Source organism: Bradyrhizobium sp. CCGB01 (assembly GCF_024199795.1).
Taxonomy (GTDB): Bacteria; Pseudomonadota; Alphaproteobacteria; order Rhizobiales; family Xanthobacteraceae; genus Bradyrhizobium.
The window spans coordinates 7,855,159-8,085,844 of sequence record NZ_JANADK010000001.1 but is presented as its reverse complement, the minus strand read 5'-3'; the positions used below and the strand labels follow the sequence as shown (position 1 = coordinate 8,085,844).

The window sequence follows — 230,686 nt, the reverse complement described above, 5'->3', positions numbered from 1 at the left end:
CGTCCTTGGAGCAAACCATGACGGAATTGCTGGCGAGCGGGGATGTGGTTTCCGCTGTGATTGTGAGCGGCGGCGCTACTATGAATGTAGTCGCAGATGACTTCGATGGCGCCAGAAGGGTGATCGATCGCGTTTGCGCTAGGGCGGATGTACCGCTCCCGCAACTGCACGCTGACCTGGTTATCTCATGGCCTTGGTTGATGTTCGATTCGGAGAGTACAATCCCGCGCTATTTGTCGCCGGCGACTGTACAGAGGATAATGGAGTTACATCGACGTGTCGCTGCTGTCAGGGTTGCGGATTCCTTCGGCGTCGATTTCCACAAGACTGGATTGTGCCCCTATTCGTCGAGCGTTTTCATGGCTCATGACGCCGCTTCGCTTCGCTCGATGGACTCGGCGATCCGGGATCAGACAAAGGAATGTGACTTCGGAGATGCGTCAAACTTCGACCGGACCTTGGAAAATTCGCGAACGTGCCAAGGGATCATCACCGCCTATCACGTGCTGCGTCGGTTGGGAAAGGGGGGATTCCGAGAATATATTGGCCGCGCGTTGCGAGCGCGCGAGGTGTTCGTGGAAGAGCTCGCGCCCCTCGAGGATCTTGAACTAGTAAATACGGATACCTTGGGCTTCGAAGTGATAGTACGTCCGGATTTCTACAGAAAAACGCCGGAATTTAGAGACATCGATGCTACGCCAGAATCAAGCGAGGCGCTCCTTTACAAGGATCGCTGCGAGCAGTTCTGGTCATTTCTGAACCAGAACGAGTTCAATGTTGAAAACGACACCCCAGTCGTCGGCTACGTGCCGCGCTTTGTCGATCATCGCTATAGGAGCGGTGCTCCAGCCTTTTTGCTCTACCCGGTTTCCGTGCACTTGGATCGGATGTGCATCCGAGATGTGCTCCGGTCCCTCCGAAACGCGAAGACCCACTTTGAGCGGCGCCTGATCAACGGAACCGAATTCGCGAGGCCCCGAATGCGTCTCGATCCTCCGAAGTGAGAGGGTGAGATTCTGATGGAAGCATATGGCATTCACAACCTACGGCCAGCCAATCTGGAACGCGACCAAGAGATTTTGTCGAAGTGGCCAAGTACGCAAACGCGAAGCTCGCATGGTCAGGGACAGGAATTCTCAGCTCGATCGTCGCGTGACTCTCACCCGGTTTTGGTTGTTCCGAAATTGGATAACTCCGGTTTGCCGCAAATGTCGACCCCCTTGCTTGATCTTCCCCTTTCGATATCCCAGTCGTGCTACCGAGACGTTGCGATGCCCGCCGGCAGCAACTCTTCATGCAACGTGATAATTGAGTTCGTCGGCCCAAAATCGTACCCGCAGGACAAGGTGCTCTGGGCTCTAGCGGTGCTCTGTAAGCGCCACGACGCGTTGCGGACATACTTTAACGCAGATCCGCCAACGCAACAGGTGACGTTGGACGCGTCAGGGATGGAGCCAGATCGCCTCGAGGCGGCCACCCAGCTGTCCAGTTATCCGGACTTCCTAACCGTCATAGAGTTCAGTCGGGCGAAACGGCTGGAATTTGCGGAAACTGTTATAGATCCATTGGTCTGGCCCCTGTTTCGGATCGCTTCGTTCGGCGAGCCTGCGGAAGGGCATGCCTTCGTCCTTTGCGCGCATCACTTGATTGCCGACGCCCACGCCCTGGAAATCTTCGTGTCGCAGTTTCTGGGAATTCTGAACGGATCGATGGGCGTGGGGCGGGACAGCATCGTGGAAGCGACGTATTGGGAGTACGCAAGATGGCAGAGGAGAGAGCGAGAAGCCGTCGCCGCGCGAGCGGCGCGGGACGTGTGGCTCGATCGATTCGGCACCATTCAGCGGTACACCTCGCTAGGCGCAGTCTCTGCTATCGGAAGAAGCCATGGCGTCCTCAAGACACTGGAACCAACAACCGCTGGGGGCGTGCGGCGCCTCGCGCGTGCTTCGGGGGCTAGTGTCCTGGCGGTGATTCTCGCAGGCTATGGTATCGCGCTGCGGCGGCATTTCGATGTGGAGCCGGTGCTCGCTGTACCGGTACTCGCGCGCCCCCTGGAAAAGCATCACACTATCATAGGATGCTGTGCCTTGCTGGCAGTCGTCTACCCGGCAACAGAAGGCCGCGCGAAGGCACTTGTCGCGTCAGCGAACGAGTGTCTGGCTCAGCTGCGCAGCTGCTCTACCTTCAGCATATTAGACCTCGAGGCGCGACTCGGCATTGGTAGGCCTTCAGGCCGCTATCCGGTAACCACCCTCATTCTCAATCAGAAATTCGTGCTGCCGAGCGAAGGGGCGCTGCCGCGTGAAAGCCCAAGAGATCTTGGAAGAGAGATTGGCTTCGATCTACAGCTGCGCGTCAAAAGAATGGGCGACAACATAATGCTCGACTACATCTATCGATCGGACGTCCTCGCCGACGATACGGTCGTACGTTTCCACTCTAGCGTGGACCGCGAGCTTCGCCGATTGGTATGGGGCTAGAGCAAGCTGAAGTGGCGACGTAATCGCGGGATAGAACAGAGGGTGCAGTCAGTCCGATTGCGCCTAATGCGAGACGCCTCTCAATCGCCGCGATGCGTTCGAGCGTGTGGTCGATCTCTATGCGATACTCCTTGGTGTTCTCGACTTTTGCTCTCAAGTCATCAAGACTTCGAGATATCGGCTATTTCTCTTCGAAGCTCTTGGAACTTGCGAGTTGTTTGAGCACGAAACTCCTCGATCCGATCTTCGTCGCCATGTGCGCGACGATAAAATCGAGACTTTCCTGAACACCATTTGGCTTCGCATTTCATACTATACTTCTATCTTATCCTGCTTCATGACCTGCGCAACTGGAGTGCCGCACGCCGCATTGTGCGGACAGTCAGGAGCTGCAGTGCGCGAGCCAACTTCCCGACTGAAGTAACGCCGCAACACTTCGCGAATTAACTTAGAGCGAGTCCGGCGCTCTCGCACTCTCACCCGCTCGAGTTTAGCGAGCATCTCGAGTGGCAGAGAAACCGAAAATATTGACGTGGTGCGCGACATAATCGAAATCTAGCGTCCACACCTTTTTGATGCCCGATAGGTGCTTGTGCCAAATCGGCAAAATACGACTCAGCTGCGAGCTATTCTCGTTTTCCGTACTAGAGCATTCTCCGACCGGAATGGATCGGTAGGGATTCCCAAAACGGCACGAGTCAGATTCAAGCGACATGCTGACGAAGGAGGTCAGCATGATGACCAGGGCGGTTTCAGTTGATCTTCGCCAGCGGGTGGTAGCCGCGATTGACGGTGGCTTGTCCTGTCGACAGGCCGCAGAGCGTTTTGGTGTCAGCGGCCAGCGCGATCCGCTGGCGCAGTCGCCTCAAGGGGTTGGCGACATCGTTCCTAAACGCCAGGGCGGTGGCCGCAAATCGCAGCGCATCGAAGCACATGCACAATTGATTTTGGATGCGGTGACAGCGAAGCCGGATATCACGCTCGCCGATTTGCGAGAATTGTTGAAGCGTCGTGGAATATCGGCCGGCATCGCGTCGCTCTGGCGTTTCCTCCAGCGCAGAAAGATCACACTCAAAAAAAGACAGCGCACGCCGCCGAGCAAAGGCGCCGCGATATAAATGCCGCGCGTGAGGAGTGGTTCGAAGGGCAGATCGACCTTGACCCTGAGCGCCTCGTCTTCATCGATGAAGCCAGCGCCAACACCAAAATGGGGCGGCTTTACGGGCGCTCACCACGCGGTGAGCGATGTCGTGCGGCTGTCCCACACGGACATTGGAAGACGACGACATTCACCGCTGGATTGCGCTCCGACGGTCTAATCGCGCCGCTTGTTCTGGACGGTCCAATGGATGGCGACGCTTTCCTGGCCTACGTCGAACAATTGCTCGCCCCATCGTTGCGGCTGGGCGATACCGTTAGAGGAAGCCTCAGGGCGCACGCCGCGCAAAGTATCGCGCTACAGCCTCGGATAGTTTCACAAACAGCCGAGGCACTGCTCTCACCAAATCTCCGAGTGATTTGTAATAGGCATCGATCAGTTTGAGATCTAATTCCTTGTCGAGGATATGACTATTCACTCGTGCTGCCCTCGCAAGCCCATTGCGACAGCAACGTATTTCTCGAATGATTTCGGAACGTAGTGCTCGCGATGCGTCGTCCGTCCCCTGCACATCGTTCCACTTCGAATACAGGTCATGAAAATCCTGAAGGTGCTGCCAGATTGCCTTGCGAAAGACCCCTCCGTCCGGCAACCAGCTCGCGTGATCGGTGAACTGATTGAGTGTTGCCCTTACACGCTGACATTCTGCTTCTGAAATCCCGGTCTCGGCGACAGGAGCAAAATCATCGAGGAACCGCGGCAAAGCATCTGACCGAAATCGATCCATTGCCAATGCTGGAGTGTTTCTGCGTAATGGTTCGTGGGTACGCATGATACGCATCCTTGGGTGGCAAGGATAATACAGGCTTTGAAAAAGAAAAGAGCCGCGAAGCGGCTCTATGAGGTGGCTCTGTGGCGGGCTAAGCCTTTCTCCCTGATGGACGTATCCAGGACCGGATGACCCGGAGTGTTTTCCCGAGGCGTGAGCCCCAGCGTATCCCGGACCACAGATTGCGGTGCAAGATCACCTCTTTAGAGTATTTAGTGCGCTGCACAAAAAGTCAACGCCGCAGGCTCTGATAACTCGCCGATCCCAGACGTGGCAGAAAGTCGTAACAAACGACGAACACGAAGTCGTTTCACACGCTCAGAGCTTCTTCGTCGGTGGCTAGCTGACATATCTTTGCTTGCGCAGAATCCTGTTCCAATCGCGCAATGGCAAGAGGCTGTCGCTTGATGAAGCGCACACAAAGTACCGACGCAACGGATTATGCCTGAGGAGGAGCTCTCTCTCAATCTGAGCAACGAAGCCCGGATTAGGCAGCCAGCTTATTACGGATCCCAGATGCTTTTCAATCACCGCGATGCCTTCGAGCGCGTGGTCGATCTCTATGCGATAGGCGTTGTCCACGGACGGAAGCATGAGCTCGCGGCGTGACGTTCAATCGGGAGGCTTGACATCATCGGGTTCATTACGGAAGGCCGTGTACCCATCATAAACTCAGCGCAAAATGTCGCGATGGGCCAGGAACGGTCGTCTCAACTCACCCGCATGAATGACCTGGCCTCACTCGCGGGAGCGTTCTGGCGGTTGAGGATTGTTGGCCGGATGCTGTCGAACTTAGATGTTTGATCGATGATCCCGCTACGGGCGACCGGACTGCAAGTCCGCTTCTAGCGCGTCAGCAAGCTCCCTTTCATAGACCTCTTGATCATCCACGTAGAGAGTTAAAGGATTACAAGTATCTTTCCTTCTTCGTCGGATCTTCGATCGCTGCTTTCGTCCACCGATAGAGCGGATAACTTTCGACGCCGTTTTCCTTCGCCGCGGCGACATACTCCGCAAAGGCGTCGAACTGACATTTCGGTGCCGCGCCATGCCCCGAGAGTATATCGAATAGAGGCCTCCGTGCCGGATCGTGAAAATTTCGACGTATTGATTCCGCTACCGTTGTATCGCAGACATCAAACCTAACTTGATACTGCCACTGAGAGGTCACGAGGCCCTACGGGTTCGTCATACGCTGGTTCATTCTACGCCAGTTCGCTCTGGTTACAAAACGAGACATCGCCGCTCAAAGCGCAGTAGCCCGCTTGGACCAGGAGGAGACATTCGGCTAGGTTCTTTTCATTTCGGAATTCATGGCAACGCAGACTGGCCGATCGGCGCCTGGCGGCTAGAGGTGGCACAGCCCCGAGGATCCGCGGCGAGGGCGAGGAGGGCATCAAAGCGGCTGCGTTGTCCGAGTGCGATATCTGCAAGAAAGTCGCCGGTCGGCTTACCTTCGTTTGTAGCAAAGTTGATGCTCTCTTGTACAAAGCGAATATCGACGCCAATGTCAGCGAGATCTTGGATTGTGCTCCAATCTTTGAGATTGCGGGAGCTTTCGATCTTGTGAAAGATGGCTCCGGAGGCTTTCTGTTTTTTCAGCGCCCCAACCATCCGGGTGAATTCGCCGCGGCCAATCGTTGCACCCGTTTCTTGCTCTTCAAATTCTTCGTCAATCGAAAGGTTATTGCGCTGCGCGAATGCAGTGATCGCAGCTCGTTGTTCCTGCAGATATGAGCGGTGTACGCCTTGTTTGACTGTTGAGACGCGTACGTATGCGAAGTGCGATTTCATGCCATTGACGAATATTCCGAGTGTAACTCAAGGATTGGAAGTTGACGAATCGCGTCGTATGTCCTCAGCGAAGACTTCGCTCTACTATTTCCCAACCGATGTCCATGCATCCGGTATGGCACGGTGAATAAACTGCGGAATTGTTAGTCTATGTTGCGCTCATAGCGAGAGCCTACCTCCGCGGTCGATTGAAGTTAGGCGCACATCGTCGTCTGGCGTGGTCTGACCAAATTGCAAGATATCGCCCTCGGTTTCCTGGGGGATGGTCGCGCGTGCGGGCGAGATAGCCGCCGAGCATCGCGATTTGCAAAAGGTAAGTTTCGAGCGTTCGGCGAAGGATGCGCGGTCTGCAACGTGCCGCATCGATGCGGTGGAGTGTTTCTATCTCGGCAGGGGTAAGGACAGTCTCAGGTCTCGCATCCGGTTGAGCGCGCGCGGACATGGTGATCCAAAAGATGCGCCAGCTGACGACAGTGATGAGGGCGAGCAGCTTCACCAGCCGCTCGGCAGTCTGCAATCTCGGGTCCTCGGCGCCAATCCGGAACGGTCGATTATGACGGCCATACATCCCGACGTGGCGACCTCCCTTACGAGGGCTTCTCTACGTAGCGGCAGCGGTCATTCTGACGCGCAGCTTAACTCACAGCTCGCTGCGCACCTGGGGTCTGCAGCTTCGAGAGAGGATCGGCTTCAAAAGAGCTGCCATGGCTGTGGCCCGCAAACTGGCGGTAATAATGCATACGATGCTTAAGACCGGCGAGCTGTTTAACCCGGAAGCCGAAGCCGCCGCATAAGTCCCGATCGCGTTCGGACCCCCGAACGCCTAAGGCGTCCCTGCCGGGACGTGAGCCGAGCCATTCGGCTGATGATGTTGCTTTGGTGACTCAGCAAAGTGCGTCGTCCACATTGAAGGCTCGTCCCGCGAAGCGGCATCATGCGGCGGCTGATGCCGATCGCGAAGACAACCATGCACCCGGCAGTGTCTCCTCAGCGATTATATGCTTGACGCCCCGGCAGCGATTAGACAACAGCATCCGAAGCGGACTGGCTTGACCGGTGCGACAGCCGTCGGACCGCCTGATTTGAGCCAGATCAAGGCAGAACTTCAGGTCAGCATTATTCTTTGTCACGTAATGATGAGACCGCAGAATAGCTGCGGACCGGTGCTATGCTTGCGCTGGATTACGCGATTGCAGGGAGATCACCCATGATCAAGCCGCGCAATCGAGTTGTTCAAGTTAGCCGTTTCGGTGATCCCGAGAGGCTGGAGGTGATCGATGCTCCCCTGCCGGCTGCTGGTCGGGGAGAGGTGCGGATCCGTGTACTTGCGTCAAGCCTCAATTACACCGAGGTATTGATCAGACGCCATCTATACCCGCAAACGATGGGCCTCCGCCCGCCGTTCGTGATGGGCTACGACGTTGTCGGGGAAATCGATCAGCTCGATGAAGGCGTGCACGATCTTCAGATTGGCGACCACGTGGCCGACATGACGGTGGTTGGATCAAACGCCGACTATCGTACGCTTCGGGCGAACGACGTGGTCCGCGTGCCGACCGGCGTAGACGCGGCGGAAGCGGCTACTCTGATCTTGAGCTGGACGACGGCGTACCAGCTTCTGCAACGCGCGGCCCGGGTGCAGCGAGGCCAGCGCCTGCTGGTGCACGGTGCCGCTGGCGCCGTCGGCCAGGGGCTGATCATGCTTGGACGGCTGGCCGGTCTCGAGCTGTGGGGTACCGTGCGCGGCGAGCACATAGCGCTCGTCCGAGAGCTAGGGGCAACGCCGATCGACTACGAACATGAGGACTTCACGCGCGTCGTGCCGGGCGGATTCGACGTCATCGTCGATGGAGTTGGCGAAGACGGCTATCGCCGCTCATACGCGGCGCTCAAGCCGGGCGGCCTGCTCTGCGCCATCGGCTTCTCTGCGAGCGTGCAGGCACAGCGTCGCATGTTCCACATCCTGATGGAGATCGCGCGCCTGTACCTGTGGAGACTGTTGCCCAGCGGCAAGCGCGCTCGCTTTTACTCGGTCAATGCGATGCGAGCGCGACACCCTACCTGGTTCAAGGACGACCTGGAACGGCTGTTCAGGCTCTTGGCGACTGGCGCTATCCGGCCGCGCGTCGCCGAGCGGATCGCCTTCGACGAGGTCGCCGAAGCTCACCGCCGGCTCGAGGCGGGCAGTCTCGAGGGCAAGCTCGTGCTGTGCCCGGATCTTTCACGCGACACGATCGACGCGCCGCCGGACATGGCGCGCGGCTTGGAGGACCAATCTGAACAAAGTGGCTCGTCAGCTAAACGAACAACCACGTGAGACCTTGCAATTTAAAACCCCAGCAGAGAGATTTAACGACTGTGTTGCGTCGACCGGTTGAGCCGGCCGCGTCAAATAGGGCGCAACAAGCGCCCACTCGTCATCGGAAACGTCAGAAGGATAGGCTCGCGGGGAATCGACATCCCGCAAACCTCAACGTCTACGGTTAATCAGTCCTAATAGCCTCTAGCCGTCTGCTGAAAAACCGGCAAAACCGCCTGTGATTTGGTCTCGATATTGGATTTTGCGAGGAGTTGTTTTGCCGAGCAGTGATTGTCGCGCCGATCGGCGGCCTCAAGCCGTGATCAGCTTGGGTATCCGGATGAGATTATAGGCAATCAGATTAAGCAGGAAGTCGCCGAGCACGCGAGCGCAGCCGCGATGTTTGGTCTTGCGCATGGTGCCGTGCTGCTTGCCCCATCCGAAGATACATTCGGCTATCGCCCGGCACGTTTGCGACATCCCGTAGCCGGGATGCCGGGTCGTGCGGCCATCGATCGCGCTTTGGCGTCCACTCGGATTGCCGAGATTGTACTGGGCGACATGGGCGTAACGTTCATCGCGCGCAGCTTGGCGACGTGATCGGCGGTGTCGTAGGCCTTGTCCTCGCCGACCGTAATACGGCAGCCGGCTTCCTTGGCCTTGGCTTTGAGCATGTCCTCCGAGGCGCGGCGTTCCGACATCCCCGTGGCATGCGTGACGCTGCCCGCCACTCCCAAGCCGTTCCGGTTCTCCATGGTAACGTGCCCCATGTAGCACAGCCTTGCTTCCTTGCCCTGTCCCTTCCGATACAGCCGGCTATCCGGATCAGTCACGCTGGCATGGGTCTCGTTCTTGCGCTTCTCGCCGTGGAAGTTGGCGCCATTATGGTCGCCACCCGAGCCATCCTTCGGCTGGAAGCTCTTGTGCCAAGCCCACGCCTCGATCAGCGTGCCATCCACCGAGAAGTGCTCACTCGACAGCAGCGGCTTCACATCCGGATGGTTCAGAAGCTTTGTCATGAACTTGGAAAACACCTCACCGTTCTCCAGCCGGGCGCGATTCTTCGTGAACGTCGTCGGCCTGTAGGACGCGCCCGTTGTGGCTAACATGTTTGCAATTTCGGCAACTTCGCACCCCTGCGCGGGCTTCATCTCGTAGAGAGGAGTTGCTCGGCTATGGCACGACAACAGCAACGCTCTCAATATCCTTGTCTCGTGAAATGGCAGGGCAGCTTGAGCATGTCCGAAGGCTAGGGCATCGCACTTGCTCCGAGCTTGTTCGGGAAGCGTTGCGGCGATACTTCGACACTTATTAAACTTCACTGACACGTGCTATAATGCATCGTGAAGTATGAAAATTGCTGCTGAACGATTTTTCTTCATATCGTCTTGTATACTCGTTGCACAAGGCGTTGCGCAAGTCATTTTCAGCTTTGTCGCAGATCCTCTGCCTCTAACGCTCGTGCAAAAAGTCGTTCCTGTGGCCCACTATGGCGCTGCAATCGGTCTATTTGGGCTCTGGTTGCTCGGCTTCATTGTTTTTATATTTGGCTCTGTTCGCAAATTGAGAGTGGGAACTTGAGAACTTCCTCGATGCAAGATGGTCATGTGGTGGCATGTCTTGAGCCCGAATTCGGGCCTAACTCGTAGGAGTCTTTTCGATGCTACGAAGTTCGTTACTGCTCTGCATCACGTTGGCAGGCGCTGCTGTTGCCTCCCCCGAAGTGGTGCATGCGCAGGCGTGCGGTTATTCATGTGTTCAGGTCGTCAACCGCTTTGGACAGCTTCTCTACCAATGTGCCCCGAGAGGGTGTGGTCTAGGTCAGCCGTCGGAATGTACGGATACCTAAATCGTCGGCCCGTCAGATATCCACCCAACGCGGCATGGCGGCCGTACTCGGTTTATCGTCCACAACCTGCGCGGCCCAGAGGTTGGTATCCAAGTCGCCGTTATTGATAGGTGCCACTTGGTGCTACGCAGCGCGTACGACGATCATCTTCAGTCTGAGCGCATCGCTCGTAGTCTTTGACAAGTCTTCGGAAGCGTGTGGCCCACGCGAAGGAGCGTTCGACGACCCATCGCCTTGGGAGCAGCACGAAGCCTCGTTTGGCCTCCGACAGCTTTATGACCTCGAGGGCAATGCCGTGTTCTGCAGCCGCCGTTGTGGGCTTGTCGCCTATGTAGCGCTGGTCAACGAAGGCGACTTCGACGCTCTGACCCGTCTCTGCCTGAAAGCGTCTTGGCGATCCGGCCAATCTCGGCGCGATCGTCGGTGTTGGCGGGCGTGACATGCAGCGCGAGAAGATGGCCGAGCGTATCGACGGCCAAATGCAGCTTCGAACCTTTCTTGCACTTGGCTCCGTCGTAGGCGCCGCGGGCGCCACTCTCGGGCGTCGAGCGCAGAGTTCGACTGTCAATGATGGCGGCGGTCGGCCGCGCGGGTCGTTCCAGCCGCAAGGCGCAGGATAACGCGCGATCCTCGGCCAGGGCTTCAAAGCAACCCGCGCGCAACCACCGCTGCGCCTGTTGATAAACGATTTCCCACGGCGGCAAATCGTTCGGCATCCAGCGCCACGGCGCGCCGGTCTTCACGATATAGCGCAGGCCGTTGAACACCTGGCAAAGCGCGTGCGTCCGCTGCGAGGCGTCCTCGGGAAAAGTGTCAGATAGGGGGCAACAAGCGCCCACTCGTCATCGGAAACGTCAGAAGGATAAGGCTCGCGGACGAGACTCGGCGTCGAACGAATTCGTCAAAATTGGATCGAGGAAGCTTGAATCGTACGCGATGTCAGATTGTACAAGCAAGCGTTTGAAGCGTTTACAATCCTACACAGTGTTACGTTGTATTATCTGAGGGGGCATTCGAACTCTATGCTCCGCCGGCGGACTTCTGGACCTCTACCGTAGAGCTTGCTAACCGGTGGAAGTTTCGCGGCGAGATTGTCCTCCGCCGCATCCTGTTCAGGCCCTGGTAAACCGCAAGATCGCGCGGCGGCAACACCGGCGTGGACGATTTTCCTTGATCCGGTGCCGCAGCCGAATACGACGCCTCAAGCGTACAAGGCGATCTTCAAGGCTGAGCGCAGCGGCGAGCTGTTCCTGTACGTGAACGATGCCGCGATCGGACTGCCGTGGGTATACGATGCATTCTACTCGAACAATGGAGGCCAGGCGAAGGTTACAGTTAGGTTGATGTAACTTCTCCAAGATGTCGTAATGGGCCCTGCTCCGACTGGCGACGGCCATGGTCAGGCGGCACATTCTTCCGACCTAGAAGACGACAAGCTTCCAGGGCAGTTGACAGCGATTAGACGACAAGAAGCTGTTCCCGCTCTATCGGGAAGAGAGGCTCCTGGTCCGTCGTGGTGGCCGCAAGCGGGGGCTCGGACCAGGGCGCCGATGGTGGTGCCGATAGTGCCGAATGACCGCTGGTCGCTCGACTTCGTCTCGGATCAGCTCACCGATGGCGGCCGCTTCCGCATCCTGACCGTGGTTGACGAGTACACGTGCCCGGGCGGCTCGGGAGCTTGACCCGCTGATCATCGAGCGCGGCAAGCCCAAAATGGTGGTTAGCGACAACGGCACCGAAATGACCCGCAACGCCATCCTGAAATAGGTCGATCAGGGCCGCGTCGCCTGGCATTACATCGCACCCGGCACGCCGACGCAGAATGCCTTTGTCGAATGCTTCAACCACGAAATCTGGCTCTCTCCTGCGCGTCCGTTTGCAGCCATCTAGAACGATATGAGGAAGAGGGCCCCGCATCGGACTCGCGGCGCGGACGTTCAGTCTTGAGTACCCTCATATCCGGCAGGACCGAAGTCGCGAGCCGTCCATTCCTCTCCGGGCTCTAGGTCGGTTAGATCAACTACAACGCCCGTGCCTTCAACAGTCCACCCTCCCATCTTGATTGCGCCCTCTTTCGTGGCCATGCGGCGAGAGATAATCACTTCATCCGTAGCTACGTTGTAGAGCTCGACTTTGTAAACGGTAGTTCTCGTCATCTCTATTTCCATTTGCTCGTGATCTGCGTCGTAGACGGATCCGCGCAAATGGATCAGCACAAAGTTGCCGTGCCTTGGCAGTCGAGCGAGCTTGTCGAGGATGTGCTGCGGAGCTCCCTGTTTGATCTCTACGCCGTATCCGTAAACCAGTCCGTCGTCGTTGGCGATCTCGTGTATCACATACTCGATTTCATTTAGCTCATCGGGTGTGAGGTCAAGTGCCGCGGCAATCGCCTCGGCTTCCTCGCGGCCGTATTCATCTTCAAGCTGCCTGCTGCTCATGCTGCCAATGCCCTTTTCCTAAAGATCGACTTCGTCTACATCGGATCCTAAGCATATGCTCCAAAGCCTTTGATTAAAGTGAGCGTAGCTAGTGTCTAACTACCTCGAGTGGCGTCTGCGCGCGATCTAGCGACAGAGGCTCTCTCGGCTGCTCGGAATAACCACTTATTACCAGCTCGAAAGTTGATTTCCTCCGCGCGCTTTAAACTCGAGTACGAAGTCACAGCACAATCAGCCCAACGTTCAACCGCATGAACACGTCATCAATCGCATGCGCAAGCGCATAGTCGTTCAAAGGGCTCACATCGTCTTCGCCCGCAAAGTGCAAACCTACCGCTCTGCTTGTAGAGCGTTCCACCCACAACGAGCCGGAGTCGCCTTCCAAGCTCAGAGCAGCCGCCGGCGCCGCCTTATCGGGTACCAATCGGAATCCCTGCATCCATTCTGGCCCGTCTCCGAAACCGGTGTAGTCGATCCTATAGGTACCGGCTACGCCATCAATCAGCGCCTGCGAGACGCCGGATACTGCACCGCTCTTGATCGCCGACATTCCTAAAGCGGGCGCGACCGTGGCCGTTGGCACGACCGCGGTTCCGAACAATTGCTCGCTCAGATCCATGTGGTCGGCGAGCCGTCCGAGGGCAGCATCGAACTGCTCCGACAGGCGAAGCCACCGTTCCAAGTTCGCCACCTCATTAGGGGGGCTGCTGCCTAGATCCATCGGCCCTGGCTGGCTAATCGGATCCCCGGCCGATGCTTCGGGCCCGCCGCAAAGCACGTGCCAATTGCTCAAGAGATAGCGTTCTTGAGTCGTGAGGTCGCGAACTATGGCTCCTAGTGTACCTGTGCTCCGCTGCTTGAGATTGCCCACACTGAGACCCGGCTGGACGAGACGCTGGGGCGCGCGCGGAGTTCCGGCGTGAGGGCTGTAGCCGATCTCCAGGACATCGAGGTCGATGCCATCGATCTTGTTCGGCAGTCTCTGGTCGATGGGCAGACGAGACAGACGCTGCTTCCGGTTCATATGAAATCGAACCGACAGCCGGTCGGTACGCATACCATCCTTGAAGGCGAACCCGTAGTCGACCCCGCAGACGCCATCCAGCGATCGAGCCATCCGCTTGGCCTTGCTCAATGCCGTCGCAGCACGGGAAGATGGCGAGCGCACCATTGGCGGACGATCACTGCGAGTTGAATGGCACCGACCAAAGAAAGTCCGTTCGCAATCGTCCGGCGGCGTACGCGGGATCGTTCTGAAGATCGGGCTTGCCGCGGAAGATTGGAAGGAACACTCGTCCCCCTTGGCCCTGCCAGTCAGGCCGCCAAGCGGACCGGTTGTGGCAGTTCATACAGTTGCTCACCGTGCCATTGCCCGATCCACCATCCGGATCCGGAAAACCCGCCTCAAGCCACGGATTGAAGGCGATATGCGGCTTTCCGTCCGGCTCGCGCGGCAGGTCCAAGTCGTAGGTCGCGCTCATGAGGAAATTGCGCCAGACCCCGACAACCTTGGCAGGGCGGTCGGCAGCGAAAGGGCCATCGTCGGGCCGGTCGTGCCACCAGAGAGTCGCCCAAACCCAGTCGTCGATCTCTTTGGTAGTCAGATGGGAAGCCACCAGAACCACGTAGTCGCCTTCCTGCAACGGTCGGCCGAGCGCAAGCTCCGCCGCTCGGGCCAACCGGTCGTTCGCCATCGCGTTCTGGGCCGTCTGTGCGTCGAGCTTGACCGCATGGAACGCGTCAATGCCGACTAAATGCGAATTGGGAAACTGCTTGCCAAGAAAGAATACCGTCCGGGTCGCGTTGGGAGGAACGTTGGTCTGGTTCGGGTCGACCGCAACGACGCGCGCCCAAGTCGTGAACGGGTTACCAGCGGGACGGGGCGGATTGCTCTCAGGATCCCAGACGGGCAATGCAGTGACCTGATCCCGGGCAATCGGCCACCACACCGTCTTCAGCGAGATCGCTTCAGACGGAAAGACTGGAATTATGCGATTGCCGGGAACGACCGAATCCGGCGCACCGTTTGCTCGTAGCGCGTCGAGCTCCACGGTGAGATAGAGCCGATTTGTGCGTACGTGCTTGTAGCCCGCGTAGTTGTAGAGCACCTCCGACAGTAGAGCAGTCCCCGCAGCTTGCGGCACGAGTTCACCGGGTATGGCCGACAACTGGGCGGGCTGCTTGAAGCGCCGCACGATGCGCCGTGGTCCCACCGCCTGCGGCTCCGGCCCGACCTTAAAGACCTCATCTTCCGAGAACCATGTTTCGAAGATCGGGTACTTCCCATCCGGCGTCGTCTGGGTCATGCCCGCAAATACGTTCCAGACGTGGAGGCGCTGCGCAGGAACGTTTGCCGATGTCCGATATTGCTCAAGTGTCTGCTTGTTTGCGGGATAATCGAAACCTGGCGGTATATCGAAGTAACCGACCGGCGGCTGTTGAGCTACCGCCGCCAATGATCCGCATAACATTGAACAGGTGACGAAACAAACAATCGATCGCAGCTTCTGCATGAAAGCTCCTCGAGAAAATCGGCGCACCGGGCCCAGCTCAGGGCTGATAGCCGCCGTCGATCCAACTCTGGAACAGTGCAATCTTCTCCGCCGACCAGGGGCCGTCCCCACCCCTCGCAGGAGGTGGCGGCATCACCGGCCCGCCCTGCGCCTTCAGTCTGCGAAAAATCCGATCAGCATTGTCTTGACGTCGCCGTACTTGGAAAGATCGCAGAACCACATCATGTGATTGATGTCCGTCTGCGTAAACAGTGGTCTGATGTCGGTGGCAAATCCTATCAGCGGATTGCCATTTTCGGCGCCAGACATTTCTATGCTCCGGCCAGCTTCTCTAAACTGGCTTATCGTTTGCCACAATCGACTAGCATTTTACACTACGTGTTCTAGTAGGCGGTGTCGTGTTCACATTGGCTCGGACGGAGGGATTCGTGATGCCAGAGGCCACGAGCGCCTGGTCGAGTGTGGCCGTGACGTCGGCGGAAGCCATCGCTGGACAACGCTGCCAGCCCACGATGTAGCGTGAGAAGTCGTCAAGCACGGTCATCGACATATAGTACCAGCTCCATCCCGCGAACTTGAATGGAGTAAGAAGCGCATATCCCCATCAGCCTTCGCGCGGACTCGGTGGTCGATTTATTGCTGATGGTGATCGGGTTTGCGTCGGACAAGCCTTCCCTTTTGATCGGCGAACAGCACGTTGGAACTGTCTTTGAGCTGGCGAACAGCCCATGGGCCGCTTCTAGTGAAATGTATTTGGGAAGGTGAGCATCTTAGACCTTTGGCATTCAATTAGTTAGCCGACCAATGCAGGTAGGTGCCTGCGGGATCTCCCGGCTATATAAATTGGAGGCTTCCTGGTGGATGCACCCATCGGATAGCGCGGTGATCAGCTTTGCTATTTGAGGCGGTAAAGCTGGCCACTGAAGTTAGCGGCGCGTGATAGGGACAGCGCTTGCGTGCTCGCGACGCCTCAAGCGCCGAGTCACGTTGTTGCTGATTCCAATGGCAGCGCGGGCGCGGTAGGGACAGCGTCGGCTTTTCGCATGTTTCCCGGCGTCGAGTCGCGTCCGCGCTGCCCAAGGGTAGATCGCGCCGGTTGAAGCTAGGCGCATAAATGGTCATGTGCGGGATATCGCGTGTCGATCAGATCAGGTCGGATCAGCAACGAGCTCATTGAACCTCTGAGGGTCTGTGTGATCTCCCCACATCCCTAAGTCCCCAGAGCCTGAACATCCCCGCAAATGGCTGAGCATCGCCTCATTCGTAGGGACATAGACAAGCTCGGTCACGCACGGCAGCGAACTCGACTAACTAGACCAAGCCGTGCAACGTTTCCGCTCGGGGCGTCGCGGGCGCCCGCCAGGGAAGCCTACCAGTTTCGGTAATAATTCCGAGTAGGGATCAGTGGTATTCGTTGCAGATACGGATATCCGGGGCGGGAGGATTCCAAGCCTAAAAGAGTGCCGGGCGCCTCAGGGCCGTCGAATATTCACTGTGTTTGCGGCAGGGCAATCAACAAGGCCCACCACGTATGCTCAGCGCCGAGCAAATAGCTGAAGCCAAGAAGCGAGTTCGCTATCAGGGACAAGAGAAGCTTCACCAACATGACGACTGCATCAGGATCGCATACGAGTAGCTCGATGCGCAGACGACGACGAAGAGATTCTTGACGCGCACCCACCCAATCAAACATATCATCGAAGGTGGGGCGGGAGATACGTTCATCATCAGACGTGGAAGTTGCGGCGGAAATACATCCTCGTATCAAGGGAAAGTATCCTCATTTTAATATCAGTTCTCGCCTTACACCCCCTCTGATCGACGCCTGGCAGATATTTCGGAGGCCAGAACACAAGGTTACCAACTTACGTCGGCGCACATCACGCAAACGTATTTTCGAATCGAAGAACCCTAGGGCTGAGACTCGATCAGAGCCAGAAGGCGACGGCGGTTGCGAGCGCCACGGCGGACAGGAAATTGGCGGCGAGCTTGTCGTAGCGGGTATGGACGCGCCGGAAGTCCTTGAGGCGGCAGAAGGCGTTCTCGATCAAGTGGCGGCCCCGGTAGCGCTGCTTGTCATATCGGATGGTGCGCCGGCGGTTGCGGCGGCCGGGTATGACGGGCGTGGCGCCTGCTTGGCGGGCGAGGCGGCGTAACCGGTCGGCGTCATAGCCTTTGTCACCCAGCAGGTATCGCATCGGCCCGGCCCGTTCGAGAAGCGCGGCAGCGGCCTTCATGTCGCTGACATTGCCGGGTGTCAGCATCAGGGCATAGGGACGGCCAATGACGTCAGTGAGCGCGTGGACCTTGGTCGTCCAGCCGCCGCGCGAGCGACCGATCGCCTGGGCCGCACGCCCCCCTTTGCTCCGAACGCCGCGCGTTGCGCCTTGATGTAGGTGCTGTCGATGGCGGTGCTCTTCGTGACCGCCCCTGCCTCCACCAGCGCGTCGAGCAGCTTGAGCCAGAAGCCTCGGCGCGACCAGCGGTTGAGCCGATTGTAAATCGTTGTCGAAGGTCCGTAGTCGGCCGGGAAATCGCACCAGCGGCAACCGACCTTGAGCACGTGCAGGATGCCGGAGATCACGCGTCGGCCATCGACGCGCCGCGCGCCGGGCTGGTTCTTCGGCAGATGCGGCTCGATCGCCGCCCACGCCGCATCCGACAACCAGAACAACGCCATACGTCGCCTCCCGAGATCCACACCCTCTGTGAATCAGGAAAACCGAACGTGCTCAACCCGCTGATTGGGTTTTGACCCTAGATGGGATCATCATGCCATCATAATGGCAGACCCAATCTGGTCAGGGCAAGCGAATGACAGCTTTGAAGGCAGAGAGGTTTGTCGTCGGCGCCCGCTTTAGAGGGGCTGGGGAATATTCCGGCGCCTGTAGCTAGATTGCAAAATACGGCCGGACGAGGCGACGCAGAACGCGACACGCACGCACAATCAACAGCGTACTTTCGGCGGACGATCAGATATCGAAATCGCCGGAGTTTACGAAGAGGCATTCAGCGCGAAAGCACCTGGTCGCGCAAAATTCAACGAGATGCTCCGAGATTGAGAGGCACGGCTCGTGGGTCGTCGCATGGGCGCCCGACCGCCTTGCGAGATTCGATTGATGGCGGACGCTATCCTTGGCCGCACGAGGAGCGATTGCGGCATTTAGGGAGGCTCACGTTTTCCAGGAAGAACGGAATCCGTTTCGTCCTTGAGGTAAGTCAGCATGGTGTTACAGGCGTCCTCGGCCTCAGCGAAGCTTTGGAGGGGCGAGCCTAGAACCCTGATCGCGCCACGGCTCGGGTCGACGCCACGACGCGACGTAGCCCAACCTTCCAAAAAAGCCTGGACCAGTGGGGCTCTGGAAGCTGATCACGAACGAATAGTTGTCGCTGCTTGCGCTCCATATGTCCATGTCTTCAACTGCACGATGTAATTCCAGGGGCATCAGAGGCTGTTCGCCGGGCCAGGCGAGAACGAAACTGCTGTGGGCGGACGCCGGGCCGGGTCAATACAACGCAGCTCTGGGCAATTCGTGTTTCGTCGCCAAGCCATGGCATCGCTCTCCTACACCCACGGCAATACGCGGCGTCAGCGCGCTGGACAATCTCGGGATCCCACACGCGCCACGTTTTATCGCTGGTGTGATCGCTACCGTGAGCGGCATTGAAGCGCTGGCCGATCATCGGTCCCGGCCCGACCGGGTCTGGAATCGCATCCCCGACGATGTGCGGGGCCAGATCATTGCTTTAGTGTTGAAGGCGCATGACCTCATCACCTGCCCGGCTTATATGGTGATCAAGGCAGCGAACGAGTTCAAGGACAGACCACCGCCATCAACCAGCTCCGGCAGACCGACTCTACCTACCTCAAGATCACCGGCTGGGCTGGTACTACCTGTCGACCGTCGATGACTTCTCGCGCTACATCGTGGCCTGGAGGCTTGGTCCCACGATGTGCGCCTCCGACGTCACGGCCACGCTCGACCAAGTACTCGCGGCCTCCGGCCTTGACCATATCACCGTCGCGCACCGGCACCACCTGCCTGGCGATCTCGATCGGCAGGTACGTGCCTTCGTCGAGCACTACAATCATGTCCGCTATCATGAGAGCATCGACAACCTCACACCTACCGATGTCTACTTCGAGTAGGGCCGAAGCGATCCTTGCAGAACGCAAGCGCATCAAGCTTGTCACTATCGCAAACCGGCGCTTGCACAATTGCGAGCAGCTTAAACTCTAACCCCTGATGAGCGAGAGCCTCCCTTTTCGAAAAGCCTGATCAGTCTCAAATTATCTGACGACGGACAGTGTAGCGCTTTTTCAACCAGCAGCTTGATTAGTTTTCTGTTGGCACGCTTATTGCTGCGAATACGGTGAGGCTCAAATGGCCTGAACTCGCTTCACGACTAAGGCGCGATTGGCCTCACTTTAGCGCGAAAGGAGCGAAAGATGTCGAGCTTTCTAATCAAGTACGCGAGCGACCCAAACTTCGTGCTCGGAGTGGAGGAGAAGCATGAAAATGCCAGAGTTGTACTCCGCAAGGTGACCTCCAGCCTCAAACATATCCTTTGGGACATCAACTTTGACAATGGCGCCATCAGGTTGAATTCGGGAGGACAACTTGCAGTGGCGCCCAAGGACGGCAAAATTGCACAGGAAATTCCACTCTTGCTCAAATTCTACAACGCTTCAGACGCCACCCAACATTGGGAATTTTCCGGCAACACAGGCCTCATTCTCGCTGCGCTAAACGAGCGGTTCTGTATCGACAACCATGGGGGTGTGAAGAAAGAGGGCAACACGATTCAGCTGTTTCCGAAACACGGCGGAGACAATCAGCAGTGGCAACTTGTGGCCCTCTCTGACCTTAAGGTAGCCCTGGAATCAGCGGCAAGCACGTAAAGTTGCCTCAACCGAAGAGGTGGCTGTCGCGTGCCGCTGCGCTCGCTGCGCACATCGGAGTTCGGTACAAGTGACGCGCCTTCTGCCGAGGCAAAGTACCCAAAGCGGCGTCGCCGAGGCATCGACGGGCTCAAGGCGACGCCCACCTGGCCAGACTGTTTGCGTCTTCTCTGGTCGCAACGCTGGCAAGCATATTGCGATGACGGAGTTCTGGCCCCATCATGCGAAGAAAATCTTCTCACGGACGAGATGCCGCGCCAACCGGCGTCGATCGCCCGCGGCCGTCGACCGAATCGTGAGCCGCGCACATCGACACAAAAGCCCGGCGCGTATGCTTGAAGCTCGCTCCTATGGGCGCCAAGCGGTCGATCGCGCGTCTTCAGGAATACGTCGCGTCGTCGAATTCTTCCCTGCTACTTCATTTAGGGTAACCTCCGCCACGCGGAGAGACCGGAGCGATCATCTCATGACCAAACCCTTGTTGAATTTTATCGGCAGCCCCGCACATGGCGAAGATGGAACTGGAACGTCCGCGCGCTGCGACAATAAACGTGCCTACGCCGAGTTTCGGGACATTCGCCTACACGCGCCGATGTTGCCGCGAGCGACAACGACGGCAATCTCATCGTCATCCTGGAGCCTACCGACGCGCCAAATCGATCGCCCCTTTCTTGTCAGTGGATCGTCGTCCGATACGATGCCCAACCAGACTTGGACTCCAACGAAAGAGAGGAGACTGGCTAGCAGCTAGGCGACACGTCGCTCTCGATATTCGCGCCGACGATTGAAGTCGCCGCCGTTCTAGCGCCCCCGGATAAGGGAAGCAGTAAGGTGCCAGTTGGTGTCCGCCGTCATAGCGACAGGCTCAAAGCGCTCGACGGCCGCGCCCTTTTCTTTGGCGAGGGCGAGAAAGCCATCTTGAACAACGTAGTAACCTTCTGCCATTTCGCCTGGATCAGTCGCGCACGCGCCTCTCACGCTCGCCTGCAGCCGTTGCGCCTAGCGCTTTTTCCTTCCGGCTGCCCCGCGCCGCTTCTGCCGATGAGGTGGCTCGTCCTCCTGTGATGAAGATCGACTTAGAGCACCCGAGCAGCCCTCGGATGCGCAATGTAGGGCGAGCATCCTCAACTCGTCATCGGCAGAAGCGGACAATTCGGTCTTATGCTTGCGACGTCATGAGTGGGCGGCGGTCTCGTGCAAGACGGGCTATGTTGTTGGGTTCATACGCGTCCGACTTAAGACGTTTTGGCGGTAAGCCGACACAGAGGGACGGCGATTTCACATCGCGCCACGAAGAGACTAGTTTTGCTCGACGCGCGGCTCGCAAAGCGTGGCACGCCGATTACCAGTGTGGGCCACGGCGTCTCGGGGCCCAGCGATGTAGGCCTCCCGCGACCCACGTTCCTTCCAATCCACAAGGGGGGAGTCACGATGCCGATGGCGCCTGGGCGGGCGAGCACAAGCATGGCCACGCCGAGTCGGTTGGTCGCAACGACCCCGCAAGCTCAACCCTAATCGCAACAAAGCGATGAGTGCGCGTGCCATGTGGCGGCGACGCAGCGTTCGTATCGGAGACCCTCCATGACAAGTTCTTCTGTGATTGCATCAGGACTGTGCTGACTCGGGACACGGAAGCAATGGAGAGGCCGGCTCCCCTTCGTCGGTATGCAAAGGTCGGGCGAGGAGTTGATAGAGCGCGAGGAGTCGGCGGGTCATTTCAGCTGCCTCGGGCCGGGTGATCTCTTCTCCGTACGCTTCTTTGCAAATCGCTCTGAACTCTTCGAGGCGCTCGGTTGAGACTTCATGACCTGTTGGAAGCATGCCCCGATCATACGGATGCTGTTTACGAGTCGCAGACCCGGGATTATGCCTGAGGAGGAACTGTATCTTAACCTAACAACGAAGCCGGGATTAGGCAGCCAGCTTGTTGCGGATCCCGAGATGCTTTTCGATCGCCGCGATGCGTTCGAGCGCGTGGCCGAAGTGAACTTTGTAGATTCTCCAATGAGCACCGCTTGTGAGCACTACCCACTCGATTCCCTTGTTGGCGGCGTAATCGATGGCTTGCTTGACATGGGCATCGGGCTCGCCGCGCGAAAAGGAGCATTCGTTGGGGGGGGCTCGTCGCAGCTTTGAAAATGTGGTTCGAGAAGCAGCTATCGATGATCTCCAGCGGCTCAACGCTCGCCGAGGACATCCGCTATGCGCTGAATCACTGGCAGGGGCTCACCCGCTTCCTTGAAGACGGGCGCCTCGAGCTCGACCGACACCAACCCGGTCGAGAACGCCACCGGCCGGCCTGCCTAATCAGAAAAATGCGCTCTTCGCGGGCCACGAAATCGGGGCAGAAAACTGGGCCTTGCTGGCGTCGATCATCGCTACCGCAAGCTCAACTGCGTCAACCCGGCTGCCTACATCGCCGAAACACTCGAGGCGATCATCGACGGCTATCCCCATAGCAGGATCGAAGACCTCATGCCGTGGCGATTCCGCAAAACGTCAAGCCAGCCTCAATGGGGTCCCGGCTGAGCGCTTACCATTAACCAGCGAAGCTGCGACTTTATCATCGTCGACCGTCGAACTATCGACGGCGCAAGCGCCCGTCATTTTGATAGGACCTTCCGGTCCGCCTCGAACGCTTCCTGATCTTTCGGGCCTGCAAGGTCGAACCAAGGGCCGGTGGCATAAGTAGCGATAAGCTTGGCAAAGAATGATTGCGGCTCCCAATCGTGCCCTTCGTGCTTCTCGAAAATGATGACTCCGTCACGGCTGAAATAACTAGGCCCAGGAACATTGCAATCGACCGAAAGCTGAACACGCCACAAGTCGCCCTCCGAAGTCTGTTGTTCGTCTACCTTTGGCGAGCAGTGCACTTGAACCGGTTCGCCGATCGTGCAGCGGCCTCGCCGCAGAAGAGTCCCCAGCTTACCCTGCGCTGTGGTTACGAAGTTGAAGTTTGCCGGATTATGCAGAAAGCGACGGTTCACGCCGTTTTCATCGTTTGTTACTTCGTCGGCGATCAGCGAGACTGCGAACGCCTGCCAGCCTAGTTCCATCGGTTTTGCATAGGGCGTCACAATTTTCATTGTGCCATCGGGCGCCATCTCCCAGGTGACTGTATATTCTTCGTTTGTCTTATCGGCCCGGTGCCTGGCCCACGAAAAGATAACTGGCTCTCCCGAGTCGGTCTTTTGACCAACCTCCCATCCCCGAGGGATGAAGTGTGCCACCTTTGAGACCTTAGTGAACCCGTCTCACCATCCTGCGCTCGCCATGTTGATTTGACTTTGTCGACAAGGGCGTTGCCTTCCGTACGAACACCATCGCTCTTGCCAGCCAGCCCACCCAGCAAAATCAACCATACACCAAGGCAGATACAGAGACCGAGACAGAACCAAAGCATGCGTCTATGTCTATCGATCATTTCTCTTACCCCACGCTGCGGCCATTGTTACGCCATCAGATTGTATCCTGAGGGAGGACCGCAAGGTACTTACCAGGATTGATTGGCATCCAAACCAGCGCCGCTCGCGCCGGACGGCTGGCAACCTCAACCTGAAATAGGTCGATCAGGGCCGCGTCGCTGGCATTACATCGCACCCAGCAAGCCGATGCAGAATGCCTTCATCGAAAGCTTCAACCACGAATTCCGGCTCTCTCCCGCGGTCCGTTTGCAACCGTCTAGTACGACATGGGGAAGGATCACCCCGCATCGGACTCCCGGCGCGGACGTTCAGTCTTGAGTACCCTCATATCCGGCAGGATCGAAGTCGCGAGCCGTCCATTCCTCTCCGGGCTCTAGGTCGGGTAGATCAACTACAACGCCCGTGCCTTCAACCGTCCATCCTCCCATCTTGATTGCGCCCTCGTTGGTGGCCATGCGGCGAGAGATAACCACTTCATCCGTAGCAACGTTGTAGAGCTTGACTTTGTGAACGGTAGTTCTCGCCATCTCTATTTCCATTTGCTCGTGACCTTCGTCGTCGACGGATCCGCGCAAATGGATCAGCAAAAAGCTGCCGTGCCTGGGCAGCCGCGCGAGCTTGTCAGGATGTGCTGAGGAGCTCCTTGTTTGATCTCTACGCCGTATCCGTAAACCAGTCCGTCGTCGTTGGCGATCTCGTGTATCACATACTCGATTTCATTTAGCTCATCGGGCGTCAGGTCAAGTGCCGCGGCAATCGCCTCGGCTTCCTCGCGGTCGTACTGCTCTTGCATGCGGCGATCAATGAACTGAAACGCCTGTGGGGGCCTGACCAGACGCGGGCGCGGTTACACAGCCGACCTCAATGCACGAGCCGAGAGTAGAGTGTACTTGGTGCTAATGCCCGCCGCTCAGAGTTGGCATTGATCTTCCCTCAACAGAGGGGCGTTGGAGCACACTTAACCGCCTGCTCCGCATCTGCCGGCATGGGCAGTATCTGTGCCAGCACGAGCTGCCTCGCATGCATTGTTGTAGCTCTTGCCATCACAGCCACATACAGGCATTACGTATTGCGGGCACAGCTGCGGCCGAGTGCGACAGACACCGAATTGATCGCCGATGCCACACCGGTTGCTGCTAGGAAAATTACACCACTCGTTCGCCTTACAGGGTATGTTAGCGAAGCCACCACAAACGGGTACGTCAACTGTTTTGCCTTCTATAGGAAGTTCGACAGCGAGGGCGTTTGAAATCCCGAGAAAGATGATTGACGTTGCGGTGCTGATGGCGCGCATATTGTCCTCCAACGTCTTTTGAGGCCTACAGCTAACAGTTCATGCCTAATCACGATCCGCCGCCACTCCCAAAATTGGTAGTTGAATAGTATCCTCTTCGCGCACTCCTGCGATTTGCAGTATCCCTCGACGAGAAGCGGGAGAAAGTGTCATCGATCGTGAGTACCCGGAGCTAGCCGCCGGTCGCCAGCTGATCATGAACAAAGTCCATCGCCCAGGTCTCATTCGATCGCGTCGCTGGCCGCGATCATCGCGCAGCTTGGCCTTGACCGGCACTTGGGTTGCTGCTGCTGAGCTCCGCGGCTAGACGGAAATCCGAGCGGTCAGCCATTGGCGGAACGGATCTAACAATTCGACCTGCGTCGTCGCGATCTACTATGTTGCGAGTGGTTCGGGGAGGCGGCAGCTGGATTTGTAGCTGAAATGGAATTTTGAGTGAATGGGCATGTCGGTCTACGTTCAGACGATGCCAAGGGTCGGCACGCAACCTTGTTAAGCGAGGAGTTCGAGAGGGAGAAATGCGCCGGTGGGCGGGATATCGCCCCTTGGAAAAAGGTGCGATCGGGACATCATGTGGATATCTGACTCGCCAAAAACGGTTTCGGATTCTAGAATCGCGAGTCTAAGCCACTTATGCGGTACTTCATCTATTGTAGAAAAGTCGTCTGAAGCAGAAGACCGACAGGTCGCGTCGATCGAGTCCCAGCTATCGACGATACAGCGTACTTTCGGCGGACGATCAGATATCGAAATCGCCGGAGTTTATGAAGAGGCATTCAGGCGCGAAAGCGCCTGATCGCGCAAAATTCAACGAGATGCTCTCAGAGAGATTGAGAGAGGCACCGTTCATGGGGTCGTCGCGTGGGCGCCCGACCGCCTTGCGCGAAATTCGATTGATGGCGGACGGCTATCCTTGGCGGCACGTGGAGCGCCGTCAGGAAGTATTATTGGAGGGCGATCATCCAGGTTCGAAAACTTCTATCATTGCAGAGAGTGTGGCCCGGGAGAAATGACATGCGGCCGGCACAACGTGTGACGGTTGTTCACTTGGCGGCGGCCCTCATATCTCCCTACAGAAGCCAACGCGAAGGAGTTTCCGATGCATTCCAGTGAGTGCCCGAGTGAAATCTGTGCTCAGCCGAATAGACAGACTTTTACTCGAGTGCTGCGTTCGGAAAACGTCTGCTGCGTTTGCCTCGCCCGGCATAAACTCTTGCCAGGGCGGAATCGCGGTCTTTGCTGTGTTTGAACAATCTTGAACTCCTGCTTCGGCACTTCAATCGATCAACCTGACCTCGGCAGCTCTGTACTTTGAGCGCCGTTTGTTGAAGCGAAGATCGAACGTCACGCGCGTGCCCGGCACCAGATCGGTACCTGTGCAGTTGCGTAGTTCCGACATGTGCACGAACAAATCCTCGCCGGTGCGATCATCAGGCCTTATGAAGCCCCAGCCCTTCTCAACACTGTACGAAAGTACCGTTCCAGTCTGCATCTTTGCTCTAGCTTGTCGAGATTGGAAGATCGCACATTGACGTTTACGCGACGATATCGAGTCGCGAGCTATGCCTGCGCGGCTGTTTTCGAGCTGCGGGTACCCTTTCCTAGGGAGACACTGATTCGGTCCTTACCCCCTTCCGTTCGTGCCCGCGTAGGACATGGCGGCGGCGAGCGTGACCGAATCCAGTCGCCGGTCGAAGATCCTGTTTCATATCGCCTCACGGCACCAGCGGGACGGACCAGACGCTAGCGGCGACGCGGCGCCGAGTCCGCCCCTAACATCACCGCATCTGGAGTAGTAGGTGATGCTGCCCCGATCCGAGCAAGGGCCGTGCCGAATCGAGACTCAGAGGTTCTGCAGGCGCTTCGTAGCGGGGCTGTACGATCAAGTTGTCGACATTGGTCTGAAAGCTGACGATCAACGCCAACATTGTCTGACGCTTCCTGGTCCTGGCTGACGACGGACCAATGTCGAGATCACGGTCGCTTCGGATCTCCTATCCTCGTTGTCCGGATGGATTGCGACAACAGGACTAGCCCAACGCCCAGAATTGACCCAACTAACGCGCCGAATGTGATGTGCCTGAATGTGAAGCCTCGGTGGAAGCGCTGATAATTGTTGAGCCGACTTCGGTCCGGAGGAACTTTTCCGGCGTGCAACCGCGACAACGAATGAAGCCGCGAGACGATGCAGTCCCGCGGCTTCGCCACCGGAATCTAACGAAAAACCGTTTAAGTATGAATCCCTCCACCGGTGTTCCTCCAGTAGAACACCGTGTTCAAAAAAAATGACAATCCGGGCGGCTACGAAAGCAGGATGCGCACGTAATGCACAGGGTTCCGTTCATCGAACGAGGGAACGAGGATACAAGATGCAGATACTCCTTGAGGTAGTCGAAGACAGACTCGATCTTGGAACGAACGTTCAGGAGTTCGATCTGCCACGGAGCGGCAATCTTCTTTGTCTGTTTGGGATGCGGCGGCGCGATAACAATCGTGCTGTATCGATCCCAGATTCGTTTGCGCATCACGGAAGCACCGTACAAAGTGTCACCAACCGCAAGAGGAGATGTTCCATCTGTGCGTCGTATCCGTTCGCACCGGTGAGTGCGAGAACGTAGAGTCGGCCATCGAGAGAGACACTCGCATGGAGCTTGAACCCATAGTGCCAGCCTTGCCAGTTCTTGCCGAAATCAACCATATCTGGAGCCACCGAATAGTCATCGACACGATGCTGTTTGCATACGGGAAGCATGGTCGCATCCATGATGCGGACGGCTTCATCGAATGAGAGGAGTGAAGAGAGGGCACTGAACATGGCCGGGAGTGCCTGATGCGCCTCTGATGGTAGAGCGCGCAGTGACGGTAGATGTCCTTCAGTGTTTCCTGCCTGAGCATTGCTGTGTGCCACAGCAGAATGGTGACGACCTCCGATTCGGAAAGAGCCGGAGGTCTGCCTGTCCGCGGTTGCTTAGCGGGCACGAGGTCGTCTACCCAACAGTACAAATCGACGATATGATTCACATACGAAAAGAGCATGGTTCTCAATGGCTAGGTTGGTACCCGTCCATTGTCCCATGCTCTTTTTGCGTTTCTGGGGCTTTGTTGTGCGGTCATGGAATTTCGTTACTCACGGTATCATGCCTTGCTCAGATGGGCTCCGTCCTGCTGCCGCCGAAGAAGACCTCCGCGATTGGCGCGCTTAGCGCAAATCCGCCTTTCACCGGTCCTTTCCGCGGCCTGAAAACAAAAAAGAGTTGGGCTACACCTGTTTTGGAGCGCGGTTGAACGTGCGTTCTTCTCCCTTTGCTTTCGAATCGAGTTTCGCGCCGAAACTCCATTCCGAATTTGGATACCGAACACCTGGCGGTCATTCCGAAGATCGACGCGTGCGAAGCACGCAATTTGTCCTCCATTCATACTGGAAATGAATCGTATCTTCGGCCCCTCACGCACGAGACTCGCGGCTTTGCCGAAACTCGCTCGCGCCGCTATCCCGATCAGAGTCCAACAAGCGCGAGGTCGGCTGGCGTGCATGGCAAGTGTACTGAGCTAGGCAAGTCGATTCGCATCGTATCAACGCAAAAATCTGCGGGCTCAAACTTGAACTTTGTGCCTGGCGTTCTCAAATCGCTTTAGTTTGCAGCGCAAACAGTTAAGAGTCCCGTTCATAGCTCCAGCACCGACGGGACCAGAATCCAACCAGGTGACCGGGAGATATGATCACGACGCCGGTAGTTATTGCACAGATATCAGAAGTCGGTTTGACCGCATCCCTCCTCGTCGTCCTATTTTGAGGACTTTAAGAATGTCGAAGCGGAAGTACTTCACTCCGTGCCGAAGGATATGACGGCTGAGCCGTAGTTCACAATGGCAAGACCGTCTCAAAACACCATATTCAGCGCGCTTCGAAAGAAGCGGCTATCCGTGCCGGTTCAAAAGCCGGAATTAGCGCGTTCGCCGACGTTGCGTGACGACGTAGTAGCTTAATGATGGGTTAGTGAGGGCGCCGACCGCCTTGTGAGACGGCCGGCCTCTCGTGCAGTCCGAATCAGGCGGCGAGTGGATCGCTCAGGAGAACGCCGCCCAGGGATGCCCAGCCGGACCACGGTCCGGAGTGCGGCTTCTCCTGCCAGATGTGCCAGAGCGCGTTGTCGGTGCCGCGCGCAAACACTTCTAGCCGGCCGTCGGAATTATCGAAGGCCACCGGATCACTGGTGATGGAGCCGCCCAGAGATGCCCAGCGTGACCACGGTGCGGCATGCGGCTTCTCCTGCCAGATATGCCACAACACGTTGTCGATGCCACGGGCGAACACTTCCAGCCGGCCGTCGGTATTGTCGACCACGGCCGGATCACTGGTGATGGCGCCGCCCAGAGATGCCCAGCGTGACCACGGACCGGCATGTGGCTTCTCCTGCCAGATATGCCACAGTGCATTGTCGGTCCGACGGGCGAAAACTTCGAGACGGCCATCGCGGTTGGCGACCACGGCGGGATCGCTGGTGATGGCGCCGCCCAGGGATGCCCAGCTTGACCACGGTCCGGCATGCGGCTCCTCTTGCCAGATGTGCCACAGCGCATTGTCAGAGCCCCGGGCGAACACTTCGAGACGGCCATCGGAATTGACGAACACCTCGGGGTCGCTGGTGATGGCGCCGCCCAGGGATGCCCAGCTTGACCACGGACCGGCATGTGGCTTCACCTGCCAGATATGCCACAGCGCATTGTCGGTGCCGCGCGCAAACACTTCCAGCCGGCCGTCGCTGTTGGCGATCGCAGCGGGATCGCTGGTGATGGCGCCGCCGAGCGAGGCCCAACCCGACCACGGTCCGGCATGTGGCCTGTCCTGCCAGACGTGCCAGAGTGAGTTATCGGTTCCGCGTGCAAAGACCTCCAGCCGACCTTCGGAACTAGCGACACTGGACGGCGAGCTGGTGAGAACGCCGCCAAGCGAGGCCCAACTCGACCATGGCCCCGAGTGCGGTTTTTCCTGCCAGACGTGCCAGAGCGCCCTGTTGGTTCCGAGACCGAACACCTCCAATCGTCCATCGGAATTCTCTGTCACTGATACCGAGTGGGTAAGCGCCGCTGCTGCATTTGTCATAACAATCTCCAATTGTATTGATGCACTGAGGGAACATCTCGCCAAAAGCAATCTAAAGTAGCATCATCCTTTCACACTGCGATGGCGCCGACAATGATCTCGCGTGAAAGTGATCCGCGCGCCCAAGTTCCTTGCATTCTCATTCGCTTTTGTTGCAGTGAGCGAAACAACACTTTGGTGGCAGTCCACACGTCCTTCGATCATGCCAACCTCTGATAGCGGTCTAGAAAAGTCGGGTTCGGAAATAATGGCGCCAACTAATGATCCGGCGGGCAAATCAACTCGATTGATCGGAAACGACGTCAGACTTTTAGCCAAAATATGTGTCTCCCGTTGCGTATCCCCGTCCTCATTCAGAGAGACGCTTCGCGATCGGCACGAACGTTGAGAGCGGACGCGGTGGACGCCGGGATGTTCAGCTCGCATGCCCCGCGGACGAAGACATCTTGGCGGACGGCCAAGTCGTGTGGGCCTTATTTTGATCACCGGCGAGCACCAATGGCGCTCTATGAGCGCGAAATAGCCCTTCAATTACAGGCTCTTTCGGAATTATGCTTCCAGAGCAAGGCTGCTGGGCGCGCCGCTGAACCGCCGCTACTGGGGCAGGGCCCCAGCGCGGCACCCGCATCGCAAAGCCTGAGAGCACCGAATGCCCAACATCACCGAAAAGAACTGCCGCGCCGAAGTGAAGCAGCGCACCAAAGTTTACGACGCCGCCTGCGCTGGCCTCTACGTCAGCCTGAGCCCGTCAGCGCCGCCGACCTTCTCGCTGAAGTACACTTGCCCGATCACCAAAAAGCGCAGCACGCATCGCCTGGGCGTCTATCAGAAAGCCCGAGCATGACGTAGCGTTCTGGCGCAAGGAAGCGTGGAAGGTGAAGGTCAGGATCGCCGACGCGAGAATATCGCACGGACCGCGCGGCAGGTCCGCAGGCTGGCGGCCATGCAGGCAGGCATCACGGCCGGCGAGATCATCGACAAGCGCATCGCGTGGATCAGCGAGGAAGTCGAGACGCGCCGCCACTCCGAGCACGGCGTCGTGCTCAAGAAAGCGCCGCGCATGAAGAGCTGGGAAGAACAGACCCGCCACCTGAACCGCTTCGTCCGCCCGCGCCTCGGCAGGATGATCGCAGGTGATGTCACCAAGCATGACATCGCGCAGCTGCAGGCCGATATCCTCGCGGGCAAGCTGATCGCCTACGGCAAGCCGCTGAGGGCTTAGGTCAGCAGCGCCCGCCATATGCGCAAGGCGGTTTCGGGCCTCTTCAACTGGGCGGCTGAAGCAGGCCGGGACTGTGTCAGCACCTCGCCCGGCGTGAACCTGCCGCTGCTGCCCATGGAGGAGTCGCGCAAGCGCAAGCTGAGCCGTGAGGAGATCGCGATCCTCTGGCATGGCCTTGACCGACCCGACATCACCGTTGATCGGCGCATCTGCCTTTGATCAAGTTCGCGCTGGTGAGCTGCCTGCGCTCGGTCGAACTGCTGCACATCCACCGCGACGAGCTGGAGGGCCACGATCTCAACAGCCGATATCCGCAGGTCGATATCCCCGAGGAACGCGTCAAGGCAAACCGCATGATCCATCAGCCGCTTTCCGATCTCGCGGTCGAGATCGCGAAGGAGGCGATGGGCAACTATTCTTGGATGTTCGCTGGCCGCTGGGGCACCGAGCCACTGAACAAAAAAGCCATGGCCTGCGCGCTGCGCGGCAATAAGGCCAGCAATGGCCGCGTGCGCTCGGTAGGCCTCTGCGAGCAGCTCGGCATCAGGCCCTTCACCCCGCACGATCTGCGCAGATCAGCTGCCAGCCTGATGGGCTCCATCGGCATCAGCCGCGCCACGATCTCGCTCTGTCTCGACCACACCATTAAGAGCGACGATCAGGGCGCGGTGCCATCGGTAACCGGCAAGCACTACGATCAGGACCCCCGCATCGAGGAGAAGCGCGCGGCCCTGCAGAAGCTGGCCGATGAGATCAAGCGCATGGTCGCTGAGCCGGTGGAAGCGCCTGACGCGCTGATGCCGCTGGCTGCATGATCAACGCGGGGTATCAAAAACCCTGGGTATCGACAGAGAGCCCGCCCCAGATCGAGGCGGGTTTTTTGTCGGGTCCGCTGGGACTCAGCAGATGGCGCTGCGCTGGTCTCGCGGGAAAGGTTCAGATGATCTCCGCGCCCGGCGGATCGATACAGCCTCCACGGTCGAACGCAAAGCTCGAAATTGTATGCCCCTCTTCAGGCAGTTCGATTATGAGGTCGGCGCGCTCGTGCGGCTTTGACCTTTGATGGTACAGAACGATACCACGCGCGGCTCATCCTCCGGGCTCCATCCTCTATCGCGAAGCCGTGGTGCCACAGGGGTTATCCTAGTTGTAAACGACGAAGCCGCGTCCCCAACTTGAGCTTGGCGCTACTTCGTCAAGGCAGACCGCGTCCAAGGCGACCGGCTTCCCAGAAGCCAAGGCGGCCCTTATTGCCGCCTCCAGCTCCGCTTGCTTCAAGCAGCCGGGGTATGGCGTAGGGGTCTCCGGCGTGAAGGCAAATTTGTCGCCTTCGACATGCTCGGCGTCGATGCGCGATGCAACTAGTTTGGCTAGGCCGGACTTCCCAACGCCGTCGAAGCCCTTGAAGCGCAGGAGCTTCGGATCGTTTTCCTCGTGCCAAAAACCCATGACCACGTCGCGGCTTGTCCGAATGTCCGAACCGTCGCGATTTTCACGTTCATCAATCCTTTGTTCCAAGCAATTTCACTGGCGGTTGCACAACACACGGGTATATCTCGAAGGGCGAATCGGGAGCAGCCATGAGCGTAAGCGTTCACAATCCGGATCAGTACATGGCTGCCTTGCGCACGATTATCGCGCAAGGTCGAAAAAGAATAGGACTTCTCATTGGTGCTGGCGCACCTGCCGGAATGCGTAAGGCGGACGGCACCTATCCGCTAATTCCGGCTGTTGTGGGTCTCACCGATCAGGTCCTCAATGCGATCAAGCCTGAATACGGCAAACAGATCGACGCGCTAAAGTCTGAACTCCCCAACATGACATCGAAACGATTCTCTCTCGCGTGCGCACGCTTGCCAAAGTGATCGGCAAGAGCAGGGTGCATGATCTTGATGATGATCGCTTTGAAAAACTCGGTGAACGCATTTGCACGGAGATTGGCAAGGTCGTGGATGCACGTCTGCCGAGCGGGTCTGCCTATGCGAATCTTGTGAGTTGGGTCACTGGCACCTCGCGTGATCACCCCGTTGAGATATTCACGACAAATTATGACCTTTTGCTTGAAGAGGCATTCGAGGCCGTTCGGGCCCCTTACTTCGACGGCTTCGTCGGGGGGCGTGAGCCATTTTTCGATCCTGTTTCAATCGCCAATGGCGACTTGCCTGCCCGCTGGACCCGCCTTTGGAAACTGCACGGCTCGCTTGGCTGGTGTAAGGGCGAGTTTGAGGAGGTCATTCGATCGGGGAAAAGCAGCGCTACCCACCTGATTTTTCCCAAGCATCTAAAATATGATCAGACTCAGAAGGCACCTTATGCTGCTCTTTTCGACCGACTGAAAATCATTCTCAGCAGCCACGATACTCTACTGATCTCGATTGGGTTCTCCTTTGCTGACGCTCACGTCGCGGCGAGGATCGACGAGGGACTTGCCTCAAATCCGTTGGCGAGCGTGTTCGCCTTTCAATTTAAGTCGCTTGCTGATGAAAAGGGCGCGAGTGCTGTGCCTTGCTGGCAGTCGTCTACCCGGCAACAGAAGGCCGCGCGAAGGCACTTGTCGCGTCAGCGAACGAGTGTCTGGCTCAGCTGCGCCGCTGCTCTACCTTCAGCATATTAGACCTCGAGGCGCGACTCGGCATTGGTAGGCCTTCAGGCCGCTATCCGGTAACCACCCTCATTCTCAATCAGAAATTCGTGCTGCCGAGCGAAGGGGCGCTGCCGCGTGAAAGCCCAAGAGATCTTGGAAGAGAGATTGGCTTCGATCTACAGCTGCGCGTCAAAAGAATGGGCGACAACATAATGCTCGACTACATCTATCGATCGGACGTCCTCGCCGACGATACGGTCGTACGTTTCCACTCTAGCGTGGACCGCGAGCTTCGCCGATTGGTATGGGGCTAGAGCAAGCTGAAGTGGCGACGTAATCGCGGGATAGAACAGAGGGTGCAGTCAGTCCGATTGCGCCTAATGCGAGACGCCTCTCAATCGCCGCGATGCGTTCGAGCGTGTGGTCGATCTCTATGCGATACTCCTTGGTGTTCTCGACTTTTGCTCTCAAGTCATCAAGACTTCGAGATATCGGCTATTTCTCTTCGAAGCTCTTGGAACTTGCGAGTTGTTTGAGCACGAAACTCCTCGATCCGATCTTCGTCGCCATGTGCGCGACGATAAAATCGAGACTTTCCTGAACACCATTTGGCTTCGCATTCATACTATACTTCTATCTTATCCTGCTTCATGACCTGCGCAACTGGAGTGCCGCACGCCGCTTGTGCGGACAGTCAGGAGCTGTAGTGCGCGAGCCGACTTCCCGACCGAAGTACCTCGCAACGCTTCTCGAATCAACTCAGAGCGAATCCGGCGCTCTCGCACTCTCACCCGCTATCAGCGAGCATCTTGGGGCAGAGAAGCTGAAAGGTACGCATCCGGCGACGGCCTCTGGCCAGGTCGCTTTGAGCAGACAGCCGATAGCATTCAGGCGGCGTAAGCGATGTTCTGAGGGCGCCAGTTCCAAGGCAGGAGTTCGTGGATGCGCTTGGCGGGATGATCCGGCAAGCAGGCGAGCACGTCGGCGAGCCAGGCCTGTGGATCGATGCCGTTGAGTTTGGCGGTGGCGATGAGGGTGTAGATTGCCGCCGCACGCCGGCCGCCCCCATCGGAGCCGGCGAAGGTCCAATTTCTTCGGCCCACAGCGACAGCCCGTAGCTCGCGTTCAGCGGCGTTGTTCGACATGCAAAGCCGTCCGTCCTCAAGGAAGCGGCTAAATGCTTCCCAGCAGCTGAGGCAGTAATTGATCGCCTTGGTCGTGTCGTTGTTCCTGGAGAGGTTGGCGCGCTGCTCGTGCAACCACGCCTCCAGCTCGACGATCAGGGGGCGGCTATTCTCCTTGGCGCACACGCAAACGCTCCTGCGCAGCAAGTCCGTTGATCTCGCGCTGGATGGCGAACAGGACATCGATGCGCTTGACCGCCTCGGCCGCGATCGGCGCCGTACTGAGCCGCGCTAAATCGAAGAACTTACGCCGGCCGTGTGCCCAGCATGCCGCCTCGATAATCGGGCCCCCTTTGCGATTGACTTCGTAGAGCCTGCCAAAGCCGGCATAGGCATCGGCCTGCATCAGTCCGGCATAGCCCGCCAGATGCTGCTCCGGATGCGCACCGCCACGATCAGGCGAGTAGAAGAACACAGCTGCCGGCGGATCTGGGCCGGCGACGGGCGATCGTCGCGCACATAGGTCCAGAGCCGGCCGGTCCGGGTCTTGCCCTTGGCCAGGACCGGCACCGTGGTGTCGTCGGCATGGATGCGCTCGGCCGCGAAGACGTGGCTTCGGATTGCATCGACCAGCGGCACAGGGTTGCCGCGGAAGCGCCCACCCAGTCCGCCAGCGTCGAGACATCGAGGTCGACGCCTTCGCGCTGGTAGACGTCGCTCTGACGATTGAGCGGCAGGTGCAGACCATATTTAGCGAACAGGATATGGGCCAGCAGCTTGGGCCCCGCAGGTCCCCGCGCAATCGGATGCGAGGGGGCCGGCGGCTGGGTGATCGCTTCGCAGGCCCGGCAGACGAGCTTCTCGCGCACGTGCTGGATCACCTTCCACTGGCGCGGAACGAGCTCCAGCGTCTCGGTCACGTCCTCGCCAATCTTGCGCAATCGGCTGTCGCCGCAATGGGCAGATCGCAGGTGTCGGATAGACGATGCGCTACCGTGGCAGATGCTCCGGCAGTGGCCGGCGGGCTGGCTTGCGGCGCTCGAACGATGGCACCGCAATCTTCTCGGCTGCCATCTGCGCTGTGGTCGCAGCTTGCGCCGCGTTATCCTCCAGGTCGGCGAGCTGTAGCTCGAGCTGGTCCAGCAATGCGCCCCGCTCAGAGGACTGTCCGAACTGCTCGTGCCGGAGCTTCTTGATCGTGAGCTTGAGCTTCTCGATCAGCAAGGTCCCCGCCTGGGCTTCGGCTTCCGCGGCCAACCGGGCCGCTCGCTCGGCGCGCAGCATCGCCTGCAGCGTGGTCACATCGTCGGGAAGAGAATCATCGGCGCCCATCGCCGACCAGAGAATCACAAGACGCGGTCTCTGTCCGAACCGCTGATCGTGCCACCGATTAAAATCCCAGCGATCAGCCAGCCGCCTGCGGTCGCCAGGTATGTTGCGGCATCCGCCAGTCGATGCCCTCCAGCAGGTAGCCAAGCTGGGCGGGGGTGATTGTCACCACGCCATCAGCCGACGACGGCCACAGGAAGCGGCCGCGCTCCAGCCGCTTGGCATAAAGCGACATGCCCAGTCCATCGTGCCAAAGGATATTGATCAGCTTGCCCGCTTTTGCCACGGAACACGTAGAGATCGCCGCCGTGCGGGTCTCGCTTGAAGGCTTCCTGCACCAGCAAGCCCAGCGAGTTCATGCCGCGACGCATATCGGTGTGGCCGGTCGCAATCCACACCCGCACGCCCGACGCAACGGGAATCACCGCAGGCGTCCATCTGCCAGCGCCGCCACGGCGGCCTTCAGCGTCGCCGCGTCGACCGCGCCCGTGATCCGCATCCGAGCCCCGGCAGCAAACTCGATCTCGATCGACCCGCCGCTGCTGGCCGGCGTGGCTGGACAAGGCGTCGGCCCTGATTCCGCGACCACCATCGCCGGTACGAAGCCCGGTTGATCGGCGGCATCCTTCGGCTCCGGCCGAAACGACCGTCGCCACGCAGCAGCAATGAACGCGACACGCCATACCGCCGCGCTGTTGCCGCGACTTGGCGCGGCGCCTGTAAGCTCTCCAGAACGATCTTGAGCTTCTCATCCTCGGACCAGCGCCGCCGCCGGCCCGTGTCCACCACCTCAAGCCGTTCGACTTGGGCACTGCGCCTATCACTGTCCATAAGGACAGTTCTCAACAAAACGCCTCATTCGGCAAGGCGGCCTTCACCGGAGGGATACGACTCAGGCGCGCCCTTCCGCAGCGCAATTTTGCGCTTCGTTAGAGGCGAACATGGCAGATGCCCAATTATCTCACTCCGAACTGCACCGCATCGCTGAACTGAAGTGGCGCAACGTTCCTCCAGTATCCCGGACGATCTGGCCATCGAATTTATGGCGAGGCTGAAGGCCGGCAGCACGATCCGAAAGCTGACTTCGGGAATGAAGCAGTTTGGGCCGGCCATTGTAAGTTACGAGCGCTTCAAAAAGCACTGCACGTTTCACCCTGATTGGGCGGCTGAGGCGTTAGCTGTCTCAAGTGAAAACGCTCGCCTTGGAAAAGGCCCCCCGGCTGCGCAGCTCACGCATTGCAAGAGAGGGCATCCTTTGGCTGATGCGCGAATGCGTGTCACTAAGCAGGGATGGAAAATCAGGGAGTGCAGAGTCTGCCGAGATGCCGCGAGAAACAGGTGCGAAACCTAAGCTCTCATGGCGGCCTCACAAGACGCTGCGAACGACTGGAAAGCTACTCTCAATCGCAATCACTCCGGCGTTTCAGGAGGCGCTCGCTGCGATGCCGGCGGGCACTCGTGCGGACGGCGTGCTGACGGTTCCTGGTCAATGATTACGGGCGTCCGTTCGCCTCAGCCGCGGCGTTCGGCAATAAGTTTGCGGACTGGTGCCGCGCCGCTGAGTTGAAGCCGGTGCTGTGCGACGACGGAAGGGTGCGTAACTATCGCGCGCATGGGCTGCGTAAGGCGGAGCTGCGGGCTCTCGCTCATGCTGGCGCGACGAATGTGGAGCAGATGGCCGCATCCGGTCACAGCTCGCTCGATCAGGTTCAGGAATATCTCGATGAGGTCGATCAGGAGCGTGCTGCTGAAGCGGCTATGACGAAGCTTGCGAACAGCGCAGGAACACCAAGTGGTTAACGCGTCTGGTGGCGCTGGCTAACACAGAGGCAACTAACTGAAAATGAAACGGAAAATTTCGGTAGTGGCGTTCCCGACAGGATTGTTAGAATATCTGTAAATCAATCGGTTGCGGCTCAGGTTAGGCAATTTCAGTGCGATTGAATCGCTTAGAGATTTTTGGCGATTGCCGAACCTCTTGGCTCGTCGGGGCGGCTAGATCGACCACAACACAACCGCACAACCGGATAAATCGCTTTTAGGTTGTTGGGCGGAACAAAGGAAGTCTGCTTCTCCCAGCGGGATTAGTCATGCGTTCAGGGGCGGTCGCTAAGCCGCTAAAACCGGGCTTCTACGCGCCTCCTATCCCTGTGGCGTTCTAAGCCCCCTGATTTTTGCCCGCCCCCCCGCCTAGCACGATCGGCCCCTTTTAGCCGAGTGCGCCCCATTTTTCTTGAAAATCCGTATGTGTTTCCATGGGCCGCCCTGAGCATTCGGGGCCAGAACCATATTTGGTCAATAACTACCAACTCACCGGAGGGCTTCGATGGTTATGCGGGACGGGAGTTACGTCGACGATCTTTACTATGCCGGCGGGGACTCGGTGACCGTCAAGGTTTTGGCCGGTCGTGACGACGCCGAGTGGCGAACTGCGCGTCTTTCCGAGATGCCGTGCGAGTGGCTGTCAGACGTAAGGGCAGCCGTTGATGGGGCGCTTGCTAGGGCCTCTTAGCTCCAATTCATAGGACGAGCAGTGAAGATACTGAAATATGCGCCCATGTTCGGGCGGGAGGCGCTTTGCCTCTATCGACGTTGAGATTGCGCCCGGAGTCCGGGCAATGGATGTTTCCGTCATTCGCAAGACAGACGGCTCGCTGCGCGTCTTTGGTCACTCGCTGACCTTCGACCGCACTGTTGCCGATGGCCTGGCGCGCGCCGCGGTCGCGGTCGGAGAGTGTCAGTAAGCGACGCTAAGCAGCGCACCGCCAGGCCGGGCGGGCTGTTGGACCAGTGGAATCTACTGGCCGAATTCATCACGGACGAGCGCTGCCGCAAGCCTCACATTCACTGTTCTGGTTGGAGGTTGTCACGCTTTCCTCGGCGGCATTACTGGCGATCAGTATCGTTGTGGCCCTATGGAGCAATTATCGTTTTAACAGCGGCGCCAAAAAGACACGTGAAGACTGGCGAACGAGAATATATGGCTTTATCGATCTTCACGAGTGGCAAAAGCTGGTTGATAAGCCGCTTGCTCAGGCGCTTACCACATACCGGTGTGTGGCTGGTGTCGTGGCCACAATGTACGTGGCGATCATCTCATATTTGGTGCATCTGTCTGGCGTTGACCTTTGTGCAGCAATTGCGAAGCTAAAATGGTTGATTTAGTCGTGATCGACATTGGCCGGCTAGTAGGCCTAGCCATGTCGATGCACTGCGAATTGGATATCGGTTTGTCCGCGGCGCTTGAGCAGACCGGCATTCGCGCTTGGCGCAGATGTTACTGAAAATCACGGACACTCACCGAGTGAAAGAAGATTGTCAGGTTGAATGTCGTCCGCGGCCGTCTTGATATACTTGTGCCCATTGTGTTCGGCCACGATTAACCCATTAGTGAGTCCGCCTTCTTCGACATAGAACTCCCATTCGCCGCTTTCGATGTCTTTGATCGTTTGATTGACAGATTGTTTCCATCGACTTCCGTTTGAATATTCACCGCCGACATTTTCAATCCTCTCGTGGGGATTCATCCTGTCGGTCTTATTGATGCAAAGAATGCGTGCGCGTTTGGTCATTCACGTCTCCTGAATCTGGCAAAAGGCTGAGGACCAGCCTGCGGGGAAACAGCCCGCGCCGATCATGACGCGGGCCAAATTCGCAGCGCGTTGCGAATATCAAGCGGCCTGCGTCGATTCGCCGTTCAGCTGCTTGAGATCCCAATACACGCCTTCTTGTACCGCAGTCAGCCAACCCTCGTGGGACGCCTCGGTGGTTTGATCGACGAGCAGTTGAACCTTTCTGCCGAATTCTTCCCAGCTCGCGGCACGCGTAAGCGTGATGTCATAAAGCACCTCTTCGGCAGTCTTCCGGAGGTTGTCGACCACACCGCTGGACAGTGCTGTGCCGACTAGGTCGGTGATTTTTTTGTGGGCCTGGAGAAGCTGGGAAAGAGGGATTGCGACAGTGTTCGCGGCAACGGATTCATCATACCACGACGGTTGGATTAGGCCGCCTACCAATCTAGGTAGGTGGCCCGAAGTCCTTCTCCGCGATACAGCTTTGGCCGCGCCCCGGACTTACCGTCACCGGGGGGACGCTCGGTGGTCAGCTTTGCTGTCAGGGCGGTAAGGCTGGCCACCGAAGTTAGCGGCGCGTGATAGGGACAGCGCTTCTTCGGTATGGCGGCGCCGAGTCACATTGCTGCTAACCTCACTGCCAGCGCGAGCGCGGTAGGGACAGCGTCGGGCTACGCAATACACCGACGCCGAGTCGCGCTCGCGCTGCTTCCGTGGTGAAGATGGCTCATTGTGCCCTATGTTTTCGCCCCACCGGTGACGGCACAGACTAGGTTACGAGGTGGGGACCGGTGGGCAAATAGAATGCGGAGAAATTTCGCGCGTCAGTTGAGACGTAGTGGCTACTTGTTCATCGACTCTTGCATATAGCGTGCAGCTCGAATGCGCGCTCGCTCCAGCATGGCTTCCTTGGCATAGGGCGCGGCAAGCTCAGCCCCTTGGTGTAATGCCGGTGCCGCGTGTGAGGCTGTGGTGGAATCAACCGGTGCCCGCACCACAGCCCGCAAGGGCTTAGGCTAGCCGGCTGCAGTGCTCACATCGAGGACGACCGCCAGTCGCCTGAGCAAGATACTGCTTTTCGATATTGTTGCCCTCAGTGCATTTGTTGTTGTCGTGATGACGTTTTTTGTGTTCGGCTTTTCTGAGTGGAATGGAGGTACTTTAGCCATAATCAAAAAATCCCGTAAAAATAGTGTAGCCAATCGCTACGCCGGAAGGTCGTTGCCAGATTCTCGCAACCTTTTTGACTGATCAAATAGAATAACAACCTAAAAGGCTTGCGTATATCTCGCGGCAAGCGCCAGCGCTGCCGTGATGGAATGGGATAAAGTTTCCATGAAAGGGGGAAGCCGCTCGCAGGGTTTAACTCTTATTCACTTCCGCGACCGGGACTGGTGCGCCAACCGACCTGGAACACGTTTTTGCAGTTAAGGCAGGCATAGATGCTGCGCTGCTTATCTGGAGTTCTGCCTTGATCTTGAACAACACCACGTTTGCCGTCGTCAAAACACTTTACGCAAAGCCAATGTTCTGGACTGGCAATATCACTGTTTGGCTTGGGAACATAAGCAAACGCTCCAACTCCCAAGTTTTTGAGCTCATATCTGCTCTTATCAGCGTCCCATTTTTTAAGGCGAACAACTTCCTCTTCAAGAGACTTTACGCGCTCCAACAGCGTCGTCTGTCGCTCGTTGGCAGCAAGTGCGCTCTCCTGGGCGGCCAAAATCTGGCGCTGCAATTCGATGGCTTTGCTTTGAAGAACGGTAGCGTCGCGAATATCTATTATTGCCTTGCTCAATTCGCTGGCAGACTTCAGCGCAGCTAAACCACCTGCAATCTCGGCAATCATTTCACGCCCCCATTGATTCACGCCACAACCGTTACGCGCTGAGGATGGACAAGGCAACTAGCCCTTAGATTTGCCCAGCCCCAACTCAACCAGCCTGCGAATCGCCTCCGGCCGCCCTGGCAAGTCGTCCTGTTTGCGACGCCAGTCGTCTATTTCCGAAACAGAGTCCACAGAAATACGGACGTTAACCGCCATGGTATCCACAGGCGGTCGACCGCGTTTCGGTTTTTTGGCGCTATCAATTGTTGATTTCATTGTTTTATGAAGCCATAAATTAGCGAGTCGAGCAAGCCTGTTCTGCGTTCCTGATACCGAAAGCCGTCACCAACGTATCTGCGACGGCCGGGCAGGACGCAAATCGCTTTGCCCGCGCCTCTGTACACGCCGGAATTCTGGACCGCGTACCGCGCGGCAATGAGCACCGACGACCCGGCGCCAGCGGTGCGGCCTGTATGCACCTCCACCGGAGTAGCGAGATGAGCGACGACTGGTGGCCATTCCAGGAATTGGTCCGATTGGCGCGACGCTGCTGTCAATCAAGGTCGTGGATGCAGGTGGGTTCAAGTCCGCAAGAAACTTCGCTGCGTGGCTTGGCCTGACACCAAAGAACCATTCAACGGCCGGAAAAAACCGGCTTGGCGTGATTACGCGCGCCGGTGACGGCATGTTGCGAACCGTTTTGGTCGCTGGCGCGACGGCTGTGATCGCAGATGTGCGGCGACGCGAGAGCCGCTCCTGGCCCTGGCTAAAAGACATGATCGCGCGCAAGCCGCCGCAGCTGGTCGCGATAGCGTTGGCAAATAAGCTAGCGCGGATCGCCTGGAAACTGATGGTCAGTGGCGAGCATTATCGACCTGCTGGCAGCGTCATACCGATGCCGACCCAGGCCTAAACGAAATGCAGAGCTTGGCGCTAGACCTTTAGGTTTGACGCTGAGGGCGGAACTTGCAGGATAGGAAGAGGTGGTACGTTCGGCGCGAGCCGGTCATGTGAGATGCTCCGCTCGGTTCACCGGCAGAAAAATGCCGCTCTCGTGTTTGGATCTCACTGTCCGCGAAGCCCATCTTGGCCGGTGGTCGCAAGACCCGAAAACAGACCGGACATATGAGCGCAAGCGATCCGAGCATGCTACCAGAGCCAATCCTTGCAAGTCGGGGGCCGTCCACATATGAACCGAGCCGCTTTTGCGTCTCGGCCATCCGGCTTCGATCCATCGCGCAAACACTGCGGAGCTCCTCGCCGGGGGCACTCGGGAAAGGGGCTCGCCTTCGGCGATCGCTATCACTGCCCCGTTCCCGGGTGCCGCTGTTAACCGGTCTTCTCTAACCGGGGTTGGGACGTCAAGTACCAAAGCTGATCTTACCGCATTGTGGCTGTACCTTCCGAACCTACCGTGGCGTCAAAGCTATCCGGCGATCGCGCTTCTCTTCGAGGTCGGGATTCCCGCCTCATGATGATGTTCGTGAAGAAGTGGCGGGACCATCTCGGGAGCGCAGTCACGGAGCGATCGGCTCGCGCTGCAGACCGGTTATCACCCTCGCCATTCCTCGTCCTGCCGGACTCCTTGACAGCCTTTCGGCCGTGTTCTGCTGATCAGTTCATTCGGGTGTCAGGCTGCCGCGGCGCCCTCCGATCTCTCCCACCGGAAGTCGCTGCCGTCGCACCACATACGGTGCAGGATGACGGATATTTTGCGAGCCACCGCGACCAGCGCATTTTTCATGGAACTGCGCTTGGCGATGCGGATGCCCCATGCCTTTAACGAGCACCATCGTCTGGTGTTGACCATCAATGAGTGCGCGGCTTCAAAGAGGTGTTCTCGAGCAAAGGCATCGCCACATCGGGTGATGCGCCCGTTGTAATCGACCTCTCCAGATGCGTATTTGCCTGGGGTCAGTCCAAGATGGACGCCAACATGCCGTGATTTACGACAGCGGCCTGGGTCATCGATGGTCGTCTTGAATGCCAATGCTGTCAGCGGGCCAACGCCAGGAACTGTCATGAAGCGGCGGCAAATAGCATCGCTCCGAACCAGGCGCCCAATCAGGCGGGTCAACACGTGTGCTTGTTCGCCGAGCATGCGCCGGGCTTCGAGCAATGGAACGACGAGGGCCTGTAAGTCTCCGTCAGTCACGATCAGCCCGCGGACACGTTCGTCAAAGCGGCTTTGGCCGATAAGGCCCACTTTGAATCCGAAGGTTCGAAGTGCCGCCCGAATATGATTGTTGAGGTCGCGTTGCTTGTCGAGTAGGCACCGGCGACTGCCCATCAACGCTCGTAGCTTTTGGCTATCTTCAGATTTGATGTGGACGGCCTTAAACCACCCTGTTCGCATCATTTGCGCAAGCGCACGAGCATCGTTGCGGTCCGTCTTCACAGTCTGAGCTTGCATCACGCTCTTTGCGTGCCGGGTCTCAACACAAATAACTGGTAATCCGCCTTTCGAAAGTCCCTTGTGCAGCCAGGAAGAACATTGACCCGCCTCCAGCCCAACGCGCCGCAGAGCGAGGCGGGGTATTTTTCAGCCAGGAAATTAGCGCCTCGGGTTCAGTATCCGTCACTCCTTCCCGGACGATATTTCCATCTCGATCAACGATGCAGATCGCGGTGCGCTTCAAAGACACGTCGAGTCCAGCGAAGTAATTCATCAGGATCTCCAGTTCATCTTTTTGGGCGAATCGATCGACGTATTATGCGCCCGAGAGGCCGGTGCCCGGTTACTTCATCTCGTCGCTGCACTCGGACCCGCGTGCCCCTTCGGGTCGCTATGCTCACGCTCTCCGGGTGCCATTTTCCGCTGAGGCGATGCGCCATTGGCGCACGCCAGGGCCTGCGGCCCTGGCCATCTCAACTCCAAAAGCCATGAAGAAGCGGAGGGAAGCGGGCTGCATCGTGGATTTCGCACTCTCTCGCGGAGGGGCCGAGAGGAAGAGTTTCGCGCGGCTTTGCCGTGCCGGGTTACAGGCTGCGAGAGAGGCTCGCGGCGCCCGTCGCGGAGATCCGCGATGTCCAGACAGTGTTCTCGGGTGCGCACCGGTGAGGACCGGGCAAATCTTTATGACGAAATCACCAACAAGATCATCGCCGAGCTAGAAGCCGGCCGAGTGCCGTGGGTGCAGCCATGGGGCGCCGCGGCGGCGAAGGCGCCCTTGGCGTTGCCGAAAAGCGCTGCGACTGGCCGCCAATACAGTGGCATCAACATTCTAATTCTCTGGGGAGCCGCCACTGAGCGCGCATTCACAGGTCAAAGCTGGCTTACCTTCCGCCAAGCACTGTCGCTCGGCGGTCACGTCCGCAAGGGCGAGCGCGGAACTACGGTTGTTTTTGCCGACCGCTTTGTGCCGGTCGACGAAAAGCGGCGCGCGAGCGAGAACGGTGAGGAAGCACAGGCCGTTGCATTTCTCAAGCGCTTCACGGTCTTCAACACCGATCAGTGCAATGGCCTGCCTTCTGAGATCGCAACGACGGCGCCGCCTCCGCCGCCAGGCCTGATCGAGCCCCAGGTCGAAAAGCTCATCAAGGCGACTGGCATCGACTTCCGGATCGGCGGCAATCGCGCATTCTATGTGCCAGCAGAAGACTATGTGCAGGTGCCGCCACCGCAAGCCTATTTCGAGCCGATCAATTGGCATCGAACGGCCCTGCATGAGCTGGCGCATGCCAGCGGCCATCCGTCACGTCTCAACCGCGACTTGTCGGGCAGCTACGGGACCAGGAAGTACGCGTTTGAGGAGCTGGTTGCGGAGATCTCATCTGCGTTCGGTTGCGCTTCGCTCGGCATCGTGCCCACGGTGCGACATGCCGACTACATCGGCTCTTGGCTCGAGGTGCTGCGCGAGGACAATCGCGCGATCGTGCGTGCCGCTTCGCAGGCCAGCAAGGTTGCGGACTATCTCCTTGGATTCTTGCCGGAACGGATTGTCGACATGACGGTGGAGAGAGCGGATCAGGAAGCGGCCTGAGGTCTGCTCGGTCACGGCAGGCTCGAGAGTGAGAGGGGGGCATTTTCGCGACGGGTTGGAGGCCGAGAGAGAGGCTCCGGCCGCCCGGCGTGGAGAATCGACATGACGAAGGCTGTCCAAAAGATCACCCTGTCACCCTCGCGACATTCCGTTCAACAAGCTGGTGCTCAGCCAGTCGAACGTTCGGCGCGTGAAGGCGAATTTTGATCGAGCAACTCGCGGAAAGCATCGCCCAGAGGACGCTCCTGCAAAGTCTCAATGTGCGGGGGGTTGTAGACGCGGAAGGTAATGAGACCGGCATGTTCGAGGTGCCGGGCGGCAGGCGCTATCGCGCGTTGGAGCTTTCTCGTGAAGCAGAAGCGCATGGCCAAGACCCAGGTCGTTCCTTGTGTCGTGCGCGATGGCGGCATCGCGGAAGACGACTCGCTTGCAGAGAACGACTAGCGGGTAGGCCTTCATCCGCTCGATCAGTTCCGAGCCTTCCAGACCTTGAGTGGCGCCGGCATGTCCGAGGAAGACATCGCCGCTCGGCACTTCGTAGCGCCGGCCGTCGTGAAGCAACGCCTCCGGCTGGCGTCCGTGTCGCCAAAGCTGCATGACATCTATGCCGAAGACGGCACGACACTCGAACAGCTCATGGCCTTTTCTGTCTCCGCAGATCAGACGCGGCAGGAACAGGTCTGGGAGAATGTCAGCCGCTCGGGCTACGATGAACCCTATAAAATTTGGTGGATGCTGACCGAAAATACCGCGCGGGCATCCGATCGCCGCGTGCAGTTCATTGGGCTCAAAGCTTACGAGCAGGCGGGCGACAGCGTTTTGCGCGACCTGTCCGAGCACGATGATGGCGGTTGGGTTCAGGACGTGGCTCTGCTCGACCGTCTTGTTACCGAGAAGCTGAAAGCCGAGGCGGAAGCAATTGGTGCGGAGGGATGGAAATGGATCTCAGTCGCCGTTGACTCCCCCTACGGCCACACAACAGGCCTGCGCGAGCTGGAAGGCCAACCTGTCGATCTCACCTCCGAGGAGCAGGCCACCATCGACGCTCTCAACGCCGAGCAGGCGAAGCTCGAAACCGAATATCAGGATGCGGATGAACTGCCCGAAGAGGTCGACCAGCGTCTCGGCCCGATCGAGGCGGCGCTGCTGGCACTCGAAGACCGGCCTGAGACTCACGATCCGGCAGAGATTGCTCGGGCCGACGTCTTCGTCATTATCGATTCCGAAAGACGGGCTTCCGTCGATCGAGGCTATGTCCGGCCTGAGGATCAGGCGCCTGCGACCGGTCTCGATGTCGAGCCGGGCACCGACACGTCGTCGACTTAAGGGCAGGAAGCTGGTGGTTCCGCAACGCGTAGAGCGATCTCGGTCGCAGGCGTATCGACCGAAGCCGAGGAGGATGATGAAGACCCGGCAAGGCCATTGCCAGATCGGCTCATCATCGAACTAACGGCGCACCGTACGCTGGCATTGCGGGATGCGCTGGCCGAAAATCCTGCGATCGCGTTCCAGGCGGTGCTGCACAACTTCGTGCTGACGGCCTTTTACCGGTTTGCTTCGTCCGGAGCTGCCTTGAGATAGGGCTGCGCACGCCAGCCTTTCCCGCTCAAGCTCCGGGGCTGAGGGAAAGCGCCTCGGCTAAGGCTGTCGAGGTGCGGCATGAGGCGTGGAAGGCTCGGTTGCCGAAGAGCGAGAACGATCTCTGGGATGCGCTGACGGCTCTCGATGGTGGTGCACAGACATCGCTGTTTGCGCATTGTGCATCATTTGCGGTCAACGCCGTCTATGAGCCGGCCAATCGTTACAATCAGGGCCGCGTCTCAGCCCCCGCGTCCGCACGCGTCTCGACCAGGCCAACGTGCTAGCGCGCGGTGCCGGACTCGACATGGTGCAGGCTGGTTGGAGACTGACCGTCGACAACTATCTCGGCCGAGTCACTAAGCCTCGCATTCTGGAGGCGGTGCGGGAAGCCATGGGCGAGTCGTCGGCGCAACTGATCGACCATCTGAAGAAGGCCGACATGGCCAAGGAGGCCGAGCGTCTCCTGGATGGCTCGGGCTGGTTGCCGGAGCCGCTGCGTCTTGTCGATGCCAGCCCGTCTTCGGTGGAGCCGGAAGGCGAAGCGGGCCGCTGCCACAATTCCTCGCTGGCGAGGAGGAGCCGGAGAACGGCAGCGACGAGCATCCGCAACAGCTCGACGCGGCTGAGTGACAGCATAAGGGCTGGCTCCGGCTGTCCTGCAGTTGCTTGGGGGACCGGTGCCCAGCACCGGTCCCATTTTTATTGGGAAGGGTTGAGAGCATGAGTGGGGCCGGGAAGGGTTTGAATCGCCATGGTGGTGAGAGCGCCGGGCGGTTCGACCCGTTCCTGCTCTCCGAAAGAAATCCCCATGACCGAATCTCTCGCCGGCGGCGCTGTCGCTGCGCCGCTCTCGATGCGTGCCGCTGCAGCTATCACCGCCGCTGCAGTCAGGGCTGCGCGACAGCTCTTGACCGATCTCGAACGCGGCCGGAGCATCAATGCCGCGGTCCTGCGTGGCGCCATGGAGGCTGCCTTCGGCGCCTCGGACGCGGCCGGTGCCTGGAATTGGAAGACCGCCTATGACACCTGCGAGGCGGCCACCGTTCTATTCCTTCGCAAGTTCGGTCCGGCCATCCGGACCAAGGCTGGCTCAACGGCCGCGATGCTGCCGATGCTCGCGAGAGTCGCCAGTCTCCTGCCGACCCACACGCGGCGTTCCGAGGACAGCCAGCTGCTTCAACAATTCTCGACGCCAATCTCGCTGGGCTGGCCGCATGTACCGCAGCCACGATTACACCCGCCGACTGCGTTCTGAAGCCGTCCGCGGGGACAGGCTTGCTCGCCATCTTCGCCGAGCTCGCCGGCAGCGACCTGATACTGAACGAGTTGCGGCGTTGCTCGATCATCTGTTTGCCAACGTTAAGGTGACGCGGTTCGACGCCGTCCAGATCGATGATCACCTCGATACGTGTGTCGTCCCGAGCATCGTCCTAATGAACCCGCCGTTCTCCGCATTGGCGAACGTCGATCGACGGATGGCGGACGCGGCGCTCCGGCACATCGGCTCAGCCTTGGCACGTCTTTGCGACGGTGGGCGTCTGGTCGCCATCACCGGCGCAAGTTTTGCGCCGGACAATCCGGCATGGCGAGATGCCTTCGTTCACCTCCAGGAAGTGTTTTCTGCCGCCATCGATGGAGCCGTCTGCGCGAAACACGGAACACGCATCGACACACGGCTGCTTGTCATCGACAAGCAGCACGCGGCAGACCCGAACGTTTTTCCGGCTCCGCTCGGCTTGGCCGGCGATGTCGCTACCTTGCTCGGTGGGGTGACCCAGCATGTGCCTCCGAGGCTGGCTGTTGCCGCCCCAATCGTGATCAAAGTCGCCAGGCGCCCTCCGATGTCACGATTCCTCGGCGCCTCTGCACCATGTCCGCACTCTACTTCCGGCGGCGCCGCGCAAGAAGGCGTCGAACTTTCGTACGAGACGGTCGAGTGGTCGCCGCCGGAAGGCGCCAAGCTTACGGATGCGCTTTATGAGGAATGCGGATTGCGGTCGATCCGTATTCCGGGGGCGCGCGCGCATCCGACCAAGCTTGTGCAGTCGGCTGCAATGGCATCTGTCGCGCCGCCAAGGCCATCCTATCGGCCGCATCTGCCAGCCAGTCTCGTGGCGGATGGCATCCTGCCGGAGGCCCAGCTTGAGAGCGTCATCTATGCCGGCGAGGCGCATTCCGAATTCCTCGCGGGCTCCTGGACGATCGATGCAACTTCTGAAGTTGTCGCGGCCGCGCGCGACGACGCAGAGAATGCCGTCCGCTTTCGCCGGAACTGGTTTTTGGGTGACGGCACCGGCGCGGGCAAGGGACGCCAAGTCGCCGGCATCCTGCTCGACAACTGGCTCAAGGGTCGACGCCGCGCACTCTGGATCAGCAAGTCCGACAAGTTGATCGAGGATGCACAGCGCGACTGGTCCGCGCTCGGCATGGAGCGGTTGCTCGTCACGCCGCTGTCACGTTTTCGCCAGGGCACGCAGATCGGACTTTCGGAAGGCGTCCTATTCACCACCTACGCTACGCTGCGCACCGACGAGCGCGGCGAAAAGCTTTCGCGCGTTCGGCAGATCGTTGAATGGTTGGGCTCCGAATTCGACGGAGTGATCGTCTTCGATGAGAGCCACGCGATGCAGAACGCGGCAGGCCAGAAGGGCGAGCGCGGCGACCAGGCAGCCTCTCAGCAGGGGCGTGCCGGCCTGAGGCTCCAGCACGCCGTGTCGAATGCCCGCGTCGTCTATGTGTCGGCAACCGGTGCCACCACCGTGCACAATCTGGCCTACGCTCAGTGGTTGGGTTTGTGGGGCGGCGACGATTTCCCATTTGCCACACGTGCCGAGTTCGTCGAAGCGATCGAGGAGGGCGGCGTTGCGGCCATGGAAGTTCTGGCGCGCGACCTTAAGGCGCTCGGTCTCTACGCGGCCCGCTCGCTCTCTTACGAGGGCGTCGAGTACGAACTCATCGAGCACCAGCTCACGCCGGAGCAGGTACGCATCTATGACGCCTATGCCGGCGCGTTCAGCGTCATCCATAACAATCTCGATGCCGCAATGCGGGCCGCGAAAATCACCGGCGAGACCGGCACGTCGAACGGCCAGGCCAAATCCGCCGCGCGATCGGCCTTCGAGAGCGCCAAGCAGCGCTTCTTTGGCCACCTTCTGACCTCGATGAAGACGCCGTCGCTGATCCGCTCGATCGAACGCGATCTTGACGCCGGCCACGCCGCCGTCATCCAGATCGTCTCGACCGGCGAGGCGCTGATGGAGCGCCGGCTCGCCGAGATTCCGACTGAGGAGTGGGACGACGTCCAGGTCGATATCACCCCACCCGAATGTGTGCTCGACTATCTCGCCCATTCCTTTCCGGTCCAGCTTTACGAGCCCTTCACCGGCCAGGAGGGCAACCTCTGCTCCCGGCCTGTCTATCGTGACGGTCAGCCCGTTGAGAGCCGGGAGGCTGTCGCTCGCCGGGACCGTCTCATCGAAAAGCTCGTCTCGCTGCCGCCGGTCCCGGGTGCGCTGGATCAGGTGATCCAGCGCTTCGGCACCGACATGGTCGCGGAAGTCACCGGCCGCTCACGCCGCATCGTTCGTAATGGCGAGCGGCTGGTCGTCGAAAACCGGGTCGGTTCGGCCAACCTTTCCGAGACCTCGGCGTTCATGGACGACGTCAAGCGGATCCTCGTGTTCTCCGATGCGGGCGGCACGGGCAGGAGCTACCATGCCGAGCTGTCGGCCTGCAATCGCCGCTTGCGGGTCCACTATTTGCTCGAGCCCGGCTGGAAGGCCGACGCCGCGATCCAGGGCCTCGGCCGCACGAACCGGACCAACCAGGCGCAGCCGCCGCTGTTTCGGCCGATCGCGACCGACGTGAAGGCCGAAAAGCGCTTCTTGAGCACCATTGCCCGCCGGCTCGACATGTTGGGAGCCATTACGCGCGGCCAGCGCCAGACCGGAGGGCAGGGCCTGTTCCGGCCCGAAGACAATCTAGAGAGCCAGTATGGCCGCGATGCGTTGCGCCAACTCTACACGCTGCTGGCGCGCGGCAAGGTCGAGAGCTGTTTGCTCGAAAGGTTCGAGGATGCGACCGGCTTGAAGCTAACGGATGCCAATGGGCTCAGGGATGACCTGCCGCCGATCACGACGTTCCTGAACAGGTTGCTGGCGCTCACGATCGAGCTTCAGAATATCCTGTTCACCGCCTTCGAGCAGCTATTGAGCGCTCGGATCGAGGGTGCGGTTGCATCCGGCACCTACGACGTCGGGCTGGAAACGCCCCGCGCGGAGAGTTTTGTGGTCACAGACCGGCGGACGATCTATGTCCATCCCGGCACTGGTGCCGAAACCCGACTTCTCACGATCGCCCAGCGCCAGCGCAATCATCCCGTGAGCCTTGATGATGCTCTTGCTCGTCGTTCCGACGATCGTGCCGTCCTCTTGATCAATGAGCGATCGGGCCGTGCCGCCGTCCAGCTTCCGGCTCCGAGCTTCATGCTTGATGACGGCGAGATCGAGCGGCGCGTGCGCCTGATCCGCCCCATGGAGCAGCACAGCGTCTTCCTCAAAATGATGGCGGAAAGCCATTGGGTCGAGGCCGACCGTGATGGCTTCGCCGCAGCCTGGCTGGCGGAGCTTGCCGAGGTCCCCGAGTTCACGGAACGCACGATTAACGTCGTCGCCGGCTTGTTGCTGCCCATCTTGAAGCGGCTGCCGAACGAGTCGACGCGGGTCTATCGGCTCCAGACCGATGCGGGCGAGCGCATCATCGGCCGCAAGGTCTCGGCGACCTGGGTTGCGAACGTCCTTGCGGCTGACGCGCCAGCGCTGATTCCGGACGCCGCCTTTGCAGCGCTGATGGAGGGGCGGACCGTCCTCGAGCTTGCGGAGGGGCTCCAGCTTCGTCGTGTCCGGGTGATGGGTACACTCCGCGTCGAACTGTCCGGATTCAGGGACACGGTGCGCGATCGGCTGCGCGCCTACGGCCTCTTCGGAGAGAACATCTCCTGGAAGCTGCGCATGTTCGTGCCGACCGACGCGAGCGGTGTCGAGATCCTGGCGAAGGTGCTCGAGCAGTATCCGGTCGCGCGCGTCAGTGAGCGGGAGGCCGCCTGATGCCGCGCGATGCCTCCGACCTAGTACATCGTCTCGCGCGCGATGCCGAAGCGGTGTGCCGACACTATCTTTCCAATGGCAGACGGGCGGGGAGGTACTGGGTGGTCGGCGACGTCCACAACACGCCCGGCCGCTCGATGTTCGTGCGGCTCCAGGAATCGCCAAAGGGGCCTGCCGGCAAATGGACGGACGCGGCGACCGGCGAGCATGGCGATCTCCTCGATGTCATCCGCGAAAGCCTGGGATTGCACGACTTCCGCGAGGTGACCGCGGAGGCAAGACGCTTCTTGAAATTGCCTCGCGCTGAACCGAAGTTCGTCTCAAAGCCCGTCGCTCCGGCAGCACCGGCCGGATCGCAAGAGGCCGCCCGTCGGCTCTTTGCAGTATCCAGCCCGATCGAGGGGACCGTGGTCGAAACCTATCTGCAGGGGCGCGGAATAGCCCGCGTGCACCATGGTGGCAGCCTGCGGTTTCATCCACGCTGCTACTATCGGCCGGACGAGCACCTGCCGACCGAGATCTGGCCGGCGATGATCGCTCGCGTCACGGATCTCGATGGCAGGATTACCGGCGTGCACCGCACCTGGCTCGATCCGCACGGCTTTGACCGCATTAGACTCGGCAAGGCGCCGATCGACACGCCACGACGGGCCATGGGCAACCTACTTGGCAACGCGGTTCGGTTCGGAATGTCGGACGACGTGCTTGCTGCCGGGGAGGGTATCGAGACCATGCTGTCGCTGCGCTGCGTGCTGCCGACGATGCCGATGGCCGCTGCACTGTCGGCCAATCACCTCTCAGCGATGGTGCTACCGCCGGGCTTGCGTCGGCTCTATATCGCCCGCGACGCCGATACCGCCGGAGATATGGCGCAGACCATTCTGACCCAGCGCGCAGCAGACGCCGGCATTGAAGCGATCGCCTTGTCGCCACGGCTGGGCGATTTTAACGAAGATCTGCACGTCTTCGGTCTTGATGGTCTCCAAGCGGCCTTGCGGATTCAGCTTGCGCCGGAGGACGTCGTCAGATTTTTGCATTCGTCGACGGTGCCGGCGGAATAAGGTCACGAAGGTTCGATCGACCGTGACAGCTCGGTCATGGGCGAGGCCAATACCGGAAGAGGCCGCGACCTCGGCCTTCTAGAGCGATCGGACGGCAAGCGGCCTGGGCCGGCAATGGCTGCGTCCGGCTATTTTCCGCCGCGCGCCGGCGATGCGAAGACACATCATCCGTGTATGGCCAGCGCGCTTTGCATCGCGAAGCAAAATAGCCGGCCTCCGCCATCCTCCGCTGCCGCTTCGGCCCTTCGGGTTCTGGCCTGTTCCGCCCGCCGTCTGAGTGATCGCCACGAAGGCCGCGAAGGGCGCGGCCAAACCCGGCAAAGGACCTCCTTCCATGACCGACCATGACGACGTCGAACCGCCGCACGCCTCGTCTCCAACGGACCACGTCCTCACCGAACTACAGCTCTTCGGTTACCGTCCCTTCGACGACCAGCTTGATCCGAGACCGCTTCCCGAAGGCAAGAAGATCTCCGGTGCCGTGGCCGATATCTTCGATGCCCTGGTTGCGGCCCTGAACGACACGCGGCTCGAGCCGGACCTTGACGATCTGCTCTGGTCGACCGTCAACTTGTTCCATCGTGCCGTCGACCGCATCGAACGCCAGCTCGACGACAACGAGCAGGCGCAGCACAAGAGCCAGCGCGAGCAGAACGGCTCCGAAGTACGATCGGTCGAACTCGAGCGCCTCACGGCTGAAGGCATCACGCTCATCGAGCGCCGCAATTGCTTAGAACTCTTCCGCGACCAGGCGATCGAACGCTTTGAAGTCCACACCGGCTCGTTCTGGCGTCCTCGATCCGGATCATTGGTCAACCACCGCACGCTCACCGCGGCAATGATCGACTCCCGCGACTTCATCGCAGCGAAACGCCGCGCCGAAACCGAGGTCCTGGTGCCGCCAGGATCCAAGATCGCACTCACCGGCGGGCTCGACTTCAACGACCATCACCTGATCTGGGATCGCCTCGACAAGGTTCATGCCAAGCATCCCGACATGGTCCTGCTCCATGGCGGCTCGCCGAAAGGCGCCGAACTCATCGCCTCCAAATGGGCGATCAATCGCAAGGTATCGCAGATCGCCTTCAAGCCCGACTGGACCAAGCACGCCAAGGCGGCCCCCTTCAAGCGTAACGACGCCATGCTCGAGCTCCTGCCGATCGGCGTCATGCACTTCCCGGGCACGGGAATTCAGGACAACCTCGCCGACAAGGCCAGGCGGCTCGGCATCCCCGTCTGGAAGTTCGGTGGCGCATGAGCGCCGTCTTGCTAGCGTCTAAGACGACCGAGTTGCACGCAGCAACTCCGCCTCGTTTTGACATTACGTCCGAGGCCGCGCCGCAGTGGTGGTGGAAGGCGCGACTAGTACATCCATGCATTGGTGCCACCGCCATGGTCGCCCTTGGGCTTGTTCTCAACACGCTCGGCATCGGGTTGTTCTGCTGGCTGATCTTTGCGCTGACGGTCTATGCGTTGCCTTTTTTCGCCGCACTCAGTATCGGGATGTTGGCGTTTCATGGTGGAGCCGGCGTCATCGGCGCGCTGCTTATCGGATTGGCCTCCGGCGCACTGACGCTTGCTGTCGCTCAGGTCGCCGTCGCGGTCTGTCGGTCCCGGACGTTGCGCATCGTGATCGCAACCGCATCCACTGTCCCTGCAGCTATCGCTGGCTATCATGTGGCGTTTGTCCTGTCGCAGATCGGGTGCCTTCGCTGGCTTGGCGCGAGGTCTTCGCTTCCTAAGTGCGGTTTGCATCGGCGGCACGGCATGGACGCGCTTGACCGTTTTCGCGGAGACTCGCCCGTTGCTGTCGGTCGGGTGGCGGAGAACATGCCTCGACCGGTGCTCACAGCAGCCACGCTCGAGCGATGACGCTTCGTCGCCATCATCGGTCGAGCAAGGTCGCAAAGGGCGCCACGTTGAACGAGGGATCATCGAGCTTGGGGGAGAGGTAACGCCGCTTTTCCTCGTAGCCTTTTGACCAAGTCCCCAATCTCCGCCTGGTCCACATTGCTGCAGTGGAGCGGCGCGCCCGCGCCCGATCATTCCTTCCGGGACAACACCGCCCTTTGCGGCAGATTATTTCTCTTCATACGCCCAACCGTTCCGACCTCTTGTGGAGCTCAACCGAGATTCGCCAAGTCTTCTCCTTAAGATTGCGGTTCAGCACGCGGACGCACGTGGCCTCTTTGATGGCTTGATCTGGCCGAAGACCGGCTGCGCCTCGATCGCCTGAGCCGCAACGCCGTTGATGCGACTTTCTTCCCCTGGGCTTCGCCCATTCCTCGCGAGGCAAGAAAGTCGCAACAACGGCGTCCTTCGCTGCGCTCCGGCCCGCGAGCGGGTGCGTCGCCGATCGTCCTCGGCCTCTAGATCGCCATCGAGGCCGCGGTGGTCGCGGGCTCGAAACACAACAGGAGAAGTGAGATGGCTAACATCGGTTCTTTCAAGAAGATCGGCAACGATTTCCAGGGCGAGATCGTCACTCTGAGCCTGCAAGCCAAGGGCGTCCGTATCGTCGCCGAGACCAACCGATCCAACGACAACGCTCCCAGCCACCGCATCTACGTGGGCCGCGCCGAGATCGGCGCAGCCTGGTCAAAGCGCTCCGAAGAGGGCCGCGATTACCTCTCGCTCAAGCTCGACGACCCCTCGTTCAACGCGCCGATCTACGCGAACCTGTTCGATGACGAAGGCGGCGAGGGCTACACGCTGCTCTGGTCGCGGCCCCGCAAGAACGGCGAGTAGACGCTCCGCCAAGCCCCGTCCGGTCCGCCGGGCGGGGCTTCCTATCCATGGCATGCTATCAAGCGGTGACGGACTGGTAGTCCGGTTAACCCCCAACCGCGGCACAAGGACGGGCACCCTACGAGGTCGTAGATGGGCCAGAAGCCGACCAGCGTTCTGAATCAGCGACGAGCCAACTGGAGCGGCTTCGCTGTTTGCAATGTTCCTATGGAAGGCGATGGCAGATTGAAACACTGGGGCCGGTGGCCGTTCGCATTTCGACAGAAATCGCGAGCACTCATTGTCAATCAAGAAGCACCCAGAGCCGCGCGATCCTGCCGCCGGTGAACTCTGCAGCGTCAGCCCCGGTGACCGCTACCGGACCGCCGTCCGGTCCAGCATGCCAACGCAACAAGCCAAAACCATGATGACCGAGCGCGACGCCGTCGGGCTTAAAGGAAAAAGTCGGTCCAAACTGGTCGAGCAGCTTGCCCGCAACAGCGCTGATCGCCTCCCTGCCGAGAACATGACCGGATCATCGACGTAGAGTTCTGTTAGCGCGCGCGCTCGATGATCCGGATTTCTTTCGTTAAAGACGCGCTGGAGGTTGGATCGTAGCAGGAGATCATAATTGATATCTGACATGGCATTCCTAGTTCTTTGAGATGCTGTGACGTTCAATTTAGGCCGATAAGCCGCCATCGATGGCGAGCGTCGCGCCGGTGATGAAGCCTGCTTCGGGCTCGACCAGGAACGCAGCGGCCGCGGCTACCTCTTCGGGCGTGCCATAGCGTTTGAGAGCGAGGCGGGCCTTGAGCATGTCACCCAGGCTTCGGTCGGCGCCATGCCGGTGTCGATCGGACCGGGCTTAATTACATTGGCACGGATGCCGCGAGGGCCGAGGTCGCGCCGCCCAGCTGCGCGTGTAGGCTGCGACGGCCGCTTTGGTCGCGACATAGTCGGCGACGCCGGCGAACACGGTATGATGCATGGCGCCTGCCGTGCTGATCGACGCGATGCTGCCGCCGTCGCTCATCAGCGGTACGGCCGTCCGAACGACGTTCGCGACCGAGCGGAGGTTAATGTCGAACTGCCGATCTAGTGCTAAGATGCCCCGCCTTGGGTCGCTGATCGAGCCCGTAACGAACACGCCGGCAGAGTTGACGATGATGTCGAGGCCGCTGAGCGCCGCATGGGCTTCACTTACCATCGCCACGACCTCTTCCATCTCGGTATGATCGGCTCGTAGCGCTACGGCGCGGACGCGCTCCGATTCGGCAAGTCGGCGGACGGCTTCGGCCTCCGCATGTGACGAGGCGTAGCTGAACGCCACGTCGGCTCCCTCCTTGGCGCGGGGCTGCACGATAGCTGCTCCGATGCCGCGGGAGCCGCCGGTCACCAACGCCTTCTTGTTTGCTAACGAACGCATCACGATGTGCTCCTGGGTCGCGGTGCCAGCATCAGACGAGGCGCGAGCCGCCGTCGATGTTCAGAGTGGCTCCGTTCATGAAGCCGTTGGCCATCAGGAAAACGACCGCCGCGCCCGCTTCGTCCGGGGTACCCAACCGATGGAGCGGCAGCGTCTGCCGCAGCTGGGCGACTATGAATCGCGTCCGTCGCCCAATGCTTTTCCGAGCAGCGTCGTGTCGATCGGACCGGGCGAGAGGGTATTTACCCGACGCGGAGCAAGTTCCAGCGCCAGGCCACGCGCCAGCGACTCCATCGCCGACGAGGCTGCGGCGAGCACAGCCGTACCGTAGCCGTTGGGGCGATCGCCGAGTGCGCCTGAGATAAAGGTAATCGACGTGTTGGGGGCGAGACGTTCGCCCAAGGCCCGCAGGACGTGGACGGCAGCCCACACGCGCTCGTCGAACGCCCGATGCAGCCGAACGAGATCGGCTTCCAGCACCTTGCCAACAGCGAAGCTGCCGGCCAACAGCACCAGATGATCAACGTGTGCCACGTTCCTAAGGGCCGCATCGATCGTATCGGGGCGGGTCACGTCCGCACTCAGCCAACCGGCCAAACCGTGTTTGGCAGCGACCTGGGCGGCGCGCACTGGGTCCGATCCGAGCACGGTCACCTCGGCGCCGGCCGCTTTGGCCTGGATCGCGGCCGAGAGGCCGATGCCGGACGTACCGGCCACAATCAGGACCTTTTGGCCCTCGATTTGGCTTGGATGGGAATTGATTTGTCATCTGTCGAACTCCTTTAGGCACACGCGTGAATGCTCAGAGTTTCGATTTACGGGCACGGGACTGGATTGATAATTGTTCCCGATTTCGCTTTACTGATGCCATGGCGGCACAAATCGGTTTGGAGCGGCTGACGGGGCTGATCGCATTCGCGCGGGCCGCCTCGCTGGGCAGCTATACGGCGGCGGCGCGGGCGCTCGGTGTGTCGCCGTCGGCGGTGAGCAAGAGTGTTCAGCGGCTCGAGCAGCAGTTCGGCCTTTCGCTGTTCACCCGGACGACCCGGTCGCTCACGCTGACCCCGGAGGGGCGCGACCTCCATGAACGCGCAATGCGTCTGTTGCGTGAGGCGGAGGAGATCGAGCAGGCGGCGTTGGCGACACGCGCCGAGCCAAAGGGCACAATTAGGATCGCTGCACCCTTGCCGATTGGTGTCCACGTACTGGGACCTGCCCTACCGGGTCTGTGCGAGCAGTATCCGCAATTGCGGATCGACCTCAGGCTCGCAGATCGGTTCGTCGACGTCGCCGAAGAAGGTATAGACGTGGCTATCCGCGTTGGTGATCTTGCAGATACCCGTCTTCTCTCGAAAAAACTGGGACCGCATCGACTTTGCGCCTACGCTGCTCCATCCTATCTGGAGAAGCTCGGGACACCCCAACATCCGGACGAGCTCTCTGGTCATAGATGCGTCAACTTTCGCTTTCAGAGCTCGGGTCAATCGCTCCGATGGCCCTTTCTTATCAGTAGGGACATCGTGGAGTTCGTTCCTGATGCTGCTATCACGGTGGACACCAGCGATGGCGTGTCGGCGGTACTGATCGCAGGCGGTGGCATCGGCATCTCGGCGACCTACATAGCCGCTCCGCATGTCGCGCGAGGTGAACTGGTGCCCATACTCGAAGACTACGCGCTAGACCGTTCGTCGGTTACAGCCGTCTGGCCCGAAAGCCGGCGTCACAGCCCGAATGTGAAGGCAGTTCTCCATTTCCTTACTGAGCTTTGGCGATGATATCGGCGTCCCAAATCAGAGCATCGCACCCGTACTTCCAGCCGCTAACTGCTCGCACACAAAAGGACTTGGGGCTTCCGAGAGCCTATTAGCCATTGGCCTCCGAGCTTGTCGCTGACAGCAAATCAACCCGGCGAAGCCGCTGAGGGTCAAAACCGGTAAAGCTTACCCGAGGTAGATGTTTTTCCGCATGACCGTCAGCAGCCGACGTCGCTTTATGCGTACACGCCCCAGAAGAAAGTGAGACCCTCGGCATCTAGCCGCTTCCAAATGGAAGAACGGCAAACAATTACTTCTTCTTGCGATTCGGTCGGATCGGCTTGCGACCCTTAGGCAACGTCTTGGGCGTCGTCGCTCCTTTGGGAGGCTGAACAAAGAATTCCGATAATTGAACACCAAGCGTTTCCGCCAGGCGGTCGAGCAGGTCAATCGTCGGGTTCTCCGATTGCCGTTCAAGGCCGCCCATGTATGATCGATCGATCCCGGCATCGTATGCCAATTGCTCTTGCGGAATGCCGCGATCGACGCGGATCCGGCGAACATTCCAGGCCACAAGCGCACGAGCTTTCATGCGCAAAGGCAGCCATTTGGTCGCCCATCAAACCACTGGCTATAACCGATCTATTTCGATAGTTTAGCCCATAAGAGAGGCTAAGGCTTCGATGAACCGATGTATCATAAATGAATAGACCGCCAGTTGACCCCGAGGTTGCAGATGCGGCGCCGAATGAATCGGCGATGACGGCCTATGACGAACAGCATGTCGTCACGTACATTCGCCTTCTGCAGGCGGAGGGCGAGGGCGCGGACTGGCGCGAAGTGGCTCGAGTGGTCTTGCACATGGACCCAGAGCAAGAGCCGGACCGTGCGCGGAGCGCATATCAGAGTCATTTAGCGCGCGCCAAATGGGTGACTGAGCAGGGGCGTCTCTTGCGTGGCGCGAGCTGAAAATAGAAGAAAATCACCGACTGGCGACTTGCAGGCAGACGATTTTCTCCCGTTATCCGGTGGTCATTTTCGTGCACCACGTGGTGCCAAACTAGGGGCTTCCTACAACCGCTTCGTTCATACCTATTGCGCCGCAATCCTTGTTAGCTGCATGCAATGGGGCGGAAGAAATGCCTGAATTCGACTGGCGGTCGCCGGATTCCTACAAGAGCCTACAAGACGCCGAAATCACCGACATCGCCTGGGAATGTCTTCGCCGCAACGCGGACTATCGACGCGACTTTGAGGCGACGATCGCCAACAGTCCTGATGGCCAAGTGACACCAGAATTCAGGAGGAGGTGGGGCATCTGCTTTCGCCCATGACCCGCAGAGGTCCTTCGACGAGCAGACGATCGTTTGGGCACCTGAGGTTCTAGCGACGGTCGTTCCAGTGACGGTTGCCTCGGCTGCCGATCGCAGTTCGGCGTCTTTGCCATTGCTCGACCTTACAGCCGGTCAGGTGCGCCGTGCCGCCGATGGCTGGCACGCTGTGCTGCGTATCAGCGCCGTGGATCACCGTGTCTGGTCCAAAGAACCGCCGGTGCTCGGCGTGTCATACGCAGCCAAATTGCCGTTTGACGGCGATTTGGAAGCTCGCGCGTATGCAGCCCGACGGTTGTGGCGCGCAATGAATGGACGCGCGCCAGGTCCTGCATTTCACAAACTATCTAAACAGCGGCGCGAACGACTGAGCGCCGCGATCCGTGCGCTCGATGCTCGCAGCGCCGGCGGTAACTATCGCACGATCGCCGAAGCGCTGTTTGGAAAAAAGCGCATCCCTGAACGCGCCTGGAAGACGCACGATTTGCGCAATCGAACGGTCCGCCTGGTGAAAGGCGGCTTCGCGTTGGCTCGCGGAGGTTACCGCAAACTTCTGCGGCCCGGCCGCAGGGACGAATAACCTCTCGACCGAGGGGTATCGAAAATCATACCCTCAAAATTCGGCATCCCCCTCCGAGATCGCGCTTCTCCATGATGACCGCACACACGCCGACGCCGCCATGCGCGGTGCGCTGTCACCTTGGAGTTCTCAAATGTCCGATTCGACGGCCGGTTTACCTCCACGCTTCCTGCGGACACCGGAGGCTGCGCGTTACCTTGGCCTCTCCGGTCGCACGCTCGAGAAGCACCGCACGTATGGCACCGGGCCGACGTATCGGAAGATCGGCGGACGTGTCGTCTACGCCCTGGATGACCTGAAAGCATGGGCTGATCTCGGCGCCAAGACGTCGACGTCCGACCCCGGGAAAGGGACCGTGCTGCCGGCCAAGAAGCATCCGGTGCTGCGCCCGTATGCCGGCCAGGAACGTCGCTGACGTCAGCGTGAGAGCAGTGACCATGCGGCGCAAACAGCATTCCGAGCGCGACCAGCTGAAGCTCTTTCGAGCGCTGCCCGGCGATCTTGCACCGCGCGACGCGCAGGATCTGATGGCTTATCCTTTCTTCTCGCTAGCAAAAACAAAGCGCGTTATGCCGATGAATTTCCGTGCTGGAACGATAGCGATTCGTGTCGAAGCCGTGCCGGAACACGGCATGGCAACCATTTGGGATGCAGACGTTTTGATCTGGGCTGCATCCCAAATCGTCGAAGCGCGTGATGCCGGATTGAAGACGTCGCGCCTGATGGCTGCAACGCCGTACGAGATTTTGACGTTTGTCGGCCGCGGCACCAGCGCGCGTGACTATGACCGGCTGAAGGCCGGTCTCGACAGACTTCAGTCGACAACTGTGATGACGTCGATCCGTCAGCCGACAGAACGGCGACGACATCGCTTCTCCTGGATCAACGAGTGGAAGGAGACGGCCGATGCAAATGGCCGTCCATTTGGGATCGAGTTGATTCTGCCGGATTGGTTCTACGCGGGCGTAATCGATGACGCGCTCGTGCTGACGATCGATCGCGCCTATTTCGATCTTACGGGAGGACTTGAGCGCTGGCTTTATCGTCTTTTGCGCAAGCATGGCGACCGTCAGGACGGCGGCTGGAGTTTTGACCTTGTGCACCTGCATGCCAAGTCCGGCACCATCTCGCCGCTCAAGCACTTCGCTTACGACGTACGTCAGATCGTCCAGCGTCAGACATTGCCCGGCTATCAGCTCGTGCTCACACGCGATCCTAGCGGCTCCGAGCGGCTGAATTTCACGCCAACGCTTCTTGACCCCTTAACGGCACGCCTGCGCCGGCGCGGTCTCATTCCAAATTCGGAGGACAACCTGTGAATCAGCTCGTGCTATCGGGGACCGCAACCCTCGTGCTATCGGGGACCAAATCCTCGTGCTATCGGGGACCGGAATCGAGCTTAGGTGTTTGTTTCCCGGCGCTGTACAGCCGCTCTAACTTTACTAACATACTGACACTAACTTCTTGTTGTGAATCAGTACGTTGTGAACAAGTCGGCCGCGCGTGCAACGAGGATGCCTCATGCATCCACTCTCGCACGCGCAAAGCTTCGCTGCAATGCGATTCTTGTCGCCGCTGCACGCGCGCCAACGCGATCGCGCGCAAGTCTTCGCGATCACTGACGTCAACATCATCGCCTGATGCGCGTCACGTCCCTTTGGAGCCACGCGCTCGTCGAGGAGAACTCGCTAACATCCGTGGTTGGCACGACGGCCACCACAAGCCGGAATCTGGAGAATGGGCGGTCAGGCTAACCAGCGCCGTGCTTGATGGCTTCAATGGTCTGCATGAAGCCGCCGGCAAGAAAAGTTGCGATCTCACCCAAATCCCCGTCTCCTCGGGAGACGCTGCTCCGCCTTGGCGGAAGGAGAAGGCGCGCGTGGAAGCGGCCGGGTCGCGGAGGCCCCTACATCGCCGCAGCGACCCGGCCGCGCTTGCCGCCGGCGCCAAACCGGAACGTGGTGCCACTACTCCAGATCTTGTGCAGCAGCACGGCGAGCGCACGCGCCACGGCCGTCGCGGCGCGCTTCAGACCCTTCTTCCTGGCGAGCCGCAGGCCCCACAGCCGCAGCTTAAAGTTCTTCGGAATGCGCGTGAGAATCGCGATCGCGGCCTCATACAGCATCGCCCGCGTCAGCTCGTCACCGCATTTGGAGATGCCCCCGATCCGGTCGGTCTGTCCGGATTGGTGGCGCCGTGGCGTCAATCCAAAATGCGCGCCGACGTTGGTCGACTTCCTGAATCGGGCCGGATCGTCGACAGTTGCGGGGAATGTCAGCGCCACCAGCGCGCCGACACCGGGCACGGTCATCATCCGCCGCACTGCATTGTCGCTGCGCGCTGCCGCCAGCGCCAGGCGGTGCGGTTTTGCCAGCTGCAGCCGCATCGCCTTGCGAGCGTCCAACAATGGCGCCGCAATCGCTTCCAGCTGCTTCTTTCCGGCCACGATCTCGCGCACGCGCCCATCAAAACGGCCGACCGAGATCTCGCCGACCTTGAGGCCAAATGGGCGCAACAGGCCGCGGATCATATTCTCCATGTCGAGCACCTTGCCCAGCAACGCCTTGCGTCCGACCAGCAGCGCGCGCAGCGTTTGCGCGCCCTCCGACTTGACATGGACGGCCCGGAACCAGCCGGTCCGCATCATCTGGGAGATACCTTTGGCGTCGTTGCGATCGGTCTTGTTCAGCATCGCGTTCCGCGCCGCCTTGGCATGCCGGGTTTCGATGCAGATCACGGGGAGGCCCTTTTCGAAAAGCGCCGTGAACAGCCAGGCGCTGTACGAGAACGCTTCCAGCCCGACGCGCTTCAGGTGGATGCCCCATTCCGCCAAAAACAGCTCGATTGCGTCCGGATCGGTCTCGAGTTTTGCTTCCCGGACGACCTTGCCGTCGCCGTCCACCACGCAAATATTGGTCGCCTCCAGCGACACGTCGAGCCCTGCATAGAAGTCCATCATGCGCCTCCACCGCTGATCGCCGGCACGCACCGCGCGTTCCGTTCGCGAATCGTTGTGAAGCATTTTCGCAGCAGCACGGCTGGCGAGGGGGCACCGGTCAGTACCCTGGCTAACCAGAAATCCTTCGGATTTCTTTTAACGGATCAGACGATCGGCCGTATTGGAGGTGACTGTCGGCGGGGGGCCGTCAATCCTGCTCTCCGGCAGAAGCCGTGCCAGTTTGTCACCGCCCCCAAAGCTCACCGCACCCCGTTCCAGCATCAGAGAGCGGTGGCATGAGCGATCTCACCGAAGTGGAAGTGCTGTGGCTCGAGAAACGGATCGAAAACCGGATTCAGTTCGGCCGCATCGTCAAGGAACGGAAGCTCGATAGCCACCGGCGCGTCCTGTCATTTGCACCCGACAGCATCTTTGCCTTCGTCCGATGGACCTCCAATGACTTTGGAACCATCATTTCGCGGATCGACATCCTGCGTGCAGTCGCGCCGGGACGCCGCTGCTCGACCGTTCCTCATGTGACACCCGGCGGAGAGATTCTGCTGCGTCTGTCCGGCTGGCCGAAGGTCGAGCGCGTGCTGCAAATGATCGATGCCGTTGAGGCACTCGGCATCGATCCCGCTGATGTCGCGCCTGATCATTGGCATCACGTTCATAACCGTCTGTCCGTCAACGAAAACCCGCGTCCCTACACCAAGGCACGCTACCAGGCCTGGCTTCACCGTCAGAGGGTGATGCGATGATGGGCCGCCTGAAGACGCTGACCGTGACGTTTGGCGCCGCTGCTGCGCTCGTCGCGACGATCATGCTGGAGCCACTTCCGCTCTACATCTGGAATGCATCGGCAAGCGTGCCTATCGGTCTCTACCGTTTACGGCCGAGGATGCGCTTCGATGTCACCGAGCTGGTCGCCGTTCAGCCGCCGGAGCCGCTTGCGACCTTTCTCGACCTGAACGGCTATCTGCCGATCGGTCTCCCCATGCTCAAACGCGTCTTGGCGCTTCCCGGCCAAACGGTCTGCAGAAGTGGGCTCACGATTTCGGTCGACGACATCGCCGTGGGCGAGGCGAGGGATCGCGACAGACGCGGCCGGCCGCTGCCGAAGTGGCAGGGCTGCCGCGTGGTCGGAGACGGCGAGCTCTTTCTCATGAACTGGCAGTCTCACGACTCTCTTGATGGCCGATATTTTGGATTCTTGCCGGCGTCGGCAGTGATCGGCCGTGCGCTGCCCCTGTGGACGTGGGAGGAGTGATCGTGCGTGTTCCACGCTCTTACTCCGCCGTTCCTCTGTTCGATCGATCGCGGGACCATTCCTCCGTCCCGACCAACGCTTGCAGGGCCGACGCGCGCCGAGGCAGTCAAGGGCGGCCGCATGGCCGGCGCGAAGCGGCTTTCCCCTGGAGGGACGGGAGCACGACGGCATGCTTGGCTCGGTCGGGCGTGCGTGTTTGGGCTGTCGTGTCGCTGCTGCTTGTTTTCGCTGCGTCGGACAGTGCTGCTCTAGCCGAGAGTGGATTAGTGTTAGCTCAAGCGGTTGCTCAGGCAAGCAACCCGTTTGCAGCTTTCGTCGACGAAGCCTCGAAGCGTTTTGCAATTCCGGTGAACTGGATCGGTTCGGTCATCAACGTCGAAAGCGCTAGAGACGTGCACGCCAAGTCGCCCAAAGGCGCAATGGGCCTAATGCAGATCATGCCGGCGACTTGGGCGGAACTTCGCGAGCGCTACGATCTCGGGAACGACCCCTACGACCCGCGCGACAACATTCTGGCCGGCACGGCATATCTGCGCGAACTGCTCGACCGGTACGGCTCGCCTGGCGTGTTTGCCGCATACAACGCGGGACCATCTCGCTATGAAGAGCATCTCGCAGGCGGCTCTCTGCCAGAGGAGACGCGAGCCTACGTCGCGAAGCTTGCAAATCTACTTGGCATCGAATTGCCGCCGAGATGGACGTCCAGCGGACAGTCAGCAGCAGCTGCAACGCTATTCGTTACGCGATCCGGTCTTATGAAAACACGCGTTCGGTTGCCGGCGCACTTGCCGTCGGGCGGCGTCACAACTGCAATCTCTGCGCCCGATGTTTCGCCCATGGTCCCCCGGCCAATCGGCATGTTCGTCCCTCGATCGGATTCGGGAGCATCGCAATGACCAAGTGTGCGGGTTCGCAAGCTGATGGCGTATGGGCGATGCCTTCGGCCCGCGCTCTACTCGTCGCTTCGCTCCTCACCGAGCCACCCTCCGGGTGTCTCGGCCCTTCGGGTAACGATCGCTATCGCAAGCGCTCGGAAACAGTGTGGGCCTCGCAAGTTGGCTGCCAAGTCGCTGCTGCTCTTTCGCAATGAATCGGCCCCCAGGCGACGTTTTCGGGCAGGCGCTATTGGAGGATCCACTGCAATGACCCGAACTGCATTTTGTCGCAAATCGCCGCGAGTACCGAGAGTTTGCCTTGCAGGTTGGGCCCCGGGAATCCGCGACCAGGAGAACACGACGGCAGGACGGCTCTTCAAATCGGGCTTCGAGATAGCGGTGCACGGGGATAACGCGGCCGTGGCCGAATCCGGAGCCTGGTGCAACGACTTGGAAGGTCGTTGCCGAACAGGAGAGCTCCGATGAAACTCTATGTTGGATTGCTCGTCGGAGCGGTTGCCCGAGGGGCCTACGAAGCTCGGATACGTGAGCTGATCGAGCACTGCGATCCGATTTTTGTCATGCTGGACGCCGCCCCTCGGGGACGAGAGCGCCGGACTGCTTGGACAGCCCTGTTATGAACCTGATGAAGAGCATGCTGCGGCCTAAGTGCTGAACGCGAAGGAACGCATGGACCCCGCCTGGTGAATGCCACTGCAACGCGGTGTGGTGACGTTTGTGCGTCGTAGATGGAGGGAAGCAGCGATGCTTATTCTGCGAGGAGTCGATGAAAAGCCTAGGAAAAAGTTGACTTTGCCCGCCCGTATGCGTCCGGCCGCTGCACGTGGCGTCAGGTCTTGACATGATCAGCCGGCTTCCAGCTCCACGGCAGCAATTCGTCGAGACGGTTGACGGGATGTCCGTCGATCATCCTCTGCAGCACGTCACGCAGGTATGCGTAAGGTTCGACGTCGTTGAGCTTGCAGGTCGCAATCAACGAACAGACGACTGCCCAGCGCTGCCCACCGCCGTCGCTGCCGGCGAACAGATGGTTCTTGCGGCCGAGCGCGACGGGACGGATCGCGCGTTCGACGGGATTGGTGTCGAGCTCGACGCGGCCATCATGCAGGAATCGCGTCAATCCATGCCAGCGCGAGAGCGCATAGCGGATTGCTTCGGCGAGCGTGCTGCGACCCGACACGAGCCGGAGCTGCGCATCCAGCCAAACATTCAGAGCGTCAGCGATTGGCTTGGAGAACGTCCTGCGCTCAGCAAGCCGGTCAGCGGGCGATCGTCCGCGGATACGCGCTTCGATCGCGTAGAGTTCGCCGATCCGGCGCAAGGCGTGTGTTGCCACAGGCGACCCGGTGGCCTCGGCTACGTCGTAGAACTTGCGGCGAGAGTGGCTCCAGCACGCGGCGAGAGTGATCCCCTCCTTGTCGGCCAGCTGCTCGAAGCCAGCATATCCGTCGACATCCAGGATGCCCCTGAAGTCCGCAAGATGCGCGACGGGTCGCTCGGCTCGGCGATCCGGGGCGAACAAATAGATTGCGGCCGGAGGCTCGGGTCCACCCCATGGCCGCTGGTCACGGGCGTAGACCCAAAGCCGCGCCGTCTTGGTTCGTCCGCGACCGGGATCGAGCACGGGGATCGGCGTGTCGTCGGCAAACAGATGGTCGGACGCGAAGACGTTCTTGCACAGTCGTTCGTGCAGCGCCTCGAGCCACCAGCATGCGCCGCCGACCCAGCCGGCGAGCGTCGAACGACAGAGATCGACGCTGTGGCGGGCAAGGATCTGAGACTGTCGATAGAGCGGAAGGTGATCGCAGTACTTGCTTATCAACACGTGCGCAAGCAGCGCCGGCGTTGCAAGGCCGCCGGCTATCACCCGCTCCGGCGCGGGTGCCTGCATCACCCTGTCGCAGGCCCGACAGGCGTATTTGGGACGCGTGGTGCGCACGACACGAAGCTGAGCGGGCACCCAGTCCAGCATCTCGCTAACGCTTTCGCCAACCAGGTGAAGAGTGCCGCCGCAGCAGTTGCAGACCTCACTTTCGACATCGAGCCGAACGTCTTCGCGCGGCAGGTGATCCGGCAAAGCTCTGCGTCGCGCTTGCGCCGTCGGAGCTTCGGAGATGACCGCCGGCTGGCCTTCCTGAACGCGGGCAATGTCGCTGTCGATATCTTCCAGGCCGAGCGCGAACTGATCGGGATCAATGCGCTCGGAGCTGCGTCCGAACTGCATTCGCTGCAGCTGTTTGATGATCGATTTGAGGCGCTCGATCTCAGTATCGCGGTGGTCAATGGCAGCGGCAATGTCGCACACCAGACGCTGCAGAAGCTCAGGATCGCAAGGAAGATTGTTGAGATCGAGCTGCATGTCCGATGGTACTCGAAGATGCTGATTCGTAGAAGAATCGCTGCCCAGTTCAGCCCTGTTTTTTGCGCGCCATCTCTTTGTTCAGCCGGCAATCGCGGGCTTCCAAACGCGTTCCGGAACGCGCCAATCGATGCCCTCGATCAGCATCGCGAGCTGCGCCGGTGTGAGCGTAATCGAACCGTCATGGCCGGCCATCACGGGCCACACGAAGCCATCTTGGTCGATGCGTTTGGTGAACAGGCAAAGCCCGTTGCCGTCCCAGAACAGGATCTTCAACACCGATGCCTTCTTGCCGCGGAAGGCAAAGAGATGACCGCAGAACGGATCCTTCTTCAACACGTCCTGGACAAGCATCGCGAGCCCGTCCATGCCTTTACGCATGTCGGTGTAACCCAACGCCAGATGCACCTTCACGCCCGCAGGAACGAACATCATCGTGCAATCTCTCCGCTCTCGATCTGCGCTCGCACAGCATCCGGATCGCTACCAACTGGAGAAAAGACGCGACCTCCATCGGCAAGCTCAACGGCCACCATTCCCTCGGGCGAACGGACGAGGTTGCGCAAAACCCGCGTCTCGGCTGCGGTGTCGGCGAGCGCGACGCGGGCGAGTTTCGAGCGATTCGTTTGCCCAATTCCAAATTGCACGCGCCAGCGGAACAGCAGCCCAGTGACGATCCCGTGCTTGCGCGCGACGGCGGACACTTTGGCGCCGGGTTGCTCGGTTTCCCTTGCGATCGCCAGCTTCTCCTCGTCGCTGAAGAAGCGCCGGAGGGGTGCGGCGGGCGCCGCCAGATCGCCGATTTTCGCGGCTGTCAAGCGGCGTTGGGGAGCTGAGTTCCTGGCACTAGTGCTAACGGCCGGGCGGGCGGAGGGATGAAGATGCGCGCGCCAGTCGATTTCGACCTCGCCGGCGGCCAACCGGTCACGCCATTTGCGCAGCGCGTAGGGCGACAGGGACAGCGCCGCGGCATATTCGCGTACGCCCATGCCGCTCCAGTTCATCGCCTCGACGTGCATGGCCCAGAACGCCTGCATGGCGCGATTGCGCACGTCCGTGGTCACGCTAAAGCGTCGTCGCCGACGTCTTCGCAGCACGTTTTCTCGCTCTTCACGGCGCTGCTCCCGGCGCAATTCCGTCTGATATTCCGCGAGTTTCCGTGCGGTCTCCTCACCGACGAGCTGCTTCAGCCAACGCCGAAACGTATTCTCAGTGAGACGTTGCTGACGACAATATTTGCGGATCCCGAGACCGCTTCGGCGCCACGCTTCGATGTGCAGCGACCACCACTCGCGTCGAGCTTTGTTCTGGAAGTGTTTCGGTCCCACCGGAGAATCTCCACAGCAGCAGAGAACCCGAAATGGAACGACATGACACGAGGAGGAAGGTGTGCAGAGACCGGACGGTTACGACCACGACGGCAGGACGGCGAGATAAAAGGGGCTCGCCGGTCGAACCGCAAGCCATTGACATGGCTTGGGTTCCGGCGTGCCGGTCGGTCGGGGCGCGTGCCGCGCTTTGTGTTTTGTATAATGCAATCAAAGGCGACTTTGGCACCATATACGATTTTGATCGTTGGGAGGCCCTGCCGTGAGCGTGGGCGACAGCGATCTGCGTGTTCGGCCTGGGCGCATTCGAAGCACCCGCGCCGAAACAAAAGAGCTTCATCAACCAGGTACTGTGCGCTGCGAAGAAGGCCGGGCACTCCTCGCGTCAGGCTGCAGCCGGCAGGCGTTCGGCGGCCTACGGACGCTCGACGTTTGGCCGCGGCCGGCTCGCCTTTAGCCGCGCCAGATTGTTCAGCCCGACCCGGCGCGTCGTGGTGAAGGCGCGCGTGGTTCGTCACAAGGGACGAGCCTTTCGCTCAGCACCTCTGATGGCTCATCTCTCATATCTGAAGCGCGATGGCGTGACCCGAAGCGGCGAGCGAGCCGAGATGTTCGATACCGGCGGCGATCATGCTGACGCCGCGGCTTTCGCCCATCGGTGCAAGGATGACCGGCATCATTTCCGCTTCATCGTCTCGCCCGAGGATGCCGGCGACATGACCGACTTGAAGGCTTTCACTCGCGATCTCGCCAGGCAGATAGAGACCGATCTCGGCACGCGGCTCGACTGGGTGGCCGTCGATCACTGGAACACGGACAACCCTCACGTCCATCTTCTCCTTCGGGGAGTCGATGAGGAAGGGGTCGATCTCGTGATCTCCCGCGATTACATCAGTCGGGGCCTGCGTTCACGCGCCGAGGAACTGGTCGCCATCGAACTGGGCCCAAAACCGGAGCACGAGATCCGCAATTCGCTGGAGCGGGAAGTCACGGCAGACCGCTGGACACGGCTCGACCGGGAGATCCGGTTGGCGGCAGATGAGACGGGCTACATCGATCTTCGGCCGGAGAATCCCGGCAAGTCCGATCCCGCGATCAGGCGGCTGATGGTCGGCCGCCTTCAGCACTTGGAGAAAATGGGCATTGCCGCACCCGCCGCATCAGGGGAATGGATGGTCGGACTTGAGGCGGAGCGTAGCTTGCGCGACCTCGGCATGCGCGGCGACATCATCAAGACCATGCACCGCGCCTTTACCGACCGTGGGAACGCGCGCGGCGTGGCCGACTACGTCATCGAAGGTGGACAGCCGACCTCCCAGATCGTCGGAAGGCTGGTTGATCGGGGATTGCACGATGAGTTGACGGGCGAGGCCTACGCCCTGATCGACGGCACAGACGGGCGCGCGCACCACGTGCGCTTCCGTGGGATCGAGGCCTTCGAACATGCTCCACCAGTTGGCGGCATCGTCGAGGTCCGCCGCTTCGGTCAAGCCGGAGACCCGCGCCCCACCTTGATACTCGCTATCCGTTCCGATCTCGATCTTGGTGAACAGATCGCCGCAAAAGGAGCAACCTGGCTCGACCATCGGCTGGTCGAACGGGATCCGATTTCGCTCGCTCTGGGCGGATTCGGCCGCGAGACCCGCGACGCCATCGAAGCCCGCACCGAGCATCTGATCCAAGAGGGCCTGGCGCGGCGGCAGGGCCAGCGCATCATCCTGCAGCGCGACCTCCTTAACACGTTGCGCCGACGCGAACTGGACGAGGTGGCAGCAAAGGTCTCTGCCAGCGTCGGCCTGCCTCATGTGTACGCCGCCTCTGGCGAGCACGTGGCGGGAACGTATCGCCAGCGACTGACGCTCACCTCCGGGCGTTTTGCAATGATCGACAACGGTCTCGGCTTCCAGCTCGTGCCTTGGTCCCGCGAACTCGAAAAGAGGCTCGGCCAACACGTCACCGGCGTCATGAAGGACGGCGGCGGTATCGAATGGGGGTTTGGCCGCAAGCGCGACCTCGGCCTCTAACTTTCTCACCAAATTCAGTTGCGGAAGGGCGTTCGGGATGTCCGGAACCAAAATCCTCTGGGGACAGGTAATCGTCGTCGGTCTAATTGTTTTGCTCGCCATCTGGGGAGCAACCGAGTGGACAGCCTGGCGGTTGGCCTATCAGCCCGAGCTCGGGCATCCTTGGTTCGAACTGTTGGGCCTCAAAATTTACTACCCACCAGTCTTCTTCTGGTGGTGGTTCGTCTACGACGCTTATGCACCTCAGGTTTTTGTCGAGGGGGCTTTCATCGCGGCATCGGGCACGTTCGTTTCGATCGCAGCGGCGATCGGGATGTCGGTCTGGCGGGCGCGCGAGGCCGAGAACGTCGAGACCTATGGCTCGGCGCGCTGGGCTGGTGCGGAAGAGGTTCGAGGAGCCGGGCTGCTTGGTCCGGATGGTGTGGTGCTGGGGAGGCTCGACCATGACTACCTCCGCCATGACGGACCAGAGCACGTGTTGTGTTTTGCGCCCACTCGGTCGGGCAAAGGTGTTGGCCTCGTCGTGCCCTCGTTGCTTGCCTGGCCTGGGTCGGCCATTGTCCACGACATTAAGGGTGAGAACTGGCAACTGACCGCGGGATTCCGTTCGGTACATGGCCGCGTCCTGTTGTTCGATCCGACCAATCCAAAGTCGTCAGCCTACAATCCGCTTCTCGAGGTCCGGCGAGGTGAATGGGAGGTTCGCGACGTTCAGAACGTCGCCGACGTTCTGGTCGACCCCGAAGGCTCCCTCGACAAGCGGAACCATTGGGAGAAGACCAGTCATTCGCTCCTGGTCGGCGCTATCCTCCATGTCCTCTATGCCGAGGCGGACAAGACCTTGGCCGGCGTCGCCGCTTTTCTGTCCGACCCAAAGCGGCCGATCGAGGCGACGCTGAAGGCGATGATGACCACACCCCATCTCGGCGCCCAGGGCGCTCATCCAGTGGTCGCCTCGACCGCGCGTGAACTTCTCAACAAATCTGAGAATGAACGCTCCGGCGTCCTGTCCACGGCGATGTCGTTCCTGGGTCTATACCGCGATCCCGTCGTGGCCCGGGTGACCCGCTGCTGCGATTGGCGGATCGCGGATCTTATTGCAGATCGCCGTCCGGCGACGCTCTATCTCGTGGTGCCGCCGTCCGATATCTCGCGCACCAAGCCACTGATCCGCCTGGTGCTGAACCAGATCGGCCGGCGCCTGACCGAAGACTTGCAGGCCCGCGACCGCCGACATCGGGTCCTGATGATGCTCGACGAATTCCCGGCACTCGGGCGGCTCGACTTCTTCGAGTCGGCGCTCGCCTTCATGGCGGGCTACGGCATCAAGAGTTTCTTGATCGCGCAATCGCTCAATCAGATCGAGAAGGCCTATGGGCCCAACAACGCGATCCTCGACAACTGCCACGTCCGCGTCAGCTTCGCGACCAACGACGAGCGGACGGCCAAACGGGTATCCGACGCATTGGGAACGGCGACCGAGATGCGGGCGATGAAGAACTATGCCGGGCACAGGTTGAACCCTTGGTTGGGGCATCTCATGGTCTCGCGCCAGGAGACGGCAAGGCCGCTTCTGACCCCCGGCGAGGTCATGCAGCTTCCGCCGATGGATGAGATCGTCATGGTTGCGGGCACGCCACCGATCCGGGCGAAGAAGGTTCGCTACTACGAGGACCGACGGTTCACCGAACGGGTCCTGCCACCGCCTGATCCGGCGACATCCGGTCGATCGTCGCGAACGGATGGATGGTCGGCGTGCGGAATGCTGAAGCCGACGATGAGTCCGACCGGCCAAGCGGCGCAGGCCGAGGAAGACGCGGCGAACAGTGGTCTTCGTCGCGAGCCTGAACTCCCCGATCACGTCGCGATCGTCAAGGAGACGACCGAACCGACGCCGGCTGAGGAATTTTCTGTCGTTCTTGACGACGACGAGGATGCGGTCCGCCAGTCCCGGCTCATACGCCAACAAATGCGCGGCGTTGCCCGTCAAGTTGCGCTTGATCCAAACGACGGCATGGAGCTCTGAGGCGTTATGCGCGACCGGATGAACGTGTATTTCCCACCAGAGCTTCTGAAGCAGATCTCGGATCTGGCCGATCGCAAGAAGCTTTCCCGGTCTGCGATCGTGGAGGCGGCAGTCGTGTCATTTCTGTCGCCGGACGGAGCGGACAGGCAGGAAGCAGCATTTGCCCGTCGGCTGGACCGGATGTCGCGTCAGATGCAAAGGCTGGAGCGTGACGTCGGCTTGACAGCAGAGACCTTGGCCCTCTTCATCCGCTTCTGGCTGACGATTACACCACCGTTACCCAACGATGCGCAGGCGGCTGCGCAGGCAAAGGGTAGGGAACGCTTTGAAGGATTTGTTGAGGCGCTCGGGCGTCGTTTGCAAAAGGGGCAGAGCTTTTTGCGCGAAATTCCTGAAGATATCCGCCGTCAGGAACCGGCCGACGAAGCCTAACAGAGCGTCCTGGGACGCTACCGCGCTGATTCTTCTTTTTCCACGCCAACGTACGACCGCAGCAACTTTGCCGAACTGACAAAAGCTGGCCGCGCTATCGGCTCGAACGAGCTGAGAGCGAAAGAGGGCCAGCATGCAAATCTCAATAGCATGGCGTCGAATTGCGTGCGTTTTTCTCCCCTTTGCCGCTGGATACTATCTTTCGTATCTGTTTCGAACGATCAACGCCTTGATCGGGGGTCATGTCAACTCGGATATCCGGCTTGGGACCGCCGACCTCGGGTTACTTACGTCAGTGTACTTCCTTGTTTTCGCAGTGGCTCAGATCCCCGTCGGGATATTGTTGGACCGCTTTGGTCCGCGTCGTGTCCAGAGTGCACTGCTTTTGGTCGCCGCGGCCGGCGCCGGACTATTCGCGGCATCGACAGGCTTCCTCTCACTTTTGATCGCGCGGGCAATGATCGGGCTTGGCGTGGCAGCGGCGCTGACGGCTGGACTGAAGTCCATCATCCTTTGGTTTCCCAAAGAACGAGTGGCCCTGATGAACGGCTACATGATCATGCTGGGGTCACTAGGGGCGGTGACCGCCACGGCTCCCGCCGAGCACCTGCTTGCCTGGATGGGCTGGCGACAGCTATTTGAAATCCTGGCGGTTGCGACCAGTGCCACGGCAGTCCTCATCTATGTTGTGGTTCCTGAGCGAGCCATTGTCCCATCGACAGCGTCAATGCCGGCAACCCTCAGCTCCGTTTTCGGCGACAGGCGTTTCTGGCGCATTGCGCCGTTGTCGGCGACTTGTGTTGGGTCGGCCTGGTCTCTGCAGGGATTGTGGGCAGCGCCGTGGCTGACAGATGTAGAGGGGCTTGATCGCGCAAGTCTTGTCAGACGGCTTTTCATGATGTCGGTCGCGCTTTGCGGCGGTGCCTGGTTGTTCGGTATGACGGTCCATTACATCAAACGAAGAGGAATCGGAGCGGAGACAATACTGGCGATGGTTGCAGTGTTGTTTATCGCAGCCGAGTTAGCCTTGATCCTGCGAGCGCCTTCGCCGTCCATCTTGCCCTGGTCGGTCGTCGCAATCGTCGGAACGGCAACCGTGGTCAGCTTCGCGGTAATAGCAGATTACTTTCCGCCGGAGCTTGCTGGTCGTGCCAATGGCGCCTTGAACGTCTTGCATTTTGGTTGGGCTTTTTTGGCACAATACACGACAGGCCTGGTCCTGGAGCAATGGCCAACGAACGATGGCCATAGGCCCGTCCAAGCCTATCAAGTCGCGTTCGGTCTCAACGTAGCACTGCAGATCGCGGCGTTGACTTGGTTCGCGCTACCTTGGTGCCGATCCTTCGCTTCATGGGTGAGTTCAATTCCTTTCTTCATGCCGGCTGATGTTTCCTACGCTCCCGAGTCAGTTGGGTTGTATGAGGATTCGATCATCCTCCTGCCCGCGGATGACGATGCGGAGTGGTGAACAGCCACTCCCAGCGAACAGATACGCGGTTCTCAGTCTTCCTTTTTCTACGCCAGCCTACGATCATCAAAGGCGCTTGTTGCGCCAAGTGCATTGGTGCCTCTTCTAATGATCCCCATCTGAGGACCCGCTTTGGACGTCCTCATCCGATGGGGGCGAACGGTGGCAATCCATTCCTTTCAATCAGAGGCAAATTCGCGTGGCGCGCGAATGCTGCGCAGCGCGCTTGGTGCCGCGATTGCCGGCTACCTCGAAGATGAAGCGATCATCGAGGTGATGCTCAACCCGGATGGACGGCTGTGGATCGACCGGTTGTCGAGTGGCCTCGTTGACACTGGCGAAACTCTGTCCGCGGCGGACGGCGAGCGCATCGTTCGCCTGGTGGCGCACCACGTAGGCGCCGAGGTGCACGCGGGCGCGCCACGTGTCTCGGCCGAACTGCCCGGGACCGGCGAGCGCTTCGAAGGTCTGTTACCCCCGGTCGTTGCAGCTCCCGCTTTCGCCATCCGAAAGCCCGCAGTCGCCGTGTTCACACTCGACGATTACGTTGCTAAGGGGATCATGACCTCGGAACAGGCCGAGATCCTGAAGAACGCAGTCGCCACACGCAAGAACATCCTCGTCGCCGGTGGGACATCGACCGGCAAGACAACATTGACGAATGCGCTCTTGGCCGAGGTGGCCAAGACCTCTGATCGGGTCGTGCTGATCGAGGATACACGTGAACTCCAGTGCAAGGCGCCCAATCTCGTAGCGTTGCGGACCAAAGACGGTGTGGCCACGCTGTCGGACCTTGTCCGCTCCTCGCTGCGACTGCGCCCTGATCGCATTCCGGTTGGCGAGGTCCGCGGCGCGGAGGCGCTCGATCTGCTCAAGGCCTGGGGCACCGGTCACCCCGGCGGCATCGGGACGATTCATGCTGGCACCGCGCTCGGCGCGCTGCGGCGGCTCGAGCAACTCATCCAGGAAGCCGTCATCACGGTTCCACGTGCGCTGATTGCCGAGACCATCAACCTCATCGCCGTTCTTGCGGGCCGCGGCGCCGACCGCCGCCTCGCCGAGCTCGCAGCGGTCTCAGGGCTCGGGCCCGCTGGCGATTACAGCCTTTCATCAGCAGGAGACTGACATGCGTCAGCAATTTGGTTTTCTCCGCGGTACCGCATCGCTGGTTGTCTCCGGTACCGTTCTTCTGGCTACGGCGCCAGCATGGGCGGCCGGGTCGAACATGCCTTGGGAGCAGCCGCTCAATCAGATCCTTCAGTCGGTTGAGGGACCTGTCGCCAAGATCATTGCCGTCATCATCATCGTCGTGACCGGACTCACGCTCGCGTTCGGAGATTCGTCCGGTGGTTTCCGCCGGCTGATCCAGATCGTGTTCGGGCTGTCGATCGCGTTTGCCGCCTCGAGCTTCTTCCTATCGTTCTTCTCCTTCGGCGGCGGCGTGGTGATCTGATGGATGACCAGGTCACCGGCTTTTTCGCTCCCGTCCATCGGTCTCTCACTGAACCGATCCTTATAGGCGGTGCCCCGCGGTCGGTCGCGATTGTCAACGGCACGCTTGCGGCCGCCCTTGGACTTGGATTGCGGCTGTGGTTCGCGGGCCTTGTCCTCTGGTTCATCGGCCACATGGCCGCCGTCTGGGCCGCCAAGCGCGATGCTGCCTTTGTCGATGTGATGCGCCGACACCTGCGCATTCCCGGTCATCTCAACGTCTGAGCGCTTGGTCATGATGAACCTTGCCGAATACCGCCATTCGAACGCCCGCCTCGCCGACTTCCTGCCTTGGGCGGCCCTGGTCGACGAGGGGATCATCCTGAACAAGGATGGCTCGTTCCAACGGACGGCCAAATTCCGGGGGCCCGACCTTGATAGCGCGGTACCGGCTGAACTTGTCGGCGTCGCCGGTCGTCTGAACAACGCCTTGCGGCGGCTGGGATCAGGATGGGCCGTGTTCGTTGAGGCGCAGCGTCATTTTGCGGGTGCCTACCCGCCGAACACCTTTCCGGATGTCGCATCGGCATTGGTCGACGCCGAGCGCAGAGCCCAGTTCGAGGAGGCCGGAGCCCACTATGAGTCCAGCTATTTCCTGACCGTCCTCTATCTGCCACCGGAGGAGGGAGCGGCCAAGGCAGAGCGATTGCTCTATGAGGGCCGCGATCGCGCCGTTGGAGCCGATGCTCGTGAGGTACTTCGCGGGTTTATCGATCAAACTAGCCGCGTACTCGGGCTCCTTGAAGGGTTCATGCCAGACTGCGCCTGGCTCGATGATCAGGACACGCTGACCTACCTGCACTCGACGATCTCGACCAAGCGTCATCGGGTTAGGGTGCCTGAAATTCCCATGTACATCGACGCCCTGTTGGCCGACCAGCCACTTACCGGCGGGCTTGAGCCGATGTTGGGTTCTGCCAATATTCGGGTCCTGACGATTGTCGGCTTTCCAGGCGCGACGACCCCCGGGATCTTGGACGAGCTGAACCGCCTGCCGTTCTCGTATCGTTGGTCGACCCGGGCGATCATGCTCGACAAGACCGATGCCACCAAGCTGCTGACCAAGATTCGCCGGCAGTGGTTCGCCAAGAGAAAATCCATTGGCGCTATTCTCAAGGAGGTCATGACCAACGAGGCGTCGACGCTTCTCGACACCGACGCCCATAACAAGGCGATAGACGCCGACGCGGCGCTACAGGAACTGGGTTCAGACCAGATCGGACAAGCCTTTGTCACGGCGACCATCACCGTGTGGGACGGCGATCCCAATGCAGCCGATGAAAAGCTCCGGCTGGTCGAAAAGGTTATTCAGGGGCGCGATTTCACCTGCATGATCGAGACGGTGAACGCCGTTGAAGCCTGGCTCGGCAGTCTGCCAGGGCACGTCTACGCCAACGTGCGGCAGCCCCCCGTTTCAACGCTCAACCTCGCCCACATGATCCCGATGTCAGCCGTGTGGGCGGGTGAGGCGAGGGACCTGCACTTCAAGGGGCCGCCTCTTCTCTTCGGCAAGACCGAGGGCTCGACACCGTTCCGGTTCTCCCTCCATGTCGGCGATGTCGGTCATACCCTCGTGGTGGGGCCGACCGGCGCAGGCAAATCGGTGTTGCTGGCGCTGATGGCGCTGCAGTTCCGGCGCTACCCAAATGCTCAGGTCTTTGCGTTCGATTTTGGCGGTTCGATCCGAGCGGCCGCGCTCGCCATGGGCGGTGACTGGCATGATCTCGGCGGCGCATTGTCTGACGGGGGCGACCAGCCCGTTGCGTTGCAGCCGCTGGCCTGGATCGATGATCCTTCCGAGCGCGGATGGGCCACGGAATGGATCGGCGCGATCCTGGCACGGGAAAAGATCGAGATCACCCCGGAGGTCAAGGATCATCTGTGGTCGGCGCTGACGTCTCTAGCCTCGGCGCCGATGCAGGAACGCACCCTGACGGGTCTGTCGGTTTTGCTGCAATCGAACTCCCTGAAACGTGCCTTGCAACCCTACTGCCTTGGTGGTCCTTCCGGACGTCTGCTTGATGCCGAATTCGAGCGCCTTGGCGAGTCATCGGTCCAGGCCTTTGAGACCGAAGGGTTGATCGGAACGAGCGCGGCCCCGGCCGTGCTGGCCTACCTCTTTCATCGAATCGGGGACCGTCTCGATGGTCGGCCCACACTTCTCATAGTCGACGAGGGCTGGCTTGCCCTTGACGACGAAGATTTTGCTGGCCAACTCCGAGAGTGGCTGAAGACGCTTCGCAAGAAAAATGCGTCCGTTATCTTCGCCACCCAATCGCTTTCCGACATCGATGGCTCCGCGATCGCGCCGGCGATCATCGAAAGCTGTCCAACGCGTCTGTTGCTGCCGAACGAACGGGCGATCGAGCCGCAGATCACTGCCATCTATCGCCGCTTTGGCCTTAATGACCGCCAGATCGAGCTTCTGAGCCGGGCAACGCCGAAGCGCGACTACTACTGCCAGTCCCGCCGTGGCAACCGGATGTTCGAACTGGGTCTTGGCGAGATTGCGCTCGCCTTCACCGCAGCCTCTTCCAAGACCGACCAGGCTGCCATCGCGCAGCTCCTCGCCGAACATGGGCCGGACGGCTTCGTACCGGCCTGGCTCCAGCACCGTGGCGTCGCCTGGGCCACCGACCTGATCCCCAATCTCGCAAATCTGGAGAAATCACTATGAGGCGTCTTGCCCTATTGGCGACCGCTGGCACCGTCGCGCTGGTGCTTGGCGTCGCGGTACCTGCACGGGCGCTGATCGTCTTCGATCCCAACAACTACGTCCAGAACGTCCTGACAGCCGCGCGGGAGCTCCAGCAGATCAACAACCAGATCACCTCGTTACAGAACGAGGCACAGATGCTGATCAATCAGGCCAGGAATCTGGCAAACCTGCCGTATTCGTCGCTGCAGCAACTGCAATCATCGATCCAACGGACCCAGCAATTGCTGGTCCAGGCACAGCGCATCGCCTACGACGTCCAGCAGATCGATCGCGCGTTCTCGACCACCTATGCGCCGGTCACCGGCAGACAATCCAACCAGGTTTTGATCACCAACGCTCAATCGCGGTGGCAGAATTCTGTCGCTGCTTTGCAGGATTCACTCCGTGTCCAGGCCGGCATCGTTGGCAACCTTGACACCAATCGCATCCAGACCTCAGCTCTCGTAACATCAAGTCAGGGTGCCAGTGGCGCCCTGCAGGCAACTCAGGCCGGCAACCAGATCCTTGCGCTTCAAGCGCAACAACTTGCCGATCTCACGGCGGCCGTGGCGGCGCAGGGCAGGGCGCAGAGCCTTGAAGCAGCTCAGCGCGCCTCGGCCCAGGATCAGGGGCGAGAACAGCTCAAGCGGTTCCTGACCCCCGGGCAGGGCTATCAGTCCCAAGACGTGCGGATGTTCCACTGATGACCGGTATAAGAGCGTTCAAGGCGTTGTCGCTGCTTACGACAATCGGCGTATTCGCTGTCGCTGCCTGCACGATTCAGCTTCGTGGTGGAGAGGAATCTCCGCCACCGCCCAAAGCAGAGCACACGACAGGTGCAACGGGCTCAGACCTCGCACGCTGCCGCAGCGTCGCTCCGGAGGACGCGGCGGGCTATCAACGTTGCAAGCGGGTTTGGGACGAAAACCGGCGTCGATTCTTTGGCAAGAAAGACGGTCCAGCGGTTCCCGGCCACGATGATTCCGCCGCAAGCTTGGTACCCGCCCCAAAGGATCAGAGCCGGATGCCGCAGGGGTATCCGCCCATGGTGACACCTGACGCGAGCAAGCCATGACCGGCACCGGAATCATCGACCAGTTCCTGGAAACGTTCACGCGCTATATCGACAACGGCTTCGGGCTGCTGGGTAGCGATGTCGGATATCTCGCAACGACCCTTGCGACGATCGACATCACACTCGCCGCGTTGTTCTGGAGTTGGGGGCCGGACGAGGACATCATCGCGCGCCTCGTTAAGAAGACGCTCTTCGTCGGCGTCTTTGCTTACCTCATCGGCAACTGGAATAGCCTGGCGCGCATCGTCTTCGAAAGCTTTGCCGGTCTTGGGCTAAAAGCTTCCGGTGCAAGCCTCTCCGCATCGGATTTCCTGCGACCGGGAAAGATCGCCCAAGTCGGGCTCGACGCCGGCAGGCCGCTTCTCGATTCGATCTCGAACCTGATGGGCTACATCAGTTTCTTCGAGAATTTCGTCCAGATCGTCGTTCTCTTGTTCGCCTGGGTCGTGGTGCTGCTCGCCTTCTTCATTCTGGCGATCCAGCTCTTCGTGACTTTGATCGAGTTCAAGCTCACGACGCTAGCGGGCTTCGTGCTCATTCCGTTTGGCTTGTTTGGCAAGACCGCCTTTGCGGCAGAGCGGGTCTTAGGCAACGTCATATCCTCTGGAGTCAAGGTTCTGGTCCTGGCGGTCATCGTCGGCATTGGATCGACCCTGTTCTCGCAGTTCACCGCAGGTTTCGGCGGCGAACAGCCGACCATTGAAGACGCGATGACGCTGGTGCTCGCGGCGCTCTCGTTGCTAGGCCTCGGTATCTTCGGTCCGGGTATCGCAAACGGCCTTGTCTCCGGCGGACCGCAACTCGGCGCGGGCGCCGCGATTGGAACAGGCCTTGCTGCCGGCGGTGTTGTTGCGGCCGGTGCGGGCCTCGCCGCTGGCGGCGCTGGTCTCGCCGGCGGCGCGATTGCGGGGACCACGCGCGGTGGCGGCGCCGTCTTGAGCGGAGCGACCGCTGCCTATCGAAGTGGTGGCCTTGCTGGCGTTGCGGAGGCCGGTGGCTCGGCTGCGATGAGCCCTTTGCGGCGCAATGCAGCTGCGTTCGGCAGACGTGGAGAAACCAGCGAGCAAGCAACGAGCACCTCGGCTGAAGGTCAGCCCGATTGGGCACGGCGCATGAAGCGTTCCGAAACCATTCGGCATGGTGCCTCAGTAGCCGGGCACGCGGTCCGCTCAGGCGATCATGGCGGCAGCGGCTCCTCGGTCGATTTGTCGGAAGGAGAGCGCTGACGCGTGGCTAATGCGCTTTCGCCAAGCCCCGCGGGGCAGCATCTCAAATCCCATACCGCATGACTTGAAACCGATCGCTTGATCACAGGGGCAAATATCGATGTTTAAACGACCATCCGTTCACTACGGGCGTATGCCCGAGCCGATTACACCTTATCAAAAGGCTGCTCAGGTTTGGGACCAGCGCATTGGATCCGCGCGCGTGCAAGCCAAGAACTGGCGCCTGATGGCGCTCGGCTGCTTGATGCTGTCCGCTGGACTTGCTGGCGGACTTGTCTGGCAATCGAGCCAAGGGTCGATCACGCCATGGATTGTCGAGGTCGACCATCTCGGCCAAGCCCAAAGGGTTGCGCCGGCCAGCTTCGACTATCAGCCCACTGACGCGCAAATCGCCTACCATCTGGCGCGCTTTATAGAGGATGTGAGGGGCCTGCCAGCGGACGGCATCGTTCTGCGCCAAAACTGGCTCCGGGCCTATGACTTTACGACTGATCGTGGCGCCGCCGCTCTCAATGACTATGCGCGCAACAACGACCCCTTTGCCAAGTTGGGCAAGGTTCAAATCTCTGTGGACGTCTCGAGCGTCATCCGCGCGTCTTCAGAAAGCTTTCGGGTCGCATGGACCCAACGCAGCTACGACAACGGCTCTCTGAGCTCGACTGAGCGCTGGACTGCAATTCTCTCGATCGTAATCGAGACACCCCGCGATGCCGAACGCCTGCGCAAAAATCCCCTTGGCGTCTATGTCCGAGCCATCAACTGGTCAAAGGAGTTGAGTCAGTGATCAAGTCGCCGTTTGACATTCGTTCAAAGCAACCCTTCGCGCAAAGCAGGCTCCATTCGGCTTGGCCCGAGGTCGTGAACTCAAGGTGGGCATTTCTGTCCGCTCTTCTGCTTTGTTCGTCTATGCTCGGTGCGTGCGCGACTTACATTCCGCCGGAGATCAGCTATGACGCTGAAGTTCCTCCGCTACCGGCGACGCCCGCGGCCCTCGACGACAGATCGCGGCCGCTTCACGTTCCACCCCTCTGGAAGCCGGCTCTCGGCGGCAAGTCGGGGGAGAAGGAAGGCGCTGAACCCGTGAGCCGGGTTGAGACAGCAAACAGCGCAGCCCGGGTCGAGCCGCGCAAGCGGGGGTATTTCAACGCGGCGCAAATCTACGCCTACAGTCCCGGGGCGCTCTATCAGATTTACGCCGCGCCGGGGCAGATCACGGATATCGCGCTCGAGGAAGGAGAACAGTTGACGGGATCAGGCCCTATCGCGGCCGGAGATACCGTACGCTGGATCGTGGGCGATACGGAGAGTGGGAACGGCGACACGCGCCGCGTCCATATCCTGGTCAAGCCAACCCGGGCATCGATCGAGACCAATCTGGTCGTCAATACCGATCGGCGCACCTACCTGATCGAGCTCCGTTCCCGCGAACGGCCATACATGCCGTCGGTTGCCTGGTACTATCCAGAGACTGTACGAGAACGATCGCGTTCGGTCGCTCTGAAGCCCGTTCTTCCGGCTCCGGCGCAGCGCATCTCCCGCTATGCGATCGAAGGGGACAGTCCTCCCTGGCGGCCGCTCGCCGCATATGACGATGGCCGTAAGGTCTACGTCGAATTCCCGCAAGGCATCGTACAGGGCGAGATGCCTCCGCTCTTCGTCATCGGTCCAAACGGCAAGACCGAACTCGTCAACTATCGCGCCTATGGCAACGTATTGATCGTTGATCGGCTGTTTGCTGCCGCCGAACTGCGGCTTGGCGGCGAGCACCAGCAGAAGGTCCGTATTGTCAGGACCGACGGAAGGCCATCGTCATGAACGCTCGGAGTGGAAACGAACAAGAGCAAGCAGTCTCGCCGGAGACTCAGGGGGAGAAGTCCGAAGGTTTCCGCTTGAGAGCGGAGAATCCGCGTGTGACGCAGTTATCCCGAAAAGTCCTGGCTGGCGGGAGCGCGATTGCTCTGCTTGTCATTGGCGGAGCGGTGCTCTGGTCGCTGCAGAGCAATCGTTCCCGTAATCAGGCGACCGATGAGCTTTACAGCACCGATCACCACAATGTTGCCGACGGCATTACGGCGCTGCCGAAGGACTATGCTGGCGTTCCGCGCCAGCCAATCCCGCAGCTTGGTCCGCCGCTTCCCGGTGATCTCGGTCGACCAATCCTTGCCGCTCAAGGCCAGTCGCCGGCGATCGGCGCTGATCCGGAACAGCAGCGCCGAGATCAAGAAACCGAGGCAGCCCGCATGAGCCATTTGTTCGCTGCGACCAATGGACGTGAAGTGCGTCAGCCTACCGCTGCGGCCGTTGGAAGTGGCCGCGTCGTGCCATCGAGCGCAACGGGAACCGGCGATAACGCATCTGCGCAGAGCGGTCAGGACCGAAAACTAGCCTTCGTGAACGCCTCAGTGGACCGTCGCGCGGTCAGCCCTGACCGCATCACTAGGCTCGCTTCACCATATATTGTGCTAGCCGGGACGGTCATTCCGGGAGCTTTAATCACAGGGATCAGGTCCGATCTTCCGGGTCAAATCACAGCGCAGATTACCGAAAACGTGTACGATACGCCGACTGGCCGCTTTCTGCTTGTCCCCCAGGGAGCGCGTCTGATCGGGATCTATGATAGCCAGATTACTTACGGCCAGTCCCGTGTTCTGCTCGTCTGGACGCGGCTGATCATGCCGAATGGACGCTCCATCGTTCTAGAGCGGCAGCCTGGCGCTGACACCGGGGGCTATGCAGGCCTCGAAGACCAAGTCGATAATCACTGGGGTGAACTCTTCAAGGCCGCTGCGTTATCGACGTTCTTGGCTGCCGGGACGGAACTGGGCGCAGGATCCGACACCAATAGCAACGACAGCGCGATCATCCAGGCACTGCGGCACGGCGCCTCCGACTCACTGAACCAAACCGGACAGCAGGTGGTTCGACGCAGTCTTAACATCCAGCCCACTTTGATCGTGCGCTCTGGCTTCCCAGTTCGCGTCCTTGTCAACCGCGACCTCGTACTTGCGCCATACGGAGGGTAATGGCATGCCGAAGCTTAGAATAGGAGCGCTGCCCGACGACAAGCCGGTCAAGGTCGCCACCGAGCTTTCAGCATCAGTGCATCGGGATCTCGTCGCCTATGCAGAGGTCTTGGCGCGTGAAAATGGGCAGCGAGTCGATCCAACAAAGCTGATCGCGCCCATGCTGGCACGTTTTATGGCCACGGACCGCGGATTTGCGCGATTGAAGCGAGGGCGTCACCCGCCAATGGCGGAAGACGGATAGTAGTCAGCCAGCAATCGCAGAAAGCGTTTCAGCGCCGGATTTTCGTTCCCACGCAGCCAATGAACATGGAAACATACCTGCATCTGGCCTCGGCGATCGCGCAATTCTCGCCAAATAAGGTCATCTCCAATAGATTTCGTATTAGATGCGAGCATAAAGCTGACTCCAAGCCCTGCACTTGCAAGGCCGTGGATGACATGTCGGCTTACATTGTGTCGCTGAACCTTTTGTCCGATGCCTTGCGCCACAAGGTACGGTTCGATGATCTTTGTCAAACTGCATACATGTTCGCTCGTTCCGAGCAAGATCGTTTGATTGAGAAGATCCGTCCAGTAGATAACTTCACGGGTAGCCAGAGTATTGTCTGCGGCTAACAGAACAACAATGCCTTCGCACCATAGTGCACGAGATTCAAGATCGATTGACCGTGGCCCCTCGGGAACGATGATAGCATCTGCCACTCCGCTCCGTAGACAGCCATTCAAATCTGTCGGTGATCGCTCAATTGCGGTCACTTCGATGTCATGTCGTCCAAGATCAGCTAAGATCGCACGCAGATTCCTTGTCGAACCCGACGTACACAAACCTACCGAGAATTGAGAGGAGCCTGTGACTGCGCCATAACCTGCCGATTGAACAAGCGCTTCAATTCGCTCGAGGATCGCGGTCGCGCGACTTAGGAAGCTGGAGCCTGCCTGGGTAGGTCGTATTCCTGCCGACGATCGCTCGAACAATGTCGCTCCAACAAGTTGCTCTAACTGAATTACCGACCGGCTGAGTGCCGAATGTCGAACTCCGAGTACATCGGCCGCGCGCCGCAAGCTGCCGCAGCTACATGCAAGTACCGCAAGGCGAAGATGCTTCAGCTCGATTCTTGCGTGGCGACAGTCAGAGTTGTTGGATGGTTGCGCGTCCACTTCGATAACCCCTGATTGGCAGAAGCCGCCTGGATAGGATATTTCGGCTTAGCCGTGCGTACACCTGTATGATTCAACAGGCTATTCTTCTTGAGATCGCGTGTAACTTGGTGGAGACGGCCGCATTGTTGATTGCAGTACTTCGCATTTGGTCCGCACGGAGTTTGGCACATGACCTTTCCAGCACTCCCATTCGAACCGTTTGGTGAGCTTTTGACCTCTGCGGGATGTTTGACGCAAATGTTCAGGATTGGGTACCGTATTTCAGGCACCGACACCGTCCTAACGTTTACTGAGGTTCCGTTCTCCGTTGTTCGGCAGTGGATCCCGCAAGAGATATCTGTATCTGTCAGCTTGCGCCAAAATGGCGGGTTGATTGCGAGTCTCGAGCTTGGGGAGACGGCCGAACGCAACGTCTTAAAGGAAGTTTCGTTGGTTCAGCTTGTCCAAGAGCTTATCGAGCCGCATCGCTTGTCCATGGAGGAAGTCAAGACGTCTGATTTGGATGTACTATTGCTTGCTTTGGAGAGTTCGGCGCAGTTCGTCAGGACCGCAATATCAACCCTCAAGTCGAATAAGGATCCGCCGTGTGGGTAGAACAGAGCGTGCGGTCGGCTCTTAATGGAGCTTGAAGCAGAAAATGCGGTCTGGGATCACCAGATAGTCGGTTGGTGTCGGGAGTGCTCGATCCCTTGTCGGGGGGAGAGAGCAACACCGCCAGCCCCGAGGATGCTTAGAGGACTGGGACAGGAGCTCAGAAGTTTCAAATAGCCACGATTGTCTCGCCTGAGCGCCGCGCCTACGACTGCTTCTGCAACAGCTTCAGCCGGCAACGCAGCGCCTCGTGATGTGGGCGCGCGCGAGCTGTTCGGCCTTGTCGCCGTCGCGCGAGCCAATGGCCTCTATAACGGCCAGATGCTCGCCGTGGCTGGTCGACGGGCGGCCCGTCACAGTGAACGTGGTCGGGCCTAGCAGGGCGATCCAGTCCTGCAATTCACGTGCGGCGTTGTCGAGATAGCGGTTGCGCGCGGCACGGCAGATCGCTTCGGAAAGGCGCGGTTGAGTCTCGCCACTCAGCGGCGTCGTTCGTGGAAGCCTCGACAAAGCCCCTGCTCGATATCCCTGAGCGCGTCGATCTCGGGCGATGAGGCGTGTTCGGCGGCGAGGCGCGCGGCGGCGCCCTCCATGATCTCGCGCACGGCGTAGAGCTCGAGTACCTCGGAGATGTCGAGATTGCGCACGATCAGCCCGCGACCGCCGGCGGGGTTCGACGAAGCCGCGGGCAGCGAGACGGCCAAGCGCATCCCCGACCGGCGTGCGGCTGACCTTCAACGCTGCGCGGCCTCTTCCTCGCGCAGCCGGTCGCCGGCGCGGTAGCTGCCGGCCTGAAAATGCCTCGCACATCGAGCGGAACACGGCTTCACCCAGCGCTACGCCGCCGCCGCGCGCGATCGATCTGCCTGCCTTCGCCGTGCGTCTGACCATGCATCCTCGAAACGCAATGCGTATCCTGGCCATGTAGATATGCAACTTGACATCATCGCGCACTACAAGTAGCGCGACCCAACACGAAGAGGCGGCCCTCAGGCCGCCTCTTCGTGTTGTGGCTAGCACGGCTTCTTGCAAAGCCCTGCTGTGCCCGGTGGGCGAAAGGATCGTTAGAAGCTAGTAATCAAACCGGCAGGCGCCGCCATATTCGTCCCCGGCGCCACCGCTGTAGAGCGTGGCAACTTCGCTGGCGCGGAGAGGGACGGTCCTCTCTGCCGTAGCAAATCAATGCGCGTGTGCAGGCCGCGATAGCATTGATTGCCGACACGGCGACGGAATGCGACTTGGACGTCTTCAGAAAAAGAGCGTCGGTTTAGGTGCGATGCGGCGACCCGCGAGGCATCGACGAACGACTTGGTGCAGTGCCGACCACTTCTCCGGAGTTAGAACCGAAGGCGATGAGACATCTCCTCTTCCTCACCTCATCGATAGCCCGCAGCAGTTCGATCGATGCTGGTTCGGAGGACGCATTTCGCGTTCGAGAAAATGGCGCAGAAAGCTCGAGCCGCTCGACGTCGCACTCGAAGTGGAACCCGTCTGTTAGATGGCAACCAGAACTGAATATCGGTATCGGTGGTTGCGTCCGCAGTCTCGCGGACCATTTCTCGCCGCCGAGCAATTACGTAGAGCGAGACCTTTGACGAACTACCAAGGGGCCACGTCACGAGTTAGGCTGCCCTCCGGTAGGAAAAGAGGATTTCGGAAATAGTGGGTCTGGCGATGTCGCGGACCCCCGCTACCGTGCGTCCCCCACTATTCTCAAAAGTGGGTTTCGGGCTGTAGCGGTCTCCCGCTACCACAATTAGGGTAGCTACCAACTCCCGAAATTATTCAGTTTTTTCAATGTATTAAGCCGTATTTTATCGCGGCGGCGCGACCTGTGTCCCTCACACTGGACACGGTCTTGAAGATGGCTCGCCACGCTTACCTTTAGCGAGCTGCGCCGCTTCGGATTGCTGCCTGCGCCGGCTAAGCCCGGGGTCGGGTCCATCCGGCCTTGGCGTCGGCGCCGGCGTCGTCAGAACCAGCGTTGCTGTTGCCGGTGCCGGCTACAAGCTCAGGTCGGATCTGGACCTCGAAGCACAGGCGGCGGTGGAGCGCGCACCCGCTGCATCGAGACGACCGCGAACGCGCGTACGGCAAAACCGTGTGGCCCTTGCTGCAAGCACTATTTTGGGCCTGTTGAAATCGCCGGAAGTGACGGAAAATGAACGCATGTATCGGCTGCCGCCTGACTAGCGAACGGCCGGCCTGAAGCGGCCGGGACCTAATAGGCCCTAGTTTCACATGGCGGGGCTCGATGCCCGGTTCGGGTCACTTTCGGACTTCCGCGTGGTCCAAATCGAAGTCCGCTCTTACTGCACCAGCAGACATGAGCGGCGGAAGGCCGAAGGATGGCGGTCCGCCCGCAAGTTGTCCGGGTCCTTCTGAGTTTGCTGCATGCGGGACGGCGCGACCAAACGTATTAGCATTTTCACGTATTAGCATTTTCGCATCTCATCTAAATTTCGTACCGTATCGCACAAAGAGGAGCTGCCGCGCCCGGCAGCGTGGCGCTGACCGAAAACGAGAAGCATTTGATGGTCGATGTCTACCTGCTGTCATAAGCGCCTTGCGGTAAGGCCCCCTCACTGCGGCCAATCCTTGCAGAGCATGATGCCGATCATGATCAGGGAGCCGATTGCGACCACCACCGGGCAGACAAACGGCAACTCTTCCAGCACGCAGATGACGACCGCCCGGACGCGGAGGGTTTTCTTCGTATGCGCAAAGCGCCAGCCTGCCACACCCATCGGACATCTCCGTTTGGCCCCCAGCAGCGGCGGTCTTACCCTTCAACACGAAGCGATTTCCGGCTATCGCCCATTCGGATGTATCCCTGGATCAAGGTGAAGGAACCCTTGCATGGCCTGATCGGCCCCTTGCAGCCAATCAGCGCCGCTGCAATAGGCCGTGAGCACGCTGGTAGCCCCGCACTCCTGGCGCCGTGCACGGCTTTCCTACGGCCTCGCCCTCACGCCTTACGTAGCGCCAGGTCTGCGCTTCTGCTGTCCCGTGAGGTCGAACCGTTCGCGTTTTCAGCGACCGCCGCCCGCGCTTTGTGAGGGCGCAGGATCACTTCTGCCGCACGATCGACGCGGCGCGCACGCCTGATGGCGTCTCGCCGAAGCGCCGGCGGAACGAGCGATTAAAATGAGAAACATCACCGAAGCCGACTGCAAACGCGATATCGATGATGGCCAGATGCAGATGGTGCGGGTCAGTCAGCATCGCGAAGGCACGCTCAAGCCGACACCTTGCAAGGTGCTCGGTGAACGACTGTTCGGTCTCCTCCAGCAATTTTTGCACGTATCGCCGCGACATACCGAGCGCTCCAGAGACCTTGGTCAGATCGAAATTGGGATCGCTGGAGCGTTGCGCGACCTCCGCCAGGATCGCTTGGACCTTGGCCGCCTTCACACCACGCTCTGTAACGATGTTCGCAGCTTCGGCGGTCGGCCCGAGCGTCGCAGCCACGAGATCGAGGAGATGTGCACTGACGGTGGAGGCGAGTTTTGATGCCGGAGGTTCTTTGAAGGATGCGAGCGACCGCAGGTAGCGGTGGAGCAGTCTAAGCGCCGGTCCGGGACGCACCGGCCGGCCTGATAGATCTTCCGGCAGCGCAACCAGAGACCTAAGGGCGGCAGCCTCCACCGTTACGAATTTAACGCTGGCGCCACGCGGCCCAAATACTCGCAGCGGCCTTCCCCGGTCAACCAAACAAGCGGAGCCGGTATCATAAACATGTTCCTGGCCAGCATTTGCAAATTGGACCGGCCCAGCCTCGACGATGTTTAGTCCGAAGTGGTCACGGCTATCCTTGAGGTGGTGTTTGTGACGGAGAAACTCGACCGGCGTGGTGATAATGCTACAAACGCCAACCGTGCCGAGCGGCAAGTAGGTGACGTCGATACGTGGGCGACCGCCGCTGTGATCAATCACGTCCAAGGCGAGGTTTAGCCGCGCAAATCCCTCACGGAACGTGGAGAACCGTGCGCGCTCCGGCAGCATCTCAGTCGACCACCGCACAAGGGGAGATGACGTTGGCATGCTGGCCTCCCGTTTCGGCGCCTAACCACACAAGAACGACTGAGGCGCCCGAACGAAATCTGTAAATTCCTCGAATAACGTCAAGACGTCTCAAGAGATTATATCGCGCCGCAGCTTCGGCGCAGGTGTGAAGTGGATTACAGACGGAGGTGGGACCTCAAGAAAATGATGAGGAATTTGTCGTCGGGCTTTCGATGCTCTCACGGTTCGCATCGAGGTTGCGATGATGCGTGAAACGCTGGCGCGAGACCGGAGACGGCGAGCGCCTTAAACCTTCGTATCGGTCCGTTACCCGTTTAGATGACCGACGCTTACCGACGTTCAATTGAGGCGCCGATCGCGATCGTATTGTCTACAGAGCGTGCGGTAGCGCCCCCGCTATCGCTGCCCTCCTTGGGCGTTTCCTCCCTAGACTTGGGCCGCTTGTGGCAACGCAGGCGGCGCTTCTTTTGCGTCTCACCGCTTCACTCCATAGCCTAAGGCGCACATCGGGAGCGGCGATTTGCTTATGATGGAACCTTATGTCGATTTCACCGGACGACTTCGATCCGCTGGCCGTCGTCGTAGACTGGCTCGATGCCTGTCGGCGGGGAAACCTCAGCGCGCTGCTCAACCTGTATGATGAGCAAGCGGTTTGGGAGTGCGACTGCGAGGGCGTGAGCATAACTGGTCGAAAAGCGATTGCGGCTTATTGGGCACCGAAGCTTGAAAGCAAGGGAGCGAGCGCCGATAGGCACTATCGCTTACGTACGTTCGATGAGATGCCGCGCGCCCCGCGATGCGATGATCCGTGAGGCGGGCAGAATGCGGCTACCTACATCGGAGGCATGGAGTGATGCAGGACGAAGCCGATAAACTCAATGAGCGAGTGACGATGCGGCAAAGACCTGCTCGGTTTTCTAGGCCTCGCAAAGGCTTCGTCCCGCGGCGCTCCTCCTCGGATGTCAGGTCACCGGCATGGCCTTCGGGTGGATTGGCTCGACCACAGCGTTCGCTCGGCGATCAGAAGGCGTGAAGGCCCCCTTTGCGTCGCTCAGCTTCCGCATGTAGTAGCCTTGCCTTTGAACCGCCGACTTGATCTCGTCACTGACTTTGAGAACCTTCCTTTTGGATTTACGCCATCGCCCCGACTTGTGTGGGGGTATAGGAAGTCCCTTACTAACGACGAGCAAGTCCCGTCTATCGTTCAAATAAACGTCAAACATGTGCCACCCTGGGCCAATTTAACGGTATCGTTTCGGTGCAAATGCGCAGTTACAAAATTGCAGGCTGCACTTTTTTAAACCGCTTCATCGCAGCACTGTAGCGCTGACAATAACACCGGGCCTTCGGCTCCCTTCCTGTGAATAGCGGGGAAGACTCGCGGTGTTCATCCAACGTGACGCGTTCTTCTGCTTGTATGTTGTTCGGATGTTACACGTGCACACCAACAAATTTCCGCTACGCGTCGCGGTGAACGCCTCACTGCTTGCGCCCCAGCCAAGGGGACAAGCTGTGGATTAAAGGTAGGTTGAACCCACTAGGCGCGGTTGATGGAACCTGCCGTGGGAGTCAACGATGCCAATTAGCGACCTAATAGACAGATTGATAGAAGAACACCGAGGCGACGTTCACGGGGCCTTGCAGGTGCTCCTCTTGCTCAACGAGCAACTCGAAGCCGAGTTGAAATACTTCTATGAACAATCCAACATCGTGCCACCGCATCGAGGCACGCTGCACTAGACCAATTGTTGGTAGCCGTAAGGCCAATCACCTCGTCCGCAGTGCGGCTGGTTGATGCTTGATGTAAGCGCTGCGGGAAGCAGCGGCAGGTTGCCAACGTAGCGGTTGATCACGCGAAGCAGCTTGATGATCGCGGCTTGGTTAGTGGTGATGCTGCAGAGGTTGCGTATAATTGCAGTTGCTATTCCTTCCGAATCGCCGGGGAACGATGTTGGGCTCGGCTCTTTGGCTGGCGTACCTGCCTTCAGCTCCGGCGTCGCCGTGCATTCGCCGGCCCAGAGCTTCGTCCCCCTGACCATCCCGACGAGCTTGCACCCCTCGGCTTCATCTGAACGAGCGGCTTCGCGACGACGGTCGATTGCTTTGCCGGCGTTGCGCCTTAAGCGATCGCAATCGTGGGAATAAACAACATAGCGAAACAAAGCGCTGTTCTCATAACGTGGTTCCACATCTTCAACGCGTGCGTCCGCAAATCAGCTTGCCAACTTGTTGGCACGCGCCGGCTCCTCCAGCGCGTCGCGCAAATCAAATCGGCTCGTCGGCCCAGGCATTGTACCACCCCCCCCCCCCCATTCGCGACGGTATAGAAAACGCAATGGCTTGATGCTGGTCTTATCAAGGCTCTTAATCAGCGGCTCTGTCGGAGCATATCTCCAACCGATGGGTGGTCGACGATTACATTCACCACCGCCAAAATCGGTCTGGCGCCATCGAGCGGATTTGAACCTGCGCACGAAGGAAAAGTGGACGTATCTGGTGCGGTTATTGGTTCGCTGTCTGACAATTTTCGCTGATCACCCGCGGCTGGTAGAGTTGCTTGCAAAGTTCTTTAGCGAAGAGAATGCCAGCCGCGTTCAACGACACTCTGAGTCAATGTGGCGCCGGTTTCGACTGAAGCATGGCGCGTGGAACATCACCGACGTCGTCAAGATCGGGCGCCTGGCCGTAGCCCATGCGTTTCATCTGTTCGTGGACCTGTGCCATTTCCGTCTCGCTGAGGCGCGGAGGTTCGCCGATCGCCAGCGCGTGGACATACATCTTCGCCAGGGTCTCCACCTCCACGGCAAGCCAAAGCGCCTTCTCAAATGTCTGCGCCGTTACGATCAATCCATGATGGCCGAGCAAGCAGGCATTTCGTCCTTCGAGCGCATTAACGGCATAATCGGACAGCGCCTGTGTGCCGAAACAGGCATAAGGCGAACAACGGATATCGTTGCCACCGGCTACCGCGACCATGTAGTGGAAGCAGGGAATGCCACGCTCGTGCACGGCGAGAATGGTGCTGAAGGTGGAATGCGTATGAAGCACGACGTTTATGTCGTCACGCGCTCGCAGAATATCGCGATGAAAACGCCATTCTGAAGAAGGGCGATGGGTGCCCTGGTAATTCGCGGCAAAATCCATCGCGACAATGTCTTCTGGCCGCATGTGCTCGTAGGGCAAGCTTGTCGGCGTGATTAGCATGCCGTTTGGAATCCGGTGAGAAAGATTGCCGGAAGTCCCTTGGTTGAGACCGTTTCGGTTCATCTCCTTGCAGGTATCGACGATGCCCTGGCGGAGATCGGCATGATTGCGGTCTGTCATGATGGGTGCTCCGAAAAAGAAATCCAGGATTGATAGGCGGCGGAAAGGGTGCGTTTGCACTCGCCTTCGCCGAGCGGCGTGACAGCTTCAAGCACCACGCTCGAAACCGGAATCGTACGCGAAAATCTCCGCCACAGCAGCGCAGCGCCGAGCGCCGTTCCATCCCGAGATTGGCTCACCGAGACGCTCTGCGATGGCCGCAACGTGGCCAGAGCGCGCGCGAAGGGCAGGTTGGCGGCAAAGCCACCATCGATGACGACGTGTTTCGAGCTGCCAAGCGCATCTAGACAGCGGTTTGCGCTGAATGCGGCGTAGAGGACTGCCAACCCCTGCCATTCGGCTGGCGTTTCGGGCCGCGGTCCGATAATGCGCCCGCGGTGAGCTGCACCGGGGAACAGTCCATCATCGCCAACGAAGGAGGGGAGTGCCAGGGTTCCAAGGGCCAGTAGACTCGGCAATGCGGCGAGGACAGCTGCATCAGAAGCGTCGTGGTCTCTGCTGATCAAGTCATATTCGCGGCCTGTTGCGATCAGCGTGGAGGGTACGTTCTCACCGTCGACATCGATATTGAGCACCATGCCGCGTGTGGCGTCGAGGTTGTCTAGCGCGAGGCCGCGCTGAAAGCCGATCATCCAGGTGCCTGTTGATAGGATCGAGGTATCGGCCATGCCCGCGGCCTTGTAGCGGAATAGATTGGCGTTGGAATCATGCACGCCGCAGAGGATTTCGGTCGAGCGCGCCAAGCCGGTACGCTTGGCTACGGCCTCCGAAACCCTCCCTAGCACCGCACCGGCGGATGCCCGCTCCGGCAGAAGACGATTCCAGCCGCGCTTGCGCATCAGGGAGGAAGGCTGATGGTGGAAAAGGTCCCAGATATGGCTCTGAGCCGCGAGCTGTGAAATTTCACTTGCAGCACGCCCGCCGAGCCGCAAGGCGAAATACTGCGCAGTCATAAGATATGTTTTCGCGCGGGCGAATTCGGCGGGATATGCGCTTTCCTGCCAGAGCAATTGCTTTCCGAGCCGCATCGCACCGCTGATACCGCAAAACACTTCATCATAGGCAGGCGCAATCCGGGCGTAGACCTGGTCGATCTCAGGCGGCGAGACTGCATCATAGTCCATCATCGGCAGCACTGGCTCGTCGCCTTCGACAAGCACGGCGCCACACCCATGCGCGGTCGCGATCACCGCGCCGATGGTGTGGCGTTGCGTCACCACGGCCAAGGTGTCAAGGAACCACTCTTCCAGCCCGGCAAGATCATAGGCAAGGTATGGTCCTGCCGTGGTCGGCACATTCGGGATCGAATGTGTTTCGAGCGGCCAGCCGTCCTCACTCGCGACCAGCAGTTTCAGATTCGTCTTGCCAATATCGAGAACCGCGATCCGGGGAGAGGTTTCCGATCGTGTCATCGTTGTCTACCGGGGCGCTTTGCCGCCCAGATGAGGAACCGCGGCAACGGCAATCAGGATGCCACCCCAGATCGCCAGAGTGAGGAACTGGCTGAGATTGAGAAGGTTGAACGCCGAGGAGATCACCTGAAGGATGATCAGCGCAAGCAGCAATCCGCCGACTTTGCCAAAGCCGCCAAATGGATCGACGCCACCGAGCACGGCTGCAAGAATGGTGATGAGCAGATAGCTCTCGCCATATGCCGCGTTGGCTGAATTGAAACGTGCCAGCATGACGACCGCTGCGACACCGGCGAGCAGGCTCGAGAGGACATATAGCTTGAGCAGGACGGCGCGGGTATCGACGCCGGAGTAGCGGGTTGCCTTCTCGTTCGAGCCGATCATGTAAACCCTTGCCCCGAAGGGCGTTGCGTTTAGCATGAGCGCGACGGGTAACGCACAGAGCGCCAGCACGATCAGGGCAAAAGGCACCCCGAGAACCGTTCCATTGCCGATGAAAACAATGGGCTCCGGAAATCCGGAGATGACATTGCCGCGCGTCAGGCCGATCGCGAGTCCCTTGCAGAGTGTCATGGTGCCGAGGGTTGCGAGGATGGGCGAAACGCCGAGATAGGCGATGACAAATCCGTTGACAAGGCCGACCAGTGCCGCGACGGCAAACCCTGCCGCAATCGCCAGCACCTGCACGCCGGCCCAGGCAATGCCCTGAGTGCCCGGAATGTAGTGCGTCAGCAGGAAGGCAATGGTCAGTCCGGAGAGATTAGCGGTGGCGATGATGGAAAGGTTGAGGCCGCCAGATAGCAGGGCCAGCATCATCGCAAGCGAAAGGATGCCGAGCTCCGGCATCTGGAAGGCCATCGATTGCAGCGTGTTGACGGAGAAAAACCGGTCGCCGATGGTAATGGCGAACACCAACCAGAGCGCGACCAACAACAGGATGAGGGTTGCGATCGTCCCGCTGCCGGCCAAACGGATCAGGCGTCCGCGAAGGGCGAGGGTGGACGCATTTCTCATGACCGCGCGCTCCGGGTCCGCCGTTCTCGCTGCGACCAGGCTGTCGCCGAGACCGAGATCAGAATGACCAACCCGACAAAAAATGGCGACCAATAGGACGAAACGCCCAGCAAAATGATTCCATTCTGCAGGATGGCGAGCAGTGCCAACCCCAGAAACGTGCCGAGAACGGTGCCGACGCCGCCCATCAGGCTGGCGCCGCCGAGCACGACGGCCGCAACCACGTCAAGCTCCTTGCCGACCAGCACCGTCGGAGCTACGGACTGTGCAAGCTGTGCCTGGACCAGCGAGGCGATACCGGCCATGACCCCCATGTAGCAATAGACCAGCATGTTGAGGCCGAAGACATGGAAGCCAAGTCGCTGCGCGGCATCGGTATTGCCGCCCATGGCGTAAATCTGACGACCGATGTTGCTACGATTGAGCAGGAGCCAGGTGAACAGAAATGAGGACCCCAGCGCGAGGATCTGCAGGTTGACGCCGTAGGACGTATCCTTGCCCCAATCGAACTCGAACCAGAATATCCCGGCCGCGAACCAGTCGGGTAACGAATAGATGTATTTACCGCCCGTGAAGAAAATCAGCAGCCCATAGAAAATGTTCAACGTTGCCACGGACACGATGATTGATGGTATCCGAAGCTTCTGGATGAAGATCGCGTTGAGGGCGCCGAGCGCACCTCCAATACCGATCGCGATCGCAAAAACGCAGACCCAGTTCGCGCCGTATGCGTTCGCCACCGTAAGCGTGACATATTGCGCCACCGATGCTGTCGCCGTGAAGGAGATGTCGATTCCGCCGGCGATCAGCACCACGAGCAGCCCGAGGGCGAGGATGCCTACGAATGCGTAGGAGGTCAGCAGGTCGAACAGATTCTGCATGGTCAGGAACTGGCCGTTCGCCGCGCCCAGGCTGACGCAGAGCACGAGGATCACGATCAACAGCCAGAACTCATGGCTGCGCCGAAACCTGCCAAATGAAGCAAACCGCGATTCAGGCATTGACCGCCTGCCGAAGCGCATCTTCGGAGGTGTCTGCGGCCATCACGTCAGCGGTCAAACGCCCTTCGCGCATCACCAGCACGCGATGGCTGTGATAAAGTACCTCGGGGATTTCGTCTGATATCATCAGCACCGCGACGCCCTCGCGGGCCAGCCTCCGGATGATCTCATAAATCCCATCCTTAGCGCGGATGTCGACACCGACCGTTGGGCTATCAAGGATAAGCACTCGTGGGTTGGTCGCCATCCATTTGGCGAGCACAATCCGCTGCTGATTGCCGCCGGAGAGCGTCTTGACCGCGTTGTTGGGATCAGACACCTTGATTCCGAGTTCGGCGACCCATCGCGCAACATGGCTTTGCCGCGCGCGTGTGCCAATCAGGCCGAATGCACCAGCGAGACGTTCCAGCACGGTCAGCGTGACGTTCGACGTGATCGACTGGTCAAGGATGAGGCCAAGCGCAAGCCTGTCCTCGGATACGTAAGCGATGCCTCGACGGATCGCGTCTGCATTCCTGTTCAGCGCGATGCGGTGGCCGTCAAGCGCCATGGTGCCTCGATCGGGCGGGTTCATGCCGAACAGCGACAGTGCGAGCTCGGTTCGGCCCGATCCAAGCAATCCGGTAAGCCCCACGACTTCTCCGGCGCGCAATTGCAAGCTCACATCGTCGTAGTCACCATCGCGGCCAAGGCCCTGGACTTCGAGGACAACCGCACCCACGGCAAGGTCGGACACCTGCTTCTGATACTCGAAAGCTTTCCCGGTCATCAGGTGACTGAGTTTGCTGCCGTCGATGGCCGCTGCGTCAAAGGTGCCTACCTTGGCTCCGTCCCGCAATACCGTCACGCGCTCTGCGATCTCGAGCACCTCGTCGAGGCGATGGCTCACGAATACGACGCAGATACCGCTTCGCTTCAGGTCGCTGACGAGCTTGATCAACGTGTTGACCTCGTGGCGGGTCAGCGACGCTGTCGGCTCATCCATGATGAGGAGTTTGGCATCCGCCGCCAGGGCCCGGCAGATCGCGACCAGCTGGCGTCCGGCAATGCTGAGTTCGGAGACTTTTGTTTCCGGATCGACCTCAATACCGACCTTCGCCATTGTGGCCATGGCGATGGCCCGCATAGAGGACCAGTTCACCGTGTGGACGCCGCCAAGATGGTGCGCCATGGCGATGTTCTCGACGACGGTGAGGTTGGAGAATAGCGATAGATCCTGATAGATGACCTGAATGCCGCAATGGGTGGAGTAGACCGGGCTTAGTTTTGGGTACTCCTTGCCGGAAATGACGATCTGGCCTCCTGGTTCCGGCGCCTCGACGCCGGAAATGATCTTGATCAGCGTCGACTTGCCGGATCCGTTTTCGCCGACAAGGCAATGCACCTCTCCGACCTCCAGCGTCAGATCGACGTCGCGAAGCGCATGCACGCCGCCGAAACGCTTTGATATGCCGGACATCTCCAGGAAAGTCGTCAATGCTTCGTCCTGTAATGGGACCGCTTGTCAAGCGATCGCCTCGACGCGGATCGTATTCCCGGCCAGAAAGCCGGGAATGCGGCGCGACGAGGCGGCTGGGGCCGGTGTAGTTCTAGAGTCCTCCGGCAATCAGTCCGTCGATGGTTTCTTTGTTGATCCGCATGATCTTGTCGACCTTGATCTGCTTGCCGGCCACATCGACCGCGGCCTTGCCGAGGCCTGGAACATCGACGCCATCCGTGATTGGCTTGCCATCAAGCACGAGCTTGGCTACTGCAACCATGGCGTAACCTGCATCGGTGGGATTCCACAGGAAACCTTCGCGGATGGTATCATCTGCGATGAGCGACTTCGCCTGGCTCGGCAGCACGGTGCCGACCACGGCGATCTTCTTGCCAAGGCGTTGTTGACGCACCGCATTGCCGGCCCCGATCGGTCCATTCGAGCCGAAGCCGAGAATGCCGCGAAGGTTCGGATAGGCCTTGATCACGTCAAGCGTCGTGCGCTGGCTGGTATCGATCTCGTCGGCGCCGGGGAAACGGTCGGCGACGAGTTTCATTTTCGGGAAATTCTTCTGCTGATAGGCAATCGCGGCGTCGGCCCATTTGTTGTGAAGCGGCGTCGTCAAGGTCCCGACATAAACCACGTAGTCGCCTTCGCCGCCCATGTCCTTGGCGAGACGCTCCATCTGCACTTCACCGAAGCGAACGGAATCGATCAATTCCACGTTCCAGTCACGGCCTTCCTGCTCGGGGCCCTCATGGGTGATGACTTTGATGCCGGCCGCCTGGGCGCGCTTGAGCACCGGCTCGCACACTTTGACGTCCAGCGGCACCAAGCCGATCACGTTGACCTTCTTGGCGATCAGATCATCGAGCAGCTTTACCTGTTGTGCCGGATCGACGTTCGCCGGTCCAACCATGGTGGCATTGATGCTGAAGTCCTTGGCACCCTTCTGGATTCCCTTTTCAAGAGCGTTGAACCACGGAATGCCGGCGATCTTCACGACCGTGACCATTTCCTTTTGAGCCTGCGCAAAAGCAAACCCCGGAAAACCGGTACCGGCGATCGCCGCCGCACCACCAAGCATTTTGAGTGTCTGGCGTCTGTCCATTGTTCCCTCCCAGGAAGCTATTTTTAGCCTCCGCTCCTTTACCCGGCACTCGCCTGGCGGAGCAGTTGGCTTCATTCTTGATTGGCGGCGAAAAGGTCACCTCCAGCCTCAGGACTTGCGTGGGGATTAGAGACCAACGCTACGAAAGGTGTCAAGGAAGTGACATGTCAGCCAGCCCCGCCCGTGGCGATGTCCGGGCATGGACATGGCCGACCTGCAGCTGGCAACCGCCAACGTCTGCCCTCACGAAGAGAGCGGACCAAATCCTTATAAACGTAGGCAGATTACGACCGGCGGAAGTCTTTGGGGGATGTTGTTGCGGTCCGCGAATTGAACCCGCCGTTCGACCAGCTTCTGAGTTCAGGCGGACGATCGGAGCAAATATCGTAGATTTGCGTCGTGTGGGGAGAGGCGGCAGTACTCTCCCGACTCGAACCCGACAGCTCGCAAAGCGAGGGATCGCCTCGAGCGAGTTACTCCACTCCGTCGCGAGAATTGCCCGGGACGCATGACCGCTCCCGCATAGCGCGTCAGGCTCATAACCTGAAGGTCATAGGTTCAAATCCGACCGGCGATAATTGTCGCGCGCGGGCTCGGATGCACATGCCTTGGCCTTCGCCGGCGCAGTTTCGGGTGTGCGGATCAGCTAAGATGCCATCGCTCTCACGCGTACGTAGGAGCCGGGAGCGTCCTCGATGACTGGCAAGTTGCCGCCGCCCGGTTCGCGCGCGGGATCGCGCTGATGATCCAAGCGAGTAACCCACTCATCCCAAACGGGCCACCAGGAGCCCTGATGACTGGTTGCGCCAGCGAACCATTGGTCGGGGGCAGGCGGCAAGTTGTCGTTTGTCCAATGGCCATACTTACTGCCCGGCGCGCTGATGACTCCCGCCATGTGTCCGGAGGCGGACAGCACGAATTTGACGGGACCGGAATACAGACGCGTCGCCGCATAGGTCGACTCCCATGGGGCGATATGGTCTTCGCGCGTGGACAGGATGAACGACGGGATCTTGATCCGCGACAGGTCGATCGGCGTGCCGGCGAGAGTGATACCGCCGGGCTTGGATAGGCGATTTTCCAGATACATCGCCCGGAGATAGAATGAATGCATAGCCGCGGGCATCCGCGTGGAGTCCGAGTTCCAAAACAGTAGGTCGAACGGGAGCTGCTCCCTGCCGAGCAAGTAATTGTTCACGACGAAGGACCAGATCAGGTCGTTGGCCCGCAACATGTTGAATGACGTCGCCATATCCTGAGCGTCGAGATAGCCGCGCTCGCGCATGCGCCTTTCGAGCGACGCGAGCTGCTCCTGATCTATGAAGACGGCCATGTCACCGACTTCTGCGAAATCCACCAGCGTCACGAAGTAGGTGGCGCTTGCGATCCTGTCGTCCTCGTTCGCGGCCAGGTAGGCGGCCGTTGAGGCGAGCAGAGTACCTCCGAGGCAGTACCCGATGGCATTGACGTGCTCTTCGCCGGTCGCCCTTTTGATTGCATCCAGGGCCGCGACGGGACCCTCGAGCATGTAATCTTCGAAGCCCTTCTCCGCGAGCTTCTCGTCCGGATTGACCCAAGAGATGACGAAGACGGTATGGCCCTGGTCGACTGCCCACTTGATAAGCGAGTTTTTCGGCTGAAGATCGAGAACGTAAAATTTGTTGATCCACGGCGGGATAATGAGGAGAGGTCGCTTGCGGACTTCGCTTGTCGTAGGAGCGTATTGGATGAGCTGCATCAGGTTGTTTTGGAAGACGATCTTACCGGGGGTCGTGGCGATGTTCTCGCCGAGCTGGAAGGCCTTCATGTCGGTCATCGTGATGGAGAGGCGGCCCTCGCCACGACCGACATCGGAAAGCAGGTTGTCGAGCCCACGGAGCAGATTTTGTCCTCCGGTCTCCAGCGTGGCTTTGAGCACCTCCGGATTGGTGGCGACGAAATTTGAGGGAGAAATGGCGTCGACGAACTGACGCGTGTAGAAGTCGACCTTGCGCGCGGTGGCGTCGTCCATGCCCTTGACGTCTCGGACAGTCGAAAGGATCGCCTTGGCAGCGACCAGGTAGCTTTCCTTCACGTAGTTGAAGACTGCGTTCTCGGTCCAGTCGGGATGCTTGAACCGTTTGTCCTTGGGTCTGTCGGTTTCGCAAGGGCGTATCAGCCACATGCTTTCTGCCGCCGATTTCCAAACGGCCATGCTGTCGTTGAAGAGGTCGATCTGGGCCTTCGCTACTGGCGTCGGGTCCGACATCATTTTCGTCATGAGATCGACGAAATCGAATCCGAGCGTCGAGGTGTCTCCCATGCCGACCCTCGTGGAGTCGGCCTGGGACGTGGCGAACCGCTGCATCAGCAACTGGCTTTGCTTCGCGATCGAGTGCAGTTGGTCAGCGAGAACAAGAGGATCCCACGTAGGTTGCGTCGATCGATCTCTCATGTCTTCCTCCCTCCGTTTTTCGAAAGAGTAGCACCGTTGGGATCGAAGGCCAGCGAAGGGGCAGTCGATCCGACGGGTGGCCGGATTTAACGTGGGTTCGGAAGGCTAGTTTCATAGTGCTGCGGTCAACGTCTGCGCAACGTGGATACCTGGATTTGTCCGACGATCCATTCGCAGAAATTGCGTGCGGCCCCAATACATTGTGCTCTGCAAAAGGGGAGCCGGGCCTTTTGCGCGGTGGCCCCGCGATCGCCTTCATCGAAGCGCGCACCAGCGAACAATCGGTCGATGCCGTGACGACTAAGTTCGCTTGGTTACGTGTGGGTCAGTCACGAGCCCCCTGCGGAACTTGGAAGATCCTAAAGCGCCATCGCGCCTCAAACGTGTCAAGCTCAGTCAGTGTCGACGCTTGCGCATCCAATGGATTGCCTGGCGTATTAGGCTTCGCTACGACGGCGCCCGTAGCCTCTCCACGAGAAACCGGTTCGCGAGATACCTCAGAAGACCACTCCAGCAACGACTTCGAAAGCATGGGCTTGCCCGCGTACCAGCATTTTCGTCCGTCGATGAGACGATAGGACCACCACTGCGCTTGCCGATTTGCCGGCATTGCAGAGCTGCATTGTTGCTTAGCTTGCACGATTCTCATTTCGAGCGGCGACAACGTAGCGATACAAAAGGTGAGAGCAAACCATTTAAGCGATTTGCTCATAGGCTCGCTCAGCCGCCCTGTTGCTGCAATCGACTTATGGCAACGACCAAGGCGAGGCGTTCGAGGACTTCCACCAGCTTCTCAAGGATCTGCGCATTATCCTTGGGTCGGGGCTGCAAGTATTCTTCCAATATGAGCTGCGCTTCGCTAATCGCTTGCAGCGCCAACTGTTGATCAGTCATCGATGCTTACTCATTAAATGAACGTGCTAACGGAGTGAAGAAGAGAGGAATTAAAGTCAGATTTTAGGAATATCCCTGCTCCTCGTTTCACATTTTGTTTCAGGGTTAGGCTTTTACAATGGGAGTGCCTTTGCCGAGTGATCGGCAATTTCGCAGAGATGTGGCTGTGAGCATAGTCCAGCCATTGCGGCATTTGCGCTCCTGCCGAGCCAATGTCCGCTATTGGCCATTTTTCCGAAGCAGCGTCTGGGCTCGCGGGATGCCCGCTTTTTGAGACATGGCGGACTAGATTTGCTCAGGTTGAGTTCTTCGCATTGTGACCCAAATCAGACATCATCCCTCCGGTACCTCGGCCAAAGCATGCCTTCATAGATGCGTTCACGTCCGGCGAGGCGGATGGAATTTTCACTCGCTGCGCCGAGGCGGAACCGGCGGATGGTAAAGCTTGGATCAAGCGCAAGTCCTGCCTTCGCAGCGGCTCGCGCCTCATCCAGAAAAGTAGCGCAAGGACGACGGCGAGCCCGAAATGCGTAATGGGATAATTTCGGTTGGCCTCAAGACTTCGACGGAACGAAGCTACTGCTTCGGCGTCGGCATTGAGCTGCACTTTGGCGAAGCCGACCATCTGCAGCCACCGGAAGGCGGATATGTCGCGAGGAGAGAGGCGGAGCGCCTTCGTTGACATGAGCCTCGGTACGCCTCAACCGCGATGAGTTGGGCGTCCAGCGTATTGGCGAGCCTTGCTACGATTTCGTCCTGCGTATCGAAAAGGTCGGTGAAGAGCTCGTCAAAGCGTTCGGCCCATCGATGCGACCCGGTTTGACTGTCAATTGGTGCGGAGTCGACAGATGAGTGCAAAAGTGAACAGTCCTTGGATCGCGCGCGGTGGCGTCAACAATTGACCTAAAGCGATCATGCGCCGCATAAGCCTGTACGGCTGATTGCCTTCCCGGACACAAGCGACCCCTAGGCCCCGGCAGAGTTCGAGGAGGATATTTCCGTCGGCAGACCGGCGATGTATCCACGAGCACCGACACCTTCAGCAGCGTAATGCCGTGATGGCGTCGACGTTCAACGGCACCGGCGAACCTGAGGGCGTCTGCGGCCCGGCGAAAGGCCTTTGCCAGATCGATGCGTTGAACGAAGGCGAGGTAGTTGGCGACAAGCCCGTCATCGCGCGTTGTCGACCCACGCGCCTTGCGAAGCCCGCTAAGTGATCATCCTCGTCTTCACCTGACACGGCGCGGAGATGCCGACGGCCCAGAGCGCGCTTGACGCCTCCGACGCCGTGCTCCGGCAGTCCTCTGTCCAGCTTTGCTCGTTCCCTCACTCCCTGATGCCGGATCGACGCGGCGGTTGCTCCGATCGGAGGGCGCGGCCAAGTCTTCCGAAAACACCCGGAAAACACCGTTTGACCCGTGCGGCGCCGCGCCGTGGCGCCGGCGGAGCGAGGATGGTCGTCCGCCGGTCGGACCAAGGTCCTACGACCATGGTCGGCCGAAGCGCCGGACCTCGGTCCCACGAGGTCATTGGACCTTGTACCCTGTCCCGTTGGCCACAGAAAAATCTAGCCTGAGCCCATGGAGAGCCATCCGACTTGGACGGCTCGCAAGAATTTCAACAGCCCGGCCGCCACAGCGGACCGCGCGCCACAACAGGTGAGGCCGTCATGGTTGCGTACATCAGGAGTGATCTGGATTTCATTCTCGCGCAGATCAAGGTCGCCGAGAAGCACGCCGCCTACATCGCCAATCCGCTCGACCCGAACGCCGCGCCGCTCTACGGAGCCGGTCTGGCCGGCCAAGTCGGCTCCGTTCCGTCCTATAATCTCAGCATCGGCCTTCGAACCGTCGACGGACAGAACAACAACCTTCTGCCCGGCCAGGAGAAGTGGGGCGCTGCGGACATGCCGTTCCCCGAACTGCTGGACCCGACCTTCAGGCCCGCTGAAAACGTGCCGGGCAATTTCCTCCCGCCGGGCGCGCCCGCCGTGCCGACGTCCTACGCGCCGTCCAACAACCCGGGTTCGATGGTCTTCGATTCGAGTTTGCGCACCATCTCCAACCTGATCGTCGATCAGACGCTCGCCAATCCGGCCGCGATCATGAAGGGCCTGCAGACCGGCGGCGTCGTCGAAGCCACCCTGGCCAACGTCGCCCTGGTGCAGAACATCTACAACGCCTTCAAGCCCGCGCTCGACGCCGAATATCAGGCCCGCGTGGTGATGCAGAACGCCAAGGCGGCGGCCAACCAACTCAGCGACGGCGACGACACCACCGTTCCCGGCCCGGCCGAACAGGCTGCGCTCGACGCGCTGGCTACCGCGACGTCGGCGCACGCCCTCACGCTCGCCGATCTGGAAGCCGCACGCGTGGTCCGCGATGCGGCCCTCGAGCCGTTCGGGGTCGCGATGGATGGCGACAACGTCCAGATCGTCAACGTCTCCCCGGACGTCGGGCTGTCGGCCCCGTTCAACTCTTGGTTTACGTTGTTCGGCCAGTTCTTCGATCACGGTCTGGATCTGGTCAACAAGGGCGGCAGCGGCACCGTGTTCGTCCCGCTTCAGCCGGACGACCCGCTGTACGTGCCGGGCAGTCCGACCAACTTCATGGTGCTGACCCGTGCCACCGTCTCCCCGGGCGCCGACAACGTATTCGGCACCGCTGACGACGTCCGGCCGGTCAACACCACGACTCCGTTCGTCGACCAGAACCAGACCTATACCTCGCACGCTTCCCATCAGGTCTTCCTGCGCCAGTATGCGCTGGACGCCAACGGCGTCCCGCACGCCACCGGCAAGCTCATCGAAGGGCGGGGCGCCAATCCCGATGGAAGCGGCGCCGGCGCCGGCGGCATGGCCACCTGGGGCGAGGTCAAGGAGCAGGCCAAGATGCTCGGCATCCTGCTGACCGACCAGGACGTCGGCGCGGTGCCGCTGCTGCGCACCGACGCGTACGGCAACTTCATTCCCAATGCCCAAGGCTTCGCCCAGGTCGTCACCGGCCTCGGCGCCGACGGCATTCCGAACACCGCGGACGACACCGTCATCTCCGGCACCTCGGCGGCGCCGGTCAGCGTCGCCGGCGCTGTCCGCATCAACGCCGCCTTCCTCGCCGACATCGCGCACGACGCGGTCCCCAACGGGATCGCCGACGGCGACATCGAGATCGGCCTGCTCAACCCCGGCAACAACCCGGCGGTCTACGACAACGAGCTGCTCGACGCCCACTTCATCGCCGGCGACGGCCGCGCCAACGAGAACATCGGGCTGACCGCGGTCCACCACATCTTTCACTCCGAGCACAACCGGCTGGTCGAGCACACCAAGGAGATCGTGCTCGCCGAGAGCGATCTGGCCTTCCTCAACGAATGGCTGACCGTCGATCTCGCCGCCCTGCCGACGACGCCGGCCCAGATCGCCGCGCTGGTCTGGGACGGCGAACGCCTGTTCCAAGCCGCCAAGTTCGGCACCGAGATGCAGTACCAGCATCTCGTGTTCGAGGACTTCGCTCGCAAGATCCAGCCCAACATCGACTTCTTCGTCGTGCCGGACGGCTACCACGCCGACATCAATCCCAGCATCGTCGCCGAGTTCGCCCACGTCGTCTATCGCTTCGGCCACTCGATGCTGACCGAGACGATCGACCGACTCGACCCGAGCTTCACCAACGACCAGATCGGACTGATCCAGGCCTTCCTCAACCCGGTCGAGTTCGACTCCGACGCCAGCGGTGTTGCGCATACCGTCGCCGACAGCGTCGCCGCCGGCAACATCATCCGGGGCATGACGCGCCAGGTCGGCAACGAGATCGACGAGTTCGTCACCAGCGCGCTGCGCAACAACTTGCTTGGGTTGCCGCTCGATCTCGCCACCATCAACTTGGCTCGCGGACGCGATGCCGGCGTGCCGTCGTTGAACGCCGCGCGCCGCGACTTCTTCGAGGCCAGCAGCCACGCGGAGGAACTGCGGCCCTACGCCAGCTGGGTGGACTTCGCGAGCCACCTCAAGAACGAAGCCTCGATCATCAACTTCGTGGCGGCCTACGGAACGCACGCCCTGATTACCGGCCAGACCACGGTCGAAGGCAAGCGCGATGCGGCCATGGCGCTGATCTTCGGCACCAGCTTCGGCGATATCGTCGTCCCCACCGATCCGGCGGCGCTCGCGGCCTTCAATGCCGACCGCATCGCCTTCCTCAACGCCACCGGTGGATACGCGGGCGGCTCGTTGGGCGGCCTCGACAACGTCGACCTCTGGATCGGCGGTCTCGCCGAAAAGGTCATGCCGTTCGGCGGCATGCTGGGCTCGACCTTCAACTTTGTGTTCGAGGTCCAGCTGGAAAAGCTGCAGGACGGCGACCGCTTCTACTACCTGCAGCGGCTGGACGGCCTGCATCTGCTCTCTGAAATGGAGAACAACACCTTTGCCAAGGTGATCGGCCTCAATGCCGACGCCGGCCATCTGCCATCCGACGTGTTCTCGACCCCCGGGCTCATCCTTGAGGTCGACCAGACCAGGCAGTGGAACCCGGGGCTCGATTCGGCCGATCCGACTGGCGGAACAATCCTGACGCCGCTGGTCCTGCGCGACGATCCGTCGACCGCTGGACCCGAGAGTCACTACCTGCGCTACACCGGCGCCGACCACGTCCTCTTGGGCGGCACCGACCAGGCCGACACGCTAATCGCCAGTGAGGGTGACGATACCCTCTACGGCGACGGCGGCAACGATCGTATGGAAGGCGGCGCCGGCAACGACCAGTATATCGGCGGAGACGGCGATGACATCATCACCGACCTGTTCGGTGACGACATCATGCGCACCGGCCGTGGCCACGACGCGGTCAACGCCGGTCAAGGCGTCGACCTGATCGTTGCCGACGAGGGCAATGATTTCATCGTGCTCGGCGCCGACAGCCTCGACGAGGCCTTCGGCGGGGTCGGCAACGACTTCGTTCTTGGCAGCAAGACCACCGAGCAGACTCTCGGCGGCGAAGGCGACGACTGGATCGAGATCGGTGCCTGGACCGGCGCGGTCGGCGACAATTTCGACGACCAGTTCCAGCTTGATGCGGTCAAGGGCCACGACGTGTTCCACGGCGACGGCGGCTTCGACGAGTTCATCGGCGAAGGCGGCGACGACATCTGGTTCGGCAGCCTCGGCCGCGGCAAGTTCGACGGTATGTCTGGCTACGACTGGACGACCTACGCCAACATGAATCTGGCGGTCGACGTCGACCTCAACCGGGTGATCCTGCCCGGTCTGCCGGTGCTTCCAGGCAACGCGGCGCTCGACAGCTTCACCCAGGTCGAAGGTGCGTCCGGATCGGCCCACAACGACGTCATTCGTGGTTCCGACGTCACCGCCGATCTCGTGCCGACCGAAGGCTTTCGCGGCAGCGCCCTGGATGCCGAGGGCATCGCCCTCATTACTGGACTGCAGGCGCTCCTCGCCGGCGCAGGACCGGCCTCGTTCGACGCCAACGGCAGCTTCGTCGGCGGCAACATCCTGCTCGGCGGTGGCGGCAGCGACCTCATCGAAGGCCGCGGCGGCGACGACATCATCGACGGCGACCGCTGGCTGCGGGTGCGCATCGCGGTGATGTCGGAGTTCGACGAGAACGGCCCGGTAGGCAACACCGTGCTCGAGTTCCACGACAGCATGACGACGCTGGTCCAGAAGGTGTTCTCGGGGCAGATTAATCCCGGCCAGCTCAAGATCGTCCGTGACATCGTCTCCGACGGCGCGGCGGCATCGGACGTCGACACCGCGGTCTACTCCGACGTCCGCGCCAACTACTCGTTCTCTGCGCGCGCCGACGGCACCCTCGTGGTGTCCAACACCGGCGGCCTCGATCCGCTCGACGGGACCGACCTGCTGCGCAACATGGAGCGGTTGCAGTTTTCCGACGGCGCTCTCGGCATCGTCGTGGGCACCCCGTTCAGCGACAATGGCCTCGCCCCGCAGGGCCCGCCGTCCGACAACCGTCCCGTTCTGAACGGTTCGGCGACAGACGACATCATCGTCGGCCTCGCCGGAGCCGACGTGCTCAACGGTCTCGGCGGCAACGACATCCTGGTCGGCGGCCCGGGCTCCTCCACGGGAACGATTGCCGACAACTTCAATTCAGGCTCCTATTCCGGCAACGACGGTAACGCCGCAAACTTCGCCGGAAACTGGACGGAAAACGACAACAACAGCGCCACGAGCGGCGATATCGAAATCGATGGCAATCGCCTTCGTTTCAACGAGACCGTCGATGGGGGCGAAACCATCGAACGCTCGATGAACCTGGCGGGGGCCACGGCCGCAACGCTGTCCTTCAGCTACGAGGACGACAATCTTGGCGCGGGCCAGAGCGTCATCGTCGAGGCCCGCAACAGCGGCAGCGGCGCCTGGGAAGTTCTCGGCACGCTCGGCAGCACCACCGCTAACGGCAACGGCAATTTCAGCGCTACGTTGACCGCTGCGCAGATCGGCGCGAATTCGGGAGTTCGCTTCCGGACCACCGGCGATGGCAACAACTGGGACAACGGCGACAATTTCTACATCGATAACCTGACGATCACGATCGCCAGACCGGGCATCAACGGTGGCGTCGACACCCTCAACGGCGGTCTCGGCAACGACACCTACGCGTTCGGGCTCGGCGATGGCAACGACCTCATCAATGAAGCCGTCAATGCCACCAGCGGCGGCACCGCCGACCGCATCTCGATCCAGGCTCCGAACGCGGTCGACGCGTCCGGTCAGCCCATCATCGACCCGGTGACCCTGCTTCCGGTGCCGACGATCGCCGCGTTGGACGCTTTCGACAGCGGCACCGCGACCCAAACCGGCGACCTGGTCATCAATTATAGCCTACCGACCGGGCCCACGGGCTCCGTCGCTCAATCCATCACGGTGGCGGGTCACTTCAACGGCAACAACGCTCAGACCGGCGTCGAACGCATCAACTTCAACGGCGCGACTTTCGCCGGCTATGCGCTCGGCACGGAGGACTACTTCATCAGCCGCTCCGATCCGGCCGGCCGGGCAGGCGGCGACGTCAACATGTCGCTGAATGCGGTGACCAACGCGCAAGCCAACTTCGTGGTGGGCGAGCAGGGCGTCGACGACGAGATCACCGGCGGCGGCCTCAACGACCTGATCTTCGGCGGCACCGGAAACGACGACCTCGTCGGCGGGCTCGGCGACGACCTGCTGGTCGGCGGTGCGGGCAACGACGATCTCGACGCCCGGCTGAATCTCGCCGGCGACGATTTCGAAGGCGCCGTCGGCGCCGACACGATGGTTGGCGGTGCGGGCAACGACACCTACGGCATCGACGATCTTCTCGACGTCGCGATCGAGGCCCAGGACGAGGGCACCGACACCGTCGAGACCTTCCTGGCCGAGCTCTCCATCGCGAACATGGCCAACGTCGAGAACCTCACCTACCGTGGCGTCGACGCCGATCAATTCATCGGTACAGGCAACGCCGGCAACAACGTCATCACCGGTGGCGATCTGGCTGACACGCTGAGCGGCCTGGCGGGCAACGACACGCTGAACGGCGGTCTGGGCAACGACACGCTCGACGGCGGCGACGGCAACGATACGCTCAATGGCGGCGACGATGTCGACACGCTGACCGGCGGGATCGGCGCCGACACCCTCAACGGCGGAGCCGGGGCCGACGTCATGGCCGGCGGCGCCGACAACGACACTTACGTCGTCGACGATGCCGCCGACGTGGTCACTGAACTCGCGGCCGGCGGCTCCGACACGGTGCAGTCCTCTGTCTCCTATACCCTCGGGGCCGAAGTCGAGAACCTGACGCTGACCGGCGCCGATGCCATCAACGGCAATGGCAACGCGCTGGCCAACACCATTGCCGGCAACGGCTCCAACAACCAGATCTTCGGCGGTGGCGGCAACGACACCATCGATGCGGGCAACGGCACCGACTTGGTCGACGGCGGTACCGGCGACGATACGCTAAGCGGAGGCACCGGCGGCGATACCGACACCGTCATCGGCGGCGCGGGCAACGACACCATCAACGTCGGCGACGGCAACGACGTGGTCGTCTACAATGCGGCCGGGTTCGGCGCCGACACCATCACCGGCTTCGACTCGACCGCGGCCGGAGGTCAGGACCTAATCAACCTCAGTGCCCTCGGCATCACCGCCGCCAATCTGGCGACGCGCGTCGTCGAGACTCAGGTGGGCGCCAATACTCTGCTGACGGTCAGGGATGCGTCCCTGGCGACGATCGGCACCATCCAGGTCAACAACACGACGATGGCCGCAATCGACGCGTCCGACTACATCCTCGCGCAGGCAGCTCCGGCACCGTTCGGCACGGCGAGCGCCAACGCCGACGTCATCACCGGCAACGGCGTTGCGAACCTCATCGACGGCCTAGGCGGCAACGATACGCTGAGCGGCGGCGGTGGCGACGACGTCATTCGCGGCGGCGAGGGTGCAGATACCCTCAACGGCGACGATGGCAACGACACGTTGACCGGAGGCACCGGCAGCAACACCGGCGCCTACGTCGACAGCTTCGGAGCGGCGTCGTATTCGAACAGCAATGGCACACTCGCCTTCACAGGAAACTGGATCGAAGGCGGCGGTGAGACGACCAGTGCGACAGCAGGCGACATCCAGATCACTGGCGGACGCCTTCAGTTCAATCAGGGCGTCGATGGCGGCGAGACGATCGAGCGCGCCGTCAATCTGACGGGCGCGACCGCGGCGACGGTTTCGTTCACCTACGAGGACGACAATCTCAACGGCGGCCAGACAGTCATCGTCGAGGCACGGAACGTCAACACCAACGCCTGGGAGGTCGTGACCGGCGGAACGCTGGGAGGCGGTGCCAACGGCACCTTCAACTTCAGCGCCGCGCTGGCGGCTGCCCAGATCGGCTCGAACTCGGCGATCCGTTTCCGGACCACCGGCGACGGCAACAACTGGGATAATGGCGACAACTTCTACGTCGACAATTTCACGGTCAACGTCACCGCGCCGGGCCTCAACGCCGGGGCGGACACGGTCAACGGCGGTGCCGGAGACGATACCATCGTCTGGAACGCCAATGCGACAGCGACCCCGACTGATGGTCGCGACATTGTTAATGGCGGCACCGAAGGCGTCGCGGGCGACACCTTCGTTATTAATGGCAATACCTCCAGCGAGGCCTACACGATCTACACGCTGGCCGCCTGGGATGCCATCACGGGCAACGACATCGCGAGTTTCGGCGGGCGTACGCCGGAAATCGTCGTCACCCGGGGCGGTTCGGCCTTCGCCAACGTGATCGCGGAACTGAGCGAGATCGAGGAGATCCGCATCAACGGCATCGAACCGACCGGAGCGACGGGCGGCGCGGGAGCGGGCGATACGTTCACGGTCGTCGGCGACTTCACCGCGACGAGCCTGCGCCTCAACACCATCACGATCGATGGCGACGAGGGCGACGACACGATCGACATCTCGGCCCTCACATCGGCCCATCGCATCGTGTTCAAGTCCAAAGGGGGCAACGACATTATCATCGGCGCGCTGCAGGCCGAGGACGTGATCGAGCTTCCCGAAGGGGCGGACCCCGCGACCTACCATCTTGTCCAGAACCAGGACGGCACCAAAACGATCTCGAACGGAACCCATTCAGTCACCTTCTCGGGCGTCATGCCGCCACAGTTCGAGACCGATGAGCCAGACGAGGATGAGGACGAGGACGAGGAGGACGACGACGAGACGCCGACCGGGGGCGACGACGACGAAGAAGAGACCGAGACCGCAACCGACGGCGTGGTTCGGAACGGCACGGCGCAGTCCGACACGCTGGTCGGCACGCCCGGCGACGACAACATCGTTGCCTTCGCAGGAGACGACATCGCCGTCGGCCATGCCGGTGCCGATGCAATCTCAGCTGGCGAGGGTGCCGACTTCGTCAACGGCGGTGCTGGACGGGACGTGATCTTCGCCGGTGCGGGCGACGACCATGTGTTTGCGGGAGCCGACGCCGACATCGTCTACGGCGATGCCGGGGCCGACCGCATCTTCGGCGATCAGGGCGACGACCTTATCAACGCAGGTGCGGGCGACGACACCGTGTTCGGCGGGGCCGGCAACGACCTGATCGTGGCCGAGATCGCTGATGGCAACGACGCCTATTTCGGCGACGAAGGCACCGGCGGGGCGGGCATCGACACGCTCGACATGTCGGCGGCAAGCACGGCCGTCACCGTCAACTTGGGCTCCGGCCCACTCGCGAACGGCAGCGCCTCCAGCTCTCAGACCGGCAACGATACGCTGTGGGGTATCGAGAACGTCACCACCGGCTCCGGCAACGACGTCATCGTCGCCGGCACCCCCGCCAACGTGATGAACGGAGGGCTCGGCGACGACACCTTCCGCTTCAACTCCGTGGAAGCGGCCAAGGGCGACACCATCGTCGGCTTCGAGCCGGGAGACCGCATCGACCTCAGCGGCATCGACGCGAACTACGCCGCCGACGGCAACCAGAGCTTCACGCTGGTTTCCGACGCCGCCTTCACCGCCGCCGGGCAACTCGCGGTGAGCTACGAGACCCATGACGGTCAGGAATTCACCGTCATCCAAGGCAACGTCGACGGCAACGCCGCCGCCGACTTCAAGATCGAGATCGCGGGCCACCAGAACCTCGGCTCCAACGTCACGCTCTAGCCCCACGACCCTATGCCGGAACGGGAGAGCATCCTCCCGTTCCACCAGGTTTCTGTTTCTCGTACCTGAGGCATCCGCAAAAATATGGCCAAATCGAAAGAGCTCACCCCTGCGAAGCGTCGGCGCCTGGCCGAGCTGACCCGGGGCTTCCGTGGCATCGTCCTGTTTCTCTTCGTGGTCTCCGGCATGATCAACGTGCTGGCGCTCACCGGCTCCGTCTACATGATGCAGATCTACGACCGCGCCCTGACCAGCGGCAGCATCCCCACCCTGGTGATGCTCTCGGTGCTCGCGATCGGGCTCTATCTGTTCCAGGGCGCCTTCGACGTCGTCCGCTCCCAGGTGCTGGTGCGGGTTGGCGCCCGGATCGACCGCAAGATCGCGCCCCTGGCGCATCGCGTCGCCATCGACATGCCGCGTTTCGGCTTCTCCACCTCCGAAGCGCTGGAGCGCGGGCGCGACGTCGACACCGTCCGCGGCTTCCTCGGCAGCCAAGGCCCCTCGGCATTGTTCGACCTGCCTTGGATGCCGATCTATCTGGCCTTCATCTACTTTCTTCATCCGATGCTCGGCGCGCTGACCTTCGCGGGCGCGCTCGTCCTCGTCGCGCTCACTGTGGTCAGCGAGGTCATGACCCGCCGTCTGATCGTGTCCACGCGCAAAGCGGCAACGGAACGCAACGGCATCGCCGACTGCAATGCGCGCAACGCCGAGGTCCTCAAGGCGATGGGCTTCGCAAGCCGCGCCGTCGGCCGCTTCAACGAGGCCAATGCCGAGCACCTCGATCTGCAGACGAGGGCAAACGACATCACCGGGGGCTTCGCCGCGGTTTCGCGCGTGCTCCGCATGGTGCTGCAGTCAGCCCTGCTGGGGCTCGGCGCCTACCTCACCATCAAGGGTGAGCTTTCGGCCGGCGCCATCATCGCGGTCTCGGTCGCCTCGGCGCGGGCGCTGGCTCCTGTCGATCTCGCGATCGGAAATTGGAAGGCCTTCATCGCCGCGCGCATGGCCTACCAGCGGCTGCGCGACACCGTGATCGCGCTCGCCTCCGTCGACGAGCCGATGCGGCTGCCAGCTCCGACCGCGCGCCTCTCAGTGGAGAAGATCACCGTGGCGGTCCCCGGGACCGGACAGGTAGTGCTCAGCGAAGTCGCCTTTGAGCTCGAGGCCGGCCAGGCGCTCGGCATCATCGGCCCTAGCGCCGGTGGCAAAACCACGCTGGTGCGCGCGCTGACCGGCATCTGGCCGGCCCTGCGCGGCGGCGTGCGGCTCGACGGTGCCGACCTGCCCCAGTGGCGCGAGGACGACCTCGGCAGGCACATCGGCTATCTCCCCCAGGAGGTCGCGCTGATGGACGCAACCATGGAGGAAAATATCTGCCGCCTCGAGCCCCGGCCCGACTCCCGCAAGGTGATCGAGGCCGCGAAGGCGGCTGGCGTCCACGAGATGATCGTCAGGCTGCCGGAAGGCTATCGTACCAGACTGGGGCCGCAGGGCTGCGCACTTTCCGCCGGTCAACGCCAGCGCATCGCGCTGGCGCGCGCGCTTTACGGCAATCCCTTCGTGGTGGTGATGGACGAGCCCAACTCCAACCTCGACGGCGAGGGCGAGGCGGCGCTCACCGCGGCCATCGAAGGCATCCGTGCCCGCGGCGGCATCGCTATCGTGATCGCGCACCGCCCGAGCGCGCTGGTGGCGGTCGATCTCGTCGCCATCGTCCAGGCCGGCCGCATGGTCGCCTTCGGCAAGAAGCAGGACATCATGACCCCGGTCCTACAGTCTTCCGCGCCGGGTCCGGCCGGCGCGAATCCCGTCGAGTCCCAAATGCGGAGGCCCGCATGATCAACGTCCAGGCCACCCGCCAGTCCACTGGCGAGACCGCTCCTGGCCGCGAAGACTACGAGGAGAAGCAGGATCGCCGCCGCCGCTTCGTGCCGCTGATCTTTCTGTTAATCGTCGGATCCTGCACGGCCTACCTCAAGAGCTTCCTGCCAATGAAGCTGGAGGCCGGCGAGGGCCGTGAAAGGGCACTTGGCTCGGGCGAGGAGGACGAGATCCTGAAGGAGGACGCGCTCGCCGCGACCGAGGAACCAATGGAGGAGCAGCCGGAAGCGGCCAAGTCGTCTGGCCGGACCGAGGAGGCGAGGATCGTCGCGCACGACGAGGAGCGCGCCGCAGGCGGCGGTGCGGCAGATTTCAGCGCGCGGGCGCGCACCGACAGACCTGAGCCGAACAACAAGAGGTCGGGCGACAGTCCGACGGTCGCCAACGACAACCACCGGCCTCGCCAGGAGGACCCCGGCTCCGGCAGTGGCGGAGGTGGAGGCGGTGGTGGAGGCGGTGGAGGTGGAGGTGGAGGTGGAGGTGGAGGTGGAGGTGGTGGCGGCGACAGGCCGCGCGACCCGCCGGCGCCGGATCACCGCAACCGCGCGCCTCGCGTCTCGGGCGCGGTGCATCTTCCCGACGTGGTGGCCTGCCATGGGCTGGCGATATCGATGGCGGCGCTGCTGGCCGGCGCCACAGATCCGGACGGCGACAATCTGACCGTAGTCGGCATCCTCTCCTCCTCCGGCTCCCTCGTCCGCACCGAGGACGGCTGGGAATTCGACCGCGCGCCGAACATGCTCGGCGAGGTCAAGTTGACCTACGCGATCAGCGACGGCTCCCACATCGTAATGCAGACAGCCTACTTCAATGTGGTTGAGGCGCCGCCCATCGTCGGGACAGAGGGCGACGACATCCTGCTCGGCACCCAGTGCGCCGAAACCATCATGGGACTCGGCGGCGACGACAACATCGACGCCAGAGGCGGCAACGACCGGATATCGGGCGGGGCCGGCGACGACCACATCTTGGCGGGCGCAGGCCACGACGTGGTCTATGCGGGCTACGGCAATGACATCGTGTTCGCAGGCGCGGGCAACGACGTGGTGTTCGGCGGCGCCGGCGACGACCGTCTGTGGGGTGAGGAAGGCGACGACACCCTACTGGGCGAAGACGGAAACGACCACCTCGACGGCGGCACGGGCCGCGACATCCTGCTGGCGGGAGCCGGCGACGACACCCTCGAGGGCGGCGGCGGTAACGACCATCTCGACGGCGGTGCGGGGGCGGATCGGATGTCCGGCGGGACCGGCAACGACATCATCGCCGACGGCGGCGGAAACGACGTCGTGACCGGCGGCGCGGGCAACGATGTCGTAATGGCGGCCGCCGATGCCGCGGACGATAGCTTCGCCGGCGGCGCCGGCGTAGACACGCTGGATTATTCATCGGCTACGCGTTCGATCGGGGTGGATCTGGCCTCCGGTACGGCATCAGGCACCGACATCGGCAACGACGCGATCGCGGAGTTCGAGATCGTCGTCGGCGGCGCAGGTGACGATACCCTCACGGCCGCCGGATCGGCTTCGGCCTCGATCGACGGCGGCGGAGGAAACGACGTCGTGGCCGGGGGCGGCGGCGACGACAGGCTGACCGGCGGGGTCGGGAACGACACGATCTCGGACGGAGGCGGATCCGACACGGTCGCCGGCGACGCCGGAAACGACCTAGTTCTCGCTGCGGCCGATGCCGCGGACGACAGCCTCGACGGCGGTGCCGGGACGGACGCTCTCGACTACTCCTCGGCCGTCAGGAAGATCGCCGTGAATCTCGCCTCGGGGCGGGCCTCCGGCGAGGACATCGGCGAGGACGCGATCGCAGAGTTCGAGATCGTCGTCAGCGGCGCGGGCGACGACGTCATCACCGGGAGCGCGGGCGCTGACACGCTTGCCGGCGGGGCCGGCAACGACACCATCGCCGACGGCGGCGGGGCCGACAAGGTGGACGGCGGCTGCGGCGACGACGCCGTGCTCGCGTCTGCCGACGGCGCCGACGATGCCTATGATGGCAATTCAGGCCACGACACCCTGGACTATTCGGAGACCACCGTCACCGTCACCATCGATCTACGCAGCGGCACTGCCATGGGACGCGAGATCGGCAAGGACCTGATCGAAGGCTTCGAGGAGATCATCGCGGGCTCCGGCGACGACGTGATCATCGCCGGCAGCGGCCCGGTGGTCCTGACCGGCGGCGCCGGCGACGACTGCTTCCAGTTCGAGCGCGGCGACGATGGCGGCCAGCAGCAGGAGGTGGTGAAGAAGATCACCGACTTCACGGTCGGCGACAAGATCGTGGCCGCGACCTATCAGATCACGATCAAGGAGGGCTCCGACGCCGAGGAGCAGGTCGCCGACCTGTTCGAACAGATCTACCTCGACGAGAACGACGGCGGCCACAATCGCCCAGTGCGCTTCCGCTTCGAGGAGCTCGCCAACGGCAAGTATACCGCCATCGAGGTCGATTACGGCAACGACGAAGGAGACGGCATGACGATCGAAGTCGCCGGCCACCACCATCTGCAATTCTCATCGATCCATTCATGAGGAAGTGAAGCCATGAAGCATATCGATGTATCCGAATTCGTCCGCCCGGAGCATCGGGCTATGGACGCTCCCCGCGAACGACCGTTGCGCCTGTGGCCGCGCATCGTCGCCGGCCTCGTGCTGAGCGCGTTACTGGTCGCCGGTTGCGGCGGCTGGGCGGCCTGGGCGATGCTGGAGGGCGCGGTGGTCGCCGTCGGCACGGTCAAGGTCGATCAGAACCTCAAGGAGGTGCAGCACCGCGACGGCGGTATCGTCAAGACGCTGTCAGTGCGGCAGGGCGACCAGGTCCGTGAAGGACAGGTGTTGGCGACCCTCGACGACGTCCAGATCAAGGCCGAACATCTGATCGTGCGCGCCCAGCTGGTCGAGGCGCTCGGGCGCCGCGCCCGCCTGGTGGCCGAACGCGACAACCTGACTTCGGTCGAATTTCCTGACGACATGCAGGCGCTATTCCCCTCGACTGCAGGATCGGTGATCCACGGCGAGGCTCGTCTGTTCGCCGGCAACAAGCTCGCGCGCGACAGCCAGAAGGAGCAGCTCAAGCTCAGCATCGCCCAGACTGGCGAGGAGATCAGGGGCATGGCGGCCCGCCTCGCCGCCAAGGAGGAGGAGGGCAGGCTCGTCGGCGCCGAACGCGAGAAGCTGCAGTCGCTATTCGAGCGCAAGATCGTCGAGTACCAGCGCGTCTATACCGCCCAACGCGACTACGCCCGCATCATGGGCGAGCAAGGCGAGATCCATGCGAGCATCGCTCGCGCCAAGGTGAGGACCAGCGAGATCCGCGTGCAGATCATCGCCGTGGACCAGAATGCCTCGACCGAGGCCCAGAAGGACCTGCGCACGGTGGAGGCGCGCATCGCCGAGCTTCAGGAGCGCAAGCTCGCTGTCGAGGACCGTCTGTCGCGCACCGAGATACGTTCCCCGGCCTCCGGATACATCAACGAACTGTTCGCCTACACGGTGGGCGGTGTCATCACCCCGGCGGCCAAGATCGCCACCGTGGTGCCGGAGAACGCCGACCTCAAGTTCGAGATTCGTATTTCACCGGCTGACATAGACCAGGTGAGGGTTGGTCAGCCGGCGCGCGTCCGCCTCTCCGCCTTCAACCGCACCACCACGCCGGAGCTGAAAGGCAAGGTTGCGATGGTGTCGCCGGCCTCGGCCCGGGATCCGTCCAACGGTCAAGAGCACTACATCGCTCATGTCCGCCTGCTTCCGGCCGAGGAGGACCTGATCCAGCAAAAGGGACTGAAGCTCGTTCCCGGTATGCCGGCGGAGGTCTTCGTCTCGACCCAGGAGCGCACCGCGGCCTCCTATCTGGCCAAGCCCGTCACCGACCAGATGACCCGTGCCTTCCGGGAGCGCTGACGCATGACGCATTCTCCCGCCGACACACCGAGGATGGCATCGAGAGCCGAGGTGGCCGTCAGGGTTTTTCACGCTAACCGTTCCAGAGAAGGCGAGCGTCGGAACCCGCGAACCGGCGACATTCGGCGGAGGTTCGGAGTTCTTCCGGCTCAGCATCGCAGCCGGGGCATCTTGCCACACCTCCGGAATATCCAGGGACGAATTTCACCAACTGGTATTTTCTTTTGGCTCCGGGGATTTTTCCTTCCTCGTCAATGTTTTGAAACCGTCGTCCTCCAACGGCGGAACGCTTAATGATGCCTTTTTGGGGTGGGTTTGATGAGCGACATTACGATCGCAATTGTCGAGGACCAACCTTTGATGATGACGGCCCTCACGACCTTTCTTTCGGCGCCGACCGATCTCAAGATCATCGCCTTCGGCGCCAGCGCCGCCGACATGGTCCGGCTGGCCCGTTCCCATGTCCCCAGGCTGATGATCCTGAGCCCCTCCGTTCCCGACGAGACCTACGACGCCATCCGCACAATTCGCAACGTCCAGCCTGCGATCAAAATCATCGCCTACACTTCCCAGCACGGCGTCGACCATGCCGTCCGAGCCCTCGACGCCGGCGCTCACGGCTACGTCCTCAAGCGTTCCTCGGCAGACGAGTTGATGGCCGCCGTTCGAGCCGTGCTGAAGAATGAGACCTACATCACCCAGGGCTTCGCCGCCCGAGTGATCGACGCGCTCCGCAACACCGACGTCCGCCACCGCGTCGCCGAGGCCATCAATCTCAGTCAGCGAGAGGGGCAGATCGTTCGGCTGTTGCTGCGCGGCATGACCAACAAAGAGATCGCCGCGACGCTTCGCATCACCGAGAAGACGGTCAAGCACTACATGACCGAGCTGATGCAGAAGATGCAGGCCAGGAACAGGGTGGAGGTCATCATCGCCGCCCAGAAGATGTCCGAGTACCGACCCCAGTCGCTTGACGCCTGAAACAAGCAATGGATTCGCGCCCCGCCGTGCAACGCAACGTCGCAGCGGCGCTTCCATCGTCGAGATTTTCTTTTACCTTGAGCTGCAGGGATCTCCAGACTTTCAATGAGCCAGCTTAAAGATGCTGACGTTAAGGGCATCGAGATGGAAGATGGGCGTCGCCGCCATGTAAAGTTTTGCGCGGGCGCCTGCGCCGTCCAGGCCCTCGCGCGCGGCGGCGTCGGTCCTGGCGATGATCACGAGATCGCGCCGCGCTTTCGCTACGGCTGCGACCTTCGCCGCCATGTCATGCGCATCGGTGACTTCTTATCGTTCAACTGGTCTTCGAGGTGAGGCGCGCCCGCACCGGCGTCCTCGAAAACGCGAGACGCATGCATCACGCTCAACGCCTCACCACAGCCCGTGTCGCCAGTCCCGCCGCGCGGACCATCTGGCGGACGTAGAAGGCGACCTCATCCACAGTGATGATGCCGACGTTGGACAGGCCCATCGACGCCGTCATCGCGGCAGCAGGAAGCGCTGTGAAATATGCGCTGTGAGGATCGAGTGTCATCCGCGATCGCGGATCATTGAAGACGTCTCCCATCCTTCGCGATCAACAACGTCGTCGAGCGCAACAACAATCGCAATCGTCTCTGGATGTGCGCGCTTTTGCCAAACTTGCTGCAATCGACGCGTGGCCAACATGGGCTTCGTTGACAAGCTATCGACGTCGATCCCAATGTCTCATCATTGTAGTGGCCGGTTGTCGTTATCTTTCAAAAGGCAGGACGCGGCTGATCGCGGAGATAGCGAATGACAAAACAGAATCCAGGATTCGCTCGCCGTTCCTTTGTTCTCGGCGGCGCAATAATTGGAGCAGCTACCGCGGCAGCAGGTGCAATACGCGACGGCGAACTGGGTGCGCCCCCGCGCTCTTATCGTGGATCAATGCCGGTTCAGGATGGAGCCGCCGATTCACCACCAGATGCGCAAGGCACGGACTTCAAATTCTTCACGGCTGAGGAGCGGGCGTTCATCGAAGCGGCCGTCGACCAACTGATTCCGGCTGATGCCGTCGGGCCAGGAGCAGTCGAAGCAAATGTACCGTTCTTCCTGGACCGCCAATTGGCCGGCCTGTTTGGGCGCGGCGACCACTACTATCTCGGCGGCCCCTGGAAGGAGGGCGCGCCGGAGCAGGGCTATCAGATGCGCTTCTCCCCGGCACAACTGTATCGAGCCGCGATCAAGGCGATCGACAGCTATACGTCGGCACAATTCAACGGAGCCTCCTTCGCTCGACTCGGCGCGAGTGACAAGGACAAGGTCCTAAAGGGACTCGAAGCCGGGAGCATCAAGCTCGACGGCGGTGTGAACGCGAGAATGTTTTTCGCGATGCTGCTCCAAAATACCAAGGAAGGCTATTTTTCCGATCCGATCTATGGCGGCAACAAGGATATGGCCGCCTGGAAGATGATCGGCTTTCCTGGTGCTCACTACGACTACAGCGAATGGGTGGAGCGGCATGGCGAGCGCGTGCCCTATCCGCCGGTGGGCTTCAAGGGTCGCCTCGGCTGGCGGGAGGCTTGAGCATGGCTACGACTCTGAAGCCGGTTGATGCGGTGATGGTTGGCTTTGGCTGGACCGGCGCCATCATGAGTCAACAACTTTGCGATGTGGGACTGAACGTTCTCGGGCTTGAGCGAGGCCCATGGCGAGATACCTCCACCGAATTTGCGACGGGTTTCGCGCAAGATGAGCTGCGTTACATGTGGCGCCACCACCTGTTTCAGAATGTATCGGATGACACCCTCACGATTCGAAACCATGTGAACCAGGAAGCGCTGCCGATGCGACACCTGGGTTCATTCCTGCTCGGGACTGGTGTCGGTTCAGGCGGCGTGCACTGGAACGGTCAGATCTGGCGCTTTCTTCCAAGCGATTTCCAGACGAAGAGCCACAACCAGGAGCGTTATGGCAAGAGCGCGGTCACCGATTACGACCTGACGGTGCAGGACTGGGGCGTCACTTATGATGAGCTGGAGCTCCACTATGACGCTTTCGACAAGCTTTGCGGCACCAGCGGCAAGGCGGGCAATCTTCGAGGACAAATTCAGCCGGGCGGCAACCCATTTGAAGGGTCTCGTTCGGACGAATATCCCACGCCGCCGATGAAGCAGACTTACGGCCCGACATTATTCGGGCAGGCTGCAGCATCGCTCGGCCGTCACCCGTTTCCGCATCCCGGAGGCAACCTCAGCCAATCCTACGTGAACCCCTTGGGTTGTCAGTTGGGTAAATGCACCTACTGCGGTTTTTGCGAGAAGTTTGGCTGTGGAAACTATTCGAAGGCGAGCCCCCAGACCACGGTGCTTCCTTATCTGATGCGGAAGTCAAACTTCGAGCTCCGCACGGAGTGCGAGGTACTCAGGATCGAGCTCACGCCCGACAAGAAGAGGGCTACCGGCGTCACGTATGTGAACAGCGCCGGGGAGGAGTTCTTCCAGCCGGCCGAGATGGTTTTTCTCGGAGCGTACATCTTGCACAATGTGCGGCTGTTGCTGCTGTCCGGCATCGGCCAGCCATACGATCCCAAGACAGGCGACGGTTTAGTAGGCAAGAACTACGCCTACCAAACGATGTCGTCGGTCAATGTGTTCTTCGACGACAAAATCATCAATCCGTTCATTGGTGCCGGCGCGCTGGCGACGGTGGTCGACGATTTCAACGGTGACAACTTTGATCACTCGGGCCTCGGGTTCATCGGTGGTGCGTACATCGCTGGCATGGTCACCGGCGGTCGTCCCATCGAGATGATGTACACTCCCAAGGGTACGCCGGCTTGGGGCCTGGAGTGGAAGCATTCGGCCGCGAAAAACTATCTGCGCTCATTCAATCTGAGCATCCATGGCTCGAGCATGAGCTCGCGTGGGAACTACCTGGATCTCGACCCGACCTACCGCGACGTATTCGGCCGGCCCATGCTGCGAATGACATTCGACTTCAACGAGAACGACCTGAAGATGTCGAATTACCTCACCGACAGGGCGGCAGAAATCGCGCGAGCGATGAATCCCCGCGAAATCAAGGAGAATCGCCGGAAGGGAGCCTGGAGCGTCGTCCCCTATCAGACAACCCACAACACGGGCGGCGCCATCATGGGCGATAATCCGCAGAACAGTGTCATCAATAAGTATCTGCAGTCGTGGGATGTACCAAACGTGTTCTCGATGGGGGCGGGCGCCTTCCCGCAAAACCCCGGTTACAACCCGACTGCCACCGTTGCGGCTCTTACCTACCACGCCGCGCAGGCTATCATTGAGCGTTATCTGAAGACGCCAGGTCCGCTGGTGCACGCATGAAGCGCTCGTTGTTCTTCAAGACCACGGTCTTGGGTTTAGGTGTCGCTGCGCTCGCTGCGATCAGCTGGGCCGAAGGTCAGACGCCAGCACTGCCGCGCAATCCCTCCTCAGTCATCACGGCCCTCTCCGTTCTTACGGTTCAGATCCCCGATGGCGCCGGTGCTGAGATTCTACGTCATGGGCAGGAGCTCATGCGCGCGGGCGATTGCGTCTCGTGTCACATGCGAAAGGGCGGCGAGCCGCTGTCTGGTGGACTCGGACTCAAAACGCCCTTCGGAGTCATCTATTCCTCCAACATTACACCAGATCCCGAAACCGGCATCGGGCGGTGGACGCCAGACCAGTTCTATCGCGCTATGCATGATGGTCATGGGGCGAATGGCGAGAACCTTTATCCGGCGTTTCCTTACCCGTGGTTTCGTACCATGAGCCGCGCGGACGACGATGCGCTGCTTGCCTATATCAAGACAACGCCGCCGGTCCACTACACGCCGCCAGCGAACCAGCTGATCTTTCCTCTCAATTTCCGTAGCCTCGTCGCGGGTTGGAATCTGCTGTTTCTCAAGACCCGGAGCTTTGCATCAGCCTCCGAGAAGTCGGAGGTCTGGAACAGGGGAGCCTATCTGGTCAATGGTCCCGGCCATTGTGGCGCCTGCCACACTCCAAAGAACGCGTTCGGGGCCGATCAGGCTGGTCATGAATTCCGCGGCGCCGTGATCGACAACTGGACGGCCCCGGACCTGACCGGTGACATTCGCACCGGGCTCGGCGCCTGGAGCGAGGGCGATATCTCCGAATATTTGAAGATTGGTCGCAATGCTCATGCAGGAGCGGGAGGCGCGATGGCAGACGTAGTCACGTATTCGACATCACTTCTGACTGATGCGGATCGTACCGCCATTGCAGTTTACCTCAAGAGTCTTCCCGCTGGTCCTTCTTCGCAATCCGCGGTCGCGATCGACGCAGCCTCGATCTCTCGCGGACATGAGATCTATTCGGATGCATGCGCCTCCTGCCATCTGGAGAATGGCAAGGGACAGCCAAGTTTGTTTCCACCTCTTGGCAATAATGCCATGGTCCAACAACTCGATGCCACGGGCCTCGAGCACCTGATCCTGGCAGGAACTAGCATCGCGGCCACGCCGAGCCGCCCGTCGCCGTTGAGCATGCCGGCATTCTCATGGAAGCTCACCGATCGAGAAATAGCGGATGTTGCGACCTATGTTCGGAACAGCTGGGGCAACCGAGCTCCGCCGCTCAACCCGGATGACGTTGCCGCTTTGCGCAAGCAGCTGGATCTTCAGAAGCCGCGACGAACCGACAATTCAGGCGACCAGGACTGACAAACCGACCGCATGCTGTGGCGGACCGCTGCTGAAATCAGCCGATATCCAATGGAGTAAACCATGATGCAGGACGAAACCCCCAGGTCGATTGGGCGTCGTAAGCTCTTGTCGGGACTCGGCATCGCCGCCGCCGGTGGGATCACTGCAAACCTCATGGGGAATACCAGCCACGCGAACGCCGCCGCCGCCAAGGAAACGTCCGACGCACCCTCGATCCTCGTGTTCGATGTCAATGAAACACTGCTCGATATAGAGTACATCAGTCCGGTGTTTGAGCGCGTGTTCAATGATCGAAAGATCATGCGAGAGTGGTTCAATCAACTGATCCTGTATTCCAACGCAGTAACGCTGTCCGGCCCCTACCTTACCTTCTTCGATCTCGGTCAAGGAATCTTGAAGATGCTTGGCACCATCTATGGCGCCAAGGTAACTGCATCGGACATCGATGATCTCCGCACGCGAATGCTGACGATGCCAGCTCATCCCGATGTTCTCGCGGGACTGAAGCAACTGAAGGAGGCGGGCTTCCGTCTGGTAAGCTTTACGAACTCCCCTCCAGATCCAAAGGCCAGTCCGCTCAAAAATGCAGGCATTGCCGAATGGTTTGAGAGATCCTTCAGTGTCGACCGGGTCCGTCGCTTCAAGCCGGCTGCCCAGGGCTATCATCTCGTGGCCGAAGAACTAAACGTTGCACCGTCCTCGCTCTGCATGGTCGCGGCTCATGTCTGGGACACAATCGGTGCACAGAGCGTCGGCTACTCAGGTGCTTTGATCACCCGTGCCGGGAACGCGCCGCTCCTCGTCGATAACCTCCCTCAGCCTCAGATCGTTGCACCGGATTTGCCTGGTGTTGCAACCGAGGCCATTCGGCGGTGGCGAAGCTAAGCACGAAGACGAGCGACACCGGGGATGCAGTCATCCCGCTGTGCGGGCGACCAGTGTTGTAGTGATCCTGCCGTTCCGCAAGCGGTTCGCCAACGTGATCGAGCACGACAACAACGTCTCGTTCAACGAGCCGTCGTGCAGTTTGGGTTTCTGCGGCGAGCCCGCTTGCCACTGTTGAAATACGTTCTCGCCAACTGCGGAGGCCTCCCAAGTTGAGCCCCGTTTGGAGTCTTACATGCACATCAATCGTTTAGCATCCACCATGATGCTCACGGCAACCGCGCTCACGTCAGTCTCGCTTCAACCAGCGCGCGCATCGAACGCGGGCGGTAACGATGCGGAGATATCGTCCTTGAAGCAACAATTGCTTTTGCTCGAACACAGGCTGGATATACTCCAGAAGGAGACGGCAGCGAGTGCGGCGGCCGCGGCGAATGCAAAGGCCGAAGCAAAGGCGGCAGCAAGAGCCGCGGTTACGATTCCAGCGAAAGCTCCGGTGCCGTATTCCAGCGCGCTCGTATCGATGCCGAATAACCGGCCGACCATCTGCAGCGCCGACGGCGAGAACTGCATCGGCATCACGGGCCGCCTGCATTGGGATGTCGGCGGTTACGATTACCGTCCAAACACGGCGGCGACCTCGCCGCAACGACTGAATTCTGGTGAGAACGTCCGCCGCGCGCGCATCGGCATCGCAGGCAAATTCCTCGGCGACTGGAATTTTGCCTTGGTCTATGATTTCGGCGGTTCGTCGGATGGCTTCGGCGGCGCGGCGCCGGGGTCTCTCCCGGGTGGGGGCGTTTCGGGACTTGAGAATGCCTACCTGAGCTACACGGGCCTCAAGCCGTTCGGCGGTAAGATGGCGATCGAAGGCGGCATCATGGACCTTCCATGGACGATCGACGAGGCCACGAGCTCCAACGAAACGACGTTCCTCGAACGCTCGTCAGCTCAGGTCATCGCGGTCAATGTCGCCGCCGGAGATTTCCGTTCGACGTTCGGTACGCGCTGGTGGAACGACTCGTTCTGGGTCGGCGGTTACGTCACCGGTCCGACCACGGGTTCAATACATTCCGCTTCCAGCGTGACGCCTGCGGGATCCACCGAACAGTATGGTGCGGTTGCCCGCGCTGCGGGCCAGCTCGCCAGCGGCAGCAATTACTCGTTGCACCTCGGTGCCAACGCCGAGTGGCTGATCCAGCCGCCGCGTAATCTTGTGACCAACGCGCAGACGGTTTCGTTCAGCGATCGTCCCGAGCTGCGGATCGATCCGACCGCGCTGATTTCGACCAGCGCAGTCGCCAACGCCTCGGGTGTACAGGTCTACGGTGCCGAAGCCGCGGCAAGCTATGGGTCGCTGTACGTCCAGGGTGAGTATTACTGGTACAATGTCGATCGCGATGCATCGACGGGACTGGCGCCGATCGGTGCACCGAGCCTTCATTTTCAGGGGGGCTATGCGCAAGCAAGCTATGTGCTGACCGGCGAGACCCGCACCTACAATGCGTCAACTGCCTCGTACAGCGGCGTTAAGCCGGCGGATCCATTCTCGCTGCGGGGCGGCGGCTGGGGCGCTTGGGAAGTCGCAGGCCGTGTCTCGACGATCAATCTCAATGACAGGCTGGCAACCGCAACTGGGGTCGCAGGCGGTCGGCAGACCGTCTACACAGCGGGCTTGAACTGGTACGTCAATGGCAATCTCCGCTTCATGCTGGACTATCTGCACGGCGACGTCGCCAAGCAACAGTCGCCGACTTCAACGGCAGACACCGGCGCGACATTTGATGCGGTAGCAATGCGGACCCAGTTCGCATTCTAAGGCAGGAGCGCATTGTCTCCTTTGGGATTGATCCGGGCAACTACCGATTAGGACGAATGAGTCCTAATCGCCAAGGGTGCCGACGATGCACCAGGTCTTACTGGCGCCTCTTAGCCGAGTGTCTTCATCCAGTCGACGACCGCTCGTCCGATCTCGTCCGGCGAATCTTCCTGGACGAAATGGATTCCCGCCACGCTCCTCTCGGTCAGAGCCGGCCACCCACGCACGAGGTTGACCAGCGTATGATTGTCAAGGATCGCACCGGGCTCAGCCTTCAGAAACAGCTTGGGCACGTTGCTCTTCCCCAGCCAGTTCGCATAGTCGGTCGCAATCGCAACCACATCGGCAGGCTCGCCCTCGATTGGTATTTGCCGGGGCCAGGTCAGCGTCGGCCGTCGCCCCTCGCCAGGTTCGGCGAACGGCCGTCGGTACTGTGCCATCTCCGCGGCGGAGAGCTTTCGCAGGATGGCGTTCGGCAGGATTTCTTCGATGAAATAGTTGTTCTGCAGCACCATCGTCTCGCCGGCCTCCGAGCGCAGCGCCTCCAAGGCGGGACGCATTCCCATCTTGTCCCAGTGGTCTTTACCTTGCGGCGCCACGATCGCCTCCATGAACGCGATTCCCTTTACGGCCTCGCGATGGCGATTGGCCCAGTCGAAGCCGAGAGCCGAGCCCCAGTCATGGATGACCAAGGTAACTCGCTCGCGTACATCCAAGGCCTCGAGCAGGGCATCGAGGTAGCGGCGGTGCTCGACGAAGCGATACGAGCTGGGACCACTGTCAGGCAACTTGTCTGAATCGCCCATGCCGATCAGGTCGGGGGCGATGCAGCGTCCGAGTGGCTGCAGATGTGGCAATACGTTGCGCCACAGGTACGAGGAGGTGGGATTACCATGCAGCAGCACAATGGGGTTGCCTTCTCCCACCTCCACGTAGGCCATCTCTCTGCCCAGAACTTGCCGTCGCTTTTTTTGGTACGGAAACTCCGCGGAGATCATACCGTGTTCCTTTTCTCATTAATGTCCGACGTCGCCCGATGCGTATAGTTTCAGCCCACCATCACGACGGTGTGGATCATGATTTGCGAGTGCTTCTTAGTTCGTAGCGGACAACATGCTACCTTCTCGGGCCAATGTCGGCTTCCCGCGCGCCGCGATGACTCGCTGAACATCCTGCTTCAGCAGATAGACAGAGACGGTCAGTAAGACGAGATCCTTCAAGAGGAAAGCGGCGACCATTCCCATGGCTGGGAACCCTCCGGCGCCGGGATCCCAGGCGTCAGGAGCAAACGGCAAGATCGTAACGGTTGCAATGAAGGTGCAGCAGGAACCGAGAGCGCCAAGTACACCCAGTTTCTTGTTCCAATATCCCAGGAGCAGTAGCGAACCAAAGGTCCATTCTGAAGCTCCCAGAAGAACGCTCGTGCCGCCGATGCCCAGGACCGGAATCGTCCAGAAGATAAACGGGCCGTGGGTGATCAATGGAAGCAGCCCTTTGATCTCGGATTCGAACCATTTGTCGTACCCGAACCACGCGAAGATGATCACCATCGAGGCACGGAGCAGGTGATAATCGAGATCGCGCCGCAGCAGGCCCGAACGGCCGAGCGTATCGATGATGAAGTTCATGGTGTCCTCCTATTGAAAAAGACAGGAGCGTCGCCATGACGACGGCTCCGCCGGTGGGATAACTCGAGAGAGATGGGCTTGCCCACGAATTGCAGCGGCAGTCTCTGAATCAGTGACCTGCGATCTGGCCACCATCAACGTGAATGGTTTCGCCGGTTACGAAGCTGGCGTCTTCCAGGTAGAGGATCGCCTGCGCAATATCCTCGGGTTCACCCATCCGCTTGAGGGGATGCAGCGATGCCACAGCTTCGTGCGTCTCGGGAGCGTGAAGAGGTGTCTTGATCATGCCGGGAGCCACCGCATTAACGCGAATGCCGCGGGAGGCGTATTCGATTGCGAGACCACGCGTCGCGGCGGCGAGGCCGCCCTTGGTTATCGACGCCAGAACCGCGGGGACGCTCGAGTTGGCGTATTCGACCAGGGTGGTCGTTATCTGGACGACGTGACCCCCTCCTTGCTCCAGCATCGTCTTGATGGCACGCTGCGTAATGAAGAAGAAGCCGTTCAGGTTGGATGCGAGAACGTCTTTGTAATTCTGTTCGGTATATTTCTCGAATGGCCCGGGGATGAAGATACCGGCATTGTTGATCAACGTGTCAACACGTCCGAATCGCTCCAAAGCAGACTCGATGACGCGCCTTCCAGTTTCCGGATCGGCGATGTCGCCACGGATTGCCAGAAAGTCAGGATCGGATGATGGTGCGATCGATCGAGATGTCGCGACAACGCGATAGTTGCGGCGGCGATATGCTTTGACGATTGCTTCGCCGAGGCCCCGCGAAGCCCCCGTAACGACAACAACCTTCTGGTCCGTGTTCATGGTACGCCTCGCCTGGTTGTGCTGTATCTCAGCTACAAAGATAGATTTAGACGGCGTGCCCGACGGCGAGAACATGTCGGTTCCGAGTGGCGATTCCTCGGAAAGTGAGAAGCCCGCGGTCAGATCCAGCTCGCCGAGAGTTTCGTCGAATGCACTGCTTGTCGTACGATGCCCACTGACAGGACTGACCACAACCTAGCGGTTATGCTGCCGTATCGCATACCGAAGTATGGGTTTTCGACTGTTGGCCAGTGCAGGACATCCGTAGCGCGAGGTCTTCTTGCGCCGCGCTATGACTTGCCGCTCGCTGCCAGACGTCTGCGGGCCGGATCAGCGGCCATTCCTCGATTGCGTTTTCGCTTGTGCGGGGAAAGTGCCAGCGAGCGGGAGCGCTCGCTGGTGAGGCTCGTAGTCAACGTCATTGTCGCGCCAGGCGAGCCAGGTCCTGCCTCAACAGATAGAAAGAGACAGCGAGCAGAACGACGTCCTTCATCAGGAAGGGCACGTTACCCGTCATCGCCGGGAAACCTCCCGCAGCGACATCCCAGCCCTCCGGCATGAAGGGAATGATGGTGACGGTCGCGATGAAGGTGCCGGTCGAGCCGAGGGCGCCAAGCACGCCGAGCCGGTGGCTCCAGAAGCCTGCGAGCAGCAGCGCGCCGAACGTCCACTCCGAGAGCCCGAGGAAATAGCTGGCGCCGGCATGGCCGAACACGGGATAGAGCCACCAGATCAGCGGGCCGTTACTGATGAATGGATCCAGTCGTTCGAATTCGTATGGAAACCACTTCTGGTAACCGAAGAAGAAAAACATGATCATCATCGCCGCGCGAACGACTTGATAGTCGAGATCTTCTGCGAGCAGGCCGGATTGGCGCAAGGCGCGGACAAGAGAACTTTGAGCGGAATTGGTGTTTGCAAGTGTAGTCATGATCGTGATCCTGATTTGCGATGGTCGACGACATGCGGTCGGATTACGCGGCCGTCGGGAAGTCGATCTCGGTGTCGTTGATGCGGTTGAAGATGTTGGTGAACGCCGTGGTGGCAAAGGCAAGGCTGATGTCGACGAGTTGCGCATCGCTGTAGCCGGCGGCCTTGATCGCGGCGAAATCCTTGTCGCTGACCGTGCCACTTGTGCGCGCGAGCTTGTCGACGAAAGCCACGAGTGCATCACGCTGGGCGTCGCCAGTGGGCAAGCCATCGCGGATTTGCTTCACCACCTCCGGCGGCAGGCCGACGAGCCTTCCGAGATGGCTGTGGGCGGCGACACAATAGTCACAGCCGGCGGCCTCGCTGATGACGAGCTTGACAATCTCCTTGTCGGACTTGGTCAGGCCGCCGGAGGCGAGCACGGTGTCGGCGGCAAGGATGGCCTTGAGAGCGGCCGGGCCATGGGCGGCGATGGCCGCGAATGTGTTCGGCACGCTGCCGATGGCCTTCTTGATCTGGGCATAGACCTGGCCGGACGGGCCGGCGTCAACTTCGAGGTTGGGGACGGAAAGACGGGCCATGGTGGCACTCCTTGCTTGGGTTGGTGAACGATTGCGGAGTGACAATATGGTGCGGACCTGAGATATTGAATGCTTCAAAGGCGCGTTTATATGCTCATTCGTCTCATGTCGGGGCAGTGACCGAGGGATATGATGGATTGGCTGAGCCGACTGTTCGAGATGATGCCGGTGCGCGGTCGTCTGGACCTGCGCTGCTCCTATGGCGCGCCTTGGCGGATCGAGCAGGGACCAGGCGAGGCCAACGAAATCCCGTACCATGCGGTGCTGGTAGGCTCAGCGATGCTGGAGAATCCAGCGGGAGGCCGGCCGCTGCAGCTCAAGGCCGGCGACATTGCGCTGCTCCCGAGCAACCCCCGGCACGTCATGCACGACGGCAGCGGGGCTGCGCCGCTGAAGGCCCGCAACCGGGCGTCACTCAATTTTACGATCAGCGAAAATCCCGGCTCGGATCAGCGGCTCGATCTGTTGTGCGGACACTTCGCGATCGCCCCGCCGCACGACCGGCTGCTGCGCCATTATCTGCCGCCGATCCTCATCGTCAGCGCCGGCGCGCGAGCCGGACAGCCGGACACGGCGGAGCAACTTGCAGGCCTCGTTGCCCTGATGCGTGTCGAGACGACGGACGATCATCTTGGAGGCCGCGCGATGCTGAACGCACTATCGACGGCGATGTTTACGCTGGTGCTGCGCCTCGCCAGCGAGGCCGGGGACGCGCCGCGGGGGCTGCTTGCGCTCGCGGGTCACCCCCGACTGGCACCGGTGGTCGGAGCCATGTTCAACGAGCCGGCACGCCCGTGGACACTGCCCGAGTTCGCGCAACTCGCGAACATGTCGCGTGCGACACTCGCCCGTCAATTCCAGGAAAAGCTCGGTCGTTCGCCGAGTGACCTGCTGACGGACATCCGAATGACCCTCGCCGCGAACGAGCTGAGGAAATCCCCGATTTCGACCGGAGCGGTCGCGGAAGCGGTTGGATACTTGTCCGAGGCGGCGTTCCAGCGCGCGTTCAAGAGCCACATGGGCATCACGCCTGCGCAATGGCGGAAGGAGGCGCAGAACGCGGCGACGATTGACGACCTGGAACTGGCCGAGACCACCGAAGCGATACCTGGCGCGGACGACGTTTAGGCGGCCGAGTGCGAAGCGGCCGGATCACCTCAACATCCACGGCAGATGATCAGCTTGCGATTAAGGATCTGATCGAGCCGTTGCTGCTCATTCTCGGACGCCGACCGTGGGCTCGATGGAGGCACGTCGTCTCGGCGCGGCTGGTGGTGGCCGACCGGAGCGAGCCAGGGCAGGCGCGACGTCGGCTCCGCGGATGCGATATGCTCGGCCCCACGCGCCGGCAGATCGGGCAAGATTTCGAGGGACGTGCTTCGGGCGGATGCATTCGCGGACGACAGCAGGCCGACCAGGAGAAGGCCCGCAGCGGCGGAGCGGATCGAGCGTGTCCGGGGCGAAAAGCGGAACATGGTGGCACCTCATTGTCGGAGGCTCAGGGTGAGCAGCTCCTCTGGCGACCACAATTACTCAGGGGCTGCGGACCTCTGAATGCCGCGCGATCTCGAAAACATGCTCGTTCATCTCAACCGGCCCGCGGCCACGTGGTGTCAATTGCTTCGACCTGCGCCGTTGGCTGGTCCGGCCGGGAGCACAACTTCGAACTTCGCGCCACTGCTGCCGTCTGACGATGCGATAAGATGGCCGCCGTGCCGTTCGATAATCTGTCGGCAAATAGCCAGTCCCAATCCCATCCCGGCCGGTTTCGTGGTCACGAATGCATTGAAGATGCTGTCGAGCTGGGTCGGATCAATTCCGGGGCCGGTGTCCTCCATCACGATTTTGATTGCACTATCAACACGGCGCTCGGTCCTCACCCGCAGCGCCCGCCTTCGATGCGCGATGCATTGCATCGCCTCGATTGCATTGTGGACCAAATTGAACATGACCTGCTGCAATTGAGTTCGATTGCCGTCAAGGTCGGACAGCTCGTTCAGTTCGGACGAGACGGCGATCTCATTGTCCGACAATTCCCCTTCAACGGACTTCAGCACATCACGGATAATCTCGTTCACGTCGACTGCCTCTCGTCTCTGATCGACTCTTCCAAACAGAGCGCGAATGCCGTCAAACACTTTGCTGGTACGTTCACTTTCGCTGATCATTCTGCGCAGGGATTTACGGATTTTCTCATGATCGGGCGGCGTCTTTTCGAGGTAGTGCAACGCGGCGCCGCCGCTCGCAACAATCGCCGTCAAGGGTTGTCTCACTTCGTGGGCAATCGAAGCTGCTGTCGCCTGGATGTTCAATAGCTTGTTGTTTCGTTCGCGCTCCAACAGCGTGTAGGAACGCGCAAGCCGGGCATACAATTTTGTTATTTCCAGGAGTAGCAGCAGCAGAACGACGATCGAGGTGAAGAGCCAAAACACGCGTCCTGCGTAGAAGCCGACCGAGAAGCGAAGAACCGCAAGCGAAAAGCATGCTTCTTCCAGGATCAATGCGATCGAGATCAACGTCAGCCAGTAGTCGAGCACGGTTCGCCTTCGGGTCCACAGCGCCGCAAGAGAGATGACCGTAAGAGCGATGATAGATACGTTGATGATTGTCAGGTGAGCCGGAATGGCGTGCGTTCTATCGCTTACAATGGTGGGCAGGTACTCGTGGCCGGCGGTGGACAGAAGTGTAAGTCCGCCGACAGAGAACACCACAATTGCTATACTGCCGTAGATTCCAGATAGCGCCCAGGACGGCGGCAGAGGACTTTCGTCGTCTGTACCCCTTAGCAGCGCGTAGCACAGCAGCGTGGCTGGAAAGACGAAGTGCGCAGCGAAGAAGAGCCATGGGGATGTTTGCGGGCCCGCGCCGATCAGGCCGGTCACCGTAAATGCGCCGGGAAACGTGAGAGCGTGTGGAATAATGATCAATGCGGTAAACAGATAGCCGGTTGCCAGCACCAGGAATCTTCGCGAGGGAACGATCGAGCATTGGGCGTATAACAGAACCGACGTAATGAGATCGTTGATCGACATCACGGCAGCGACCGATGGCTCTATCGCGTTGAACTCCGGGAGTTGCGTGTGCTGGAACGGCAGAAGTGCGATGAAGGCGAGACACAGGACCACCACGACAATCAGCACAAACCGGAGGTGTCGCGGTCCCGCTGGTTGGATTGCCAGGGAAATCACGGTGTCATCGAAGCTTTGTGGCGCGGCCACGCCCGGTCTCCACACGTTGTTGGCCAGCTCGATCCGCTGGCGGGCGAACTCCGCATGAAGCGGGTGTCGCGGCCCTCCTGTCCTGGCGCCATCGCGCAACATGAGCCGTTGACGCTGTCGCATCCGTCAAGCGGTGCGGTAGCCTCGTTCCTGGAGTATCCAGCGGTTTCCGTCCGGATCCGAAAAGTCGGCAAAGCTGGCGTAGTTCCCGCGCGCGGGATCTAGGCCGGAGGCGAAGCCGCCGTCCCACGCTGCAATTGGCGTCTTGTGCCTGATATCACTGACTTGCACACCGCGTCCCAATAGGTCGCGGCGCGCAGTCTCCAAATCAGTGACCACAAGATACGCGTTGCGGAGTGATCCGACGGGCGCGTCGGTGATCCCTTTGCCGATCTGAATCGAGCAACTGGAACCTGAAGGAGTGAGCTGTACAACCCGGAATGCGTCGTTCGGCGAATAGTCGACGTCGAGCACGAAGCCAACCCTGTCGACATAGAAACGCAGTGCCCGCTCGACGTCTTCTACGGGAACGGTAATCACCTCGACCGAGAACTTCATGTTGGCCCCGCTGAATTCATTCTTGCGATCTACAAATCAATGATGACGTCTTGAACCGGCTGCGAGCAGCAGATCAGGAGATTGCCCTCGGCCGGCTTATCCAGCGGCGGCGGGTCATAGGCCACTGCGCCTGACACCAGGCCGCTTTCACAGTTGTGACAGACGCCGGTCCGACACGACCAGCGGACCGGAACGTCACACGCCTCGGCCAGCTCCAAAATGCTCGTGTAAGCCGACGGTTTCCAATGGGCGGCGATGCCGCTTCGCGCGAAGGATACCAGCGGGCCGCTGTCGGTGGCATCCTTGGGCGGGTGCGGAGCTCGCATGGCCGCGCCGACGATGCCGGGAATCAATGACTCGCCGCCATTGAAGAGTTCCAAGTGAATGCGCTCCGACGTCGTTCCGAATGCTGCGAGCGCCTGTTTCATGTCCGCCATGAAGCGAGCCGGTCCGCAGAGGTAGACGTCCGCCTCGCGCGGGATACCGATGTCCTCGAAGAGCGGTCGTGATAGGTGGCCAGGAGCATCAAAATCCTTGCCGAGCTTGTCGCGCGAATCCGGTCTGCTGTAGCAGACAAAGCTGCGGCCTCGGGGGAGGGCAAGCATGAGGCGGCGTACTTCGTCGGCGAATGGATGATGCTGCCCGTCGCGTGCGGCATGCAGCCAGAAGATTTGTCGTGTCGAGCGGGTCGCTGCCAAGGCGTGCAACATGGCCAGAACGGGCGTTGCTCCGATCCCTGCGCTGAGCAACACCACCGGTCGTTCTCTGGATTGCAGGGTAAAGCCTCCGCGTGGAGAACTCACATCGAGGACATCGCCTGCCCGAACGTGATCCCTCAGGTAGCTCCCGGCCGCTCCGCCCGGCTCGATCTTCACGCTGATCCGATAGTTCTCCGTCGATTGAGGACCCGAGAGCGAGTAGCTGCGAATGAGCGGCGAGCCGTCGGTTCTCGGAAGGCGCAGGACCAGGTACTGGCCGGGTAGAGGCAGTGGCAGCGGCTCATGATCCGGATGCTGCAAGGAAAGAGAAACGACATCCACGGCCTCCCGATCGATCGACGCAACAACGAGCGCGCGAAATCCCGGGGCGGCCGGATGTGCAGCGGCTGCCGGGGCGAGGCCTGCATTGCCGCTCCCTCCCGCATCACTGGTCCGGCTCTGAAGTAACGCCTCAAACGACGAGCGCCATCCCGGCGAAAGTGCTCCGATTCGCAAGGCTCGTTCCAACCGATCGCGCGGGTGATCGGGCGAATAGAGCAGAGCGTTGATCTCGGCGATCGTCATTCGCTCGGTGGCCTCGCCCACCTTCACGATTTCGTCCCCGGCGCCGACCTCGCCTTCGCTCAGGACGCGGAAGTAGAACCCTGGCCGTCCGCTGGACGTCAGCAATGCTGGCATCTTCGGCTCGTTGGTCCGGATGCCGACGCGATAGCAGGTCACCCGCGGCTGGGTGACCTCGAACACGGCACTACCGATTTGATAACGATCGCCTATGCAAACAGTATCGTCGGGCAGTCCTTCGACCGTAAAATTCTCGCCGAACTGTCCGTGGACGAAGTCAGTGCGGTTCAGTTGCTTCTGCCAATAGTGATACGAATCGATCTGGTAGACGAAGACTGCTCGCTGCTCACCACCGTGGCCGTTCAGATCGCCCTGGCCATCTCCGTCCAGGTTCAACCGGCCAACTCGACATCGGCCATGCACGGGAGCCTTCCAGATCCCGGTGCGGACCGTGCGATCCTTCCAGGTGATGTTACGCGGAAGTCCCACATTCACTGACAGAAGTCGCGCCATGTGCTGCTCCGTTTCGACGGGCTTAAGCCCTTTCCAGCTGGTCGCAGCATCTGTTTACCGGCCACTAGGCGCCGGCTCTTTGACTATTTCGGCGACGTCGAGATTGCGATCTGGGCCGTGCGGAACGACCGACTGGCCCGGCTCGAGATGCATCTGCTTGCCATCGAGATGAACCGTCACGATGTCTGGTTCGAACGACACAAAATTGGAGATGCGGCGGACTTCGGGATAGGGGTCGGGATAGGACCATGCCGCCTGGCGTGTCTCTCCGATGGAATAATAGCTGCAGAGACCCTTGTACGGGCAGAAGGTCTGGAGTTTCACCGCGGTGAGGGCGGACTCATCGACGTCGGAACGTGGAACGTACCAGCGGGGGGCAAAACCGGATTCGTAGAGGACCAAGGGCCGCCTTGTATCGGCGATGACCCGGCCCTGATGGTTGACGACGAGATGACGGGAGGCCTGGCGAATGTCGATCCGGTGGTAGGGATCGGCTGCATGGCCCACGATGCGCTCATCTTCCTCGTAAAATGCATCCATGGCACGCCAGGCGAAGGCGACCAGACCCTGCAAGTCGCTCGCATGGGCGGGCAGTTCTGTGTGCTGCCACGCTCCTCGCGCCGCAACGTGTTGCTCGTCCGACCGGACGCTGTACCAGGACGTGGGCCCAAGATCCGCGTGTTGACTGGTATGCTCGGTGCGCTCCAAGATCTGCGGGGAAACGTCGGTTTCCGGGAAATAGGCCACAGGATAGCGGCCGGGCTCAAAGAGCAAGAGGATTTGCTCGCTGTCGGCGATCCAGCGTCCTCCAAAGCGAACGCGCATGCGCCGGCGTAACGGCTCGACATACAACAGTCGCTTGGGCAGCGGCTCGGAGACGAGGAAACGGCCGATTGCTCCCGTTGAAAGCGGGCCTTGTTGCCAAGATAATCCCACAGTTCCCTCCTTGCGGTGCAGCAGCTGGTAAACCTGTTCCCACTTGTGCGGCTGCCGCGGTGATCCAAACGAGTATATTTCGGCCGCCGTCTGGCTTTGGTTACAGGCGATCGCGCAATTTTTGCCACGACGTTGGCCTGAATCAATGCCCGACAGGATACGAGTAGACCCCGGCCGTCTCGCGACCGTGGGTACGACGGAGGCGGGCTACGCGAGCCGCGACGATCGCTAAGGCCCCACTCGCGGCAGACTCACAGCGAACGTCGCGCCGTAGGAAGGATTGGATCTGGCGTCGATGGAGCCGCCGTGAGCAATAACGACTCGCCGACACAATGCGAGACCCAGACCCATGCCGCCCTTCTTCGTCGTGTACAGGGGATCGAACAGATGCGCCGCCGGGCCCTCGGGAAGGCCGACGCCGTTGTCCTCGAATTCGGCAACCACGATCTCTGAACTCGTAAACGTTCGAATGTTCAATGTCCTCTGACGGTCTGGTACTCCAAGCAAGCTATCGATCGCGTTTTGGATGAGGTTCAGCATCACCCGGAGCATCAGATCCTTGTTGATCTTTGCGATTGGCGAGTTCCGATCCAAACATACCTGCATTCTAACGTCAGCCTGGTTGATTGGCGGTTTCGATATCTGAAGCGCTTCGTCGACAACGGAGTTCAACGGCCGTTCCGCAAAATCGATCAAGATGTTCGACGACAACGACTGCAGGTCCACGATGGTCCGCCCGGACCTGCTCGCTACGGCGCGGATGCGCCTTATGGACCTCGTGGCGGCGGCGACGTCGGGCGTGTCGCGGTCGAGCCAGCGCAAGGCGGCGTCGGCACTCGAAATAATCGCGCCGAGCGGCTGATTCACCTCGTGCATGATTGTCCCAGCGAGTTCACCGAGCCGCGTCAATCGCAGCCTGCGATCACTTTCCTGCTCGGTTCCACGAAGGAGATCGACTGCTGTCCTCAGTTCGAAGAGATCCATCACGACGCTCCGCAAGTTCAGCATCGAGCTGACCCTTCAGCACCGTCGCCTCCTTGTCGCGATGCAGCATGGGGTCGATGCTGGTGAACCGTTCCATTCCGGCCGCTACCTTATCAAGGGCCGCGTTATAGTTCTTGAATAGACCTGACGTTCGTTTTGGACGAATCTGACCGGGTACGACGACGACCAATCCGGTTCCATACGTCATCTCGAGAGCGGTGGCTGACGAAACGGACGTCAAGTTTTTTGAGAGATGAATCAATCCAGCAAATACGAGCTAAGCGATGAAAGATCACAGCAGGATGGCGAGAGAGAAGCCGTCGGACTTCTTGTCCGATCCCAAAGACGGCATATGCCTCGTTCGAGAGATCGCCGGCGCAAAATTCGCCAGGGCTGGCCTCAACGCTGTTCATACCCTGAGACGCCGACAAGGCGCGGAAATGACTTCAATGCATCTCCGCGAAAACATGTACATGGTGACCGTATATCTCACGGACCATCCCGAGGCACAGGACGTCTGGAAGGATGGTCATCACGCCATGCGGCCAGCGATGAAAGCAGGAGCTATCTCCCTTTTCGACATGCGCTATCATTGGGAGGGCGATAACATGGCGCCGTTCGAAGCGCTCAATTTCTTCGTTCCAGATCTTGCCTTTGACGAGACCGCACGCGAACTTGGCTCTGCCTTCTCCGGTTTTGACTACGACGTCGAACGCGAGTACAGGGACGAGGTCGCGACATCGCTTGCCCGCGCTGTAATACCGGCATTGAGCCGGCCGGCAGAGATTCCCATGCTATTCGTCGACCACGTGTTCTCTGCACTGCGTATGCGCTTGCTTGTTGCCCATTGCGGATTGCGCCTTCCTGAAGTCATGGTGGGGTCGAAACTTTCCGACCAGGAGGTGACCCGCATCAAGGAGCTTCTTCTCGATGATGCAAGTGCAGATCGCTCGGTCGCAGAGTTGGCCGGCGCATGCGGGCTTTCTACAGGGCAGTTCTCGCGTGCCTTTAGGCGGACACTGGGAACGTCGCCGCACCAATGGCTCCTTGAGCAGAAGATAGCGCGTGTCAAGTGCCTGCTACGCGGGAAGGGATCGATCAGCGAGATCGCACTCGAGTGTGGTTTTGCGGATCAAAGTCATCTGAACCGTGTGTTCTTGCGTAAGGTCGGGATAACACCCGGCGAGTGGAGGCGTGCAAAGTATTTCGACGCCTAGTTTTGATGAGGGATCGCCGCATCGACTGCGCCCCGATCGCGTTCGTCCTCGAAGTCGTGCCGAATGAGGTCGCCACTGCGTCGCGCGTCTCAACCGGCGCTAAGTCCGTCATCGATTGGTACGGTGAACTGGAAAACCGCTCCGCGTGGTTCGTTTGCAGTCGCCCACAGCCTGCCGCCATGAGCAATGATGATCGAGCGGCATATCGATAGTCCAACGCCCAGGCCGCCGGGCTTGGTCGTGTAGAAGGGCTCGAAAAGCCGCTCGAGGCTCTCCGAAGACAATCCCGGACCCGAATCCGCGATCGATACGAGTATACTCTCAGCTTCTGCTCTCGCGGTCTGGATCAGCAACTCCCGCTTGTCTTCCGTTGCTCCACTCATCGCCTCGATGGCGTTCAGGATCAGGTTGAGCGTGACCTGTTGCAGCTCGACGCGATCGCCAATGACCTTGGGCAAGCGATCGGCGAATGCAGTCCGGATGAAGACATCGTGCCGAGTCGCTTCAACTTGAGTGAGTTCGATGACGTGGCCGATCACATTGTTGATCGCCAGGGAATCTCGCTTGGGCGGTGCCTTCTTTATGAGATCGCGGATTCGCCCAATGACCTCGCTGGAACGGATGCCGTTCTCGATGGTACGTGTCAGCGCCTTGCGTGTCTGTTCCAGCGCCGGCGGACGGTGATCGAGCCAGCTCAATGCCGCTTGCGCGCTGGCGATAACAGCGGTGTTCGGCTGATTGACCTCGTGGGCAATCGACGCAGTAAGCTGTCCCATCACCGCGACACGGTTCGCGTGGGCCAGCTCCATCTGAGCCTCGCGGTATCGCCGCTCGCTCTCACGTGCCTCTGTCTCGGCTTGCTTGCGTTGGCTGAGATCAAGCACAAAAGCGACACCCTGCTCGTGTTCGTCGTCAAACAACGCCCCGCCGGTCAGCACCGGCACCCGGCTGCCGTCCTTGCGGAAGAACTCCTTCTCGAACGGCTGAGCAACCCTCGTCGCCTTCAACTCGACCCTGGCGCGAGAGGTGCGCTCCTGCCATTCCGGCGGCGTCAAGTCGGCCCAGCGCAACCGGCCTGCCTTGAGATCCTCGCGGTCATATCCCATGGTCTTCAGAAAGGATTCATTGGCGTCGAGGATGTCGGGAGTGTGGTCGAAGATGAAGATCCCGATGATGTTGGACTCGACCAGTCGACGAATCCTCGACTCGCGCTCCTGGAGCTCCCGATACAGACGAGCATTGTCGAGTGACGTCGCTGCCTCCGACGCGAGAAATTTGAGGATGGCGATCCGGGCGGGGGTAAACACCCGCGACGCGAGATTATTCTCGAGATACAGAAATGCCACGGCCTTCCCTTGCTTGATAAGCGGGACACACAGGGCCGACCGGACACGTTTTTGGTCGATGTATTCGTCGCCGCCGAACGCGACGTTCGTCGAGGCATCATCGAGAACGACGCTTTCTTGCGTCCGAACCGTGTAATGTACGATCGACACCGGTACCTCGGCGGCGGAGATCGGGGAATCGGCTAAATTGAACGCAACCGAGCCACCGCCGATCACCGCTTCCGCCCGAATTCGCAGCTCGGAGCCCCTCAGTAAAATCAGCACGCCGCGTTCTGCACCTGCGTGTTCGAGAGCCGAGCGCAGTAAGGTTTCCGTGAGCTTCTCCAGTACGATCTCGCCCGAAACAGTCTCCGATACCTTGAGAACCGTCGCGAGGTCCAACTGATCTACGGGGGCTCCGATCGTACCCGCCGCGTTGGGCGTAGACCCTCTCCCCCGGAGGCCTGGATGGAGTTGCTCGAGCTGGCTCACCTTCGCCTCGGCGCCCCAGCGCGCGTAGCAATCCCGCGCTTTCGTCAAGTAAGATAGAACCACCGTTCGAATGCCACGCGCCTCGTAAAACCTTGCTGCTCGCTCCGCAGCAATTGCCTCGATCTGTACGAATCCGGCTTCCTGCGCCAGGTGGATCGCCTCTTCGTATAACTGTTCCGCCTCGAGTTCGCGACCTTCGACGCGTGCAAGCTCGGCTGCGATGAGCTTGTGCCGAGCGGCGAAGTTTGCGGGGCAGCGGGTCGCCCAGGCCATGAGCTTCCGGTGGTGTTCGCGGAGGTCGCCGAGGCGTTGATCACGATGCTCAGGTGGCGATACGTGACAGGCTGCAGCATGGGCGAGCGCCGTGTAGAACCGGTACTCGGTGAAATCCGAATAGGCCCGGACGCACCATGAGAGCTGCTCCGCGTGTTCAGCGAGGAGAATTGCGACATCGTCGCGTCCGGCAATTACCTCAAGCTGAATCTGCGCCGCGTAGCGGAAGAAGGCGCTTAGTGGTTCGGTCGCGTCGGAGGGATGGGGCGCTCCCGCAATCTCGAAGCCGTCCACTCCATCGCGTGCCATCAGACTCAGCGCCAGACTTCGTTGGGTGGCCAAGCCCTCCGTAGCCAACCGGACGCCCAAACCCTCGGCGAATGCCAGAGCCCGCTCGGCGTTTGAGCAGACTTCCATGAGCGGATCGCCGCAGAAGAGATCCACTGATAAGAGCCCGCGGTGCGAATACGCTGCGAAAGCCAGATCTCCGGTCGTCAGGCAAATTGCAAGAGCGCGCTGTATGAATGACCGTCCCGATCGGATCGGACGTATCCACGGAGTCACATGGAGGCCGAATACCAAAAGTGCACGGCCGCTCAATCCTATCTGCGGCTGCTTTTCGGCAAGGGCTGTGCCGAGTTGCGACAGTCGGAATCCAAGCTCGGCATCGGACGAATTGCTCGCGAGCACACCGAATATGGCGGTCAGAGGGTAGCACGATTCAGGACTGACCCCGTGCTCGAGCGTCAGTCGGGTAGCTTCCACGAGCATGATGTCGGATAGGTTGCGATCGGTGAGAAACGCAGGCGTGACGAGGTCCGCCAGAACGCTCATCGTTGCGCGATGGTCCGGATCGATCATCGGCGGCAAGGCGTGAAGCTGGTCGTCGGATAGCTCTTCGACCAGACCTCGGAGGCGTTGTCGATCTTCATTCACCTCGCTGCGGCTGGGGTGGGGCGACCAGACAATCCCAGCCTTGCGCAAAAACGCGAGACAGACGTCCACCGCCTGTTCGAGCCGTCCCGCAGCGGTATATAACTGCGCCCGAAGCCTGGCGACATCAGCGCTTGCCCGAACATCCGAACAGCTCTGCGATAGGATCGTTAATTCTACCTCTGCCGTGTTCAAGTCACCGAGCAGAAATTTGCATTCGGCGTTGAGCAAGCCGATCGCAAAGGCGTCCTGGCTGCATCGCGGATGACCGTCCTCTCCGAGCAGTTCACGGGCGACCTCAAGGTAGGATATCGCTGCGCGGTAAGCCGTCGCATTTCTCGCCCGTCGGCCTGCAGCGAGATTGACGGCAATAACCCTTTCTCTTTCAGGTCCGCGCGTCAAAGCGGCTCGGCCACGGTTGAGTTGGTTGGCAACGATATAGACGCGTTCGCTTGCTTCGTCCGGAGTCAGCTGCGCCGCCAGCGTCATGCCGATCCGAAAGTGAAGGGCCGTCCGCTTATTCTGGTTCGGCTGAAGTGCGTAAGCGGCCTCTCGCACACGATCGTGCACGAATGTGTAGGAGCTCTTGAGGCGCCGGACCAGTTCGAGACGAGTGGCCTCGCGCAAATCCGTGTGGAGTCGCTGCTCGGATGTTCCGTGCACGAGGGAGAGTGTCGTTATCTCGGCTCCGTCGCCCAAGCAAGCCAGCTCCAGCAAGGCCTGACGTGTCTCGTCGCGCAGACCGCTCAACTTGCCGACCATGAGATCGGCGACGTTGTCGGCGTATCGTTTTCCTTTGGCGCGTTCGAGATCCCAGCGCCACTGTCCCTTGTCATGACCGAATGTCAGTATTTCTTCTTCGGCCAGTGTTCGAAGAAATTGCGTTAGAAAGAACGGATTTCCATCCGTCTTGTCATATATCAGCTGGGCTATCGGCCTGGCGTATGCCAGCTCGCAGTGAAGTGCGTCTGCCGTGAACTCCTCGACGGCGGCGCGAGTGAGCGGCGTTAGATTGATTTCCACCACCCTTACACGGGAGGCACGAAGGTCGACCAGCCTTTGTGCCAGCGAATGCTTGACGTCGACCTCATTGTGACGATAGGCGGCGATGAGAAGCAAATTGCGCAGATCGGATCGCCTCAAGAGATCGTGGACTAGATCCAGCGTGGCCACGTCGAGCCACTGCAGGTCGTCGAGGAAGAGCACAAGGGGATGGTCCGAGTTGGCGAAGACGCCAACGAAGCGCTGAACGACAAGCCGAAAACGTCGCTGGGCGTCTTGTGGGGAAGCGTCCGGAACGGGTGATTGATCCCCGATCACCAGCTGTAGTTCCGGTACGAGATCGACCATCAGTTGGCCGAGGTGGCCGAGCGCCCCGCGTAACTTCCTGCGCCAGGGCTCGAGATCGGCGTCGTTCTTGGCGAGGAGGCCTCGGATAAGGCCCTGAAGGGCATGCGCGAGCGTCGCATAGGGCATATCGCGCTTGTACTGGTCAAATTTGCCCGACGCGAAGAATCCTCCCGATGGGAGCAGGGCTTTGTGCATTTCGTCGACGAGCGCGGACTTACCTACGCCGGAGGAGCCAGACACGAGGATCAATTCGGGCGTACCGTTCCGGGCGATGCGATTGAATGAGACACGCAAGGCCTCGATCTCTCGCTCTCTCCCATATAGCCGCTCAGGAATAAGGAGTCGGTCCGGTCGATCCTCTTGGCCGAGCGGAAAGCCCTCAATCCGGCCGTGCGCTTCCCATTCGACAAGGCAATGGTCGAGATCGTTCTTGAGGCCGGCGGCGGTCTGGTAGCGGTCCTCGGCCGTTTTGGCGAGGAGCTTCACGATGATGGCCGAGACGGCGCCAGGCACGCCGTTCACTCGTTCGGCGGGAGGAATAACTTGTCTTGCGATGTGGCTGTGTACCCATTCCATTGGGTTGGCCGCGGTGAACGGCAGGGCTCCCGTGAGCATTCGGTAGAATGTCACGCCGAGTGCATACAAGTCGCCGCGGGAATCGACCGACCGGTTCATTCGGCCGGTCTGTTCGGGCGCCATGTAGGCGAGGGTGCCCGCGATCATTTCCGGTGGTTCGAGTTGCTGTCGCTCACGCGGCAGGCGAGACGCGAGGCCAAATCCCGTAATCCTGATCTCGCCCGCTGCATCGACCAAGATGTTCGCCGGCTTCAGATCCTTGTGGATCAGGCCACTCTGATGCAGCTGCGCGATCGCGCCAGCCATGGCGGAAGCCATTCGCAAAAGGCGATCCAGCCTCATCGGCGTGCCAAGTAGACGCTCGAGCGGCTGGTTGCCGGGGTCTTCCAATATCAGCATTGTTCGACCGTCTTCGCGGACTAGCTCCAGCGGCATCGCGGCCCAAGCTCGATTCAATTCATCGCGCAAGGCGTATTCGTGTGCGAGCTGGTCGAGGACCATCGATAGCGGATGTTCCGCGACGGGCCTTACGGTCAAGACACTAGTGACGTTGCCATTTGCGTCATGACGCCATTCGCGGCAAAAGACGCGCTCGCCGTCGTCCCATAATATTTCGCGATCGGTATCCCGGTTCGAGGGGGGATGCGAGGATATCTTCATCTGCCGGACTCCGGAACCAGCCGGCCGCTCGCCGGAGAAGGCGCACCGAGTGTCAATCACCCCTCATCAACGTACTCTCGGGAGGAGTCCCCTACAACAGGCCTCATCAGAATGATCCCATGAGCGCCACGTCAATCGACTGACTCGACCGAAACGCGGTCGAGCTGCTCTTCGTCAAGCAGCAAGGCCATCTGGTGTCAGGTCAAGTGCCGCCTGTGCTGCTGTGCAGCCAGCCGGAGCGGCATCGGGAAAGAATGATTGCTCGTGACGAAGGTGCGCCGTCTTGCTGCTATTCGTCAGGTCGTCGTCGGTGGCGCGGGTGTCCGCCGAAAACCCATACCAAAGTATGGGTTTGTGCATCACAATCGTGAGATTGTGAAGGGAGGCAGCCAAACGCATGCTCCTGGCTCACCTGCGCAACCAGACGGCGCAGCTATTGGATTTTCCTCACTTGGGGAGACCGAAAATGGGCCTCGTGCGAGCAAGCGTCGAACGTCGCGACGGAAATGACCTGATCAACGAGGGAGCGGCTCACACGCCGGTCGACCTCGTCGCGATCGCGTTTCGATGATGTTGCCGACTTGCGAGGATAAGTCAGGTGAAGGTCCCCTTCGTAGGAGTCGTCGATGACGACGAGTCCCTGTGCTTCTCTTTGGTGGATCTGATGCGATCGATCGGTTACCGCTCAGAACCGTTTGACAGGGCGGAAGCACTGCTGAGCTATGTCGACCGGTTCAGCTTTGATTGCATCATCGCCGACGTTCACATGCCGGGGATGGGCGGGCTCAATCTCGTTCGTGAGCTTCAGGAGCAGAAGGTCGGAGCGCCGGTGATTCTCATCACTGCACTTCCTCACAAGCAGCTAGACGAGGAGGCCATGTCGATCGGCGCATTCTGCCTTCTCAGAAAGCCGTTCGAAACAAGTGTGCTGCTTGAATGTCTCGACAGGAGTCTTCGAGGATGAAAGCACTTTCCAGCGATGACAGATCGTCCGCCAGCGCTGCGCAACCGCCCGATGGCGGCGAATCGCGGCTTCAACCAATTCGGACGGACACGGCTCCGTTGCGAAATGATCGCCGGAGGACGGCCCGCTGGGAGCGATGGAACGATTGTTCGGAGCGATGGGGAAGGCTCATGCTCGCGGCACAATCAGGAGATGAAGTTGCATATGAGCAATTGCTCCGGGAGTTGAACCTATGGTTGCGTGCGTACTACGCGCGTCGGCTGCCGCACCCCGCCGCCGAAGATGCACGGCAGGAAGTGCTTTTGGCCGTTCATGCCAAACGCCACACGTTTTCGCCCTCGAGGCCCTTTGGTGCCTGGATCACGGCGATTGCCCACTACAAATGGGTCGATCGCGTTCGCGATGCATCTCGATACAATGTCCTCGCACTCGACGAGGAAATCGCAATCGAAGACCATGAGGGTGCTGCGATCAGCGCCGCTGCGCTGGACCAGTTGCTTGGCCGGTTGAAGCCCTCTCAAGAGAGCGTGATCCGTCTCGTGAAGCTCAATGGCCTTAGCATCGCGCGAGCGTCCGGCGCGACTGGCCAATCGGCGGCTCTGGTCAAGATCAATATCCACCGCGGGCTGAAGAAATTGGCCGCCTTGGTTTCCTGAGGCCATTGCGGGGCAGCCCGCCGGGCCGAAGTAAATGTCGTGCGAAGGAAGGTGAAATTGCTTCAACTCGAGAGCGAACTGCGATGCGGGGTGGCTGACCTGACGGCGTCATTCCGCTACGACGTCATGGAAGGGCTAGGTCTCGCGTCAAAGGCAATTCCGGCGAGATGGCTTTATGACCGCCGGGGGTCGGCTCTGTTCGAAGCTATCACCCTACTGCCTGAATACTACCCCACGCGAACCGAGCGATCGATCCTTGCTTCCGCAGTGTCAGAGATCTCTGCTCTCGCTGGACCGGGCCGCGCAGTGGTAGAGTTCGGTTCCGGTTCGTCGGCAAAAACGCGGCTTTTGCTGACGGAGACCGAGCCCTCCGCCTATGTGCCGATCGACATCTCAGGAGAGTTCCTTCGGGAGGTGGCGACAGGCCTGTCACATGCATTCCCCGGTCTGCCGATTTATCCGACCGAGGCGGACTTCACGTACCCATTCTCGCTGCCCGGGGAAATTGCTTCGACTGCGCGTCTTGGCTTCTTCCCCGGGTCGACGATTGGAAACCTGACTGTGTCTGCGGCGGTCGATTTGTTGCGGGCCATGGCGGCGACCCTGGGTACCGGATCGATGCTGCTGATAGGTATCGATCGCATCAAAGATCAAGATGTCCTGCTGCCGGCGTATGACGACACGCAAGGACTGACGGCCGCTTTCAATCTCAACCTCTTGCATCGAATCAACCGCGAGCTGGGTGGGTCGATTCCGCTGAGTGCATTCCGACATGTGGCGCGGTGGAATGCTGCGGAGTCGCGTATCGAGATGCATCTCGAAGCGACGCGGGACGTCGGCTTCGAAGTTGATGGTCGCGAGTTTTTTATGTCGAATGGCGAGACCATCCACACCGAGAATAGCTTCAAGTACGGCCGGAGGGATGCGTTCGTTCTCCTGCAGGCTGGTGGCTGGAATCCGATCGCCGATTGGACTGACGATCAAGAGCGCTTCTCGGTCATTCTCGCGGAGCAAAGACCTGCGCGCGCGGCACCCTAGGGGCGCGCTGCGCGAACCGACGCTCGAACTTCGATCGGCAGGCAACCCGGTCTGCGGCCCATTGATCGACGCCATGCGACTGGACCTTGGCGTCTCGCCTCCTTGACCAGGGATCACCATCATACGCTTTTAGGTCAGGGGGCTGCTGCATTCCAACAATTTCACCGCAATCAGCGCAATCCACGAACAGCGAGGCTCAGATATTTCCTGCATATTGTCGGCGTCTTCATAGCAACCAAATGCATCGAGGCGCGGTCATGCAACGACGTTCGTCCCTTATCTTGAGCTTCGCAGCCATTCCTCTAACCGCTCTGGCAGAACCAGTCTCTACGCCATCGTCGAAAGCGCCAAGCGCAGCTGAGAACGTGCACGTGCAGCCGCGCGGTAAAGAATTCATGCCGAACTCGATTGCCGAGGACGACTTGCAGAAGCGCATTACCGATTTCAATCAAAAGCAGGAAGGACTGGACGCAGAGCTCGATAAGAAGCTGAAAATATGTCGTGGGTGTTGATCGGTATCCGGTTCAGTAAACAGCGATAGGGTCTGCGCATGAGGCATACTGTCACCGAGTCATTCCGAGATGGAAACGGAAGCACAAAGTACGAGCGGATCGCTCCGATTCCAGAGGATTCGCTCAAGATGGTGGTCAGAGAATTGCAGCATCGAATGCGCAACCTCTTCAGCGTAGTTCTATGCTTTGTAGACAACACCGACGCGAGTTCAGCCGCCGATTTTCGCGCGGCTCTCTCGGCGCGGATCGCGACCCTGTCTGATGCTTACAGGATGATCGAGTGTGCCGGAGAGCAGCACGTATCTCTTGCGGGGCTGCTGGAGCGAACTTTGAGGCCGCACGCGATGTCTCATAAGGATCGCATTCTGCTCGCGGGGCCGGATGTCGCGCTGGAGCCGCACATCGCCTTGTCGCTGCACGTCATCATTCAGGAACTGGCAACGAATGCGAGCAAGTACGGCGCCCTGACCTCGACGGAGGGGGGCGTCGAGTTGGCCTGGGAGAGTTCCCCCTACCTTGGCAGACAAAGTCTCGCCATCCAGTGGCGCGAGCGCGGCGGACCGACGGTAAACAAGCCGGAACGCAGAGGCTTCGGGATGCATTTGATTGCAAAGGCGATACCTGGGGCGCGGGTCGATATCGACTTTGCGCCTGACGGCCTTGTCTGCCGGATTTTGATTGATCGAGGGCAGACGCGGACGTCGCAGAACGCCGTCAGCTAAGCGTCGCCATGAGTACATTGGCCGGGATCCGGCGGAAACTGATCTTAGGCAGACTGCCTGTATAGGGCCTGTTTACTGGTGAATTGAACCACTACTGATGCAGGCCAGGCTGGCGGCGACTCCAATGCGCCCGATTGGTGGCTGAACGGCATGTGCGACGCCGCCGCGGAACGTAACACCGCCCCTCTGCACTTTCGCGGATATTCGGAGCATCCATCGCGCCGGTTACACCCATTGCTAAAAATATTCGGTGTAATGCGCAAAGGAGTTCGCACGAATTCGTGGGCCGCAAACTCGCGGATCGCGGCAACCAAACTTGGCAATGTCGACAAGTGCCGTTACATATCGCCGCATACCAGCGCGCTCGTTTCTCATCGTTTGATGAGTAGCCCCAGGATGATGCGTCGAGACGTCTGGATATGATCGTCACTACGAGGCATCTCGGTATGAGGTTAAAAAGCGAGACGCATGAACTTGATCTTGTCGCGAAGGCATTCCAGGTCATCTCAAGAGAGATCAGCTATCAGGGATTGGCCAACGCACTTCTCGCGGAGGCGTTAAGTTTTTCCGGGGCCGCCCGGGGGGCGATCTTACTCAGCGGCCAAAGAGATCTGCTTGCTCAAGCGGACGCGAGCTTTCCCCGCGAGAGGGCGAATTTCTTTGCCTCCGTCCCGGCAAACGCCGAGTTCCGATTGCCGGGCGATCTCGCCGAGGAGGTTCTCGATCGAAGGGAAGCGGTCGTGAGGCAGGCTCACGCGGCGAGTTCGGCATTGATCGACCCTGCGAGTCCGCCGGCGGGGGAGATAACTCAGCTGTGCCTGCCGTTGGTTCATCAGCACTGGGCGATTGGTGTTCTTTACCTCGAGGCGGCCGGGGATGCGGAGATCTTTACGCCACGCTGCCTCTGGGTGATGTCGATGCTTGCTACCCAGGCTGCCATCTCATTCGAGTCGGTGCGTCTCTTCGAGGCGCTGCGCGAGACCAACATGTGGATGGTCAGAGGTCAGCAGATCGGCGGGATGGGCAGTTATCGCTGGAACACCCGGACGCTACTCTCCCGAGGATCGCGCGAATGCTACCGCATCCTGGATCTCGACCTGGATGTAAATCCCGTGCCATTCGAGATGTTCAAGAGCCGAGTGCATCCCGACGATCATGCTACGCTGGAGCGGGCGCTCACCGAAGCGATCCGAACCAAGTCGCCATTCGCGCATGAATACCGGGTGGTCCACCGGGACGGTAAGACCTTGCACGTCGCGGCCGTCGGACAATTCGACAATGGTCCCACTGGGGATTTGGAGCTGGAAGGTATCATCACTGATATCACCCTGCGGAAGGCGGCGGAGCAGGCACTAGCCGACGCGCGGAATGAGCTTGCGCGAGCTTCGGGCCTGGCATCTCTTGGCGAACTCGCCGGCTCGATCGTTCACGAGATCGATCAACCGCTGACGGGGATTATCATGAGCGCGGAAGCTGGCCTCCGATGGCTCGCCAGGGGGCCGCTGGAAGCGACGGAAGCCCAAAGGTCGGTTACGCGCATTATCAAGCAGGCGCGTCGAGCCACGGAGATCGTGAAAGGAGTCAGATCCTTGGCGCGGGGCACGCAGGTTCATTTTGCCAAGTTCGATATCAATGAGGCGGTCGCGGAGGTTCTGCGTCTGTCGCAAAGGGAGATTGAGCGAGCTGGTGTCACCGTCCGAACCGACTTCGATGGATCACTGCCTGACGCGGAGGCGGACCGTGTTCAGATCCAGCAGGTCGCTCTGAATCTCGTGCGCAATGCCATAGAGGCCATGGCAGGAGTTGAGGGCGGGAACCGCATTTTGACCCTCTCATCGAAGGTTCTCGATGGTATGATTTCCGTGGCAATCGCGGATACTGGGGTTGGCATCCATCCGGCCGATAGAGAGCGGGTCTTTGAGTCGCTCTATACAACGAAGGGAGCGGGGCTCGGTCTGGGCCTGTCGATCTGCCGCAAGATAGTCAATCTCCACGGAGGACAGCTATGGGTGGAAGAAAACGGGACGTCCGGCACGAGGTTCACGTTCGTTCTCCCGCTTCGTCAGCCGGCTCAGACGTTGGGGGGTCTTTAGCAGTGCCTGCATCGGGTGTTGTTCACATTGTTGATGACGATCAGGCGGTTCGCGAGTCCCTTGGTGACCTGCTTGAGTCCCTGAATTACAGGGTCGCATTGTATGGGTCTGCTTCGGACTTCCTGAAGGTCGACCTGGAGGAGACCCCCGCCTGTCTGGTGCTCGATGTCAGATTGCCGGGTACCAGCGGACTGGAACTGCAGGAGTATCTGACAAGGATCAATGTCGGAATTCCGGTAATCCTGATGACGGCTTTCGGCGACATTCCCATGTCCGTCAGGGGTATGAAGTTGGGGGCGGTCGATTTTCTCACCAAGCCGATACGGGATCAGGATCTCCTCGACGCCGTCACAGCCGCGATCCGAAAAGACACAGACCGACGCGACGACATCGCGCACCTCGCGCAGTTGCAGGAGAAATTCGCGCTCTTGACCGCGCGCGAGCGACAAGTGATGACGCTGGTTTCGTCCGGCTTGATGAACAAGCAGGTGGCCAACGAGCTCTCGATCAGCGAGGCGACGGTCAAAATGCATCGCGGCAGTGTAATGCGGAAGCTGGGGGCAAAGACCGCAGCTACGCTCGTTCGAATGGCTGGAGCGCTCCAACTCCAAAGCTGACGCCTCGCCCCGGGGGGGCGGCATTTCGCGCCGAATTATTTCGGTGCCGTCCCCGCGCGGTACCCATACCTAGGTAGGGGGCGAAGCAGCACAAGCGCGAGATTGCCCGTCAGAGCTATGAAAAGCATGGTGTCTCTGTGCGGTGCTGCCAGCCGGTATTGGCAGCTCGCTTTGAACGGAGAGGCGACGCCATTTGCGGCCTGCGAGCCGAACGGCTGCATCCAGGCAATCAAGCTGTCTCTTCCGTGCAGAAGTTCGTTGACGAATGGACGCAGCCATCGGCAGCACAAAAAAGGCGACGGCGATGGGAATGTACTTATCAGATTCGAGTGAGAGGATGCCGCGGAAGGAGATCTCCGCAACGTCGATTCGACCGGTGGACGAGGCGCAGCCTCCCAAGCTGTCTGAAATGGCACTTCACCCGACGGTGAGCATAACACCCGCTGGGCCAGTGAGGCGCCTCGGAATTGGCTGTTGCCGGTGGTTTTCCGAAAGCGTCCACGTCCCGGTCGGCAACAGGCTTGAATTTCGCTTTCAGGGATCGAGGCATCTCCTGGCCTTGTACAGCGAAGGAGCACGAAAAGGCGGCGAGACTTCCATCGACGGCCTTTTCTCGTCGAAGCTCCGCGGTTCTGAACACAAATTGACGTTCGTGCCCGCGGGCCAGGCCTATCGCGAATGGCATGAGACGGCCTCGTCTGCGCAGCTAACTTTTATCTACTTCGATCCCGCCGCGCTTCGTGCGTCTGACGGCAGCGACGCCGAGTTTGCGCCCAGGATATACTTCGAAGACCCGCGGGTCTGGGAGACCGCCTTCAAGCTGAAAAAGGCAATCGAGAGCGGCGATGCGACGTGCGTGCCCTACCTCGAGGCGCTCTGTGGCGTGCTCGCGTACGAGCTTTCCCGGTCGGATCGCGAAGCGGTTCGCGAAGTGGCACCGGTGAGTCGTGGAGGTCTCGCAGGCTGGCAGAAGCGCATTGTCGTCGAGTACGTCGAAGAGCACCTGGGAGAGCAGGTGTGCCTTCTGAAGCTCGCACAGCTTGCCAAGCTCAGCATTCATCACTTTTGCCGGGCATTCAAGAGATCGTTCGGAATGCCGGCATACCAATACCAGGTACAGCGACGCATGGAGCTGGCCAAGCTGCGACTCGCAGATCGCGGAATATCGATTACGGACATCGCGCTCGGCTTGGGCTATGCGCAAACGAGCTCCTTCAGCTCGGCCTTTCGAAAGACAACGGGTTGGACTCCTACGGACTACCGCAGAGAGTTCAAGTGAATTGGTCGAAAACGCGATAGACGGGGCAGAGGAGGCGACAGGAATCCTGCGCGCCAAAAAAATGTCGGGAGCTCTGTAACCAGATCAACTTGCCCCACGAAATATCTAAATGAGCCAGCCTCGGATCGGATCATCGGTTCCGCAGGTGCGACGATGCTTCGAGGGAAGCCGTGAGGAACCGCAGATGACGAGCATTCGGTATCGCAAAGCGGACGTGGACGGTCTGAACGTATTCTATCGGGAAGCGGGCCGGTCCGATGCGCCCGCCTTGCTGCTGCTTCACGGATTTCCGACGGCTGGCCACATGTTCCGTGAATTGATCCCCGCGCTCTCCGGCCGCTTCCGAGTCGTGGTGCCGGATCTACCCGGCTTTGGCCAGTCTGACATGCCGGCTCGCGAGAAGTTCCAATATACGTTCGCCGCGCTGGCGCAGGTACTGGAGCGGTTCACTGAGGTCGTCGGGCTTACCCGCTTCTCGCTCTACGTCTTCGACTACGGCGCGCCGACGGGCTTCCGGATGGCCCTGCGCCATCCCGAGCGTGTCACTTCCATCATTTCGCAGAATGGCAACGCGTATGAGGAGGGGCTGAGCGAGGGCTGGAGCCCGATCCGTGCCTACTGGCAAGATCCGTCGAAGGAGAACCGGGCGGCGCTGCGCTCGTTCCTTTCGCCGGAGACCACGGCCTGGCAATACACCCACGGGGTGCCTGACGCCTCCCTGATCTCACCTGATGGATACACGTTGGATAATTATTATCTCGCGCGCGCCGGCGCCGACGAGGTCCAGCTCGATCTTTTCGGTGACTACAAGACCAATGTCGCCATGTATCCGGAATTCCAGGCTTACTTCCGGAAGCACAAGCCGCCTTTCCTGGCGGTCTGGGGCAAAAACGATCCCTTCTTCCTGCCGGCGGGCGCGAAGGCGTTCCAGCGCGACATTGCGGGTGCCGAGGTTCGCTTCTTTGATACGGGCCACTTCGCGCTTGAGACGCATGCCGGGGAGATCGCGGCGGCAATTCGCGATTTTCTTGTCTAGTCAAGGTCAGACACGTGACCGACCCCCCTGGAGGCAGGTGCGAAGAGAGGTGTGATGCGTGCCATCGTTCTTGAAAAATTCGGCGGCTTGGACAGCCTTGTCTATCGAGACGTTCCGGAGCCGGAGGCGAAGCTTGGTCATGTCGTCATCGAGGTAAAGGGATTCGGCATCAATCATGCTGAGATGCACATGCGCCGTGGCGAATGGGCCGAAGCGGCGCCGATCAGTGGGATCGAATGCGTCGGGCTCGTGAAATCATGTCCAGGCGGAGAATTTCCGGTTGGTGCGAAAGTCGCTGCATTGATGGGCGGTCTCGGCCGGACCATCAATGGCAGTTATGCCGAATATACCCGTGCTCCGGTCTCGAACGTCGCATTGATCGACGCAGATTTGCCGTGGGCAGAGCTCGCAGCGATACCCGAGACCTTCGCGACGGCATGGACTTGTCTCTTCCGAAATCTCGATCTGCAGAAAAGCCAGCTTCTCGTCATTCGCGGCGCGACTTCCTCGTTCGGTCAAGCGGCTGTCAAACTCGCAGTCAATGCCGGCGTGCGGGTCGTTGCGACGACACGCAGCCGGGAGCGATTCCAAATTTTGGAAAAGCTCGGGGCCGAACGTTGCGAAATTGAGCGGCGGGATCTCTCGCAGCATCTCGCCGAGGCGAAACAAGTTGACGCGGTTCTCGACCTTGTCGGCAACAGCGTAGTGCTCGACTCCCTCGCCATGCTCCGCCGCGGCGGCCGCTCCTGTCTTGCGGGCTGGCTCGGTGGGCTCGATCCGATTCCCGACTTCAACCCGTTGCTGCAGATGGCGAGCGGCGTTTATCTGAGTTTCTTTGGAAGCTTCGTGTTTGGTACCCCCGGATTTCCGCTTGCCGATGTCCCATTGCAGAAGATCGCTGCTGACGCCTCGGTTGGCCGGCTCGACGTGAAGCCGGCACGGGTCTTTCGCTTCGACCAGATACGCGAAGCCCATCGCATGATGGAGGCGAACGAGGCTGTCGGAAAGATGGTCGTCGTTCACGATTGACCTTGTCAAATCTCTTAGCGGAGGGTCTGCATGTCCAAATCCGTTGCTATCGTTACGGGAGCGAGTCAGGGAATCGGCCACGCGACCGCGTTGCGTCTAGCGCTGGATTTTTCCACGATTGCTCTTGTCGCACGAAACCGCGCCAATCTGGACCGTACAGCAGAGCTCGTCAGGGCGGCTGGTGCCGATGCGTTGGTGATCGAGGCTGATTTGGCCGAGCGGACTGCTGCACGAGACGTCGTCGATCGGACGCTGGGCGCGCTAGGTAGGATTGATGCGCTGCTCAATATCGCGGGTGCGGTGCCTCAGATCGACCTGTTCGAGGCGACGGATGCGCAATGGGAAGACGGACTTGCGCTGAAGCTGCATGGCGCCCGACGGCTCACAATCGCGGCGTGGCCGGCCCTGAAGGCGGCGAAGGGAGCCGTCGTGCTGATGTCCGGGAATTCCGCCTTGTTTCCTAAGGCTTCGTACGCAGCGGTTGGCACCATCAATGCCGCCATCGTTGCCCTTGCGAAGGCCTTCTCCGATCGCGGCATCGCAGATGGTGTCCAGGTCAATAGCGTCATGCCGGGAGCGGTGATGACAGGACGGCGTCGTTCCTACCTCGAGCGCTGGGCGCCATTGCACAACATGACCGTCGAGGAGGCGACCGCCAGATTTCCAGAGGAAGCAGGTATCGAGCGCTACGGAGAGCCAGACGAGATCGCCGAGTTGATGGCATTCCTCGTGTCGCCGGGTGCGCGCTGGATGACGGGCACGGCGTTACGGATGGATGGTGGTGAAGTGAAATCGGTCTGAGCGGCCGCGGTGACTGGGGCAGGGCCGCCCTGGTAGGTTCACCGCAGCCTTGACATCTTCGCCATACCTAACGAGCCGTCGATCCCGTAGTGTGGGAAGCAACTCAAGTTCAGAAGTACAAGTGGCGGGCACCGTTGAGTTCAAGGAGGCGCCCGTTCGGGGTTCGCGCCGCCCTGATCAGATCGTTTCCGCAAGTGGCACACCTTACGAGAGCCTCTTGGGGGCCTCCATCCGCGACCAATGAGCCGAGGCCGGATACCGTGCTGCATGCGTCACATTGAATCTTCGTCAGAGTGATATCAAAGGCAAACGCCTCCTGAAGGAGGTATGTGGCCGGGTCACCGCCAATGATGAGGTCGGAGATGTTGTCAGCCATGGCGATCATCCTCCAGATGGTCCAAAACGTTCGGTTTTGATGGCGAGAGGGTTCATATCCAGCCTCACGAGCATGCTCGAGATGGTTTCGACAAACCCTGTGGGGCCGCAAATGAAGCACGTGGGATTTTGCTCGCGCGGAAAGCTGTTCTCCGCGAAGCGGCCTCAGGATTGCCTATAGTCCGGATCTGGACGTCTTTCCGGTCGATAGAAGGATCGCAGAGGCGGTCCGTCGCGCGTTGTTGGCGTTCGAGGAAGCCGGCGCCCACGTAGAGGAGGTGAAGCTCGGCATCACCCGCTCGCAACGCGAATTGAGCGATGTCTGGTCGCGCCTCTATATGCTTCTGAACCTGCAGGCGATCGAGAACATGAAGCGGGACGGGATCGATCTGTTCGGCCAGCATCGCGACGACTTTCCGCCTGAGTACCTGGATTGGGTCGAGAAGACCAAGCGCATGTCGGGCCCCGATTTCTTTCGGGACCAGGCCGTTCGGTCGGAGGTGTACGACGCCTTTCAGAACGTCCTCGATAAGTTTGATCTGCTCGTCACGCCGACTCTCGCGTGCCCGCCGGTCGACAATGCTGGCGACGGCAACACGATCGGACCGAAGGCGATCAATGGCGTGGACATCGATCCTCTCATCGGATGGTGTCTGACCTATTTCGTCAACTTTACCGGCCACCCAGCGGCATCGATTCCGGCTGGATTGTCCGACGGTCTTCCGGTCGGAATGCAAATCATAGGTCGGCGAAACGCCGACTTCGACGTGCTGGCAGCGAGCGCGGCCTTCGAGCGGCTTCGTCCCTGGCAGGACATTTACCGAATTTGCCGCGAGCGCCCGCTGAAGGCGTGATCGGCGCGAAGGAGGAGACTGTCTTCGCGGTCTCGGCCAGATTCTGCGCTCCCTTCAATCTGGCCGGTTTTCCGGCGGCTTCAATTCCGTGCGGCTTCGCGCCTGATGGCCTTCCGATCGGTCTTCAGATCGTCGGAAAACCATTTGAAGAGGAAACCATCCTCCGGGTGGGACAGGCGTTCGAGACCGATACGGATTATCACCTGAGACGGCCGCCGCTTCCGGGCCTTGCCGGCTAACCTCGCATCTCCTCGCTCGTCTCGATGCTCTCAGCGTGATTGCGCAGCGGTGACGCCTCCGGTCGGGCTACGCGTCGCGGCATCGGCAATGGACTCGGTCGCGATCGCAAGGCCAGGACGGATTACATCAAGATAGAAAAAGAGAAGGCAATCTCCGACGCGCAAGATCTTCCACGATTGGCTATCTCATCTCCCGACAGATTAACCGTGCCAGCGCCGTGCGCGTTCGGTCACAGTCGCGGGAGAAAGCTATGCGAGTGGGAGTCCAGGCAGCAGCGGCGGTCATCGTTGGCAGTGCGGTCGCAACGACCCTCTTCTTCGGATCGCTCAAGGATAGCAATGCGCAGGGAAGCACTCGCTATTTGCCGGAGTACACCGCAGACGGGCAACTCCTCCTGCCGAAGAATTTCCACGAGTGGGTCTATGTCGGATCGCCATTGACGCCAAATGCCCTCAATGGAGGGCAGGCGAACTTTCCGGAGTTTCACAACGTCTATATCGAGCCCGGCTCCTACGCGATCTACAAGAAGACCGGCGAATTTCCCGAGGGAACGATCCTGTTCAAGGAGCTGCAGCTGACATTGCCGCAGGAGAACGCCGACGGTTCGCGAACGGAAGCGTCGGGACGGGGCTACTTTCCGGGCAAGTGGAACGGAGCCGACGTAACGGTCAAGGACTCCAAGCGCTTCGCCGATACCAACGGATGGGGATACTTCAACTTCAACCATCACGAACCGAAGGCGTCGATGGCCAAGGTGAAGTCGAAGGACGAGTGCGCCTACTGCCACATCGCCAACGCCAAGAAGGATGAGGTCTGGACCCAGTTCTATCCGCTGCTGGACAACAAGGACGCGAGATGACCGCGTAACCAGCGGGGAGATAGGCATGACAATCCTCAGAGCCGCAGGTGTCGCCATCATCGTCGTCCTTGGTATCGCGTCCGTGATCAGACAGCCGTCGCTGCGGGCGAACGTAGCGAGCGGTGTTCCGACCGGCGCGACCGTTGCTGACCGGGGAGGGCATCTGCATGTGCCCGATGACTATCGTACGACCTATCAGCTCCTCGGAAGCTGGGCGATTGCGACCGACGATGGTCACGGCTCGAAGGAGCTTCACGTCGTGTATGCCTCGCCGGGAGCGATCGACGCCTATCGGAAGGACAAGCGTTTCCCGGATGGTGCGGTTCTGATCAAGGAAGTGTTCGAGGCGTCAACCGCCGAAATGACGACCGGCACCGTCAGCCACGCCGGCGCTTTGAAGGGGTGGTTCGTCATGGTGAAGGACACTGCGAACAAGCATCCGGATAGCGCGCTGTGGGGGGACGGCTGGGGTTGGTCCTGGTTCGACGCAGGCGATCGATCGAAAACGACTACGACGAGTTACAGGGCTCAATGCCAGGCCTGCCATGTGCCGGCTCAGGAGTCAGACTGGGTTTACGTCGATGGGTACCCGCCACTGAAACAATAGCACCGGTGCGGGTCACCAAGGGCCAATTGATCCAACAAAGCCAATCATCAAAGGAGCGAGAGATGGCTAAAGAGGCGACGACGAGCGAGACCGGGATGTCGAAAGGACAGGCCGGCCATCTCTATATCCAGACCAACGAAATCGAGAATGCCATCATTCATTACACCCGGCAGGCGGACGGCAAGCTGGTCGAGGTCGCTCGTACCAAGACGGGCGGCGCCGGCTCGGGTGAGTTCAAGCCGATCAGCGGCCAGGACAGCGCGCCAAACTCATTCGAGGGCGCGGGGAGCGTTATCATCACATCCGATCGGCGTTTCCTGTTTGCGACCAATGGTGGAGACAATTCGGTTTCGAGCTTCCGCCTCGAAAGTGACGGTCGCCTCACGCTGCTCGACGTGAAATCGACCGGCAACCCGGTCGATGGAAGGAGCGGCACAGCGAAATCGCTCGCCTTCGCTCCGTCGACCCGTACTCTCTTCGTGCTGCACTCGTTCGGCCCGGATCATCTTCGGCTGATGTCGGTCGATGCCGAAGGTATGCTGAAGGCGCGGTCCGAGCGCTACACGGTGAATACCTACAGCAAGCGGAACCGCGTCTCCACCATGGTCGTGGTCTCACCCAACGAGGATCTGGTGCTTGTCGGCACGACCTTCGACGAGCCGATCGCGCTCACGGGCCTGTACCCGGACGGCTCGCCTATTCTCTGGGTCCAGCGGGCCGGCGGCGCGCTGCACTCGATCGCCTCGAATGCGCCCGATCCCGACGGCCTTGCCGTGTTCGCCATGCAGAAGGACGGTTCGCTCGGCACGGCCAGATTCTACGACGCCAAGGGCGGCTCTCCGTTCTACATCGCCTTCCTGCACCAGCGGCCGAATACGTTCGTGATCGGCTATGCCGTCGGCGACGGTTGCTCGATCTGCACCATCGAGAAGAATGGCGCGATCAACATCGGTCCGCTCGTCAAGATCGACACGAGCGCGGGCCTGCCGTCCGAGCTGTGCTGGCTGGCAGTCGCCCCCGATGACCGAACGATCTACGCGACGAATTTCGGCTACAGCAACATCAGCAGCTACCGCATCAATGGTAGCGGCCTGGAGGTCGCGATGGATCCGGCGTGCCCGAAGGTGCCCGGCGACGGCACTGCGCGGGGATTGAACGGGACAGTGACCAGCGGTCCGAGCGATAGCTGGATCACGCCGGACGGCGCCTATCTCTATCAGATCTATGGCAACGCCTCGAAGCTGGTGAGCTACCGCACCCAGCCGGACGGCTCGTTGAAGGAAATCGCCAGCGTCAAAATCCCGTACAACTGCCCCCAGGGGCTTGCGGGATTCTGATCTCGGTTCCGCGACACGAAGTCCGGGCGTGGCCGGCTTTACGGCTCCACGTCCGGCATTTCGCTCGTCCTCAATCGAGAAACTCAATGTCAATCATGGGCCCCAGGACGGATGTTTGAAGCGAGTCATGAGCGCTCTCGCGGCGAGCCCGCGGCTTTTCCCGGCCATCCGGGAGTAGGGAGGAGCGCAGCGGAGAAATTCGACCTGCAGCGCGCTGTCGGGGCAGCTCGCGTGGTGTTCTCCGGCGCTGCGAACGGCACACAGATCAGCGACATCTATCAGAAGTTTCCGATGGCCGTTGCCTTCCCGAATATCGATGATCGTCGGTGCAAGGAAGTCGTCCTCATCAACACCTCGGGCGGTGTCGCGGGCGGCGACGAGATGAAGATCGAGGTGGTCGCTCGGGGCGATGCCTCGGTCGCGGTGACCACGCAAGCGGCGGAGAAGGTCTATCGAGCCCTGGATCGCCCTGCCCGAATCCTGACCCGATTAAGGGCTGAAGGAAGCGCTCGGCTTGCGTGGCTTCCACAAGAGACGATCGTCTTCAACCAGGCACGCATCGCAAGGCAGACCGAGCTCGACGTGAGCTCGGGCGCCGAATTGGTTGCCCTTGAATGGTTGGTGCTTGGCCGGATCGAGAGCGGCGAGGAGATTCTCGGCGGACATATCCAGGACAGTTGGCGCATCAGAATCGATGGCCGTCTGGTCTGGGCGGACGGCTTCCTTGCGTCCGACCAGACGTTTCCGCAGCTTCGGAAGACGGCCCTGCTCTCGAATTGGAGGGCGATCGCGACAATGGTCTATTTCGGTCCGCGTCTCGAGAGCCGGCTCGAGCGATTGCGCGAGATCGGCGCCTCTCTGGAATGCGCATGCGGCGTCACGATCGTGGGCGCAATCATCGTGATCAGGGTAGCCGCGATCGCCAGCGCGGATCTCAGACGAGGTCTACGTCGCTTCCTCGATCAACTCGACCATGAGCTTGGATCCGGCCCGTTCGGAGTGCCGAAGATGTGGTCCTGTTAGCAGCGCGGCCAAATGGGAGAAGCATCTTGAATCTGACGCCACGGGAACGAGACAAGCTCATGATAGCCCTCGCCGCGATCGTTGCGCGTGGCCGGCTCGCGCGCGGCGTCAAGCTGAATTATCCCGAAAGCATCGCCCTGATTTCGGATGCCATTATGGAGGGCGCCCGCGACGGACGGTCAGTCGCGGACCTGATGTCCGAGGGTGGCCGCCTTCTGCGCCGTGATCAAGTCATGGAGGGCATCCCGGAAATGATCCGCGAGATCCAGGTCGAGGCGACATTTCCGGACGGGACCAAGCTTGTGCCGGTGCACAACCCGATCCGATAGGAGCCGATGATGCATATCGTCCCGTTTTGCACCGCCGGAAGAGGCTTGCTTCGCGCGGCGGGCAATTGTGCCGGGCTTGTCGGGCTGTTGTTGCCCGGAGGCATGGCATGATTCCCGGCGAGGTCATTTCGGACGATGGCGAGATCGTCCTGAACGAGGACAGGCCGGGACGATCGATTGCCGTAGCAAACACCGGCGATCGGCCCGTCCAGGTCGGCAGCCATTATCACTTCGCGGAAGTGAACGCTGCACTCGTGCTCGATCGATCCGCCGCTCGTGGGTGCCGCCTCGATATCCCGGCCGGGACGGCCGTGCGGTTTGAGCCGGGGCAGTCGCGCGAGGTCTCGTTGATTCCGTTTGCCGGAGCGCGACGCATCTACGGATTCAGCGGGAGCGTGATGGGACCTCTGGAAGCAGGGACCGACGCGTCCGGCGCCAACGAATAAGATGAGGAAAACATGTCCCATACGATGAGCCGGAGAGCCTATGCGCAGATGTTCGGTCCCACTGTGGGCGACAAGGTGCGCCTGGCAGATACCGACCTGTTCATTGAGCCCGAAAGGGACCTCACGATCTATGGCGAGGAAGTCAAGTTCGGTGGCGGGAAGGTCATTCGCGACGGCATGGGACAATCGCAGCTCACGCGCGCGCAGGGATCGGTCGATACGGTCATTACCAACGCGCTGATCCTCGATCACTGGGGAATCGTCAAGGCCGACATCGCGATCAAGGACGGGTTCATCGCCGCCATCGGCAAGGCGGGAAATCCCGACGTCCAGCCGGGTGTGTCGATCATCATCGGGCCGGGGACGGAGATCATCGCGGGCGAGGGCAAGATCATCACCGCCGGCGGGATGGACACGCATGTTCATTTCATCTGCCCCCAGCAGATCGAGGAGGCGCTTTTTTCCGGCGTGACAACCATGATGGGCGGCGGCACCGGCCCCGCGGCCGGGACAACGGCGACGACCTGTACTCCGGGGCCATGGCACATCCATCGGATGCTTGAGGCGCTGGATGCGTTCCCGATGAATTTCGGCATCTTCGGCAAGGGCAACACGAGCATACCGGCAGGCCTGGTCGAGCAGATCGAAGCCGGTGCTTGTGGCCTGAAACTGCACGAAGATTGGGGGGCAACGCCTGCATCGATCGACTGCTGTCTCTCCGTCGCCGACGACATGGACGTGCAGGTCATGATCCACACCGATTCCCTGAACGAAGGCGGATTTGTCGAGACCACGATAGCCGCATTCAAGGGCAGGACGATCCATGCGGCTCATACGGAAGGGGCCGGCGGCGGACATGCGCCGGACATCATCAAGGTCTGCGGCGAGAGGAACGTCATTCCAGCCTCGACAAATCCAACGCGTCCCTACACCGCGAACACGCTGGACGAAGCACTCGACATGTTGATGGTGACCCATCATCTCGATCGCCGTATCCCGGAGGATGTTGCCTTCGCGGAGAGTCGCATACGTAAGGAGACAATCGCCGCGGAGGACATTCTGCATGATCTCGGCGCGTTCTCGATTGTGTCGTCGGATAGCCAAGCAATGGGGCGCGTCGGCGAAGTGATCACGCGGACGTGGCAGACCGCGGACAAGATGAAAAAGCAGTTCGGTCGACTGTCGGAGGAAACCGGGCAGAACGACAATTTCAGGGCCAAGCGCTACGTCGCGAAGTACACGATCAATCCCGCCATCGTGCAGGGAATGTCACGCTATGTCGGCTCGGTCGAGGTCGGAAAGCTCGCGGACCTGGTCGTCTGGAGTCCGGCGTTCTTCGGGATCAAGCCCGACATGGTCTTGAAATCCGGCATGATCGTCGCCGCAATCATGGGCGATCCCAATGCATCGATACCGACGCCTCAACCGGAATACTACCGGCCCATGTTCGGCGCCTTTGGCCGCTCTCCCGGGCGAAACTCAGTAACGTTCGTCAGTCAAGCTTCGCTCGAAGCGGCCGGACAGCTGGGGTTGGCAAAGCACCTCCTACCGGTCTCGAACACGCGCGCGATCGGCAAGCACTCCATGATTCTCAACGATTCGTTGCCCCACATGGAAGTCGATTCCGAGACCTACGAGGTACGAGCTGACGGACGACTCCTCACTTGTCCGCCGGTGGATGTCGTTCCGATGGCGCAACGCTACTTCATGTACTGACGGGTTGCCTGCATGGTGATGCAATGACAGACGAGAATCATGGATGTTCAGCATTGGCCTTCCTGAGGCTGCTGAGCTGGCTCTCGCCGTCGTTCCCGAACGGTGCCTACAGCTATTCGCACGGCCTGGAATGGGCCGTTGAGGCGGGCCATGTTTTCAACCGCCGCAGCCTGATTGATTGGCTTGCGGCCGACCTTTGCTACGGCTCCGGCCGGAATGAAGCCATCTTCTTCATCGAAGCGTATCGATGTGTGGCCGGCGGCGCGGAAGACGAGCTTCCGCATCTGGCGGAGCTCGCCGCGGCGTCCCGCACGACATCTGAATTTGCGCTCGAATCGTCACAGCAATCGTCTGCGTACCTCACGACTCTTCGCCGCGTGTGGCCGGATCGAATTCTGGACATCTTCTCTGACGCAAAATGCCCGCCGGTATCTGCCGTCCTTCTCGGCGCATATTCGGCGCGCGAACGAGTGCCCGTCGGAATGGCGCTGCCGGCGTTCCTGCACAGTTACGTCGCCAACCTGGTGACCGCGGGCGTTCGATTGGTGCCGCTTGGCCAGACTGACGGTCAGCTTGCGATCGCGTCGCTCGAGCAGGCGATCTTGTCGCGGAGTGAAATCGCAACCCGCGAGACGGTCAGCGATCTCGGTTCGGCGGGTCTGATGGTTGAGCTGGCATCCATCGCGCACGAACTGCAATATACGAGGTTGTTTCGGTCATGAACACGAATGTAAGCGAGAGCCGATCGTTTCGCGCTTCAGGCGTTCCGGCGACCAATGGCCCGCTACGGGTCGGAATTGGTGGCCCGGTCGGTTCGGGAAAGACGGCGCTGGTCGAGGCGCTCTGCAAGCATCTGCGCGAATTCTACAGACTCTACGTGATCACGAACGACATCTACACCAAGGAAGATCAACTCATCCTGACTCGTGTGCAGGCGCTGGCGGCGGAGCGCATCATGGGCGTGGAAACGGGTGGCTGTCCCCATACGGCGATACGAGAAGATGCTTCGATGAACCTCGCCGCGATCCATGACATGAACCTGAAGTTCCCGGACACGGAGCTTTGTTTCGTCGAATCCGGCGGCGACAATCTCGCAGCGACTTTCAGTCCGGAACTTGCCGACCTGACCATATACGTGATCGACGTCGCCGCAGGTGAGAAGATTCCACGCAAGGGCGGACCGGGAATTATGAGATCCGACCTGCTGGTGATCAACAAGATCGATCTGGCACCGATGGTTGGCGCCAATCTGGCGATTATGGAAACGGACGCTCGGAGGATGCGAGGCGTACGACCATTTATCTTCTCCAATCTGAAGGTCGGTCAGGGAGTCGATGAAATCGCGGACTTCATTCTGCAAAAGGGCGGATTGTCTGCCGTGAAGTTGTCTGCGGATGCTCATTGATGACGGAAACGCTTGCGGCGTCCGCAAGAACGTTTGGTGCTCGCGTCGGTCGGGAAGCAAATGCGAACCTTGCGACGCGCATGGTAGGAAGTCGTGATGACGGATGACAATCAAGAGTTTTCTGGCGATCTGGCGAGGCTGCGCCGCAGTATCGACAATCTGGATGCGGCGTTGGTGCACCTGCTCGCGGAACGTTTTCGCTGTACGCATGCGATCGGAGAGCTCAAGGCCAGACATGGACTGGCATCTCGGGATCCCAGACGTGAAGCGGTGCAATTGAAACGGCTGCGTACCCTTGCGGCACAGAGCGGGCTTGACCCGGATTTTACTCAGAAGTTGCACGCCTTGGTCGTTCGGGAAGTCATCACCAATCATGAGGCGGTGAAATTCGAATCGGGAACCAGCTAGGCTGCGAATGCCGCCGCGCGATCGCTCCAGCGAAATGAAGTCCAGTAGAGAATCTCCACCATCGGGAGTCACATTTGTCGAACTATTTGCGTCATTACGTCGTGGCTCTGGCAATCGTCTCCAGCTTCTGGACGCGCCATGCGATCGCGGACGAGCCTGGAAACGCGGGCTATGCGGCCCTGAACAAGGCGATCCTCGAAGGCAAGGAGCCGCGTATGCTGATCGACCTCTCCGCCTGTCAAGTTCACGGCGCGAACATCGCGGGGCCTTCGATCAAGGCGAGCATGCGGTTTGATGGGTACATGATTCAGTCCGACGGAACGATCGCCTTCGCTACGACGCATTTCACGGTCAGGCCGGACAGGTCCGTCAGGGAGTTCTTGTCGTTCAGGGTGCACGCAGATGGCAAGATCGAAGCCCGCACGATGACTCTTGGTGCCGTCAACTACGTCGTACTCAAGGATACGGCATTCGATTGCCAGATTGGGAAAGGGGCGACTTTCCACTGGTAGCCATTGTCGGGTTTTATGCTCGAAGGTGACTTCCGGAAGGAGAAGTTGATTCGACCGCGGATAACGGGCGGCCCTTGCCAGTGCGTGCGGCGGTCGCATCAGACAATGCCAGGGAGGGGCCCAGGCTCTCGAAGGCTCGGAGGTGAGAACGGCTGCGCAAGGGCGCTAGGGTTCGGTAACGTTTCGAGCGCCCTCGACGAGTGTCCCGGGAGGCCGAACAAGGCGGTGGTCCGGAGCGCGGCTACGCCGATTGATCGACCAGACTGCCGGGCTGTTGCCCCTTTTTTTCGAGTTCCTTTTCAATCGCCTCTCTAATCTTCTGCTCCACGGCCGCTCTCTGGTCCGGGGTCATTTTTGCGAGGTCGGCATCAGTGAGATTCATGCTCTTCAAGATGCTGGCCCGCATACGGTCGAAGGGATTCATCTTCGCGTATTTTAGGAAGTCCTGCACCACGCTGCTGTCGCCTGACGCGCCGTCTTCGCTTGCTTGCGAAAGCCCACTGCCGGCGGTAGCTTGGGCTTTCGTGCCAGCGGCCGATGAGGTTGCTTTTGCAGCCTGGTAGCCGAAGGGTGAAATTCCTGTCGTGACTTGCATGCTCGACCCTCGAGACGATCTCGAAGACAGGGCAATGTACGTGCCAAATCGTTTCGTTAGATTTCCCGGTGTTTCCTGCATCGAACCAGTTCGGCTGCCTTGGCGGCGTGAAGAAGTTGCCGACTCCGTGGCAAATTTTGCCCGGTTCGTAATTCGCGACCTGTCGCGTCGGCGGCAACACTGGATGGTCGATGAACAGCATTCGCTGACTGACCCGCAACAGTCCACACTCGATACCGTGTTCAATCCGCATCGGAGCTTCTGGCAAGCTGACCCGGGCGTACAATATCGAACTCAAAGACCACCACGGCGCCCTATGCGATGCCCGCGTAGCAGCCCACCTCGTCAACTTGATCAATGCAAAGCGTATTGAAGGTGGGAACGGGACAGAAGAGATTGTGGCGAGATCGCAGTTCCTGAAGTCGAGCGAGCGCCGGTACTTCGCCACGGCAAGCTCCTCTTCATCAAGCAAAGCTGCGCGCTTGCGTCTCTCACCACAGCTTTGTATCACCGACACAAGACACAGGCGCATCGTGTTCGGCCGCTTTCATTGATTTTGCTCCGGAATTTCCGGTTTTGGTAGAGAGTCCCTCTCCCGCTACCAAATTCCCACCGAAGCATTGATATCTGTAGCAGACAGACGAACGTCCATCGCCCGATCCAAACCCGTGGGATTTGTGGATGCTCGTTGCATCGAATTCGCCGAGGCTGCACGTCGGCGTGACCAAACGCTGAAGTTGCGCTACTTTCTCATCTCATTATGGCTGAGATCTATGGGCTGTATTCATGCCGCGACGGAACTGTCCGCTATGTAGGCGAGACGACATATCCGCGCGAAACAAGATACGAGCAGCACCGGCGCCTTGCTTGGATGCAGGATACCCGACTTAGGCGATGGCTCGTGGGCGAGTGGAAGGACGGATTTCCCGTGAATCACGTGCGACTAGAGTGGCGCGACCATGCATCGCGCTTCGATCGGGAGACGAGTTGGATCAGAAAATTTCCGAATCTTGTCAACGACCGGAAGCATTCGGGATGGATAAATCTCATCCCTCGTGGGCGTCGCGCGCCAAAAGTACCAGAGATCATTCGCTATATGCGGGGGCACTGCTTCAATGTGGATGGCCGACGCGGCATTCGCTATCAGGTCGGTTCAGACCGCTATTGCGTGATGATTTTCACCGGCAGCAATTATGAATGGCTTGAAGGAAATGACGAAACCGTTTGGTTTTCGGATTTGGCTGCCGCCGAGAATGCGCGGGATCGACATTTCAGGTTCAGGCCCTATCTTCGGCGCTATCCAGACTTCGTAGTCGAAGCGATTTGATTACCTGAGCGAATTTCGTTTGGCTTTATCCATTCTACGCACTGTCTCTGCTTGGCTTTCAATAAGTAGAGGCACGCCCGGCGAGGGTTCGGGCGGGACCATCAAGTCTAAGAGATAGTAACGGATAGTGAGAGAATGGCTGACAAGGCAACACAGAAGAAGACGGAACCATCGCGAGCGTTTTGGTTCGGAGCATTTCTAATGCTGTTTGGCCTAGGCGCCCTAGTCTTTGAGTGGTTCAACAGAGATGCGGTAGCGATAGTCGGAGCCGTGCTGTTAGGCTTCGTTATCGGGATGTTTGTCAGCTTCTTTGTGCAAGAGGCAAAGGAATGGACGCGGCAAGCTATGACGGCATCTGTTGCCGTGATAGCGAGCGCAGGTCTGTTAGCCCTATTGCGTTATGGTGCCCCGAACCCAAGCGACGTTTGGTTCTATCCGGCCGGGCTCGTCATGGGGTTCGGTTTTGGTACAATTTGGGACGCAATCGATCCAGCCTAGCTGCCGAAAGGATGAGGTCAGATTTTTGCGGCAAGCTATTATTCGAGGGGAAGCTCTGGTTCGGAAGCAACCGAAATGCGCTTTGCCGCTTCAATGTTCTTTTCGGCTAGATTGAATTTCGGCTAGATTGAATAGCGCGTAGGATGGGTAGAGCCCTTGCGAAACCCATCACATTTCAAGCCGGAAACTCGTCGTTGGGTTTCGCTTCGCTCTACCCATCCTACGGGCTGCGAAACTTGGCCATGCCACGCCGATCGGTTAGGCTCAGTGTCATTCTAGCGCGCCTTACAGTAGATCATCCAGCCAGCAGCACTTCAGGTGGGCGGCGTACTTGCGAAGCCCATCATGCTCTACCGCCCGACAAACTTTGATGGACTTCGCTTCCGATACTCATCCTAAGGGCTAAAGGGCAAAGTGCTATACGCGAAAGGTAGGAGTAGTTACAATCCCTGCGGGAAAGGGGGGATTCAGAGGACGATCGCGAGTCGGAGGCCGTCTCGGCGAAGGCCAAGAAGACGAAGAAATCAAAGAAAGTGCAGAGAAGTAAAGAAGCGGTTCGTAAAAAGGCCGCGGCGGCCAACGGCCCTGGAAGCGGCGGTGCCGCCAAGTTTCCTCGCCATTCAATTGAGCGGGCCTTACGAATCCCAAGGGCGATTATCGAACAAAACGCGGGTAAAGAAAGTTCTGAAGCTGAAGCCGCGGCATACGTAGGTGTAGGCTTGGGCGGGCCATTCCGGGTGGAGATAAGCTCGGCAATTAAATATGGTCTGTTGTCGCGGCCGCGTGCCGGGTACGTTGATATTACTGAAAGAGCGCGCCAAGCGGTTCGGCCACAGAAGCCGGGCGACGACATTGAATCGCTGCGCCAAGGGGTCCTTGAGGCGCCAGAAATTTCGGAAGTTTACAAACACTATCGGGGCGAGGATTTGCCCGACGGGGCTTTCTTTACTAACGCCCTAGTCGATAAATTCAAGATTCCTTCAGACAAGGTCGCTGAGTTCATATCGATCTTCATGAGTTCGCTTGAGAGTGCTCATCTCATCGAAAAGAGGGGAGACAAGTCTCGCATTCTCGATATCACTTCCTCAGAGGATCTCGAACCTGAGGCCGCCCCGAGGCGTACAGCTGGGGCTACGCCGAAAATCGCCGCGGGCGATAGCTGCTTCGTTGTGATGCCGTTTGCTGGAGCAATTGGAGGATATTTCCATCACGTGTATGAACCAGCAATCAAGAAGGCTGGACTGGTTGCTGTACGAGCCGACGCCGACATATTTGGCACCGGAAAAATCATTGATCAAATTTGGTCAGGAATAAATGCGGCAAAGGTACTCGTGGCAGAGCTTACGACCAAGAACCCGAATGTCTTTTATGAGCTGGGGTTGGCTCACGCGTTGAATAAGCCCGTCGTTCTTGTCTCCTCAAACGAAGAAGACGTGCCTTTCGATCTTAGGCACATTCGTGTCATCTATTACGACGTCAGGGACCCGTTCTGGGGGCAAAAGTTAATAGAGAAAGTTGCTGAAAATATAGTTTCGGCATTGAAGAATCCCGAGGAGGCGGTTTTCAAGCGGGCGTTGGAATCAAAATAGCTGTCGTGGGTTCGATAGGATTGAGTGCTTTCTCTCCTTTCCTCCAATGGAAGTCACTCGGTTATATTAGGTGCATCCACCTCGATGAGTGGAAGTCTGGGGATTGAATTCGCAATGGAAGATGATTTGTTTAGACCATTGATGACACGAGAAGAGGCGCTGTTGCTGTCTCGGGAATACAACTACGGCAATGATCTTGAGTTAGAGAGAGCGGGTGACGCGATTCGTAACGGAGACTACGCGCGTCGGCATTTCGATGCGATCTTCAAGTGGAAAACTAGAAACAGAGGAAAGTCTCGGCCGCAGAAGAATTCCGATGCCGAGATTGCAGAAGCCTTGAGAATCGTGGTGGCGGTGAAGTCGCCGAGGCTTGCGATCTCCACGCTATGCGGACTTGTTGGAGTTGCAATTCCTGTAGCGTCGGCAATCATGACTTCTATCAGGCCGAGTGAGTATACGATTATCGATTTTCGAGCACTTGAAGCGCTAGACCAAGACGCGGACCAGGTATGGTCTCTTGCGTACTACGAAAGGTACTTGTCGTTCTGCAGAGCGTTGGCGGCCGAATGGGGGATGTCTTTACGAGATCTCGATAAAGCGCTCTGGATGTGGTCAAAAAAGAATGGCGATGTCGAAGTGGTGCCCTAGCCCAGATAAAGCGAAGCGCAATCCGCGCTAAACTGTTCAAAACATGTGAGTGCCTTTAGGATGTCTCCGCGATTTTGGGGCGGGTGGCGTTGCTGTGTTGTCACCCCGTCAACCCCTCTCCACAAAAATATTCCACTTTACCGAAATTCGGATTTGTCGTACATCTCGCCCATCCCGGCTCACCCTTGAGGGGCGATCACGTGTCGTGCTGATCGCAGAGCCGGGCTTGCGGTGGACGCAGCAGCGTCGGGCGCGAGGCTAAGGGCAGGGCGGATTGCTCTCCGTGAGCCCAAAACTTCGTGCCGACGAGCGGCGCTGTCAGGTTCGTCGCGCCAGCATTTCGATGGCAACGTGCACAACGCCGTCGAACCCTGTGGCGCCAACGAACCGTGCGTACGGCAAAACCGTGTGGTCCTGGCCGTCGTTGCTACGGTCAAGCCCTGGCAGAGGCGGCATGCGCGTCAACCGGCGCGGTGTCGGCGACTTCTGTTGGGGTGAGGGAGGCCAGAACGAACTCGGCTCCCGGGAGAGCGCGGCATAAGCCGTCCGACCATCGCGCAGGGAAGGCCGTGTTCGGGCGAAACCGGCCGCGAGAACGCCAAGCCGCGTCAGCTGGAAGGAAGCCGCGTCAGCTTGAAAGGAAGGCGCGTCAGCTGTTTGACAATCGAAGCCGCGTGCGAGCTCCCCAATCGGGACATGATTCCGCTTCGCACCATCACGCGCGTCTGAAGGAACTCTTGCGCCCGATCGCGGCTTGACTCCGCGGGCCAGCGTCTCCGCCGCTTGCTGGTCTGCACGGCCCCGCCTCCAAGCCCCCGTACCCCCAAGGGTGGGGCCGTGGCTAAAGATCAGGAGATGCCATGCCTGAGCCGACCGAGCAGGACATCAGAGAGCGCGCGCACCGGCTGTGGGAGCAAGCCGGCAAGCCCACGGGCCGTGAGGACGAGTTTTGGCAGGCGGCCGAGCAGGAGTTGCGCAACAAGGACAAGTCGGATCCCATGCGGACGCCGGATACGCTGTGACCAGTAAGAAGAATTGCCCATTCTGCTTCGGTCTGGGATGGGTCTGCGAGAACCATCCGCTCCGGGCCTGGAGCGAAGAGCTCGGCGGCTGCCGGTGCGGCGAGGGAAAGCCTTGCACCTGCAACACGGCCGAAGATCCCGAAACAAGAGTCGTGGTCGTCGAAGCGGATACCACCTGGCACTGAGCCTGCGGGCTCACGCCAGCTCGCCCGTCACAAACTGCGCGCGGCCCAGTCCGAACGACCAGTCGGCGTCTCCGTTCTCGACGAAGGACACGATGACATCATAGCTGTCGAGATCGCAGGCATCCTTCAGCCGCTGACAGAGCAGCTTGTAGAATTCGAGCTTCTGCGCCTCGGGCCTGTGCCGGGACGTGACCTCGACCAGGACGACCTTGTCGGTTCGCGCAATTCCAAGACCGGTGTCCAGCGCGATCATCCGCCCGGAACGATATTCCGACACGAGCTGATAGCGGTCGCCATCGGGCACATGAAACGCGGCGACGACCGCTTCGTGCGCCGCGTCGAGCAGCGTCCTGATCTCGGCGTCCGTTCGTCCCTCGTGCATGTTGAAGCGAAGCAATGGCATCTGGTGTTTCCTTATCTCTGCTTTGGCGAGGTCGCGTTACTGACGGCGGCCGAACGACACCGGTAGGGTCTGCCCGCGCGCATGGATCACCTCGAATGTTGGACAGGGTGGATCGCAGGCTTGATCCCTTGTGATCTATGGCGCATAAAATCGCACATCAACGCATGAGATTGCGCCTCCATTGTGCATAAACTGTAGGACTAGGCAGGACATGGATTGGGAGCGGGTGAGGGTATTCCTGGAGGTCGCGCGCGCGGGGCAGATCCTCAAGGCGTCGAAGAACCTGCGCTTGAACCACACGACGGTCGCGCGTCAGGTGACCGCGCTGGAGAAGAGCCTGAAAGCGAAGCTGCTCGAACGGCACACCTCCGGCTGCACGCTGACGGCGGCGGGCGAGGCCCTGGTCCAGGCGGCAGAGCGCGCGGAAAGCGAGTTTCTCAAGGTCGGCGCCAGCATCGGCGGCAGTGCGGACGCCGTCAGCGGCACGGTGCGTGTCGGCGCACCGGACGGGCTTGGCAATTACTTTCTGGCGGAGCACCTCGGCGCATTGGCCGCGCGTCATCCGGGCCTGATCATCCAGCTCGTGCCGCTTCCGCGCACGTTCTCGCTGTCGCGCCGCGAGGCTGACATCGCGATCACGCTGGACCGGCCGAAGCAGGGCCGGCTCATCCTGTCCAAGCTGACCGACTACACGCTGAGCGCCTACGCCTCGGAGAGCTATCTCGCGCGCGAGGGGGCGATCAACGCGCATGCCGATCTGGCCGGCCGCCTGTTCGTCACGCACATCGAGGATTTCGCCTACAGCCGGGCCCTCGACTACGCCGCCGAGTTCGGGCGGCTGATGTCCCGCCGCTACGAGTGCGGCAGCATCGTCGCCCAGATCGAGGCGGTTCGCGCCGGCCACGGCATCGGCATCCTGCACGACTACGCGGCAGGCCGTTATCCCGAATTGCGCCGCCTGCTGCCCGACGTCCGCTTCGTCCGAAACTACTGGCTGACGTCACATCCCGACACGCACGCAACGCGCCGGGTCCAGGAAGTGCACCGGTTCATCGCCTCGTCGGTCAAGGCGGCGCGGGCTTCGTTCGAGCTGGAGTGACGGATGACTGAGGGAACAGAACTTCCCGGAAAGGAATTCTCTCTGAGCAGCACGGGCTCTGACACAGCCCGTTGCCACGGCGGTGTCGGCGGTGGACGAGAAGCAAAAGATAGAGCACCAGATTGAACTCGCGACGCGAGCGGCCACGCTCGTCAAGGACGAAGCCACCGTCCAGCGCTTCAGGAGCTTCGCCGAGGAATTGAAGCGAAAGCTCCTTCGCATGATGCGGCGCGGTCAGGTGCGGGCGCGTGCGTACGAACTCTGGGAGCAGGCGGGTCGGCCGGTCGGTCGCGACCTGGAGTTCTGGCTCGAAGCGGAACGGCAGATCGAGGAAGAGCGCGAGGAGAGGAAGTCTTCGGGCACTCCCTCGAAGCGATAGCTGCCAGCTCTCTCGGTGCCCACAGAGCAAAAGCCGCCGGGCTCTTCACCCTGGCGGCTTCGAAAGTCCGTAGCTGTTGATCGCCTCGCCAGCCTCGTGCGTACCGCCGTTACCTTGTTTGCGGCCATGCCCGACCTTTCTAGGTGAAGGCAGCTGATTCTGCTGTGACCTGATGCACACAGTGGACAGATGATGGCGGCAAGCAGCCGTTAACCCGCTTCCGCGCTCAGTTCCGATACCAGCTCCCCAAGTTCCAGGTCGTGACGTCCCACCCCGAGATATCCGCCATGAGGCTATTGACGCCGGCGCCGACGATGTTGCGGGAGAGCAGCGGCACCAGCACATTGGCCTCGCAGAAAATCTCGTTGACCCTGATCAGGAGCGCGGCGCGCTTGACCGGATCGAGCTCCTGCTGCGCGGTCTTGTAGGCCTTGTCGGCCTCGGGATCGGACCAGCGCGAGATGTTGCGGCCGAGCCATTTGTTGTCCTTGTTGGCGATCTCCCAGGAGACGCACTGGTTCAGGAACCGCTCCGGATCGGGCTGCGGCTGCGTCGTGTTGTACATCTCCATGTCGCAATAGAGCTTCGAGTAGGTGTCGGGGTTGCCGACATCAGACGAGAAGAACACCGATGCGGTGACCGATTTCAGCTCGATGTCGATGCCGGCCTTCTGGCAGGCCTGCTTGATGATGGCCTGCGTCTTCTGCCGCGGCGCGTTGATCGAGGTCTGGAAGACGTATTTGAGCTTCTTGCCGTCCTTCTCGCGGATGCCGTCCGCACCCTTCTTCCATCCGGCCTCGTCGAGGATCCTGTTCGCCTTGTCAACGTCGAACTCGTATTTCAGCTTGCTCGACTTGAACTGCTGGGGCTGGTTGACGAAGCTCGCCGTGGCGATGCCGCCGCGGCCGTAGATGAATTTCTGGATCGCCTCGCGATCGATCAGGAGGTTGAACGCCTGGCGTACGACCGGATCGGACAGCGTCGGGTGCTTGGTCTTGACGCTGGAGCGCTCGCCGTCGACCTCGGTCCACGGGTCCGTCGTGTTGAGGATGATGAACTCGACGTTGCCGGAAGGCGTGATGTCGACCCTGCCTTTTCCGGTGGCCTCCATGCGCTTGAGGACCTCCTCCTCCACCAGCAGGTTCCAGGCATAATCGTATTCGCCGGTCTGCAGCACGGTGCGTGCCGCGGAGACCGCGTCGCCGCCGCCCTTCACCTCGAGCGTGTCGAAATGCGGCTGGTTCTTCACGTGATAGTCGGGGTTGCGTTCGGCCCGGATCAGGTCGCCCGGCTTGAACTCGACGAATTTGTACGGGCCGGTGCCGACCGGCTTCAGATTGCCGGGCGCCTCGCGCGACTTCGCGCCGGCATAGTCGCCAAAGTGATGTTTTGGCAGGATCTGGCCGACCGAACCGACGAAGGGGTCGGCCCAGAACGGGGTCGGGGCCTTGAACAGCACCTTGACGGTGTGGTCGTCGATCTTCTCGACGGTGATGTCCTTGTAGGACCCCGTGCTGTAGGCGGCGGTCGCGAGGTCCGCGGCGTATGCCCAGGTGAAGACGACGTCGTCGGCGGTGAAGGGCTTGCCGTCATGCCACTTCACGCCCTGCTTCAGCTTCCAGATCACGCTCATGCCGTCGGCCGCGAGGCTGCCGTTCGCCTTGGTCGGAATTTCGGCGGCGAGGCAGGGGATGAGGTTGCCGTCCTTGTCCCAGCCGGCGAGCGGCTCGAAGAAGATGCGCGAGGCGACCTGATCCTTGGTGCCGATCGCGAAATGCGGATTGAGCAGGGTGGGTGCCTGCCAGAGCAGGATCTTGAGCGGGCCGCCGCCGCCGGCCTTGGTCGGCTTGTACTCAAGCGTGGCATCCGCCATCGCCACGTCGTTCCAGAGCAGGATCTGGCTCGCGACCGGCGCGGCGATCCCGGCCGCCGCCATCGTCCGGATGAACGAGCGTCGCGACAGCGTGCCTTGCTTCACCTCCGCGATGGATTTGCGAATCTCGTCTTCGTTCATCGAATGACCTCCACCTCGAAGCAAAATCGTCGCCGGCAACCCATCATGTTGCATCACGCGCGAGGCGGCAATGCCGGCGAGGCCGCAAGGCCCTGCGACGAAATGACGAACGCGCAGATGGGCACTTTCTGCCTGGACAGATTTGCCGGCGCGACGGATCTGCCGTCCGGAATTCGCGATAAGCCCTTGATGGCAATGACGCTCTCATCTGGCATGCGCATTGCACGCAGAACGTGCGTTCGCAATGGCAGTGGAGTTCGCGTATGAGCGTCGGCAGCATGAGCAGCATCGGTGGTGGAAGCGCGGCAAGTTCGCCTTCGTCGCCCGGTCAGGCCAAATCGGCCGGCTCACAGGATGGCGCCTCGACATTCTCGTCTCTGCTCAATGACGGCACGCCCTACGACGAGGTCAAGGTCAGCCTGCCGAACGGCATGTCGATCGGCATCGTCCACTTCGGTGGCGGCGGTCTGGACAGCAGCATGCTCAAGTCCATCGAGGATTTCGTGCAGAAGCTCGCGAGCCAGCAGATATCGGCAGATCCGGCCGCCAGCGCCGGTCAGGCGCAGAATGACGACACGCCCGACGTTGTCGGGATCGACAAGATCCATGTCGATCTTCCGAACGGAATCTCGTTCGAGGTGCTGCATTCCTCGGGCGGCCAGGCCACGAATAGTGATGCCGTCATCAAGGAGCTCACCGAGGCCGCCGAGGAGCTTGCCGAAACGCTGTCGCATTATTCACCGGCATCGACCGCAGCGTCCGCCTATGCCTCGCAGGCCACGTCGTCAGGCCGCAGCAGCCAGCTCGACGCGAGGAGCTGAGCAGGCGCGCCCGGTCGCCGCAGCACGTGCACGATGCCTGCATGCGACCGCTCGACCTAGCTGGCTTTGGTCGCGTAAAGGGCGGCGAAGCGCTCGCGCAGCAGATTCTTCTGCACCTTGCCCATCGTGTTGCGCGGCAATGTCTCGACGAAGACGATGCGCTTGGGCTGCTTGAATTTCGCAAGACGCCCTGACAGCGCGGCGAGAATGGCGCGCTCGTCCAGCGACGAGCCCGGCGACCGGACGACGGCGGCCGTGACGCCTTCGCCGAAGTCGGCGTGCGGCACGCCGACGACGGCGCTTTCCGTGACCCCGGGAATGGCGTCGATCTCGGTCTCGATCTCCTTCGGATAGACGTTGAAGCCGCCGGTGATGATGAGATCCTTGCCGCGGCCGACGATGTAGAGATAGCCCTGCGCGTCGAGCTTGCCGAGGTCGCCGGTGATGAAGAAGCCGTCGCTGCGGAATTCGGCGGCGGTCTTGTCAGGCATGTTCCAGTAGCCGGCGAACACGTTGGGTCCCTTCACCTCGATCATGCCGACGTCGTCGATTGGCAGGATGGCGCCCGTCTCGGGATCGGCCACGCGAACCTCGACGGCGGGAAGCGGCCTGCCGACGGAGCCCGCAATGCGGGATCCCGCATAGGGATTGGAGGCGATCATTCCGGTCTCGGTCATGCCATAGCGCTCCAGGATCGCGTGTCCGGTTCTCGCCTTCCACGCACGGTGAGTCTCGGCCAAGAGCGGTGCAGAGCCGGCGACGAACAGTCTCATGTTGCCGGTCGTGCGCTCGTTCAGATTCGTGCTCTCGAGCAGGCGGACATAGAAGGTCGGCACGCCCATCAGCACCGTGCTGCGCGCCATCGTCGCCAGAATGCGCTCCGCGTCGAATTTCTGCATGAACAGGATGCGCGCGCGTGCTGCGAACGTGACGTTGCAGGCAACGAAGAGCCCGTGAACGTGATAGATCGGCAGGGCATGGATCAGCACGTCCTTGCTCGAATAGCGCCACTCTTCGACGAGCGTCAGGGCGTTCGAGGCCAGGTTGCCGTGCGTCAGCATGGCTCCCTTCGAGCGGCCGGTCGTGCCCGATGTGTAGAGAATGGCGGCGAGGTCGTCATTCGCCCTGGCTACGGTGTCGAATCCCGTCGGGAAGTCCGCCGCGGCATCGGCGAGCGAGCCCTTGCCGTGGGAATCGAGCGTCTCGACCCGGCCGCTTGCCTTGGCGGCGATGGCGCGCAGGTCGGTCGCTTCCCTGGGATCGCACACGATCAAGGTCGGCTGCGCATCCCGAATGAAATACTCGGTCTCAGTCGGCGTATAGGCGGTGTTGAGCGGCAGATAGACTGCACCGGCGCGCAGCGTTGCAAGATAGAGCGCGACGGCCTCGACGGATTTCTCGACCTTTACGGCGACGCGGTGGCCCGGACCGACGCCGATCCTGGCGAGGAAGTTCGCGAACCTGCCGCTGAAGGCGACGAGTTCGGCGTAGCTCAACGTCGCGCCGTCCTCCTTTTCGATGCAGATGGACTGGTCGGACTCCGCGCCTGCCAGCAGGCGGTCGTACAGGTTCGAGGTCATGACGAGCTCTTCCGTTGAGAGTTGGTGTGAGGGCTGGGAACGAGGTCGCGCGACGACAATCTGGCGCGGAGCGCCTTCTTCACCTTGTCGGACGCCACCACGGTGCCGTGCTCTGCGAAAGCTTCGTGGTTCGCCTCGATGTGTTCGAGCGCGTAGAGATAATTGACCATCAGGCCGTGCGATTGCTTGATGCCCTTGGCCGAGGCATCGCCGAGGAAATTCAACCGCTCCAGGCGGGCGCCGTTGCCGAGATGGAAGCGGGCGACCGGATCGACCGGCTTGCCGGACGGCAGCTTTGCCTTGAGGAAGTAATAGGCGGCGAGCGCGGTGATGGCGTCTTTCGCCTTTGCGATGTCGCCGCCCTCGTCGAGCGCGGCCATCGCGCGGCGCGTGTCCTCCTCGATCGCGCCGGAGGCCTCGGACTTGAGCTCGCGCCGGACCCAGCCGGCAAAGCCGGGGACCGGCGACAGGGTGACGAAGGTCTTCAGGTTCGGCAGCTCGCGGGCGAGATCCTGCACCACCTGCTTGATCAGGAAGTTGCCGAATGAGACGCCGGCAAGGCCCTTTTGCGTGTTCGAGATCGAATAGAACACGGCGGTCGTCGCCTCGCGTGCGTCAATCGCCTGGCGTGATTTGTCCAGCAGCGGGCCGATTGCTCCGGGAATCTCCTTGGTGAGCGCGATCTCGACGAAGATCAGCGGCTCGTCGACCAGTTGCGGATGAAAGAATGCGTAGCAGCGGCGATCCGGCGGCTCGAGCCGGTTGCGCAGATCGTCCCAGTCCTGGATGGCGTGGACGGCCTCATACCTGATGATCTTCTCCAGGATGTTCGCCGAGGTGGTCCAGTCGATCGGCCGCAGCACCAGGAAACCCCGGTTGAACCAGGACGAGAACAGATGGACGAAATCGTCGTCGACCGGCTGGAGCTCGGGATGCTCGCGCAGGAGCGAGAGCAGCACTTCGCGCATGCGCACCAGCGACGAAGTCCCGCCGGGCGCCAGGTTGAGGCGCCGGATCAGCTCCTGCCGGCGCGGCTCCGCGGCGGCATGGAGCGCCTCGAGCTTGGTGCCGTCACCGCCTTCCTTGCGCTGGTAGCCGGCGATCGCAAGCTCGATCGCGCGACGGTCGGGCCCGAACCGGTCGGCGAGGGAGGTGAGGAATTTCAGCCGCTCCGGCTCGGCCGCCTGCTCGAAAGCCGCAAGCAGGGATTGCGCGATCGCAACGCCGGAAGCTTCGCCTCGCCTGGACAGCAGCGCTTCGCCCAGAAGCGCGAGATCGCGCGCCTCGCCCGCCTCGCGTTCCGGCTTGATGCCGAGAACCGCGCGGCCGCGTTGCGTCAGCGTGTCGATCAGCCCTTGCAGGAATTCCGGCGTCGTGATGCGTCCGGACCTGGTGTCGTTCAGCATGGTTCATGCCTCCTCGGTTATCGCGATGGCGGGCCCATCACCAGATTGGGCAGAAAGGTGGAGATCGACGGCGCGAGGCACAGCAGGACGACCGCGCATGCCATCAGCAGGACGAAGGGCAGCGTTCCCCAGATCACGTCACGCAACGGAATGTCGGGCGCGATGTTCCTGATGACGAAGATGTTGAGGCCGACCGGCGGATGAATGAGCCCCATTTCCATCACGATCGTCATCACCACGCCGAACCAGATCAGGTCGAAGCCTGCGTCCTTGAGTGGCGGCAGAATGATCGGCGCGGTCATCAGGATGATCGAGACCGGCGGCAGGAAGAAGCCGAGCACGACCACCAGCACCAGGATCGCGCCCAGCAGCACCCATCGCGAGAGCTGCATCGCGACGATCGCCTGCGCTGCGCCCTGGCTGATGTGGAGATAGCTCATCACGTAGGAGTAGAGCAGCGACATGCCGATGATCAGCATCAGCATGGTCGATTCCTTCAGCGTCGATTCCAGGATCGGGCCGAGATCCCTGGGGCGCCACACGCCGTAGATCGAGGCGATCAGGACCAGCGCGAGGATGCCGCCGAGACCTGCGGTTTCCGACGGCGTCGCATAGCCGCCGTAGAGTGCGACCATCACGCCGCTGAGCAGCACGACGAAGGGCATGACGCGCGGCAGTGCGCCGAACCGCATCGCCATGGTGAAGCGCTCGTTCGACAGGATCGGATGTTGCGCCGGATCAGCCGCATAGGCCCGTTGCGCCGCGGCGTATTCGGCCTTGAACCTCAGCACCGCGTAGGTCGCAAACAGCAGCACCAGGAGAAGGCCCGGCCCGATGCCGGCAAGGAACAGGCGTCCGAGCGACTGCTCCGCCGCGACCGCGTACAGGATCATGGTGATCGAGGGCGGCAGCAGGATGCCCAGCGTGCCGCCGGCGGCGATCACGCCGGCGGCGAAGCCGCCGGAATAGCCGCGCTTGCGCATCTCGGGAATGCCGGCAGAGCCGATCGCCGAGCAGGTCGCCGGAGACGATCCGGCCATCGCGGCGAACAGCGCGCAGGCAAAGACGTTGGCGATGCCGAGTCCGCCGGGAATGCGGCCCATCCAGACGTGCAGCGCGCTGTAGAGGTCCTGTCCTGCCTTCGACTTGCCGATCGCGGCGCCCTTCAGGATGAAGAGCGGGATCGCCAGCAGCGTGATCGAGGCCATCTCCTCGTAGACGTTCTGCGTCACCGTATCGAGCGATGCGGCGGGCATGAAGAAATACATGAAGATGACGGCGACGGCGCCGAGCGCCAGCGCGATCGGCATGCCTGAGGCCATGACGGCAAGCGTCGCACCACCATACATCAGTCCAACGGCAAGCGTGCTCATTTGCTCCTCCATCCGTCGAGGCTCGAGGCGAGCTGAAGCGCGATTTGCAGCGTCATCAGCGTCATGCCCAGCGACATCATGCTGTAGGGAATCCACAGCGGCGGGGCCCAGGTCGATCCGGATACCTGTCCGTCGACCCATGCTTCGTGGAACAGCGTCCAGGATTTCCAGGCGAAGAAGCCGCAGAACAGCAAGCTCGCCGCGTCGACCACCAGCATGCGGATCGCATTGCCACGCTCCGACAGATAGCCGGTGAGGGCCTCGATCCCGATATGGCCGCGTCCCGACTGCACGAACGCGGTCGAAAGGAACGTGGCGCCGACCAGCAGGAACACCGCGGCCTCGTCCTGCCAATAGGTTGCGGCGTTGAAGAAGTAGCGCGCGGCCACGCTGTAGCTCAGGATCGTGCTCGCGACGATGAGCGCGATCGAGCAGAGGACGACGATCGTCCTGTTGAGCAGGGTCATCGCGCGATTGATGCGTCCCACCGGGGAGCCGGGTCGCGCCGCGGTCGCGACGGCGGAATGGCCGAGATCGATACCGTGCGCGCTCATGAGCCGGCCTCCATGGCAAGCTTGACCAGGCGGGCGCAGTTCTCGTTCTTGTTGGCGTAATCCTTCCAGGCCGTATCGCGCGCAAGCTCCCGCCATGCCTGAACCGTCTTGTCATCGAGATCGTGGACCGTCGCGCCGGCGGCCTGGTAGACCTTGGCCACGCGGACATCATCCTCCACCGCCGCAGCGCGGCCGAACGCCTCGAGTTCGGCGCCGACCGAGACGATGATGTCGCGCTCCTCGTTCGAAAGCCGATCGAACACCGCCTTCGACATCACGAGCGGCTCGAGCATGAACCAGTAGCTCTTGGCCCGCCCGGTCGTCAGGTGCTTGGCAAGTTCCTCCAGGCGGAACGAGGTCAGGCTGGTCGACGAGGTGAGGGCGGCGTCGCAAGCGCCGGTCTGCATCGCCGCATAGAGTTCATTGGAAGGGAGCGACAGCACCGAGGCGCCGGCGGCCTGGAGCACGAGATCCATCTCGCGCGAGCCGCCGCGGATCTTCATGCCTTTGGCGTCGCCGACCTCGACCAGCGGACGCGCGCGGCTGGCGACGCCGCCGGCCTGCCAGATCCAGGTGACGATGACGATGCCTTTGGCGGCGAGAAACCTGGTGAACTCCTGGCCAATCGGCTTGTTCTTCCAGCCGAGGCCTTCGTCGTAACCAGTGACAAGGCCCGGCATCAGGCCGATGTTCAGTTCGGGTAGATCTCCGCCGGCGTAGGAGATCGGAATGAGGCTCATGTCGAGTGCGCCTTTGCGCATCGCCGAGACCTGCGCGTTGGTCTTCATCAGCGACGAACCGGGATAGATCTCGGCGGTCATCGCTCCCTTGCTGCGCTCCTGGATCAGGCTCGCGAACCGCCGGCAGAGCCGGTCGCGGAAATCGCCCTCGGTCGCCGTGCCTCCCGGAAACTGGTGCGAGATCTTCAGAGCCGTAGCCGCGCGCGCCTCTCCGAACCGGAGCAGGGCCGGGGCCGCAATTCCTAAGGCCAGGACGTGGCGTCTTGAAATCTTCATTCCATACCTCCCGTTGGCAGATTGCATTTTTTATTTCAAATCTTGCATACAATTTAAGTATGAACTGCATGCTGTATGTTTTGTCAAGTATGTGGTATGGAATCTTTGGATCGGGTGTATACAATGAGCCAAGCCTTCAGACTGAAGCAGTCGATCGAAGACGCTGTAATTGCAGGGGAATTTCAGCCGGGCGATCGTCTGGACGAGGCCTCGCTCGCGGAGCGATTCGGAGTGTCGCGCACCCCGATCCGTGAGGCGCTGCTCCAACTCGGCGCCGAAGGCTTCATCGATGTCCGCCCGCGCCGGGGCGCGATCGTGAGCGTCCCGTCACCAACCCGGCTGTTCGAGATGTTCGAGACCATGGCCGAGATCGAAAGCGCGTGCGGCCGGCTGGCTGCGCGTCGGCTGACCCCGGACAATGATGCGGCGATGGAGACCGCTCACCGCGCCTGCGAAATCGCCGCGCGGGAAGGCGACAGCGAGCAGTACTACGCCGATAATCGCGGCTTTCACGAAGCGATCTACCGCGCCAGTCGCAACAGCTTCCTGGCCGATCAGGCTTTCGCCTTGCACAAGCGGCTGAGCGCCTATCGCCGCATTCAGCTTCGGGCGCGCAATCGTCTGTTGCAATCACTCCAGGAGCACGCCGGGATTCTCGAAGCGATCCGTGCCGGCGACGAGCAACTCGCTGCTACGCGGCTTCACGACCACGTTCTGGTGCAGGGCGAGCGGTTCTCCGACATGGTGCTTGGCCTTGCCGGCGATCGACGATCGGATGCCGCCGGCGGCAGAAGCGGGACGGCGAAATAAAGAGAGGCGGGCGGGCGATCTTCCGCCCACTCGGCTTGCAGGCCCGCTTACCGTGCGCCGGCCAGACTGACGGCGGCTTCGACGGCGTTCTCCAAGATCTCATCAGACAATTGCCGGTCGTTGACGGCGCGCGACAATTGCAGCGCGCCGACCATTGTCGCGTAGATCGCGATCGTCTTGCGGCGCCGCTCGTCGGCCGACCCCCGCGGGAGCTGCGCCGCCATCAGCGCGAGGATGTCGGTGATCTTTGCCGTGAAGGCATCGCGCGTCGGCCTCGGATGCCGCGCGATCTCGGCGACGAGGGCCGCGGTCGGGCAGCCGGTCGCCGCGCGGTCGCGATGGCGCGGCGACAGATAATCGCGGATCACGGTCTCGAGCGCGACGCCGTTTTCGAGATTGTCCTTGTGCCGCTGCTCGCGCCGCTCCAGCGCGTCGCGCAACACCGCGCGCACCAGATCCTCCTTGGAGGAAAAATGGGTGTAGAAGGCGCCGTTGGTCAGGCCCGCCTCCGCCATGATGCCGGCGAGGCCGACCGCGGCGATGCCGCTCTCGCGGAACTGCGACGAGGCAACATCGAGGATGTGCCGCCGTGTCGCGTCCCTGTGTCCCTTGTCGTAGCGCGCCAATCCCGCCTCCTGCGACCCGGCTTTTCCGTCCCGGGCACAAAATCGTGAGCGCCGGGGCCTATTGTATTACGATCATAATAAGACATTATGGTCATAATACAATGGGCGGCCGACCGGCGGTCCGCTACGCACAGGAACGAGCCCATGTCAGTCGAAGATGCCGCCGCACCGGTCTCGTCCGCCGTGCAGATCGTGGCCGGCACCGCGGCTCCGCTTCGCCCGGCGGCGGCGTCCGCCCCAAGCGCGGCGGCAAAACAAAGCGCGGCCGAGCAGAGGCGTGCGGCGCTGCTGACGGCGCCGATCCTTCCGACGCTGCTCAAGCTCGCGCTGCCGACCGTGACCGTCCTGGTGGCGCAGACCGCGGTGAACATCGCGGAAGCCTATTACGTCGGCTTCCTCGGCACCGATGCGCTCGCGGGCGCCGCGCTGGTGTTCCCGATCTTCATGCTGATGACCATGATGTCGAACGGCGGCTTCGGCTCGGGCGTTGCGTCTTCGGTGGCGCGCGCGGTCGGTGCCGGCCGCCGCGCCGACGCGGAGGCGGCGCTCTATCATGCCGTGGTGCTTGCGATCATGGCCGGCGGCGCGTTCACGCTGGGCGTCATCATTGGCGGTCCCCATCTGTACCGCGCCCTCGGCGGCACGGACGGGGCGCTCGCGGCCGCCACCACCTACTCCAACTATTTGTTCGCCGGCGCCATTCCGGTGTGGATCGTCAACCTCCAGGCCGCCGCGCTGCGCGGCGCCGGCAATGTCAGGGTGCCCGCGCTGGTGACGCTGGTCGGCGCGATCGTGACCATTCCGGTTTCGCCGGCGCTGATCTTCGGGTTCGGGCCGATCCCCCGGCTCGGCATCGGCGGCGCCGGTGTCGCCTTCGGCCTCTATTACGGCGCGGCGATGCTGTTCCTGCTGCGCTACATGGCCTCGGGCGTGTCCGGCCTCAAGCTGCACATCGTGCCCTTGCGCGCAAACATCTTCGCCGACATGCTGAAGGTCGGCATCCCCACCGCCTTCAACGCGGTGCTCACCAATCTTACCGTCATCCTCGTCACCGGCGCGGTCGGCCTGTTCGGCACCTCCGCGCTCGCCGGCTACGGCATCGCCTCGCGGCTCGACTACATCATGATCCCGCTGCTGTTCGGCGTCAGCACGGCGACGCTGACCATGGTCGGCGTCAACATGGGCGCGGGGCAGACGGCGCGGGCGCGGAAAATCGGCTGGATCAGCGGCGTCGTCGGCATGATCATGACCGGTACGATTGGCGCGCTGGTTGCGATCTTCCCGACGGCCTGGCTGCACCTCTTCAGCCATGACGCGGACGTCGTCAGCGAAGGCATGACCTATCTGCGCATCGTCGCGCCGGCCTATGCGGCGCTTGGCTTCGGATTCGTCACGTCGTTCGCCGTCCAGGGCACCGGCCGTGCCATGGGCCCGCTTGCGTCGTCCGCCGCGCGCATCCTGATCGCGGCCGGCGGCGGCTGGATCGCGGTGGTGAGCTTTGGCGCCGGCATGGCGGGGCTTGCCGCAATGGTCACGGCCTCGCTCGCCGCTTACGCCGCGATCTGCGTTCTGATCATGGTGTCGCCCGCGACGTGGCGGACCGCGTAGACGGGCTCACCGGAGGCCGGCAACGCCAGCGCATGAGGGGTCGACGCCATCGCAACGTCAATTTAGCTCGCCGCGTGCCGCTTTGCCGTGGTGCGCCTCACGCTTGCGCGGGCGCATTCGTTCCCCACATCAGGTCGAACGGAGAAGCGTTGTCCGCGTCATCAGGCAAATATGGATTTCCATTTCATTGATTTCGCCCGGCGGAGAAGCGAATACGGTTCCAATCATTGCCGCAGACCTACGGAGACCAAGATGTCGTTTCGCCTCCCCCTGATCCTCGCGACCGTGCTCGCCGCCTGGTCGGCTGCAAGCTCCGCCGAGACCATCAAGATCGGCGTGACGCCGGGCCCGCATGCGCAGATCCTCGAGGCGGTGAAGCCGATTGCGGCGAAGAACGGCCTCGACATCCAGCTCATCGAGTTCTCGGATTACGTCGTGCCGAACGCCGCGCTCGATGCCGGGGAGATCCAGGCCAATTCGTTCCAGAACCAGCCTTACCTCGACAACCAGAAGGCCGACCGCGGCTACAAGATCGAATCCGTCGGGCTGACCGTGAATTTTCCGATCGGCGTCTACTCGAAGAAGCACAAGGCCTTCGCCGATATCCCCGAGGGCGGCAAAGTCTCGATCCCGAACGATCCGACCAATGGCGGCCGCGTGCTGCTGCTGCTGCGCGACAAGGGCGTGATCAAGCTGAAGGACGGCACGGGCTTCAAGCCGACGGTGCTCGACGTTACCGAGAATCCCAAGAAGCTGAAATTCATCGAGGTCGATGCAGCGCAGGCACCTCGCGCGCTCGACGACGTCGACGCCGCCGCGATCAACACCAACTATGCCACCCAGGCCGGTCTCGACCCCGTCAAGGATCCGATCCTGCGCGAGGACCCGAAAGGCCCCTACGTCAACCTGATCGCCATTCGCACGGCGGACAAGGACAAGCCCTGGGTCAAGATCCTCGTGGACAGCTACCACACGCCGGAGGTCAAGGAGTTCGTCCTGACCAAGTTCAAGGGCGCGGTGCTGCCGAGCTGGTAGGCAATCTGCCCAGCTCCAGCGCAGGGGGCGATCCCGGCGGGCAGCCTTGCGTACGAGCCTTGCGCAATGCCCGCTTGTCTGGAGCTGCGGCAACCGACATCATCGGGGCCCATCCTCGCCCGACAGGGGTCGTATGAAACGCTTTGCAAACCTGAAACGACTGGGCTTCTTCACGCGCCTCCTCGATGAAGCCCCGCCCGCCGAGCGCTATCGCTTCGCCGCCGAGCAGATCGTGCGCGCGGAGAAAGCGGGCCTCGATTCCGCGTGGATCGCGCAGCATCATTTCCACGAGCGCGAGGGCGGCTTGCCGTCGCCCTTCACCTTCCTCGGCTACGTCGCGGCGCAGACCTCGCGCATCCGCCTCGGCACCGGCATCGTGACGCTGCCGCTTGAGAACGCGGTGCGGGTGGCAGAGGATGCCGCGGTGCTCGATCTCCTCTGCAACGGCCGCTTCGAGCTCGGCGTCGGCACCGGCGGCAATCCGTCGGCCTTTGCGGCCTTCGGCCTCGACAGCGCCCAGCGCAACGAGATCTTCGCCCGCAACCTGGAGATCGTCCGCACTGCGTTGACCGGCAAGCCGCTCGACGGCGGCGACACCCTCTATCCGCAGCGGCCGCAATTGGACGGCCGCATCTGGCAGGCGACGTTCTCAGTCGCCGGCGGCGCCCGCGCCGGCAAGGCAGGCGATGGCTTGCTGCTGTCGCGCACGCAGCCGCGGACCAAGGAGGCACCGCGCGCAACGCTGGCCGAGATCCAGAACCCCATCATCGATGCCTATCTCGAAGCGCTGCCGCCGGGACGCGAGCCGCGCATCATGGCCTCGCGCAGCGTCTTCGTCGCCGACGACCGCGCCGAGGCGATGCGCCTCGCAGACATTGGCTTGCGGCGCGCTCTTCCGCAATTCATGAAGGGCGGTCACCTTCCCCCGGGCGAGACGCTCGAGGAGATGATTACCGCATTCGATACGCATGTCGGCGCAGCCGACGACGTCATCGCCTCGCTTCGCGCGGATGCCACGCTGGAGCGGGTGACCGATCTCGTCTTCCAGGCCCATTCGGTCGATGCGCCGCATCCACATATCCTGCGCTCGATCGAGCTTGTCGCGGAGAAGGTCGCGCCGGCTCTGGGCTGGACCCGGGCTGCGCCCAGTGTGGCGCTGGTGGGCTGATCGGAATGAATGTGATCGCGCTGCACGAGGCTGCAAGAGGCTAAATGATGGCAACAATAGATATCATCGACACGCTCGCCGGGATCGAACCGGGGTCGGCGCTGGACGCCATCCGCGCGCGCCGCCTGCAGGCGCGCGAGAACGCACAGAAAAGCTATCTCTCGCTGTTCGAGCCGGTCGACGCCGGCGATTTCTCGCTTACGGAGCGCGCGGCGGTCGCGGCCTTCGTGACCGGGCTCCATGGCGAGTCGCCCGTTGCCACCTACTATCGCGAGAAGCTTGCGGCCACCGCAGATGGCAAAAAGCTGCTGGAAGTGATCGACGCCGAGATCGCGCGAGGCAAAACCTCGGGTCCGTATGGCTCCTTTCCGGCCGGTCCGCTGTCGGTCGAGAACACGGCCGGCCTGATCTATCGCGTGAGTGCGGCGAGCAAGTCCGCTCTCGGCGCCCGGCTCGTCGCAGCGCTCGAGCATGCGCATCTGCTGGTATTCCGTCCGCGTGATGCCGCATCCGCCGACATGAAGGCGCTGCTTGCCGCCGGCTGGACGAACACCGGCATCGTCACGTTCTCCCAGCTCGTCGCGTTCCTGTCGTTCCAGGTGCGGGTCGTTAGCGGCTTGCGCACGCTTGCCGCAGCGAACGCGTAAGAGGAGGCTGCGTCATGAGCACCACCGTCAATCCGCCCGTCGTCTTCACCCAGGACGAGCTCGGCTGGGTCTCCTGGATCGAGCCGTTGCCCGAGGCCGAGCTGACCGAGCGGCATTTCAATGGCCTGGTCGATCGCTCCCGCGCCAAGTCCGAATATTTCCGCCTTCTCGTGCGCGATCCCGAGGTGCTGGAAGCCCGCACCAAGACCGACAAGGATATCTTCTACAACACAGCCGATGGCCTGCCGCGCGCCGAGCGCGAGCTCGCGGCGGCCGCGACCTCGCGCTACAACGGCTGCATCTATTGCGCCTCGGTGCATGCGCGCTTCGCCAGCACCTATTCCAAGCGCCGCGACGACGTGCAGCGCCTGCTTGACGAAGGCATCAATGCCGATCTCGGCGAGCGCTGGAACGCCGTCGTCAAGGCGTCGGTCGCCCTGGCCGCGACGCCGATCGCGTTCGGTCCGGACAATATCGAGGAGCTGCGTCGCGCCGGCCTTGACGATGCCGAGATCGTCGACGTCATCAACGGCGCCTCGTTCTTCAACTGGGCGAACCGGCTGATGCTGTCGCTCGGCGAGCCCTCGAAATAGGCAATCTCACCGGCACAAGAATTGCTGTTTGGATCAACACTGAGTGGATGGAGCCGTGCATGAGCAACATCGATCGTCGTACCCTGGTCAAGGGATCGCTCGCCGCCATGATGGCGGGAGCAGCCTATTCGCGCGCGGCCTTTGCACAATCATCCGAGCCGATCCTGCTCGGCGTCAGCGGTCCCCTGACCGGGCCGAACGCGCAATATGGCACGCAGTGGAAGCAGGGCTTTGATCTCGCGCTCGACGAGATCCTTGCAACCGGCGGCATCAATGGCAGAAAGCTCGCCTATAATTTCGAGGACAGCCAGAGCGACCCGCGCCAGTCGGTGGCGATCGCCCAGAAGTTCGTGTCCGATCCCCGCATCGTGCTGGAGCTCGGCGACTTCTCGAGTCCCGCATCGATGGCGGCATCCCCGATCTATCAGCGTGCGGGCCTGGTGCAGTTTGGCTTCACCAATTCGCACCCTGACTTCACCAAGGGCGGCGACTTCATGTGGAGCACGTCGGTCAGCCAGGCCGACGAGCAGCCGCTGCTGGCGTCCTATGCGGTAAAACGCCTTAACCTGAAGAAGCTCGCGGTGCTGCATCTCAACACCGATTGGGGCCGCACCAGCCGCGACTATTTCGTCAATGCTGCCAAGGAATAAGGCGCGGAGATCGCGGTCACCGAGGGCTACATCGCCGAGGAACGCGACTTCCGCTCGACGCTGGTGCGTGTCCGCGACGCCAATCCGGACGGGCTGATCCTGATCTCGTATTATTCGGACGGCGCATTGATCGCGCGTCAGGCGCGCCAGGTCGGCTTGAGGCAGGTGATCTGCGCCGCAAGCTCGGTCTACTCGCCAAAGTTCCTGGAGCTTGGCGGCGAAGCGGTCGAGGACGTGCATGTCGGCACGCGCTACTTCCCGGAAGACCCGCGTCCCGAGGTGCAGAAGTTCATCGCGGGCTTCAAGAAGAAATACAACGGGCAAGAGCCCGACGCTTTCAACGCCTATGCCTATGACGCGATGAACATGGCGGCCGCCGTGGTGAAGATCGGCGGCACCGACCGCCGTGCCATTCGCGACGCCTTCACCAAGGTCAAGGACGTCCCGAGCGTCATCTTCGGCACCGCGACGTTCGACGTCGCGACCCGCCGCGTCAAGGGCGCCATGAATGCCGAGCTCGTCGTGCGCAAGGGCCAGTTCGCGCTCTGGGACGGCAAGCCGACCTGACATGATGGCCGGACCCAAAGCATGATCCGGAAAAGTGCGAAGCAGTTTTCCGAGAAGATCATGCGCAAAAACAAACTAAAGCGCGATATCTCATCGCGCTTTAGGGCTCCGGCCGCTTTCTCCCTTGATTAGGAACGCTGCGTGTCTTCCTGGCTCGACTACACGATCAACGGGCTGATCGTCGGCAATGTCTACGCGCTCGTTGCGGTCGGGCTCGCGCTGATCTTCGGCGTCAGCCGGCTGATCAACTTTGCGCAGGGCTCGATCTATCTCGTCGGCGCCTATATCGGCTGGGTCGCGGTGGTGCAGCTGCATACGCCGCTGCCGCTCACCATCATCGTGGTCGCGGTGGCAGCGGCGATCGTCGGGCTGATCATCGAGCGGTTCGGCCTGCGTCCGCTCCAGAACTCGGTGCGCATCGCGCCGCTGCTCGCGACCATCGGCATCAGCTTCGTGCTCGACCAGCTGGTGATGCTGACCTTCTCGCCGAATCCGCGCGCGCTGCCGAGCCAGTTGCCGGACGTTCGCTTCCAGGTCGGCGGCGGCACGATCGGGCCTCTTGATCTGCTCATCGCCGGTGTCGGCCTCACCAGTGCGCTGCTATTGTTCGTGTTCCTGCGTTACAGCAAGCTCGGCTGGGCAGTGCGCGCCGCTTCGCAGGATCGCGATGCCGCGATGCAGATGGGCGTCGACGTCAACCGCGTCAATCAGGCGGTGTTCGGCATCGCGGCCGCGCTCGGCGGCGTCTCCGGCCTGCTGGTCGGCATGTACTACAACCAGATCGACACTGCGATGAGCCTGCAGGCGACGCTCAAGGGCGTTGTCGCTGAAGTCGTCGGCGGCGCCGGCAACGTGCCCGGCGCGGTGATCGGCAGCCTGCTGCTGGGACTCGTCGAAAGCTACGGCGTCGCGGTGTTCGGCACCAGCTACCGCAATCTGTTCGCGTTCCTGCTTCTCGTCATCGTGCTCGTGCTGCGTCCGAACGGCCTGTTCGCGAGCGCCCGGCAGGCACCGCCCGAGCCGCTCACCGGCACCTTCATCGCGCCGAGCCGCCCGGTGCGCATCCCGCGCTGGGCGCTGCTGATTGCGGCCGGCGTGTTCGCGATCCTGCCGTTCTTCCCGGTGTCCTTCTACGTGCTCCAGACCCTGATCAACGCCTGGCTGCTCGGCATGCTCGCGCTCAGCCTGACGCTGGTTGCGGGCACGGTGGGGCAGGTCTCGCTCGGACATGCGGCGCTGCTGGCGATCGGCGCCTACACATCCGCGCTGCTGTCGCTCAATTTCTCCGTCCCCGTCGGCCTCGCCATTATCGGCGGCGGCCTGATGAGCGCCGCGCTCGGCACCGCGCTGATCTCGCCGTCGTTCCGCCTGCGCGGGCACTACGTGTCGATCGCGACGCTCGCCATCGGCGAAATCGTGTCGCTGGTGATTTTGAACTGGGAAAGCGTCACCCGCGGTCCGATCGGCATCTCGGGCATCCCGCCGCTGTCGCTGTTCGGCTATGACTTGATCAGCCCGAGCTCGATCTACTGGTTCAGCTTCGCGGTGATGGTCGTGCTGGCGCTGTTGCAGGGGCGTCTGCTCGGGTCGCATCTCGGCCGCAGCTTCCGCGCCATTCGCGACGACGACATCGCCGCGCGCGCCTATGGCCTCAGCCTGAACCGCTACAAGTCGCTGGCCTTCATCTTCGGCGGCTTCGCCGCCGGCGTCAGCGGCGGCATCGCCGCGCATCTCTACTCCTACATCAACCACGAGACCTTCAACACGCAACAATCGATCCTGGCACTGACGGTGGTGATCCTCGGCGGCCTCGGCAATGTCGTCGGCGCCATCCTCGGAGCGGTCGCACTGGTCGGCCTGCCGGAAGTCTTCCGGATCGCGGCGGAGTACCGCATCCTGATCTATGGCATCGTGCTGCTGCTGCTCGTGCGGTTCAGGCCGCAGGGCCTGCTGGGGACGATGTGATGGCGGAGCAGTCTCCCATGCTATCGCTGCGCGGGCTGACGCGCCGTTTCGGCGGTCTCACCGCCGTGGACGCCATCGATCTCGACCTCGCCAGGGGCGAGCTCATCAGCATCATCGGCCCGAACGGCGCCGGCAAGACGACGCTGTTCAACCTCGTCACCGGGCTCGACCGGCCCGACGCCGGCGAAGTCCGCTTTGAAGGGCAGGACATCACGGGCCTGTCGCCGGAACGGCTCGCTGGCCAGGGCATCGCGCGCACGTTCCAGCTCGGCCGCGTCTTCGGCAATCTCAGCGTGATGGATAATGTCCTGATCGGCGCCCATACGCGGCTGCGCGCGGTGAAACCGGCGGTGCCGGTGATCGGCCCGCTGCTGGAATTGGGATTGGCGCTGCTGCGCCCGGCCAGCGTCAGAGCCGAAGAAGAGCGGCTGCGCGAGGAGGTGAAAGCCATCCTCGCCCGCTTCGGCGAGCGGCTGCTGCCGCGGATCGACCAGCCGGCCTACAGCCTGTCCTACGCCAACCGCCGCCGCGTCGAGATCGCACGCGCGCTCGCGCTGAAGCCGCGCCTGCTGCTGCTCGACGAGCCGACCGCCGGCATGAACCCGACCGAGACCGCGGAGATGCAGGCGCTCGTCGCCGAGCTGAAGGCCGAAGGGCTGACCATTCTCCTGATCGAGCACAAGCTGGAGATGGTGATGCGTCTCTCCGACCGCGTCATCGTCATGGACGAAGGCAAGAAGATCGCGGAAGGGCCGGGCGAAGAGGTGCGCAACGATCCCAAGGTGATCGAGGCGTATCTCGGCCACGGCCTGTCGGGGACGGCAGAGCAGGAGAGCGCGGCATGACCGACAATGAACCCGAACCGCTGCTGGCGCTGTCTGATGTCAACACCTTCTACGGCCAGGCCCAGGTCCATTTCGACCTGTCGATCACGGTCGGCCGCGGCCACATCGTCTGCCTGCTCGGTGGCAATGCCAGCGGCAAATCGACGACGATGAAGATCATTTTGGGCCTGGTGAAGCCGCGTTCGGGCGACGTGACCTTCGACGGTGCCTCACTGCTGGGTCTGACCACGCCGCAGATCGTTCGCCGCGGCATCGCCTCGGTGCCGGAGGCGCGGCGGCTGTTCGCGGACATGAGCGTGCGCGAAAACATCCTGATGGGTGCCTTCGTGCGCAACGATCGCGACGCGGTGGCGCAGGATCTCGACAAGATGCTCACCCTGTTCCCAAAACTGGGCCAGCGGCTGGCGCAGCGCGCGGGCTCCCTGTCGGGCGGCGAGCAGCAGATGGTCGCGATGGCGCGTGCGTTGATGAGCCGGCCCAGGATGATCGTGATGGACGAGCCGACCATGGGCCTGTCGCCGCTCTATGTCGACCGCGTGCTGGAGCTGATCCGCACCATCAATCAGGACGGCGTGTCGGTGTTCATGGTCGAGCAGAATGCGAGGCTCGCACTCGAGATCGCGCACGAGGCCTATGTGCTCCAGACCGGCAAGATCGTGCTCTCGGGCCCGGCGCGGGCGCTGAAGGACGATCCTCGCGTGCGCGACGCCTATCTCGGCGGCTCCGAGGCTGCGTAGCCGTAATCGGGCACCAGCGCTTCCGGGGGTGGTCAGTGTGACCATTTTGTGAAAAGATCATACCGGTGCCGCCATAGGGCGTGCGGCGGACGGAATGGTTGTCGTGACGAGATGGTCTTGGCGGGCGGTCGAGCCCGGAATGGTGCTGCTGTTCGGCGGGCTCATCGCCGCCAACATTGCCGCATGGGCCTGGGCCTTCGCGGCGTTCGGTGACCGGCCGACGGTGATGGCGACCGCGCTGCTCGCCTGGGTGTTTGGCCTGCGCCACGCCGTCGACGCCGACCACATCGCCGCCATCGACAATGTCGTGCGCAAGCTGATGCAGGCGGGCGATACGCCGCGATCGGTCGGCCTCTACTTCGCGCTCGGCCATTCCACAATCGTCGTGGTCGCGACCGTGCTGCTGGCGCTGGGCGTGGTGAACCTTGGCGGCGACAGCCTGCTCAGGGAGGTCGGTGGCCTGATCGGCACGTCCGTGTCGGCGCTGTTCCTGCTCGTGATCGCGGCCATCAATCTCGTCATCTTCGCCGGCCTGTGGCGCACGTTTCGCGCGGCGCGCGAGCAGGGCGTTCACGACGCCGCAGGCCTCGACGCGCTGCTCGTCAATCGCGGATTCCTGGCGCGGCTGCTCGGCCCGATGTTTCGCCTGGTGACAAAGCCCTGGCACATGTACCCGCTTGGTTTCCTGTTCGGGCTCGGCTTCGACACCGCGACCGAGATCGGGCTGCTCAGCATCTCCGCGAGCGAAGCCGCGCGTGGCGCTTCGCTCGCCGATATCCTGGTCTTTCCCGCGTTGTTCGCATCAGGCATGGCGCTGGTCGACACCGCGGACTCGGCGCTGATGGTCAGCGCCTATCGCTGGGCCTTCGTCGATCCGCTGCGAAAGCTCTGGTACAACCTCACGATCACCGGTGCCTCCGTCGCGGTCGCGCTGTTGATCGGCGGCATCGAGGCGCTTGGCCTGATCGCCGACCGGCTCGGCCTGTCCGGCGGCGTATGGACGCTGGTCGACGGCCTTAACGAGTCGCTCGCCAATGTCGGCTTCGCCGTGATCGCGCTGTTTGCGCTCGCCTGGCTCGTCTCGGTCTTGCTCTATCGCAGGATCTTTGCAGATGAGCGGCGGCGCGCGCCGGACGCGCTCTCCAGCCCGTCGGCTCAGGCCGAAGCCGCGCTCTGAACCGGCTCCGCCGGCAGGTCGTCGCCATTGGGATCGCCGGGCGCGGTGGCCCAGGCCAGCTCCACCAGCGTCACGATCCGGCGGCCGCCGCCGTCGAGCTGGACGACGATCAGGCCCTGCTCCTCCATGTAGCCGAGCAGGCGCTGGGCGCGGCGCAGCGAATGCGAGCCGTAGGCACGCGCGATCGCGGCATCGCCGGGGCAGGGCCAGCCTTCCTTGGCCGCGCGCGCGATCATCATGAACACGCCCTGCATGTCGTCGGGCAGGATCGAGGCGCGCAGCGACACGTCCTGCCAGGCGTCGTCATCGGCGAGATCCGTGCCGAGCCCGGCGCGCGCATGCGTCAGCATGCGGCGGAATTCGTTGAGGTCGGGCACGGCCGCGCCGAGCCCCTCGATGCGGCAGCGGACCGCGAACTCCTGGTAGAGCACGCCGACCGCGCGGAAGCCCGCATCGGGCTCGGCGAGCACGGCACGCAGCGTGCGATCCACGCGCTCGCGCCGCTCGGCGAGCTCTTCGGCGCTGACCGGCGCCTCGACTACTTCGGTGCGAATCTCCGGCGTCGCGGCCGCCTTCGCGGCGCGGAGCTGTTCGAGCAAGTCGGGCGCTGGCCGGCGCTGCGGCCGGCTGGCGTCAGGCGGCGGTGCGGCCAGGATCACCGCGCGCATGTCTTCCGTCGTTGCCTCCGGCAGCGGCATCAGCCGCGGCGTCGAATTGCGCGGCTGGGTGTCGGTCGCGCCGATGTTGAGACGCAGCGGACGGCGTGACAGCGCCGGGCCCAGCGCCATGAACTGTCCGCGCTCGAGATCGCGGAAGGATTCGGCCTGCCGCCGTTCCATGCCGAGCAGGTCGGCCGCGCGCGCCATGTCGATGTCGAGGAAGGTCCGGCCCATCAGGAAGTTTGAGGCTTCGGCCGCGACGTTCTTGGCAAGTTTTGCCAGGCGCTGGGTCGCGATGATGCCGGCGAGGCCACGCTTGCGGCCGCGGCACATCAGATTGGTCATCGCGCCGAGCGAAAGCTTGCGCGCCTCGTCCGAGACTTCACCGGCGACCGCCGGTGCGAACAGCTGCGCCTCGTCCACCACCACCAGCATCGGGTACCAATGGTCGCGGCCGACATCGAACAGACCGCCGAGGAAAGCCGCCGCACGCCGCATCTGGTTCTCGGCGTCGAGCCCTTCGAGATTGAGCACGGTGGAGACCCGGTGCAGCCGCGCGCGCTCGCCGGCGACCTGAAGGCCGCGCTCGGTGTGGTCCTCGGCCTCGATCACCAGATGACCGAAATGCTCGGCCAGCGTGACGAAGTCGCCTTCGGGGTCGATGATGGCCTGCTGCACCCAGGGCGCGCTCTGTTCCAAGAGCCGCCGCAGCAGATGCGACTTGCCGGAGCCCGAATTGCCCTGCACCAGGAGACGGGTCGCCAGCAGTTCCTCGAGGTCCATGGCCGCCGCGGCGCCTGCCGTGGTCTGCCCCATCTCGATCGCAACCGTCATGTCCCCGACTCAAGTCCCCATCATCAGCGGACAGGGGCTTATCAATCCGGCCGGGGCGCGTCGAGCGTTCCGGCGCGAATCATGCCGTGTTGCCCACGGCGGAGTTCAGGCGTGATTCGATTGCCGTAGAAGTGCGGGCCGGTAGGGGGCTTGCGGATCGTCGTCCTCGTTCCCGGGTATCGCGCAGGAGCCGAATTCCTGCCTGATCCGTTCGATCTCGGCGATGCGCTCGTGCAGCCGCTGCAAATGCTCCGGCGATGTCGCCCGCCAGAACCGGAAGGTGTCGGCGTTGAGCGGCACGAACGCCGTTCCGAACAGCGTCGGATCGGGAACGATGGTGCGCCCGAGCAGCAGGAACCGGTTTTCGCCGGAGACCACAAGGGTCGCGTAGCCGCGGTTTCCGATCCGCCTGATGCCGTTCAGCGACCATTCGGCAAGCTTGCTGAAATAGGGCTCCTCGCGCCAGCGATCGGGACAATCGTCATCGACGGTGACGTTGACGGCGTCCTGGCTGAAATGCACCACGATGCCCGACTTCGCCGGAAACCACTCGTCGTCGAGATGGCCCTGCAGCCAGGCGCAGACGAAGGACCGGCACATCTGCGGGCGGCGCTCATAGATGCTGCATCCGGTACCCGCCTGCCAATGCTTGCAGAGCTGGTTCACCGGCTTGTCGACGCCGGCCACCTCCAGAATATCGCAGCAGGCGTTGCACGATCCGCATTGCCGGGCGGGCCGGGCCGTCTTTGGCAGGCCGGTCGCGCGGAAGCCCTGGCCGTCGCGGACCAGCAGCATCTGCTTCTCCAGCGCATTCAACGCACGTTCGATCTTGAGACGGGACAGTCCGGTGGCGTCGATCACGCCCCTCATCGTCGTCGCGCCTGCCTCTACCGCGCGGGCGACGCTCAGCATGGCCTGATCCATTGCTTGTTTTTCTTCGCTTGTTCTTGTCTGGATCCCGAACGCAGGGACTGCAAATCAGTGTCTGGGAAAGCCGTAAAAGACAGCTGACTTGCAAAGCTATGTTGCTCACCCCTATTCCCGAGACAAGAAGACGAGCCCGCCGCGCGTGCATGCAGCGCTTGCGCAAATGAAGGATCACGGATGAGGAGCAGGACCTCATTCGCGCGTGCAGTGGAGAGGGATTTTGTGCGCTTTGGTTCAGTTCGAGCGGAAACAACGCGTTTTCACGCCGTGCAACGCCGGGACATGACAGGCAATATGGCTTCGCTTCACGCACACGTGATATTTGCGGGCGACAGCCGGAGCGAGGTGGGCGCGACACGATCGCGTGATCAACGGCCCGCGATCACTCTTGTTGAATTTGCGTCACACCAGGAACAGTGCCGCGCGAGATGGGCGTGGCTGACACCGGGCACGACGCTCAGCCGCCTGATCACCCCACCGGCGCGGTCACGCTCGTTGCTGTGACCGGCCTGATCTCTTAAAGCGCTGACGTCGCTGGAAGGGCGCTACTGCGCGCCCGATCCGCCCTGCACGATCTTCTCGTTCAGCTTCAGGTCCACGGTCTCGACCGTGCGGTCGATCTCGGGATTGGGGGTGCCGAGCTGATGCGAGATCAGTTTGACCAAGAGGTCGACGCGCTCGATGAAGGGGGCGCCGCTCGCCACCGCGCGCGCGGCCGATGACGGCTTGAGCAGGCTTTCGGCGGCCTTGGCGTATTTCGCGAACGGCACCTGGTCCTGCGGATCGGCGCCGAGGCGGCGGGCGATCGCGTCGACATGGTCGTAGATCGTCTGCGAGCGCGCGAGGTCACCGTGCACGGCGTCGCGGATCGATTGCGGCTCATTCGGCGTGATGCAGCGGTAATTGCCGGTCAGCAGCATCGACCATTTCGCCAGCGGCACGAACAACGAATCGAACACTTTCAGCTTCACCGGCACGTCGTTGCCGTCGAGGGTCACCGCGTCGATGTCGGCTTCGAGCTCGCGCAGCACCTTGTTGTGCTTTTCGTCGGCGAAGGCCGACGCCTTGAAATTCGTGGGCAGGCCGACATGAAGCACGTTCGCGGCTTCTTCAGGCGGACGGAAGGCCTGCGGGTCGGGCGAGCACAGCGTCACCAGGCCTGGCTCGAAGCGCTCCCACACCTGCGCATTGGTATAGGCCTCCTCGAGATCCATGTCGGCGAGCGAGGGAATCCGCTTCAGGTAGGGCAGCGGCGGCATGTTCATGATCGACAGGCACGGCAGCTTCGCCGCGGCGATCCTGACCATGAGAACGCGGACCGTGTGGTTGGTGTATTGCGGCTCCTGCATCGCAAGGCCGACCATGTCATAGCGGGAGAGGTCGACATTGGCCGGGGTCACGGCATCGAGTTTGCCGGGCAGGTCGCGCGAGAAGATCGCCCGGTGCACCGCCTCGTCACGCAGCTTGATGCGCACCTCGGTACCGTCGCGATTGATCAGCTCCGCGGTCTTGGCGCGGCAAACCAGGGTCACGTTGTGCCCTGCCATCAGCAGCTTCGTGCCCAGCAGGGAGCCGTAGGAAGCCCCGAGAATCAGGATGTTACGCGCCATATTCCGTCCCTTTGAAAATGTGTGTGATTTTTGAGCCCCGGCCGTCATCCGCGGGCGAGTTGCCGGCATCTAAAGCGAACCGCCCGAGGATGGCAACTGGGATAATGCATACAAGGAGCAAGGTGTCCGGCCGGACGGGGCGATGATCGATCGCCTATGGGACCGCTCGCCCTTTTCCCGGGTCGCGCCGCGCTCCATCTGCTACGCGGCTTTGTTGTCGCCCAAGGGAGAAACTACCCGCGAACCCGTGCTGAAGATATTCGGGTATACAGAAGCTTCGATTGTCAAATGTTTCGCTCGTCGCGGTGCGGCTCTGCGAAAGAAATATATCGTAGCACGATATAATTGCGAGGCGTCATAATGGCGAGACGTCGATGCTTCTGCCGCCGCGTCCCGCCAAAGTCGATGAAGCGGCAATCGGCCGCATCCTTCACCCTTTTCGTGATTGGCGGTGCACTGGATGCAACCATAAGACTTTCACGACGAGGGCCGGGACAGTCACGCCTCCTCTGTCATCAAGCGGAAGCTATTTTTTAGTCGTCGATCGCAACAAAAAACTACAAAACTGCGGTCGTAAAAGATGTAAGAGTGCCGGCGCAAAAAAAGGCGTCGCATTATTGGAGCTTGGAAGTGCCTATTAAGTTGAGCCGGCCTGAACCTTCCATCGAAGGTGGCTCGCTTGGAAGACTGGCCGTTTCGCGCAGTGTCTTCGCCACGCGAAGCGAATACGGAGCGGTCATCGCCGGACGCAGGCGCGATGGACACGATCAGGCTCTCCTGTGGTCGCATCGAGCAGGAATTCAGGGCTCTGCGCTGAACGCGAAGCCGGCAGGTCCGGGCACATGTCCGCGCAATCGTTGACGGTGCCGTTCGGTGACTGACATGGAATCCGATCATTGGCCTCACGGCTCGTGCGACGGCGCCGGCCGAGGTCTGGCGCGGCTGCGGAATCGCGCGTCCGGATTTTTCGAGAGCCTGTCCATTGCAGAACTCGCGCGTGGGGCGCAGAGGCATCTGTGGGTTTTGGACTGGTTGAGGATCGCAAACGACTATCGCACATTCGCCGAATCCGCCCGCGAAAATCGCTCCGTGCAAGTCGCACGGGAAGCGTGGCTGTGCGCGCTGACGGCGTTTGAAGTCGCGAGAAGCTTGTCTTGCCCGGGAGATACCGAGAGTGCCGGCCTCGCTGACAAGGTCGATATCAGCCTGAGGGGCTTCGAGGATGACGCCGGTCCAGCGGTCGAGCGGGTGAAGATCGATTGCTTCGGTGAGGGGACGCTGACAGGCTTCTTTCTCCCGGTGTTCCGTCACGGGCCGTCCGCACCCGCGGTCATCTGCGTCAGCGACGAGGAAATCACCCTGGGCTCGATGATGAGCAGGCTGTTGGCAGCTTCACCCCGCCGAAACATGTCGCTCCTGCTCGTCGATGCCGGCAATTCATCCGTTCGCCGCACCTTCAAGCCTGAGCATGTGCTTCAATGCTGGCTGGACTATCTTGCGGCTCGGCCGGATGTCGATGCGCAGCGGATCGCCATCTATGGCGAAGGGGCGGGCGCCACTCAAGCGTCCCGCCTCGCCCTCACTGACAGGCGGATCGCTGCGGCCGTGTGCGACGGAGGCCTTCTGACGCCGGTCATGCGTCGGGCCTCACTCCGCTGGATGACCGGCTTTGAGCAGGCCGCTCATGACGGCGCCTCGACGGGTCCGTCGCTGCCGTCGCGCCGGATGTCATGCCCGCTTCTCATGGCCGTCGGGAGCCGCTCAATGGTATGCGAGCAGGATGCTCTCGAGCTGCAAGCCGGCTATCGGCAGGCCGGAGGCGATTGCTCGGTGGTCGTGCCGAACCGCATCCCGCATCCGCTGGGCGAGGTCGAGAACTTCATCGCTGTCGACGATTTCATTTTCGAATGGCTCGACAGCAAGCTTGGCGCTGCCCGCCAGCTTGGTCCCGTAACCTACCTCTAGCCGGCGAGGCTATCGCATAGGCAGAGCAATGGAGCGGGAGCTCGCCTGCGGCCATCCTTCGAGACGCCCGCCTCTGGCGGGCCCTCAGGATGAGGACGGCGTGCGCGGTCGCAATCTCCACAGGCAAAGATGCCGCATAGCCTCACCCTGGGGAGACCGCAAAGCGGTCGTCTCGAAGGGCGAGGCGCTCGCTCACTCCGCGCCTGCACCAGCGATCAGGAAACATCGATAGCCAGCAATCGCGCCGCCAGCCGGGCGTTCTTCGCGATCGTTGCGAGCGCAGCGTTCAGGTCGGCCAGGGTCTTCTCGTCGAGCTCGTTGAACATGGTCGAGTTCAAGGCGAGCCTTCGCTTGGACAGCTTTTCGATTTCCGTGGTCGCCTTTGCCGTCAGCGACATCAGAACGAAGCGCGCGTCGTCGGCTCCCGGCCGGCGCGACAGGAAGCCGGCCTTTTCCAGGCTCTTGGTCTGGTTGGTCACAAAGGCCGGGTGGACCCGCAGCTTGTTCGCAACGTCGATGCCTGCGACTCCCGGCCCCTCGTCCAGTTCGGTGATCGCCATCAGGATCAGCCATTGCGGCTCGGTGATGCCCAACAGTCCGGCCCAGCTGGTGTGGATGTCCTCCAGCTGAGAGTTGATCTCGACGACATTCCAGATGAAGTCGGTAATTGCCCTGTCGAGTTTTTTCTCGATCATGCGGCCTCTCCCGTTTCCCCTAGATCATTCTTTTAATGGGATATTTGGGAGGCGTCTCGAATATCGCGCACTAACGAAAATGGCTGACGCTGCACGTCGGAAACGGCTTGATCGTTTAATGCTTGCAAAAAACAATTAATTAAATTACGTCTTAGCTTACTCAGATTTCACTGCCATTGACCGTGTCAATGGGCAGCAATGTGAGACCTCCAAGAAAGCCCTCGGGATGCCCCCTGAGGGCTTTTTATTTTAAATTTCATTAGCTTACATAGGGCTTTGGTCGGTCCTGTTGCGCATGGGCAACAACTCGTCCCGAACTTACAATTCATTAAATCAATAAATTGAGACGATTGTTTTTATAAACTATATGTGGGCCACGACGGAGGGGGGGCACCTCACTGTCGTTTCAGTCCGGACCTTCAGTGCGGATCTGAATTGAACGGAAATTGAAGAGGGTAGAGCGGCCTCCGTCGAGGAGCCGGGCCCCCTGAACCGACCTGGAGGTTTACTAATGAAGTTTACGAAGACGCTTCTTCTCGGCTCGGCTGCCGGCCTGATGGCCGCGTCCGGTGCGTTCGCCGCCGATCTTCCCGTGAAGGCCAAGGCCGTCGAATACGTGAAGATCTGCTCGCTGTACGGCGCCGGCTTCTACTACATCCCGGGCACCGACACCTGCATCAAGCTGGGTGGCTACCTGCGCGCTGAAGTCGCGCTGGGCACCAACAGCTCCTACGGCGCTGCCAACGGCTCCCCGGCCGGTGCGCACAACCGTCTGAGCAACTACTACACCATGCGCGCTCGTGAAGATCTCAACATCGACACGCGCACCGCGACCGAATACGGCGTTGTCCGTACCTTCTTCGACGGCGTGTTCTCCTGGACGACCGGCGGCTATCAGGGCACCGGCTCCGCCACGGGCGGCACCGTCTACACCGGCTCGCTCGGCCTCAACACCTCGGGTGCCACCCCGGCGCTCGTTGGTTCGTCGATCAACGGCACCGACGGCAACACCTCGGCCGGTTCGCTCGGCGTGTACTACGCCTTCATCCAGTTCGCCGGCTTCACGATGGGTAAGGCCGTGTCGCAGTTCGACGCGCCCTGGACCAACTATCCCGGCAACAACTTCGACGGTCTCGTCGGCGGCAGCGGCACCGTTACCGGTGTCACCCAGTTCACCTACACCGCTGACTTCGGTCAGGGCGTGACGGCCGCGTTCTCGGCTGAAGACGCTTCGGCCTACTATCAGGCCGGCAACGTGAACCTGACCGGCGCGACCGCGGGTGGCATGATTGGTGGCACCTACGGCACCAACGCCATCGGTGGTACCCGTTCGCCGAACCTCGTCGGTATGGTCCGTGTCGACCAGGCTTGGGGTCTCTTCCAGGCGTCGGTGGCTGCGCATGACAACCACGTTGCCTACTACGGCGCGACCGAGACGACTGGCCACCCCGACGACAAGTGGGGCTGGGCTGTTCAGCTCGCTCTGTCGATCAAGAACATCCCGACCGGTGCGGGTGACGTGATCAACATCCAGGGCGTCTACACCGACGGTGCGACCCGCTACAACTTCCAGAACCTGGCGGGCAGCTCGTACTCGATGTTCGGCAGCTCGGGCGTTGCCTACCAAAGCGTCGGCTTCGCCTATGCTCCGGACACCGTGTACATCACCGGCGGTTCGCAGGAGACGGTTAAGACCTGGGGCTTCCGCGGTGCTTACACCCACAACTGGGATCCCTACTGGAACACCGCGCTCTACGGTGCCTACGCTCAGGCTCAGTACGGCACGGTCGCCAAGACCGCGCTCTGCGGCGTCGGCGGTGCCGGCGGCGTCTTCGGCGGCCTGGCTGGCGTCACGGGTTGTAACCCGGACTTCGCCGTCGGTCAGATCGGCCTGATCACCCGCTGGACCCCGGTCAAGAACCTGACGTTCTCGGGTGACCTGAACTGGACCCACCTCGACCAGAAGTACTCGGGCACCGTCGGTTACGCCGGCGCCGGCACGACCGCCAAGCCGGCTGCTCTGTATGAGCTGAAGGATCAGGACAGCATCACCCTGCTGCTCCGCGCTCAGCGCAACTGGTAAGATCAGTCGAAACGTTTCGACGAACACCCGGCGGGAAACCGCCGGGTGTTTTTTATTGTCCAGCCCGCATCATCGCGGCCGATCGCAGCTCCCGGGAATCACTTTCAAGCGCAACCAGACGAATGATGTCGTCCGGCAGAGCGGGACGATTCGCAGCCCGCATGAGCCAACGGGTCGCGCGAATGCGCTCCCGATGACAGGCTCTGCGTAATCGGGGACCGCTGTGGCTGGTGGCGAGATCCCGGAATGTGCTGCGCTCCATCCGGGCTACGGACCGCATCGTTGCCCGACGGGCAAAACACCCGCGCAGCCGTCAAGCCTTCGCCGCGAAAATATTCTACTTTACCGAAATTCGGAAACGACGTATGTGTCGCCATCCCGGCTCGTCCTTGAGGGGCGATCTTGTGTCGTCACGTTTCGCGAGGCGGGTTGCGGTGGACGCGGCAGCGTCGGGCGCGAGGCCAAGGGCAGGGCGGATTGCTCTCCGTGAGCCCCCAGGCTTCGCGCTGGATGAGCGGCGCTGTGAGTTCGTCTCGCCAACATTTTTCCCGCTACGTCGACAGCGCGGGAATACCCTGTGGCGCCAACGAACGCGCGTACGGCAAAACCGTGTGGTCCTGGCCGTCGTTGCTACGGTCAAGCCTTGGCGGATGCGGATTCGCGTCAACCGGCGCGGTGTCCGCGACTTTCGCCGGGGTGAGGGAGGCCAGAAGGAACTCGGCTCCCGGGAGAGCACGGCATAAGCCGTCAACCCACCGCGCAGGGAAGGCCGTGTGTTGGGCTTCACCTGTATGCCGTTGTGCGGTTCTTCCTGCGCTCCATTTCGCGCAGCGGACCGCGGGTGCCAGCCGGCACCCGGCCTTCCCTGCGCCCTCTTGGCTCATGAGGGTGAGAGACCAGGCAAAGCTCGGGCGAAATGCGCCGCGAGGATGCGAAGGCGTGTCTGCAGGGCCGTAGGATGGGTAGAGCACTTGCGAAACCCATCGTGTCTCGGCGTCAATGAAAGCGTCGACAGGTTTCGCTTCGCTCTACCCATCCTACGAGTGCACGCCGGAGAACTGCGATGCCGCCCCTTGCTCCGTCATTGCGAGCGCAGCGAAGCAATCCAGAATCTCTCCGCGGAAACAGTCCGGACTACTTCGCGGAGCCTGTCATCGCATGCAACGCGTCCGGGACACGAAAGAGCCGGGGCCGCGTTTCAAAGAATCATGTGCTCGCGAAATTTTCCGCAACGCTTGCTCGGGCATACGCCCGGAAGTTGCGCGCCCCGCCGTTCGCGTCAAGCAGCGAAGTCTCGTCTCACCCCTGGCTCGCCACGCGCGGGCGGTCGAGATGCCCTTCGATCTTCGGGCGGTCGCGGGTGCGCTCGAAGCTGGTGCAGAGGAGTTCGGTCTCCTCGAGGGAAACAGGTGCGCGGTACAACCGGCACATGAACTCGGCGCTCGCACGTCCCTTGCCCGTGCCGGGACTGCGTTCGGCGAGAAACATGCAGTCGCGGCAGATGCTGGCATCGAGCCGCTGATGGGCCGCGTCGAGGTGATTGAGGATCTCGCGGAGCGAGTCGCGCAGCCTGATGCATTCGTCGGTGCCGAGAGACGTGACCGCGTTCATCACGTGATTGATCGGGTCGTGCTGGCTCAGGCACTTCGCGCCCTGTGCGGTGACGTGGAGCACGACGGATCGCTTGTCCTCGTGCGAGGGCTTTCGCACCAGGAAGGACTTGGCTTCCAGCGTCTTCACGATCTGCGATGCCGTGGCCCGGGTCGCGCCGATGAAGCCGGCCAGTGCGGACGGCGTACGCGAGAACCTGTTGGCGCGATCGAGAAAGCGCAGCGCCATCCATTCGCGATCACGCAACCCGTGCTGATTGCCCTCAAAATACCAGGCTCTGGCCGCCTGAACCAGCAGCTCGACGGCCTCGCGTGCCAACGGCATGAATTCCTACCTTGCCCCGGGTATCACGTCTGCGGCGCCCCGGAGCCGCCTTCCGTCGTTGCGCACGAGCCCTTCGCGAGAAGCCGTACCCCTCATAACGTCCGACACATACACAGTGCCCGACTCTCGCGCGAAAGCACGGATCGCTCGGCAACCGACCTGGACAGGCGAGTGCTGCGAGATACGGCGCGAGAAGCAGTGTCGATGACGGTATGCCAATCGTGGCGTCGTCGAACGAAAGCCCGAGTTGCCGTCACAGCCGGACGATAGATCGGAATTGTTCAACCGTAGCCCCTGAAGTTCAAGTCACACGCAGACGTTTCTTATGTTCCATCGAAACGATGAATGAGCTTCTCAACAAAATCAAGTAGAGACGCTCTCGGAGACTGGATGTCGTTCGAAGCGATTGTAACGTTCAAGACATTCTCGTTCGTCAGGACACATGATGGTGATCGCAATACACAGTGGAACAAGCCATTTGCACGCAAGTATACGACGGTTTGATTGCACAACATGTTGTTGTCTGCCGTTGATGCAAATTGATTGAAGCTTGTGCATGACGGTGACGCGCAGCAGCGCGTCATCCACAACTTGTGCGATCCGTCGGGGAATCGCCAAGGGAACTCGTAGGGATTGCACGTAGCGGTTGTTGTGGCAATTACGGTGGAATCCGTCCACTGGATCGCTTTCGTCCTGGCGGCGCGATCTCCACCGAACCGCTGATGCACCCGCGACGCAAAACGGTAAGCGGCAACGGGCGCGCATGCGCCGAAGGCGTAGCGGCATGCGTGATCGACTGTCGCGATCATGAGCAGGGCGGCGAGGACGGGCGTGCCGACCGCGCGCCGCCCCGCTGGAGCGTTTTCCCGCGGAGTGGATACCAATTCGCGTGAAGAAAACGCGTCAAAACAAGAATCTAGCTTCGGTTCTGATCCAATCAGAGCCGATCATGCTCTAGTCGCCCTTGAGCATGTCTCGCAGTTCGCGGAATGGATCGGCGCTTGGTCCGGCCGAGGCATCCTGGCGCATGGCGCTGTAGATTCTCGGGACCATGTCGACGGCCTGGTCGAGGCCCGAATCACGCCCCGCCTGATATCCGCCCATCAGGCGAAGGTCGCGCGTGTCCTCGTATTTGGCGATCATGGTGCGCAGCTTGCTCACCAATTCGCGCTCCTCGGGGTCCCAGACGTTGTGGGCGAGGCGGGAGACCGAGGCCAGAACGTCGACGGCGGGATAGCGCGCCTGGTCGGCGATGTGCCTGGAGAGCACGATGTGGCCGTCGAGGGTGCTTCGGATGGTGTCGGCGATCGGCTCGTTGTGATCGTCGCCATCGACCAGCACGGAGAAAATGCCGGTAATCGTGCCGGATCCCTCCTCGCCGGGGCCGGCGCGCTCGAGCAGGCGGGGCAGGTCGGTGAAGACGGTCGGTGCATAACCGCGCGCCACCGCAGGCTCGCCAGCGGCGAGGGCGACCTCGCGGGCGGCATGGGCGAAACGAGTGATCGAATCGACCACCAGGAGGACCGATTCGCCCCGGTCACGGAAATATTCGGCGACCGCCATGGCGGTCTTCGGCGCCAGCCGCCGCATCATCGGGCTTTCATCTCCCGTCGATACGATGGTGACGGCGCGGTTCCGGTTGGCGCCGAGTACGTCCTCGATGAATTCGCGCACCTCGCGGCCGCGTTCGCCGACGAGCGCCAGCACGACGGTGTCGAAGCCCTGGCTGCGGGCCAGCATCGCAAGCAGCGTCGACTTGCCGACGCCGGAGCCGGCAAAGATGCCGACGCGCTGGCCGGCGCAGATCGGGGCGAACAGGTCGATGACGCGCACGCCGGTGCGCAGCGGCTTGTGGACGCGCGCGCGCTTCATGGCCGAAGGCGCCTCGGCTTCCGCCGATACGGTGCGCGATCCAGGGGTGAGGGGACCTTGTCCGTCCAGCGGCGCGCCGAGCGCGTTGATGACGCGGCCCTTCCAGCTCGGATCGGGCGCGAAGGACAGAGGCGGCATCCGGTAGGCGACCGAGCCGAGGCCGCCGGCGAACTGCCGGTCGAACGGCTTGGCGATGATGCCCTCGCTGTCGATCCGTACCACCTCACCGATCTGCGGCTTGCCGCCGGTGTTGACGCCGATCAGTTCACCAAGCCTGACGAAGCGCGACAGGCCGGAGACGCGGAAATGCGTCGGCGCGATCTCGGAGATCGCGCCGCTGACGCTGGCCAGGGGAGTGCTCTGCTGAAGCTCCAGCAGCGCCCACTCGAGTTGCCGAAGAGCGTTCAAGGAAACCGTCCACCCTCAATGCGCGCGAGGCGCAAATCTTACTTTGACTCAAGCCTACCTTGACTCAAGTCTACTTGCCGGGCTCGCCCAGCGTCCGGATTGCGTTCTGAAGCGAGCTCTCGGTGCCCTCGATCATCGAATTGGTGCCCTCGAAGGCGCGCGAAGCCGCGATCAGCTTCGTCAATTCCATCATCGGATTGGCGCCGGAGCCCTCGACATAGCCCTGCTTGAAACCGTCGCGGGAGAAATCGGCGATGGCGGTCGCGGGCCGGTCCGGCGTGACGCCGGAATTGCCGTAACGTTCGAGATTGGCGTCGGCGGGAATGTTGAACAGGCCGATGGAGCCGATCTCGTTGTTGTCCTGGGTGATCGCGCCGCTGCGCGCGATCGAGATCGGTCCGCCGTTCGGGTCGAGCGTGATCTGCGCGCCGCCGGCATCGATGACGGGGAAGCCGGACACGGTCTGGAGATCGCCGTTGGGGGCGATCTGGAGGCGGCCGTCGCGGGTATAGACCGTGCCGTTCGGGCCGGCGAAGGCGATCCAGCCCTGTCCGACCACGGCGACGTCGAGCGGATTGCCGCTCTCGGTGATGCTGCCCATCTCGCGCGAGATGATGTTGTCGCCGGGCGAGGAGAAGGCGACCGGGTTCGCGCCCGCCTTGGACAGCACGGTCTCGAATTTCACCACGTCGGTGCGGAATGCCGCCGTGTTGACGTTGGCGACGTTGTTGGCGATCGTCTGGAGGCGCTTTTCGAGGGCGACCTGCGCCGACAAGCCGACATAGAGAGCCGATTGCATGATTTACCTGTTGAACCGGATGTTCTGAAGCGTCGTGAGCATGTCGGTATCCAGGCTGACCGACGTCGACGACGCGCCGCCGATCAGGACCAGCGCGGGGTTGGTCGAGGTGTCGCTCTGGGCCTGGGTCGCATCCCACATTGCCGCGAAGCGCTGCACGAATTTGGTGACCTTGGTCGGATCCTGGAAATCGGTGAGATCGATCTTGTCCGTGATCATCTTGGCCTGGGCGTCGATGTCGGACGAGCTGATCGTCGACGACCAGCCCATGGCGGTCTGGACCACCTGGGTCAGCGCCTTGTCGGCCAGGATCTGGTAAGCGGTGGTGACGGTGGAGGCCTTGCGGGTGAAATAGAGCGCGAGCCGAAGACCCTCGTTCTGGTCGCCGGCTTTCTCCTCCATCGTCTGCGTGACGTATTGGGTCGCCGTGCCGGTTGTTGCCGCGGTCGCCTGGGTCGCCTGGTCGCCGAGGGCGGCGAAATTGAAGGCGGCGGCGAATTGCCTGTAGCGGGTGTCGGTCAGCTTGTTGGCGAAGGTGTCCGTGGACGCGACGCCCTCGGTCAGCACCTTGCGCATGAACGCCTTGGCATAGGTCATGTCGCTGAGGCCGAAGGCCTTCATCGCATAGGAGTAGAGGCGATAGTCCTTCAGGAAATCGTCGATGGTCTTCACGTTGCCGATGTGGCTCAGGAAGTAGTCGGTATCGCGGCTGACATCCGGCTCGGTCGCGACCTGGGTCAGCGACTTGCTCATGTCCTTGGTCAGTCTGGTGTAGTCCGCGATCGTGGATAGCATGGCACGCGTCCCTCTGGCCGCTTCTGCGACATCGTCCCAAGCTGCCGCGAAATGCTTGCGCGGGGCTGGCGACCGGGAAGCCAGCTTCGCGCAAGGCTCGCCGACTAGATATTCCCGACGGGATCGGCGATGGAGCGGCGCGTTGGGCAGTTTCGTGGGGATTTTCATCACGGTAGCGGCGCTGCTTGGCGGATTTGCCGCCATGGGCGGCCATCTGGCCGTGCTCATGCAGCCGTGGGAATTCGTGATCATCATGGGTACCGCGGTCGGCACCTTCATCGTGGCCAATCCGTGGAAAACGGTCGTGGATACCGGGGTGGCCTGCATGCAGGCGATCACCGGCGCGGTGCCGGGTGAGCGCTACTACCTCGATCTGCTCGGGGCGCTCCATGCCCTGATGCGCGAATTGCGGGGCAAAGGGCGCAACGAGGTCGAGGCGCATATCGACGACCCCGCGTCCTCCGAGATCTTCAAGGCGTTCCCGAGCGTGCTCGGCGATCCGCCGCTGCTGCAATTCATCTGCGACTATGTCCGCCTCATAATCATGGGCAATGCGCGCACGCACGAGATCGAAGCGCTGATGGACGAGGAGATCCACACCATCGTGAAGGCCAAGCTGGCGCCCTATAATTCGATCGTGGTGGTGTCCGAGGCGCTGCCGGCGCTCGGCATCGTCGCCGCCGTGCTCGGCGTCATCAAGGCCATGGGCGCGCTCGACCAGTCGCCGAAGCTCCTTGGCGGCTTCATCGGTGCGGCGCTCGTCGGCACCTTCGCCGGCATCTTCCTGTCCTACGGCGTCCTTTCGCCCTTTGCGATCAAGATCAAGATGACGCGCGAGAAGCGCTGCCGGCCCTACATCATCGTCAAGCAGACGCTGCTGGCGTTCATGAACGGCGCCATGCCTCAGATCGCCGTCGAGCACGGCCGCAAGATGATCGCGAGCAACGAGCGGCCCTCGATCGACGTCGTCGAGAACGAGACGATCGCGGGTCCCAAGGCCGTCGTGACCGACGCTGAACCCAAGGCTGCGCGCGCATGATGATGGAAGACGCGGACGTCGATCAGCGGAAGCAGCTGCCGAACTATCTGCTGGACGCCGCCGGCATATCGATCGAGCGCATGCCGATGCTCAATGTGATCTTCGATCGCATGGCGGCATCGTGCACCGACAGCCTGCAGCCGATGGCCGGAACGCCGTGCTATTTCTCGGTCAATGGCATCACCAATGATCCTCTCGGCGACATCATCAAGGACTACGAGGGCAACGCGGTCGCTGCGGTGCTCTATGCCGAGCAGTGGGACTCGCGCGTCATCATCATGCTGGACCGCGACTTCGTGTTCACGATGGTCGAGGCGATGTTCGGCTCCGACGGCGCCGAGCCGCCGCTCGACGTCGAGCGCACCTTCTCCAACATCGAGATTCGGCTGGTCCAGGCGCTGTTCGAGCGGTTCGCCAAGGCGCTGCAGGGCGCCTTTGCTGGTACGTCAAACGTCACCTTCCGGGTCGAGCGGGTCGAGACGGCGATGGCGTCGCTGGCGATCGGGCGCGCCAGCAACATGTCGATCTGCGCGAACATGATGGTGCAGGCGCTCTATCGCGGCGGCCAGATGTTCCTGATCATTCCGCACTCCGCGCTCAACCCGCTCAGGCAGAAGCTTGCAACCGTCACCGCCAGCGACGGCCGCACGACCGATCCGCGTTGGCGCGAGCAGATGGAGAGCGAGGTTCACCGCACCGAGGTGACGCTGAGCGCGGTGCTCGACGAGAAAATGATATCCCTCGACGACGTCGTGAAATTCCATGTCGGACAGGTGCTCGAGCTCGAAGCCACGCCGCGCACGCTCGCCCGGCTCGAGAGCAACAACCAGGTGCTGTTCTGGTGCCAGATCGGCCAGCTTGATGGCTATTACGCCATGCAGGTGGCGGATCCCGTCGATCAGAAGCGGGAGTTCGTTGATGATATCCTATCTCGTTGATGCCGTGCTGCTGATCGCGCTGGCCTTCACCAGCATGAGGGTAACCCGGATGCACCGCGAATTGGCGCGGCTGCGCAGCTACCAGGGCGAATTCTCGACCATCGTCCACGAGACGGCGGGCGCCTTCGACACCGTCATCACCGCGGCGCATGATTCCACCGCAAATCTGGGCCGGCTCGCCAATGTGCTGAGCACGAAGATCGATCAGGCCCACGAGGCGATCGCGGCGCTCGACGCGCGGAGCGGGCTGCAACCGGCGGCGACCATGAGCGGCACCGAGGCGAACAAGCACTGAATTCGGGACTTGCAGGACACGTGCGATCGGAACGTCGCGGCGCTCCGGCAGCGGAAATACCAAGAGGCGATACCAAATGGCGCAATCTTTCGAATATGAGTCTGCATCGGCATCGGCGGAGACCGATGCGTCTCCGCTGGAACGGCTGGCGGAGATCGCCGCGCGCACGGCGGAGGAAACCGGCAAATTCGCCAATGTCGATGCCATCCTGCGCATTCCCGTCACGATGCAGGTGGTGCTGGGGTCGGCGACCATTCCGGTCGCGAATCTGATGAAGCTCGGCCGCGGCGCCGTGGTTCCGCTGGATCACCGCGTCGGCGAGCCCGTCGACGTCGTGGTCAATGGCCGCGTCGTTGCCCGTGGCGAGGTGGTCGTCGTCGAAGAGGATAATTCCCGCTTCGGTGTCTCGCTCACGGAGATCGTTGGACCGCTGGGGCAGGGTGATACCTGACCATGGCGGCACAGGTCGGCATCGCTCCCATCAAGCAGCGAGGCGTCGCCACGCTGGGCGGAACGGAAAAGGTCGCTGCGCTCCTGTTGGCCATGGGCCGGCAGGCGGCCGCGAGCGTGCTCGCGCAGTTCGAGCCGCAGGATATCCGTATCGTCACCAAGGCCGCGGCCGAGCTGCGGCCGATCACCGCGCAGGAACTCGAGTCGATCGTTGAGGAATTCGCCCAGCAGTTCTCGATGGGCGCCAACATTCTCGGCACCATCGGGGGCCTGGAAGCCGTGCTCGGCGACGTGCTTCCGGCCGACCAGGTCTCGGCGATCATGTCGGACCTGCTCGGCAATTCGAGCCGGTCGGTGTGGGACCGCGTCTCGTCGGTGTCGGAGAACTCGCTGGCGACGTACCTCTCCAAGGAGCATCCGCAAACCGCGGCGCTGATCCTGTCCAAGGTCAAGCCGTCCTGCGCCGCCAAGGTCATGAGCCAGTTGCCGTCGAGCCTGCGCAATGAGCTGATGCGGCGCGTGCTCAGCCTCAAGCCCATCGTCGACGACGCGATGAAGGTCCTCGAGAAGACCTTGCACGAGGACCTGACGCTCAACTTCGCCCGCAACCTCGGCGCGGACACCTACGCGCGCGTCGCCGACATCATCAACAAGATGGAGCGCGGCCACATCGAGGACATGCTGAAGAGCCTGTCGGAGAAGCGGCCGAAGTCGGCTGAAGTTCTGAAGGAGCTGCTGTTCACCTTCGACGACGTCGTCAATTTGACGCCGAAGGCACGTACCATGATCTTCGATCAGGTGCCGACCGATCGTATCGTGATCGCGCTGAAGGGCACGGACAAGCACTTCCGCGAACTGATCCTGTCCTCTGTCGCCTCGCGTGTCCGCCGCGTCGTCGAGCACGAGCTTGCCATCGGCGAGCCGTCGAACCAGCGCGACGTGCTGGAGGCGCGCCGCGTCATCACCGACCTTGCACTCGAGCTCGCGGAGAAGGGCGAAATCGAGCTCAACCCCGAGCAGGAGGATGAGCTGGTCTTCCGCTGACCGCTGAACGGGCATGGCAGAAACATCCGATCAGGAGAGCAAGACAGAAGAGCCGACCGAGAAGAAAGTCCGCGATGCGCTCGAACAGGGCAAAATCCCGGTCTCTCGGGAGGCTTCCATCCTCGCCTCGATGGCCGCGCTGATGGTGATCCAGGCGTTCCTGATCGGCCAGGGCGCGCAGCAATTGACGTTGACGCTGAAGAGCCTGCTCGACGATCCCGAAGGCTTCCCGCTCAGCAACGGTGCAGACGCGCGAAACCTGCTCACCGCGGTGGGGCTCGAGTCGCTGCGATTCCTGGTGCCGCTGCTCGTTACCCTGGCGGTGTTTGGCCTCGCCGCATCGTTGCTGCAGAATGTGCCGCGCCTGGTGCTGGAGCGCATCAAGCCGGAGCTGTCGCGAATCTCCCCGATCAGCGGCTGGAGCCGGCTGTTCGGAACGCAGGGCCTCGTCGAGTTCGCCAAGTCGCTGTTCAAGCTCGTCTCGGTGACGGCCGTCGTTGCCTTCGTGCTGCGCTCGTCGGAAGCGAAGGCGTTCGAGGCGATGTACACCGATCCGGTCGCGCTGCCGGAGATGATTCTCAACATCGCGATGCGGATCGTCTCGGCGATCTGCATCGCGACGATCGTCCTGGTCGCGATCGACCTCGCCTGGGCGCGCTTCCACTGGCGGCGCGAGCTGCGCATGACGAAGCAGGAGATCAAGGACGAACACAAGCAGGCCGAGGGCGATCCGCTGATCAAGGCGCGCCTGCGCTCGCTGGCGCGCGACCGCTCGCGCCAGCGCATGATCGCCTCGGCTTCGCGTGCGACGCTCGTGATCGCGAACCCGACGCACTTCGCGATCGCGCTGCGCTACAAGCGCGAGGAAAACGCCGCGCCCATGGTCGTCGCCAAGGGCATGGACGTGATCGCGCTGAAGATCCGCGAAGTCGCCGAGCAGAACCGGATTCCGGTGATCGAGAACAAGGCGCTGGCGCGCGCACTCTATGAAGCAGTGCAGGTCGATCAGGTGATTCCGGCGGAGTTCTTCCGGCCGGTCGCCGAGATCATCTACTTCCTCCAGTCCAAGCAGGCGCCGCGGACTGAGAAGGTTCAGTAGATTTCCGAGGATGACGTCGGCTGCATCAGCCTGACGAAAGCTTGCGGCCCTAAACTTCTCCTTAATGAATCATAATGGGGCAGTCGTGGGACCGCTTTATCTCTTCGAACTCGCATCGTCGCAGGCGCGCTACCTCGAGCTCCGCCAGTCGACCATCGCGACCAACGTCGCCAATGCCAACACACCCGGCTTCAAAGCACGCGACGTCGAGCCCTTCAACAAGGTGCTCGACAACACGCCGGTCAGGCTTGCGACGACATCGCCCTCGCACATGCAATTGTCCGCGGCCGAGACCGATACACGGAAGACCGCGAAGAAGGACAGCTGGGAAGTGGTTCACTCCGGCAACTCCGTGAGCCTCGAGCAGGAAATGATCAAGGGCAGCGACGTCAGTCGCGACTACTCGATGAACTCGGCGGTCGTGCGATCGTTTCACCGCATGCTGCTGTCGAGCGCGAAGAGCTGAGGTGAATTGACATGCTGGACTCACTGCAAGCGTCATTGACGGTCGCGAGCTCCGGGCTCGAAGCCCAGTCGACGCGCATGCGCATCGTATCGGAAAATCTTGCCAACGCGACGTCGACGGGCCGCGCTGCCGGTGCCGATCCGTATCAGCGCAAGACCATCACGTTCGATGCCGCCATGGACCGCGCCTCGGGCGCGCAGCTTGCGAAGGTCAAGGAGATCGGGGTCGACACCACGCCGTACCGCGTGGAGTACGATCCGGGCCATCCCGCCGCCGACAAGGCCGGCTACGTCAAGCTGCCGAACGTCAACATGATGATCGAGATGGCGGACATGCGGGAAGTCAACCGGTCCTATGAAGCCAATCTCCAGGTCGTGAAACAGGTGAGGTCGATGCTGGGCATGACCATCGACCTGCTGAGGAGCTGACAATGCTTGAGGCGATTTCATCCACGGCGATTTCCGCAGGCCAGGCCGCATCCCGCGCGACCGAGGCGCAGGCCATCGCGCCCGCGGCACCGACCGCGATCCAGTCCGCCGACGATGTCGGATTTGAATCGGTGATGAAGCAGGTGACGACTGACGCGATAGGCACGCTGAAGGCGGGCGAGGCGGCGTCGATCTCGGCAATGACGGGCAAGGAATCGACCCGCAAGGTCGTTGAGGCGCTGATGTCGGCCGAGCAGGCTCTGCAGACGGCGGTCGCGGTTCGCGACAAGGTCGTGCAGGCCTACCAGGAAGTCGTTCGGATGTCGATTTGATCTGAAGGAGTGACGTAAGTGAAATCGCTCGCCATTGCGGCCACGGGCATGAACGCCCAGCAGACCAACATCGAAGTCATCGCGAACAACATCGCCAACATCAACTCGACGTCGTACAAGCGTGCGCGCGCGGAATTCACCGATCTGTTCTACCAGATGGACCGCATGCAGGGCGTCGCGAACGTCAACGGCTCCTCGCCGATCCCGGAAGGCTCCAATCTCGGCCTCGGCGTCAAGTCGGCCGCCATCCGCAAGCTGCACATCCAGGGTGCGCTGACGCAGACCGGAAACCCCTACGACCTCGCGATCAACGGCCGCGGCTGGTTCCAGGTGCTGGGCCCGAACAACGAGGTGCAATACACCCGCGCGGGTTCGTTCAATACCAACGCCAACGGCCAGCTGGTCACCATCGACGGCTATCTGCTGGATCCCGCGATCACGGTGCCGCAGGGAACGGTTCAGGTCACGGTCAACCAGACCGGACAGGTGTTTGCCAAGCTGGACACGGAAATCAACCCGCGGCAGATCGGCCAGCTCAACCTCGCCAACTTCGCCAACGAAGCCGGCCTCGAGCCGCTCGGCAGCAATCTCTATCGCGAGACCACGGCGTCCGGCACGCCGGTCGTCGGACTGCCGGGCGATTCCGGCTACGGCAAGATCAACCAGCAATATCTCGAAGCCTCGAACGTCGATCCGGTCAAGGAAATCACCGAGTTGATCTCGGCGCAGCGCGCCTACGAAATGAATGCCAAGGTCATCCAGGCCTCGGATGAAATGGCTTCGACGGTCTCGAAGGGCATGCGCTAGTTCCGGTGTCTCGATGTTGAACAGGGTGGGCCTGATGGTGCGCGGGTTGGCCGCCGTGCTGCTGGTTCTCGTCGCGGCGCGCGTCGCCGCGGCCGAGGAGAAGCGGCTTCCGGTGCCTGCGGTGTCGATCCGCGCCGGCGAGCTGATCCGGGATGACATGATCACGGAACGCGCCTTCGCGCCGAACGTGCTCGGCGTCGCCATGTTCATCGAAGCGCGCCAGGTCCTGGTCGGCCGCATGGCGCGGCGCGCATTGCTGCCAGGCCAGCCGATCCCGTCAAACTCAGTCGAGGATCCCTGGACCATTGCCCGCGGCGCCATGGTCAAGGTCGTGGTGGAAGACAGCGGCCTGTCGATCGTCACTTACGGCGCGGCGATGCAGTCGGGCGCAGCCGGCGCGCTCATCCCGGTGCGAAACACCGACACCGGCGTGATCATCAGGGGCGTCGTCCAGCCCGACGGCACCGTCAAGGTCGTGGACGGATCATGACCAGATTCCTGCTCGCGCTCGTCCTGCTCGTTTCCGCCGCCAGCGCCCAGGCCGCCGTCCGCATCAAGGACATCGCGGACATCAAGGGACTGCGTGAAAACCAGATCGTCGGCTACGGCCTCGTCATCGGCCTGAACGGCACCGGCGACACGCTTCGCAATGCCCCGTTCACGGAGCAGTCCCTGCAATCGATGCTCGAGAACATGGGCATCAATGTCAGGAACGAGACCACGAGCACCAACAATCCCCCGCGTCCGACCACGCTGCGCACGCGCAACGTCGCGGCCGTGATGGTGACTGCGGATCTGCAACCGTCGATCGGTGCGGGCGAGCGCATGGACGTGACCGTGTCGTCACTCGGCGATGCGACCTCGCTGCTCGGCGGCACGCTGGTGATGACGTCGCTGCGCGCGGCGGACGGAGCGGTCTACGCGGTGGCGCAGGGCGCGGTCACGGTCGCCGGTTATAGCGTGGGAGGGCAGGCGCAGAACGTCAGCCAGGGCACGCCGACCGCAGGCCGCATCCCGAACGGTGCGCTGGTCGAGCGCGAGGTGCAGGGAAGCCTCCATGAAATGGAGTTCCTGGTGCTTGAGCTCAAGAACCCCGATTTCGTGACCGCGACGCGGATCCTCGACGCCATCAACCGCTACGCCGGCGGCCGCTATCGCGCGCAGATCGCCTTCGAGCGCGACTACCGCACGATCGTGCTGTCGAAGCCGCGCCATATCGGCCCGGTCCGTTTCCTCGCGGAAATAGGCGAGCTGACGGTAGAGCCGGACACGCCGGCGCGGGTGGTGATCAACGAGCGCACCGGCACCGTGGTGATCGGGCGCGACGTACGCATATCGACCGTTGCCGTGACGCACGGCAATCTGACGGTTCGTGTCACCGAGCTTCCCGTGGTGTCGCAGCCGGCGCCATTCTCGCAAGGAAAGACGGTCGTCGTTCCCCAGACCATCGTCGAAGCCAACGAGGCCGGATCGCAGGTGGCGATCCTGAGCGGCGTCGATCTTCAGCGGCTGGTGCGCGGGTTGAACCAGATCGGCCTTAAACCATCAGGCATCATCGCGATCCTCCAGGCGATCAAAACGGCCGGCGCCCTCCAGGCCGATGTCATCGTGCAATGATGCGCAAGCGTCGTGCAAGCTTGGTCGCTCAATGCTCAGGTCTCGACCGAGAATCGCCCGCGACCCGATGCTGAAGCTGGATCACAAAGCCAAACTCCTCGTCCTGGTCGCGGCTGCCGCGCTTGGATGCGCTTCGCCCGTTCTGGCGCTGGAGGAGGCCAAACCGACAAGGCCGCTCAACCTGCTGTCCTTCGCGCGTGCCCGCGCGCCCGGGCCGCAGAAGCCGTATCCGCCGGCCTCGCCGATAGCGGGCGACAACGCGTCGATCCGGGCGACGGCGTGGGCAGCCGAAGACTCAGGGCCCGCAATCACCGGCGCGGTGCCGGCGCCAGAGTCGCCTGCACCGACACGTGCGCCGGCTCCGGCGCCCGCGGCCGCGCCCGTGCGCCCGGCCAAGCCAGGCAGCGTCACCGCGCCGCCGAAGCCCGCGCCCGCTCAGGCTGCCGTGCCTGCGGACAATGAGGTCGCCCTGTTCTGCAGCAATGTCGCCGACCCCGCTGTCGACGCGCGGCTGGCCTGGCAGCTCAAGGAGCTGGAGAAGGCCGAGACCCAGCTCCGCGAGCGGATCGCCGAGGTCGAGGCCAAGCGCGCCGAATACGAGAAATGGATGGCGCTGCGCGACGACTTCCTGAAGAAGGCCGAAGCGCAGGTCGTCGAGATCTACTCGCGCATGAAGCCGGACGCTGCCGCGACCCAGATCGCCGGCATGGCGGACGAGACCGCCGCCGCCGTGCTCGCAAAACTCAGCCCGAGGAGCTCGAGCGCAATCTTCAACGAGATGGATACGGCACGTGCGGCGCACCTCGCGGACCTGCTCGGCGGAATGCGTCGCGTGGATGACGGAAAGACCAAATAGATGAAGCATCTGATCCTCATCCTGTCGCTGTTGTCGCTTGCCGGATGCGTCAATGATCCGGCCGAGGTCCTGACCGGTCCGCGCTTGTCGCCGGTCGGAAGCGGCCTGAGGACGCAGGCCGATCCGATCCCGGTGACGCCCCGCCTGCGCTCGCCCGTCAGCTATCGCTCGACCTGGGACGACGGCACCGATCTCTACCGCGATCCCCGCGCCCGGCGCACCGGCGACGTCGTGACGGTGATCATCTCGATGCAGGACAAGGCCAAGCTCGACAACAAGACCGACCGCTCGCGCGATTCGCAGATCAAGTTCGGCCTCGACTGGCTGATGGACGTCGCCGGATGGAACGACAAGGGTTCGGCCAACGCCAATCTCAGCACCAACACCCAGATCAAGGGCAACGGTCAGATCGACCGCACCGAGGACATCAAGCTGTCGATCGCCGCCGTCGTCACCGACGTTTTGCCGAACGGCAATATGATGATCAGCGGATCGCAGGAGTTCAAGGTCAACACCGAGATGCGCGTGCTCAACGTCGGCGGCATCGTGCGTCCGCGCGATATCTCGCGCACCAACACGATCTCCTACGAGAAGATCGCCGAGGCGCGTGTGTCCTATGGCGGTCGCGGAAATCTGTCTGACGTGCAGCAGCCTGGATGGGGACATCGGATCTATGACGCCGTGGCACCATTCTGAGAGCAGCGCCGGCCGGGCCGCACCGCGAGGGCTGGGGACGTGATGCGCCTGATTGCGACCATTGTGGCGCTGACCCTGATCGCGATCGGCGCGGGCGCGGTTGCCGGCCTGCATCTGTTCGCGGCCGCACAGCGCGTCGCCGACGCGAAGAAGAGCGCCACGCCGCCGCCCCTTGCCACGAGCTACGCCGGCAGCGCGCGGCTGAGGAAACTGTCCCCGATCGTGACCAATCTCGCCGCGCCGGCCAACAACTGGGCCCGTGTCGAAGCCTCCATGGTGACCGAAAGCATGAGCGACGAGGATGCCGGCATCCTCGCCGCCCATATCAGCGAGGACATCGTGACCTATCTGCGGTCGGCATCGGTTGGCCAGTTCGAGGGATCGCGCGGGCTCCAGCATCTGCGCGACGACCTGACCGAGCGCGCCAATATCCGCTCGTCGGGCAAGATCCGCGAATTGATCATTGAGACGTTGGTGATTCAGTGAGAGTGAGAGTCCTGCTGCTCGCGTTGGTTCTGGTCGTGCTGCCCGAGGTGGCGCTGGCCCAGATTCCGGATCTCAACTCGCTGCTGCCGCCCGGCAACGGCTCGACCAGCGGCCGGATCATCCAGCTGATGGCGCTGATCACGGTGCTGTCGGTGGCGCCGGGCCTGCTCATCATGGTGACGAGCTTCACGAGATTTGCGGTGTCGCTGTCGTTCCTGCGCTCCGGCCTCGGTCTCCAGACCACGCCGGCCAATCTGGTGCTCATCAGCCTCGCGCTGTTCATGACCTTCTACGTGATGGCTCCGACCTTCGATCGCGCCTGGGAGACCGGCATCCAGCCTCTCATGAAGAACGAGATCTCGGAGGAAGAAGCCTATCTGAAGATCACCGATCCGTTCCGCGAGTTCATGCTGGCTCATGTCCGCGACAAGGATCTCCAGACCTTCGAGGCGCTTGCTGCGGAGAGCTTTCGCAAGAAGTTCGACGACAAGCGCATCGATTTGCGCGTGATCATTCCGGCCTTCATGATCTCGGAGCTCAGGCGCTCGTTCGAGATCGGATTCCTGATCATCCTGCCGTTCCTCGTCATCGACATGATCGTGGCGACGCTGACCATGTCGATGGGCATGATGATGATGCCGCCTTCGATCCTCGCACTGCCGTTCAAGGTGCTGTTCTTCGTCCTGATCGACGGCTGGAATCTGCTCGCCTCGGGCCTGGTGCGGTCGTTCTCTTAAGCGCCGCGATTGCCGGCCGGCTGGTTATGGTTAGCGAGAAGTACCGGCTTATGGTTAGCGTTGGGTAATGTTAACCATATGATTTTGCTACGAAATTCAGGCTGCCCTTAATCTCGAAGCAAGATTCGACGTGCTAGCAATGCGGCACGGCGGGTTGGACCCCACCCACATCAGTCCAAAGGCATGATGCCGCCCCTCCGTACCGGTGAAAGCCCGGTATGTCCCCTCGTGAAAATGTAACGCGTACATCAAAGGGACATACGCAATGTCAAGCCTGCTTACGAACTCGACCGCCATGACCGCACTCCAGACCCTGAGGTCTGTGAGTTCGCAACTCTCCACCACGCAGAACCGGATCTCGACCGGCCAGCGCGTGGCCACCGCTTCGGACAACGCCGCCTACTGGTCGATCGCAACCTCGATGCGCGCCGACAACGCCGCGCTCTCCGCGGTCTCCGACTCGCTCGGTCTGTCGGCCGCGACCGTCGACACCGAATACACCGCTCTGACCTCGGTCATCGGTGACAGCAGCTCCGGTCTGACCAAGCTCCAGTCCCTGCTGGTCCAGGCCAAGACCGCCGGTATCGACCGCACCAAGATCCAGGCCGACATCACCCAGATCCAGCAGCAGATGAAGGGCACCGCGGATGCGGCAACCTTCAACGGCGTGAACTGGCTGAGCACGACTGCGACCACGCCGGCGACCTTCAGCCTGGTGTCGTCGTACTCCCGCGTCGGTAGCACGCCCACCACGGGCTCGATCAGCCTGACGGTTGCCAACTACTCGCTCTACACCGCGACCCAGACCGGTATCCTGGACAAGGTGAGCGGCACGGCTTCGGTCAACACGATCAGCATCTCCGCGCTGACCGACTCGACGGCCGACATGACCACGCTCGATGGCTACATCGCGCAGGTCACCACGGCGATCAACTCGGTGGCCTCGGCCGCCGCCGATCTCGGTGCGGTCAAGACCCGTATCTCGACCAACACGGACTTCGTGAAGTCGCTGATGGACTCGATTGATCGCGGTATCGGCCAGCTCGTCGACGCCGACATGAACCAGGAGTCAACCCGTCTGGCGGCTCTCCAGGTTCAGCAGCAGCTCGGCGTGCAGGCGCTCTCGATCGCCAACAACAGCAGCCAGAGCATCCTGTCGCTGTTCCGCTAAGCTTCGACACTCTCTGAGGGGGCCGCGCTTCTCGCGAAGCGCGGCCCTTTCGTTTGGCGTGACGCCGCGCGCACGCCATAAATCGGCTCTCTCTGTTGCGGTCGGGCCACAGAGCCACAAGCCTCGCACAAGCTTCAAGTGCTATCGCGGTCGTTACGACAGGTTGGGCCCTAACCCGCTCTTCCGCAGCCCAAAGGCATGACGCCGCCCTGTCGTACCGGTGCAAGCCCGGTATGTCCCCAAACTCAATTCAATCTCCAAAGGGACATCAAAATGGGTTCTAGTCTGCTCACCAACTCGTCTGCAATGACCGCGCTGCAGACCCTCCGCAACGTCAGCTCGCAGCTCGCCACCACGCAGAACCGGATTTCGACCGGCCAGCGCGTTGCGACTGCTTCGGACAACGCCGCCTACTGGTCGATCGCGACCTCGATGCGCGCCGACAACGCCGCGCTCTCCGCCGTCTCCGACTCGCTCGGTCTGTCGGCCGCGACCGTCGATACCGAATACACCGCTCTGACGGCGGTTGTCGGCGACAAGACCGGCGGCCTGACCAAGCTCCAGGCGCTGCTGGTCGAAGCCAAGACCGCCGGTATCGACCGCACCAAGATCCAGGCCGACATCACCCAGATCCAGCAGCAGATGAAGGGCACCGCCGCTGCGGCGACCTTCAACGGCGTGAACTGGCTGAGCACGACCGCGACCACGCCGGCGACCTTCAACCTGGTGTCGTCGTTCTCGCGCGTCGGCGGCACGCCGACGATCGGCTCCATCACCCTGACGATCGCCAACTACTCGCTCTACACGGCGACCCAGACCGGCATCCTGGACAAGGTGAGCGGCGCTGCCTCGATCGACACGATCAGCATCTCCGCGCTGACCGACTCGACCGCCGACATGACCACGCTCGATGGCTACATCGCGCAGGTCACCGCTGGCATCAACTCGGTGGCCTCCGCCGCCGCCGATCTCGGCGCCGTCAAGAACCGCATCTCGACCAACACGGAGTTCGTCAAGACCCTGATGGACTCGGTGGATCGCGGTGTCGGTCAGCTCGTCGACGCTGACATGAACGCGGAATCGACCCGCCTTCAGGCTCTCCAGACCCAGCAGCAGCTCGGCGTTCAGGCGCTCTCGATCGCCAACCAGAACAGCCAGAGCATCCTGTCGCTGTTCCGCTAAGCCTCGAAACTATCTGAGGGGGCCGCGCTTCTCGCGAAGCGCGGCCCTTTTCATTTTGGCCTGCACTAGTCGCGGTATAGCCGCGATCGGGTGGCACTGCGTGCCTCGACCTGGCTCACCTTGTTGCGGTTCGGTCACAGAGACACAAGCCTCGCGCAAACTTCGCGCGCTAGTGTCGCGCTACGACAGGTTGGGCCTGCATTTCCGCCGCCCAAAGGCATGATGCCGCCCTGCCGTACCGGTGCAAGCCCGGTATGTCCCCAAAAATTCAATCCGTTTCAAAGGGACGTCAAGAATGGCTTCGAGCCTGCTTACCAATTCTGCCGCAATGACCGCGCTCCAGACCTTGCGGAGCGTCAGCTCGCAGCTCGCGACGACGCAGAACCGGATCTCGACCGGCCAGCGCGTTGCGACTGCTTCGGACAACGCCGCCTACTGGTCGATCGCAACCTCGATGCGCGCCGACAACGCCGCGCTCTCCGCCGTCTCCGACTCGCTCGGTCTGTCGGCTGCGACCGTCGATACCGAATATACCGCTCTGACCGCTGTCGTCGGCGACAAGACCGGTGGCCTGACCAAGCTCCAGGCGCTGCTGGTCGAAGCCAAGACCGCGGGTATCGACCGCGCCAAGATCCAGGCCGACATCACCCAGATTCAGCAGCAGATGAAGGGCACCGCCGATGCGGCCACCTTCAACGGCGTGAACTGGCTGAGCACGACCGCGACCACGCCGGCGACCTTCAACCTGGTGTCGTCGTTCTCGCGCGTCAGCGGCACGCCCACGATCGGGTCCATCACCCTGACGATCGCCAACTACTCGCTCTATACCGCGACCCAGACCGGCATCCTGGACAAGGTGAGCGGCCCAGCGTCGATCAACACGATCAACATCTCGGCGCTGACCGACTCGACCGCCGACATGACCACGCTCGATGGCTACATCGCGCAGCTCACCGCTGGCATCAACTCGGTGGCCTCCGCCGCCGCCGATCTCGGCGCGGTCAAGAACCGCATCTCGACCAACACGGAGTTCGTCAAGACTCTGATGGACTCGGTGGATCGCGGTGTCGGCCAGCTCGTCGACGCCGACATGAACGCGGAATCGACCCGCCTCCAGGCGCTCCAGACCCAGCAGCAGCTCGGCGTGCAGGCGCTCTCGATCGCCAACCAGAACAGCCAGAGCATCCTGTCGCTGTTCAAGTAAGTTTTTGACCTCGACAATGACCGTGCTCCCTATGGGAGCACGGTCCCCGCCATGAACGGCGGGGTTTGGTGGCACACGATGTGCCCGCAATTGACCTCCTGACGCCAGTCTCGTGCAATGCATCGCAGCCGATCGCGCGCCAACGCGCCCGGCGCCGCTTGTTGTTGCCGGCGAACCGACCGCGTCGGCCGAGCTTCTTGTAAAATTGCAACGTCGCGCCTGCGAACTGACACATTCGTGTCCGCGCGCAACCTTCAGACAAGGTTGGCAGCGGAGTGTCCCATACGTTCGCATTGGTACGAGGTCATATGCTGCTCAGTCGTGCGCAGGTACAGCAACTGCTCAACAATCTGCTGGAGCTTGGGCCGCGGCGCCTGATGGCCTTGGGATTGATCGGTTTTGCCGTTCTCGTCACCGTCGTCGGCGGCGCCTATTATCTGAGCCGGCCCGAGTTCGAAACGCTCTATACCGGTCTGAACCGTGAAGACGTGACGCGCATCGGCGCGGCGCTCCGCGAGCAGAACATCACCTTCGATGTCAGTACGGCCGGCGACGCCATTTCGGTACGCCCGAGCCAGACCATGCAGGCGCGGATGCTGCTCGCCGAGAAGGGGCTGCCGACCAGCGCCAATTCCGGCTACGAGCTGTTCGACAAGATCGGCTCGCTCGGCCTGACCTCGTTCATGCAGGAGGTCACCAAGCTCCGGGCGCTGGAAGGTGAAATCGCGCGCACGGTGCAGTTGATGAAGGGCGTGAAGGCGGCGCGGGTGCATATCGTGCTGCCGGTGCGCGGCTCTTTCCGCGGGACGCAGCAGCCGCCCTCCGCATCGGTCGTGCTGCGCACCGACGGCGCCATCGAAGCACGCACGGCGCAGTCGATCCGTCATCTCGTCGCCGCCGCCATTCCCGGCATGAGCCGCGACAAGGTGACGGTGCTGGATGCCGACGGTTCGATGCTGCTCGCCGAAGAGGACGAGGCGAGCGCCGCGCCGACCAAGATGGCGAGCCTCCAGAAGACCGTCGGCGGGATGGTGCAGGAGAACATCCGCAAGGCGCTGACGCCATATCTCGGTCTGGACAATTTCGAGGTGAGCGTCGCTCCGCAGCTCTCCACCGACAAGCGGCAGATCAACGAGACCGTCTACGACCCGGAGAGCCGTGCCGAGCGTTCGGTCCGGAACGTGCGCGAGAAGGAATCGTCGCAGAACGCGGACCGTTCGCAGCCGACCACGGTGCAGCAGAACCTTCCCGACCAGCAGGTGAACGCCGGCGGCGGCAAGAACTCCAGCGAGGACAAGACCCGCCGCGAGGACGTCACCAATTTCGAGGTATCATCCAAGACCACGACGACGGTGAGCGACGGCTATTCGGTCAAGAAGCTCTTCATCGCTGTGCTGGTCAACCGCGCGCGGCTCGTCGCCGATCTCGGCGACAAGAGCAACCAGGCCATCGTCGACAGCAAGCTCGCCGAGATCAGCGCGCTCGCGGCGACCGCCGGCGGACTGGACAAGCAGCGCGGCGACCAGATCCAGGTCACGGCCGTCGACTTCGTCGAAGGCTCGCGCGAGCTTGCTCCGGTGCCGCCGATCAGCTTCGTCGAGATGATCAACAAGCAGCTCGGCAGCGTCATCAACGCGGTGACCATCCTGGCCGTTGCTTCGATGCTGGTCTGGTTCGGCCTTCGGCCGGCGGTCAACGGCATCCTGACCCATCGCGCGGCGCAGGAGCAGACCGAGGCGGCTGAAGCTGCCGAGCTCGAAGCTGCCACGGCCCTTGCATTGGCTGAAAGTCAGGATCCCGAGCTCAACCTCGTCGAAGACCTCGAGGGCAAGATGCAGCGGACGCCGCAGAAGCGCCTGGAGCAGATCGTCCGTCTCGATCAGATGCAGGCGGCAGCAATCCTTAAAGACTGGATGCGACGCGAGGAGGCAGCATGAACGCGGCAATCGGAAAACTCCTGACGCAATTCGATGCGAACGGCCGGGCCAAGGCACCGCCGCCTCCGCCGCCCAAGATCCAGGACGTGCTGACGCGGCCGAAGGAGCTCCGGCGCGAGCCGCAGCCTCAGGCCCAGCCGCAGCGTCAGGCTCAATCGCAGCCGCAGCTTCAGTCGCCGCTTCCGGCGCCCGAGGCAGAAGCTCCGCCGGTCAATCTCCTGGAAGACGCTTATCGTCGCGGCCACGCCGCCGGTGTTGCCGAAGGCGATGCCAGGGTTGCCGAGGAGCGCGTCCGCAGCGCGATCCGGCTCGGCGAGGAGCGTGCCAAATGGTCCGACCAGCAGGCGGTCGCGATCGTCGGCGGCTTCGAGTCGGCTTGCCGCGAGATCGAGACCAACATCGCAAGCTCGGTCGCGCGCATATTGCTGCCCTTCCTCGCCGATGCGGTCCGCGACAAGGCGATCGGATCGCTGGTCGAGCAGATCGCGGCGCTGACCGGCAATTCGCCGGTGCCGGTGTTCAAGATCACCGGCCCGGGTGAGCTGCTCGACCTCGTGCGGACGCAGCTCGAGGCTAGCAGGCGCACGGGCATCGAGTACGAGGCCGCCGAGACATTCGAAGTCCGCGTCGTCGCCGATCAGACCGTGATCGAGACGCGGATTGCGGCATGGAGCGAACGTCTGGACGAGGCGCGCCGGTAACCTGCCATGGTGGAAGAAGTCAAGCACGAGCTGGTGATCATCCGCAGGCGCAGCGCCTTTGCGGAGGAGGCGCATCACGGCGGCGTCTGGAAGATCGCTTATGCGGACTTCATGACCGCAATGATGGCGTTCTTCCTGGTCATGTGGCTGCTCAATGCGCTGAACCAGGACCAGAAGCAGGTTGTCGCGAGCTATTTCAACCCGATCAAGCTTGCGGAGAATGCACCCGCCCCGAAGGGCCTCAAGGATCTCACCAAGAAGGAGCCGACGCAGTTCGAGGGCCAGGATGGCAAGCGTCAGCCGGCCGGGCCGAACGAAGAGCGTCGCGGCGACTCGCCGACGGCGGAGAAGCCGGCCTCCTTCGAAGAGAAGGTCCTGTTCCGCGATCCCTACGCAACGCTTACCGAGATCGCGAATAGCGCGAACCAGGCCTCGGGCCAGCGCCGTGCCGGCGCGCTAACGTCGGCCGAAGAAGACGGCCTCAAGGGCGGCGATGCCTACCGCGATCCGTTCGATCCCGGCTATTGGAAGCTGGCGCCGCAGACGTCCAAGGACGCGGATCGCTTCATCGACAGCGAGCCGAAGCCGAATGCATCCGCGCGCGACAGCGCGTCCGGGACAGGTCAGGGCGAGCCGCAGGCGCGCCGCGCCAAGCAGGACGATGCCGGCGGAAGCGTGGCTCCGAATGCGGACGCGTCGTCTGCAAGCCTGTCACCCCTGCTGCCACCAGGGCCTGTGCCATCGCAGGCTCAACGCGATGGGAGTGCCCAGGCGAATACGCAACCAGGCGCCCAGGCGAGCGCCGCGGCGCAGCCGAGCCCCAACGATGCAGCGAAGAATCTCGAAGCGCGCGAGGCGGCGCAGTCTCAGCAGCCGACCGTGAAGCAGCTTCAGTCCGCGATTGCGGATGCGCTATCGGACATCAAGGCCGGTGCGGGGCCGGTGGCCGAGGTGCGTCAAGTCGAGGAAGGCCTTCTGGTCAGCCTGACCGACGATGCGAGCTTCGGCATGTTCGCGGTCGGCTCGGCCGAGCCGCGGCCCGAGCTCATCCGCGTGATCGACAAGATCGGGCCGCTGCTGACGAAACGCCAGGATGTGATCATCGTGCGTGGCCACACCGATAATCGCGCGTACAAGTCGGAGAACTACGACAATTGGCGGCTGTCGACCGCTCGCGCTCAGATGGCCTACTACATGCTGGTTCGGTCCGGTGTCGATGCGCAACGGATCGAGCATGTCGAAGGCTACGCCGACCGGCGGCCGAAATTGCCGAACGATCCCGCGGCTGCACAGAACCGCCGGATCGAGATCCTGATCCGGGAGAAGCGCCCTTGATCAAGCCGCTCCTCCGTGCCGTGCTGCCGATGATGCTGTCGTTCACGACGGCTTACGCGTTTGCCGATCCGGCACCGTCCCCGGCATCGACCTCGGGCGAGCCCTATGAGCTCGTGCGCACGTTGCAGGCAGTGCAGGACGGCATTGCGCGTGGGGACACCGCGGCGCATGGCAGCCACATCGCGCTGATCCGGCAGGTCGGCGAAAAGTTCCTCGCCGCCGACGCGGGCGTGTGGAGCAACGCGCAGAACGGCCAGGCCGTCATCGTCTATTTGCTCAGCGGCGGCGGGCCGCAGGTCGTCCGAAAGTTGCCGCGCGATAAGCTGAACGTCGACGAGCGGCTGTTCAATGGTGCGCTGGCCTATGTCGAGGGACGCCAGGACGAAGCGCGCGAGCTGCTCAAG

204 protein-coding genes and 18 pseudogenes (2 of these 222 running past the window's edge) are annotated in these 230,686 nt (G+C 61.3%); 140 read left to right on the top strand and 82 right to left on the bottom strand.

What is annotated here, in order from left to right; genetic code table 11:
• Together NLM25_RS38040 and NLM25_RS38035 are read left to right on the top strand one after the other, a co-directional pair.
• Window positions 1-1,004 carry the 3' portion of a pyridoxal-dependent decarboxylase gene (locus NLM25_RS38040; protein ID WP_254123051.1) on the top strand. The gene continues 676 nt to the left of window position 1, outside the view, so 1,004 of the gene's 1,680 nt are visible here — the last part of the coding sequence; its start codon lies off the left edge, out of view; its stop codon occupies window positions 1,002-1,004.
• A gap of 15 nt (window positions 1,005-1,019) precedes the next feature.
• The gene (locus NLM25_RS38035) at window positions 1,020-2,480 is read left to right on the top strand and encodes a condensation domain-containing protein (protein WP_254140290.1); all 1,461 of its coding nucleotides are present in this window, start codon (window positions 1,020-1,022) and stop codon (window positions 2,478-2,480) included.
• Between the two features lie 312 nt (window positions 2,481-2,792).
• Here NLM25_RS38035 and NLM25_RS44575 read toward each other — a convergent pair whose 3' ends face one another.
• Window positions 2,793-3,026, bottom strand: coding sequence for a ribbon-helix-helix protein, CopG family (locus NLM25_RS44575; RefSeq protein WP_375166911.1), 234 nt, complete (start codon window positions 3,024-3,026; stop codon window positions 2,793-2,795).
• A gap of 188 nt (window positions 3,027-3,214) precedes the next feature.
• Here NLM25_RS44575 and NLM25_RS38030 point away from each other — a divergent pair, with 188 nt between their 5' ends.
• On the top strand, window positions 3,215-3,598 hold the full coding sequence (locus NLM25_RS38030) for a hypothetical protein (RefSeq protein ID WP_254140289.1): 384 nt from the start codon (window positions 3,215-3,217) through the stop codon (window positions 3,596-3,598).
• A complete protein-coding gene (locus NLM25_RS44570; RefSeq protein WP_375167891.1) occupies window positions 3,499-4,023 on the top strand; it encodes a transposase in 525 nt (174 codons plus the stop codon). Before NLM25_RS38030 ends, NLM25_RS44570 begins: the two co-directional genes overlap by 100 nt.
• On the opposite strand, the gene NLM25_RS38025 is transcribed toward NLM25_RS44570, so the two are convergent.
• The 3 genes from NLM25_RS38025 to NLM25_RS38010 all read right to left on the bottom strand — a co-directional run bounded on the left by NLM25_RS38025 (window position 3,908) and on the right by NLM25_RS38010 (window position 6,202).
• A complete protein-coding gene (locus tag NLM25_RS38025) occupies window positions 3,908-4,411 on the bottom strand; it encodes a hypothetical protein (RefSeq protein ID WP_254123048.1) in 504 nt (167 codons plus the stop codon). The genes NLM25_RS44570 and NLM25_RS38025 overlap by 116 nt on opposite strands.
• A gap of 336 nt (window positions 4,412-4,747) precedes the next feature.
• On the bottom strand, window positions 4,748-4,990 hold the full coding sequence (locus NLM25_RS38020) for a hypothetical protein (protein WP_254140288.1): 243 nt from the start codon (window positions 4,988-4,990) through the stop codon (window positions 4,748-4,750).
• 729 nt (window positions 4,991-5,719) lie between these two features.
• Window positions 5,720-6,202 carry a recombinase family protein gene (locus NLM25_RS38010; protein WP_254140287.1) on the bottom strand — a complete coding sequence of 161 codons (483 nt, stop codon included), beginning with the start codon at window positions 6,200-6,202 and terminating at the stop codon, window positions 5,720-5,722.
• Window positions 6,203-6,730: 528 nt separating this feature from the next.
• Here NLM25_RS38010 and NLM25_RS38005 point away from each other — a divergent pair.
• A pseudogene (locus NLM25_RS38005) lies at window positions 6,731-6,996 on the top strand (IS110 family transposase); the annotation flags it as partial.
• A gap of 413 nt (window positions 6,997-7,409) precedes the next feature.
• Window positions 7,410-8,519, top strand: coding sequence for a medium chain dehydrogenase/reductase family protein (locus NLM25_RS38000; protein WP_254140286.1), 1,110 nt, complete (start codon window positions 7,410-7,412; stop codon window positions 8,517-8,519).
• Window positions 8,520-8,956: 437 nt separating this feature from the next.
• Here the strand turns inward: NLM25_RS38000 and NLM25_RS37995 are convergent, their stop codons facing one another.
• Window positions 8,957-9,652: a hypothetical protein gene (locus tag NLM25_RS37995; protein ID WP_254140285.1), complete on the bottom strand. Its 696-nt coding sequence runs from the start codon at window positions 9,650-9,652 to the stop codon at window positions 8,957-8,959.
• On the opposite strand from NLM25_RS37995, the gene NLM25_RS44565 reads away from it, so the two are divergent.
• The gene (locus NLM25_RS44565) at window positions 9,598-9,816 is read left to right on the top strand and encodes a ribbon-helix-helix domain-containing protein (protein WP_375167860.1); all 219 of its coding nucleotides are present in this window, start codon (window positions 9,598-9,600) and stop codon (window positions 9,814-9,816) included. The genes NLM25_RS37995 and NLM25_RS44565 overlap by 55 nt on opposite strands.
• Window positions 9,817-10,450: 634 nt before the next feature.
• Here NLM25_RS44565 and NLM25_RS37990 read toward each other — a convergent pair.
• Window positions 10,451-11,248: pseudogene (locus NLM25_RS37990) on the bottom strand (IS5 family transposase).
• Between the two features lie 193 nt (window positions 11,249-11,441).
• On the opposite strand from NLM25_RS37990, the gene NLM25_RS37985 reads away from it, so the two are divergent.
• Both NLM25_RS37985 and NLM25_RS37980 read left to right on the top strand, forming a co-directional pair.
• Window positions 11,442-11,699: a hypothetical protein gene (locus tag NLM25_RS37985; protein ID WP_254123044.1), complete on the top strand. Its 258-nt coding sequence runs from the start codon at window positions 11,442-11,444 to the stop codon at window positions 11,697-11,699.
• Window positions 11,700-11,808: 109 nt separating this feature from the next.
• Window positions 11,809-12,195, top strand: a pseudogene (locus tag NLM25_RS37980) (IS3 family transposase); the annotation flags it as partial.
• A gap of 92 nt (window positions 12,196-12,287) precedes the next feature.
• Here NLM25_RS37980 and NLM25_RS37975 read toward each other — a convergent pair.
• The 7 genes and pseudogenes from NLM25_RS37975 to NLM25_RS37945 all read right to left on the bottom strand — a co-directional run bounded on the left by NLM25_RS37975 (window position 12,288) and on the right by NLM25_RS37945 (window position 17,981).
• Complete coding sequence (locus tag NLM25_RS37975) at window positions 12,288-12,788, bottom strand: hypothetical protein (protein ID WP_254140284.1); 501 nt, start codon at window positions 12,786-12,788, stop codon at window positions 12,288-12,290.
• A 220-nt stretch (window positions 12,789-13,008) separates the two neighbouring features.
• Window positions 13,009-13,923 carry a S1 family peptidase gene (locus tag NLM25_RS37970; RefSeq protein WP_254123042.1) on the bottom strand — a complete coding sequence of 305 codons (915 nt, stop codon included), beginning with the start codon at window positions 13,921-13,923 and terminating at the stop codon, window positions 13,009-13,011.
• Window positions 13,924-13,969: 46 nt separating this feature from the next.
• Window positions 13,970-15,301, bottom strand: coding sequence for a hypothetical protein (locus NLM25_RS37965; RefSeq protein WP_254140283.1), 1,332 nt, complete (start codon window positions 15,299-15,301; stop codon window positions 13,970-13,972).
• A gap of 153 nt (window positions 15,302-15,454) precedes the next feature.
• Complete coding sequence (locus NLM25_RS37960; protein ID WP_254123040.1) at window positions 15,455-15,610, bottom strand: hypothetical protein; 156 nt, start codon at window positions 15,608-15,610, stop codon at window positions 15,455-15,457.
• 127 nt (window positions 15,611-15,737) lie between these two features.
• A pseudogene (locus NLM25_RS37955) lies at window positions 15,738-15,887 on the bottom strand (IS3 family transposase); the annotation flags it as partial.
• Window positions 15,888-16,790: 903 nt separating this feature from the next.
• A complete protein-coding gene (locus tag NLM25_RS37950) occupies window positions 16,791-17,069 on the bottom strand; it encodes a hypothetical protein (RefSeq protein WP_254140282.1) in 279 nt (92 codons plus the stop codon).
• Between the two features lie 160 nt (window positions 17,070-17,229).
• Window positions 17,230-17,981, bottom strand: a protein-coding gene (locus tag NLM25_RS37945; RefSeq protein ID WP_375167859.1) for an IS5 family transposase whose coding sequence is annotated in 2 segments (ribosomal slippage) — window positions 17,230-17,652 and window positions 17,655-17,981 — 750 coding nt in all. Because the reading frame shifts where the segments join, the coding sequence is not laid out codon by codon here.
• Between the two features lie 917 nt (window positions 17,982-18,898).
• Between NLM25_RS37945 and NLM25_RS37935 the strand changes: the two are divergent.
• The 5 genes and pseudogenes from NLM25_RS37935 to NLM25_RS44560 all read left to right on the top strand — a co-directional run.
• Window positions 18,899-19,542, top strand: a pseudogene (locus NLM25_RS37935) (DDE-type integrase/transposase/recombinase); the annotation flags it as partial.
• 209 nt (window positions 19,543-19,751) lie between these two features.
• The gene (locus NLM25_RS37930) at window positions 19,752-20,204 is read left to right on the top strand and encodes an RICIN domain-containing protein (protein WP_254140280.1); all 453 of its coding nucleotides are present in this window, start codon (window positions 19,752-19,754) and stop codon (window positions 20,202-20,204) included.
• Window positions 20,205-22,145: 1,941 nt separating this feature from the next.
• Window positions 22,146-22,340: a hypothetical protein gene (locus NLM25_RS37925; RefSeq protein WP_254140279.1), complete on the top strand. Its 195-nt coding sequence runs from the start codon at window positions 22,146-22,148 to the stop codon at window positions 22,338-22,340.
• 2 nt (window positions 22,341-22,342) lie between these two features.
• Entirely contained in the window at window positions 22,343-22,663 is a 321-nt protein-coding gene (locus NLM25_RS37920) for an IS66 family transposase (protein WP_254140278.1), read from the top strand.
• Window positions 22,620-22,733 (top strand): hypothetical protein, encoded by a 114-nt coding sequence (locus NLM25_RS44560; RefSeq protein ID WP_375167890.1) that lies wholly within the window; start codon window positions 22,620-22,622, stop codon window positions 22,731-22,733. Before NLM25_RS37920 ends, NLM25_RS44560 begins: the two co-directional genes overlap by 44 nt.
• Before the next feature lie 74 nt (window positions 22,734-22,807).
• Here NLM25_RS44560 and NLM25_RS37915 read toward each other — a convergent pair whose 3' ends face one another.
• A complete protein-coding gene (locus NLM25_RS37915; RefSeq protein ID WP_254140277.1) occupies window positions 22,808-23,290 on the bottom strand; it encodes a hypothetical protein in 483 nt (160 codons plus the stop codon).
• A 456-nt stretch (window positions 23,291-23,746) separates the two neighbouring features.
• Between NLM25_RS37915 and NLM25_RS44555 the strand changes: the two are divergent.
• Window positions 23,747-23,857, top strand: a pseudogene (locus NLM25_RS44555) (integrase core domain-containing protein); the annotation flags it as partial.
• Between the two features lie 80 nt (window positions 23,858-23,937).
• Here the strand turns inward: NLM25_RS44555 and NLM25_RS37910 are convergent.
• The 6 genes from NLM25_RS37910 to NLM25_RS37890 form a co-directional block, all read right to left on the bottom strand.
• On the bottom strand, window positions 23,938-24,216 hold the full coding sequence (locus NLM25_RS37910) for a hypothetical protein (protein ID WP_254140276.1): 279 nt from the start codon (window positions 24,214-24,216) through the stop codon (window positions 23,938-23,940).
• Entirely contained in the window at window positions 24,210-24,422 is a 213-nt protein-coding gene (locus tag NLM25_RS37905; RefSeq protein ID WP_254123034.1) for a hypothetical protein, read from the bottom strand. Before NLM25_RS37905 ends, NLM25_RS37910 begins: the two co-directional genes overlap by 7 nt.
• Before the next feature lie 165 nt (window positions 24,423-24,587).
• Complete coding sequence (locus NLM25_RS44550) at window positions 24,588-24,923, bottom strand: Kazal-type serine protease inhibitor (RefSeq protein ID WP_375167858.1); 336 nt, start codon at window positions 24,921-24,923, stop codon at window positions 24,588-24,590.
• 1,276 nt (window positions 24,924-26,199) lie between these two features.
• Window positions 26,200-26,415 carry a cold-shock protein gene (locus NLM25_RS37900; RefSeq protein WP_254123033.1) on the bottom strand — a complete coding sequence of 72 codons (216 nt, stop codon included), beginning with the start codon at window positions 26,413-26,415 and terminating at the stop codon, window positions 26,200-26,202.
• A gap of 1,032 nt (window positions 26,416-27,447) precedes the next feature.
• Complete coding sequence (locus tag NLM25_RS37895) at window positions 27,448-27,738, bottom strand: transposase (RefSeq protein WP_254140275.1); 291 nt, start codon at window positions 27,736-27,738, stop codon at window positions 27,448-27,450.
• 1,233 nt (window positions 27,739-28,971) lie between these two features.
• A complete protein-coding gene (locus NLM25_RS37890; RefSeq protein WP_254141332.1) occupies window positions 28,972-29,958 on the bottom strand; it encodes a hypothetical protein in 987 nt (328 codons plus the stop codon).
• Between the two features lie 718 nt (window positions 29,959-30,676).
• Here NLM25_RS37890 and NLM25_RS37885 point away from each other — a divergent pair.
• From NLM25_RS37885 to NLM25_RS37870, 4 genes are all read left to right on the top strand, one after another.
• A complete protein-coding gene (locus NLM25_RS37885; RefSeq protein ID WP_254123030.1) occupies window positions 30,677-30,871 on the top strand; it encodes an Arm DNA-binding domain-containing protein in 195 nt (64 codons plus the stop codon).
• Window positions 30,872-30,970: 99 nt separating this feature from the next.
• Window positions 30,971-31,249: a hypothetical protein gene (locus NLM25_RS37880; protein ID WP_254123029.1), complete on the top strand. Its 279-nt coding sequence runs from the start codon at window positions 30,971-30,973 to the stop codon at window positions 31,247-31,249.
• Window positions 31,250-31,267: 18 nt separating this feature from the next.
• Window positions 31,268-31,468 (top strand): hypothetical protein, encoded by a 201-nt coding sequence (locus NLM25_RS37875; protein ID WP_254123028.1) that lies wholly within the window; start codon window positions 31,268-31,270, stop codon window positions 31,466-31,468.
• Window positions 31,465-32,064 carry a tyrosine-type recombinase/integrase gene (locus NLM25_RS37870; protein ID WP_254140274.1) on the top strand — a complete coding sequence of 200 codons (600 nt, stop codon included), beginning with the start codon at window positions 31,465-31,467 and terminating at the stop codon, window positions 32,062-32,064. The genes NLM25_RS37875 and NLM25_RS37870 overlap by 4 nt, the downstream gene beginning before the upstream one ends.
• Before the next feature lie 328 nt (window positions 32,065-32,392).
• On the opposite strand, the gene NLM25_RS37865 is transcribed toward NLM25_RS37870, so the two are convergent.
• Complete coding sequence (locus NLM25_RS37865) at window positions 32,393-32,767, bottom strand: hypothetical protein (RefSeq protein ID WP_254123026.1); 375 nt, start codon at window positions 32,765-32,767, stop codon at window positions 32,393-32,395.
• A 62-nt stretch (window positions 32,768-32,829) separates the two neighbouring features.
• Between NLM25_RS37865 and NLM25_RS37860 the strand changes: the two genes are divergently transcribed.
• Together NLM25_RS37860 and NLM25_RS37855 are read left to right on the top strand one after the other, a co-directional pair.
• Window positions 32,830-33,114, top strand: coding sequence for a hypothetical protein (locus NLM25_RS37860; protein WP_254123025.1), 285 nt, complete (start codon window positions 32,830-32,832; stop codon window positions 33,112-33,114).
• Window positions 33,093-33,863, top strand: a complete 771-nt coding sequence (locus tag NLM25_RS37855; RefSeq protein ID WP_254140273.1) for an SIR2 family protein — start codon at window positions 33,093-33,095, stop codon at window positions 33,861-33,863. Before NLM25_RS37860 ends, NLM25_RS37855 begins: the two co-directional genes overlap by 22 nt.
• Before the next feature lie 857 nt (window positions 33,864-34,720).
• On the opposite strand, the pseudogene NLM25_RS37850 reads toward NLM25_RS37855, so the two are convergent.
• The 3 genes and pseudogenes from NLM25_RS37850 to NLM25_RS37840 form a co-directional block, all read right to left on the bottom strand.
• Window positions 34,721-36,289 (bottom strand): annotated as a pseudogene (locus NLM25_RS37850) (IS66 family transposase).
• Window positions 36,290-36,362: 73 nt separating this feature from the next.
• Complete coding sequence (gene tnpB / locus NLM25_RS37845; protein WP_208068039.1) at window positions 36,363-36,521, bottom strand: IS66 family insertion sequence element accessory protein TnpB; 159 nt, start codon at window positions 36,519-36,521, stop codon at window positions 36,363-36,365.
• Window positions 36,463-36,636: a hypothetical protein gene (locus NLM25_RS37840; protein ID WP_254124614.1), complete on the bottom strand. Its 174-nt coding sequence runs from the start codon at window positions 36,634-36,636 to the stop codon at window positions 36,463-36,465. The genes tnpB (NLM25_RS37845) and NLM25_RS37840 overlap by 59 nt, the downstream gene beginning before the upstream one ends.
• On the opposite strand from NLM25_RS37840, the gene NLM25_RS37835 reads away from it, so the two are divergent.
• Window positions 36,556-36,900 carry a hypothetical protein gene (locus NLM25_RS37835; RefSeq protein ID WP_254124745.1) on the top strand — a complete coding sequence of 115 codons (345 nt, stop codon included), beginning with the start codon at window positions 36,556-36,558 and terminating at the stop codon, window positions 36,898-36,900. The genes NLM25_RS37840 and NLM25_RS37835 overlap by 81 nt on opposite strands.
• Before the next feature lie 100 nt (window positions 36,901-37,000).
• Here NLM25_RS37835 and NLM25_RS37830 read toward each other — a convergent pair.
• A pseudogene (locus tag NLM25_RS37830) lies at window positions 37,001-37,117 on the bottom strand (IS66 family insertion sequence element accessory protein TnpB); the annotation flags it as partial.
• A gap of 762 nt (window positions 37,118-37,879) precedes the next feature.
• On the opposite strand from NLM25_RS37830, the gene NLM25_RS37825 reads away from it, so the two are divergent.
• The 3 genes from NLM25_RS37825 to NLM25_RS37820 all read left to right on the top strand — a co-directional run bounded on the left by NLM25_RS37825 (window position 37,880) and on the right by NLM25_RS37820 (window position 39,451).
• Complete coding sequence (locus tag NLM25_RS37825; protein ID WP_254123023.1) at window positions 37,880-38,086, top strand: hypothetical protein; 207 nt, start codon at window positions 37,880-37,882, stop codon at window positions 38,084-38,086.
• 818 nt (window positions 38,087-38,904) lie between these two features.
• The gene (locus NLM25_RS44020; RefSeq protein ID WP_256565545.1) at window positions 38,905-39,030 is read left to right on the top strand and encodes a hypothetical protein; all 126 of its coding nucleotides are present in this window, start codon (window positions 38,905-38,907) and stop codon (window positions 39,028-39,030) included.
• Between the two features lie 46 nt (window positions 39,031-39,076).
• A complete protein-coding gene (locus NLM25_RS37820) occupies window positions 39,077-39,451 on the top strand; it encodes a hypothetical protein (RefSeq protein ID WP_254123022.1) in 375 nt (124 codons plus the stop codon).
• A 122-nt stretch (window positions 39,452-39,573) separates the two neighbouring features.
• On the opposite strand, the gene NLM25_RS37815 is transcribed toward NLM25_RS37820, so the two are convergent.
• The 3 genes from NLM25_RS37815 to NLM25_RS37805 all read right to left on the bottom strand — a co-directional run bounded on the left by NLM25_RS37815 (window position 39,574) and on the right by NLM25_RS37805 (window position 41,707).
• Window positions 39,574-39,858 carry a DUF3892 domain-containing protein gene (locus NLM25_RS37815; RefSeq protein WP_254123021.1) on the bottom strand — a complete coding sequence of 95 codons (285 nt, stop codon included), beginning with the start codon at window positions 39,856-39,858 and terminating at the stop codon, window positions 39,574-39,576.
• A gap of 99 nt (window positions 39,859-39,957) precedes the next feature.
• Window positions 39,958-40,167 carry a hypothetical protein gene (locus tag NLM25_RS37810; RefSeq protein ID WP_254123020.1) on the bottom strand — a complete coding sequence of 70 codons (210 nt, stop codon included), beginning with the start codon at window positions 40,165-40,167 and terminating at the stop codon, window positions 39,958-39,960.
• A gap of 1,060 nt (window positions 40,168-41,227) precedes the next feature.
• The gene (locus NLM25_RS37805; protein WP_254140272.1) at window positions 41,228-41,707 is read right to left on the bottom strand and encodes a hypothetical protein; all 480 of its coding nucleotides are present in this window, start codon (window positions 41,705-41,707) and stop codon (window positions 41,228-41,230) included.
• 481 nt (window positions 41,708-42,188) lie between these two features.
• Here NLM25_RS37805 and NLM25_RS37800 point away from each other — a divergent pair.
• Window positions 42,189-42,599: pseudogene (locus NLM25_RS37800) on the top strand (transposase); the annotation flags it as partial.
• A 717-nt stretch (window positions 42,600-43,316) separates the two neighbouring features.
• Here the strand turns inward: NLM25_RS37800 and NLM25_RS37795 are convergent.
• Window positions 43,317-44,355, bottom strand: a pseudogene (locus tag NLM25_RS37795) (IS110 family transposase).
• Between the two features lie 357 nt (window positions 44,356-44,712).
• Here NLM25_RS37795 and NLM25_RS37790 point away from each other — a divergent pair.
• From NLM25_RS37790 to NLM25_RS44205, 8 genes and pseudogenes are all read left to right on the top strand, one after another.
• Window positions 44,713-45,669 carry an ArdC family protein gene (locus NLM25_RS37790; RefSeq protein WP_254141331.1) on the top strand — a complete coding sequence of 319 codons (957 nt, stop codon included), beginning with the start codon at window positions 44,713-44,715 and terminating at the stop codon, window positions 45,667-45,669.
• Window positions 45,670-45,771: 102 nt separating this feature from the next.
• Window positions 45,772-47,880: pseudogene (locus tag NLM25_RS37785) on the top strand (ParB/RepB/Spo0J family partition protein).
• A gap of 178 nt (window positions 47,881-48,058) precedes the next feature.
• Window positions 48,059-52,355: pseudogene (locus NLM25_RS37780) on the top strand (strawberry notch-like NTP hydrolase domain-containing protein).
• Window positions 52,355-53,416, top strand: coding sequence for a toprim domain-containing protein (locus NLM25_RS37775; protein ID WP_254140271.1), 1,062 nt, complete (start codon window positions 52,355-52,357; stop codon window positions 53,414-53,416). The pseudogene NLM25_RS37780 and the gene NLM25_RS37775 overlap by 1 nt, the downstream one beginning before the upstream one ends.
• 334 nt (window positions 53,417-53,750) lie before the next feature.
• Window positions 53,751-54,674, top strand: a complete 924-nt coding sequence (locus tag NLM25_RS37770) for a DUF2493 domain-containing protein (RefSeq protein ID WP_254140270.1) — start codon at window positions 53,751-53,753, stop codon at window positions 54,672-54,674.
• Between the two features lie 134 nt (window positions 54,675-54,808).
• Window positions 54,809-55,288: a hypothetical protein gene (locus NLM25_RS37765; protein WP_309143638.1), complete on the top strand. Its 480-nt coding sequence runs from the start codon at window positions 54,809-54,811 to the stop codon at window positions 55,286-55,288.
• A gap of 555 nt (window positions 55,289-55,843) precedes the next feature.
• Complete coding sequence (locus NLM25_RS37760; protein WP_254123015.1) at window positions 55,844-56,164, top strand: DUF736 domain-containing protein; 321 nt, start codon at window positions 55,844-55,846, stop codon at window positions 56,162-56,164.
• 280 nt (window positions 56,165-56,444) lie between these two features.
• Complete coding sequence (locus NLM25_RS44205) at window positions 56,445-56,690, top strand: hypothetical protein (RefSeq protein WP_309143637.1); 246 nt, start codon at window positions 56,445-56,447, stop codon at window positions 56,688-56,690.
• 135 nt (window positions 56,691-56,825) lie between these two features.
• Here the strand turns inward: NLM25_RS44205 and NLM25_RS37750 are convergent.
• Window positions 56,826-57,572: pseudogene (locus tag NLM25_RS37750) on the bottom strand (SDR family NAD(P)-dependent oxidoreductase).
• A gap of 171 nt (window positions 57,573-57,743) precedes the next feature.
• Complete coding sequence (locus tag NLM25_RS37745) at window positions 57,744-58,289, bottom strand: SDR family oxidoreductase (protein ID WP_254140269.1); 546 nt, start codon at window positions 58,287-58,289, stop codon at window positions 57,744-57,746.
• A gap of 152 nt (window positions 58,290-58,441) precedes the next feature.
• Here NLM25_RS37745 and NLM25_RS37740 point away from each other — a divergent pair, with 152 nt between their 5' ends.
• A complete protein-coding gene (locus NLM25_RS37740) occupies window positions 58,442-59,347 on the top strand; it encodes a LysR family transcriptional regulator (protein WP_254123012.1) in 906 nt (301 codons plus the stop codon).
• Between the two features lie 289 nt (window positions 59,348-59,636).
• Here NLM25_RS37740 and NLM25_RS37735 read toward each other — a convergent pair whose 3' ends face one another.
• Window positions 59,637-59,918, bottom strand: a complete 282-nt coding sequence (locus tag NLM25_RS37735) for a helix-turn-helix domain-containing protein (RefSeq protein ID WP_254123011.1) — start codon at window positions 59,916-59,918, stop codon at window positions 59,637-59,639.
• 110 nt (window positions 59,919-60,028) lie between these two features.
• Between NLM25_RS37735 and NLM25_RS37730 the strand changes: the two genes are divergently transcribed.
• From NLM25_RS37730 to NLM25_RS37710, 5 genes are all read left to right on the top strand, one after another.
• Window positions 60,029-60,295 carry a DUF2285 domain-containing protein gene (locus tag NLM25_RS37730; protein ID WP_254123010.1) on the top strand — a complete coding sequence of 89 codons (267 nt, stop codon included), beginning with the start codon at window positions 60,029-60,031 and terminating at the stop codon, window positions 60,293-60,295.
• A gap of 170 nt (window positions 60,296-60,465) precedes the next feature.
• The gene (locus NLM25_RS37725) at window positions 60,466-60,660 is read left to right on the top strand and encodes a transcriptional regulator domain-containing protein (RefSeq protein WP_254140268.1); all 195 of its coding nucleotides are present in this window, start codon (window positions 60,466-60,468) and stop codon (window positions 60,658-60,660) included.
• 67 nt (window positions 60,661-60,727) lie between these two features.
• On the top strand, window positions 60,728-61,237 hold the full coding sequence (locus tag NLM25_RS37720) for a DUF2285 domain-containing protein (protein WP_254123008.1): 510 nt from the start codon (window positions 60,728-60,730) through the stop codon (window positions 61,235-61,237).
• 133 nt (window positions 61,238-61,370) lie between these two features.
• Window positions 61,371-61,652: an AlpA family transcriptional regulator gene (locus NLM25_RS37715; protein ID WP_254123007.1), complete on the top strand. Its 282-nt coding sequence runs from the start codon at window positions 61,371-61,373 to the stop codon at window positions 61,650-61,652.
• Between the two features lie 22 nt (window positions 61,653-61,674).
• Window positions 61,675-62,556 (top strand): replication initiator protein A, encoded by an 882-nt coding sequence (locus NLM25_RS37710; protein WP_254140267.1) that lies wholly within the window; start codon window positions 61,675-61,677, stop codon window positions 62,554-62,556.
• A 587-nt stretch (window positions 62,557-63,143) separates the two neighbouring features.
• Here NLM25_RS37710 and NLM25_RS37705 read toward each other — a convergent pair.
• Window positions 63,144-64,193: an IS110 family transposase gene (locus tag NLM25_RS37705; RefSeq protein ID WP_254141330.1), complete on the bottom strand. Its 1,050-nt coding sequence runs from the start codon at window positions 64,191-64,193 to the stop codon at window positions 63,144-63,146.
• A 278-nt stretch (window positions 64,194-64,471) separates the two neighbouring features.
• Here NLM25_RS37705 and NLM25_RS37700 point away from each other — a divergent pair, with 278 nt between their 5' ends.
• The 3 genes from NLM25_RS37700 to NLM25_RS37690 all read left to right on the top strand — a co-directional run bounded on the left by NLM25_RS37700 (window position 64,472) and on the right by NLM25_RS37690 (window position 66,341).
• Window positions 64,472-64,936 carry a DUF2840 domain-containing protein gene (locus NLM25_RS37700; RefSeq protein WP_254140266.1) on the top strand — a complete coding sequence of 155 codons (465 nt, stop codon included), beginning with the start codon at window positions 64,472-64,474 and terminating at the stop codon, window positions 64,934-64,936.
• On the top strand, window positions 64,933-65,445 hold the full coding sequence (locus tag NLM25_RS37695; RefSeq protein ID WP_254140265.1) for a S26 family signal peptidase: 513 nt from the start codon (window positions 64,933-64,935) through the stop codon (window positions 65,443-65,445). Before NLM25_RS37700 ends, NLM25_RS37695 begins: the two co-directional genes overlap by 4 nt.
• A 266-nt stretch (window positions 65,446-65,711) precedes the next feature.
• Window positions 65,712-66,341, top strand: coding sequence for a lytic transglycosylase domain-containing protein (locus tag NLM25_RS37690; protein ID WP_309143636.1), 630 nt, complete (start codon window positions 65,712-65,714; stop codon window positions 66,339-66,341).
• An 829-nt stretch (window positions 66,342-67,170) separates the two neighbouring features.
• Here the strand turns inward: NLM25_RS37690 and NLM25_RS37685 are convergent.
• From NLM25_RS37685 to NLM25_RS37675, 3 genes are all read right to left on the bottom strand, one after another.
• Window positions 67,171-68,700, bottom strand: a complete 1,530-nt coding sequence (locus NLM25_RS37685) for an IS66 family transposase (protein ID WP_254140263.1) — start codon at window positions 68,698-68,700, stop codon at window positions 67,171-67,173.
• An 81-nt stretch (window positions 68,701-68,781) separates the two neighbouring features.
• Complete coding sequence (gene tnpB, locus NLM25_RS37680) at window positions 68,782-69,135, bottom strand: IS66 family insertion sequence element accessory protein TnpB (protein WP_254140262.1); 354 nt, start codon at window positions 69,133-69,135, stop codon at window positions 68,782-68,784.
• Complete coding sequence (locus tag NLM25_RS37675) at window positions 69,132-70,028, bottom strand: transposase (protein WP_254122999.1); 897 nt, start codon at window positions 70,026-70,028, stop codon at window positions 69,132-69,134. Before NLM25_RS37675 ends, tnpB (NLM25_RS37680) begins: the two co-directional genes overlap by 4 nt.
• Before the next feature lie 262 nt (window positions 70,029-70,290).
• Here NLM25_RS37675 and NLM25_RS37670 point away from each other — a divergent pair.
• The 15 genes and pseudogenes from NLM25_RS37670 (at window position 70,291) to NLM25_RS37600 (ending at window position 85,735) form a co-directional block, all read left to right on the top strand.
• Window positions 70,291-72,052 (top strand): annotated as a pseudogene (locus NLM25_RS37670) (relaxase/mobilization nuclease domain-containing protein).
• Between the two features lie 37 nt (window positions 72,053-72,089).
• Window positions 72,090-74,078 carry a conjugal transfer protein TraG gene (locus NLM25_RS37665; protein ID WP_254122997.1) on the top strand — a complete coding sequence of 663 codons (1,989 nt, stop codon included), beginning with the start codon at window positions 72,090-72,092 and terminating at the stop codon, window positions 74,076-74,078.
• A gap of 6 nt (window positions 74,079-74,084) precedes the next feature.
• Window positions 74,085-74,510 (top strand): CopG family transcriptional regulator, encoded by a 426-nt coding sequence (locus NLM25_RS37660; RefSeq protein WP_254122996.1) that lies wholly within the window; start codon window positions 74,085-74,087, stop codon window positions 74,508-74,510.
• A gap of 133 nt (window positions 74,511-74,643) precedes the next feature.
• A complete protein-coding gene (locus NLM25_RS37655; RefSeq protein WP_254122995.1) occupies window positions 74,644-75,978 on the top strand; it encodes a nitrate/nitrite transporter in 1,335 nt (444 codons plus the stop codon).
• A 210-nt stretch (window positions 75,979-76,188) separates the two neighbouring features.
• A complete protein-coding gene (gene trbB / locus NLM25_RS37650) occupies window positions 76,189-77,103 on the top strand; it encodes a P-type conjugative transfer ATPase TrbB (protein ID WP_254140261.1) in 915 nt (304 codons plus the stop codon).
• Between the two features lies 1 nt (window position 77,104).
• On the top strand, window positions 77,105-77,431 hold the full coding sequence (locus NLM25_RS37645; protein ID WP_254122993.1) for a TrbC/VirB2 family protein: 327 nt from the start codon (window positions 77,105-77,107) through the stop codon (window positions 77,429-77,431).
• Entirely contained in the window at window positions 77,431-77,694 is a 264-nt protein-coding gene (locus NLM25_RS37640; RefSeq protein ID WP_254140260.1) for a VirB3 family type IV secretion system protein, read from the top strand. The genes NLM25_RS37645 and NLM25_RS37640 overlap by 1 nt, the downstream gene beginning before the upstream one ends.
• A 10-nt stretch (window positions 77,695-77,704) precedes the next feature.
• Window positions 77,705-80,146, top strand: a complete 2,442-nt coding sequence (gene trbE, locus NLM25_RS37635; protein ID WP_254140259.1) for a conjugal transfer protein TrbE — start codon at window positions 77,705-77,707, stop codon at window positions 80,144-80,146.
• Window positions 80,143-80,871, top strand: coding sequence for a P-type conjugative transfer protein TrbJ (trbJ, locus tag NLM25_RS37630; RefSeq protein WP_254140258.1), 729 nt, complete (start codon window positions 80,143-80,145; stop codon window positions 80,869-80,871). The genes trbE and trbJ overlap by 4 nt, the downstream gene beginning before the upstream one ends.
• Window positions 80,871-81,242 (top strand): putative entry exclusion protein TrbK-alt, encoded by a 372-nt coding sequence (gene trbK-alt, locus NLM25_RS37625; RefSeq protein WP_254140257.1) that lies wholly within the window; start codon window positions 80,871-80,873, stop codon window positions 81,240-81,242. Before trbJ ends, trbK-alt begins: the two co-directional genes overlap by 1 nt.
• Window positions 81,239-82,468, top strand: coding sequence for a P-type conjugative transfer protein TrbL (trbL, locus tag NLM25_RS37620; RefSeq protein ID WP_254140256.1), 1,230 nt, complete (start codon window positions 81,239-81,241; stop codon window positions 82,466-82,468). The genes trbK-alt and trbL overlap by 4 nt, the downstream gene beginning before the upstream one ends.
• Window positions 82,469-82,568: 100 nt before the next feature.
• Window positions 82,569-83,252: a conjugal transfer protein TrbF gene (trbF, locus tag NLM25_RS37615; protein WP_254122987.1), complete on the top strand. Its 684-nt coding sequence runs from the start codon at window positions 82,569-82,571 to the stop codon at window positions 83,250-83,252.
• A 122-nt stretch (window positions 83,253-83,374) separates the two neighbouring features.
• A complete protein-coding gene (trbG, locus tag NLM25_RS37610) occupies window positions 83,375-84,283 on the top strand; it encodes a P-type conjugative transfer protein TrbG (protein WP_256571086.1) in 909 nt (302 codons plus the stop codon).
• Window positions 84,280-85,491 (top strand): TrbI/VirB10 family protein, encoded by a 1,212-nt coding sequence (locus NLM25_RS37605; protein ID WP_254140254.1) that lies wholly within the window; start codon window positions 84,280-84,282, stop codon window positions 85,489-85,491. Before trbG ends, NLM25_RS37605 begins: the two co-directional genes overlap by 4 nt.
• A 4-nt stretch (window positions 85,492-85,495) precedes the next feature.
• The gene (locus NLM25_RS37600; RefSeq protein ID WP_254122984.1) at window positions 85,496-85,735 is read left to right on the top strand and encodes a DUF2274 domain-containing protein; all 240 of its coding nucleotides are present in this window, start codon (window positions 85,496-85,498) and stop codon (window positions 85,733-85,735) included.
• On the opposite strand, the gene NLM25_RS44545 is transcribed toward NLM25_RS37600, so the two are convergent.
• Window positions 85,708-86,652, bottom strand: a complete 945-nt coding sequence (locus tag NLM25_RS44545; protein WP_375167857.1) for a LysR family transcriptional regulator — start codon at window positions 86,650-86,652, stop codon at window positions 85,708-85,710. The genes NLM25_RS37600 and NLM25_RS44545 overlap by 28 nt on opposite strands.
• A gap of 171 nt (window positions 86,653-86,823) precedes the next feature.
• Between NLM25_RS44545 and NLM25_RS37590 the strand changes: the two genes are divergently transcribed.
• Complete coding sequence (locus NLM25_RS37590) at window positions 86,824-87,249, top strand: hypothetical protein (protein WP_254122983.1); 426 nt, start codon at window positions 86,824-86,826, stop codon at window positions 87,247-87,249.
• 202 nt (window positions 87,250-87,451) lie between these two features.
• Here NLM25_RS37590 and NLM25_RS37585 read toward each other — a convergent pair.
• From NLM25_RS37585 to NLM25_RS37575, 3 genes and pseudogenes are all read right to left on the bottom strand, one after another.
• Window positions 87,452-88,137 (bottom strand): annotated as a pseudogene (locus NLM25_RS37585) (GntR family transcriptional regulator).
• Window positions 88,138-89,828: 1,691 nt separating this feature from the next.
• Window positions 89,829-89,993 carry a hypothetical protein gene (locus NLM25_RS37580; RefSeq protein ID WP_254122982.1) on the bottom strand — a complete coding sequence of 55 codons (165 nt, stop codon included), beginning with the start codon at window positions 89,991-89,993 and terminating at the stop codon, window positions 89,829-89,831.
• 322 nt (window positions 89,994-90,315) lie between these two features.
• Window positions 90,316-91,251: an AraC family transcriptional regulator gene (locus NLM25_RS37575; RefSeq protein ID WP_254140253.1), complete on the bottom strand. Its 936-nt coding sequence runs from the start codon at window positions 91,249-91,251 to the stop codon at window positions 90,316-90,318.
• Window positions 91,252-91,811: 560 nt separating this feature from the next.
• On the opposite strand from NLM25_RS37575, the gene NLM25_RS37570 reads away from it, so the two are divergent.
• A complete protein-coding gene (locus NLM25_RS37570) occupies window positions 91,812-92,084 on the top strand; it encodes a nuclear transport factor 2 family protein (RefSeq protein WP_254140252.1) in 273 nt (90 codons plus the stop codon).
• Between the two features lie 150 nt (window positions 92,085-92,234).
• Here the strand turns inward: NLM25_RS37570 and NLM25_RS37565 are convergent, their stop codons facing one another.
• From NLM25_RS37565 to NLM25_RS37515, 11 genes and pseudogenes are all read right to left on the bottom strand, one after another.
• Window positions 92,235-92,495, bottom strand: a complete 261-nt coding sequence (locus NLM25_RS37565) for a hypothetical protein (protein ID WP_254122979.1) — start codon at window positions 92,493-92,495, stop codon at window positions 92,235-92,237.
• Between the two features lie 591 nt (window positions 92,496-93,086).
• Window positions 93,087-93,182 (bottom strand): annotated as a pseudogene (locus NLM25_RS37560) (SOS response-associated peptidase); the annotation flags it as partial.
• Between the two features lie 700 nt (window positions 93,183-93,882).
• Entirely contained in the window at window positions 93,883-94,596 is a 714-nt protein-coding gene (locus tag NLM25_RS37555; protein ID WP_254140251.1) for a class II aldolase/adducin family protein, read from the bottom strand.
• Complete coding sequence (locus NLM25_RS37550; protein WP_254140250.1) at window positions 94,593-96,008, bottom strand: FGGY family carbohydrate kinase; 1,416 nt, start codon at window positions 96,006-96,008, stop codon at window positions 94,593-94,595. The genes NLM25_RS37555 and NLM25_RS37550 overlap by 4 nt, the downstream gene beginning before the upstream one ends.
• A 6-nt stretch (window positions 96,009-96,014) precedes the next feature.
• The gene (locus tag NLM25_RS37545; RefSeq protein WP_309143662.1) at window positions 96,015-97,022 is read right to left on the bottom strand and encodes an ABC transporter permease; all 1,008 of its coding nucleotides are present in this window, start codon (window positions 97,020-97,022) and stop codon (window positions 96,015-96,017) included.
• The gene (locus tag NLM25_RS37540; RefSeq protein ID WP_254124610.1) at window positions 97,019-98,023 is read right to left on the bottom strand and encodes an ABC transporter permease; all 1,005 of its coding nucleotides are present in this window, start codon (window positions 98,021-98,023) and stop codon (window positions 97,019-97,021) included. The genes NLM25_RS37545 and NLM25_RS37540 overlap by 4 nt, the downstream gene beginning before the upstream one ends.
• Window positions 98,016-99,500: a sugar ABC transporter ATP-binding protein gene (locus NLM25_RS37535; RefSeq protein WP_254122975.1), complete on the bottom strand. Its 1,485-nt coding sequence runs from the start codon at window positions 99,498-99,500 to the stop codon at window positions 98,016-98,018. Before NLM25_RS37535 ends, NLM25_RS37540 begins: the two co-directional genes overlap by 8 nt.
• A 112-nt stretch (window positions 99,501-99,612) precedes the next feature.
• Window positions 99,613-100,614: an autoinducer 2 ABC transporter substrate-binding protein gene (locus NLM25_RS37530; RefSeq protein ID WP_014491732.1), complete on the bottom strand. Its 1,002-nt coding sequence runs from the start codon at window positions 100,612-100,614 to the stop codon at window positions 99,613-99,615.
• A 646-nt stretch (window positions 100,615-101,260) separates the two neighbouring features.
• A complete protein-coding gene (locus tag NLM25_RS37525; RefSeq protein ID WP_254140248.1) occupies window positions 101,261-103,048 on the bottom strand; it encodes an alpha/beta hydrolase in 1,788 nt (595 codons plus the stop codon).
• A gap of 720 nt (window positions 103,049-103,768) precedes the next feature.
• A complete protein-coding gene (locus NLM25_RS37520) occupies window positions 103,769-103,942 on the bottom strand; it encodes a hypothetical protein (RefSeq protein WP_254122973.1) in 174 nt (57 codons plus the stop codon).
• A gap of 295 nt (window positions 103,943-104,237) precedes the next feature.
• Complete coding sequence (locus tag NLM25_RS37515) at window positions 104,238-104,627, bottom strand: hypothetical protein (RefSeq protein ID WP_254140247.1); 390 nt, start codon at window positions 104,625-104,627, stop codon at window positions 104,238-104,240.
• A gap of 984 nt (window positions 104,628-105,611) precedes the next feature.
• Here NLM25_RS37515 and NLM25_RS37510 point away from each other — a divergent pair.
• The 5 genes from NLM25_RS37510 (at window position 105,612) to NLM25_RS37490 (ending at window position 121,420) form a co-directional block, all read left to right on the top strand.
• Window positions 105,612-114,641: a peroxidase family protein gene (locus NLM25_RS37510; protein WP_254140246.1), complete on the top strand. Its 9,030-nt coding sequence runs from the start codon at window positions 105,612-105,614 to the stop codon at window positions 114,639-114,641.
• A gap of 84 nt (window positions 114,642-114,725) precedes the next feature.
• Window positions 114,726-116,483: a type I secretion system permease/ATPase gene (locus NLM25_RS37505; RefSeq protein WP_254140245.1), complete on the top strand. Its 1,758-nt coding sequence runs from the start codon at window positions 114,726-114,728 to the stop codon at window positions 116,481-116,483.
• Window positions 116,480-119,071, top strand: coding sequence for a cadherin-like domain-containing protein (locus tag NLM25_RS44075; protein ID WP_305887586.1), 2,592 nt, complete (start codon window positions 116,480-116,482; stop codon window positions 119,069-119,071). The genes NLM25_RS37505 and NLM25_RS44075 overlap by 4 nt, the downstream gene beginning before the upstream one ends.
• 12 nt (window positions 119,072-119,083) lie before the next feature.
• Window positions 119,084-120,439, top strand: coding sequence for an HlyD family type I secretion periplasmic adaptor subunit (locus tag NLM25_RS37495; protein ID WP_254140244.1), 1,356 nt, complete (start codon window positions 119,084-119,086; stop codon window positions 120,437-120,439).
• 318 nt (window positions 120,440-120,757) lie between these two features.
• Entirely contained in the window at window positions 120,758-121,420 is a 663-nt protein-coding gene (locus NLM25_RS37490; protein WP_254122967.1) for a response regulator transcription factor, read from the top strand.
• A gap of 159 nt (window positions 121,421-121,579) precedes the next feature.
• Here NLM25_RS37490 and NLM25_RS37485 read toward each other — a convergent pair.
• A pseudogene (locus NLM25_RS37485) lies at window positions 121,580-121,937 on the bottom strand (isocitrate lyase/phosphoenolpyruvate mutase family protein); the annotation flags it as partial.
• A gap of 278 nt (window positions 121,938-122,215) precedes the next feature.
• Here NLM25_RS37485 and NLM25_RS37480 point away from each other — a divergent pair.
• The 5 genes from NLM25_RS37480 (at window position 122,216) to NLM25_RS37460 (ending at window position 128,811) form a co-directional block, all read left to right on the top strand.
• Window positions 122,216-122,989: a gluconate 2-dehydrogenase subunit 3 family protein gene (locus NLM25_RS37480; protein ID WP_254140242.1), complete on the top strand. Its 774-nt coding sequence runs from the start codon at window positions 122,216-122,218 to the stop codon at window positions 122,987-122,989.
• 2 nt (window positions 122,990-122,991) lie between these two features.
• Window positions 122,992-124,761 (top strand): GMC family oxidoreductase, encoded by a 1,770-nt coding sequence (locus NLM25_RS37475; protein WP_254140241.1) that lies wholly within the window; start codon window positions 122,992-122,994, stop codon window positions 124,759-124,761.
• Window positions 124,758-126,104 (top strand): cytochrome c, encoded by a 1,347-nt coding sequence (locus tag NLM25_RS37470; RefSeq protein WP_254140240.1) that lies wholly within the window; start codon window positions 124,758-124,760, stop codon window positions 126,102-126,104. Before NLM25_RS37475 ends, NLM25_RS37470 begins: the two co-directional genes overlap by 4 nt.
• Before the next feature lie 63 nt (window positions 126,105-126,167).
• Complete coding sequence (locus NLM25_RS37465) at window positions 126,168-126,992, top strand: haloacid dehalogenase type II (protein ID WP_254140239.1); 825 nt, start codon at window positions 126,168-126,170, stop codon at window positions 126,990-126,992.
• 235 nt (window positions 126,993-127,227) lie between these two features.
• The gene (locus tag NLM25_RS37460; protein WP_254140238.1) at window positions 127,228-128,811 is read left to right on the top strand and encodes an OprO/OprP family phosphate-selective porin; all 1,584 of its coding nucleotides are present in this window, start codon (window positions 127,228-127,230) and stop codon (window positions 128,809-128,811) included.
• Between the two features lie 110 nt (window positions 128,812-128,921).
• On the opposite strand, the gene NLM25_RS37455 is transcribed toward NLM25_RS37460, so the two are convergent.
• From NLM25_RS37455 to NLM25_RS37435, 5 genes are all read right to left on the bottom strand, one after another.
• Window positions 128,922-129,809: a haloalkane dehalogenase gene (locus NLM25_RS37455; RefSeq protein WP_254140237.1), complete on the bottom strand. Its 888-nt coding sequence runs from the start codon at window positions 129,807-129,809 to the stop codon at window positions 128,922-128,924.
• A 96-nt stretch (window positions 129,810-129,905) separates the two neighbouring features.
• Window positions 129,906-130,439 (bottom strand): YkgB family protein, encoded by a 534-nt coding sequence (locus tag NLM25_RS37450; RefSeq protein ID WP_254122960.1) that lies wholly within the window; start codon window positions 130,437-130,439, stop codon window positions 129,906-129,908.
• Window positions 130,440-130,548: 109 nt separating this feature from the next.
• A complete protein-coding gene (locus NLM25_RS37445) occupies window positions 130,549-131,259 on the bottom strand; it encodes an SDR family NAD(P)-dependent oxidoreductase (protein ID WP_254140236.1) in 711 nt (236 codons plus the stop codon).
• 418 nt (window positions 131,260-131,677) lie between these two features.
• Entirely contained in the window at window positions 131,678-132,190 is a 513-nt protein-coding gene (locus NLM25_RS37440) for a YkgB family protein (protein WP_254140235.1), read from the bottom strand.
• Between the two features lie 43 nt (window positions 132,191-132,233).
• Complete coding sequence (locus NLM25_RS37435; RefSeq protein ID WP_254122955.1) at window positions 132,234-132,770, bottom strand: carboxymuconolactone decarboxylase family protein; 537 nt, start codon at window positions 132,768-132,770, stop codon at window positions 132,234-132,236.
• 132 nt (window positions 132,771-132,902) lie between these two features.
• On the opposite strand from NLM25_RS37435, the gene NLM25_RS37430 reads away from it, so the two are divergent.
• Window positions 132,903-133,898 (top strand): cupin domain-containing protein, encoded by a 996-nt coding sequence (locus NLM25_RS37430; RefSeq protein WP_254141327.1) that lies wholly within the window; start codon window positions 132,903-132,905, stop codon window positions 133,896-133,898.
• Between the two features lie 485 nt (window positions 133,899-134,383).
• Here the strand turns inward: NLM25_RS37430 and NLM25_RS37425 are convergent, their stop codons facing one another.
• The 5 genes from NLM25_RS37425 to NLM25_RS37405 all read right to left on the bottom strand — a co-directional run bounded on the left by NLM25_RS37425 (window position 134,384) and on the right by NLM25_RS37405 (window position 140,259).
• A complete protein-coding gene (locus NLM25_RS37425; RefSeq protein ID WP_254140234.1) occupies window positions 134,384-136,090 on the bottom strand; it encodes an ATP-binding protein in 1,707 nt (568 codons plus the stop codon).
• Window positions 136,091-136,114: 24 nt separating this feature from the next.
• A complete protein-coding gene (locus NLM25_RS37420; RefSeq protein WP_254140233.1) occupies window positions 136,115-136,546 on the bottom strand; it encodes a VOC family protein in 432 nt (143 codons plus the stop codon).
• 29 nt (window positions 136,547-136,575) lie between these two features.
• Window positions 136,576-138,339: an MOSC and FAD-binding oxidoreductase domain-containing protein gene (locus NLM25_RS37415; protein WP_254140232.1), complete on the bottom strand. Its 1,764-nt coding sequence runs from the start codon at window positions 138,337-138,339 to the stop codon at window positions 136,576-136,578.
• 54 nt (window positions 138,340-138,393) lie between these two features.
• Window positions 138,394-139,275: a DUF427 domain-containing protein gene (locus tag NLM25_RS37410; protein WP_254140231.1), complete on the bottom strand. Its 882-nt coding sequence runs from the start codon at window positions 139,273-139,275 to the stop codon at window positions 138,394-138,396.
• A gap of 228 nt (window positions 139,276-139,503) precedes the next feature.
• Window positions 139,504-140,259 carry a sensor histidine kinase gene (locus tag NLM25_RS37405; protein WP_254122943.1) on the bottom strand — a complete coding sequence of 252 codons (756 nt, stop codon included), beginning with the start codon at window positions 140,257-140,259 and terminating at the stop codon, window positions 139,504-139,506.
• 284 nt (window positions 140,260-140,543) lie between these two features.
• Here NLM25_RS37405 and NLM25_RS44070 point away from each other — a divergent pair, with 284 nt between their 5' ends.
• Window positions 140,544-141,476 carry a helix-turn-helix domain-containing protein gene (locus NLM25_RS44070; RefSeq protein ID WP_305887585.1) on the top strand — a complete coding sequence of 311 codons (933 nt, stop codon included), beginning with the start codon at window positions 140,544-140,546 and terminating at the stop codon, window positions 141,474-141,476.
• Window positions 141,477-141,565: 89 nt separating this feature from the next.
• On the opposite strand, the gene NLM25_RS37395 is transcribed toward NLM25_RS44070, so the two are convergent.
• Both NLM25_RS37395 and NLM25_RS37390 read right to left on the bottom strand, forming a co-directional pair.
• Window positions 141,566-147,085 carry an AAA family ATPase gene (locus NLM25_RS37395; protein WP_254140230.1) on the bottom strand — a complete coding sequence of 1,840 codons (5,520 nt, stop codon included), beginning with the start codon at window positions 147,083-147,085 and terminating at the stop codon, window positions 141,566-141,568.
• Between the two features lie 174 nt (window positions 147,086-147,259).
• Window positions 147,260-147,484, bottom strand: a complete 225-nt coding sequence (locus tag NLM25_RS37390) for a hypothetical protein (RefSeq protein WP_254140229.1) — start codon at window positions 147,482-147,484, stop codon at window positions 147,260-147,262.
• A gap of 199 nt (window positions 147,485-147,683) precedes the next feature.
• On the opposite strand from NLM25_RS37390, the gene NLM25_RS37385 reads away from it, so the two are divergent.
• From NLM25_RS37385 to NLM25_RS37335, 11 genes are all read left to right on the top strand, one after another.
• Window positions 147,684-148,049, top strand: a complete 366-nt coding sequence (locus tag NLM25_RS37385; RefSeq protein ID WP_254140228.1) for a response regulator transcription factor — start codon at window positions 147,684-147,686, stop codon at window positions 148,047-148,049.
• A gap of 170 nt (window positions 148,050-148,219) precedes the next feature.
• Window positions 148,220-148,705, top strand: coding sequence for a sigma-70 family RNA polymerase sigma factor (locus NLM25_RS37380; protein ID WP_254140227.1), 486 nt, complete (start codon window positions 148,220-148,222; stop codon window positions 148,703-148,705).
• A gap of 57 nt (window positions 148,706-148,762) precedes the next feature.
• Window positions 148,763-149,743, top strand: coding sequence for an L-histidine N(alpha)-methyltransferase (gene egtD / locus NLM25_RS37375; protein WP_254140226.1), 981 nt, complete (start codon window positions 148,763-148,765; stop codon window positions 149,741-149,743).
• Window positions 149,744-150,000: 257 nt separating this feature from the next.
• Window positions 150,001-150,255 carry a hypothetical protein gene (locus NLM25_RS37370; RefSeq protein WP_254122932.1) on the top strand — a complete coding sequence of 85 codons (255 nt, stop codon included), beginning with the start codon at window positions 150,001-150,003 and terminating at the stop codon, window positions 150,253-150,255.
• Between the two features lie 38 nt (window positions 150,256-150,293).
• Window positions 150,294-150,977, top strand: a complete 684-nt coding sequence (locus NLM25_RS37365) for an HWE histidine kinase domain-containing protein (RefSeq protein WP_254140225.1) — start codon at window positions 150,294-150,296, stop codon at window positions 150,975-150,977.
• Between the two features lie 419 nt (window positions 150,978-151,396).
• Complete coding sequence (locus NLM25_RS37360; protein ID WP_254122928.1) at window positions 151,397-153,070, top strand: ATP-binding protein; 1,674 nt, start codon at window positions 151,397-151,399, stop codon at window positions 153,068-153,070.
• Between the two features lie 2 nt (window positions 153,071-153,072).
• Window positions 153,073-153,687, top strand: coding sequence for a response regulator transcription factor (locus NLM25_RS37355; protein WP_254140224.1), 615 nt, complete (start codon window positions 153,073-153,075; stop codon window positions 153,685-153,687).
• Window positions 153,688-153,952: 265 nt separating this feature from the next.
• Window positions 153,953-154,966, top strand: a complete 1,014-nt coding sequence (locus NLM25_RS37350; RefSeq protein ID WP_254140223.1) for an AraC family transcriptional regulator — start codon at window positions 153,953-153,955, stop codon at window positions 154,964-154,966.
• A 184-nt stretch (window positions 154,967-155,150) separates the two neighbouring features.
• Entirely contained in the window at window positions 155,151-156,002 is an 852-nt protein-coding gene (locus NLM25_RS37345; RefSeq protein WP_254122923.1) for an alpha/beta fold hydrolase, read from the top strand.
• A gap of 54 nt (window positions 156,003-156,056) precedes the next feature.
• The gene (locus NLM25_RS37340; RefSeq protein ID WP_254140222.1) at window positions 156,057-157,031 is read left to right on the top strand and encodes a zinc-binding alcohol dehydrogenase family protein; all 975 of its coding nucleotides are present in this window, start codon (window positions 156,057-156,059) and stop codon (window positions 157,029-157,031) included.
• A gap of 30 nt (window positions 157,032-157,061) precedes the next feature.
• Window positions 157,062-157,832: an SDR family oxidoreductase gene (locus NLM25_RS37335; protein WP_254122919.1), complete on the top strand. Its 771-nt coding sequence runs from the start codon at window positions 157,062-157,064 to the stop codon at window positions 157,830-157,832.
• A 109-nt stretch (window positions 157,833-157,941) separates the two neighbouring features.
• Here NLM25_RS37335 and NLM25_RS37330 read toward each other — a convergent pair whose 3' ends face one another.
• A complete protein-coding gene (locus tag NLM25_RS37330) occupies window positions 157,942-158,208 on the bottom strand; it encodes a DUF6510 family protein (RefSeq protein WP_254122918.1) in 267 nt (88 codons plus the stop codon).
• A gap of 169 nt (window positions 158,209-158,377) precedes the next feature.
• On the opposite strand from NLM25_RS37330, the gene NLM25_RS37325 reads away from it, so the two are divergent.
• From NLM25_RS37325 to NLM25_RS37265, 13 genes are all read left to right on the top strand, one after another.
• On the top strand, window positions 158,378-159,061 hold the full coding sequence (locus NLM25_RS37325; protein ID WP_309143661.1) for an amidase: 684 nt from the start codon (window positions 158,378-158,380) through the stop codon (window positions 159,059-159,061).
• Window positions 159,058-159,300, top strand: a complete 243-nt coding sequence (locus NLM25_RS37320) for an amidase family protein (RefSeq protein ID WP_254140221.1) — start codon at window positions 159,058-159,060, stop codon at window positions 159,298-159,300. The genes NLM25_RS37325 and NLM25_RS37320 overlap by 4 nt, the downstream gene beginning before the upstream one ends.
• A 251-nt stretch (window positions 159,301-159,551) precedes the next feature.
• Window positions 159,552-160,160 (top strand): cytochrome P460 family protein, encoded by a 609-nt coding sequence (locus NLM25_RS37315; RefSeq protein WP_254122911.1) that lies wholly within the window; start codon window positions 159,552-159,554, stop codon window positions 160,158-160,160.
• 25 nt (window positions 160,161-160,185) lie between these two features.
• Window positions 160,186-160,767 (top strand): cytochrome P460 family protein, encoded by a 582-nt coding sequence (locus NLM25_RS37310; RefSeq protein WP_254140220.1) that lies wholly within the window; start codon window positions 160,186-160,188, stop codon window positions 160,765-160,767.
• A gap of 62 nt (window positions 160,768-160,829) precedes the next feature.
• Window positions 160,830-162,104 carry a beta-propeller fold lactonase family protein gene (locus tag NLM25_RS37305; protein WP_254140219.1) on the top strand — a complete coding sequence of 425 codons (1,275 nt, stop codon included), beginning with the start codon at window positions 160,830-160,832 and terminating at the stop codon, window positions 162,102-162,104.
• A gap of 231 nt (window positions 162,105-162,335) precedes the next feature.
• Window positions 162,336-163,127, top strand: a complete 792-nt coding sequence (locus tag NLM25_RS37300) for an urease accessory protein UreD (RefSeq protein WP_254140218.1) — start codon at window positions 162,336-162,338, stop codon at window positions 163,125-163,127.
• A gap of 26 nt (window positions 163,128-163,153) precedes the next feature.
• On the top strand, window positions 163,154-163,456 hold the full coding sequence (locus NLM25_RS37295; protein ID WP_028148889.1) for an urease subunit gamma: 303 nt from the start codon (window positions 163,154-163,156) through the stop codon (window positions 163,454-163,456).
• Window positions 163,457-163,563: 107 nt separating this feature from the next.
• A complete protein-coding gene (locus tag NLM25_RS37290; protein WP_254140217.1) occupies window positions 163,564-163,902 on the top strand; it encodes an urease subunit beta in 339 nt (112 codons plus the stop codon).
• A 12-nt stretch (window positions 163,903-163,914) separates the two neighbouring features.
• The gene (ureC, locus tag NLM25_RS37285; RefSeq protein ID WP_254140216.1) at window positions 163,915-165,618 is read left to right on the top strand and encodes an urease subunit alpha; all 1,704 of its coding nucleotides are present in this window, start codon (window positions 163,915-163,917) and stop codon (window positions 165,616-165,618) included.
• A gap of 23 nt (window positions 165,619-165,641) precedes the next feature.
• Window positions 165,642-166,340: an urease accessory protein UreF gene (locus NLM25_RS37280; protein ID WP_254140215.1), complete on the top strand. Its 699-nt coding sequence runs from the start codon at window positions 165,642-165,644 to the stop codon at window positions 166,338-166,340.
• Complete coding sequence (gene ureG, locus NLM25_RS37275) at window positions 166,337-167,023, top strand: urease accessory protein UreG (RefSeq protein ID WP_254140214.1); 687 nt, start codon at window positions 166,337-166,339, stop codon at window positions 167,021-167,023. The genes NLM25_RS37280 and ureG overlap by 4 nt, the downstream gene beginning before the upstream one ends.
• Window positions 167,024-167,119: 96 nt before the next feature.
• Window positions 167,120-167,431, top strand: coding sequence for a chorismate mutase (locus NLM25_RS37270; RefSeq protein ID WP_254140213.1), 312 nt, complete (start codon window positions 167,120-167,122; stop codon window positions 167,429-167,431).
• 74 nt (window positions 167,432-167,505) lie between these two features.
• Window positions 167,506-167,943 carry a VirK family protein gene (locus NLM25_RS37265; protein WP_254122893.1) on the top strand — a complete coding sequence of 146 codons (438 nt, stop codon included), beginning with the start codon at window positions 167,506-167,508 and terminating at the stop codon, window positions 167,941-167,943.
• A 241-nt stretch (window positions 167,944-168,184) separates the two neighbouring features.
• Here the strand turns inward: NLM25_RS37265 and NLM25_RS37260 are convergent, their stop codons facing one another.
• A complete protein-coding gene (locus tag NLM25_RS37260) occupies window positions 168,185-168,538 on the bottom strand; it encodes a hypothetical protein (RefSeq protein WP_254122892.1) in 354 nt (117 codons plus the stop codon).
• A 901-nt stretch (window positions 168,539-169,439) separates the two neighbouring features.
• Between NLM25_RS37260 and NLM25_RS37255 the strand changes: the two genes are divergently transcribed.
• From NLM25_RS37255 to NLM25_RS37235, 5 genes are all read left to right on the top strand, one after another.
• Entirely contained in the window at window positions 169,440-169,865 is a 426-nt protein-coding gene (locus tag NLM25_RS37255) for a hypothetical protein (RefSeq protein WP_254122890.1), read from the top strand.
• 135 nt (window positions 169,866-170,000) lie between these two features.
• Window positions 170,001-170,363 carry a hypothetical protein gene (locus NLM25_RS37250; protein WP_254140212.1) on the top strand — a complete coding sequence of 121 codons (363 nt, stop codon included), beginning with the start codon at window positions 170,001-170,003 and terminating at the stop codon, window positions 170,361-170,363.
• A gap of 533 nt (window positions 170,364-170,896) precedes the next feature.
• Window positions 170,897-171,952 carry a nucleoside 2-deoxyribosyltransferase gene (locus tag NLM25_RS37245; RefSeq protein WP_254140211.1) on the top strand — a complete coding sequence of 352 codons (1,056 nt, stop codon included), beginning with the start codon at window positions 170,897-170,899 and terminating at the stop codon, window positions 171,950-171,952.
• Window positions 171,953-172,066: 114 nt separating this feature from the next.
• A complete protein-coding gene (locus NLM25_RS37240) occupies window positions 172,067-172,600 on the top strand; it encodes a hypothetical protein (RefSeq protein ID WP_254140210.1) in 534 nt (177 codons plus the stop codon).
• An 860-nt stretch (window positions 172,601-173,460) separates the two neighbouring features.
• Window positions 173,461-173,622 carry a DUF2934 domain-containing protein gene (locus NLM25_RS37235; RefSeq protein WP_254140209.1) on the top strand — a complete coding sequence of 54 codons (162 nt, stop codon included), beginning with the start codon at window positions 173,461-173,463 and terminating at the stop codon, window positions 173,620-173,622.
• Between the two features lie 195 nt (window positions 173,623-173,817).
• Here NLM25_RS37235 and NLM25_RS37230 read toward each other — a convergent pair whose 3' ends face one another.
• On the bottom strand, window positions 173,818-174,210 hold the full coding sequence (locus NLM25_RS37230; RefSeq protein ID WP_254140208.1) for a tautomerase family protein: 393 nt from the start codon (window positions 174,208-174,210) through the stop codon (window positions 173,818-173,820).
• 211 nt (window positions 174,211-174,421) lie between these two features.
• Here NLM25_RS37230 and NLM25_RS37225 point away from each other — a divergent pair, with 211 nt between their 5' ends.
• Window positions 174,422-175,309 carry a LysR family transcriptional regulator gene (locus NLM25_RS37225; protein ID WP_254140207.1) on the top strand — a complete coding sequence of 296 codons (888 nt, stop codon included), beginning with the start codon at window positions 174,422-174,424 and terminating at the stop codon, window positions 175,307-175,309.
• A 91-nt stretch (window positions 175,310-175,400) separates the two neighbouring features.
• A complete protein-coding gene (locus tag NLM25_RS37220; RefSeq protein ID WP_254140206.1) occupies window positions 175,401-175,688 on the top strand; it encodes a DUF2934 domain-containing protein in 288 nt (95 codons plus the stop codon).
• 226 nt (window positions 175,689-175,914) lie between these two features.
• On the opposite strand, the gene NLM25_RS37215 is transcribed toward NLM25_RS37220, so the two are convergent.
• On the bottom strand, window positions 175,915-177,702 hold the full coding sequence (locus NLM25_RS37215; protein WP_254140205.1) for a peptide ABC transporter substrate-binding protein: 1,788 nt from the start codon (window positions 177,700-177,702) through the stop codon (window positions 175,915-175,917).
• 263 nt (window positions 177,703-177,965) lie between these two features.
• Here NLM25_RS37215 and NLM25_RS37210 point away from each other — a divergent pair, with 263 nt between their 5' ends.
• Window positions 177,966-178,523, top strand: a complete 558-nt coding sequence (locus tag NLM25_RS37210) for a hypothetical protein (RefSeq protein ID WP_254140204.1) — start codon at window positions 177,966-177,968, stop codon at window positions 178,521-178,523.
• Window positions 178,524-178,579: 56 nt separating this feature from the next.
• Here the strand turns inward: NLM25_RS37210 and NLM25_RS37205 are convergent, their stop codons facing one another.
• The 5 genes from NLM25_RS37205 to dctP are packed head-to-tail and all read right to left on the bottom strand — an operon-like array spanning window position 178,580 to window position 184,452.
• A complete protein-coding gene (locus tag NLM25_RS37205) occupies window positions 178,580-180,103 on the bottom strand; it encodes a malonyl-CoA synthase (RefSeq protein WP_254140203.1) in 1,524 nt (507 codons plus the stop codon).
• The gene (locus tag NLM25_RS37200) at window positions 180,100-181,509 is read right to left on the bottom strand and encodes a malonyl-CoA decarboxylase (protein WP_254140202.1); all 1,410 of its coding nucleotides are present in this window, start codon (window positions 181,507-181,509) and stop codon (window positions 180,100-180,102) included. Before NLM25_RS37200 ends, NLM25_RS37205 begins: the two co-directional genes overlap by 4 nt.
• 17 nt (window positions 181,510-181,526) lie before the next feature.
• Complete coding sequence (locus NLM25_RS37195) at window positions 181,527-182,882, bottom strand: TRAP transporter large permease (RefSeq protein ID WP_254122870.1); 1,356 nt, start codon at window positions 182,880-182,882, stop codon at window positions 181,527-181,529.
• Entirely contained in the window at window positions 182,879-183,436 is a 558-nt protein-coding gene (locus NLM25_RS37190; RefSeq protein ID WP_254140201.1) for a TRAP transporter small permease, read from the bottom strand. Before NLM25_RS37190 ends, NLM25_RS37195 begins: the two co-directional genes overlap by 4 nt.
• On the bottom strand, window positions 183,433-184,452 hold the full coding sequence (gene dctP / locus NLM25_RS37185; RefSeq protein ID WP_254140200.1) for a TRAP transporter substrate-binding protein DctP: 1,020 nt from the start codon (window positions 184,450-184,452) through the stop codon (window positions 183,433-183,435). The genes NLM25_RS37190 and dctP overlap by 4 nt, the downstream gene beginning before the upstream one ends.
• Before the next feature lie 123 nt (window positions 184,453-184,575).
• Between dctP and NLM25_RS37180 the strand changes: the two genes are divergently transcribed.
• Window positions 184,576-185,262 (top strand): GntR family transcriptional regulator, encoded by a 687-nt coding sequence (locus NLM25_RS37180; RefSeq protein WP_254124602.1) that lies wholly within the window; start codon window positions 184,576-184,578, stop codon window positions 185,260-185,262.
• 47 nt (window positions 185,263-185,309) lie between these two features.
• On the opposite strand, the gene NLM25_RS37175 is transcribed toward NLM25_RS37180, so the two are convergent.
• On the bottom strand, window positions 185,310-185,888 hold the full coding sequence (locus NLM25_RS37175; RefSeq protein WP_254140199.1) for a TetR family transcriptional regulator: 579 nt from the start codon (window positions 185,886-185,888) through the stop codon (window positions 185,310-185,312).
• A 144-nt stretch (window positions 185,889-186,032) separates the two neighbouring features.
• Here NLM25_RS37175 and NLM25_RS37170 point away from each other — a divergent pair, with 144 nt between their 5' ends.
• The 10 genes and pseudogenes from NLM25_RS37170 to NLM25_RS37125 all read left to right on the top strand — a co-directional run bounded on the left by NLM25_RS37170 (window position 186,033) and on the right by NLM25_RS37125 (window position 196,880).
• Window positions 186,033-187,496 carry an MATE family efflux transporter gene (locus tag NLM25_RS37170; protein WP_254140198.1) on the top strand — a complete coding sequence of 488 codons (1,464 nt, stop codon included), beginning with the start codon at window positions 186,033-186,035 and terminating at the stop codon, window positions 187,494-187,496.
• A 252-nt stretch (window positions 187,497-187,748) separates the two neighbouring features.
• On the top strand, window positions 187,749-188,531 hold the full coding sequence (locus NLM25_RS37165; RefSeq protein WP_254122864.1) for a MetQ/NlpA family ABC transporter substrate-binding protein: 783 nt from the start codon (window positions 187,749-187,751) through the stop codon (window positions 188,529-188,531).
• 133 nt (window positions 188,532-188,664) lie between these two features.
• Window positions 188,665-189,699 carry a putative FMN-dependent luciferase-like monooxygenase gene (locus NLM25_RS37160; protein WP_254140197.1) on the top strand — a complete coding sequence of 345 codons (1,035 nt, stop codon included), beginning with the start codon at window positions 188,665-188,667 and terminating at the stop codon, window positions 189,697-189,699.
• Between the two features lie 47 nt (window positions 189,700-189,746).
• The gene (locus NLM25_RS37155; RefSeq protein WP_254141324.1) at window positions 189,747-190,346 is read left to right on the top strand and encodes a CMD domain protein; all 600 of its coding nucleotides are present in this window, start codon (window positions 189,747-189,749) and stop codon (window positions 190,344-190,346) included.
• A gap of 14 nt (window positions 190,347-190,360) precedes the next feature.
• Window positions 190,361-190,939 (top strand): alkylhydroperoxidase domain protein, encoded by a 579-nt coding sequence (locus NLM25_RS37150; RefSeq protein ID WP_254140196.1) that lies wholly within the window; start codon window positions 190,361-190,363, stop codon window positions 190,937-190,939.
• 59 nt (window positions 190,940-190,998) lie between these two features.
• Window positions 190,999-192,156 (top strand): annotated as a pseudogene (locus tag NLM25_RS37145) (ABC transporter substrate-binding protein).
• A gap of 141 nt (window positions 192,157-192,297) precedes the next feature.
• Window positions 192,298-194,121, top strand: coding sequence for an ABC transporter permease (locus NLM25_RS37140; protein ID WP_254140195.1), 1,824 nt, complete (start codon window positions 192,298-192,300; stop codon window positions 194,119-194,121).
• Entirely contained in the window at window positions 194,121-194,966 is an 846-nt protein-coding gene (locus NLM25_RS37135) for an ABC transporter ATP-binding protein (RefSeq protein WP_254140194.1), read from the top strand. Before NLM25_RS37140 ends, NLM25_RS37135 begins: the two co-directional genes overlap by 1 nt.
• Entirely contained in the window at window positions 194,963-195,703 is a 741-nt protein-coding gene (locus NLM25_RS37130; RefSeq protein ID WP_254140193.1) for an ABC transporter ATP-binding protein, read from the top strand. Before NLM25_RS37135 ends, NLM25_RS37130 begins: the two co-directional genes overlap by 4 nt.
• 139 nt (window positions 195,704-195,842) lie before the next feature.
• Window positions 195,843-196,880, top strand: coding sequence for a HoxN/HupN/NixA family nickel/cobalt transporter (locus NLM25_RS37125; protein ID WP_375167889.1), 1,038 nt, complete (start codon window positions 195,843-195,845; stop codon window positions 196,878-196,880).
• Here NLM25_RS37125 and NLM25_RS37120 read toward each other — a convergent pair.
• The 3 genes from NLM25_RS37120 to NLM25_RS37110 all read right to left on the bottom strand — a co-directional run bounded on the left by NLM25_RS37120 (window position 196,859) and on the right by NLM25_RS37110 (window position 200,910).
• Window positions 196,859-198,373 carry a helicase HerA domain-containing protein gene (locus NLM25_RS37120; protein ID WP_254140191.1) on the bottom strand — a complete coding sequence of 505 codons (1,515 nt, stop codon included), beginning with the start codon at window positions 198,371-198,373 and terminating at the stop codon, window positions 196,859-196,861. The genes NLM25_RS37125 and NLM25_RS37120 overlap by 22 nt on opposite strands.
• Before the next feature lie 105 nt (window positions 198,374-198,478).
• On the bottom strand, window positions 198,479-199,297 hold the full coding sequence (locus NLM25_RS37115) for a YkgJ family cysteine cluster protein (RefSeq protein ID WP_254140190.1): 819 nt from the start codon (window positions 199,295-199,297) through the stop codon (window positions 198,479-198,481).
• A 548-nt stretch (window positions 199,298-199,845) separates the two neighbouring features.
• Window positions 199,846-200,910 carry a ketopantoate reductase family protein gene (locus NLM25_RS37110; protein WP_254140189.1) on the bottom strand — a complete coding sequence of 355 codons (1,065 nt, stop codon included), beginning with the start codon at window positions 200,908-200,910 and terminating at the stop codon, window positions 199,846-199,848.
• An 882-nt stretch (window positions 200,911-201,792) separates the two neighbouring features.
• Between NLM25_RS37110 and NLM25_RS37105 the strand changes: the two genes are divergently transcribed.
• Window positions 201,793-202,875, top strand: coding sequence for a S9 family peptidase (locus tag NLM25_RS37105; protein ID WP_254140188.1), 1,083 nt, complete (start codon window positions 201,793-201,795; stop codon window positions 202,873-202,875).
• Between the two features lie 215 nt (window positions 202,876-203,090).
• On the opposite strand, the gene NLM25_RS37100 is transcribed toward NLM25_RS37105, so the two are convergent.
• A complete protein-coding gene (locus tag NLM25_RS37100; protein WP_254122839.1) occupies window positions 203,091-203,570 on the bottom strand; it encodes a MarR family winged helix-turn-helix transcriptional regulator in 480 nt (159 codons plus the stop codon).
• Between the two features lie 511 nt (window positions 203,571-204,081).
• On the opposite strand from NLM25_RS37100, the gene NLM25_RS37095 reads away from it, so the two are divergent.
• A complete protein-coding gene (locus tag NLM25_RS37095; RefSeq protein WP_254122838.1) occupies window positions 204,082-205,653 on the top strand; it encodes a porin in 1,572 nt (523 codons plus the stop codon).
• A gap of 1,299 nt (window positions 205,654-206,952) precedes the next feature.
• Here the strand turns inward: NLM25_RS37095 and NLM25_RS37090 are convergent.
• The 4 genes from NLM25_RS37090 to NLM25_RS37075 all read right to left on the bottom strand — a co-directional run bounded on the left by NLM25_RS37090 (window position 206,953) and on the right by NLM25_RS37075 (window position 211,462).
• Window positions 206,953-207,588, bottom strand: coding sequence for a MarR family winged helix-turn-helix transcriptional regulator (locus NLM25_RS37090; protein ID WP_254122837.1), 636 nt, complete (start codon window positions 207,586-207,588; stop codon window positions 206,953-206,955).
• Between the two features lie 954 nt (window positions 207,589-208,542).
• On the bottom strand, window positions 208,543-209,868 hold the full coding sequence (fliI, locus tag NLM25_RS37085; protein WP_254140187.1) for a flagellar protein export ATPase FliI: 1,326 nt from the start codon (window positions 209,866-209,868) through the stop codon (window positions 208,543-208,545).
• A gap of 70 nt (window positions 209,869-209,938) precedes the next feature.
• On the bottom strand, window positions 209,939-210,667 hold the full coding sequence (gene flgF / locus NLM25_RS37080; RefSeq protein ID WP_254122835.1) for a flagellar basal-body rod protein FlgF: 729 nt from the start codon (window positions 210,665-210,667) through the stop codon (window positions 209,939-209,941).
• Window positions 210,668-210,670: 3 nt separating this feature from the next.
• Complete coding sequence (locus tag NLM25_RS37075; protein WP_254122834.1) at window positions 210,671-211,462, bottom strand: DUF1217 domain-containing protein; 792 nt, start codon at window positions 211,460-211,462, stop codon at window positions 210,671-210,673.
• A 142-nt stretch (window positions 211,463-211,604) separates the two neighbouring features.
• Between NLM25_RS37075 and motA the strand changes: the two genes are divergently transcribed.
• From motA to NLM25_RS36960, 23 genes are all read left to right on the top strand, one after another.
• Window positions 211,605-212,501 (top strand): flagellar motor stator protein MotA, encoded by an 897-nt coding sequence (motA, locus tag NLM25_RS37070; protein ID WP_254122833.1) that lies wholly within the window; start codon window positions 211,605-211,607, stop codon window positions 212,499-212,501.
• The gene (locus NLM25_RS37065; protein WP_254122832.1) at window positions 212,498-213,439 is read left to right on the top strand and encodes a flagellar motor switch protein FliM; all 942 of its coding nucleotides are present in this window, start codon (window positions 212,498-212,500) and stop codon (window positions 213,437-213,439) included. Before motA ends, NLM25_RS37065 begins: the two co-directional genes overlap by 4 nt.
• Complete coding sequence (locus tag NLM25_RS37060) at window positions 213,420-213,734, top strand: hypothetical protein (protein WP_254122831.1); 315 nt, start codon at window positions 213,420-213,422, stop codon at window positions 213,732-213,734. The genes NLM25_RS37065 and NLM25_RS37060 overlap by 20 nt, the downstream gene beginning before the upstream one ends.
• Before the next feature lie 76 nt (window positions 213,735-213,810).
• Window positions 213,811-214,185 (top strand): flagellar motor switch protein FliN, encoded by a 375-nt coding sequence (gene fliN, locus NLM25_RS37055; RefSeq protein ID WP_254122830.1) that lies wholly within the window; start codon window positions 213,811-213,813, stop codon window positions 214,183-214,185.
• A 2-nt stretch (window positions 214,186-214,187) separates the two neighbouring features.
• Window positions 214,188-215,228 carry a flagellar motor switch protein FliG gene (locus NLM25_RS37050; RefSeq protein WP_254122829.1) on the top strand — a complete coding sequence of 347 codons (1,041 nt, stop codon included), beginning with the start codon at window positions 214,188-214,190 and terminating at the stop codon, window positions 215,226-215,228.
• Between the two features lie 13 nt (window positions 215,229-215,241).
• Window positions 215,242-216,327, top strand: coding sequence for a flagellar biosynthesis protein FlhB (gene flhB / locus NLM25_RS37045; RefSeq protein WP_254122828.1), 1,086 nt, complete (start codon window positions 215,242-215,244; stop codon window positions 216,325-216,327).
• 64 nt (window positions 216,328-216,391) lie between these two features.
• Window positions 216,392-216,793, top strand: coding sequence for a flagellar basal body rod protein FlgB (flgB, locus tag NLM25_RS37040; protein ID WP_254122827.1), 402 nt, complete (start codon window positions 216,392-216,394; stop codon window positions 216,791-216,793).
• 11 nt (window positions 216,794-216,804) lie between these two features.
• Entirely contained in the window at window positions 216,805-217,221 is a 417-nt protein-coding gene (flgC, locus tag NLM25_RS37035) for a flagellar basal body rod protein FlgC (protein WP_074120477.1), read from the top strand.
• 2 nt (window positions 217,222-217,223) lie between these two features.
• Window positions 217,224-217,553: a flagellar hook-basal body complex protein FliE gene (locus NLM25_RS37030; RefSeq protein ID WP_254140186.1), complete on the top strand. Its 330-nt coding sequence runs from the start codon at window positions 217,224-217,226 to the stop codon at window positions 217,551-217,553.
• A gap of 18 nt (window positions 217,554-217,571) precedes the next feature.
• On the top strand, window positions 217,572-218,360 hold the full coding sequence (flgG, locus tag NLM25_RS37025) for a flagellar basal-body rod protein FlgG (protein ID WP_212485126.1): 789 nt from the start codon (window positions 217,572-217,574) through the stop codon (window positions 218,358-218,360).
• A 13-nt stretch (window positions 218,361-218,373) separates the two neighbouring features.
• Window positions 218,374-218,850 (top strand): flagellar basal body P-ring formation chaperone FlgA, encoded by a 477-nt coding sequence (gene flgA, locus NLM25_RS37020; RefSeq protein WP_254140185.1) that lies wholly within the window; start codon window positions 218,374-218,376, stop codon window positions 218,848-218,850.
• Window positions 218,847-219,977: a flagellar basal body P-ring protein FlgI gene (gene flgI / locus NLM25_RS37015; protein ID WP_254122824.1), complete on the top strand. Its 1,131-nt coding sequence runs from the start codon at window positions 218,847-218,849 to the stop codon at window positions 219,975-219,977. Before flgA ends, flgI begins: the two co-directional genes overlap by 4 nt.
• A gap of 67 nt (window positions 219,978-220,044) precedes the next feature.
• Complete coding sequence (locus NLM25_RS37010; RefSeq protein WP_254140184.1) at window positions 220,045-220,833, top strand: MotE family protein; 789 nt, start codon at window positions 220,045-220,047, stop codon at window positions 220,831-220,833.
• Window positions 220,834-221,529, top strand: coding sequence for a flagellar basal body L-ring protein FlgH (flgH, locus tag NLM25_RS37005; RefSeq protein ID WP_254122821.1), 696 nt, complete (start codon window positions 220,834-220,836; stop codon window positions 221,527-221,529). It abuts the gene before it with no gap.
• A gap of 42 nt (window positions 221,530-221,571) precedes the next feature.
• On the top strand, window positions 221,572-222,015 hold the full coding sequence (locus tag NLM25_RS37000; protein WP_254140183.1) for a flagellar basal body-associated FliL family protein: 444 nt from the start codon (window positions 221,572-221,574) through the stop codon (window positions 222,013-222,015).
• Window positions 222,012-222,752 carry a flagellar type III secretion system pore protein FliP gene (gene fliP / locus NLM25_RS36995; protein ID WP_254122816.1) on the top strand — a complete coding sequence of 247 codons (741 nt, stop codon included), beginning with the start codon at window positions 222,012-222,014 and terminating at the stop codon, window positions 222,750-222,752. The genes NLM25_RS37000 and fliP overlap by 4 nt, the downstream gene beginning before the upstream one ends.
• A 265-nt stretch (window positions 222,753-223,017) precedes the next feature.
• Window positions 223,018-223,923, top strand: coding sequence for a flagellin (locus tag NLM25_RS36990; protein WP_254122814.1), 906 nt, complete (start codon window positions 223,018-223,020; stop codon window positions 223,921-223,923).
• Window positions 223,924-224,196: 273 nt separating this feature from the next.
• Window positions 224,197-225,105 carry a flagellin gene (locus tag NLM25_RS36985; protein ID WP_254122812.1) on the top strand — a complete coding sequence of 303 codons (909 nt, stop codon included), beginning with the start codon at window positions 224,197-224,199 and terminating at the stop codon, window positions 225,103-225,105.
• 295 nt (window positions 225,106-225,400) lie between these two features.
• Complete coding sequence (locus NLM25_RS36980) at window positions 225,401-226,309, top strand: flagellin (RefSeq protein ID WP_254122810.1); 909 nt, start codon at window positions 225,401-225,403, stop codon at window positions 226,307-226,309.
• Window positions 226,310-226,617: 308 nt separating this feature from the next.
• The gene (fliF, locus tag NLM25_RS36975) at window positions 226,618-228,246 is read left to right on the top strand and encodes a flagellar basal-body MS-ring/collar protein FliF (protein ID WP_254140182.1); all 1,629 of its coding nucleotides are present in this window, start codon (window positions 226,618-226,620) and stop codon (window positions 228,244-228,246) included.
• The gene (locus NLM25_RS36970; protein WP_254140181.1) at window positions 228,243-228,947 is read left to right on the top strand and encodes a hypothetical protein; all 705 of its coding nucleotides are present in this window, start codon (window positions 228,243-228,245) and stop codon (window positions 228,945-228,947) included. Before fliF ends, NLM25_RS36970 begins: the two co-directional genes overlap by 4 nt.
• Before the next feature lie 9 nt (window positions 228,948-228,956).
• The gene (locus tag NLM25_RS36965) at window positions 228,957-230,282 is read left to right on the top strand and encodes a MotB family protein (RefSeq protein ID WP_254141323.1); all 1,326 of its coding nucleotides are present in this window, start codon (window positions 228,957-228,959) and stop codon (window positions 230,280-230,282) included.
• Window positions 230,279-230,686, top strand: the 5' portion of a protein-coding gene (locus tag NLM25_RS36960; RefSeq protein WP_254140180.1) for a chemotaxis protein. 783 nt of this gene lie beyond the right edge of the window; only the first 408 of its 1,191 coding nucleotides appear in the window; its start codon is at window positions 230,279-230,281; the stop codon falls past the right edge of the window. Before NLM25_RS36965 ends, NLM25_RS36960 begins: the two co-directional genes overlap by 4 nt.

Excerpts from the sequence above, each read along its gene's own strand:
- NLM25_RS37165 (WP_254122864.1), top strand. The coding sequence starts at position 187,749 with ATGTCGTTTCGCCTCCCCCTGATCCTCGCGACCGTGCTCGCCGCCTGG.
- NLM25_RS37200 (WP_254140202.1), bottom strand. The coding sequence starts at position 181,509 with ATGCTGAACGACACCAGGTCCGGACGCATCACGACGCCGGAATTCCTG.
- flhB (WP_254122828.1), top strand. The coding sequence starts at position 215,242 with ATGGCAGAAACATCCGATCAGGAGAGCAAGACAGAAGAGCCGACCGAG.
- NLM25_RS37880 (WP_254123029.1), top strand. The coding sequence starts at position 30,971 with ATGCAGGCAGGCATCACGGCCGGCGAGATCATCGACAAGCGCATCGCG.
- NLM25_RS37105 (WP_254140188.1), top strand. The coding sequence starts at position 201,793 with ATGGAATCCGATCATTGGCCTCACGGCTCGTGCGACGGCGCCGGCCGA.
- NLM25_RS37655 (WP_254122995.1), top strand. The coding sequence starts at position 74,644 with ATGCAAATCTCAATAGCATGGCGTCGAATTGCGTGCGTTTTTCTCCCC.
- NLM25_RS37445 (WP_254140236.1), bottom strand. The coding sequence starts at position 131,259 with ATGAACACGGACCAGAAGGTTGTTGTCGTTACGGGGGCTTCGCGGGGC.
- NLM25_RS37640 (WP_254140260.1), top strand. The coding sequence starts at position 77,431 with ATGGATGACCAGGTCACCGGCTTTTTCGCTCCCGTCCATCGGTCTCTC.
- NLM25_RS37155 (WP_254141324.1), top strand. The coding sequence starts at position 189,747 with ATGGCAACAATAGATATCATCGACACGCTCGCCGGGATCGAACCGGGG.
- NLM25_RS37665 (WP_254122997.1), top strand. The coding sequence starts at position 72,090 with ATGTCCGGAACCAAAATCCTCTGGGGACAGGTAATCGTCGTCGGTCTA.
- NLM25_RS37565 (WP_254122979.1), bottom strand. The coding sequence starts at position 92,495 with ATGTTTGACGTTTATTTGAACGATAGACGGGACTTGCTCGTCGTTAGT.
- NLM25_RS37480 (WP_254140242.1), top strand. The coding sequence starts at position 122,216 with ATGACAAAACAGAATCCAGGATTCGCTCGCCGTTCCTTTGTTCTCGGC.
- NLM25_RS37905 (WP_254123034.1), bottom strand. The coding sequence starts at position 24,422 with ATGCAAGAGCAGTACGACCGCGAGGAAGCCGAGGCGATTGCCGCGGCA.
- NLM25_RS37965 (WP_254140283.1), bottom strand. The coding sequence starts at position 15,301 with ATGCAGAAGCTGCGATCGATTGTTTGTTTCGTCACCTGTTCAATGTTA.
- NLM25_RS37280 (WP_254140215.1), top strand. The coding sequence starts at position 165,642 with ATGACAGACGAGAATCATGGATGTTCAGCATTGGCCTTCCTGAGGCTG.
- NLM25_RS37405 (WP_254122943.1), bottom strand. The coding sequence starts at position 140,259 with ATGGATCTCTTCGAACTGAGGACAGCAGTCGATCTCCTTCGTGGAACC.
- NLM25_RS36980 (WP_254122810.1), top strand. The coding sequence starts at position 225,401 with ATGGCTTCGAGCCTGCTTACCAATTCTGCCGCAATGACCGCGCTCCAG.
- NLM25_RS37065 (WP_254122832.1), top strand. The coding sequence starts at position 212,498 with ATGATGATGGAAGACGCGGACGTCGATCAGCGGAAGCAGCTGCCGAAC.
- NLM25_RS37960 (WP_254123040.1), bottom strand. The coding sequence starts at position 15,610 with ATGTCTGGCGCCGAAAATGGCAATCCGCTGATAGGATTTGCCACCGAC.
- NLM25_RS37555 (WP_254140251.1), bottom strand. The coding sequence starts at position 94,596 with ATGACAGACCGCAATCATGCCGATCTCCGCCAGGGCATCGTCGATACC.
- NLM25_RS37425 (WP_254140234.1), bottom strand. The coding sequence starts at position 136,090 with ATGTTGCGCGATGGCGCCAGGACAGGAGGGCCGCGACACCCGCTTCAT.
- NLM25_RS37570 (WP_254140252.1), top strand. The coding sequence starts at position 91,812 with ATGTCGATTTCACCGGACGACTTCGATCCGCTGGCCGTCGTCGTAGAC.
- NLM25_RS37550 (WP_254140250.1), bottom strand. The coding sequence starts at position 96,008 with ATGACACGATCGGAAACCTCTCCCCGGATCGCGGTTCTCGATATTGGC.
- NLM25_RS37315 (WP_254122911.1), top strand. The coding sequence starts at position 159,552 with ATGCGAGTGGGAGTCCAGGCAGCAGCGGCGGTCATCGTTGGCAGTGCG.
- NLM25_RS44020 (WP_256565545.1), top strand. The coding sequence starts at position 38,905 with ATGGATGTTTCCGTCATTCGCAAGACAGACGGCTCGCTGCGCGTCTTT.
- tnpB (WP_208068039.1), bottom strand. The coding sequence starts at position 36,521 with ATGTCGCTTTATGCCAAGCGGCTGGAGCGCGGCCGCTTCCTGTGGCCG.
- NLM25_RS37710 (WP_254140267.1), top strand. The coding sequence starts at position 61,675 with ATGCGGCGCAAACAGCATTCCGAGCGCGACCAGCTGAAGCTCTTTCGA.
- NLM25_RS37915 (WP_254140277.1), bottom strand. The coding sequence starts at position 23,290 with ATGAAAATTGTGACGCCCTATGCAAAACCGATGGAACTAGGCTGGCAG.
- NLM25_RS44070 (WP_305887585.1), top strand. The coding sequence starts at position 140,544 with ATGAAAGATCACAGCAGGATGGCGAGAGAGAAGCCGTCGGACTTCTTG.
- NLM25_RS37465 (WP_254140239.1), top strand. The coding sequence starts at position 126,168 with ATGATGCAGGACGAAACCCCCAGGTCGATTGGGCGTCGTAAGCTCTTG.
- NLM25_RS37765 (WP_309143638.1), top strand. The coding sequence starts at position 54,809 with ATGGTCGCCCTTGGGCTTGTTCTCAACACGCTCGGCATCGGGTTGTTC.
- trbL (WP_254140256.1), top strand. The coding sequence starts at position 81,239 with ATGACCGGCACCGGAATCATCGACCAGTTCCTGGAAACGTTCACGCGC.
- NLM25_RS37900 (WP_254123033.1), bottom strand. The coding sequence starts at position 26,415 with ATGCAGACTGGAACGGTACTTTCGTACAGTGTTGAGAAGGGCTGGGGC.
- NLM25_RS37095 (WP_254122838.1), top strand. The coding sequence starts at position 204,082 with ATGAAGTTTACGAAGACGCTTCTTCTCGGCTCGGCTGCCGGCCTGATG.
- NLM25_RS37235 (WP_254140209.1), top strand. The coding sequence starts at position 173,461 with ATGCCTGAGCCGACCGAGCAGGACATCAGAGAGCGCGCGCACCGGCTG.
- NLM25_RS38030 (WP_254140289.1), top strand. The coding sequence starts at position 3,215 with ATGATGACCAGGGCGGTTTCAGTTGATCTTCGCCAGCGGGTGGTAGCC.
- NLM25_RS37310 (WP_254140220.1), top strand. The coding sequence starts at position 160,186 with ATGACAATCCTCAGAGCCGCAGGTGTCGCCATCATCGTCGTCCTTGGT.
- NLM25_RS37150 (WP_254140196.1), top strand. The coding sequence starts at position 190,361 with ATGAGCACCACCGTCAATCCGCCCGTCGTCTTCACCCAGGACGAGCTC.
- NLM25_RS37490 (WP_254122967.1), top strand. The coding sequence starts at position 120,758 with ATGAGCGACATTACGATCGCAATTGTCGAGGACCAACCTTTGATGATG.
- NLM25_RS37575 (WP_254140253.1), bottom strand. The coding sequence starts at position 91,251 with ATGCTGCCGGAGCGCGCACGGTTCTCCACGTTCCGTGAGGGATTTGCG.
- NLM25_RS37885 (WP_254123030.1), top strand. The coding sequence starts at position 30,677 with ATGCCCAACATCACCGAAAAGAACTGCCGCGCCGAAGTGAAGCAGCGC.
- NLM25_RS37440 (WP_254140235.1), bottom strand. The coding sequence starts at position 132,190 with ATGACTACACTTGCAAACACCAATTCCGCTCAAAGTTCTCTTGTCCGC.
- NLM25_RS37415 (WP_254140232.1), bottom strand. The coding sequence starts at position 138,339 with ATGGCGCGACTTCTGTCAGTGAATGTGGGACTTCCGCGTAACATCACC.
- flgF (WP_254122835.1), bottom strand. The coding sequence starts at position 210,667 with ATGCAATCGGCTCTCTATGTCGGCTTGTCGGCGCAGGTCGCCCTCGAA.
- flgH (WP_254122821.1), top strand. The coding sequence starts at position 220,834 with ATGAAGCATCTGATCCTCATCCTGTCGCTGTTGTCGCTTGCCGGATGC.
- NLM25_RS36985 (WP_254122812.1), top strand. The coding sequence starts at position 224,197 with ATGGGTTCTAGTCTGCTCACCAACTCGTCTGCAATGACCGCGCTGCAG.
- NLM25_RS37030 (WP_254140186.1), top strand. The coding sequence starts at position 217,224 with ATGCTTGAGGCGATTTCATCCACGGCGATTTCCGCAGGCCAGGCCGCA.
- NLM25_RS37740 (WP_254123012.1), top strand. The coding sequence starts at position 58,442 with ATGGCGGCACAAATCGGTTTGGAGCGGCTGACGGGGCTGATCGCATTC.
- NLM25_RS37240 (WP_254140210.1), top strand. The coding sequence starts at position 172,067 with ATGGAAGATGATTTGTTTAGACCATTGATGACACGAGAAGAGGCGCTG.
- tnpB (WP_254140262.1), bottom strand. The coding sequence starts at position 69,135 with ATGATGTTCGTTCCTGCGGGCGTGAAGGTGCATCTGGCGTTGGGTTAC.
- NLM25_RS37350 (WP_254140223.1), top strand. The coding sequence starts at position 153,953 with ATGGACGCAGCCATCGGCAGCACAAAAAAGGCGACGGCGATGGGAATG.
- NLM25_RS37230 (WP_254140208.1), bottom strand. The coding sequence starts at position 174,210 with ATGCCATTGCTTCGCTTCAACATGCACGAGGGACGAACGGACGCCGAG.
- NLM25_RS37205 (WP_254140203.1), bottom strand. The coding sequence starts at position 180,103 with ATGACCTCGAACCTGTACGACCGCCTGCTGGCAGGCGCGGAGTCCGAC.
- NLM25_RS37470 (WP_254140240.1), top strand. The coding sequence starts at position 124,758 with ATGAAGCGCTCGTTGTTCTTCAAGACCACGGTCTTGGGTTTAGGTGTC.
- NLM25_RS37135 (WP_254140194.1), top strand. The coding sequence starts at position 194,121 with ATGGCGGAGCAGTCTCCCATGCTATCGCTGCGCGGGCTGACGCGCCGT.
- NLM25_RS37430 (WP_254141327.1), top strand. The coding sequence starts at position 132,903 with ATGGATTGGCTGAGCCGACTGTTCGAGATGATGCCGGTGCGCGGTCGT.
- NLM25_RS36990 (WP_254122814.1), top strand. The coding sequence starts at position 223,018 with ATGTCAAGCCTGCTTACGAACTCGACCGCCATGACCGCACTCCAGACC.
- NLM25_RS37685 (WP_254140263.1), bottom strand. The coding sequence starts at position 68,700 with ATGCAGCTCGATCTCAACAATCTTCCTTGCGATCCTGAGCTTCTGCAG.
- NLM25_RS37930 (WP_254140280.1), top strand. The coding sequence starts at position 19,752 with ATGTCGAGCTTTCTAATCAAGTACGCGAGCGACCCAAACTTCGTGCTC.
- NLM25_RS38025 (WP_254123048.1), bottom strand. The coding sequence starts at position 4,411 with ATGCGTACCCACGAACCATTACGCAGAAACACTCCAGCATTGGCAATG.
- flgI (WP_254122824.1), top strand. The coding sequence starts at position 218,847 with ATGACCAGATTCCTGCTCGCGCTCGTCCTGCTCGTTTCCGCCGCCAGC.
- NLM25_RS37730 (WP_254123010.1), top strand. The coding sequence starts at position 60,029 with ATGAATAGACCGCCAGTTGACCCCGAGGTTGCAGATGCGGCGCCGAAT.
- NLM25_RS37290 (WP_254140217.1), top strand. The coding sequence starts at position 163,564 with ATGATTCCCGGCGAGGTCATTTCGGACGATGGCGAGATCGTCCTGAAC.
- NLM25_RS44575 (WP_375166911.1), bottom strand. The coding sequence starts at position 3,026 with ATGTCGCGCACCACGTCAATATTTTCGGTTTCTCTGCCACTCGAGATG.
- NLM25_RS37435 (WP_254122955.1), bottom strand. The coding sequence starts at position 132,770 with ATGGCCCGTCTTTCCGTCCCCAACCTCGAAGTTGACGCCGGCCCGTCC.
- NLM25_RS38035 (WP_254140290.1), top strand. The coding sequence starts at position 1,020 with ATGGAAGCATATGGCATTCACAACCTACGGCCAGCCAATCTGGAACGC.
- NLM25_RS37545 (WP_309143662.1), bottom strand. The coding sequence starts at position 97,022 with ATGAGAAATGCGTCCACCCTCGCCCTTCGCGGACGCCTGATCCGTTTG.
- NLM25_RS37580 (WP_254122982.1), bottom strand. The coding sequence starts at position 89,993 with ATGGGTGTGGCAGGCTGGCGCTTTGCGCATACGAAGAAAACCCTCCGC.
- NLM25_RS37215 (WP_254140205.1), bottom strand. The coding sequence starts at position 177,702 with ATGAACGAAGACGAGATTCGCAAATCCATCGCGGAGGTGAAGCAAGGC.
- NLM25_RS37920 (WP_254140278.1), top strand. The coding sequence starts at position 22,343 with ATGTGGTTCGAGAAGCAGCTATCGATGATCTCCAGCGGCTCAACGCTC.
- NLM25_RS37115 (WP_254140190.1), bottom strand. The coding sequence starts at position 199,297 with ATGGATCAGGCCATGCTGAGCGTCGCCCGCGCGGTAGAGGCAGGCGCG.
- flgB (WP_254122827.1), top strand. The coding sequence starts at position 216,392 with ATGAATCATAATGGGGCAGTCGTGGGACCGCTTTATCTCTTCGAACTC.
- NLM25_RS37660 (WP_254122996.1), top strand. The coding sequence starts at position 74,085 with ATGCGCGACCGGATGAACGTGTATTTCCCACCAGAGCTTCTGAAGCAG.
- NLM25_RS37365 (WP_254140225.1), top strand. The coding sequence starts at position 150,294 with ATGAGGCATACTGTCACCGAGTCATTCCGAGATGGAAACGGAAGCACA.
- NLM25_RS37450 (WP_254122960.1), bottom strand. The coding sequence starts at position 130,439 with ATGAACTTCATCATCGATACGCTCGGCCGTTCGGGCCTGCTGCGGCGC.
- NLM25_RS37760 (WP_254123015.1), top strand. The coding sequence starts at position 55,844 with ATGGCTAACATCGGTTCTTTCAAGAAGATCGGCAACGATTTCCAGGGC.
- NLM25_RS37590 (WP_254122983.1), top strand. The coding sequence starts at position 86,824 with ATGACCTTTCCAGCACTCCCATTCGAACCGTTTGGTGAGCTTTTGACC.
- ureC (WP_254140216.1), top strand. The coding sequence starts at position 163,915 with ATGTCCCATACGATGAGCCGGAGAGCCTATGCGCAGATGTTCGGTCCC.
- NLM25_RS37090 (WP_254122837.1), bottom strand. The coding sequence starts at position 207,588 with ATGCCGTTGGCACGCGAGGCCGTCGAGCTGCTGGTTCAGGCGGCCAGA.
- NLM25_RS37000 (WP_254140183.1), top strand. The coding sequence starts at position 221,572 with ATGCGCCTGATTGCGACCATTGTGGCGCTGACCCTGATCGCGATCGGC.
- NLM25_RS37725 (WP_254140268.1), top strand. The coding sequence starts at position 60,466 with ATGCCTGAATTCGACTGGCGGTCGCCGGATTCCTACAAGAGCCTACAA.
- fliN (WP_254122830.1), top strand. The coding sequence starts at position 213,811 with ATGGCGCAATCTTTCGAATATGAGTCTGCATCGGCATCGGCGGAGACC.
- NLM25_RS37345 (WP_254122923.1), top strand. The coding sequence starts at position 155,151 with ATGACGAGCATTCGGTATCGCAAAGCGGACGTGGACGGTCTGAACGTA.
- dctP (WP_254140200.1), bottom strand. The coding sequence starts at position 184,452 with ATGAAGATTTCAAGACGCCACGTCCTGGCCTTAGGAATTGCGGCCCCG.
- fliF (WP_254140182.1), top strand. The coding sequence starts at position 226,618 with ATGCTGCTCAGTCGTGCGCAGGTACAGCAACTGCTCAACAATCTGCTG.
- NLM25_RS37335 (WP_254122919.1), top strand. The coding sequence starts at position 157,062 with ATGTCCAAATCCGTTGCTATCGTTACGGGAGCGAGTCAGGGAATCGGC.
- NLM25_RS37390 (WP_254140229.1), bottom strand. The coding sequence starts at position 147,484 with ATGCGTTTGGCTGCCTCCCTTCACAATCTCACGATTGTGATGCACAAA.
- trbB (WP_254140261.1), top strand. The coding sequence starts at position 76,189 with ATGCTGCGCAGCGCGCTTGGTGCCGCGATTGCCGGCTACCTCGAAGAT.
- NLM25_RS37010 (WP_254140184.1), top strand. The coding sequence starts at position 220,045 with ATGCTGAAGCTGGATCACAAAGCCAAACTCCTCGTCCTGGTCGCGGCT.
- NLM25_RS37975 (WP_254140284.1), bottom strand. The coding sequence starts at position 12,788 with ATGAGCAGCAGGCAGCTTGAAGATGAATACGGCCGCGAGGAAGCCGAG.
- NLM25_RS37395 (WP_254140230.1), bottom strand. The coding sequence starts at position 147,085 with ATGAAGATATCCTCGCATCCCCCCTCGAACCGGGATACCGATCGCGAA.
- NLM25_RS38010 (WP_254140287.1), bottom strand. The coding sequence starts at position 6,202 with ATGAAATCGCACTTCGCATACGTACGCGTCTCAACAGTCAAACAAGGC.
- NLM25_RS37460 (WP_254140238.1), top strand. The coding sequence starts at position 127,228 with ATGCACATCAATCGTTTAGCATCCACCATGATGCTCACGGCAACCGCG.
- trbE (WP_254140259.1), top strand. The coding sequence starts at position 77,705 with ATGATGAACCTTGCCGAATACCGCCATTCGAACGCCCGCCTCGCCGAC.
- NLM25_RS37705 (WP_254141330.1), bottom strand. The coding sequence starts at position 64,193 with ATGGACTTCTATGCAGGGCTCGACGTGTCGCTGGAGGCGACCAATATT.
- NLM25_RS37075 (WP_254122834.1), bottom strand. The coding sequence starts at position 211,462 with ATGCTATCCACGATCGCGGACTACACCAGACTGACCAAGGACATGAGC.
- NLM25_RS37190 (WP_254140201.1), bottom strand. The coding sequence starts at position 183,436 with ATGAGCGCGCACGGTATCGATCTCGGCCATTCCGCCGTCGCGACCGCG.
- NLM25_RS37420 (WP_254140233.1), bottom strand. The coding sequence starts at position 136,546 with ATGAAGTTCTCGGTCGAGGTGATTACCGTTCCCGTAGAAGACGTCGAG.
- NLM25_RS37715 (WP_254123007.1), top strand. The coding sequence starts at position 61,371 with ATGTCCGATTCGACGGCCGGTTTACCTCCACGCTTCCTGCGGACACCG.
- NLM25_RS37120 (WP_254140191.1), bottom strand. The coding sequence starts at position 198,373 with ATGACGGTTGCGATCGAGATGGGGCAGACCACGGCAGGCGCCGCGGCG.
- ureG (WP_254140214.1), top strand. The coding sequence starts at position 166,337 with ATGAACACGAATGTAAGCGAGAGCCGATCGTTTCGCGCTTCAGGCGTT.
- NLM25_RS37895 (WP_254140275.1), bottom strand. The coding sequence starts at position 27,738 with ATGTTCAGTGCCCTCTCTTCACTCCTCTCATTCGATGAAGCCGTCCGC.
- NLM25_RS44075 (WP_305887586.1), top strand. The coding sequence starts at position 116,480 with ATGATCAACGTCCAGGCCACCCGCCAGTCCACTGGCGAGACCGCTCCT.
- NLM25_RS37050 (WP_254122829.1), top strand. The coding sequence starts at position 214,188 with ATGGCGGCACAGGTCGGCATCGCTCCCATCAAGCAGCGAGGCGTCGCC.
- NLM25_RS37770 (WP_254140270.1), top strand. The coding sequence starts at position 53,751 with ATGACCGACCATGACGACGTCGAACCGCCGCACGCCTCGTCTCCAACG.
- NLM25_RS36970 (WP_254140181.1), top strand. The coding sequence starts at position 228,243 with ATGAACGCGGCAATCGGAAAACTCCTGACGCAATTCGATGCGAACGGC.
- NLM25_RS37700 (WP_254140266.1), top strand. The coding sequence starts at position 64,472 with ATGAGCGATCTCACCGAAGTGGAAGTGCTGTGGCTCGAGAAACGGATC.
- NLM25_RS37520 (WP_254122973.1), bottom strand. The coding sequence starts at position 103,942 with ATGACTGATCAACAGTTGGCGCTGCAAGCGATTAGCGAAGCGCAGCTC.
- NLM25_RS37330 (WP_254122918.1), bottom strand. The coding sequence starts at position 158,208 with ATGGCTGACAACATCTCCGACCTCATCATTGGCGGTGACCCGGCCACA.
- NLM25_RS37510 (WP_254140246.1), top strand. The coding sequence starts at position 105,612 with ATGGTTGCGTACATCAGGAGTGATCTGGATTTCATTCTCGCGCAGATC.
- NLM25_RS37250 (WP_254140212.1), top strand. The coding sequence starts at position 170,001 with ATGGCTGACAAGGCAACACAGAAGAAGACGGAACCATCGCGAGCGTTT.
- NLM25_RS37125 (WP_375167889.1), top strand. The coding sequence starts at position 195,843 with ATGGTGCTGCTGTTCGGCGGGCTCATCGCCGCCAACATTGCCGCATGG.
- NLM25_RS37600 (WP_254122984.1), top strand. The coding sequence starts at position 85,496 with ATGCCGAAGCTTAGAATAGGAGCGCTGCCCGACGACAAGCCGGTCAAG.
- NLM25_RS37130 (WP_254140193.1), top strand. The coding sequence starts at position 194,963 with ATGACCGACAATGAACCCGAACCGCTGCTGGCGCTGTCTGATGTCAAC.
- NLM25_RS37380 (WP_254140227.1), top strand. The coding sequence starts at position 148,220 with ATGCTCGCGGCACAATCAGGAGATGAAGTTGCATATGAGCAATTGCTC.
- NLM25_RS37995 (WP_254140285.1), bottom strand. The coding sequence starts at position 9,652 with ATGAAGCCCGCGCAGGGGTGCGAAGTTGCCGAAATTGCAAACATGTTA.
- trbG (WP_256571086.1), top strand. The coding sequence starts at position 83,375 with ATGCTCGGTGCGTGCGCGACTTACATTCCGCCGGAGATCAGCTATGAC.
- NLM25_RS37925 (WP_254140279.1), top strand. The coding sequence starts at position 22,146 with ATGCTTTTCGATCGCCGCGATGCGTTCGAGCGCGTGGCCGAAGTGAAC.
- NLM25_RS37505 (WP_254140245.1), top strand. The coding sequence starts at position 114,726 with ATGGCCAAATCGAAAGAGCTCACCCCTGCGAAGCGTCGGCGCCTGGCC.
- NLM25_RS44550 (WP_375167858.1), bottom strand. The coding sequence starts at position 24,923 with ATGCGCGCCATCAGCACCGCAACGTCAATCATCTTTCTCGGGATTTCA.
- NLM25_RS37475 (WP_254140241.1), top strand. The coding sequence starts at position 122,992 with ATGGCTACGACTCTGAAGCCGGTTGATGCGGTGATGGTTGGCTTTGGC.
- NLM25_RS37370 (WP_254122932.1), top strand. The coding sequence starts at position 150,001 with ATGCAACGACGTTCGTCCCTTATCTTGAGCTTCGCAGCCATTCCTCTA.
- NLM25_RS37360 (WP_254122928.1), top strand. The coding sequence starts at position 151,397 with ATGATCGTCACTACGAGGCATCTCGGTATGAGGTTAAAAAGCGAGACG.
- NLM25_RS37515 (WP_254140247.1), bottom strand. The coding sequence starts at position 104,627 with ATGTCAACGAAGGCGCTCCGCCTCTCTCCTCGCGACATATCCGCCTTC.
- NLM25_RS37645 (WP_254122993.1), top strand. The coding sequence starts at position 77,105 with ATGCGTCAGCAATTTGGTTTTCTCCGCGGTACCGCATCGCTGGTTGTC.
- NLM25_RS37060 (WP_254122831.1), top strand. The coding sequence starts at position 213,420 with ATGATATCCTATCTCGTTGATGCCGTGCTGCTGATCGCGCTGGCCTTC.
- NLM25_RS37525 (WP_254140248.1), bottom strand. The coding sequence starts at position 103,048 with ATGAGAGATCGATCGACGCAACCTACGTGGGATCCTCTTGTTCTCGCT.
- NLM25_RS37815 (WP_254123021.1), bottom strand. The coding sequence starts at position 39,858 with ATGACCAAACGCGCACGCATTCTTTGCATCAATAAGACCGACAGGATG.
- NLM25_RS38000 (WP_254140286.1), top strand. The coding sequence starts at position 7,410 with ATGATCAAGCCGCGCAATCGAGTTGTTCAAGTTAGCCGTTTCGGTGAT.
- NLM25_RS37455 (WP_254140237.1), bottom strand. The coding sequence starts at position 129,809 with ATGATCTCCGCGGAGTTTCCGTACCAAAAAAAGCGACGGCAAGTTCTG.
- trbF (WP_254122987.1), top strand. The coding sequence starts at position 82,569 with ATGTTTAAACGACCATCCGTTCACTACGGGCGTATGCCCGAGCCGATT.
- NLM25_RS37605 (WP_254140254.1), top strand. The coding sequence starts at position 84,280 with ATGAACGCTCGGAGTGGAAACGAACAAGAGCAAGCAGTCTCGCCGGAG.
- NLM25_RS37110 (WP_254140189.1), bottom strand. The coding sequence starts at position 200,910 with ATGGCGCGTAACATCCTGATTCTCGGGGCTTCCTACGGCTCCCTGCTG.
- NLM25_RS37270 (WP_254140213.1), top strand. The coding sequence starts at position 167,120 with ATGACGGATGACAATCAAGAGTTTTCTGGCGATCTGGCGAGGCTGCGC.
- NLM25_RS37260 (WP_254122892.1), bottom strand. The coding sequence starts at position 168,538 with ATGCAAGTCACGACAGGAATTTCACCCTTCGGCTACCAGGCTGCAAAA.
- NLM25_RS37695 (WP_254140265.1), top strand. The coding sequence starts at position 64,933 with ATGATGGGCCGCCTGAAGACGCTGACCGTGACGTTTGGCGCCGCTGCT.
- trbJ (WP_254140258.1), top strand. The coding sequence starts at position 80,143 with ATGAGGCGTCTTGCCCTATTGGCGACCGCTGGCACCGTCGCGCTGGTG.
- NLM25_RS37100 (WP_254122839.1), bottom strand. The coding sequence starts at position 203,570 with ATGATCGAGAAAAAACTCGACAGGGCAATTACCGACTTCATCTGGAAT.
- NLM25_RS37860 (WP_254123025.1), top strand. The coding sequence starts at position 32,830 with ATGAGCGTAAGCGTTCACAATCCGGATCAGTACATGGCTGCCTTGCGC.
- NLM25_RS37495 (WP_254140244.1), top strand. The coding sequence starts at position 119,084 with ATGAAGCATATCGATGTATCCGAATTCGTCCGCCCGGAGCATCGGGCT.
- NLM25_RS37210 (WP_254140204.1), top strand. The coding sequence starts at position 177,966 with ATGAGCGTCGGCAGCATGAGCAGCATCGGTGGTGGAAGCGCGGCAAGT.
- NLM25_RS37340 (WP_254140222.1), top strand. The coding sequence starts at position 156,057 with ATGCGTGCCATCGTTCTTGAAAAATTCGGCGGCTTGGACAGCCTTGTC.
- NLM25_RS37195 (WP_254122870.1), bottom strand. The coding sequence starts at position 182,882 with ATGAGCACGCTTGCCGTTGGACTGATGTATGGTGGTGCGACGCTTGCC.
- NLM25_RS37875 (WP_254123028.1), top strand. The coding sequence starts at position 31,268 with ATGCGCAAGGCGGTTTCGGGCCTCTTCAACTGGGCGGCTGAAGCAGGC.
- NLM25_RS37305 (WP_254140219.1), top strand. The coding sequence starts at position 160,830 with ATGGCTAAAGAGGCGACGACGAGCGAGACCGGGATGTCGAAAGGACAG.
- NLM25_RS37160 (WP_254140197.1), top strand. The coding sequence starts at position 188,665 with ATGAAACGCTTTGCAAACCTGAAACGACTGGGCTTCTTCACGCGCCTC.
- NLM25_RS37170 (WP_254140198.1), top strand. The coding sequence starts at position 186,033 with ATGTCAGTCGAAGATGCCGCCGCACCGGTCTCGTCCGCCGTGCAGATC.
- flgA (WP_254140185.1), top strand. The coding sequence starts at position 218,374 with ATGTTGAACAGGGTGGGCCTGATGGTGCGCGGGTTGGCCGCCGTGCTG.
- NLM25_RS37790 (WP_254141331.1), top strand. The coding sequence starts at position 44,713 with ATGTCCAGACAGTGTTCTCGGGTGCGCACCGGTGAGGACCGGGCAAAT.
- NLM25_RS37540 (WP_254124610.1), bottom strand. The coding sequence starts at position 98,023 with ATGCCTGAATCGCGGTTTGCTTCATTTGGCAGGTTTCGGCGCAGCCAT.
- NLM25_RS37775 (WP_254140271.1), top strand. The coding sequence starts at position 52,355 with ATGCCGCGCGATGCCTCCGACCTAGTACATCGTCTCGCGCGCGATGCC.
- NLM25_RS37180 (WP_254124602.1), top strand. The coding sequence starts at position 184,576 with ATGAGCCAAGCCTTCAGACTGAAGCAGTCGATCGAAGACGCTGTAATT.
- flgC (WP_074120477.1), top strand. The coding sequence starts at position 216,805 with ATGCTGGACTCACTGCAAGCGTCATTGACGGTCGCGAGCTCCGGGCTC.
- NLM25_RS37805 (WP_254140272.1), bottom strand. The coding sequence starts at position 41,707 with ATGATTGCCGAGATTGCAGGTGGTTTAGCTGCGCTGAAGTCTGCCAGC.
- trbK-alt (WP_254140257.1), top strand. The coding sequence starts at position 80,871 with ATGACCGGTATAAGAGCGTTCAAGGCGTTGTCGCTGCTTACGACAATC.
- NLM25_RS37735 (WP_254123011.1), bottom strand. The coding sequence starts at position 59,918 with ATGAAAGCTCGTGCGCTTGTGGCCTGGAATGTTCGCCGGATCCGCGTC.
- NLM25_RS37225 (WP_254140207.1), top strand. The coding sequence starts at position 174,422 with ATGGATTGGGAGCGGGTGAGGGTATTCCTGGAGGTCGCGCGCGCGGGG.
- NLM25_RS37530 (WP_014491732.1), bottom strand. The coding sequence starts at position 100,614 with ATGGACAGACGCCAGACACTCAAAATGCTTGGTGGTGCGGCGGCGATC.